195 protein-coding genes, 1 other RNA gene and 1 pseudogene (1 of these 197 cut by a window edge) are annotated in these 230,686 nt (G+C 38.3%); 103 read left to right on the plus strand and 94 right to left on the minus strand.

The genetic code is table 11. The features are described from left to right. The 5 genes from ftsY to GWI97_RS02355 form a co-directional block, all read left to right on the plus strand. The coding region (gene ftsY / locus GWI97_RS02335) for a signal recognition particle-docking protein FtsY (RefSeq protein ID WP_161751827.1) at window positions 1-1,536 on the plus strand (1,536 nt) is incomplete at its 5' end. 5 nt (window positions 1,537-1,541) lie between these two features. Next, window positions 1,542-2,207 carry a cell division ATP-binding protein FtsE gene (gene ftsE, locus GWI97_RS02340; protein WP_023583735.1) on the plus strand — a complete coding sequence of 222 codons (666 nt, stop codon included), beginning with the start codon at window positions 1,542-1,544 and terminating at the stop codon, window positions 2,205-2,207. Beyond that, a complete protein-coding gene (gene ftsX / locus GWI97_RS02345; protein ID WP_036933126.1) occupies window positions 2,200-3,177 on the plus strand; it encodes a permease-like cell division protein FtsX in 978 nt (325 codons plus the stop codon). Before ftsE ends, ftsX begins: the two co-directional genes overlap by 8 nt. Before the next feature lie 423 nt (window positions 3,178-3,600). Then, complete coding sequence (gene rpoH / locus GWI97_RS02350) at window positions 3,601-4,455, plus strand: RNA polymerase sigma factor RpoH (RefSeq protein WP_087802897.1); 855 nt, start codon at window positions 3,601-3,603, stop codon at window positions 4,453-4,455. Between the two features lie 94 nt (window positions 4,456-4,549). After that, complete coding sequence (locus tag GWI97_RS02355) at window positions 4,550-5,710, plus strand: glycerate kinase (protein WP_087802899.1); 1,161 nt, start codon at window positions 4,550-4,552, stop codon at window positions 5,708-5,710. A gap of 80 nt (window positions 5,711-5,790) precedes the next feature. Here GWI97_RS02355 and panM read toward each other — a convergent pair whose 3' ends face one another. Both panM and GWI97_RS02365 read right to left on the minus strand, forming a co-directional pair. Continuing rightward, complete coding sequence (gene panM, locus GWI97_RS02360) at window positions 5,791-6,198, minus strand: aspartate 1-decarboxylase autocleavage activator PanM (protein ID WP_036933123.1); 408 nt, start codon at window positions 6,196-6,198, stop codon at window positions 5,791-5,793. An 11-nt stretch (window positions 6,199-6,209) separates the two neighbouring features. Then, a complete protein-coding gene (locus tag GWI97_RS02365; protein ID WP_087802901.1) occupies window positions 6,210-7,397 on the minus strand; it encodes an MFS transporter in 1,188 nt (395 codons plus the stop codon). A 118-nt stretch (window positions 7,398-7,515) separates the two neighbouring features. Between GWI97_RS02365 and GWI97_RS02370 the strand changes: the two genes are divergently transcribed. Beyond that, complete coding sequence (locus tag GWI97_RS02370; RefSeq protein ID WP_161751828.1) at window positions 7,516-7,983, plus strand: MarR family transcriptional regulator; 468 nt, start codon at window positions 7,516-7,518, stop codon at window positions 7,981-7,983. A gap of 53 nt (window positions 7,984-8,036) precedes the next feature. On the opposite strand, the gene GWI97_RS02375 is transcribed toward GWI97_RS02370, so the two are convergent. From GWI97_RS02375 to ugpB, 5 genes are all read right to left on the minus strand, one after another. Next, window positions 8,037-8,789 (minus strand): M48 family metallopeptidase, encoded by a 753-nt coding sequence (locus GWI97_RS02375; RefSeq protein ID WP_036933120.1) that lies wholly within the window; start codon window positions 8,787-8,789, stop codon window positions 8,037-8,039. A gap of 499 nt (window positions 8,790-9,288) precedes the next feature. After that, window positions 9,289-10,389 (minus strand): sn-glycerol-3-phosphate ABC transporter ATP-binding protein UgpC, encoded by a 1,101-nt coding sequence (ugpC, locus tag GWI97_RS02380; protein ID WP_036933119.1) that lies wholly within the window; start codon window positions 10,387-10,389, stop codon window positions 9,289-9,291. A gap of 1 nt (window position 10,390) precedes the next feature. Beyond that, entirely contained in the window at window positions 10,391-11,239 is an 849-nt protein-coding gene (gene ugpE / locus GWI97_RS02385; protein ID WP_036933117.1) for a sn-glycerol-3-phosphate ABC transporter permease UgpE, read from the minus strand. Next, entirely contained in the window at window positions 11,239-12,123 is an 885-nt protein-coding gene (ugpA, locus tag GWI97_RS02390) for a sn-glycerol-3-phosphate ABC transporter permease UgpA (protein WP_036933116.1), read from the minus strand. Before ugpA ends, ugpE begins: the two co-directional genes overlap by 1 nt. A 62-nt stretch (window positions 12,124-12,185) precedes the next feature. After that, on the minus strand, window positions 12,186-13,490 hold the full coding sequence (gene ugpB / locus GWI97_RS02395; protein ID WP_036933115.1) for a sn-glycerol-3-phosphate ABC transporter substrate-binding protein UgpB: 1,305 nt from the start codon (window positions 13,488-13,490) through the stop codon (window positions 12,186-12,188). A 174-nt stretch (window positions 13,491-13,664) separates the two neighbouring features. Between ugpB and GWI97_RS02400 the strand changes: the two genes are divergently transcribed. Further along, entirely contained in the window at window positions 13,665-14,399 is a 735-nt protein-coding gene (locus GWI97_RS02400) for a glycerophosphodiester phosphodiesterase family protein (RefSeq protein WP_036933114.1), read from the plus strand. A 319-nt stretch (window positions 14,400-14,718) separates the two neighbouring features. Continuing rightward, on the plus strand, window positions 14,719-15,666 hold the full coding sequence (locus GWI97_RS02405; RefSeq protein WP_036933112.1) for a carbamate kinase family protein: 948 nt from the start codon (window positions 14,719-14,721) through the stop codon (window positions 15,664-15,666). Between the two features lie 88 nt (window positions 15,667-15,754). Here the strand turns inward: GWI97_RS02405 and GWI97_RS02410 are convergent, their stop codons facing one another. Beyond that, window positions 15,755-16,945, minus strand: a complete 1,191-nt coding sequence (locus GWI97_RS02410; protein ID WP_036933111.1) for a cyanate transporter — start codon at window positions 16,943-16,945, stop codon at window positions 15,755-15,757. A 336-nt stretch (window positions 16,946-17,281) separates the two neighbouring features. Here GWI97_RS02410 and GWI97_RS02415 point away from each other — a divergent pair, with 336 nt between their 5' ends. Then, on the plus strand, window positions 17,282-18,238 hold the full coding sequence (locus GWI97_RS02415; protein WP_226905395.1) for an acetyltransferase: 957 nt from the start codon (window positions 17,282-17,284) through the stop codon (window positions 18,236-18,238). Window positions 18,239-18,375: 137 nt separating this feature from the next. Here the strand turns inward: GWI97_RS02415 and GWI97_RS02420 are convergent, their stop codons facing one another. Then, window positions 18,376-18,606 carry an autotransporter outer membrane beta-barrel domain-containing protein gene (locus tag GWI97_RS02420; protein WP_072024187.1) on the minus strand — a complete coding sequence of 77 codons (231 nt, stop codon included), beginning with the start codon at window positions 18,604-18,606 and terminating at the stop codon, window positions 18,376-18,378. Window positions 18,607-18,778: 172 nt separating this feature from the next. Then, window positions 18,779-19,534: a hypothetical protein gene (locus GWI97_RS02425; RefSeq protein WP_087802907.1), complete on the minus strand. Its 756-nt coding sequence runs from the start codon at window positions 19,532-19,534 to the stop codon at window positions 18,779-18,781. A 208-nt stretch (window positions 19,535-19,742) separates the two neighbouring features. Here GWI97_RS02425 and GWI97_RS02430 point away from each other — a divergent pair, with 208 nt between their 5' ends. Continuing rightward, window positions 19,743-20,201 carry an SMI1/KNR4 family protein gene (locus GWI97_RS02430; protein ID WP_226905396.1) on the plus strand — a complete coding sequence of 153 codons (459 nt, stop codon included), beginning with the start codon at window positions 19,743-19,745 and terminating at the stop codon, window positions 20,199-20,201. A gap of 4 nt (window positions 20,202-20,205) precedes the next feature. Here the strand turns inward: GWI97_RS02430 and GWI97_RS02435 are convergent, their stop codons facing one another. From GWI97_RS02435 to acuI, 11 genes are all read right to left on the minus strand, one after another. Continuing rightward, the gene (locus GWI97_RS02435) at window positions 20,206-20,958 is read right to left on the minus strand and encodes a DUF3307 domain-containing protein (RefSeq protein WP_115370480.1); all 753 of its coding nucleotides are present in this window, start codon (window positions 20,956-20,958) and stop codon (window positions 20,206-20,208) included. A 1-nt stretch (window position 20,959) separates the two neighbouring features. After that, a complete protein-coding gene (locus GWI97_RS02440; protein ID WP_052038408.1) occupies window positions 20,960-21,592 on the minus strand; it encodes a hypothetical protein in 633 nt (210 codons plus the stop codon). Between the two features lie 186 nt (window positions 21,593-21,778). Next, window positions 21,779-22,075 carry a DNA-binding transcriptional regulator Fis gene (fis, locus tag GWI97_RS02445; RefSeq protein ID WP_004245342.1) on the minus strand — a complete coding sequence of 99 codons (297 nt, stop codon included), beginning with the start codon at window positions 22,073-22,075 and terminating at the stop codon, window positions 21,779-21,781. Between the two features lie 20 nt (window positions 22,076-22,095). Beyond that, a complete protein-coding gene (gene dusB, locus GWI97_RS02450; RefSeq protein WP_036938696.1) occupies window positions 22,096-23,067 on the minus strand; it encodes a tRNA dihydrouridine synthase DusB in 972 nt (323 codons plus the stop codon). A gap of 322 nt (window positions 23,068-23,389) precedes the next feature. After that, window positions 23,390-24,271: a 50S ribosomal protein L11 methyltransferase gene (gene prmA / locus GWI97_RS02455; protein ID WP_036933102.1), complete on the minus strand. Its 882-nt coding sequence runs from the start codon at window positions 24,269-24,271 to the stop codon at window positions 23,390-23,392. 24 nt (window positions 24,272-24,295) lie between these two features. Next, the gene (panF, locus tag GWI97_RS02460; RefSeq protein ID WP_036938694.1) at window positions 24,296-25,741 is read right to left on the minus strand and encodes a sodium/pantothenate symporter; all 1,446 of its coding nucleotides are present in this window, start codon (window positions 25,739-25,741) and stop codon (window positions 24,296-24,298) included. Further along, entirely contained in the window at window positions 25,731-25,979 is a 249-nt protein-coding gene (locus GWI97_RS02465; protein WP_036933100.1) for a YhdT family protein, read from the minus strand. The genes panF and GWI97_RS02465 overlap by 11 nt, the downstream gene beginning before the upstream one ends. A gap of 272 nt (window positions 25,980-26,251) precedes the next feature. Further along, window positions 26,252-27,601, minus strand: a complete 1,350-nt coding sequence (accC, locus tag GWI97_RS02470) for an acetyl-CoA carboxylase biotin carboxylase subunit (protein WP_036933098.1) — start codon at window positions 27,599-27,601, stop codon at window positions 26,252-26,254. Between the two features lie 12 nt (window positions 27,602-27,613). After that, window positions 27,614-28,084, minus strand: a complete 471-nt coding sequence (gene accB / locus GWI97_RS02475) for an acetyl-CoA carboxylase biotin carboxyl carrier protein (RefSeq protein ID WP_036933097.1) — start codon at window positions 28,082-28,084, stop codon at window positions 27,614-27,616. A 33-nt stretch (window positions 28,085-28,117) separates the two neighbouring features. Further along, the gene (aroQ, locus tag GWI97_RS02480; RefSeq protein WP_006535378.1) at window positions 28,118-28,561 is read right to left on the minus strand and encodes a type II 3-dehydroquinate dehydratase; all 444 of its coding nucleotides are present in this window, start codon (window positions 28,559-28,561) and stop codon (window positions 28,118-28,120) included. A gap of 430 nt (window positions 28,562-28,991) precedes the next feature. Next, the gene (gene acuI, locus GWI97_RS02485; protein ID WP_036933096.1) at window positions 28,992-29,966 is read right to left on the minus strand and encodes an acrylyl-CoA reductase (NADPH); all 975 of its coding nucleotides are present in this window, start codon (window positions 29,964-29,966) and stop codon (window positions 28,992-28,994) included. 687 nt (window positions 29,967-30,653) lie between these two features. On the opposite strand from acuI, the gene mreB reads away from it, so the two are divergent. The 10 genes from mreB (at window position 30,654) to GWI97_RS02535 (ending at window position 42,442) form a co-directional block, all read left to right on the plus strand. After that, window positions 30,654-31,697 (plus strand): rod shape-determining protein MreB, encoded by a 1,044-nt coding sequence (gene mreB, locus GWI97_RS02490; protein WP_023582893.1) that lies wholly within the window; start codon window positions 30,654-30,656, stop codon window positions 31,695-31,697. Window positions 31,698-31,788: 91 nt separating this feature from the next. After that, the gene (gene mreC, locus GWI97_RS02495) at window positions 31,789-32,829 is read left to right on the plus strand and encodes a rod shape-determining protein MreC (RefSeq protein ID WP_036933095.1); all 1,041 of its coding nucleotides are present in this window, start codon (window positions 31,789-31,791) and stop codon (window positions 32,827-32,829) included. A 5-nt stretch (window positions 32,830-32,834) separates the two neighbouring features. Next, entirely contained in the window at window positions 32,835-33,323 is a 489-nt protein-coding gene (gene mreD / locus GWI97_RS02500; RefSeq protein ID WP_036933094.1) for a rod shape-determining protein MreD, read from the plus strand. A 51-nt stretch (window positions 33,324-33,374) separates the two neighbouring features. Further along, entirely contained in the window at window positions 33,375-33,962 is a 588-nt protein-coding gene (locus GWI97_RS02505; protein ID WP_036933092.1) for a Maf family protein, read from the plus strand. After that, the gene (rng, locus tag GWI97_RS02510) at window positions 33,959-35,428 is read left to right on the plus strand and encodes a ribonuclease G (RefSeq protein ID WP_036933091.1); all 1,470 of its coding nucleotides are present in this window, start codon (window positions 33,959-33,961) and stop codon (window positions 35,426-35,428) included. Before GWI97_RS02505 ends, rng begins: the two co-directional genes overlap by 4 nt. 45 nt (window positions 35,429-35,473) lie before the next feature. Beyond that, window positions 35,474-39,274, plus strand: coding sequence for an AsmA2 domain-containing protein YhdP (gene yhdP, locus GWI97_RS02515; RefSeq protein WP_161749973.1), 3,801 nt, complete (start codon window positions 35,474-35,476; stop codon window positions 39,272-39,274). After that, on the plus strand, window positions 39,271-40,131 hold the full coding sequence (nit1, locus tag GWI97_RS02520) for a deaminated glutathione amidase (RefSeq protein WP_036933089.1): 861 nt from the start codon (window positions 39,271-39,273) through the stop codon (window positions 40,129-40,131). The genes yhdP and nit1 overlap by 4 nt, the downstream gene beginning before the upstream one ends. Beyond that, window positions 40,128-41,573: a metalloprotease TldD gene (gene tldD, locus GWI97_RS02525; RefSeq protein WP_036933088.1), complete on the plus strand. Its 1,446-nt coding sequence runs from the start codon at window positions 40,128-40,130 to the stop codon at window positions 41,571-41,573. The genes nit1 and tldD overlap by 4 nt, the downstream gene beginning before the upstream one ends. A gap of 87 nt (window positions 41,574-41,660) precedes the next feature. Next, complete coding sequence (locus GWI97_RS02530; RefSeq protein ID WP_036933087.1) at window positions 41,661-42,161, plus strand: ribonuclease; 501 nt, start codon at window positions 41,661-41,663, stop codon at window positions 42,159-42,161. Further along, window positions 42,161-42,442 (plus strand): barstar family protein, encoded by a 282-nt coding sequence (locus GWI97_RS02535; RefSeq protein WP_087802909.1) that lies wholly within the window; start codon window positions 42,161-42,163, stop codon window positions 42,440-42,442. Before GWI97_RS02530 ends, GWI97_RS02535 begins: the two co-directional genes overlap by 1 nt. A gap of 75 nt (window positions 42,443-42,517) precedes the next feature. On the opposite strand, the gene yjgA is transcribed toward GWI97_RS02535, so the two are convergent. Then, on the minus strand, window positions 42,518-43,078 hold the full coding sequence (gene yjgA / locus GWI97_RS02540; RefSeq protein WP_036938692.1) for a ribosome biogenesis factor YjgA: 561 nt from the start codon (window positions 43,076-43,078) through the stop codon (window positions 42,518-42,520). A gap of 187 nt (window positions 43,079-43,265) precedes the next feature. Here yjgA and pmbA point away from each other — a divergent pair, with 187 nt between their 5' ends. Next, window positions 43,266-44,594 (plus strand): metalloprotease PmbA, encoded by a 1,329-nt coding sequence (gene pmbA, locus GWI97_RS02545; protein ID WP_087802911.1) that lies wholly within the window; start codon window positions 43,266-43,268, stop codon window positions 44,592-44,594. Window positions 44,595-44,711: 117 nt separating this feature from the next. Here the strand turns inward: pmbA and rnk are convergent, their stop codons facing one another. The 12 genes from rnk to GWI97_RS02605 form a co-directional block, all read right to left on the minus strand. Next, window positions 44,712-45,122 (minus strand): nucleoside diphosphate kinase regulator, encoded by a 411-nt coding sequence (gene rnk / locus GWI97_RS02550; RefSeq protein ID WP_036933082.1) that lies wholly within the window; start codon window positions 45,120-45,122, stop codon window positions 44,712-44,714. Between the two features lie 175 nt (window positions 45,123-45,297). Continuing rightward, the gene (gene npr / locus GWI97_RS02555; RefSeq protein WP_036933080.1) at window positions 45,298-45,570 is read right to left on the minus strand and encodes a PTS phosphocarrier protein NPr; all 273 of its coding nucleotides are present in this window, start codon (window positions 45,568-45,570) and stop codon (window positions 45,298-45,300) included. After that, a complete protein-coding gene (rapZ, locus tag GWI97_RS02560; protein ID WP_023582880.1) occupies window positions 45,567-46,421 on the minus strand; it encodes an RNase adapter RapZ in 855 nt (284 codons plus the stop codon). Before rapZ ends, npr begins: the two co-directional genes overlap by 4 nt. Before the next feature lie 78 nt (window positions 46,422-46,499). Further along, window positions 46,500-46,967, minus strand: coding sequence for a PTS IIA-like nitrogen regulatory protein PtsN (ptsN, locus tag GWI97_RS02565; RefSeq protein WP_023582879.1), 468 nt, complete (start codon window positions 46,965-46,967; stop codon window positions 46,500-46,502). Between the two features lie 149 nt (window positions 46,968-47,116). Continuing rightward, window positions 47,117-47,404 carry a ribosome hibernation promoting factor gene (gene hpf / locus GWI97_RS02570; RefSeq protein WP_036933079.1) on the minus strand — a complete coding sequence of 96 codons (288 nt, stop codon included), beginning with the start codon at window positions 47,402-47,404 and terminating at the stop codon, window positions 47,117-47,119. A gap of 23 nt (window positions 47,405-47,427) precedes the next feature. Beyond that, window positions 47,428-48,909: an RNA polymerase factor sigma-54 gene (rpoN, locus tag GWI97_RS02575; RefSeq protein ID WP_036933078.1), complete on the minus strand. Its 1,482-nt coding sequence runs from the start codon at window positions 48,907-48,909 to the stop codon at window positions 47,428-47,430. Between the two features lie 59 nt (window positions 48,910-48,968). Next, entirely contained in the window at window positions 48,969-49,694 is a 726-nt protein-coding gene (lptB, locus tag GWI97_RS02580; protein ID WP_036933077.1) for an LPS export ABC transporter ATP-binding protein, read from the minus strand. 6 nt (window positions 49,695-49,700) lie between these two features. Further along, window positions 49,701-50,234: a lipopolysaccharide ABC transporter substrate-binding protein LptA gene (gene lptA / locus GWI97_RS02585; protein ID WP_036933076.1), complete on the minus strand. Its 534-nt coding sequence runs from the start codon at window positions 50,232-50,234 to the stop codon at window positions 49,701-49,703. Next, window positions 50,215-50,793 carry an LPS export ABC transporter periplasmic protein LptC gene (gene lptC, locus GWI97_RS02590; RefSeq protein WP_036933075.1) on the minus strand — a complete coding sequence of 193 codons (579 nt, stop codon included), beginning with the start codon at window positions 50,791-50,793 and terminating at the stop codon, window positions 50,215-50,217. The genes lptA and lptC overlap by 20 nt, the downstream gene beginning before the upstream one ends. A 16-nt stretch (window positions 50,794-50,809) precedes the next feature. Next, window positions 50,810-51,367: a 3-deoxy-manno-octulosonate-8-phosphatase KdsC gene (gene kdsC / locus GWI97_RS02595; protein ID WP_036933074.1), complete on the minus strand. Its 558-nt coding sequence runs from the start codon at window positions 51,365-51,367 to the stop codon at window positions 50,810-50,812. Window positions 51,368-51,394: 27 nt separating this feature from the next. Then, complete coding sequence (kdsD, locus tag GWI97_RS02600; protein WP_036933073.1) at window positions 51,395-52,369, minus strand: arabinose-5-phosphate isomerase KdsD; 975 nt, start codon at window positions 52,367-52,369, stop codon at window positions 51,395-51,397. An 18-nt stretch (window positions 52,370-52,387) separates the two neighbouring features. Continuing rightward, a complete protein-coding gene (locus GWI97_RS02605; RefSeq protein WP_036933072.1) occupies window positions 52,388-53,368 on the minus strand; it encodes a calcium/sodium antiporter in 981 nt (326 codons plus the stop codon). Between the two features lie 243 nt (window positions 53,369-53,611). On the opposite strand from GWI97_RS02605, the gene mlaF reads away from it, so the two are divergent. The 7 genes from mlaF (at window position 53,612) to murA (ending at window position 58,463) form a co-directional block, all read left to right on the plus strand. After that, the gene (gene mlaF, locus GWI97_RS02610) at window positions 53,612-54,424 is read left to right on the plus strand and encodes a phospholipid ABC transporter ATP-binding protein MlaF (protein WP_036933070.1); all 813 of its coding nucleotides are present in this window, start codon (window positions 53,612-53,614) and stop codon (window positions 54,422-54,424) included. Between the two features lie 3 nt (window positions 54,425-54,427). Next, the gene (gene mlaE / locus GWI97_RS02615; protein ID WP_036933068.1) at window positions 54,428-55,207 is read left to right on the plus strand and encodes a lipid asymmetry maintenance ABC transporter permease subunit MlaE; all 780 of its coding nucleotides are present in this window, start codon (window positions 54,428-54,430) and stop codon (window positions 55,205-55,207) included. A 3-nt stretch (window positions 55,208-55,210) separates the two neighbouring features. Next, window positions 55,211-55,747: an outer membrane lipid asymmetry maintenance protein MlaD gene (gene mlaD / locus GWI97_RS02620; RefSeq protein ID WP_036933066.1), complete on the plus strand. Its 537-nt coding sequence runs from the start codon at window positions 55,211-55,213 to the stop codon at window positions 55,745-55,747. 84 nt (window positions 55,748-55,831) lie between these two features. Then, window positions 55,832-56,461 carry a phospholipid-binding protein MlaC gene (mlaC, locus tag GWI97_RS02625; RefSeq protein WP_036933065.1) on the plus strand — a complete coding sequence of 210 codons (630 nt, stop codon included), beginning with the start codon at window positions 55,832-55,834 and terminating at the stop codon, window positions 56,459-56,461. A gap of 1 nt (window position 56,462) precedes the next feature. Then, entirely contained in the window at window positions 56,463-56,756 is a 294-nt protein-coding gene (gene mlaB / locus GWI97_RS02630) for a lipid asymmetry maintenance protein MlaB (RefSeq protein ID WP_036933064.1), read from the plus strand. Between the two features lie 142 nt (window positions 56,757-56,898). Continuing rightward, on the plus strand, window positions 56,899-57,153 hold the full coding sequence (ibaG, locus tag GWI97_RS02635) for a BolA family iron metabolism protein IbaG (RefSeq protein WP_006535338.1): 255 nt from the start codon (window positions 56,899-56,901) through the stop codon (window positions 57,151-57,153). 47 nt (window positions 57,154-57,200) lie between these two features. Beyond that, complete coding sequence (gene murA, locus GWI97_RS02640; protein WP_036933063.1) at window positions 57,201-58,463, plus strand: UDP-N-acetylglucosamine 1-carboxyvinyltransferase; 1,263 nt, start codon at window positions 57,201-57,203, stop codon at window positions 58,461-58,463. A gap of 80 nt (window positions 58,464-58,543) precedes the next feature. Here the strand turns inward: murA and GWI97_RS02645 are convergent, their stop codons facing one another. Further along, window positions 58,544-59,848 (minus strand): SIR2 family protein, encoded by a 1,305-nt coding sequence (locus GWI97_RS02645; protein WP_036933062.1) that lies wholly within the window; start codon window positions 59,846-59,848, stop codon window positions 58,544-58,546. Further along, a complete protein-coding gene (locus GWI97_RS02650) occupies window positions 59,841-60,752 on the minus strand; it encodes a hypothetical protein (protein WP_036933060.1) in 912 nt (303 codons plus the stop codon). Before GWI97_RS02650 ends, GWI97_RS02645 begins: the two co-directional genes overlap by 8 nt. A gap of 301 nt (window positions 60,753-61,053) precedes the next feature. Here GWI97_RS02650 and GWI97_RS02655 point away from each other — a divergent pair, with 301 nt between their 5' ends. Next, window positions 61,054-62,115: a DUF2157 domain-containing protein gene (locus tag GWI97_RS02655; protein ID WP_161751829.1), complete on the plus strand. Its 1,062-nt coding sequence runs from the start codon at window positions 61,054-61,056 to the stop codon at window positions 62,113-62,115. 37 nt (window positions 62,116-62,152) lie between these two features. Then, entirely contained in the window at window positions 62,153-62,401 is a 249-nt protein-coding gene (locus GWI97_RS02660) for a CPCC family cysteine-rich protein (protein WP_036933057.1), read from the plus strand. 26 nt (window positions 62,402-62,427) lie between these two features. Here GWI97_RS02660 and degS read toward each other — a convergent pair whose 3' ends face one another. The 3 genes from degS to zapG all read right to left on the minus strand — a co-directional run bounded on the left by degS (window position 62,428) and on the right by zapG (window position 65,733). Further along, on the minus strand, window positions 62,428-63,498 hold the full coding sequence (degS, locus tag GWI97_RS02665) for an outer membrane-stress sensor serine endopeptidase DegS (protein WP_036933056.1): 1,071 nt from the start codon (window positions 63,496-63,498) through the stop codon (window positions 62,428-62,430). Between the two features lie 208 nt (window positions 63,499-63,706). Then, a complete protein-coding gene (degQ, locus tag GWI97_RS02670; RefSeq protein ID WP_036933055.1) occupies window positions 63,707-65,098 on the minus strand; it encodes a serine endoprotease DegQ in 1,392 nt (463 codons plus the stop codon). A gap of 230 nt (window positions 65,099-65,328) precedes the next feature. Continuing rightward, entirely contained in the window at window positions 65,329-65,733 is a 405-nt protein-coding gene (gene zapG, locus GWI97_RS02675; RefSeq protein WP_036933053.1) for a Z-ring associated protein ZapG, read from the minus strand. A gap of 203 nt (window positions 65,734-65,936) precedes the next feature. Here zapG and zapE point away from each other — a divergent pair, with 203 nt between their 5' ends. From zapE to sspB, 5 genes are all read left to right on the plus strand, one after another. Continuing rightward, on the plus strand, window positions 65,937-67,052 hold the full coding sequence (gene zapE, locus GWI97_RS02680; RefSeq protein ID WP_036933051.1) for a cell division protein ZapE: 1,116 nt from the start codon (window positions 65,937-65,939) through the stop codon (window positions 67,050-67,052). A gap of 433 nt (window positions 67,053-67,485) precedes the next feature. Beyond that, window positions 67,486-67,914, plus strand: coding sequence for a 50S ribosomal protein L13 (rplM, locus tag GWI97_RS02685; protein WP_006535327.1), 429 nt, complete (start codon window positions 67,486-67,488; stop codon window positions 67,912-67,914). Window positions 67,915-67,929: 15 nt separating this feature from the next. Then, complete coding sequence (gene rpsI, locus GWI97_RS02690) at window positions 67,930-68,322, plus strand: 30S ribosomal protein S9 (protein WP_004245284.1); 393 nt, start codon at window positions 67,930-67,932, stop codon at window positions 68,320-68,322. 656 nt (window positions 68,323-68,978) lie between these two features. Then, window positions 68,979-69,620: a stringent starvation protein SspA gene (gene sspA, locus GWI97_RS02695; protein WP_023582862.1), complete on the plus strand. Its 642-nt coding sequence runs from the start codon at window positions 68,979-68,981 to the stop codon at window positions 69,618-69,620. A gap of 6 nt (window positions 69,621-69,626) precedes the next feature. Further along, the gene (gene sspB, locus GWI97_RS02700; protein WP_036933048.1) at window positions 69,627-70,136 is read left to right on the plus strand and encodes a ClpXP protease specificity-enhancing factor; all 510 of its coding nucleotides are present in this window, start codon (window positions 69,627-69,629) and stop codon (window positions 70,134-70,136) included. A 116-nt stretch (window positions 70,137-70,252) separates the two neighbouring features. On the opposite strand, the gene GWI97_RS02705 is transcribed toward sspB, so the two are convergent. The 4 genes from GWI97_RS02705 to gltB all read right to left on the minus strand — a co-directional run bounded on the left by GWI97_RS02705 (window position 70,253) and on the right by gltB (window position 79,183). Next, entirely contained in the window at window positions 70,253-71,521 is a 1,269-nt protein-coding gene (locus GWI97_RS02705) for an amidohydrolase (protein WP_036933047.1), read from the minus strand. 14 nt (window positions 71,522-71,535) lie between these two features. Then, window positions 71,536-72,810, minus strand: a complete 1,275-nt coding sequence (gene dcuC, locus GWI97_RS02710; RefSeq protein WP_036933046.1) for a C4-dicarboxylate transporter DcuC — start codon at window positions 72,808-72,810, stop codon at window positions 71,536-71,538. Between the two features lie 505 nt (window positions 72,811-73,315). Then, on the minus strand, window positions 73,316-74,713 hold the full coding sequence (locus tag GWI97_RS02715) for an FAD-dependent oxidoreductase (protein ID WP_036933045.1): 1,398 nt from the start codon (window positions 74,711-74,713) through the stop codon (window positions 73,316-73,318). 9 nt (window positions 74,714-74,722) lie between these two features. Beyond that, complete coding sequence (gene gltB, locus GWI97_RS02720) at window positions 74,723-79,183, minus strand: glutamate synthase large subunit (RefSeq protein WP_115370476.1); 4,461 nt, start codon at window positions 79,181-79,183, stop codon at window positions 74,723-74,725. Between the two features lie 672 nt (window positions 79,184-79,855). Between gltB and arcB the strand changes: the two genes are divergently transcribed. The 3 genes from arcB to mtgA all read left to right on the plus strand — a co-directional run bounded on the left by arcB (window position 79,856) and on the right by mtgA (window position 83,802). Next, window positions 79,856-82,192, plus strand: a complete 2,337-nt coding sequence (gene arcB, locus GWI97_RS02725) for an aerobic respiration two-component sensor histidine kinase ArcB (protein ID WP_036933043.1) — start codon at window positions 79,856-79,858, stop codon at window positions 82,190-82,192. Window positions 82,193-82,429: 237 nt separating this feature from the next. After that, entirely contained in the window at window positions 82,430-83,080 is a 651-nt protein-coding gene (gene elbB, locus GWI97_RS02730; RefSeq protein WP_036938690.1) for an isoprenoid biosynthesis glyoxalase ElbB, read from the plus strand. A 20-nt stretch (window positions 83,081-83,100) separates the two neighbouring features. Next, window positions 83,101-83,802: a monofunctional biosynthetic peptidoglycan transglycosylase gene (gene mtgA / locus GWI97_RS02735; protein ID WP_036933042.1), complete on the plus strand. Its 702-nt coding sequence runs from the start codon at window positions 83,101-83,103 to the stop codon at window positions 83,800-83,802. 2 nt (window positions 83,803-83,804) lie between these two features. Here the strand turns inward: mtgA and GWI97_RS02740 are convergent, their stop codons facing one another. Beyond that, complete coding sequence (locus tag GWI97_RS02740) at window positions 83,805-84,695, minus strand: AraC family transcriptional regulator (RefSeq protein WP_036933040.1); 891 nt, start codon at window positions 84,693-84,695, stop codon at window positions 83,805-83,807. A gap of 492 nt (window positions 84,696-85,187) precedes the next feature. On the opposite strand from GWI97_RS02740, the gene GWI97_RS02745 reads away from it, so the two are divergent. The 7 genes from GWI97_RS02745 to ureG are packed head-to-tail and all read left to right on the plus strand — an operon-like array spanning window position 85,188 to window position 90,229. After that, window positions 85,188-86,024 (plus strand): urease accessory protein UreD, encoded by an 837-nt coding sequence (locus tag GWI97_RS02745; protein WP_115370475.1) that lies wholly within the window; start codon window positions 85,188-85,190, stop codon window positions 86,022-86,024. A gap of 21 nt (window positions 86,025-86,045) precedes the next feature. Then, window positions 86,046-86,348, plus strand: coding sequence for an urease subunit gamma (locus tag GWI97_RS02750; protein ID WP_004908484.1), 303 nt, complete (start codon window positions 86,046-86,048; stop codon window positions 86,346-86,348). An 8-nt stretch (window positions 86,349-86,356) separates the two neighbouring features. Then, the gene (locus GWI97_RS02755) at window positions 86,357-86,683 is read left to right on the plus strand and encodes an urease subunit beta (protein WP_036933035.1); all 327 of its coding nucleotides are present in this window, start codon (window positions 86,357-86,359) and stop codon (window positions 86,681-86,683) included. Further along, window positions 86,680-88,383, plus strand: coding sequence for an urease subunit alpha (ureC, locus tag GWI97_RS02760; protein WP_036933033.1), 1,704 nt, complete (start codon window positions 86,680-86,682; stop codon window positions 88,381-88,383). The genes GWI97_RS02755 and ureC overlap by 4 nt, the downstream gene beginning before the upstream one ends. A gap of 25 nt (window positions 88,384-88,408) precedes the next feature. After that, window positions 88,409-88,912, plus strand: a complete 504-nt coding sequence (gene ureE / locus GWI97_RS02765) for an urease accessory protein UreE (protein ID WP_036933032.1) — start codon at window positions 88,409-88,411, stop codon at window positions 88,910-88,912. 24 nt (window positions 88,913-88,936) lie between these two features. After that, entirely contained in the window at window positions 88,937-89,602 is a 666-nt protein-coding gene (locus GWI97_RS02770; RefSeq protein ID WP_036933031.1) for an urease accessory protein UreF, read from the plus strand. 9 nt (window positions 89,603-89,611) lie between these two features. Beyond that, entirely contained in the window at window positions 89,612-90,229 is a 618-nt protein-coding gene (gene ureG, locus GWI97_RS02775) for an urease accessory protein UreG (protein ID WP_036933030.1), read from the plus strand. 113 nt (window positions 90,230-90,342) lie between these two features. Here ureG and dolP read toward each other — a convergent pair whose 3' ends face one another. The 4 genes from dolP to GWI97_RS02795 all read right to left on the minus strand — a co-directional run bounded on the left by dolP (window position 90,343) and on the right by GWI97_RS02795 (window position 93,754). Continuing rightward, window positions 90,343-90,921, minus strand: a complete 579-nt coding sequence (dolP, locus tag GWI97_RS02780; protein WP_036933029.1) for a division/outer membrane stress-associated lipid-binding lipoprotein — start codon at window positions 90,919-90,921, stop codon at window positions 90,343-90,345. 9 nt (window positions 90,922-90,930) lie between these two features. Then, window positions 90,931-91,521 carry a DnaA initiator-associating protein DiaA gene (gene diaA / locus GWI97_RS02785; RefSeq protein ID WP_004245257.1) on the minus strand — a complete coding sequence of 197 codons (591 nt, stop codon included), beginning with the start codon at window positions 91,519-91,521 and terminating at the stop codon, window positions 90,931-90,933. Window positions 91,522-91,543: 22 nt separating this feature from the next. Continuing rightward, complete coding sequence (locus tag GWI97_RS02790) at window positions 91,544-91,924, minus strand: YraN family protein (RefSeq protein WP_036933028.1); 381 nt, start codon at window positions 91,922-91,924, stop codon at window positions 91,544-91,546. Window positions 91,925-91,999: 75 nt separating this feature from the next. Further along, on the minus strand, window positions 92,000-93,754 hold the full coding sequence (locus tag GWI97_RS02795; RefSeq protein WP_087802925.1) for a penicillin-binding protein activator: 1,755 nt from the start codon (window positions 93,752-93,754) through the stop codon (window positions 92,000-92,002). 61 nt (window positions 93,755-93,815) lie between these two features. Here GWI97_RS02795 and rsmI point away from each other — a divergent pair, with 61 nt between their 5' ends. Together rsmI and rnpB are read left to right on the plus strand one after the other, a co-directional pair. Beyond that, a complete protein-coding gene (rsmI, locus tag GWI97_RS02800) occupies window positions 93,816-94,694 on the plus strand; it encodes a 16S rRNA (cytidine(1402)-2'-O)-methyltransferase (protein WP_087802927.1) in 879 nt (292 codons plus the stop codon). A gap of 60 nt (window positions 94,695-94,754) precedes the next feature. Next, window positions 94,755-95,129, plus strand: an RNA gene (rnpB, locus tag GWI97_RS02805) — RNase P RNA component class A. A gap of 67 nt (window positions 95,130-95,196) precedes the next feature. Here the strand turns inward: rnpB and GWI97_RS02810 are convergent. Then, window positions 95,197-95,901: a pirin family protein gene (locus GWI97_RS02810; protein WP_036933025.1), complete on the minus strand. Its 705-nt coding sequence runs from the start codon at window positions 95,899-95,901 to the stop codon at window positions 95,197-95,199. Window positions 95,902-96,014: 113 nt separating this feature from the next. On the opposite strand from GWI97_RS02810, the gene GWI97_RS02815 reads away from it, so the two are divergent. Further along, window positions 96,015-96,917, plus strand: coding sequence for a LysR family transcriptional regulator (locus GWI97_RS02815; RefSeq protein WP_036933024.1), 903 nt, complete (start codon window positions 96,015-96,017; stop codon window positions 96,915-96,917). Between the two features lie 90 nt (window positions 96,918-97,007). On the opposite strand, the gene GWI97_RS02820 is transcribed toward GWI97_RS02815, so the two are convergent. From GWI97_RS02820 to GWI97_RS02880, 14 genes and pseudogenes are all read right to left on the minus strand, one after another. Beyond that, the gene (locus GWI97_RS02820) at window positions 97,008-97,277 is read right to left on the minus strand and encodes a PAAR domain-containing protein (RefSeq protein WP_036933023.1); all 270 of its coding nucleotides are present in this window, start codon (window positions 97,275-97,277) and stop codon (window positions 97,008-97,010) included. 24 nt (window positions 97,278-97,301) lie between these two features. After that, a complete protein-coding gene (locus GWI97_RS18175; RefSeq protein WP_173807694.1) occupies window positions 97,302-97,946 on the minus strand; it encodes a hypothetical protein in 645 nt (214 codons plus the stop codon). 156 nt (window positions 97,947-98,102) lie between these two features. After that, window positions 98,103-98,633: a hypothetical protein gene (locus tag GWI97_RS18310; RefSeq protein WP_224215428.1), complete on the minus strand. Its 531-nt coding sequence runs from the start codon at window positions 98,631-98,633 to the stop codon at window positions 98,103-98,105. A gap of 356 nt (window positions 98,634-98,989) precedes the next feature. After that, window positions 98,990-99,805, minus strand: coding sequence for a hypothetical protein (locus tag GWI97_RS18315; protein ID WP_224215429.1), 816 nt, complete (start codon window positions 99,803-99,805; stop codon window positions 98,990-98,992). 133 nt (window positions 99,806-99,938) lie between these two features. After that, entirely contained in the window at window positions 99,939-101,132 is a 1,194-nt protein-coding gene (locus tag GWI97_RS02835; protein ID WP_161751830.1) for a hypothetical protein, read from the minus strand. Window positions 101,133-101,141: 9 nt separating this feature from the next. Beyond that, complete coding sequence (locus GWI97_RS02840) at window positions 101,142-101,732, minus strand: DUF4123 domain-containing protein (protein WP_161751831.1); 591 nt, start codon at window positions 101,730-101,732, stop codon at window positions 101,142-101,144. Then, window positions 101,725-102,333, minus strand: coding sequence for a bacteriophage T4 gp5 trimerisation domain-containing protein (locus tag GWI97_RS02845; protein ID WP_442956566.1), 609 nt, complete (start codon window positions 102,331-102,333; stop codon window positions 101,725-101,727). Before GWI97_RS02845 ends, GWI97_RS02840 begins: the two co-directional genes overlap by 8 nt. After that, window positions 102,290-103,435: pseudogene (tssI, locus tag GWI97_RS02850) on the minus strand (type VI secretion system tip protein TssI/VgrG); the annotation flags it as partial. The pseudogene tssI and the gene GWI97_RS02845, both read right to left, overlap by 44 nt. Window positions 103,436-103,534: 99 nt before the next feature. Beyond that, window positions 103,535-104,053: an Hcp family type VI secretion system effector gene (locus tag GWI97_RS02855; RefSeq protein ID WP_036933014.1), complete on the minus strand. Its 519-nt coding sequence runs from the start codon at window positions 104,051-104,053 to the stop codon at window positions 103,535-103,537. Window positions 104,054-104,635: 582 nt separating this feature from the next. Beyond that, window positions 104,636-105,028 (minus strand): DoxX family protein, encoded by a 393-nt coding sequence (locus tag GWI97_RS02860; protein WP_036933013.1) that lies wholly within the window; start codon window positions 105,026-105,028, stop codon window positions 104,636-104,638. A gap of 184 nt (window positions 105,029-105,212) precedes the next feature. Next, window positions 105,213-105,518: a YqjK-like family protein gene (locus GWI97_RS02865; RefSeq protein WP_224215430.1), complete on the minus strand. Its 306-nt coding sequence runs from the start codon at window positions 105,516-105,518 to the stop codon at window positions 105,213-105,215. Continuing rightward, on the minus strand, window positions 105,499-105,909 hold the full coding sequence (locus GWI97_RS02870) for a phage holin family protein (protein WP_036933012.1): 411 nt from the start codon (window positions 105,907-105,909) through the stop codon (window positions 105,499-105,501). Before GWI97_RS02870 ends, GWI97_RS02865 begins: the two co-directional genes overlap by 20 nt. A 6-nt stretch (window positions 105,910-105,915) precedes the next feature. Then, window positions 105,916-106,221, minus strand: a complete 306-nt coding sequence (locus tag GWI97_RS02875; RefSeq protein ID WP_036933011.1) for a DUF883 family protein — start codon at window positions 106,219-106,221, stop codon at window positions 105,916-105,918. Window positions 106,222-106,471: 250 nt separating this feature from the next. Next, window positions 106,472-107,134 carry a DedA family protein gene (locus tag GWI97_RS02880; RefSeq protein WP_036933010.1) on the minus strand — a complete coding sequence of 221 codons (663 nt, stop codon included), beginning with the start codon at window positions 107,132-107,134 and terminating at the stop codon, window positions 106,472-106,474. 734 nt (window positions 107,135-107,868) lie between these two features. Between GWI97_RS02880 and sstT the strand changes: the two genes are divergently transcribed. Then, on the plus strand, window positions 107,869-109,122 hold the full coding sequence (gene sstT / locus GWI97_RS02885) for a serine/threonine transporter SstT (protein ID WP_036933008.1): 1,254 nt from the start codon (window positions 107,869-107,871) through the stop codon (window positions 109,120-109,122). 111 nt (window positions 109,123-109,233) lie between these two features. Here the strand turns inward: sstT and GWI97_RS02890 are convergent, their stop codons facing one another. Then, entirely contained in the window at window positions 109,234-111,252 is a 2,019-nt protein-coding gene (locus tag GWI97_RS02890; RefSeq protein WP_036933007.1) for an oxidoreductase, read from the minus strand. A gap of 269 nt (window positions 111,253-111,521) precedes the next feature. On the opposite strand from GWI97_RS02890, the gene GWI97_RS02895 reads away from it, so the two are divergent. Next, window positions 111,522-111,938 carry a DoxX family protein gene (locus GWI97_RS02895; protein WP_036933006.1) on the plus strand — a complete coding sequence of 139 codons (417 nt, stop codon included), beginning with the start codon at window positions 111,522-111,524 and terminating at the stop codon, window positions 111,936-111,938. A 112-nt stretch (window positions 111,939-112,050) separates the two neighbouring features. On the opposite strand, the gene GWI97_RS02900 is transcribed toward GWI97_RS02895, so the two are convergent. From GWI97_RS02900 to GWI97_RS02920, 5 genes are all read right to left on the minus strand, one after another. Next, on the minus strand, window positions 112,051-114,849 hold the full coding sequence (locus GWI97_RS02900) for a M16 family metallopeptidase (RefSeq protein ID WP_161751833.1): 2,799 nt from the start codon (window positions 114,847-114,849) through the stop codon (window positions 112,051-112,053). Further along, on the minus strand, window positions 114,839-116,548 hold the full coding sequence (locus GWI97_RS02905) for an ABC transporter ATP-binding protein/permease (RefSeq protein WP_036933004.1): 1,710 nt from the start codon (window positions 116,546-116,548) through the stop codon (window positions 114,839-114,841). The genes GWI97_RS02900 and GWI97_RS02905 overlap by 11 nt, the downstream gene beginning before the upstream one ends. A 70-nt stretch (window positions 116,549-116,618) precedes the next feature. Continuing rightward, window positions 116,619-119,381: a TonB-dependent receptor gene (locus GWI97_RS02910; protein ID WP_123821911.1), complete on the minus strand. Its 2,763-nt coding sequence runs from the start codon at window positions 119,379-119,381 to the stop codon at window positions 116,619-116,621. 103 nt (window positions 119,382-119,484) lie between these two features. Continuing rightward, window positions 119,485-120,513 carry a FecR family protein gene (locus tag GWI97_RS02915; RefSeq protein ID WP_237585077.1) on the minus strand — a complete coding sequence of 343 codons (1,029 nt, stop codon included), beginning with the start codon at window positions 120,511-120,513 and terminating at the stop codon, window positions 119,485-119,487. Next, window positions 120,503-121,051 (minus strand): RNA polymerase sigma factor, encoded by a 549-nt coding sequence (locus tag GWI97_RS02920; protein WP_036933001.1) that lies wholly within the window; start codon window positions 121,049-121,051, stop codon window positions 120,503-120,505. Before GWI97_RS02920 ends, GWI97_RS02915 begins: the two co-directional genes overlap by 11 nt. A gap of 171 nt (window positions 121,052-121,222) precedes the next feature. On the opposite strand from GWI97_RS02920, the gene GWI97_RS02925 reads away from it, so the two are divergent. Next, the gene (locus GWI97_RS02925) at window positions 121,223-122,020 is read left to right on the plus strand and encodes an energy transducer TonB (RefSeq protein ID WP_036933000.1); all 798 of its coding nucleotides are present in this window, start codon (window positions 121,223-121,225) and stop codon (window positions 122,018-122,020) included. Window positions 122,021-122,147: 127 nt separating this feature from the next. Here the strand turns inward: GWI97_RS02925 and ettA are convergent, their stop codons facing one another. After that, window positions 122,148-123,815 (minus strand): energy-dependent translational throttle protein EttA, encoded by a 1,668-nt coding sequence (ettA, locus tag GWI97_RS02930; protein WP_036932999.1) that lies wholly within the window; start codon window positions 123,813-123,815, stop codon window positions 122,148-122,150. Window positions 123,816-124,156: 341 nt separating this feature from the next. On the opposite strand from ettA, the gene sltY reads away from it, so the two are divergent. Both sltY and trpR read left to right on the plus strand, forming a co-directional pair. Further along, complete coding sequence (gene sltY / locus GWI97_RS02935) at window positions 124,157-126,076, plus strand: murein transglycosylase (protein ID WP_036938683.1); 1,920 nt, start codon at window positions 124,157-124,159, stop codon at window positions 126,074-126,076. Between the two features lie 100 nt (window positions 126,077-126,176). Continuing rightward, window positions 126,177-126,488 (plus strand): trp operon repressor, encoded by a 312-nt coding sequence (gene trpR, locus GWI97_RS02940; RefSeq protein ID WP_036932998.1) that lies wholly within the window; start codon window positions 126,177-126,179, stop codon window positions 126,486-126,488. 104 nt (window positions 126,489-126,592) lie between these two features. Here the strand turns inward: trpR and yjjX are convergent, their stop codons facing one another. Continuing rightward, on the minus strand, window positions 126,593-127,129 hold the full coding sequence (yjjX, locus tag GWI97_RS02945; RefSeq protein ID WP_036932996.1) for an inosine/xanthosine triphosphatase: 537 nt from the start codon (window positions 127,127-127,129) through the stop codon (window positions 126,593-126,595). Window positions 127,130-127,180: 51 nt separating this feature from the next. On the opposite strand from yjjX, the gene gpmB reads away from it, so the two are divergent. After that, window positions 127,181-127,828 carry a 2,3-diphosphoglycerate-dependent phosphoglycerate mutase GpmB gene (gene gpmB / locus GWI97_RS02950; RefSeq protein ID WP_087802936.1) on the plus strand — a complete coding sequence of 216 codons (648 nt, stop codon included), beginning with the start codon at window positions 127,181-127,183 and terminating at the stop codon, window positions 127,826-127,828. A 44-nt stretch (window positions 127,829-127,872) separates the two neighbouring features. Here gpmB and robA read toward each other — a convergent pair whose 3' ends face one another. Next, window positions 127,873-128,781 carry an MDR efflux pump AcrAB transcriptional activator RobA gene (gene robA / locus GWI97_RS02955; RefSeq protein WP_036932993.1) on the minus strand — a complete coding sequence of 303 codons (909 nt, stop codon included), beginning with the start codon at window positions 128,779-128,781 and terminating at the stop codon, window positions 127,873-127,875. 221 nt (window positions 128,782-129,002) lie between these two features. On the opposite strand from robA, the gene creA reads away from it, so the two are divergent. Continuing rightward, window positions 129,003-129,461: a protein CreA gene (creA, locus tag GWI97_RS02960; RefSeq protein WP_174704115.1), complete on the plus strand. Its 459-nt coding sequence runs from the start codon at window positions 129,003-129,005 to the stop codon at window positions 129,459-129,461. 212 nt (window positions 129,462-129,673) lie between these two features. Here the strand turns inward: creA and arcA are convergent, their stop codons facing one another. Next, entirely contained in the window at window positions 129,674-130,390 is a 717-nt protein-coding gene (gene arcA, locus GWI97_RS02965) for a two-component system response regulator ArcA (RefSeq protein ID WP_006535263.1), read from the minus strand. An 810-nt stretch (window positions 130,391-131,200) separates the two neighbouring features. Here arcA and thrA point away from each other — a divergent pair. From thrA to GWI97_RS02985, 4 genes are all read left to right on the plus strand, one after another. Further along, window positions 131,201-133,660, plus strand: a complete 2,460-nt coding sequence (thrA, locus tag GWI97_RS02970; protein ID WP_036932990.1) for a bifunctional aspartate kinase/homoserine dehydrogenase I — start codon at window positions 131,201-131,203, stop codon at window positions 133,658-133,660. Next, on the plus strand, window positions 133,642-134,592 hold the full coding sequence (gene thrB, locus GWI97_RS02975) for a homoserine kinase (RefSeq protein WP_036932988.1): 951 nt from the start codon (window positions 133,642-133,644) through the stop codon (window positions 134,590-134,592). Before thrA ends, thrB begins: the two co-directional genes overlap by 19 nt. 3 nt (window positions 134,593-134,595) lie before the next feature. After that, entirely contained in the window at window positions 134,596-135,888 is a 1,293-nt protein-coding gene (thrC, locus tag GWI97_RS02980; protein ID WP_161751834.1) for a threonine synthase, read from the plus strand. Window positions 135,889-136,050: 162 nt separating this feature from the next. Then, complete coding sequence (locus GWI97_RS02985) at window positions 136,051-144,246, plus strand: RTX toxin (protein ID WP_161751835.1); 8,196 nt, start codon at window positions 136,051-136,053, stop codon at window positions 144,244-144,246. Window positions 144,247-144,314: 68 nt separating this feature from the next. Here GWI97_RS02985 and yaaA read toward each other — a convergent pair whose 3' ends face one another. Continuing rightward, window positions 144,315-145,097 (minus strand): peroxide stress protein YaaA, encoded by a 783-nt coding sequence (yaaA, locus tag GWI97_RS02990; protein ID WP_036932985.1) that lies wholly within the window; start codon window positions 145,095-145,097, stop codon window positions 144,315-144,317. A gap of 304 nt (window positions 145,098-145,401) precedes the next feature. Here yaaA and tal point away from each other — a divergent pair, with 304 nt between their 5' ends. From tal to dnaJ, 5 genes are all read left to right on the plus strand, one after another. Beyond that, the gene (gene tal / locus GWI97_RS02995) at window positions 145,402-146,355 is read left to right on the plus strand and encodes a transaldolase (RefSeq protein ID WP_036932984.1); all 954 of its coding nucleotides are present in this window, start codon (window positions 145,402-145,404) and stop codon (window positions 146,353-146,355) included. 183 nt (window positions 146,356-146,538) lie between these two features. Next, on the plus strand, window positions 146,539-147,522 hold the full coding sequence (locus GWI97_RS03000; RefSeq protein WP_036932983.1) for a tetratricopeptide repeat protein: 984 nt from the start codon (window positions 146,539-146,541) through the stop codon (window positions 147,520-147,522). A 223-nt stretch (window positions 147,523-147,745) separates the two neighbouring features. Further along, window positions 147,746-148,333, plus strand: coding sequence for a molybdopterin adenylyltransferase (gene mog, locus GWI97_RS03005; protein ID WP_036932982.1), 588 nt, complete (start codon window positions 147,746-147,748; stop codon window positions 148,331-148,333). A gap of 494 nt (window positions 148,334-148,827) precedes the next feature. Beyond that, complete coding sequence (gene dnaK, locus GWI97_RS03010) at window positions 148,828-150,753, plus strand: molecular chaperone DnaK (protein ID WP_036932980.1); 1,926 nt, start codon at window positions 148,828-148,830, stop codon at window positions 150,751-150,753. A gap of 105 nt (window positions 150,754-150,858) precedes the next feature. Next, the gene (dnaJ, locus tag GWI97_RS03015) at window positions 150,859-151,998 is read left to right on the plus strand and encodes a molecular chaperone DnaJ (RefSeq protein ID WP_036932979.1); all 1,140 of its coding nucleotides are present in this window, start codon (window positions 150,859-150,861) and stop codon (window positions 151,996-151,998) included. A gap of 75 nt (window positions 151,999-152,073) precedes the next feature. On the opposite strand, the gene GWI97_RS03020 is transcribed toward dnaJ, so the two are convergent. After that, a complete protein-coding gene (locus GWI97_RS03020) occupies window positions 152,074-152,919 on the minus strand; it encodes a DMT family transporter (RefSeq protein ID WP_087802944.1) in 846 nt (281 codons plus the stop codon). A 450-nt stretch (window positions 152,920-153,369) separates the two neighbouring features. Here GWI97_RS03020 and nhaA point away from each other — a divergent pair, with 450 nt between their 5' ends. Continuing rightward, window positions 153,370-154,548, plus strand: a complete 1,179-nt coding sequence (gene nhaA, locus GWI97_RS03025) for a Na+/H+ antiporter NhaA (RefSeq protein WP_036932978.1) — start codon at window positions 153,370-153,372, stop codon at window positions 154,546-154,548. 190 nt (window positions 154,549-154,738) lie between these two features. Beyond that, window positions 154,739-155,659, plus strand: a complete 921-nt coding sequence (nhaR, locus tag GWI97_RS03030; protein WP_036932977.1) for a transcriptional activator NhaR — start codon at window positions 154,739-154,741, stop codon at window positions 155,657-155,659. 72 nt (window positions 155,660-155,731) lie between these two features. Here the strand turns inward: nhaR and rpsT are convergent, their stop codons facing one another. After that, window positions 155,732-155,992 carry a 30S ribosomal protein S20 gene (gene rpsT, locus GWI97_RS03035; RefSeq protein WP_161751836.1) on the minus strand — a complete coding sequence of 87 codons (261 nt, stop codon included), beginning with the start codon at window positions 155,990-155,992 and terminating at the stop codon, window positions 155,732-155,734. A 430-nt stretch (window positions 155,993-156,422) separates the two neighbouring features. Between rpsT and ribF the strand changes: the two genes are divergently transcribed. From ribF to carB, 8 genes are all read left to right on the plus strand, one after another. Beyond that, a complete protein-coding gene (gene ribF / locus GWI97_RS03040; protein WP_036932976.1) occupies window positions 156,423-157,364 on the plus strand; it encodes a bifunctional riboflavin kinase/FAD synthetase in 942 nt (313 codons plus the stop codon). Between the two features lie 29 nt (window positions 157,365-157,393). Next, entirely contained in the window at window positions 157,394-160,204 is a 2,811-nt protein-coding gene (gene ileS / locus GWI97_RS03045; protein ID WP_036932974.1) for an isoleucine--tRNA ligase, read from the plus strand. A gap of 3 nt (window positions 160,205-160,207) precedes the next feature. Continuing rightward, window positions 160,208-160,723, plus strand: coding sequence for a signal peptidase II (gene lspA, locus GWI97_RS03050; protein WP_036932973.1), 516 nt, complete (start codon window positions 160,208-160,210; stop codon window positions 160,721-160,723). A 69-nt stretch (window positions 160,724-160,792) separates the two neighbouring features. Beyond that, window positions 160,793-161,263: an FKBP-type peptidyl-prolyl cis-trans isomerase gene (gene fkpB / locus GWI97_RS03055; RefSeq protein ID WP_036932972.1), complete on the plus strand. Its 471-nt coding sequence runs from the start codon at window positions 160,793-160,795 to the stop codon at window positions 161,261-161,263. Beyond that, the gene (ispH, locus tag GWI97_RS03060) at window positions 161,244-162,197 is read left to right on the plus strand and encodes a 4-hydroxy-3-methylbut-2-enyl diphosphate reductase (protein WP_036932971.1); all 954 of its coding nucleotides are present in this window, start codon (window positions 161,244-161,246) and stop codon (window positions 162,195-162,197) included. Before fkpB ends, ispH begins: the two co-directional genes overlap by 20 nt. A 224-nt stretch (window positions 162,198-162,421) precedes the next feature. Further along, a complete protein-coding gene (dapB, locus tag GWI97_RS03065) occupies window positions 162,422-163,243 on the plus strand; it encodes a 4-hydroxy-tetrahydrodipicolinate reductase (protein WP_036932970.1) in 822 nt (273 codons plus the stop codon). 434 nt (window positions 163,244-163,677) lie between these two features. After that, window positions 163,678-164,841, plus strand: a complete 1,164-nt coding sequence (gene carA / locus GWI97_RS03070) for a glutamine-hydrolyzing carbamoyl-phosphate synthase small subunit (protein ID WP_036932969.1) — start codon at window positions 163,678-163,680, stop codon at window positions 164,839-164,841. Window positions 164,842-164,858: 17 nt separating this feature from the next. After that, on the plus strand, window positions 164,859-168,086 hold the full coding sequence (gene carB, locus GWI97_RS03075; protein ID WP_036932968.1) for a carbamoyl-phosphate synthase large subunit: 3,228 nt from the start codon (window positions 164,859-164,861) through the stop codon (window positions 168,084-168,086). Between the two features lie 161 nt (window positions 168,087-168,247). Here carB and GWI97_RS03080 read toward each other — a convergent pair whose 3' ends face one another. From GWI97_RS03080 to GWI97_RS03090, 3 genes are all read right to left on the minus strand, one after another. Next, a complete protein-coding gene (locus GWI97_RS03080) occupies window positions 168,248-175,363 on the minus strand; it encodes an Ig-like domain-containing protein (RefSeq protein ID WP_161751837.1) in 7,116 nt (2,371 codons plus the stop codon). A 189-nt stretch (window positions 175,364-175,552) separates the two neighbouring features. After that, window positions 175,553-176,383, minus strand: coding sequence for a 2,5-didehydrogluconate reductase DkgA (dkgA, locus tag GWI97_RS03085; protein ID WP_036932967.1), 831 nt, complete (start codon window positions 176,381-176,383; stop codon window positions 175,553-175,555). A gap of 28 nt (window positions 176,384-176,411) precedes the next feature. Further along, window positions 176,412-177,569 carry an iron-containing alcohol dehydrogenase gene (locus GWI97_RS03090; RefSeq protein WP_036932966.1) on the minus strand — a complete coding sequence of 386 codons (1,158 nt, stop codon included), beginning with the start codon at window positions 177,567-177,569 and terminating at the stop codon, window positions 176,412-176,414. Window positions 177,570-177,749: 180 nt separating this feature from the next. Between GWI97_RS03090 and GWI97_RS03095 the strand changes: the two genes are divergently transcribed. Beyond that, window positions 177,750-178,532, plus strand: coding sequence for a class I SAM-dependent methyltransferase (locus tag GWI97_RS03095; RefSeq protein ID WP_123821920.1), 783 nt, complete (start codon window positions 177,750-177,752; stop codon window positions 178,530-178,532). A gap of 159 nt (window positions 178,533-178,691) precedes the next feature. Here GWI97_RS03095 and GWI97_RS03100 read toward each other — a convergent pair whose 3' ends face one another. Both GWI97_RS03100 and metC read right to left on the minus strand, forming a co-directional pair. After that, window positions 178,692-179,360, minus strand: coding sequence for a DedA family protein (locus GWI97_RS03100; protein ID WP_036932964.1), 669 nt, complete (start codon window positions 179,358-179,360; stop codon window positions 178,692-178,694). A 123-nt stretch (window positions 179,361-179,483) separates the two neighbouring features. Next, window positions 179,484-180,674 (minus strand): cystathionine beta-lyase, encoded by a 1,191-nt coding sequence (gene metC / locus GWI97_RS03105; RefSeq protein ID WP_036932962.1) that lies wholly within the window; start codon window positions 180,672-180,674, stop codon window positions 179,484-179,486. Between the two features lie 330 nt (window positions 180,675-181,004). Here metC and exbB point away from each other — a divergent pair, with 330 nt between their 5' ends. The 14 genes from exbB (at window position 181,005) to yedF (ending at window position 195,609) form a co-directional block, all read left to right on the plus strand. Beyond that, on the plus strand, window positions 181,005-182,015 hold the full coding sequence (gene exbB, locus GWI97_RS03110; RefSeq protein WP_036932960.1) for a tonB-system energizer ExbB: 1,011 nt from the start codon (window positions 181,005-181,007) through the stop codon (window positions 182,013-182,015). A gap of 6 nt (window positions 182,016-182,021) precedes the next feature. Continuing rightward, window positions 182,022-182,450 (plus strand): TonB system transport protein ExbD, encoded by a 429-nt coding sequence (gene exbD / locus GWI97_RS03115; protein ID WP_036932959.1) that lies wholly within the window; start codon window positions 182,022-182,024, stop codon window positions 182,448-182,450. 1,880 nt (window positions 182,451-184,330) lie between these two features. After that, the gene (gene hybO, locus GWI97_RS03120; RefSeq protein WP_036932958.1) at window positions 184,331-185,455 is read left to right on the plus strand and encodes a hydrogenase 2 small subunit; all 1,125 of its coding nucleotides are present in this window, start codon (window positions 184,331-184,333) and stop codon (window positions 185,453-185,455) included. Then, window positions 185,452-186,465 carry a hydrogenase 2 operon protein HybA gene (gene hybA / locus GWI97_RS03125; protein ID WP_036911746.1) on the plus strand — a complete coding sequence of 338 codons (1,014 nt, stop codon included), beginning with the start codon at window positions 185,452-185,454 and terminating at the stop codon, window positions 186,463-186,465. Before hybO ends, hybA begins: the two co-directional genes overlap by 4 nt. Next, window positions 186,452-187,633 (plus strand): Ni/Fe-hydrogenase cytochrome b subunit, encoded by a 1,182-nt coding sequence (gene hybB, locus GWI97_RS03130; protein WP_036932957.1) that lies wholly within the window; start codon window positions 186,452-186,454, stop codon window positions 187,631-187,633. Before hybA ends, hybB begins: the two co-directional genes overlap by 14 nt. Next, on the plus strand, window positions 187,630-189,333 hold the full coding sequence (hybC, locus tag GWI97_RS03135) for a hydrogenase 2 large subunit (RefSeq protein ID WP_036932955.1): 1,704 nt from the start codon (window positions 187,630-187,632) through the stop codon (window positions 189,331-189,333). The genes hybB and hybC overlap by 4 nt, the downstream gene beginning before the upstream one ends. Next, on the plus strand, window positions 189,333-189,821 hold the full coding sequence (locus GWI97_RS03140) for a HyaD/HybD family hydrogenase maturation endopeptidase (RefSeq protein ID WP_036932954.1): 489 nt from the start codon (window positions 189,333-189,335) through the stop codon (window positions 189,819-189,821). The genes hybC and GWI97_RS03140 overlap by 1 nt, the downstream gene beginning before the upstream one ends. Next, a complete protein-coding gene (gene hybE, locus GWI97_RS03145; RefSeq protein WP_036932953.1) occupies window positions 189,818-190,312 on the plus strand; it encodes a hydrogenase-2 assembly chaperone in 495 nt (164 codons plus the stop codon). The genes GWI97_RS03140 and hybE overlap by 4 nt, the downstream gene beginning before the upstream one ends. Window positions 190,313-190,374: 62 nt before the next feature. Then, on the plus strand, window positions 190,375-191,538 hold the full coding sequence (hypB, locus tag GWI97_RS03150; protein WP_036932951.1) for a hydrogenase nickel incorporation protein HypB: 1,164 nt from the start codon (window positions 190,375-190,377) through the stop codon (window positions 191,536-191,538). Beyond that, window positions 191,529-191,795, plus strand: coding sequence for a hydrogenase maturation factor HybG (gene hybG, locus GWI97_RS03155; protein WP_006535180.1), 267 nt, complete (start codon window positions 191,529-191,531; stop codon window positions 191,793-191,795). The genes hypB and hybG overlap by 10 nt, the downstream gene beginning before the upstream one ends. Beyond that, a complete protein-coding gene (gene hypD / locus GWI97_RS03160; protein WP_036932950.1) occupies window positions 191,782-192,918 on the plus strand; it encodes a hydrogenase formation protein HypD in 1,137 nt (378 codons plus the stop codon). Before hybG ends, hypD begins: the two co-directional genes overlap by 14 nt. Beyond that, entirely contained in the window at window positions 192,915-193,934 is a 1,020-nt protein-coding gene (gene hypE, locus GWI97_RS03165; protein ID WP_036932948.1) for a hydrogenase expression/formation protein HypE, read from the plus strand. Before hypD ends, hypE begins: the two co-directional genes overlap by 4 nt. Before the next feature lie 209 nt (window positions 193,935-194,143). Next, window positions 194,144-195,370: a selenium metabolism membrane protein YedE/FdhT gene (yedE, locus tag GWI97_RS03170; protein WP_036932947.1), complete on the plus strand. Its 1,227-nt coding sequence runs from the start codon at window positions 194,144-194,146 to the stop codon at window positions 195,368-195,370. Then, window positions 195,367-195,609, plus strand: a complete 243-nt coding sequence (yedF, locus tag GWI97_RS03175; protein WP_006535172.1) for a sulfurtransferase-like selenium metabolism protein YedF — start codon at window positions 195,367-195,369, stop codon at window positions 195,607-195,609. Before yedE ends, yedF begins: the two co-directional genes overlap by 4 nt. A gap of 67 nt (window positions 195,610-195,676) precedes the next feature. Here yedF and rdgC read toward each other — a convergent pair whose 3' ends face one another. Beyond that, window positions 195,677-196,585 carry a recombination-associated protein RdgC gene (rdgC, locus tag GWI97_RS03180; protein WP_036932945.1) on the minus strand — a complete coding sequence of 303 codons (909 nt, stop codon included), beginning with the start codon at window positions 196,583-196,585 and terminating at the stop codon, window positions 195,677-195,679. A 1,327-nt stretch (window positions 196,586-197,912) separates the two neighbouring features. On the opposite strand from rdgC, the gene GWI97_RS03185 reads away from it, so the two are divergent. The 4 genes from GWI97_RS03185 to GWI97_RS03200 all read left to right on the plus strand — a co-directional run bounded on the left by GWI97_RS03185 (window position 197,913) and on the right by GWI97_RS03200 (window position 203,640). Further along, on the plus strand, window positions 197,913-199,097 hold the full coding sequence (locus tag GWI97_RS03185) for a porin (RefSeq protein ID WP_224215435.1): 1,185 nt from the start codon (window positions 197,913-197,915) through the stop codon (window positions 199,095-199,097). 83 nt (window positions 199,098-199,180) lie between these two features. Beyond that, window positions 199,181-201,136, plus strand: coding sequence for a bifunctional 2',3'-cyclic-nucleotide 2'-phosphodiesterase/3'-nucleotidase (locus tag GWI97_RS03190; protein WP_036932943.1), 1,956 nt, complete (start codon window positions 199,181-199,183; stop codon window positions 201,134-201,136). A gap of 85 nt (window positions 201,137-201,221) precedes the next feature. Beyond that, complete coding sequence (locus GWI97_RS03195; protein ID WP_036932942.1) at window positions 201,222-201,998, plus strand: ribonuclease T2 family protein; 777 nt, start codon at window positions 201,222-201,224, stop codon at window positions 201,996-201,998. 19 nt (window positions 201,999-202,017) lie between these two features. Continuing rightward, window positions 202,018-203,640, plus strand: a complete 1,623-nt coding sequence (locus GWI97_RS03200) for a bifunctional metallophosphatase/5'-nucleotidase (protein ID WP_036932940.1) — start codon at window positions 202,018-202,020, stop codon at window positions 203,638-203,640. A gap of 283 nt (window positions 203,641-203,923) precedes the next feature. Here GWI97_RS03200 and GWI97_RS03205 read toward each other — a convergent pair whose 3' ends face one another. The 3 genes from GWI97_RS03205 to sbcD form a co-directional block, all read right to left on the minus strand. Beyond that, window positions 203,924-204,523 (minus strand): nitroreductase family protein, encoded by a 600-nt coding sequence (locus GWI97_RS03205; RefSeq protein WP_036932939.1) that lies wholly within the window; start codon window positions 204,521-204,523, stop codon window positions 203,924-203,926. A gap of 130 nt (window positions 204,524-204,653) precedes the next feature. Further along, window positions 204,654-208,382, minus strand: coding sequence for an AAA family ATPase (locus tag GWI97_RS03210; protein WP_161751838.1), 3,729 nt, complete (start codon window positions 208,380-208,382; stop codon window positions 204,654-204,656). Further along, the gene (sbcD, locus tag GWI97_RS03215; protein WP_161751839.1) at window positions 208,379-209,611 is read right to left on the minus strand and encodes an exonuclease subunit SbcD; all 1,233 of its coding nucleotides are present in this window, start codon (window positions 209,609-209,611) and stop codon (window positions 208,379-208,381) included. Before sbcD ends, GWI97_RS03210 begins: the two co-directional genes overlap by 4 nt. 221 nt (window positions 209,612-209,832) lie before the next feature. On the opposite strand from sbcD, the gene phoB reads away from it, so the two are divergent. From phoB to brnQ, 3 genes are all read left to right on the plus strand, one after another. Beyond that, window positions 209,833-210,522, plus strand: coding sequence for a phosphate regulon transcriptional regulator PhoB (gene phoB, locus GWI97_RS03220; protein WP_036932936.1), 690 nt, complete (start codon window positions 209,833-209,835; stop codon window positions 210,520-210,522). Window positions 210,523-210,545: 23 nt separating this feature from the next. After that, window positions 210,546-211,844, plus strand: a complete 1,299-nt coding sequence (gene phoR / locus GWI97_RS03225; protein WP_087802958.1) for a phosphate regulon sensor histidine kinase PhoR — start codon at window positions 210,546-210,548, stop codon at window positions 211,842-211,844. Between the two features lie 478 nt (window positions 211,845-212,322). Further along, on the plus strand, window positions 212,323-213,666 hold the full coding sequence (gene brnQ, locus GWI97_RS03230; protein ID WP_036938677.1) for a branched-chain amino acid transport system II carrier protein: 1,344 nt from the start codon (window positions 212,323-212,325) through the stop codon (window positions 213,664-213,666). Window positions 213,667-213,735: 69 nt separating this feature from the next. Here the strand turns inward: brnQ and ydhT are convergent, their stop codons facing one another. The 9 genes from ydhT to GWI97_RS03275 all read right to left on the minus strand — a co-directional run bounded on the left by ydhT (window position 213,736) and on the right by GWI97_RS03275 (window position 224,103). Next, window positions 213,736-214,707 carry a protein YdhT gene (gene ydhT, locus GWI97_RS03235; protein ID WP_087802960.1) on the minus strand — a complete coding sequence of 324 codons (972 nt, stop codon included), beginning with the start codon at window positions 214,705-214,707 and terminating at the stop codon, window positions 213,736-213,738. Between the two features lie 25 nt (window positions 214,708-214,732). Continuing rightward, window positions 214,733-215,530 carry a thiosulfate reductase cytochrome B subunit gene (gene phsC, locus GWI97_RS03240; protein WP_036932930.1) on the minus strand — a complete coding sequence of 266 codons (798 nt, stop codon included), beginning with the start codon at window positions 215,528-215,530 and terminating at the stop codon, window positions 214,733-214,735. Then, complete coding sequence (locus tag GWI97_RS03245; protein ID WP_036932928.1) at window positions 215,527-216,198, minus strand: 4Fe-4S dicluster domain-containing protein; 672 nt, start codon at window positions 216,196-216,198, stop codon at window positions 215,527-215,529. Before GWI97_RS03245 ends, phsC begins: the two co-directional genes overlap by 4 nt. A 66-nt stretch (window positions 216,199-216,264) precedes the next feature. Further along, window positions 216,265-216,978: a YdhW family putative oxidoreductase system protein gene (locus GWI97_RS03250; RefSeq protein ID WP_224215436.1), complete on the minus strand. Its 714-nt coding sequence runs from the start codon at window positions 216,976-216,978 to the stop codon at window positions 216,265-216,267. A 22-nt stretch (window positions 216,979-217,000) separates the two neighbouring features. Further along, window positions 217,001-219,103 (minus strand): aldehyde ferredoxin oxidoreductase, encoded by a 2,103-nt coding sequence (locus GWI97_RS03255; RefSeq protein WP_087802966.1) that lies wholly within the window; start codon window positions 219,101-219,103, stop codon window positions 217,001-217,003. A gap of 53 nt (window positions 219,104-219,156) precedes the next feature. Next, the gene (locus GWI97_RS03260; RefSeq protein ID WP_006535141.1) at window positions 219,157-219,786 is read right to left on the minus strand and encodes a ferredoxin-like protein; all 630 of its coding nucleotides are present in this window, start codon (window positions 219,784-219,786) and stop codon (window positions 219,157-219,159) included. A 613-nt stretch (window positions 219,787-220,399) separates the two neighbouring features. Continuing rightward, window positions 220,400-222,160: a gamma-glutamyltransferase gene (gene ggt / locus GWI97_RS03265; RefSeq protein ID WP_087802968.1), complete on the minus strand. Its 1,761-nt coding sequence runs from the start codon at window positions 222,158-222,160 to the stop codon at window positions 220,400-220,402. A 301-nt stretch (window positions 222,161-222,461) separates the two neighbouring features. Continuing rightward, a complete protein-coding gene (locus tag GWI97_RS03270) occupies window positions 222,462-223,064 on the minus strand; it encodes a peroxiredoxin C (protein ID WP_036911731.1) in 603 nt (200 codons plus the stop codon). A 451-nt stretch (window positions 223,065-223,515) separates the two neighbouring features. Then, on the minus strand, window positions 223,516-224,103 hold the full coding sequence (locus GWI97_RS03275; protein WP_036938675.1) for an acyl carrier protein phosphodiesterase: 588 nt from the start codon (window positions 224,101-224,103) through the stop codon (window positions 223,516-223,518). 107 nt (window positions 224,104-224,210) lie between these two features. Here GWI97_RS03275 and queA point away from each other — a divergent pair, with 107 nt between their 5' ends. From queA to ribD, 7 genes are all read left to right on the plus strand, one after another. Then, window positions 224,211-225,284, plus strand: a complete 1,074-nt coding sequence (queA, locus tag GWI97_RS03280; protein WP_036932923.1) for a tRNA preQ1(34) S-adenosylmethionine ribosyltransferase-isomerase QueA — start codon at window positions 224,211-224,213, stop codon at window positions 225,282-225,284. Window positions 225,285-225,466: 182 nt separating this feature from the next. Next, a complete protein-coding gene (gene tgt / locus GWI97_RS03285) occupies window positions 225,467-226,609 on the plus strand; it encodes a tRNA guanosine(34) transglycosylase Tgt (RefSeq protein WP_036932921.1) in 1,143 nt (380 codons plus the stop codon). Window positions 226,610-226,694: 85 nt separating this feature from the next. Beyond that, on the plus strand, window positions 226,695-227,030 hold the full coding sequence (gene yajC, locus GWI97_RS03290; RefSeq protein ID WP_006535133.1) for a preprotein translocase subunit YajC: 336 nt from the start codon (window positions 226,695-226,697) through the stop codon (window positions 227,028-227,030). 32 nt (window positions 227,031-227,062) lie between these two features. Then, window positions 227,063-228,910, plus strand: coding sequence for a protein translocase subunit SecD (gene secD, locus GWI97_RS03295; protein WP_072024185.1), 1,848 nt, complete (start codon window positions 227,063-227,065; stop codon window positions 228,908-228,910). A 10-nt stretch (window positions 228,911-228,920) separates the two neighbouring features. After that, window positions 228,921-229,889: a protein translocase subunit SecF gene (gene secF, locus GWI97_RS03300; RefSeq protein ID WP_036932918.1), complete on the plus strand. Its 969-nt coding sequence runs from the start codon at window positions 228,921-228,923 to the stop codon at window positions 229,887-229,889. A gap of 116 nt (window positions 229,890-230,005) precedes the next feature. After that, entirely contained in the window at window positions 230,006-230,455 is a 450-nt protein-coding gene (gene nrdR / locus GWI97_RS03305) for a transcriptional regulator NrdR (RefSeq protein WP_006535128.1), read from the plus strand. Window positions 230,456-230,517: 62 nt separating this feature from the next. Further along, window positions 230,518-230,686 carry the 5' portion of a bifunctional diaminohydroxyphosphoribosylaminopyrimidine deaminase/5-amino-6-(5-phosphoribosylamino)uracil reductase RibD gene (gene ribD / locus GWI97_RS03310; protein ID WP_052038406.1) on the plus strand. The gene runs 986 nt beyond the window's last position, so 169 of the gene's 1,155 nt are visible here — the first part of the coding sequence; its start codon is at window positions 230,518-230,520; its stop codon lies off the right edge, out of view.

Below are 230,686 nucleotides of genomic sequence, written 5' to 3' on the forward strand. Positions count from 1 at the left end.
GAACAAGAGCGTTTAGAGGTAGCACGTCAAGAAGCAGAACGCGCAGAGCAAGCACGTTTAGAACAAGAACGTTTAGAACAAGAAGCTGAACGCCTTGCGCAAGAAGAAGCACAGCGTCAAGCTGAGCTCAACGCGGAACAAGAGCGTTTAGAGGTAGCACGTCAAGAAGCAGAGCGCGCAGAACAAGCACGTTTAGAACAAGAACGTTTAGAACAAGAAGCTGAAGCTCAACGCCTTGCGCAAGAAGAAGCACAGCGTCAAGCTGAGCTCAACGCGGAACAAGAGCGTTTAGAGGTAGCACGTCAAGAAGCAGAGCGCGCAGAGCAAGCACGTTTAGAACAAGAACGTTTAGAACAAGAAGCTGAAGCTCAACGCCTTGCGCAAGAAGAAGCACAGCGTCAAGCTGAGCTCAACGCGGAACAAGAGCGTTTAGAGGTAGCACGTCAAGAAGCAGAGCGCGCAGAGCAAGAACGTTTAGAACAAGAAGCTGAAGCGCAACGTCTTGCGCAAGAAGAAAACGAACGCCTTGCAATTGCACAAGCTGAAGCAGAAGATATTGAATCTTTACGCGAAGAAGTACTTGCAGATAAAGTTGTTGAGCAAGAAAAACCTAAAAAAGAAGGTTTCTTTAGCAGGTTGAAAAAAGGGTTGCTGAAAACCCGCCAGAACTTAGGTTCAGGATTCCTTAGTCTATTTCGTGGTAAGAAAATCGATGATGAGCTTTTTGAAGAGTTAGAAGAGCAACTCTTAATTGCTGATGTGGGAATGGAAACCACGACTAAAATCATCACCAGCCTGACCAAACACGCAACACATAAAGATCTTAAAGATGCTGAAGCCCTTTATGGCAAATTACGTGAAGAGATGGGCGAGATCTTAACGAAAGTTGATAAACCATTAAATATTGAAGGCAAAAAACCTTTTGTTATTTTAATGGTTGGCGTTAATGGTGTGGGTAAGACTACCACAATCGGAAAATTAGCTCGGCAATACCAAGCTGAAGGTAAGTCTGTCATGTTAGCTGCGGGGGATACCTTCCGTGCAGCTGCCGTTGAGCAGCTTCAAGTTTGGGGGGAGCGCAATAATATTCCTGTTGTAGCACAACATACTGGCGCTGATCCTGCATCGGTTATTTTCGATGCAATTCAATCAGCACAAGCAAAAGGTGTCGATGTTCTTATTGCTGATACTGCAGGACGATTGCAGAATAAATCCCATTTAATGGAAGAGCTGAAAAAAATCGTTCGTGTTATGAAGAAATTAGACGAAGAAGCACCACATGAGGTGATGCTGACGTTAGATGCAAGTACCGGACAAAATGCAGTAAGCCAGGCTAAACTCTTTAATGAAACAGTTGGGTTAACTGGATTAACATTGACTAAACTCGATGGTACAGCAAAAGGAGGCGTTATTTTCTCTATTGCTGATCAGTTTAGTATTCCTATTCGTTATATTGGGGTAGGTGAAGGTATTGAAGATCTACGTCCGTTTAAGGCCGACGATTTTATTGAGGCTCTGTTTGCCCGCGAGGAGTAGTTGTAATGATCCGCTTCGAACACGTCAGCAAGGCTTATTTAGGTGGAAGACAAGCATTACAAGGCGTTGATTTCCATCTTCGTCCTGGAGAGATGGCTTTTTTAACGGGTCACTCAGGTGCCGGTAAAAGTACATTGCTTAAGTTAATTTGTGGAATAGAACGCCCTAGTGATGGCGCTATTTGGTTCGCTGGACATGATATCAGCAGACTGAAAAATAGTGAGATCCCTTTTCTGCGTCGTCAAATTGGGATGATTTTTCAAGATCACCATCTATTGATGGACAGAACGGTTTATGACAATGTCTCTCTTCCACTGATTATTGCTGGCGCAAGTGAAGAGGATATTCGACGCAGAGTTTCCGCTGCTTTAGATAAAGTTGGGCTCTTGGATAAAGCTAAAAACTATCCAATCCAACTTTCTGGTGGTGAACAACAGCGTGTGGGGATTGCGCGTGCCGTTGTGAATAAACCAACAGTCTTACTTGCGGATGAACCAACGGGTAACCTTGATGGTGAGCTTTCAGAAGGCATAATGCGTCTTTTCGAGGAGTTTAATCGTGTTGGTGTCACCGTGTTAATGGCAACACATGATATGTCTTTGATAGAACGTAGAAATTATCGCATTCTTACATTAGGGCAAGGCAGAATGGTGGGAGGGCAAAATGGCTAAAGCAAAAAGTTCCCGTAAATCAATGCCAACGCCAGGTGCAAAAACTAAGGCGCTAAAAGGGGGAAGACGAGAACAATGGCGTTATGCATGGCGTAATACCATGGCTGACTTTTTGCGCCAACCGCTTTCTTCTTTTTTAACGGTAATGGTGGTCGCCATTTCATTAACATTACCTAGTATCTTTTATATTGTATGGAAAAATGTTTCAACGGCAGCAGAGCAGTGGTATCCCACCCCACAATTAACGGTTTATCTTGATAAATCCCTCGATGATTCATTAGCTGAAGCGACTATTAAAAAAATAGAAGCTCTAGAAAAAGTGGGTGAGGTGAACTACCTTTCACGACAAGACTCGCTGGTGGAATTCCGCTCTTGGTCTGGTTTTAGTAGTGCGTTGGATATGTTAGAAGAAAATCCATTACCAGCGGTGGCGATAGTGACACCTGTCATGGATCCGAGTGATCAACAATTGATGGTGAATTTACGTGACACAGTGACAAAAATACCCGGTGTTGATGAAGTCAGAATGGATGATAGTTGGTTTGCACGGCTCTCCACGTTAACTTCATTAGTAGGACAAATTGCCTTGGTGATTGGTACATTGATGGTTGTCGCTTTGTTACTGGTGATTGGTAACAGTGTACGCCTCAATATTTTCAGTCGTCGTGATACCATTAATGTGATGAAACTTATTGGTGCAACAGACGGTTTTATTATGCGACCTTTCCTCAATTGGGGATTGCTCCTAGGCTTTATTGGTGCTGTATTTGCACTGATTTTTTCTGCTCTATTAGTGTGGAAGCTTTCTGATGTAGTCACCCAAGCTGCAACGGTGTTTGGGACTTCTTTTTCTATTTCAGGATTAGGATTTGATGAGTCAATTATTCTTATACTCGTTGCAATGACAATTGGTTGGTTTGCAGCATGGTTGACGACAATGCAACATTTGCGTCAATTCACACCTGAATAATGGATTAGTCTCTTTATATTCTAAATAATTCAAGGTACAGCTAGGCGATAAATGTGAATAAATATTGTTAACAATGCTGTATCTTGATGTTTGACCAAAATATCTTTTTTTATTAGGCTGGGCTACGTTAATATCGTCACCCAGCCATTTTATCAACGTCTTGTCTCTGGCATAATAATGCACACAATCTTTTCTAAGACGAGCTAACGGTTGTATTTGCCTCTGCATGGAAAAGTACAAAGATATGTAAACATAGATGCGAGATGAACCTTTAATCTTTATGCTGGTCAAATAGTCGTTATGATAAAAACACATCGTAAAAAAACCTAACTGACTTCCTATTTAAGCTATATTTATAAGGCTCATCTGTTTTCCCTTACAGTAATTATCTTAATTATTTATTTGATTTTTATGAGGATTTGAATGACAAAAGAAATGCAATCCTTAGCATTGGTTCCGCAAGGCAGCATCGAAGCGTATATACGTGCAGCCAATTCCTATCCGATGTTAACCGCAGAGGAAGAAAAGGAACTCGCTGAACGGCTGCATTACGAGGGTGATCTGGATGCAGCAAGAACGCTTATCCTGTCACATCTGCGCTTCGTTATTCATGTTGCTCGCAGCTATTCTGGCTACGGTTTACCCCAAGCCGATCTTATCCAAGAAGGTAATATTGGTCTGATGAAAGCGGTGCGCCGTTTTAACCCAGAAGTGGGTGTCCGACTGGTCTCTTTTGCCGTACATTGGATCAAAGCAGAAATTCATGAATATGTGCTACGTAACTGGCGTATCGTGAAGGTCGCGACCACTAAATCTCAACGTAAACTGTTTTTTAATCTGCGAAAAAATAAAAAACGTTTAGGTTGGTTTAATCAAGATGAAGTGGAATTAGTCGCAAGAGAATTGGGTGTGTCAGAAAATGATGTCCGAGAAATGGAATCACGAATGTCAGCGCAAGACATGGCATTTGATATGACTGCTGATGATAATGATGACTCACATCCTATTGCTCCAGTACTCTTCTTAGAAGATAAGTCTTCAGACTTTGCCGACGGCATTGAGGAAGATAACTGGGATAATCATGCAACGGATAAACTGACGTCAGCAATTGAAACTCTTGATGAACGTAGCCAAGATATTATTCGTGCCCGTTGGCTAGATGATGATAACAAATCGACATTGCAAGATTTGGCGACAAAATATGGTGTATCTGCTGAACGTGTTCGCCAATTAGAAAAAAATGCGATGAAGAAATTGCGTTTAGCGATTGAAGATTAATCACATTTCAGACCATGTACACGCTCTCATAAAGTAGAGTATGTTATAAAAGCGATATGAAAATATCGCTTTTTTATTGCTTGGAGAATATAACGTGAAAATAGTTATCGCCCCTGATTCATTTAAAGAAAGTTTAAGTGCGAAAGAAGTTGCAACAGCAATAAAACAGGGGTTTTCACGCTATATACCAGATGCGCAATACAGTTGTATTCCTATGGCTGATGGGGGAGAAGGTACAGTCACATCATTGGTTGATGCAACGCAAGGGCGATTAATTACTACGCCAGTTTGCTCACCTTTAGGTAAACAAGTGATAGCAACGTGGGGTATCTTAGGCGACAACACCACCGCCGTAATTGAAATGGCGCAAGCTTCCGGTCTTCATCTTATTCCTTCATCTCAACGTGATCCCAATTTAACGACCAGTTATGGTACAGGGGAATTAATTAATGTCGCACTTGAAATGGGCGTTAAAAAAATTATTTTGGGGTTAGGGGGAAGTGCAACAAATGATGCTGGTGCGGGTATGATGCAAGCACTTGGTGTTAGACTTAAAGATAAACTTGGCTCTTCTTTACCTTTCGGTGGTCAGGCATTAGCACAGCTTCATTCTATTGATGTTACAAAACTTAACCCTAAGCTTAAGCACGTTGAGATTGAGATTGCTTGTGATGTAACAAATCCGTTGTGTGGAGAAAAAGGAGCATCAGCTATTTTTGGCCCGCAAAAAGGAGCGACCAAAGGCGATATTGCGCAACTTGATAACGCTTTACACCATTTTGGTACTTATCTTGAAAAAATGACGCAACGCAGTCTTATTAATATTGCGGGAAGTGGTGCTGCTGGTGGATTGGCATTGCCATTACTTGCTTTGACGCAAGCAACGCTTTCACCAGGTGTTGAATTGGTTGCTAAGGCGGTTGAATTAGAAAAATATTTTATTGATGCTGATTTAGTGATAACAGGAGAAGGCCGAATGGATAGCCAATCGGCACAAGGTAAAACGCCAATCGGGGTTGCCCTGCTCGCCAAAAAGTATCACCTTCCTGTTATTGCTTTGGTTGGTGGCTATTTACCTGATTATGATGTAGTTCATCAGCAGGGTATTGATGCTGTTTTCTCTATTGTACCGGGGGTTTCTACACTTTCTGATGCGCTTAATAATGCGCAATATAATCTTAGTGAGACAGCTTATAATGTGGCTAGGTTTTATGCTACTTGTCATACTTCAAGTGACTACGTTTACTCGCACTAGTCACATACTTATGTATGCTTCTAGCGATTTATTCACTTGTCGCCTAGCTACACTTTGAATTATTTAGAATAAGAACATTGTCAAATAGTTAGAACATAAAGATTAGGTTGTGGTGATGGACTAAATTGATGGTGTACTAAAAAAGCATGTGCAACATCATATCCATTTTCTTCTGCGGAGAAACTTATTGCCTGCCAATGGGAAATATTAGGATATGCAGATAAACATTGTGTCAGTAAATAATGTCCAACACCTCGACGACGAGTCACTTCTCTGACCATAAAATCAGTAATAACCGCTTTTTTATCCGATAATTTAACCCAGCAAGCAGCTAATAATCGCTCATTAAATCTTGCCACAAAGAGTATATTTTCGTTGCTGATCTCATTTGTTAGAGCTGATTGATAACGTGTATCTTGCCAAATTTTGCCTAAATCAATCCGGTCTTGTTCAGAGAGCTGTGCCAGTTTTTCAATGGTTAATTTCATTAAATATCCTGTTAGTTTGCAGTTTGTTTTTTTTCTTTTAATGAAGACATTAAGGTCTTAATAGTGAAACACAATGCCAAACTCGTTAAGATCACACAAGAATAAAAGACATATTTATAGTTATTGTCAGTCACAAAATAGACTGAAATCATAGGGCCAGCCGCCATTCCACAATAACGAATAAAGTTATAAATCCCCATTGCAGTTGCCCTCATCGAGCCAAAATGACTTGCTAATAATGTAGTGTGTGTGGGCATGGTTAAGCCTAAAGAAAGCCCATATACCACAGTTAAGGCAAGCATGACAGGTAATGATATTTGCCAAAAGAGTGCAAATAACGTCAACATAACTAGGTTGATACAAGAGGTAATAATCACACCATATTCAGCACTAAATAAATGGCAAATTCTACGGTAAAGATAGCTACCTAAGACAAGTGCAATCGACATAGGCATATATAATCCACCTATTTCAGTACTGTTAAGTTGATAGAGGTGAAAGGCAATTAAGGGTAAAAAAACCAGTAGACAAAAATAGTTATAAAACACCATAAAACTCATGACAAATACAGATTTACCTTCAGGCGCTATAAGCACTTGTTGCATTGCTGATAAGCTTTTAAAAGTTTCTTTCTGTTTCGGACGTGTTTCAGGTAAATAAAAGAGATGTGTGGTCAGTAATAGGATACCGATAACAGCCAAGAAAATAAAAATACCTTGATATTGATAATGTTGTGCTAAATATCCACCTAATAAAGGGCCACAAGCCGGTGCTAGTGCTAATAGCATTTGATACGACCCCATCGCTTTAGCGCGATCGTTTCCTTGATAAAGATCGCCAAGAATAGTAGCAGCTACCACGGGAATGGCTGCAATACCGATAGCTTGGATCACACGCCAAAAAATCAATAAGCCAATAGAGTCAGACCAAACACAACCTAATGCACCCACAATAGAAACGGCTAACCCACCGAGTAAAATTGGTTTTCTTCCCCATTTATCAATCAATGAACCATAAAATAGTTGCATAACAGCCATAGCAAAAGTAAATGCAGATACCGTCAGATTAACCAGTGATAACGTGGTATTAAATTGCTGTTGGATCAAGGGAAGTACGGGGGTATAAATATTTTGTGCTAAAGAGCCTAACAGTGCGCTAAAGCAAATGAGATAAAACAAACTGCGGATTGATAATTTCATTATATTGCCTCTTATTATCCATTTTGTTTCCATGGAAACAAAATGGATAATAGCGATATTTTGATTATTGTAAATACTTTTGGTACTATTTTTTAAATATTTTTTCCAAGGAAACAAAATGGCAAAAGAGAATATAACAACACAAGACTTGTTAAACGGGTTAAGTGATTTCTTGCATCTTAAAGATGAGTATGTTGATGAGGAGCATAAAAAAGTATTAGAAGAAAAGGAGTTAGAGAATTATTCACTCACTGAATTGCATGTTATTCATTGTATTGGTGAGGAGAGCATGAGAAATCTCACAACTATCAGTGAATATATGGCAATGACTCGAGGAGCTGTCTCAAAAATTTGTAGTCGGTTACAAAAGAAAGGTGCGATTGAAAAAATAAAATTGGCCGATAATCAAAAAGAGATCTTTTTTATCTTAACCTCGGAAGGAGAACGGCTTTTTCATGCGCATGAGGTGTTACATCAGCAATCTCAAGCAAGATGGTCTGCGTTATTTGAACAATATGATCAGCATGAAAAGCGGGCGATTAAACGCTTTTTTACTGATGTTGTGGCTCACTTTCGCCATTCGTAACCGATAAGCCTGAAAAGAAAACCCCCATACCGTGGGATATAGGGGCAAGATAATTATTTCTTATCTGTAGCGATACGATTACGGATATTATCCGCGCGCTCTTTTGATGGAGGGTGAGAGTCAAACATACTTGAATCACCACCACCTAATTTAGCGAGTTTCTCAAAGCCTGTCACTAAGCCCGCAGTATTAACACCACGTTTTTTCAGCAGATCGTAAGAGAAATTATCAGCTTCTGATTCTTGATGTTGTGAGAATTGGGCGTTAACTAATTTTTGACCCATTTCCGCTAATTGAGAGCTACTTAGTTGTGCTGCAACTCCACCTGCCGATGCTGCTGCTGTACGTGCTGCGACTGTTGCATGTGCAACTTGAATGGCTTTACGAGTATGACCTAAGGCAACATGGCCCATCTCGTGACCTAAAACACCTTCGACTTCATTATCTGTCATTAGATCCATTAAACCACTGTAAACACGAACACAGCCATTAGCCATTGCCCATGCGTTCACATCTTTAGTCATGTAAACTTTGTAATTTACAGGTGTACCGTTAACTTCATTACCTAATGCTTTAGCGATGTTATTTAAGCGTTTGGTGTAGTTACTGTTTGCAGGTGCAACTTTATTTTGAGCATCCATCTCTTTACAAGCGTCATTTGTTAGCGCTTTGATATCATCATCGCTTAATGTTGCTGCTTGAAAAAGTTGAGTACCCGATTGAGTCAGCATATCGGTATTGAGGTTTTGACAACCAGAGAGTAGTGCTGCTGATACCATCACTGTAGCAAGTAATTTAATTTTCATTTTTTAATTAAGTCCTTTTCTGCTTGGCAGTTTATATAATTGCAGATCAAATTCGAGCAGAAGAATAACAGTGCTTATCTATTGGTGCAATATAGGTATTTTATGAAAAGGATATTAGATTAATATCTATTTTTTTCTTTTTGTAGCAAAAATGTATTATTTTTTCCATGCTTAATATGAGAGAAAAAAAACGGATTAATAATTTTAACTTGTTTAAAATTAAGAGAATTAATTAATAGACTCAGCTTTAGAAGATAAGCTTTATTGGTTAAATATTATATAAATCATTTAATTGTACTCACATTAAGTGTCAGTAATCTTATTTTTTATTTATTTAGAGGAAGATCAAAGGAACACTGTATTTAGAGTGATTTTTTATTTGTTTAATTCTGACAAAATTTATATTTTTGACATTTATTGCTTTGGTTTAAATAAATAGCGATGCTCAACACATCGCTATTCAGATTAAACTGAAAGTGAATAAAATGATATCAATATCTTATGAAACCATTAATTCACTGATAAGCATAAAAGGGCGATTAATGCGTTTCCCCGTTTGCTCATCAAAGAAATGTAGGTTTTCAGGATGGATCGTAAGACCTATTTTATGACCAATATTAACACCATGATCGTTCGGTGCGCGAATAACGATAGATTGTTTTTGTTTGCCACAGGTAGTGGCATAAATTAAAACATCAGCACCTAATGCTTCAATAAATTCAACCTCAACATGAAAAAGAGCATGTTGATGGCTAATGAGTAAATGCTCAGGACGCAAACCTAATTTAATGGCTTGATAAGGAAGGTGCTGAGATGAAACAGGAATATGGCCATCCGCGACTTCAATCACACCATGATTAATCGGAGTGTCTAAAATATTCATTGCAGGAGAACCCATAAAAGTGGCAACAAATACAGAGGCTGGGCTTTCGTAAATATCTAACGGGGTACCCACTTGTTCTATATTGCCTTGATTTAGCACTACCAGCTTATCGGCTAATGTCATTGCTTCAACTTGATCATGTGTCACGTAAATTGAAGTTGTTGAGAGCTTTCGTTGTAGCTTTTTAATCTCTAGGCGCATTTGTACACGTAATTTTGCATCAAGGTTAGAGAGTGGCTCATCAAATAAAAAGACTTTAGGTTTACGGACAATCGCCCGGCCCATTGCCACTCGTTGTCGTTGTCCACCGGAGAGCTCTTTGGGTTTTCTATCAAGTAAATGGCTGATTTCCAGCATTTGAGCAGCATTTGCGACGAGTTCTTCAATCTTTGCTTTTGGTGTTTTTCGATTACGCAAGCCATATGCCATGTTGTTATAAACCGACATATGAGGGTAAAGGGCATAGTTTTGAAACACCATAGCGATATCACGCTCACTGGGTTCATGTTCATTAACACGCAAATGATCAATAAGTAAATCGCCTTGTGTAATGGTTTCTAACCCTGCAATCATTCGCAGTAATGTTGATTTGCCGCAGCCACTGGGGCCGACTAATACCACCATTTCACCTTGCTCAATAGAAAGATTTAATTTTGAAATGGCTTGATGCCCATTCGGATAACGTTTTTCTAAATTAGTGAGAGTGACGGTTGTCATGTTATTTCTCCGTATCAATAAAGCCTTTTACAAAGGCTCTTTGCATCAGAATGACGATAAAGACAGGAGGCAACATCGCAATTAACGTGGTTGCCATAATTTTGTTCCATTCAATAACACCATCAGAAACCGCAACCATCTGTTTTATCCCCATCACAATAGTGTAGTAGTGGGTATCTGTTGTGATCAGCATTGGCCAAAGATATTGATTCCAGCCATAAATAAATGTGATAACAAATAGGGCGGCAATATTGGTACGTGAAAGAGGAAGTAAGATGGTGAAAAAGAATCTTATTGGGCCTGCGCCATCGATTTTAGCTGCTTCAATGAGCTCAGGAGTGATAGTAAGAAAGAATTGGCGGAATAAAAAAGTAGCGGTAGCACTGGCAATTAATGGAACTGTTAGTCCCGCATAAGAGTTCAGCATATTAAGGTTAGTGACAACCTCAAATGTTGGCATAATACGGACTTCAACAGGCAACATTAGCGTAAAAAAGATAGTCCAAAAGGCAAGCATACGACCAGGAAAGCGAAAAAATACGACAGCATAAGCCGATAAAATCGAAATCACTAATTTCCCGATGGTGATCACTAATGCCATAATTAGTGAATTCAACAACATACTGTTAATGGAAATAGCACTATTTTGTGTTGTACCTACTTGTGACAATAGTGTTTTAAAAATGCTTAAGCCTTCCGTACCGAACCAAAGGGGCGATCCTGTGGCAAACTCGGTATTTTGATGTGTTGTTGCGACAAGTGCTATCCAAACAGGGAATGCTACAGAAAGAATGCCAACAATGAGAATAAAGTGGCAAAAAGCATGAAATAAAGGTCTGCGTTCAACCATCAGTAAGCCACCTTTTTCTCAACATAACGAAATTGGATCACGGTTAATATCGCGACAATAAACATCAAAATAACGGATTGTGCTGCGGAGGAGCCTAAATCTAATCCCACAAAACCGTCGTTATAAACTTTATACACTAAAGTTGATGTGCTACTGCCAGGGCCACCTTGTGTCATGGCATGGATAATGGCGAAAGTATCAAAAAAAGCGTAGGCAAAATTCACGACCAGTAAGAAAAAAGTGGTCGGTGAAATGAGCGGGAAACTTATCGTTATAAAACGTTTAATAGGCCCGCTACCATCAATAGCGGCCGCTTCTAACAATGATTTAGGAACAGATTGTAAGGCGGCGAGGAAAAACAAAAAGTTATAGCTCACTTGTTTCCAGGTTGCTGTTAAAATCACCATCCACATAGCGTGGTGTGTATTAAGTACGGGATCCCAATTAATTCCTATTTTCTTTAATTGTTGGCTTAATACACCAATTGTGGGATCAAGCATAAATAACCAAAGGAAGCCGGCGATAACCGGCGCAATGGCGTAGGGGGAAATTAATATCGTGCGATAAAACAGCTTACCTCGTAAAATTTGTTCGGCAATGCCGGCCAACACAAGTGCAGATAGCATAGAAAGAAAGACAACACTGGTGCTAAAAATTAATGTCGTGATTAAACTGTCAAAATAGTAACGATTGCTAAATAAACGCTGAAAATTTTCGAAGCCGACAAACTCACTACTTAGGCCAAACGCATCTTCTAATTGAAATGACTGAAAGAAAGCTTGTCCTGCTGGCCAAATAAAAAAGATAAGCGTAATAGCCAATTGAGGAAAAATTAGCGCTAGAGGTAACCATTTTTGTTTAAAATAAATGGATTGAGAAGCCATACAGTATCCAGTAAATCGATAAAAACAGAAGGCGAGTTGTTAAGCTCGCCTGATAAACGTGATTATTGAGTCCGTTCAAAACGGCGTAATTGTTCATTTCCACGCTTGACAGCATTATCCAATGCAACTTGAGCGCTCTGTTTTCCTGACCATACTTTTTCTAACTCTTCATCAACAATTTCTCGTGTTTGCAGGAAATTACCGAAGCGTAATCCTTTGGAGTTTGCGGTAGGCTCTGAAGTTGTCATTTGCAAGATCGCGGTATCTGCTCCAGGGTTTTTCTGATAAAAACCTTGTTGTTGTGTCAACGCGTAAGCCGCTTTAGTGACAGGAAGGTAGCCAGTTGCTTGGTGCCAATCGGCTTGTACTTCGGGACTTGAAAGATAGGTAAAGAATTTTGCTACGCCATCATATTCTGCATCAGGACGCCCTGACATAACCCATAACGATGCGCCCCCAATAATCGTATTGGCGGGTTTTTGTACAAGTGTATCGTCATAAGGTAATTGGCTAACACCAATATCAATTCCTTTCATATTCTCTTTAATACCCGCAAAACCGGCTGATGATTCCATCACCATGGCGCATTCTTGGGTATAAAATAGAGGCATAGAGTCGGACTGGCGTCCGCCATATTTGAAAATGCCCGATTTAGACCAATCTGCCATTTGTTGAATATGCGCAACGAAAGGGGCTTTATTAAATAGGAAAGTAGTATCAAAGCCATCAAAACCATTATTTTTGGTAGCAATAGGTAAATTATTACGCGCCCCAAAGTTTTCTATTTGTGTCCATGATTGCCATGTGGTGGTAAAACCACATTTCACACCTGAGTCGAGTAATTTTTGAGACACTGTCTCCATTTCTTTCCATGTTTTAGGAGGGTGATCTACACCTGCTTTTTTAAAGAGAGCCTTGTTGTAATAAAGGACGGGGGTTGAGCTATTAAAAGGCAGTGACATCATTTTGCCATCGCTGGTGGTGTAATAGCCCGTGACTGTAGATAAATAGCTATTAGGATCAAAAGGCTCGTTGGTTTTTTCCATTAATTGGTAAACAGGAAAAACCGCTTTTTTAGCGCCCATCATGCTGGCTGTACCAACTTCAAAAACTTGGACAATAGCGGGTTGGTTTTTAGCGCGAAACGAAGCAACTGCGCTAGTCATGGTTTCGGCATAAGTGCCTTTATAAACAGGCTTTATTTCATATTCAGATTGGCTCGCATTAAAGTCAGATGCGATTTGATTAACTTTCTGACCAAGCGCACCTCCCATTGCATGCCACCATTCAATTTGTGTTTTTGCGTGTGTAGGTGAAGCAAAGAGTGTCATCGCAACAGCAAGGCCCGTTATTGATTTTATCGACATGCAGTATTTCCTTTTAAATCGAGAGTTAAAGGTGCAATCTAGTTTGCGAATTACCCTAAATGTTATTTATGACAAAGGGGTGACAATTAAATGAAGACTTATTGATGGTGTGATTGTCAAATTGCTGTCATAAATGGTTGTCATGATGTCGGCACAAATGAAAAGGAGAGAGAAATGAAAATAGCTGCTCACCGAGGCTTTTCTGGAAAAGCCCCTGAAAATACGTTAGCTGCGTTTAAAATGGCGATTGATTTTGGGTGCGAATGGATTGAGACGGATGTGCAATTAACGGCAGATTATGTTCCTGTGCTTATTCATGATAAAACGGTTAATCGCTGTACTAATGGGCAAGGTGCTGTGCGTTTTCATACCTTGGATGATCTGCATCATCTTGATGCGGGGAGTTGGTTTAGTTCGCTTTATCAAGGTGAGAAAATTCCCTCTTTAAGACAAGGATTACAGTTAATTAAGCGTTCAGGAACAAAACTGAATATCGAGCTGAAAACATGGCCAGATGATGATATTGAACGCTTATGTTTAGCGGTCTCTGACATGATAAAAAGCGCAGATATTCCAAATGAGCAAATTTTGTTTTCTTCTTTTGATACACAAGCTTTAATCGTGATGAAGCGATATCTACCTTTTATTCGAAGAGGGCAATTATGGGATGAGATCCCCGCTAATGCGTTAGAAATATTAAAAGCCATTGATGGTTTTAGTGTGCATTGTAATTACAAATACCTCACACAAGAACAAGCGCAATGGTTAAAACAGGCCGGCTATGAAATTTATTGTTATACCCCGAATGATCCTGAAGAGGTAAAAGATTTTGAGCAATGGGGTGTTGATATGTTAATTACTGATATGCCTGATGTTTATCAACAGGATATTGATGATATAGCAAAATGAAAAGGCACTAACTATCCCGCTTATTTGTATTGAATAAGGCGTGATCTGTTGGATGACGCCTTTTATCTCCTTTCTTCCTCATTCTATTTACTGAAATTAAATAAGAGAAATATTGAGTAATAGATGTTTTATTTACATTCTCTGCTATTATCCTGCGCAATTAATGAATAGATATTGTTCAATACGATAATATTTATCTCATTAAAAGATAAAAATGGGGAGCGTGGTTAACGATATGGTGACCAGATTAATCCAACTTCTGAAAGTGGAGGTGAGTTATTTCTACTTTAATTGCCAATAATATGACTGAGAGTGAAATATGAAAGAACTCGTTGTTGTTGCCATTGGAGGCAACAGTATTATTAAAGACAATGCCAGCCAGTCTATCGCTCATCAAGAACAAGCAGTACAAGAGGTTGCGGCCCATATTAGTGATATGGTGGCTGAAGGGTATAATATTGTTCTTACTCATGGTAACGGGCCACAAGTCGGGCTTGATTTACGCCGTGCGGAAGTTGCCCATGTACAAGAAGGTTTACCATTAACACCATTAGCCAATTGTGTTGCAGACACACAAGGGGGTATTGGTTATTTAATACAACAAGCGTTAACCAATCAGCTTCGTGTTCAACAAAATAAACAAGCTATTACCATTATCTCGCAAGTTGAAGTGAATAAAAACGATCCTAATTTTGTTTCTCCGACAAAACCTATCGGTGCTTTTTTTTCTGAGAAAGAAATGGTGCAATTACAACAAGAAAACCCTCAATGGCATTTTGTTGAAGATTCTGGTCGAGGATATCGCCGTGTTGTTGCCTCTCCAATTCCACAACATGTGATTGAATCTAAGGCAATTAAGTCACTATCAGAATGTGGCTATGTCGTGATTGCTGTAGGGGGGGGCGGTATTCCAGTTATCAAGAATGAACATGGTAATTACCAAAGTGTTGATGCGGTTATTGATAAAGATCTGTCCTCAACATTACTAGCAAAAGAATTACATGCAGATATTCTTATCATCACAACAGGCGTTGAAAAAGTCTGCATTCATTTCGGAAAACCAGAACAAAAAGCATTAGGTGAAACCTCGGTTGAAGAAATGACCCAATATATGCATGAGGGGCATTTTCCACCAGGCAGTATGCTTCCTAAAATCGAAGCGAGTTTGTCATTTTTAGCAGCTGGCGGGAAACGTGTGATTATCACAACGCCAGAAAAATTGGCTTCAGCCTTAAAAGGTGAAACAGGAACGCATATTGTTGCTTAATCATCTCCATTAGTCGTGTTCAATTATATCTTTGATAAGCGCCTTATCTGTAAAAAGTTAGGCGCTTATTTTATTTTTAATGGATGATTTAAATAGTGTGATTGGCAGGATAAGCTTTCGCATAATGTCGTGGATTGAGTCGTAAAAATAATCCTATCGTAATAATGACTAAAATGGCATGAAATGCCCACGCATAAGTAAAGCTTCCATCAGGTTGGCGCAATAGTACAGCAACCAATGGCCCAAATGCGGCAATAATAAAACCGCCACCTTGCATTAATGCTGATAGTGCACCAGCTTGTGCCGGATCAGGGATGTGATCGAGTGCGACGATCATCATCATGGAAAAACATCCTCCTAAGCCACAGCCTAAGAAAATACTCCAAAGATAAGGGGCACTCATAGGGATCGTCATTATTGAGCCAAATCCGATAAATTGGCTTAGTAATGTTAGCATCAGCCAAAAACGCCGATCGTGATTTTTAGCCGCTAAGAATGGAATGATTAATGCTGCCGATGCTTGAAAAAGGGAAAGAATAGCAACAAGAGAGCCACTTTGGGCACTTGGCATTCCTAGCGATTGATAAAAAGGTGCTAGCCATGTCACCACCGAAGCATATCCCGCATTAACACAACCAAATCCTAAGATAAGTAACCCTGTTCTAGGTCGCCAGATCAAGGTATTTAGTGATATTTTATTGGCAGAGGTGTTGCTATTTTTAATAGAAAAAAGAATAGCAATAAATGCAAAGCTAGCAGGAAGGGCAAACCACGCCAAAGCACTTTGCCAATGACCATTGGGGGCTGTGAGAAGAGGAGAAAGTTGTGCACCTAGTGCACCTCCTCCCATTAGCATGGCGGAATATAGCCCCATCATGACAGGTGTTCTATTTCCAAACCATCCTTTAATAATGCCAGGAAATACTGCTTGAATATAGGCGACACTTAACCCACAAAAGAGTGCAGTCAGTAATAGTTGATGGCCATCAGACACAAAAGCACGAGAAAATGAGCCGATAAGCAACATTAACATTGCGACTAAAAGCCCTTTACGTACTTGAATATAAGGTTGTAAAAAAGGAACGATTAACGCGCCTATTCCCATTAACAGCATGGGCAATAGTGTGAGTAATGAGACTTGGCTATAACTCATACCTGTTGAGGCAATAATATTATCAATAACAGGGCCAGGGCCGGTTAAAAAAGGGCGTAAGTTTATCCCGACTAAAATAATCGTCAGGACAATCTGCCATGTTTTTTTTCGTGGTAAGGCAGTCATGGTAATTCTCTGATAAACATAAATATTGTCTATTGTATAGACAATATTTGTATAAACAAATGGCAACAGTAAAGATTTTATTGCCTGATAATTAAAAGAACATTAATACAATTGATAAAATGAGATTTTTTTAAGTTGAAATTGGCATTATCGGCAGAATATTGAACTAGGCTCTGAGTGATATATTTTCGAATACCAATTTTACCAGTTATTTCTTAAGTCGTTTTATCTAGAGGGTATTTAGTTTCTTTTATATTAAGATTAGCAGGAATGTGTAAATTGGTTTACTATTCTATATAGAAAAATATAAATAACCAAGGTAAATTAATGTTGAGTATGGACGAGATTAAACAACCCTATTGGCCTACATTAAAATTGATATTAAGCTCCCTTATTGTTTTTAGTTTTTATTTAAAACAAAGTCAGTTACATGATTTTTCATTATTGATTGATGTATTCGATTTAACATTAATTCCTATGTTTGTTTTTATTATCGCTTTTATTAGCAAAAAAGGAACATGGGAAAGTTGGCGTAATAATTTATTAGCTTCCTTAGTAATTTATGGTACTTTTCAAACTATTGATATGATCCCCCTCTATTATTCAGGGCAATTTGATCTTAATACTTACCTTATTTTTCCGCAAAATGGTGTCTGGTTTTTTCTAGCTACACCAATTTGGCAAGCTTTTTTTCTACTGTTACCTTCTTATATCAAAAATAATAAACTAATATTATTATCTCTTTTGTTTGTGAGTGTACTGTTATCTTATCTAACGAAAGGTTATGAAACAAAATTATCTACCTTTTTTGCTATAGTACAATATTTCCCATTTTTTATTATTGCTTATTTGGTAGACCAACGAACTATCGCTAAAATTAAAGATAAACCTCTATTCGTGATTGTTTTATTAAGCTTACTATCACTATATATAATTTATTATTCTTCTGACATTAATTCTTTTATTATAAAGTATTTAGAGTTAAATATATTTATAGAAAATTTAATAACATATATTATCTCTTTATTGATTAGTATTATTTTAAGTGCAGGGATTATTTACATTGCACCGACAACTCCAAAATACGCCTCTCTTGGCAATAATGCGTTAGGCGTTTATTTAATTCATCCCATCATTTGCTTTATCCTCTTACAAGGGATAATGTTTTCCCATTTATCACTTACATTTCCAATGGTATTAGCTCTCACTGTTATCACCATTAGCCTGGCACTATTATTGGCATCAATTAAGATGATTCATTGGTTTATTAGTCCAACTTTTAATGCTCGATAGCCAAATCAACAAAAGAGAAGAAAATTGAAGTAGAACAATAATATTGATACAAAATTGTTAGTTACTTTCTAAAAGAAACAATATTAATTTTAGCTAAGTTCTAATATAAAAATGATGTTCTATTCAGACTGAGCTATTTACCAGTTATAGTTATAACCAACTTGCCCACCTATTTGTTGGTAATCATGTGAACCTTTTTGAACATTAAAATGAATAAATAAGCTTGATGAGTCATTCACATTTCCTTGTAAGCCTATTTTTAATTCATCAATATTTTTACCGATATCACTACTTTCTTTGTCGCCATTTAAAACCACTTCATTATCCATTCCGTTGCATAACCAGTTAGCTTCAACAAATGGTAACAACCCTTTTGGTTACTGTTTATTACCATAAAAATTATAGATGATAACTATCTTTAATAATATAAAGTCGATGAAGTTCAGGGTGCTATTTGATTGATAGAGATAAACATTGCCTTTTATTAAAGAAATGTTTATCTAAATAGAATATTGATGCTGGAATTAAAAATAATTCAATTTATGATTGGTTCTCACCTATATAACTCAATTTCCATTGTTTTATTTGGCTTTTGGGGTTAATTAATGTGAATTTATAGTGTTCAAAATGAGAAAGTACTTTTTTAAATTCAACCGTCGCTTTATCTAAATCCCATGATTTAGGGAAGTAAAAACCATCAAAAGAAATATTTTCTAATCTTGCAATAAATTGATGGATGAACTCATCAAATCCCCCATAAGTTAGTGCGATTTTTCCACTCCAATTAATGTGATAAGTGTTATCTTGTTGACGTTGAAAGTGAATTTGATGATTTTTGCATTCATCATGCCCTAATAAATAAATACTAAATGCAGAGATTTCGGTTGGCTCATCATTGTCTTCATAATTATTTATTTGTGGTGCAGTATCAAGATTAAATTGGTATGTGATAAATTTGTCAAAATCAAAAGGAACTTCGCCTGTACTCAGTAAAATGCCTTTTTCATCTGACCAAAATGTTGAAGAGAGAGTGCAACGATGATAATTATCCCAGACGATCCTAGATTGCCAATCAACAAGGCTGGTATATTCTTCCTCATCCTCTAACTCATCTTCGTCTATATCATCAGGGTAATCCTTGCCTTCACTTAAATAGTAACTGGCACTTCTAAGATGCAGATCAAACCAAAGTTGACCATATTTATCTAATCGCCCTGACCAGACAAATTCTTCAATGTTATGAGGTTTAGGGTAAGCGCTATTAATAAAAGTAATAGTACGTAATGGTGTGGTCATGGTTTATATTCTTGTTAATGTAAGTTTGTTTACTAGGATCATAAAGTGATAAATAGTAACCTGATTATGATAAAAATAATGCTTACTCTAAAATACCATAAATTACATTGTGTAATAGACTTTAAATAAGTGAGAAAGTGATGTTAATGGCATTAAATCAACAATTACCTATTCCTTCTACAACGCATGAAAATGGGAAAGGAGAGAGATGCCATTAATTGATGGAAAATACGTTTTTCCACAAGACTATATCGCGTTAATTACGCAATATGGCTCAGGCTTGATAGCCGATTTCATAACGTTATTTAATCCCTTTAGTAAAAACGAATATATTGAATTTTTTCAACAAAAAGAGTGGATCCTTGAAGGTTTTAATTCATTAATCAATGATGATCCTGACGATTATACTTTTGTTCTGTATCCAAAACAGAATGGGCTTTTGCCTATTGGAGTGACAGATAATGGAGACACTCTTTTTTGGGTTGTTTCATCAGAAAATAGTGAGCTTTGGACAATAGCAATTATTCCATCCAGAGCCGCTGAGGTGGAATTTATTGCAGAAAATCTAACGGGATTTTTAGAAGGTGTGTTATCAAAACGAATACGTTGCCAATCATTTCCGGCGGTGTTTCCATCAGAGAATATAATGTTTATTTCGAGCAGTTGATTGGTTATTTCCCTATGGGTAACTGCGTGACAAGGTATGTTGTGGCAAGACCGATAAGGATGGAGATACTAAAGCTGATAAGCGTACCCAACATAACATATTCTGTGAGTTTTTTATCTTGATCATTTTGTAATTCGCCAAATCTAAATATAGATTTGGCTGCTAATAAAAAACCAATTGCTGCAAATTGGTTTAAAAGAATGAAGGTTAAAATAAGCATTCTTTCTAAGTAACCAATAGATTGGCCAGCAGAAACGAGAGTTGAGCCTTCTTCTGCGACAGGTGTCCATTTCTTGAGTAACATATAAATAAGGATAGAAATAGGTTTTAAAATAATGATGTAGGCAAGAATAACAATAAGATATTTATAGTTAATATTTTTAAAATTAAGGAGATGGAATATTTGCGTGTGCTGATCAACAAGTATTATCCATAAAAAGGTAATCACGAATAAATGAAGAGCTTGATCAATAATAAACCATCTTAAAGAGTTATTAGTATAAGATTTTCCAAGATCAAAAAGATAATGTGTTATTAATACAATCAAACTGTAAATGCAAATAAAGCTAAAACTTATCTCAGACATTAAAACTAGAATAATAAAAGTTATCCCACCTTGTAGTAGTGAGTGTAAGTAAAGCTCTTTAGATTTGTAATGTAGAATATTTCGCGCTTCTATCCATGCTTTCGGTTGTAAATAAAAATCAAAAGTAATATGAGCAATATAGAGAAAAATAAGAAGCGTGAAATTATACATATTAGTAAGCCTTGTTAATTAAATAATTAAAGTATTGAATATATTCATCTATTAACTGGTAGTGGCTAGCGTTTAATAATCTAGTAATATTACTTCTCGATTTTTTTAACTCATCAGCAATAGCATAGTGAGATTTATCTTTATTGACCATGTATTTAAGTAAAACTTGCGCCTGTGATCGAGTAATTTCTTTGAGTTGTATATTTAGATACTTAGTGACTAAAGTAATGTTTTGTTGGAAATCTGAGCTAGATGCCGATATTGTCAAAATTTCATTTTTCATTTTATCGAGTCCTTCACCAGACAAAATAAACGCCTCGCCAATTGAGGTTCTTACATCATTGCGCAATGAGTCAATTTTACCGATGCCAATACTTTGACGGGCACTGATTTCTATATTTGACGTTTTTAGTGCCAATTGGATAACAATAGCGACTTTGATAGCATCCGTCGCTTGCAAGCAAACAATCTGAAAAGAATCACCTCGGTATCGATCATATTTAATTGGTAACTGCGCTGAGAGTAGCTGAACTGTTTGCTCTAAAGTGTAGAGCATAAGATCATAGCTTTGGATGGGGATATTTTTAGAATCGATAATATCGCCTGTAATGACACTTACGATCTCTTTATTCATCTTTTGGCTCTTGTTATTTTGTGGGAATAGTATCATGTTACCATATTTGGTAACATGGCATTATGTTACCATATTTGGTAACACGAACATTAACGTTATAAATAAAGAGTGAAAAATTAGCAACAAAAAAGCCTTTTCTGAAAACCAGAAAAGGCTTTTTATAAAAATAGACCTAACTGACTAGGATCAGTTCATGCCGTATTTTTTCAGTTTTTTACGCAGTGTGCCGCGGTTAATGCCCATCATTTGTGCCGCACGCGTTTGGTTGCCACGGGTGTATTGCATTACCATGTCCAACAATGGCTGTTCAACTTCAGCCAATACCAGCTCATATAAGTCATTAACATCTTGACCGTTTAATTGAGCAAAATAGTTCTTCAGTGCTTGTTTAACTGAGTCACGTAAAGGTTTTTGGGTCACCTGATCTTGTGAATTTACGGTGGCAACTGTTAGTACGTCTGAATTTACGCGTTGTTCGAACATAGTTCTGTCAGCTCTTTTATTTATTTACGCAAAAAATTTTCGAAATATGCTTCCAACGCCTCCAGCTGTTCGCTGGCATCCTCTATGGCGTTGAAGGAGCGCCGAAACTGGTCATCAGGGGCATGTTCCTTGAGATACCAAGAGACATGCTTGCGTGCAATGCGAGTTCCTTTGCCTTGACCGTAAAAGTCGTGCAACTCACGCACATGCTTTTGCATTATTTGTTGTACCTCTACAATCGGTAGAGGGGGCAACAGTTCACCTGTGTCCAGATAGTGCTGGATTTCCCGAAAGATCCAGGGTCTTCCCTGAGCAGCGCGACCGATCATCAAAGCATCGGCTCCAGTGTAGTCTAATACTGCTCTGGCTTTTAGCGGGTCTGTTATGTCTCCATTCGCAATAATGGGAATAGAAACATTCTGCTTAACTGTCCGAATACTGTCGTATTCGGCTTCACCTTTGAACAAACACTCGCGTGTACGTCCATGAATAGTGAGAGCCTGAATACCACAACGTTCAGCCAATTTGGCAATCTCTACACAGTTACGTTCATCAGGTGACCAGCCAGTACGGATCTTGAGAGTAACAGGTACATCTACCGCGTTAACCACAGCAGAGAGGATCTCTGCGACAAGGTCGGGATGACGAAGTAGTGCTGAACCCGCTAGCTTTTTATTCACCTTTTTTGCAGGGCAACCCATGTTAATGTCGATAATTTGAGCGCCACTGTCTGCGTTTATTTTCGCAGCTGCCGCCATATCAACGGGATCACTTCCTGCAATTTGTACGGAGCGGATCCCTAATTCATCACTATGTACCATTCGTAACCGAGACTTGTCTGTCTGCCAAACCTGAGGGTTGGAAGACAGCATTTCAGAAACTGTCATACCCGCACCCATGTCATAGCAAAGCGACCGAAAAGGTCGGTCTGTAACGCCAGCCATAGGCGCAGCGATAAGGCAATTTTTTAACTGATACTGTCCGATTCGCATAGATGAAAAAGAGGGCCAAACTGTGACTGCAAGGGCGCGTATATTACGCATTTTTTGCCAGATATGAAAGGACAAAGTTTAACCAAATTGCGAAAAAAAGTTACTTTTTTATACTTGATTTTTTATGAACTCACTATTTAGTTAATAAAAACAATGTATTACATATTTTTAATAATTTAAAATTTGATGATACAGAATTGATAAACAAGCGAAACTAAGTAAAGTTTATCAGGCAAAAATGTGATTAATGCCTGATAAACAATAATTAAGTGAAATTTTAACGTATTGAGATTATCTCGATTTGGTTAATATTTAAACACTGTTATTTTTTCATACCGGTAATACGACACCATTCTTCTTTTTCAGCCACTGGATCTAAATGAAATAATTCTTCATAGGCAGCAGCAACACCGTCGGCCTGTGTCGCTAATACGCCAGAAAGGCCAAGATGCCCTCCTTGGCGAGGCAGTGTACTGATAACTGGTGCGAGTTCACGCAGTGGACCCGCTAAAATATTTGCCACGACAACATCAGCACTGAGATTATCGGGCTGGTCTTTTGCAAGATACAGTGTGAGTGCGTCAGATACACCATTACGTTGTGCATTATCACGGCTTGCTTGGATGGCTTGCGGATCGATATCAATACCAATCGCTTTTGTTGCACCTAGCTTCAAGGCCGCAATCGCTAAAATCCCAGAGCCACAACCAAAGTCAATAACCGTTTTACCTTCTAAATCTAAGCCATCAAGCCACTGAAGGCATAATGAGGTTGTAGGGTGGGTACCTGTACCAAACGCAAGACCAGGGTCTAGCATGACGTTGACAGCGTTAGGATCAGGTACTTCTCGCCAGCTTGGGCAAATCCATAAACGTTCACCAAAGCGCATAGGGTGGAAATTATCCATCCATTCACGCTCCCAATCTTTGTCTTCAAGTTGTTCAATTTTGTGCAGGAAGCCTTGACCTAGCAGTGGCGTATTTTCTAGCATAGCCACAACGATTTTCATGTCAGTTTCTGCATCATATAAACCGATAACATCAGTATCACCCCATAGACGAGTTTCACCCGGCAAAGGTTCAAAGATAGGTGTATCGTGACTATCTTGGAATGTCACTGAAACGGCACCGCTTTCAACTAACTCATCACCAATAGCTTCTGCATTAGTGGCGGTTGCATTAAGTCTTAATTGTATCCAAGGCATAATTAATCTCTTTAAAAAACGAATTCACTGTAATGATGCTGATTGTGGCAGAGTATGCTCTCCAAATCGATTAGCAACAAGAAATGCCACTAAACTGAATAACAGTGACGGAACAATAGGGTGGAATCCTGCGATTTGAATATTAAATGTGGCGAGAGTTGCATAGAGTGTGGCACCTGTGATCATACCCGCAATCGCGCCATAACGATTCGCTTTATCCCAATAAAGACCAAGAACTAAAGGCCATAAGAACACTGCCTGTAAACCACCGAAAGCAAGTAAATTAAGCCAGATTATCATTGATGGTGGGTCCCATGCAGCAAACAGCAGTAATACACCTAAAATTAAGGTCGAAAGACTGGATAAACGGGCTATACGCTTTTCATTTGTGATCGCGTGAGGGGCAAGATTAAGATAAAGATCTTTGACCAAAGTTGCTGATGATTGTAAAAGCTGAGCGTTAATCGTTGACATAATGGCAGCCATAGGGGCCGCAAGGAAAATACCAGCAGCAAAAGGCGGTAATACATCAACCATTAATGTTGGGATCACCTGATCGGGAACGGTAAGATTAGGAATGAGCGCCCGACCCAATGCACCCGCAAAGTGCATACCAAACATTAAGAGAGACATCACGATAGTGCCAATGATGATCCCTTTGTGCATGGCTTTACTGTCTTTATAAGAGATGCAACGTACCGCAGTATGCGGCAAGCCTATTACACCAAAACAGACCAGCACCCAGAATGAAGCCATAAAAGGCCCCGTTAGAATGCCATCTGCACCTTGAGGTGAGGTTAATGCAGGATCGATGGCATTGAGTTTTTGTATCGCAACATCCAAGCCACCTGCTTTATAGATAATGGCAACCAACAGGATAAAGGTGCCAAGTAGCATCACAAGGCCTTGTAAAGCATCGTTTAATACGCTGGCTCTAAATCCACCGATTGCGGTATACAGTGCAATGGAGATCCCAAAAATAAGCAAACCAAACTCATAAGGGATACCAGCTGCGGTTTCTAATAAACGTGCGCCTCCGATAAACTGTACTGTCATGGCACCAACAAAGGCAACTAATAGACTTAAGCTGGCAAACCAAACAAGAAAACGACTTTTGTAACGTGCATATAGCATGTCATTTAAGGTTACGGCATTATAACGGCGGGCTAAAATGGCAAACTTTTTCCCCAAGACCCCTAGAGAAAGCCAAATTGCAGGTAGCTGGATCATTGAGAGTAATACCCAACCGATACCGTATTTATAAGCAGCGCCAGGCCCACCAATAAAAGAACTCGCACTGACGTAAGTGGCGGTAATGGTCATGGCTAACACAAAGCCTCCCATTGACCGATTACCTAAAAAATATTCATTGAGAAACTCGCCTTTTTCGCGTTTACGATAGGCGTATGCTGAGAGGAGAAAAACCAGCAAAAGGTAGCCAACCAATGGCACAATAACCTCAATTTGCATCGTCATGCTTATCTCCTAATGGCATATCTTTGAAGAAGTAACGCACCATCAAATAGCACAGCAAAAAAAACAAAACAGGCAAAAATAAACATGAAAGCTCAAACCAAATAGGTAAACCTGTAATGCCAAGTGTGTTATCCGGTAAATAGGCGGTAACCAACCAACCCAACAAATAGATAAAAGTTAAAATAAGGGCTAAAAGGGCTTCTTTGTGGGCCTGAACAAAACGTTTGTCCATCTGTTCTCCCAATTTTAATAGGGTTAAAAATGAATGGATGGATTGTACGGGAAAGTGAGTATTGATTCAGTGAAAAATTAGTCATAAGGTCACTGATGAATTCTAAAAATAATTATCTTATTGTTTTTAAAGGAATTATAACCTTGTCTCTGTTGAGTGTTATGAGAGAAATAAAACTCTCTAAAGGGTTTCCGATTAAATACTCATCAGAAGATCAGCAATAAAAAAGGCATAGTGATTAAACTATGCCTTTTCTGGTTAAGTGAGGAGGATTACTTCTCAGTTAAACCTAAACGCTTTTCAAGGTAGTGAATATTTGTACCACCTTTTTGGAATTGCTCATCATTCATAATGAACTGGTGCAGTTCAATATTGGTTTTGATACCGTCAATGATAAGTTCTGCCAGGGCATTTTTCATCCGAGAGATCGCGATTTCGCGTGTTTCACCGTAAGTGATCAATTTACCAATCATTGAATCATAGTGAGGCGGAACAGTATAACCTGCGTAAATATGCGATTCCCAACGTACGCCAAATCCACCCGGTGAGTGGAAGCGAGTGATCGTTCCAGGGCTCGGCATGAATGTTTTTGGATCTTCTGCGTTGATACGGCATTCTACAGCATGACCATGAACGTTAACTTGCTCTTGTGTTACTGATAAAGGTAAGCCAGATGCAATACGTAACTGTTCTTTAATTAAGTCGATGCCAGTGATCATCTCAGTTACTGGATGTTCTACCTGAATACGGGTGTTCATCTCAATAAAGTAGAATTCACCATTTTCATACAGGAATTCGAAGGTACCCGCACCGCGATAGCCGATTTCAATACAGGCGTTCGCACAGCGTTCACCAATATTTTTACGAATTTCAGGAGTGATACCTGGTGCTGGTGCTTCTTCAACCACTTTTTGGTGACGGCGTTGCATTGAACAATCACGTTCAGCCAAATAGATAGCATTACCTTGACCATCAGCCATGACTTGAATTTCGATATGGCGTGGGTTTTCAAGGTATTTTTCCATGTATACCATGTCGTTGCTAAATGCGGCTTTTGCTTCCGCACGCGTCATTGTAATGGATTGTTCCAGATCTTTTTCAGAACGAACAACCCGCATACCACGTCCACCACCGCCACCAGAGGCTTTGATGATAACTGGGTAGCCAATACGTTTAGCAATTTCGATATTTTTTGCCGAGTCGTTACCTAAAGGACCATCTGATCCTGGTACACAAGGAACACCTGCTTTTTTCATCGCTTCGATAGCCGAAACTTTGTCACCCATAAGGCGGATGGTTTCAGCTTTTGGACCGATAAAAATAAAGCCAGAGCGTTCAACTTGCTCTGCAAAATCAGCATTTTCAGATAGGAAGCCGTATCCTGGATGGATAGCTTGTGCGCCACTGATCTCTGCTGCTGCAATGATTGCAGGGATATTTAGGTAACTTTTTGCTGAAGCAGCGGGACCAATACAGATAGTCTCGTCTGCCAGCAGAACGTGTTTTAAATCACGGTCTGCCGTGGAGTGAACTGCAACTGCTTTGATCCCAAGCTCTTTACATGCTCTTAGGATACGCAGTGCTATCTCACCACGGTTGGCAATGAGGATTTTTTCTAGCATGGACCTGCCTCGTTATTCGATAACAAAGAGTGGAGCGTCAAACTCAACGTTGTCGCCATCTTGGCAAAGGATAGATTTAACAACACCCGCTTTGTCAGATTCAATCTGGTTCATCATTTTCATTGCTTCAACGATGCACAGAGTATCGCCGACATTGACTTGCTGACCGACTTCAACAAATTTCTTAGCTTCAGGGCTTGGTGAGCGATAGAACGTTCCGACCATTGGTGAATGAACAACGTGACCGCTAATTTCTTGCGTTGGTGTAGCTGCTGGTGTTTCTGGCGCTACAGGCGCAACTGCATTTGCTAATGCAGGTTGAGGTGCCGCTGGTGCCGCAAAATATTGCTGAGGAGCCATTTGACCTTGTAGGCCAGAGTTACGACTAATACGTACTGACTCTTCACCTTCAGAAATTTCCAGTTCAGAAATGCCAGACTCTTCGACTAGCTCGATCAGTTTTTTAATTTTACGAATATCCATGAGTTGATTCCGTACTCTTTTTGATGTTTTTTATTAAGACAAGCGGCTGACCGCTGCCTGTAAAGCAAACCGATAACCTTCTGCACCTAATCCACAGATTACGCCTGTTGCGATATCAGAGAGATATGAATGGTGGCGGAAAGGCTCTCGACTGTAGACATTGGATAGGTGAATTTCAATAAATGGAATATTCACCCCTAATAATGCATCACGCAGCGCAACACTGGTATGCGTGAAAGCGGCTGGGTTGATTAATATGTAATCGACATTTCCCCGAGCTGCATGAATTTTATTTATCAGCTCAAATTCAGCATTCGACTGAAAATGGCTGAGTTTCACATTTAATGCCTGAGCATCTGCTGACAAACTTTGAACGATATCATCCAGAGTTAAGTGTCCGTAGGTTTCCGGCTCTCTTGTTCCAAGCAGGTTTAAATTCGGACCATTCAGGAGCAAAATATGAAAATTTTCCGACATTATGCTTCTATCTCCGTCAATTCGTCAACGAAATGACAAAATAACCTGTGCTTTTCGTTTTGTCATCTTTTATTGTATCCAATGTTACGATACATATCACAAAGTCCGACATTATAGACATTTCACAGAAGATAACAGCAAAATACTGGTCTAATCAGGGAAGGAAGGGTTTATTTTGATGAAAAGTTAAAAGTTTTTACGGGATTGTAAACGTCTGAAAGTGAAATAAACAAGCGATTAAAAAATAATCATAACATCACGTTATTTATTGATGTCACTGGAAATCTGTGCTTCTTTGAGATAGATCCTCAATATATGTTGCAAATGTGATCTGCGTCACAAATTAACATCCATTTCACACGAAAAGAAGTTTATTCTGGCATTAAATGAGGTGAATTAATGCCAGAAATAAGCAGATAAAATCTCTAAATTAGAGCTTTACTAAGGTTCTTCCTGTGACTTGATTATCCATAATCATTTGGGCATAACGTGGAACTTCATCAAGTGCGATTTCTGTCATCGCCTGTTGATAGAACGTTTCTGGCAGTAATTTCAGTAAACGTTGCCAAACTTGGGCACGTTTTTCTGCAGGGAAATAAACAGAATCGACACCCTGCAAGCGAACATTACGTAAAATAAAAGGCATCACGGTTGTTGGTAAAGAGAAACCTCCCGCTAACCCACAAGCCGCTACTGTTCCGTTATAGTTTGTTTGTGACAGAATATTGGCAAGAATTTGCCCACCTACGGTATCAATTGCACCTGCCCAGCGTTGCTTATCTAAAGCTCTTCCCGCGGGTTCAAATTCTTCACGAGTGATAATATTTTTGGCACCAAGTTTGCGTAAATAGTCATGATTACTTGCTCTGCCACTTAGTGCGGTAACTTGATAACCTAATGCTGTTAGTAAACTAATGGCGGTACTTCCGACACCACCGCTGGCTCCAGTGACTAAAATATCACCACTTTCAGGAGTGACACCGCCTTGCTCTAGTGCCATTACACAAAGCATCGCGGTAAAACCCGCAGTCCCAATTATCATGGCATTTTTTAAAGAAAGCCCTTCAGGTACAGCGGTGAGCCAATCACCTTTTACACCTGCTTTTTGAGCAAGGCCTCCCCAGTGATTTTCACCTACTCCCCAGCCGGTTAATAAAACATGTTGGCCAATATGAAAACGAGGATCTTCACTATGATGAACGACACCTGAAAAATCGATACCTGGAACCATTGGGAGTTGGCGCAATATTTTTCCTTTTCCAGTGATCGCTAATCCATCTTTATAATTGAGTGTAGAGTAATGGATATCGACAATAACTTCATGAATAGGCAGTTTTTTTTCATCGATATCTTGCACATTGGCATTGAGTTTATCGTCTTGCTGTTCAACTATTAATGCTTTCATCTTGACCCCTTATCGATTTCTATTTGTTTCATGATAAGTGATTTTTTAGATCTCGTCGTGATTGCGCACAATATCTATTGTAATAATGAGACAAATAATCCTTTTTTAGTGTATAAACGGGGATTCTACGTTTATTGGTACAGAGATTATTCTGAGTTTTATATCTTGGTTATTAGATAATACCGTTAATGTTTGATGATGGGATAAAATAAGCATTTCCCTTTGTGACTCGAAATAAAGATAATGCATTGTTTTTGAAGTATTCGAGGTGGGTACTTTGATTATTTTCTCCGTCAAGTTTTGTCGGTGAAACACTATTTAATATCAATAGAGACAGAGTGCTTATTTAAATGAATAAATTTTATTTGAACTTGCAGTGATGCTTTTGAGTCACAGTTTGGCAACGAAGTGAGATTTTTCTTTATTGATATAAGCGTTGTTTGTATTGTTACATAAGTTAAATATGAATAGCGTAGGATTGAAATTATGCGTTAATCGTTCTAATTAGCCCATTTTTATGCAGTTTTTTTCTGCTCCAATTGGGAAAAGTAACGTAGAATATTGTGCCTTTATGATTATTTACGTGTCCACTTTAATCTAAGTAGTGAATCGCGCCTTGTCGCTGCTTATTGTGGTTGATAGAGTAGACGGATTTTTCCGTCCCGGCTTGCAGGATTATCCTTTCGTATGTTTAAAAAATTTCGTGGCATGTTTTCCAACGATTTGTCTATTGACTTGGGTACCGCCAATACCCTTATTTATGTCAAAGGGCAGGGTATTGTTCTCGATGAACCCTCCGTTGTCGCTATTCGTCAAGATCGCGCTGGCACATCAAAAAGTGTTGCTGCTGTAGGGCATGAAGCCAAACAGATGTTAGGGCGTACACCTGGGAATATCGCTGCTATCCGTCCAATGAAGGACGGTGTGATTGCTGATTTTTATGTAACCGAAAAAATGCTTCAGCACTTCATAAAACAGGTTCATAACAATAGCTTTATGCGTCCAAGTCCTCGTGTATTGGTTTGTGTTCCTGTTGGGGCAACTCAAGTAGAACGTAGAGCTATTCGTGAATCTGCATTAAGCGCGGGTGCTCGCGAAGTATTTTTAATTGAAGAGCCTATGTCTGCGGCAATTGGTGCAGGTTTACCTGTTTCTGAAGCAACAGGCTCAATGGTGGTTGATATCGGTGGTGGTACAACAGAAGTTGCAGTTATTTCATTGAATGGTGTGGTTTACTCCTCTTCTGTCCGTATCGGAGGGGACCGTTTTGATGAAGCCATCATTAACTATGTGCGTCGTAACTATGGTTCACTGATTGGTGAAGCAACTGCTGAGCGTATTAAGCACGATATTGGTTCTGCTTATCCTTCCGATGAAGTTAATGAAATTGAAGTTCGTGGTCGTAACCTTGCAGAAGGTGTACCTCGTAGCTTTACATTAAACTCTAATGAAATCCTTGAGGCATTACAGGAGCCATTAACGGGTATCGTCAGCGCGGTTATGGTTGCATTAGAGCAATGTCCGCCAGAATTGGCGTCTGATATTTCAGAGCGAGGCATGGTATTAACGGGAGGCGGTGCGTTATTACGTAACCTTGACCGTTTGTTAATGGAAGAAACTGGTATTCCTGTAATTGTTGCTGAAGATCCATTGACTTGTGTTGCGCGTGGCGGTGGTAAAGCATTAGAAATGATCGATATGCACGGTGGCGATCTGTTTAGCGAAGATTGAGATTAATTCTAACAAGGGAGAATGGATTCCCCCTTGGTGAGAATATTAACACCTGTTCTTTTACTTCTCCGTGTGAGTGATCTTAGAGTTTATGAAGCCAATTTTTAGTCGGGGCCCTTCCCTGCAACTAAGATTAATAATCGCCGTGGTTATTGCTATCTCTTTATTGATTGCTGATAACCGTATTGGTGCATTTTCTAAAGTCCGCCAGTATCTTGATACTGCTGTTAGTCCCTTCTATTTTCTTGCAAATGGTCCACGTCGTTTTCTTGATCAAATTTCTGAAACGTTTGCAACACGTGAGCGTTTACAATTTGAAAATCAGGCTTTGAGAAAAGAGTTGTTAGTTCGCAGTGGCGAAAGCCAATTATTAGAGCAATTTAAGCAAGAGAATGCCCGTTTACGAGAATTACTTGGTTCACCTCTTCGTCAAAATGAACAAATGACAGTTACACAAGTTTTATCTGGTAATAGTACGCCTTATCGAGATCAAGTGGTTATTGATAAAGGAACCAATGATGGCGTCTATGAAGGACAACCTGTTATTAGTGATAAAGGCGTGGTAGGTCAAGTCATTGCCGTAAGTGAGCTCACGAGTCGAGTACTATTAATTTGTGATACTTCTCATGCATTACCAGTACAAGTTTTACGCAATGATATTCGTGTGATTGCTTCTGGTGCGGGGTGTGCTGATGATTTATTGCTAGAAGCTTTACCTGCTAATATTGATATTCGTGTAGGTGATGTTTTAGTAACATCGGGACTTGGTGGACGTTTTCCTGAAGGATATCCAGTTGGTGTTGTTGCTTCTGTTAAGGTTGATAATCAACGCGCTTACTCTGTGATTAATGTTCGTCCTTCTGCTGAATTACAACGTTTACGTTATTTACTTTTATTATGGAATGCATCAGATAAAACTGGAGAACCTCCGTTGCCTTCAGAGGTGTATCACGCGGCGAATGAGCGTTTAATGCAACTGATGCCACAAGTTCTTCCTAATTATGAACAAGCGGGGCCTCCGCTCCCTCGTTCTATGTCTCAAGAGCCATTAGAGAATACGCCAGAGGCAAGTAACAAGAATCCACCGCCGGTCTCAACACCTGCTACACCTAGTACAACAAGAAGTAGGTAACCTCGATGAATCCTTATCAAAGTCGTGGACGTTGGATTGTTTGGCTCTCTTTTCTTATCGCATTAGTTTTACAAATTATGCCATGGCCAGAACAATTAGAAGTGTATCGACCTATTTGGCCAATGTTGTTTCTAATTTATTGGATAACGGCTATTCCTCATCGTGTCAGTGTCGGAACTGCATTTGTATTAGGTATGATTATGGACCTAGTCCAAGGAACGACCTTGGGTGTTAATGCGTTGGCCTATACGTTAGTGAGTTATGTGATTGCTTTCAAATATCAGCTTTTTTGTAATTTAGCTTTGTGGCAACAAGCACTGGTGGTGATGTTAAGTGTTGTCGTTGTCGATCTCGCTGTATTTTGGGCAGAATTTTTACTTTCACCCGTGACTTTTCACCCTCAAGTATTCTGGAATAGCCCAGTCAGTGGTATTCTTTGGCCATGGCTTTATTTTTTACTTCGCAAAGTCCGTCACCAGTTTTCAGTTCACTAAGTTAATTGGCTCATGGCGGCTTTTTGCGTTACCGTCATGAGGATATTATCTGTGACCACGCTTTATCTTGCATCCAGCTCACCAAGAAGACGTGAACTTCTCGCGTTATTAGATGTTGAATTTAGTATTATCACACCGGCTATTGATGAAATTTGGCAACAAGGTGAAACACCAGAAGATTATGTCCTTCGTTTGGCGAAAGAAAAATCACAAGAAGGTGTGCGACAAGCACCCTATGATTATCCTGTTTTAGGCTCTGATACCATTGTGGTTTATGATGGTCATATTCTTGAAAAACCGCGTGATAAAGCCCATGCAGCACAAATCTTACGCTCGCTTTCAGGTGCAACTCATCAAGTGATGACGGCAATTGCGGTCTCTGATAGCACACATACATTGAGTCAATTAGTTGTCACGCACGTCACTTTTAGAAAGATGACAGAGGGTGAGATTAGCGCGTATATTGAGTCAGGAGAGCCAATGGATAAAGCTGGTGCTTACGGTATTCAAGGAAAAGGAGGCCGTTTCGTTCAACGGATTGAGGGGAGTTATCATGCTGTTGTCGGATTGCCACTTGTTGAAACCGAAGCATTGATAGCTCAATTTTCGTCTCTAGCTAATGAGAAGGATATTTCATGACAGCAGAGTTATTAGTGAATGTGACGCCATCTGAAACTCGTGTTGCTTATATTCGCGGAGGCATACTTCAAGAAATTCATGTCGAAAGAGAAGCGAAACGAGGTATCGTCGGAAACATCTACAAAGGTCGGGTAAGTCGCGTATTACCCGGGATGCAAGCTGCATTTATTGACATCGGGCTAGATAAAGCCGCTTTTCTACATGCTTCTGATATTATGCCTCACACTGAATGTATTGCAGGTGAAGAGCAGAAGAAATTTAATGTTCGTGATATTGCGCAATTAGTCCATCAAGGCCAAGATTTAATTGTACAAGTGGTTAAGGATCCTCTCGGAACCAAAGGTGCCCGACTGACCACCGATATTACGTTACCTTCTCGTTACTTAGTTTTTATGCCTGGAGCCTCTCATGTGGGAGTTTCTCAACGAATTGATAGTGAAGAAGAACGTGAACGCTTAAAACAATTGGTTGAAGAATATTGCGATGAAAATGGTGGTTTTATTATTCGTACTGCCGCTGAAGGAGTAGGTGAGCACGAAATTAAACAAGATGCCGCTTTTCTTAAACGCTTATGGAATAAAATTATTGAGCGCAAGAAAAGAAATAAAACCCGCATTCAAATTTATGGTGAGTTGGCTTTAGCACAACGTATTTTACGTGACTTTGCTGGTTCTGAATTAGATAGCATACGTGTTGATTCTAAATTAACGTATCATCAACTACAGGAATTTATTGGTGAATATATTCCTGAGTTAACTGCTAAGCTTGAATTGCATCAAGGGAACCAACCTATTTTTGATCTCTATGGTGTTGAAAATGAAATTCAACGAGCTTTAGAGCGTAAAGTGGAATTGAAGTCAGGCGGTTATCTGATTATTGATCAAACTGAGGCAATGACCACTATTGATATCAATACGGGAGCATTTGTTGGTCATCGAAATTTAGAAGAAACCATTTTTAATACTAATATTGAAGCAAGCCAAGCTATTGCTCGACAATTACGGTTACGTAATTTAGGTGGCATCATTATTATTGACTTTATTGATATGAATAATGATGAACATAAACGCAGGGTGTTGGCATCGCTTGAACAAGCACTAAGTAAAGATAGGGTGAAAACAACAATTAACGGTTTTTCTCAACTCGGCTTAGTGGAAATGACACGTAAAAGAACACGAGAAAGCCTTGAACATGTGCTTTGTGATGATTGCCCAACTTGTCAAGGACGAGGTACGGTAAAATCAGTCGAAACAGTCTGCTATGAAATTTTGCGTGAAATAGTGCGTGTACATAAAACAATTGATGCGGATAGATTCCTAGTTTATGCCTCTACAGCAGTTGCTGAAGCCTTAAAAGGTGATGAATCTCATGCATTAGCTGAGGTTGAAATTTTCGTGGGTAAACAAGTAAAAGTGCAAACTGAGCTACTTTATAGTCAGGAGCAATTTGATGTGGTGATGATGTAATGGATTCGCCTTCCTAATGAATATGATGGCAGAAAGGAGACAAGAATGAAGCGGCTGCCTAACTACCTGTTAGTTATAACAGTTTTTTGCCTCATCGTTTTTGCCTTGGTGTTAAGCGGGTTTCGCTATTTTCTGCCTCGTTTAGATAATTATCGCCCTGAAATAGAAACGTATTTAACAAAGCAACTCAATAGCCCTGTCTCAATGACGAAAATCAGAGGGACGTGGCAGAATTTTGGCCCAGATATTCAAGTCGATGGGCTGAATATTACTAACAAAGATGTGAACGTTACGGTAGAAAAAGTGACTTTTTCTTTTGATGTATGGCGTTCATTATTCACTCTTCGTCCTCATTTTCGTGAACTCACCTTTAAACGGTTATATGTTGATTATCAACGTCCCATTTTTACAGGGCAAAGTGGTGATATTACGTTAACTGAACCTGATGATATCTCTTCACTTTTCCTTGAACAGTTTGACCGTTTTAAACTGGTTGAAAGCCGTTTTGTTTTTTTAACGCCATCGGGGGATACCAGTACACTGCATGTACCTGAATTGATGTGGTTAAACAAAAAAAATCGTCACCGTGCTCAAGGTGAGATCACGCTTGATACACCAATAAATCACTATGGCGGTTTAAAGGTACGTCTTGACCTGTATACCACAAATAAAGGCTTAATTGATAACGGCAAGGTATTTCTTACCGCAGATGAAATTGATATCTCACCCTGGCTTAGCCAGTGGGTAAAAAAGAATAGTGGATTAGGTGAAGCGAAAGCCAGCTTATCTAACTGGATTGATATTACCCACGGACGGATTACGGGAAGCCAATTACAAATTCATCAAGGTGAGATGGATTGGAGTAGCGATGGAACTTCGCACATATTAAATGTTGAAGATTTAATATTACGTATGAGAAGGCAAGAGAATGGTTGGCTTGCTGATATCCCTTATACCCGAAAAATCACAATGGATGGTGAGGAATGGCCTGATGGCTATTTAGCTGTGCTTTATCAACCTAAAGAAAAACAGCATGATGAAGCATGGCGTATTCGTGCCAAAAATATTGAGTTAGATAGGCTGTATGCCGTATTACCGTTATTCTCATTTTTAACACCAGATTTTGTGCGTCAATGGCAGTATCGACAATTTTCAGGCATGGTTAATGATTTTGCCTTAGATCTTACTCCTGAAAACTTTGAGAAAAGTTTGATTAAACTCTCCTGGGAAAATGTCGGCTGGAAACGTTGGCAAGAGATCCCATCAGTACAACATTTCAGTGGGCAATTAAAAGGAAGTGTGCAAAATGGCGAACTTAGCTTTGCCTTAGCGGACAGTCAAATAGATACCGGTGATTTATTTAAAGCCCCACTGAATATAGAAAAAGGGAAAGGCACGGTTTATTGGCAACATTCTGGAGACAGCTTATCTCTTTGGAGTAAAGGGGTCGATATTCAAGCAACATCTGCATGGGTAGCGGGTGATTTTCGTTATGAGAAACAAGGTGAAGATCAGCAACTTTCCATATTGTCTGGTGTAAGAGTCACAAATGCCGGCGATACATGGCGTTATCTGCCTGAGAAGTATGTAGGTAAAGAACTGACTCAGTATCTTTCAGATGCGATTATTGCGGGTAATATCGATAATGGAACATTTATTTTTCATGGTGATCCAGCCGATTTTCCTTTTGATAATCATAAAGGTTGGTTTCAAGTTTATGCGCCAGTGAAACAGGCTACGTTCAAATTTGATAGTGAATGGCCAGCATTATTTGATCTCGATATTAATTTAGATTTTAAAAATGATGGTTTATGGATGTCATCGTCAAAAGCCAAAGTAGGGAACGCGGTCGCTACAAATTTAAGTGCGGTGATTGAACGTTATCAACAGGAAAAAATCTTAATTAACGCAGATATTCAAGCAACAGGTGATGAACTGAAAGCGTATTTCTTAGATTCTCAAATGGCGAGTATTGGGCATACGCTTGAAGAGCTTAACGTTGCCGGAAAAATTAATGGCACATTGAAGCTCGATATTCCTTTTGATGGTGATGATGTCGTTGCGTCAGGTGAGATTAATTTAAAAAATAATGATGTCACTTTAAATTTTATGGATACCACATTAAAGGGGGTTAGCGGGCAATTCCGTTACCATAATGACAAACTTGAAAGTGATATATTAACGGCCAATTGGTTTGGTCAGCCACTCGTATTTTCATTTAAAAGCCACAATACTGCGGATAATTATCAAGTGGATGTCGGCTTAAAAGGTCAGTGGGATATTCAAAAAATTCAGGGGTTACCTAGCGATATTCAGCAGAAATTGAGTGGAGTATTTCCTTGGAATGGTAACGTTAATGTTAAAATCCCCGAACAAGGGGATGTCGATTATCAAGTCGACTTAACGGGGAATATTAATTCATTAAAAAGTAAATTAACAGTACCTGAAACTCAGGATCTAAAAAACTCACCGCCTATTGTGATTTCAGCAAGCGGTAATAGTGAAACTTTAACTGTGAATGCTAACGCTGAAAAACAGTGGAAACTCAATAGCCAATGGGGGTTAGGTAAACAACTTCGTTTATTACAAGGTAACCTTGTTTCTTCTACCCTCAAATTACCTGAGTTAAGCCCACAACAGCGTTTAACCATTGCTCTTAAAGGACTCGATGGTGATAAATGGTTACCGACATTAATCGCATTTTCATCATTAACACCTTCTGAAAATGCAGTGAGTTTCCCTGATAATGTACATATCAGCTTACCTGATTTAAATTTTGCAGGGCAAAAATGGAATAACCCACAAACTGAAATTATGCGAGTTAATGATGGCGTAAAATTGGCATTCTCAGGAAGTGAATTACGAGGCGATGTGTTTATTCCTGAAACCTCGGCACCTTGGCTAGTTAATATTAATTATCTCTATTTTAATGGTGCTTCCTCTTCTCAAGAAGAAAAACCGTTAAAAATGGCCAATATTCCTGATCCTAATGGATTGAAGTTTTCAGTGAAAAATATCCCTTCTATTGATTTTGAGTGCCGAGAGTGTTGGATCAATGGCTTACTCCTAGGGAAAATTAAAGGCTCGTTAAAACAAAACAAGGGCGCTTTATTTTTAACTGACGGTAAATTAGAAAATAGCAGTGGTGAACTTAATGTTAATGGCGAGTGGTCTGAAGATCTGGACGGAAATAACACCACAAAATTAACAGGTAAGCTTAAAGCTGATGAAATTGATGAAATGGCAGCTTATTTGGGGTATATCGTTCCTATTTTGCAATCTCCTCTTTCCGCCGATTTTTCATTACAGTGGCATGATACACCATGGAATTTTAATATCGTGAGATTAAATGGTGATATCAAATCGGTTTTAGGCAAAGGGCGCATAGAGAAAGTGGATGTAGGACAAGCGGGTAAATTACTGCGACTAGTGAGTTTTGATGCGCTTTTACGTAAATTGCAGTTTGATTTTAGAGATACTTTCAGTGAGCATTTTGAATATGATTCGATTAAAAGTGAAATTACGATTAATCAAGGTATTATGAATGCAGAGAGTGTTCGTGTTGATGGTGTTATTGCTGATATTGCGATAAGTGGGAAAGTGGATTTACTCGAACGTAAAATGGATCTACAAGTTGTCGTCACCCCAGAAATTTCAGCTACAGTTGGTGTTGCCACAGCTTTCGCAATAAACCCAATTGCAGGCGCCGCAGTATTTGCGGCATCAAAGGTGCTGGGGCCACTTTGGAGTAAGATTTCAGTTATCCGTTATCATGTGACCGGCACTATGGAACAACCCAAAATTGACGAAGTACTGCGTCAGCTTAAGGAGAATCAGGCGTTATGAAAAAAGTTAATGTCGCACTTTTGCAACTTTGTAGCGGAAAAAACACAAAAAATAATCTGGCGCAAATCGAGCAACAGATTAAGCAATTACCCGATTCAGTGAAGCTGGTATTAACACCTGAAAATGCGTTACTTTTTTCGAACGCTAAAGATTACCATAAACACGCTGAAATTCAGGGCGATGGGCCGTTACAAAATGCCATTGCTAAAATGGCCCAGCGTTACAAAGTGTGGATCTTAGTGGGCTCTATGCCTTTGGTTAGTCGTGACTCTCCTGATCAAATTACCAGCAGTAGTTTGGTCTTTGATGATGAAGGTGTTATCCGTGCTCGTTATGACAAAATTCATATGTTTGATGTGAGTATTGACGATGAGCAAGGGGAATATAATGAATCTTCTATTTATCAACGTGGTGAACGCCTAACCGTGGTTGATACTCCTGTCGGAAAGCTAGGCTTAACTATCTGTTATGACCTCCGTTTCCCTGGTATTTTCCAAGCATTAAGAGAGAAAGGTGCCGAGATTATCTCTGTACCAGCAGCTTTTACTCGTTTAACGGGAAAAGCACACTGGGAGCCGTTGTTACGTGCTCGTGCGATTGAGAATCAGTGTATTATTTTAGCGCCTGCACAAGTGGGTACACATGATACGCGCCGGACTTGGGGTCATACCATAGCTATTGATGGTTGGGGAAAGGTCTTGAAAAAGAACCCTGATGCCGTTAGTGCGCTAACACTCAATATTGGTGTCGAGAGTTTACATGGTATGCGTGAACAGATACGGGTCGTGAAACATAACCGCTTTCGCCCGAAACTGACCCACTTAATCAAAAAAATTAAGGATAAAGAAGAATTATGAGTTTAGCTGTTGTCAGCGAAAGTCTGTTGGAAGCAAACAAACTTAGTTTAGATGATTTAGCATCAACACTAGAGCAGCTTGCACAGCGTCAAATTGATTATGGTGATCTTTATTTTCAATCAAGTTACCACGAAGCTTGGGTACTTGATGATCAGATTATTAAAGATGGCTCTTATAATATTGACCAAGGGGTTGGTGTCAGAGCAATTTATGGCGAAAAAACCGGTTTTGCTTATGCTGACCAATTAACGCTTAATGCACTTAATCAAAGTGCGCATGCTGCGCGAAGCATTGTTCAGGCTAAGGGGAATGGTCGTATCCATACTTTAGGTGCTATTCAACATTCTCCGCTGTACAGCTTAAATGATCCGTTACAAAGCCTTTCTCGTGAAGAGAAAATTGCACTATTACATGAAGTAGATAAAGTCGCACGTGCTGAAGATAAGCGTGTTAAACAGGTTAATGCCTCATTAACGGGTGTTTATGAACATGTGCTTGTGGCCGCAACCGATGGCACGTTAGCGGCCGATGTACGCCCTTTAGTTCGCCTTTCTGTTAGCGTGCTGGTGGAAGAAGACGGCAAACGTGAACGCGGTGCCAGTGGTGGTGGCGGTCGTTTTGGTTATGACTACTTCTTAACGAACGTTGGTGGTGAAAGCCATGCCGTAACTTATGCGCGTGAAGCTGTGCGTATGGCATTAGTGAACTTATCTGCAATAGCCGCACCTGCGGGAACAATGCCTGTGGTATTAGGCGCGGGATGGCCGGGGGTATTATTGCATGAGGCTGTGGGGCATGGTTTAGAAGGTGATTTTAACCGTCGTGAAACCTCTGTATTTTCAGGACGTCTTGGTGAAAAGGTCACTTCTGAGCTTTGTACTATTGTTGATGATGGCACAATTGAAGGGCGTCGTGGCTCTATTGCCATTGACGATGAAGGTGTTCCAGGTCAATACAATGTCTTAATCGAAAACGGTATCTTAAAAGGTTATATGCAAGACAAGATGAACGCTCGTTTAATGGGCGTTGCACCGACGGGAAATGGTCGTCGTGAGTCTTATGCACATCTTCCTATGCCTCGTATGACCAATACTTACATGCTAGCGGGTAAATCGTCACCAGAAGAAATTATTGCAAGTGTTGATCGCGGTATTTATGCACCTAACTTTGGTGGCGGTCAGGTGGATATCACATCAGGTAAATTTGTTTTCTCAACCTCAGAAGCTTATTTAATCGAGAATGGCAAAATAACAAAACCAATTAAAGGGGCCACGCTGATTGGCTCAGGTATTGAAGCCATGCAGCAAGTCTCAATGGTGGGTAACGATCTCGCATTAGATAAAGGCGTCGGTGTTTGTGGTAAAGAGGGGCAAAGCTTGCCTGTTGGTGTAGGGCAGCCAACCTTAAAGCTTGATAAAATTACTGTAGGTGGTACGGCTTAATTATTGCTATCGTTATCTATACGTATTTATTAAACTCCATCTCTTGATGGAGTTTTTTTATTCTAGCGACAATGAAGGTGCAAATTTATGGGCAAGCGTTTATTACCAGTTATTATTGTTATTGCGGTTTTATTTGGTGTTCTTTATAAGGGGTTACTGCCTGAAAATAAAACATCAGTATCTTCATCTTCTACCTCTATTTCATCATTACCTCATAATAGCACCGATAAGCCGGCACAAATCCCACTGTCTATTGATGAAAAAACGCAAGCTAACGCAGTGGCTAACTATTTACAACGTCATCAGCAACTACCTGATTTTTATCTCACTAAAAAAGAAGCCAGAGAAAAAGGTTGGAATGCAAAAGCGGGTAATTTATGTGATGTATTACCAGGAAAGGCGATCGGTGGCGATCGCTTTATGAACCGTGAAAAACAGCTACCTGAAGAAGCAGGACGCCTGTGGTATGAAGCTGATGTAAATTATCAATGTGGTCATCGAGGTAGTGACAGATTACTCTATTCGAATGATGGGCTGATTTATATCACCACCGATCATTACCGTACAATGACAAAGGTGGCTCCTTAATGAAACAGGTTATTTTTGATTTTAAGATGCTGGCAGATAGAGACGCTTTTTATCGGGATTTTGCACTGCAATTTCAGTTAGATGAGCATTTTGGCAATAACTTAGATGCATTATGGGATGCGTTAGTGGGGGACATTGAATTACCAGTAAAAATTATTTTCAAGCATTTACCTTACCATTCTAGCGATTTTCAACCTTTAGTGGCGTTAATGCAAGAAGCTCAAAACGAGCTAGGTAAAGCATTATTGAGCTTTAGTTGTGAGCATAACAATCAAAAATAGCAAAATATAGAAACAGGCACCTGAAAATCGCAGTGGTGGTGTCGTTTTACACTGCGTTTTCAGGGGGATCAGGTATTATGCTGATTCTGATAAATCTTTGAGGTATTGAAACAATAAGCGGAATGATTTTGGTGGTTTATTCGTTTCTTTTTCTTTTTTAGCATTACGGATAAGTGTACGTAATTGCTGGCGATCAGCCATTGGGTAAAGAGCGACCACTTCTTCAATGACTTCATTACCCCCTTCGACAAGACGAATTCGCAGATCTTCAAGTTTATGTAGCACTAAGATCTGTTGGTTGTGGCGGTTTTTTAGTTTATCAAGTGCTTGGCGTATCGGCTCTTCGTCCACATTACGTAATAATTTTCCAATATATTGAATTTGGCGGCGACGTGCTTCACGCTGTACTTTTTGTGCTAATTGAATAGAGGCTAATAATTTCTCATCTAATGGTATACGCTCTAATTCTTGCGCACTTAATTCAACTAATTCAGTACCCAATTTTTTGAGTGCTTCAGCATCACGTTTAATTTCGCTTTTGCTGACCCAGATAATTTCTTCCTCTTCTTCCTCTTCTGACGAGGTATCGTCAAATTCAGGGTTGAGGTAATGCCACTCTTCAGGCTGCTTTGCCATAATAAAAATTCCTGTTGCAGAGTAAGCCGGGAGTGTGATTTGGTGAATGACCAAAAGCCCGACGGGTGATAACATTCATATATCTTCTATTGTAACTGGGAAAATCGCTTGTTGACCACCTGTCAATTGATTTACTTTGCTAAAAATAAGTAAAAAGTGATGTTCTCCTTAGGAAAAATGGTTCTCAATGAATAATTCAGATCAGGTAAAACAGCTTGAAGACGCCGTCTCGCTTGCATTAGAGCTGGCAGCAAAACAGTGTGATGGGGCTGAAGTCGCTATTAATAAATCAACGGGTATTAGTGTTAGTACCCGCTATGGTGAAGTTGAAAATGTTGAATTTAACAGTGATGGTGCGCTAGGCATTACGGTTTATCAACAACAACGTAAAGGTAGCGCATCTTCAACAGACTTGAGTGCTGATGCGATTAAACGCGCAGTACAAGCTGCGGTAGATATTGCGCGTTATACCTCTGTTGATCCTTGTGCAGGCCCTGCTGATAAAGAGTTATTAGCATTTGATGCTCCTTTTCTTGATCTTTACCATCCTACTGATGTGACTGCGGATAAGGCAATAGAGTTAGCCTCAAGAGCAGAAAAAGCTGCTTTAGACAGTGATAGTCGTATTATTAATACAGAAGGCGGTAGCTTTAATAGTCACAGTGGAACCCGTGTATTTGGTAATAGTCTTGGTTTATTAAAAAGTTATTCATCTTCACGTTATTCTATGTCGAGTTGTGTCATTGCTCGTGATGGTGAGGATATGGAGCGTGATTATGCGTACACCATTAGTCGCCGCTTTGAAGGTCTAGAATCACCTGAATGGGTAGGAAAAGAGTGTGCTCGCCGTACGTTATCTCGACTTGCACCACGTAAACTCTCTACGATGAAAGCCCCAGTTATTTTTGCCGCTGATGTTGCAACGGGGATTTTTGGCCATTTAGTCGCTGCAATCAGCGGTAGCATGATTTATCGTGGATCTTCTTGTCTATTAGATAGTTTAGGTAAACAAATTTTCCCTCAATGGCTCAATATTCAAGAGCGCCCTCATATGATGAGTGGTTTAGCATCAACACCTTTTGATAGTGAAGGTGTGCGTACAATAGATGCTGAAATTATTAAAGATGGTGTATTACAAGAGTGGCTGTTAACAACCTATTCAGCAAGAAAATTAGGGTTAAAAAGTAATGGGCATGCAGGTGGGATCCATAACTGGTATATCCCAGGACAAGGTTTATCGTTTGATGCTCTGTTAAAAGAGATGGGAACAGGCCTTGTTGTTACAGAATTGATGGGACAAGGTGTCAGTACAGTAACCGGTGACTATTCTCGCGGTGCTAGCGGTTTTTGGGTTGAAAATGGTGAAATTCAGTACCCTGTCAGTGAAGTGACTATTGCAGGTAATTTAAAAGAGATGTGGGCGAACATTGCCACTATGGGGGACGATATTGAGAAACGCAGTAATATTCAGTGTGGCTCTTTATTGTTACCAGAAATGAGTATTGCGGGCGAGTAAATTTTAGATACCTTCTCTACCTTTAATCTCAGCCCGTGATGGGCTGAGATATCGCGTTTATCGGTGTGCTTTTCAAATTGAGAAGATAAAAAATAAGACGCGAACCTTCAGCTCTGCTTAACGGTGTAATTCACCAGCAGCTTCAGGTTGGTATAGAATTTCTAGTACTTTAACTTTCGTTTCAAGGCCATTAGGCAACTTCCAACTGATCTCGTCATTAATTGCCAAACCCAGTAACGCAGCACCCATTGGTGCCATAACTGAAAGTTCAGTAGTGCTGTCTTTTAATGAAGCGGGGTACACTAAAGTACGAGTACGCTCTTCATTATTTTTTAAGTCCATAAAGCGGACTTTACTGTTCATTGTGACAATGTTAGCAGGGATATCAGCTGGTGTAACAATGTCAGCACGATCTAATTCTTCATTCAAGGCTTCAGCAATGGGGCTATCTGCAAAGGCCGGTTGCTCTAGCAATGAATCTAAACGTTCAGCATCAAGTTCGTTGATGATAATTGTTGGCTTTGTCATACCACACTCCAATTTATTCCAATGCAAAACAACACCCCCACGGGTGAGGTGGGGGTGTTGTTAAACTCATATAAGAGATAATAGGCGGTTCTGTATAAAAAAGAAAGAGACCATGATCACAGTCTCTTTCGGGTTATTTAGTTAAGAAACGCTAATCTATTGTTTTCTATTACGATTATTCTTCATCAAACCCTGATTCAAATAATGCAATAATCGCATCAATAGCTTCATTTTCGTCGCTACCTGTCACTTCTATATCAATTTGACTGCCTTGCTCTGAATCTAACATCAGCATAGCAATCACACTATCTGCTTGCGCTTCAACACCTTCGTTATTGCGTAAAATCACTGTTGATTGAAATGTTTTCACTAAATCAAACAACTTCATTGCAGGCCGTGCATGTATGCCAAGTCGATTTTTTATCGCAACTTGTCGGTGTTGGGTCATTTGCGTTTTTCTAGTGTTCTGTGTCGTGATTGTACGTTTTTCCCTCTAGAGCGGAAATAGTCGGCGAGTTGCTCTGCAACATAAACAGAACGGTGTTTGCCTCCTGTACAACCAATCGCGACTGTTAGATAGCTACGGTTATTGGTTTCTAACATCGGCAACCAGAGTTCAAGATAGCTTCTGGTTTGATAAATAAAGTTATGAACTTCAGTGTGTCTATCTAAAAATGCCGCAACAGGGCGATCAAGGCCCGTCATCGGGCGCAGTTTAGGATCCCAATGTGGATTCGGTAAGAAACGCACATCAAAAACATAATCTGCATCAATAGGAATACCATGTTTAAATCCAAAGGATTCAAAGACCATCGTTAATTCACGCTCGCGCTTACCTAATAAGCGAGTACGTAACATTTCTGCGAGCTCATGAACGGACATTTCTGACGTATCAATGATAAGATCTGCTCGTGATCGCAATGGCTCAAGCAGATCACTTTCGGTATCAATAGCCATTTCTAATGAAAGGTTTTTGGTCGAAAGTGGGTGTAAACGTCGTGTATCACTATAACGACGAATTAAGGTATTTCTATCTGCGTCTAAAAATAAGAGTTGTGGAGAATATTCAGCGGGTAAACTTTCCAGCGCTTTCTCGAAGATCTCCGGCGACTCTGGCATATTTCGGACGTCAATACTGACAGCGGCAGCAGAAGCATCACGTTCAGCCAGTGTTTTTGCGAGCTCAGGTAAAAGATCAACAGGCAAGTTATCAACACAATAAAATCCCATGTCTTCAAGCGCACGCAAAGCAACTGACTTACCTGAACCAGAGCGTCCGCTGACTATCATCAGCACCATGAGGTAGCTCCCTATAATTTCCCAGTGATGAATATCATTCCACTGTATGCTATTCGCGTCCCAACAAACCCGTAGGGGTTATTCTGTGATAATCTGATAAAGCTCTTCATCACTTTGTGCGGAGCGTAGTCGGCGACATAAATTTTTGTCTGCCAACTGTTTTGCAATCAAAGACAGTGTGTGTAAATGTTCCTTACATTGTGTTGCAGGAACGAGTAATGCGAACAACAAATCGACAGGTTGATTATCAATAGCGTCGAAGGCAATAGGTTCGCTTAAGTGAAGAAACACACCAACTACTTTTTCTGTTTCATCACTTTCAATACGTCCATGAGGGATAGCTAACCCCCCCCCAATCCCTGTTGTACCGACTTTTTCGCGCGTCAATAAGGCTTCAAATATCAGTGTTTCGGGTAAATTAAGTGCTTTTGCTGCGTTTTCACTGATAATTTCTAACGCGCGCTTTTTACTCGTGCAGTGTACATCATTATGCGTACATGCCAGAGAAAGTACGTCGCTAATATTCATCTTTGTATCGTTGTTCATTGTCTTATTCACTTAGACCAGCAAACCAGATGTCACAAGGTGGCATCTGGTTTTTTGTTACTGATATTGATTAGGCGTTGGCTTGAACCGAGTCATAAACAACGCAGTAACTTCGCCGATTGTATCCCCATTTCACAATGGGAAATGAATTAATGTTGTCTCAGTTTATCTTTGTGTTTGGTTAATTGACGAGCCAGTTTATCCATCAATCCATCAATTGCTGCGTACATATCTTCTGCTTCAGCAGAGGCATGTAATTCACCGCCATTAACTTGAATGGTCGCTTCAGCGATTTTATTCACTTTTTCGACTTTCAGGATAACCTGAACGTTATTAATTTTGTCAAAGAACTGAGGTAATTTCGCGCTTTTTGCTTTGACGGTCTCACGCAGAGCATCAGTTAATTCAATGTTATGACCAGTGATTTGAAGTTCCATAGTGTCTTCCTTCTCAATTATGCTCAAACCAACTCTTTGCGTTGGTTTGAAGGCGGGATGGATAATGACTCTCTATATTTCGCAACAGTACGTCGAGCAACTTGTATGCCAAGCTCTGCGAGCATATCAGCCAGTTTACTATCACTCAGTGGTTTCGCTGGGTTTTCTGCTGCGATTAGTTTCTTCACTAAAGCCCTGATTGCTGTTGAAGAGGCTTCGCCTCCGCTATCAGTATTCACATGGCTAGAGAAAAAATACTTCAATTCGAAAATTCCTCTCGGGCAATGCAAAAATTTTTGCGTTGTCACTCGAGAAATGGTGGATTCGTGCATTTCAACCTGTTCAGCGATATCCGCTAACACAAGGGGTTTCATATGCTCTTCACCCAATTCGAAAAACGCCTGCTGTGTGTCAACAATGCAATGAGCGACTTTTAATAATGTCTCATTACGGCTTTCTAAACTTTTTATCAGCCATTTAGCTTCTTGTAAATTGTCACGAATAAATTTTCCATCGCTCTCATTTTGGGTCGATTGACCCAATGCAGCATAGGTTTCATTTATGCGTAGGCGAGGAATGCTATCTGTATTTAACTCAACTTGCCAGCGTTCACCTGATTTTTTTACCAGTATATCTGGGATAACATACTCTGACTCGCCAGCATCAATACTTAATCCAGGTTTAGGATCAAGTGATTGAATTATCTCAATAACCGATTTTAATGTTTCTTCACGTAACTTTGTTTGACGCATCAATTGGCGGAAGTCGCGATTGCCTAATAATTCTAAATGTTGGCTAATGACCAACTGCGTTTCTTTAAGATAAGGCGTATCTGTTGAAAAAGCCGAAAGTTGGATCAAAAGACACTCTTTTAAATCGCGTGCAGCAACACCAATAGGATCAAAGCGTTGAATACGTTTTAATACGGCTTCAACTTCATCAAGCTCTATCTCATCATCGCCCATTCCAAGTAGGATGTCATCTGTTGTAACAGTTAAATATCCTGTTTCATCAACCGCATCGATAATACTTATAGCAATGGCCCTATCAGTTTCTGTAAACGGAGTGAGATCCGCCTGCCAAGTCAGATAATCTTGCAAGGAAACAGTTGTTTCACCTTGATACAGTGGAAGTTCATCATCTCTATAATCATTACTGGTGCCAGAAGGTGTGCCTGCGGTGTAGATCTCTTCCCATTGTGTGTCTAAAGGGAGATCGTCGGGCATCTCTTTTTGCTCTAAAGCATCCAGCGTATCAAACTCTTCAACCTGGTTATCGTTAGTTTTTTCTGTTATTGAGTCAGATTGATTATCGGTATGAGAAGTTTCATCTGAAAGGGGATCGGATTGCTCGTCGTCTTGTTCTAGAAGAGGATTGGATTCAAGCGCTTGCTGAATTTCTTGTTGTAATTCAAGCGTCGAAAGTTGCAACAAACGAATAGCCTGTTGTAGCTGAGGCGTCATAGCCAATTGCTGACTGAGACGAAGTTGCAGACTTTGTTTCATAATAATGCGATGAGTCCTTGGCTGTTGTCATCCATGACAGAGTAAAAGTGAATCTAGGATTACAGGCGGAAGCCTTCACCTAAGTAAACACGTTTAACTTGCTCATTTTCAAGAATTTCTTCTGGTGAACCATGAGCGATAAGGTGACCTTGGCTGACAATATAGGCGCGTTCACACACATCTAATGTTTCACGAACATTATGGTCAGTAATCAGTACACCTAATCCATAATCACGTAGATGTTGGATTATCTTTTTAATGTCTAAGACTGAAATTGGATCAACACCCGCAAAAGGTTCATCTAATAAAATAAATTTAGGATTTGCTGCTAATGCGCGTGCAATTTCAACTCGACGGCGTTCGCCCCCTGATAATGATTGCCCTAGGCTGTTACGCAAATGGCTGACATTGAACTCTTCTAAAAGCTCTTCTGCACGATCTTTTCGTTGCTCTGGTGTTAAATCATGGCGAATTTCTAAAATTCCCATAATGTTGTCATAAACACTTAACCGTCTAAAAATAGAGGCCTCTTGGGGCAGATAGCCTATGCCTTTACGCGCACGTTCATGTAACGGTAACAGAGTGATGTCTTCATCATCAATAGTAATACTACCTGCATCACGAGCGACAATGCCGACAACCATATAGAATGTGGTTGTTTTACCGGCACCATTTGGGCCAAGTAAACCAACAATTTCACCTGAATTAACATTCAGACTAACATTACCGACGACGGTGCGCCCTTTGTATGCTTTTGCTAAATTTTCAGCTTTTAACAGCGCCATAAAGTGTTACTTACCTTTGTTGTTAACACCAGGACCTTTCTCTTGCAACTGTGAAGGCAGTAAAACAGTGGTAACTTGTTTACCTTTACCACTAAATGCTTCCATTTGCTGAGTTGGGACGAGATAAGTGATTTTATCACCAGTGATATTACTGTCTAATTGTTCAAGATAGGCTTTACCCGTTAAGGTCATTAATTCTTTATCCATTTCATAGGTCATTTTTTCGCCACGACCTTTGATTGGTTTGCCATCATCTTGTAACTGATAAAAAGTCACAGGATTACCAAATGCTTCTATGACGATTTTTTTTGAGTCACCACCTGGGCGTGTGACTATGACTTTATCAGCACGGATATCGATAGAACCTTGTTTAATCACAACATTTTGTGTGAATGTCGTGACGTTTTTTTCCAGGTCAAGTGACTGCTTTTCTGAATTGACAACAATAGGTTGTTGCGTGTCATCTTTAAGCGCCATCGCAGGTACACTTATTGCTAATAATGTACCGATAATCAGTGTATTACGGATTTTTTGATTCATTAGGGATCTCATAATAGGTGTTTACCTTTTCAATCAGCTCTGCGCGTTTCTCACGCAGATTGCCTCGCATTTTTAAGCCGACTGATTTCAGTCCGACGCCGATAATAGTCACTTCATCATCAGAGGAAACATCCTGTGTGTCCAAATTTGCGACAGCATTATCAGTGCTTATTCTCTGTAATTGAGAATCGTCACTTAAACTATCAATCTGAACATCGCCATAAAGGTAGAGCATTTTACTGTTCGTAAGCTTGGCTTTATTGGCGCGTACGGTCCATGTTGCATCCCCTGTCGGCGAATAAGTGGTTAAGACAGGATTAGTAAACCATGTAAACTTCTGCTGAGCATAGTTTTTGACATCATCAGCAACGAGTTTATATCCAAGTATACCTGTTGGCTCATAAACAAAAGATATCGATGATTTGGATTGATAAGTTGGTTGACCATCATCAACAATCTCACCATCACCGAATTCAGTGTTGTTAGTATAGTTCCAGCCAATTAGCCCAAGGGCGATAATTGCAAGAATTAAGGTAAACCAGGATTTTAATTTATTCATTCTGTGTCGTTATATGTTAAATCGAAAGACCTTTAGCTTCATCAAGCCGACCTTGAGCTAAAAGGATTAAATCACATAATTCTCGTACTGCGCCACGCCCTCCCGCAATGCGAGTGACGTAATTAGCACGAGGTGTAAGTAATGGATGCGCATCAGCCACAGCGACAGAAAGTCCCACTTTTTCCATTACAGGTAAATCAATCAGGTCGTCGCCAATATAGGCTGTTTGTTCAGGTTTAAGGTTTAGTGTATCTAACAGTTGTTGATACGCCAAAAGCTTATTATGCTGACCTTGGTAAAGATATGTAATGCCAAGGGTTTTAGCACGATCTTCTAACAGTTTAGACTGACGGCCTGTAATGATAGCAACCTCAATGCCTGATGTAAGCAAACAACGAAGGCCATATCCATCACGCACATTAAAGGCTTTTAGCTCTTCGCCATTATTGCCCATGTAAATGAGTCCGTCTGACATCACACCATCTACGTCACAAATCAGCAATTGGATTTTTTCTGCTTTTTTGATGACATGTTCGCTTACTGCACCATAACAAGTTTCTATCATTATATTCATTTTTATCCTTCAAACGTTATGACTAGCTTATACAACACCGGCTTGTAATAGATCATGCATATGTAAAACACCTAACAGGATATCACTATCTTGTTCTGTGACTAACAGTGAGGTGATATGTTTTGCTTGCATTAAATTTAGCGCTTCAACGGCTAGACAATCAGGACGAATACGAATGCCTCCTTTTGTCATAACATCCGAAATTTTGGCATTGTTAAGGTCAATTCCTAAATCAAATATGCGTCGTAAGTCACCGTCAGTGAAGATACCGTTAATCAACATACTATCATCGCAGATCACCGTCATACCTAATTTTTTACGGGTAATCTCGACAAGTGCTTCACGTAAAGTCGCCTCTTTAGTGACACGAGGAATATCCGTATCTCTGTTCATTAGATCACTCACATGAAGGAGTAATTTACGACCTAATGCACCTCCTGGATGGGAAAGCGCAAAATCTTCTGCAGTAAAACCGCGAGCACGTAAAAGTGCGATAGCCAGTGCATCACCCATCACTAATGTTGCTGTTGTACTGGTTGTGGGTGCAAGCCCTAGAGGGCAAGCTTCTTTGGGAACTTTAATACAAAGATGAATATCAGACGCTTTCCCCATTGTACTTTGAGGAGTGCGTGTCATACAAATCAGTGTTATCTGTTTGCGTTTCAGAACCGGAATAAGGGCGAGGATCTCACTGGCTTCACCGGAGTTTGAAATCGCCAGAACAATATCTTTTTCTGTTACCATGCCTAAATCGCCATGACTAGCTTCACCAGGATGAACAAAAAAAGAAGGTGTGCCGGTGCTGGCAAAAGTCGCAGCAATTTTATGCCCAATATGGCCAGATTTACCCATACCCATCACAATCACTCGACCTTGGCAGTGAAAAATTTTTTCACAGGCAAGAGTGAAGTCATCATTGATATATTGTTCTAGTTCAGCTAACCCATCACGTTCAATATGAAGGACTTTTTTACCTGCTTGCTGAAAATCAAACTCGGTCATTTTTTTGTACCATTTATTTTAGGTTAAGAGAGAATGTGCAACGCACAACACCGTAATATAAACAATAAAGCAAACTAATAAGAATACCCCTTTTCCTCGATTAAGGCGTTGTTTTCGCCCTAAGGAAAAGACAGAAAACAGTAAACTCGCGACACCAAGAACAGCAAAGCTAAAATAAAATGCGTTGATATTAAAGGTGCTTGGCGAGAGTAATGCAGGCATACCTAACACAAAGGTTAGATTGAAAATATTAGCACCTATAATATTTCCTAATGCTAATTCATTCTCACGCCTTAGAGCAGCCACAATGGTTGTAGCGAGTTCTGGTAGGCTTGTTCCAATAGATAGCAAGGTTAAGCCAACAAAAAAGCCACTAAGATGATACTGTTGCATTAGAATAAAGACATTATCTAATATCATTTGAGTGGCAACTGGAATAATCAGTAAAGCGATGACAACCCAAAAAAGAGCAACGGAATTACGAGGATTTGTCTGTAATTCAAAGCGGGTTAAGGTTTCTAAAGGTAATATATGACGCTCTTGCGTGAGTGTTCCATGCATGGTTTTTATCATGAGGAAAATAGATGCAAAACCAATAAAAAACAGTAACGTACCTTCTCTAAGTCCGAGGTTTCCACGTGATAAAATAATTCCCACAAGCATGATGACGATAATCATCAATGGAAGCTCTTTTTTCAGTACCGCAGATTGTATGTTCATGGGATATATCATCGCCCCAATGCCTGCGATAAGAAGAAGATTGGTGAGCGTAGAACCAATTGCTGTACCAATAGCAATGTCTGGTAAATTATGGATAGAGGCATCAGTAGAAACAAAAAGCTCGGGTAATGATGTACCAGTGCCTACAATTAAAATACCGATAACGGCGGGTGGAATTTTTAACGATTGCGCAAAAACGCTCGCACCATAGACTAACCGGTCTGATGCATAAACAAGTAGCATCAATCCAAAAATTAAAAGAGACAAAGTAATCAACATGCCATCAGTTTTCCGACAATGAGCAAGTAAAGAAAGAAAAAACCAATAAGACAGGGCTGATAAAAAAACATATTGTCAAAAGGTTTTGCTAATTCACCGTATTTTGACTAGCCAAGCACGAAAAGTAAAATTAACCGTGCAATAAATTGCTAAATAGTGGTGATTTCTTTGTAACATAACGAATGACCTGCCAAAATAGCGTAAAAATTTGTTTATGCAGACAGGCTTGAGGATGTTTTATTCATGAACGCACAATCTGACAATCTTATTGAAGTGCGCAATATGAACTTCACTCGTGGTAACAGGAAGATCTTTTCTGAGATTAACCTTGTTGTACCTAGAGGGAAAGTGACGGCAATTATGGGGCCTTCTGGGATTGGTAAAACAACCTTGTTACGCCTGATGGGAGGACAAATCCTTCCAGATAGTGGTGAAATTTGGTTTGATGGCGATAATATCCCAGCGCTATCACGTTCTGCGTTGTATCACGCAAGAAAGAAAATGAGTATGCTTTTTCAATCAGGGGCTCTTTTCACTGATATGAATGTATTTGAAAATGTGGCCTTTCCGCTAAGAGAGCATACAAATTTACCTGAAGCGCTTATACGTACAACAGTGATGATGAAGCTCGAAGCAGTCGGTTTACGTGGTGCAGCAAGTTTAATGCCTTCTGAATTATCAGGCGGTATGGCTCGAAGAGCTGCATTAGCGAGAGCGATTGCGCTTGATCCTGAATTAATCATGTTTGATGAACCTTTTGTTGGGCAAGATCCTATCACAATGGGTGTACTTGTTAAGTTAATTGATGAGTTAAATCATGCTTTGGGGGTGACGTGTGTTGTGGTTTCCCACGATGTGCCTGAGGTGCTAAGCATTGCTGATTACGCCTATATTGTTGCAGAACAGAAAGTAATTGCTCAAGGCAGTGCAAAAGAACTCCAGGACAACCCAGATAGGCAAGTCAGGCAGTTTTTAGATGGAATTGCTGATGGTCCTGTCCCTTTCCGTTTTCCTGCGGGAGATTATCAGGACGACCTATTAGGACGAGGAAATTAGTACGTGGTAAATTTATTAGCTCGTATTGGCGCTAGATCGTTAGCAATTTTTGCGACATTCGGTAGAGCAGGCATTATGCTCTTTCGAGCATTAGTCGGCAAACCAGAATTCCGTAAACAGTGGCCTCTTTTGATGAAGCAACTGTATAACGTTGGCGTTCAATCCTTATTAATTATCATGGTGTCTGGTCTATTTATTGGCATGGTGTTGGGATTACAAGGTTATCTTGTTTTAACAACCTTTAGTGCTGAAGCGAGCCTTGGCATGATGGTGGCTCTCTCATTGTTACGAGAATTGGGCCCTGTGGTAACAGCATTATTATTTGCAGGTAGAGCAGGTTCTGCATTAACAGCGGAAATCGGTTTAATGAAAGCCACAGAACAAATTTCCAGTTTAGAAATGATGGCAGTCGATCCTTTACGGCGCGTAGTTGCCCCCCGTTTTTGGGCCGGTTTAATTAGTATGCCATTACTTTCACTTATTTTTGTTGCCATCGGTATTTGGGGTGGTGCCATTGTTGGTGTGGATTGGAAAGGGATCGATGAAGGCTTTTTCTGGGCATCTATGCAAGGTGCCGTTGAATGGCGATTAGATTTAGTGAATTGCTTTATTAAGAGTGTCGTTTTTGCCATTACCGTCACTTGGATAGCGCTCTTTAACGGGTATGACGCAATCCCAACATCAGAAGGGATTAGCAGAGCAACAACACGTACTGTTGTTCATTCATCGTTAGCCGTATTGGGTTTAGATTTTGTGCTAACAGCACTGATGTTTGGGAACTAAGTCATGCAAAGTAAAAAAATTGAAGTTTGGGTTGGTCTATTTGTTCTGATTTCGTTAGCTGCCGTGATTTTCTTATGCCTGAAAGTGGCAGATATTAAAGAAATGGGCAATCAACCAACTTACCGTATTTATGCTAGTTTCGGTAATATTGGTGGATTAAAAGAGCGTTCCCCGATTAAGATTGGTGGTGTGGTGATTGGTCGCGTTGCTTCTATTACCTTAAAAGAAGAAGAGGAAGGAAATTATCGTCCTGAAGTTGCGCTCGATATTTTGAAAATTTATGACCATATTCCAGAAAGCAGTTCCTTGTCTATCCGTACATCAGGCTTATTAGGCGAGCAGTTCCTCGCATTGAATTTAGGATTCTATGATGAAGAGTTAGGTTCTACGCTGTTAAAAGAGGGCGGAAGGATCACAAACACGAATTCAGCTATGGTGTTAGAGGATCTTATCGGTCAATTCCTTTATAAAACAGGGGATGGTGATGGTTCAGCAAAATCTGAATCTGAACCTACGGAAGAACATCCAGTATTACCTTAATCATTAATTCTTATAGGATGTATTCATATATTTAATTAGGTAATTCATCCTATTATTAAAACCCTATTGAGGAGAAGCGAAAGTATGTTTAAACGCTTATTAATGGTCGCACTGTTAGTCATCACACCTTTTGCGATGGCTGTAGATAAAACCAATCCATACACACTGATGGAAGATGCTGCACAAAAAACGTTTACTAAATTAAAAAATGAACAGCCTGAAATTCGTAAAAATCCTGAAGTTTTACGTCAAATTGTTCAACAAGAATTGTTGCCTTATGTACAAATTAAATATGCAGGTGCATTAGTCTTAGGCCCTCATTACCGTACTGCAACACCTGCTCAACGCGATGCGTATTTTACGGCATTTGAAGCGTATCTTGCTCAAGTGTATGGTCAAGCATTAGCAATGTATGAAGGGCAAGAATACCGTATTGAACCGGCAAAACCGTTCGCAGATAAAACAAACCTCACCATTCGCGTTACCATTATTGATAAAAATGGTCGTCCACCTGTTCGCCTTGACTTCCAATGGCGTAAAAATAGTAAAACAGGTGAATGGCAAGCTTATGACATGATTGCAGAAGGCGTTAGCATGATCACGACAAAACAAAATGAGTGGTCAGATATTTTAAATTCTAAAGGTGTTGATGGTTTAACAAAACAGTTAGAAATCAGTGCAAAAACACCAATCACACTGGATGAGAAAAAATAGGATGTCATCCCCGTTAAATTGGGAAAAAAAGGACGATATCCTTTTTTTCCAAGGAACGTTAGATCGCGAAACGTTATTACCTGCTTGGCAACAACGTAAAGCATTATTAGCCGATATCAATATTATTGATATTTCGGCATTGAGTCATATTGATTCAACAGGATTGGCTCTTTTTGTTCACCTAAAAGCTGAGATGGAAGCACAACATCGTCAATTTATTATTCAAGGGGTGAGTGAGCGTTTTCAAACGCTGATCACTCTCTATGATCTTGATGAAATTATGAATATTGCCTAAGACTGGTTTTAAGTAAAAGTAATTAAAAAGCCCCCTTCGTGATACTTTTATCATTAAGGGGGTTTTTGATGGTTTAAGAGTAGGGCGGATTCCATTAGGATAGACGACTGATTATTATTTTTAACGTTGAGATTGAGCAATTATGGATACAAATGAAATCAAACAAGTATTAATGGACAGCCTGTCTTTAGATGAAGTCATCGTTAACGGTGATGGCAGTCATTTTCAAGTTGTCGTTGTTGGCGCCATGTTTGAGGGAATGAGCAGAGTAAAACAACAACAAACCATTTATGCCCCTTTGATGGAATATATTGCAGATAACCGTATTCACGCTTTGTCTATTAAAGCCTACACACCTGAAGAGTGGAAGAGGGATCGTAAACTTAACGGGCTTTGATTCAGTAGGTATACAGCGTACAGCAAAATAAAAAGAGAGTTCTACAGATGGATAAATTTAGAGTACAAGGACCAACCTGTTTATCAGGTGAGGTCACTATTTCAGGCGCGAAAAACGCTGCATTACCAATCCTGTTCGCTGCGATCCTTGCCGAAGAGCCAGTAGAATTAACCAATGTTCCTAAGTTAAAAGATATTGATACGACGATTAAATTACTTAATCGCTTAGGAACGCATGTTGAACGTAATGGCTCTGTTTTCGTTGATGCTCGTAATATCAATGAGTTTTGCGCACCTTACGAGCTAGTCAAAACCATGCGTGCTTCTATTTGGGCATTAGGCCCATTAGTGGCACGTTTTGGTCAAGGCCAGGTTTCTTTACCCGGCGGTTGTGCCATTGGCGCTCGCCCTGTTGATCTTCATATTACAGGTTTAGAGCAATTAGGTGCTGAAATCACGCTTGATGAAGGTTATGTAAAAGCTCGCGTTGATGGGCGACTAAAAGGCGCGCATATTGTTATGGATAAAGTGAGCGTGGGTGCCACCATCACTATTATGACAGCGGCAGTGTTAGCTGAAGGTAAAACCATTATTGAGAACGCGGCAAGAGAGCCTGAAATTGAAGATACCGCAAACTTCCTCAATACATTAGGCGCTAAAATCAGTGGTGCGGGTACAGATAGTATTACTATCGAAGGCGTAGAGCGCCTCGGCGGTGGTACTTATCAAATTCTACCTGATCGTATTGAAACGGGGACTTTCTTAGTTGCCGCAGCTGTTTCTCGTGGTCGCGTTGTTTGTCGTAATGCAAAGCCAGATACATTAGATGCTGTGCTGGCGAAATTACGTGAAGCAGGGGCAGATATTGAGGTTGGCGAAGATTGGATCAGTCTTGATATGCATGGTCAACGCCCTAAAGCGGTAACTTTGCGCACAGCACCACATCCAGGGTTCCCGACTGATATGCAAGCGCAGTTTAGTCTTTTAAACTTAGTCGCTGAAGGCGCAGGAATGATAACCGAAACGATTTTTGAAAACCGTTTTATGCACATTCCTGAGTTAATTCGTATGGGGGCTCATGCTGAAATCGAAAGTAACACCGTGTTATGCCATGGTGTTGAAAAACTGTCGGGTGCACAAGTGATGGCAACGGATTTACGTGCTTCTGCAAGCTTAGTCCTTGCTGGGTGTATCGCTGAAGGCACAACCATTGTTGATCGTATTTATCATATCGATCGTGGTTATGAAAATATAGAAGCTAAATTACAAGGATTAGGGGCAAAAATAGAACGTTTGCGCGCTAATGACTAATTTATTTTAGTTAGCCCTTTTTAGTTATTTTAAACCATAGTGCTTTTGGGGCGCTATGGTTTTTTATTAGTTTAAATTAATTATAGGTTTTTAACTAAATTAACAGCATCGTTATTACTAATATTCTCACGAACATAATTTTTTATCATAACTCTATTTGATACAATAAGAGACGGCCATTTATTTTCCCATGCACGATAAGCATGCCAAGAATATCCTATGGAATAATCTTTAGCCATGTGATCCATTGAATGAGATACCGCTTTAAGATATATATCTTCTAATGGAGTACTTTTTATTTCAATGATAGTTGCAAGATAGATTAGCCAATTTGCTAAATGAACATATTGTTCCCAAGCACTATTTTCACTCGTTAGTTTTATTTTTTCCTGTATTATTTTCTCTATCATGTTCATGGTTTTTTTATCTGTCACTTTAGCACCAAAGGCAGCTAATGATATTATTATTTCATAAAAACTATTTTCTACTCTTAAGAATTTCTCAGAGAAGCTATGATTTCCATGTAATACTTTCTTTATATTTTTTATTGAACTTTCAACAGTTTTTTCTACTTCTATTATTTTTGAATTTAAATTTTCAAAAAAATCATGAATATTTAAATCATCAATAACTCTAATACCATAGCAATGAAAATAGTATTCTTTTAAGTAGGGTTCTATTTTCTTTCTAGATACTAAAAACATGGAAGAACCAATAACATTTTCTCGTGAGAAATTTTTGTACTCATTAATAATTGCTTTTAGGTTAGTATCTCCAAGAGAATAGCCTAATATAACAATTGTATTTTCATAAATCATAGAGCTTATTTTTTTAGAAAAATAAGAGTTGTAGTTTATAAATTTAAAATAATCATCAGAAGTAACAACCATATTACTCGGTGAATCAATAGAACCATGTACGTGATAAATTTTTATTTTTGAAGACGATTTTGGAATTGGTAATCCAGGAGCAAGGGATTGGCAATGATCAATTGAAAGCATATTTTCAATCAATTTATCATAGTTTGTTGTTATTATTCTCAGAGAATTATTTTCCAAGAATTCTTCTATAGGTTCGTTATTTTTAGATAATTTGATATCTTTTATAATTTCTGCAATTTTCTCATGTAAATTTTTATCTCTTTTTTGATATTCAATATAAATAACTTGAGCCGCTTCCTCTAAACTTAATGGATTTTTACCATTATCAGGGAATAAAGATTGTTTTATCTTTTCTAAACCACTCAATTCATCACAGACTTTCTCAAGTAATTCTTGCCAACTAGGTACTTTATTTTTTGTTAATGCCTTTGAAAATCCAGTACCTGTAAACAAACATAGTCGATTAGTCACTGCTGAATAGGCTATTTCATATATTTCATTCATTTTTCTTGCCCCATTTTTTGTAATATAGGTAAGTTAAATCATCTAACTTGAAATTAATAAAATCACTACTATTCATTTTTACTGGTGGTAATTCACTGAATATAAATAAGTAGAGGGGTTGTGCTGGTTTAGAAAAAGCGATCTTATCTAGTTCTTGTCGAGATGTTCTCTTATATTCCGAACTATCGACAAGTCTCTCAGTAATAAAAAATGTTGGCTTACATTTTAAATTACCTGCTCGCATTTCATTATTAAAACGAACAAGGTAATAATTATCTATCCGTTTAATCCATGCCTTACCGAAGTACACTCGAGGCTCATCGACATACTCACTGAGATCTTTTTTATCATTAACATGAATGAAGAAGTCTCTTAAATGAATTTTTCCTTCAGCAGTATTTAGAAAGAAATTTTCTTTATTAATGAAAGCCTTAACTAGTCCAGATAAACGCTTTCTTGCATGGCGTGTTTTATTTATATTTTCTTCATCAACATCCTTTCTTTTTAAGCGTTTTTTTATACTATTCTCTTCTTCTGTGACAGGTATATCATGAATTTTAGTTTTATAAGGAGATGAGAGATCAAGTTCAACAGTATCATCTAGAATAAAAGGGAGTGCTTCAGGATCTTCATGTGTTTTCTTTATTTTACGAAATTCACTTTCTTCACTAATTCCTATTTTGCAGGCATCACTGTGTTCAGAAACAAATTTAAAATAAGGGATCCTTTTTCGTAATCGACTAGGTTTATCAAGATTGGCACATGTTACTTGGGCGTGACAATCAGGTTCAGTACATTCAAAAAGATGTTTTGATGTTATTCTGTTTTCTGAGAATAATTTATCGGCTTCTTCTGCTGTGATATCTCTATTTAATTCAAGACTTTTAGCTAATTCTATTTTCATTGAATGCCTCTTTTATACTTTCTTAAATAATACATATCACAGGGTTTCTAAAATTTCTTCTGGGGAGTTTAGATTTGTGCTCTATGTGATAATAAATAACTATTTAGGACTATTAACCTATAAGATAGACAAGAGAAATATAATAATTATCTATTATTTCTTTCATTATAATGTGACGTGTTTATTATTTTTAATGGTAGCAATCAGATGATTCATAAGGTATTTCTTTCGTAGCAAGATACAGTAAGAAAAATAAACTTGTGCTGGATAAATCCCTATGAGCTAAAAGAAAGGAACAAGTATGCAAGTAACAAGGAAACAAGAGCGTCTTATTCGCCAAGCATTGAATGAGTGGCAACAATCTGGTGAGATTTCAGAACAAGCACATCGACAGCTCGAAAGTACATTACAATGTATCCCATTTGATTGGAAAAGAGTGAGCCGTTACGCGTTTTGGATAGCAATTGTGTGCTTGATGATTGCTGTTGGCAGTGTCTTTAGTGATAGTGCATTAGTTTATTATCTTATTGAGCTTTTTAGTATTTCTGAAATTATGAGAGTCATATCGCCAGCGCTTATTGCTTCAGTACTCTATTTTTGGGGATTTAAGCGCCAACGTAAAGAAACACAATGGCATTACAGTACTGAATTTATTCTTTTTTTAGGTGTGATGTTTACTGCTATTTTTCTTTGGCAACTTGGTGAATTACTGGATACAGGAAGTGGCCACATTGCACCTCTTTTCTTAATAGGTTGTGTGATTTATGGTGTGATTGGTTTTATAAGCCGTTCATCGTTGGTGTGGTTATTTTTCTTATTGGTGTTAGGGAATTGGTTTGGCGCTGAAACGGGGTATATGTCAGGATGGGGCGCTTATTGGTTAGGGATGAACTATCCTATCCGCTTTGTCTTTTTTGGTGCTGTATTACTAGCAGGATGCTATTTTCTGCAAAATGTATTGGTGTATCGTCGCTTGTTTACGATGACAAAAATAATGGGACTTACTTATCTCTTTATTGCGTTATGGATAATGTCTATTTTCGGCAATTACGATCCTGATACTTGGTATCGTACTTCAAGTGTGAATTTGTTACCTTGGGCACTGTTATTTGGTGTTGTTTCCGTTATTTGTATCTATATCAGTCTTAAAACCGATGATGGCATGTTAAGAGGTTTTGGCCTGACATTCCTTGGTATTAACCTTTATACACGTTTTTTTGAATATTTCTGGGATAGCTTACACAGTGCGATTTTCTTCTTTATTTTAGCTATTTCACTGATTTTAATTGGACGAAAAGCTGAAAAAATTTGGCATACTGTTGAAAATAATTTGCTCACGAGCAAATCGAATAAAAGCGAATAAAACGCCGCTTTATTTGTTGTTGCTATAGGAGATTACTTTGATAGAGAAACGCAGTTGTCACCTTCCACTCGAAGTGAGTTGTGTTGCTTGTCATTATTTTGTCTTTAAAGATAAAGATGAGGCATTTTTTGAGATCTGCCCAGTTTGTGGTTGGCAAAATGATGGTACTAAAGAAGGAGAATATAGCGGTTGTAATCACAGCACGTTAGATGATTATCGTAAGACAGAAAGCTTTCAAGAAAGTTGCTTACAAAGTGCGACGTTTTATATGAAATCTCCCTATTAGCGGGTTATAGGGAGATTATGTGTGAGTTACGATTCTGGTTGATATTCAGAAATAGTCACATCAACATTGAGTTCATTACCCTCACGTAATAACGTAACAGGTAATACTGTGCCGGGACGGGTTTCTGCAATATAGTCCATCATTTCCATGGCAGAAGTGGCGGGAGCATGGTTGATGCTAAGAATAATATCACCTGTTTTTATACCCGCTTTATCTGCTGGACTATTGGGGGAAATCCGAAAAATACGTAGCCCTTGGATTTGTTTAATGTCTGTATTTGATGAGCGAATTCTGGGTAATTCTTTTGCTGTTATACCAATAAAACCTCGAATAACACGACCATCACGAATAAGTTTATTCATGATTTTTACAGCCAATTCGGTTGGAATAGCAAAGCCTAAGCCTTCAGCACTTGGGCGATATCCATTGTAGGTTCCTGAGTCAAACGTCATGGTATTAATACCCACAAGTTCGCCCTCTGTATTAATAAGTGCTCCACCTGAGTTGCCTTCATTAATTGAGGCGTCTGTTTGTAGAAAGTTTTGGTAACGTGTTGGGCTTAACCCCACTCGGCCTGTTGCACTAATTATCCCTTGGGTAATTGTTTGTCCAATATTAAATGGATTACCAATTGCGAGTACAACATCACCAACATGAGAAATTCGTTTACTGTTAATAGGGATTGTTGGGAGTTTATCAGCATCAATTTTTAATACGGCCAGATCAGTTAAAGGATCGGAGCCAACTAGTGAACCTTCATAAAGATCACCATTTTGTAATGCGACAATAATCTGATCAGCATTATTAATAACATGTTGATTTGTCAGAATATAGCCTCGCCCATCCATGATAACGCCTGCGCCTAAAGAGGTCAGTTCACGGCCTTCTTGAGAAAAGCTTCCCATCGTACTGCTATAAACATTGACGACCGCAGGTGCTGCACGTCGTACTGCTGTGTTGTAGCTAAAAGGAGCATTAAGAAAATCACCATTGAGTAGGTGTTCAATAAAAATAGGGCGAATCGAAGGGACTGCAATCAAAAGAATTGCTGCTGTTAAGAGGCCAATCAATGTCGATCGCAGTAACTTAGTTAACATAAAAATCCTGTATTTATGTCTGACCATGAGATTATTTGCGTAAGGAAGATGAGAATAGCATAGTTTAACTTATGAAAGCATTGCTTAGCGCATAAAATCCTCTTTTAAGCCAATGGCTCTTATTGAAAATGCACATAAAAAAAAGCCCTATAATCAAAAATATAGGGCTAAGGAAATCAATAAATTAGATAGGTGAAAAGCTTACTTCTTAACGCGGTGTATTACGTAACAGCAGATAAATTTCATCATTACCACGCTGAATGTTTAATGCCAGAACGGGAGGTTTAGCATCAATGGCTTTACGTAAATCGCCTAATGATGCAATTGGGGTGTTATTGATACCAATAATCAGGTCGCCTTTCTGTAAACCAGATGCAGCCGCTGCTGAATCTTTTTCTACCGAATCGACGGAAACTGCTTTCACTTTTTTGTTTAAGTAATTACTTAATGTGGCACCTTGTAGTGCAGGAGAAAAGTTGTCTGCGCGTGTTGCATCAGCAGATTGTTTCTCTAATGTCACTTTAACATCCATTGGTTTACCTTGACGGATTAAGCCAATCAGGATTTCCTTACCCGGAGGGGTTGTACCGACTTTAGCTCTTAACTCAGCGAAGCTATTGATTCGTTTTCCATCAACAGAAATTAAAACGTCACCGGGTTTAATACCTGCTTTTGCTGCGGAGGAGTCAGGTAAAACTTCACTAACGAAAGCACCACGTTGTGCATCAATATTAAAGGATTTCGCTAAATCAGAATTCATTTCTGTACCGCGAATACCTAAGATGCCACGTTTAACTTCGCCATGAGAAATAAGCTGTTGGCTAAGATCACGAGCCATATTACTAGGGATAGCAAAGCCAATACCAATATTACCGCCTCCAGGTGCAAGAATGGCTGTATTAATTCCGATTAATTCACCATTTAAGTTAACTAACGCACCACCAGAGTTACCTCGGTTGATAGAAGCATCTGTTTGAATAAAGTTCTCTAAACCTTCAAGGTTTAAGCCACTACGGCCTAAGGCGGAAATAATACCAGATGTTGCTGTTTGACCTAAACCGAATGGGTTACCGACGGCAACAGCAAAGTCACCAACACGCAATTGGTCTGAGTCTGCCATTTTGATCGCCGTTAAATTGGTCGGTTTTTCAATTTGCAGTAAGGCGATATCTGTTTGTGGATCGCTCCCAATTAATTTTGCGTTAAATTCGCGACCATCATTAATTTGCAGTTGAATTTTATCTGCACCCTCAACAACATGATTATTCGTTAAGACATAACCTTTTTGTGCATCAATAATGACGCCTGAGCCTAGGCCTTCAAAAGGGCGAATGCTCTGTTGTTGTGATGGAAAATTAGGGCCAAAGAAGAATTTAAACTCTTCTGGCACTTGTTGGTTTTGTACCCGTGTCCCTGAAACATGCACACTGACAACGGCTGGTAGCACTTTTTCTAACATAGGTGCAAGGCTTGGGAGTTGCTCTCCTGATGGCATTACAGCCGGTAATGCCGCCATGCTGGTGGCTGGGATGGTTGAGAGTGAAAGTCCGACACTCATTGCTAATGCACTAAGTAATAATTTTCTTTTTTTAGTCAACATGAATTAGAGTCTCTTGATACAGTTATCAAAATAAAATTTATTGCCCAAAATGAGCGCGATGTCACTAAGACCTGTACTGACAAAGGAAAGTTCATTAAGACATGATGTGCTTTGCTTCCTTTTACATGGATTTACAAGACAAAAGCTATCTTTAAAACCATAGCAAATAATCGCCTTTTTATGATGTTTAATCGAAAGAGAAACGCCACAAGAAATGTGGCGTTTTAATATTAATTATCTTTTTTGTCTGTAGGTCTGAACAATCCGGATGCTCCTTCGGAGTAATCACGAGGTGGCATTTTTATTGGGGATTGATCATTAGCTGCTTCAGATTCACTTAATCGGTAATTAAATGGGTTATCTTGAGCGGGCATATCTGGCATAAGCTCATTAGAACTTTTTGCCATATGTTGGTAAAGCTGACGGTAATCTCTCGCCATATTATCTAATAGTTCAGCGCTTCTAGCAAAGTGGCTGACAAGCTCATTGCGATAAGTGTCCAATTCTTCTTTTTTTGTATCTAACTCTGCTTTGATAGCATCTTGTTGGCGAAGGGTACTGTTACCGTAACGCATTGCGAGTGCGCCGATAATAAGACCTACAACTAATCCAATCAGTGCATAAACCCAAACCATGGCAACTCCTTTTCATCTAATAGTGAGGACGATGGATTCTTATAACATCATAACCGCTAAAAGGCATGGGTGGAATAATATCCTTAAGCTTAATATGAAATTCCTGTGTTACGTTGATGTTAAAACAATTCTTAATGCTTATAATAGGGGCATTCGACAGACACAAATCAGTATGTCAGAAAATTAAGGATAAGAGGGCATTCATGACAGTTAGTACGCCATTATCACTTTATGAAGCCGCATTGATGCAAGGTGATTATCAACCTGATGATGTTCAGCGAAAAACGGTTCTTCATCTTCAACAGATATACCATGCATTATTAAAAGAGACCCCACCAGAAAAAAATTCGTTAGCACAGCGATTATTCGGGCGAATTCGTACAAAAAAACAGGTTACTGCACCAGAACGTGGTTTATATATGTGGGGCGGTGTGGGGCGAGGTAAAACATGGCTGATGGATATGTTTTATCAAAGTTTACCGACAGAGCGAAAACTACGACTCCATTTTCATCGCTTTATGCTACGCGTTCAAGATGAGTTAAAACGCTTACAAGGACAGGAAAATCCGTTAGAAATTATTGCTGATGGTTTTAAAGCACAAACGGATGTGCTTTGTTTTGATGAGTTTTTTGTTTCTGATATTACCGACGCCATGATCTTAGGCACGTTGCTGGAGGCCTTATTTGCTAGAGGCATCACACTGGTAGCAACATCGAATATTCCTCCTGATGAGCTTTATCGCAACGGGTTACAGCGTTCTCGTTTTTTACCCGCAATAGAACAAATTAAACATCATTGCGATATTTTAAATGTTGATGCGGGTATCGATTATCGCTTAAGAACGTTAACGCAAGCACATCTTTTTTTATTCCCACTAAGTGATAAAAACCGCCAAGAGATGGAGAGGATTTTTTCGCATTTAGCAACCAATGAACCACAAACTGATTGTATTTTAACAATTAATCATCGGCCAATGAAGGTCAGAAAAGTCGCTAACGGTGTATTGGCAGTTAATTTCGCAACTTTATGTATGGAGGCGCGAAGTCAGCTTGATTACATCGAACTTTCTCAGCATTATCACACCGTTTTATTACATGAAATGACGCAAATGAATGCATTAAATGAAGATGTTGCTCGCCGATTTTTAGCTTTAGTTGATGAATTTTATGAACGTAAAGTGAAACTGATTATTAATGCTGATGTGGAAATGAATGCAATTTACCAAGGTGATTTTTTACGATTTGAATATCAGCGTTGCCTCTCTCGTTTGCAGGAAATGCAAAGTGAAGCGTATTTAGTGCAACCTCATCTCGCTTAATATTTAATTCTTGAAGAAAGTCATCTTTCATTATGATAGGATGGCGCAGGTTAAGTTGCTTGATATTTTTTCTATGAAAATAAAGAACATTAGGCAGCTTACAAACGCTCTGGAAAGGAACAATTCTTCTCTTCAGGTAGCAAGAATTTATCAGTCAAATCAGAAAAAAGTGCCAGATTTGTTTTTTTCGCTGAAATATTGAAAAAGAATTCAATTGTTTTTCAATTATGACTCGATTTTTTTTTCTGACTTCTCTATAATCTTGCGACCCCACGTTGCAGCAAGTTTTTTATTTCCCAAAAAACTCGCATTTTAGAGTCAGCAGTGCTACTCGAAGGGGTAGGTTTGCTGGACACAAGAGTCGTGTGAACCTCAATAGTATTTGAACCGAGCGTTCACCAACGTGTAACTAAACATTGGGTAATTTTCAATAATGAAAACTTTTACAGCTAAACCAGAAACCGTAAAACGCGACTGGTATGTTGTTGATGCAGACGGCAAAACTTTAGGCCGTTTAGCAACTGAAATTGCTAGCCGTTTACGCGGTAAGCACAAAGCGGAATACACTCCGCACGTTGATACTGGTGACTACATCATCGTTTTAAACGCTGAGAAAGTAGCCGTAACAGGTCACAAACGTACTGACAAAGTTTATTACCGTCATACGGGTCACGTAGGTGGTATCAAACAAGCGACTTTCGAAGAGATGATCGCCCGTAGTCCTGAGCGTGTAATCGAAATCGCGGTAAAAGGCATGCTGCCAAAAGGGCCACTGGGTCGTGCGATGTATCGTAAACTGAAAGTTTACGCAGGATCTGAGCACAACCACGCGGCACAACAACCGCAAGTTCTGGACATTTAATCGGGATAATAGGCAATGGCTGATAATCAATACTACGGCACAGGTCGCCGCAAAAGTTCTTCCGCACGTGTCTTCATTAAGCCAGGTAGCGGTAATATCGTAATCAACAAACGTAGCCTAGAAGTTTACTTCGGCCGCGAAACAGCACGTATGGTTGTTCGTCAACCGCTGGAATTAGTTGATATGCTGGGTAAATTAGATTTATACATCACTGTTAAAGGTGGTGGTATTTCTGGTCAAGCTGGCGCGATCCGTCACGGTATCACTCGTGCACTGATGGAATATGATGAGACTCTACGTTCTGATCTGCGTAAAGCTGGTTTCGTTACCCGTGATGCGCGTTCTGTTGAACGTAAGAAAGTGGGTCTGCGTAAAGCACGTCGTCGTCCACAGTTCTCTAAACGTTAATTTGTTATCTTTTAGATATCAATTTGATGTTGAAAACCCGTCTTCACAGGCGGGTTTTTTATTTTTGGCTGATTTATGTTTATTAATAGTAAAAACATAATGTTATTAATGCATGATGCAAATACTCATAAAACAGGTTTTATATAAGATACTGACAGTATTAAAAAATCTATTTTTTAGATATTATCGCTAAATTATTTTATTTTTTGATATTATAATCTTACTTTTAAGGTATCATGGCATATTGTTTTGAATTATTTGCATTAGCCCCCCTAAGTAACATGAATTCTGATAGAATAGCGAGCTTTGGTGTCTTTCTTTCTATTATTTCATTATGTTGTCAATGGGTGTATTGATAGTAATGCCCGTGATTAATTTGAAAGCCATACCAAAATTATTATGACAATGATGATTGTTGAATGATTATTTTGGTATTACTTGATAATGATATGTGCCGCAAAGACAGGTGAGTTTTTAACCCTGTAAAATATGATTATCCCACGATAACACTGTTATACAGGTAGTTGCCCAATGCAGTTAATAACTTAAATGTTTATTTAGGTTTACTGCGTTTGTGTGCTTGTCTTTTAGGAATGGGGAAATGGAAAAGGCATTGTGCCAATTCATTTCTTTAATTGATTAACTTGGAGGTTTTCATGGCTGTCGCTGCCAACAAACGTTCGGTAATGACTTTGTTTTCCGGTCCGACTGATATTTTCAGCCATCAGGTCAGAATTGTCCTAGCGGAGAAAGGTGTCAGTGTTGAAATTGAACAGGTTGAAGCTGGTAATCTTCCACAGGATCTTATCGATCTGAATCCTTACCAAAGTGTGCCGACTTTGGTCGATCGTGAGCTGACTCTGTATGATTCACGCATCATCATGGAATATCTTGATGAACGCTTCCCTCATCCTCCTTTAATGCCTGTTTATCCTGTTGCTCGTGGTAGCAGCCGTTTAATGATGCATCGCATCGAGCATGATTGGTATTCTTTAATGAACACCATCGAGAAAGGAACAGAACAACAAGCCAATGCTGCTCGTAAACAGTTGGCTGAAGAGCTACTGGCTGTATCGCCTGTATTTAAAGAGTATCCTTACTTTATGAGTGAAGAATTCAGCTTAGTAGATTGCTACCTTGCTCCGCTCCTATGGCGTTTACCTGTATTAGGCGTGGATTTAAGTGGTGCAGGCGCTAAAGACGTACAAATTTATATGCAACGTGTTTTTGAGCGCGATTCTTTTCTTGCCTCATTAACCGAAGCAGAGCGTGAGATGCGCTTACCTTCAAGAGGGTAATAAAGTATGGAGATTATGGACATGTCTCCGCGTCGTCCGCATTTATTACGTGCGCATTATGACTGGATCATTGAAAACGAATTAACACCACATTTAGTTGTTGATGTGAATATTGAAGGTGTTCAAGTTCCAATGGAATATGCGCATGATGGTCAAATTGTACTAAATATTTCATCTCGTGCAGTAGATAACTTAGAGTTAACGCCGTATCAGGTTTTATTTAGTGCAAGTTTTGGTGGCATACCTCGTAAAGTGCGAGTGCCAATGGCTGCTGTTATGGCTATTTATGCGAGAGAAAACGGCGCGGGAATGATGTTTGAGCCAGAGCCAGCTTATGAATCTGGTGCATCATTGCAATTTGCTGAAGATGAAAGTGAAGAACGTACTTTAACGCCAGTTAATGAAGGCTTATCACTCGTCACTGATGAAACAGTAGAAACTGATATATCTTCACCGGATGATGATCCTGAGCCACCTCGCCCAACAGGCCGTCCAGCATTGCGTGTTGTGAAATAAGCGATTATTTTATCAATAACAATAAAAAGCTCAGTTCAAGTAAACTGAGCTTTTTTTATGTATAAAAAAACGCCCTATATTACTATAGGGCGTTTGAATATCTCATTGAATAAACGTTATTTCAGTAGTTCTTCTAAACAACCAGTATAAAGATTAACGGCAGTCATTAATTGTTTTTCATCGAAATCAAAGCCTGCTTGGTGGTGACCTGCCGTTCTATCAGCACCAACAACGAAGTATAGTGATTTACCACCACAACGTTGCACGCGTTTTGCTAATACAGTCGCATCTTCACTTCCCCCAAACGGGCGAGTGGCAACAGCTGTTAATTCAGGATGTTTACCAACGACTTTAGTCATGACATCAATCAGTTCTTGGTCATTTGTTAGGTCAACGGCTTCACCCATAATTTCGCTTTCCATTTCTAACTGGAAGCTATGCGCTGCACCTTCAGCCATACGTACTGCATTGGCAGCCATAAAGCTGTTGATCTCTTCATTTTCACCACGAACTTCGATTTGCATTTCGGCATTAGCCGGGGTGACGTTACGGCCTTCACCGGCTTTTAATACACCGATGTTGATACGTGACATCCCTTTCCCATGGCGAGAAATCCCCAGCATTTGTGTTGCTGCATGGCAAGCACCCGCTAATGCATTACGACCAAGTTCAGGCTCTGCCCCTGCGTGAGATGGCGCACCTTTAAAACGGAAGTCATATTTTGTGGTACACAAGAAATGTGTAGGGTTAATCACGATTTCGCCACTGTTTGCAATAAAGCCTAAGTGGGCACCTAAGAAGTAATCCGCATCATCAGCGATACCACTTTCCGCCATCGCACGAGCACCACGAACACCTTCTTCTGCTGGTTGGAATAAGATTTTAACTTTACCAACGACTTTATCTTTATTCTCAACAAGCCAGTGAGCTACACCTAAACCGATAGAAATGTGTCCGTCATGGCCACATGCGTGCATTTCACCCGCGTGACAAGAAGCAAAGTTCTCAGCATGAGGGCGGTGTTTAGTTTCTGTTGCTTCGTTAACACCCACACAGTCAATATCAAAACGAAGTGCTACGGTTGGGCCTGCTTTACCACTGTCAAAGATAGCGACACAACCTGTTAGTTCTTTCATTTCATCAAGCAGAGCTTCATCAACTTTATGCTCTCTTGCAACGGCTAAACCTTTCTCAACGACTTGGCGACGACGACCAAACGCGAACTCTTGGTTGATAACATCAGGGCCAACTTTAACATCTAAACCTAAACTACGTAATTCTTTGACGATTTTTGCTGTAGTTAAAAATTCTGACCAACCAATTTCTGGGTATTGATGAAACTCACGACGCCATTTTATTAATTTTTCAAGTGTAATTGCTGACATATTCATTTCTCCACTTATAACATGAATAACGCAACAGCGATGACTGCGATAATCATGCCTGGTGCAGTACGTTTTGCGATTTCCATAGGGTTAATGTTTGCAAGGCCAGCACAAACAATCGCCGCACCTGCCAGTGGTGACATAGTACGACCTAACGCGCCAGATAATGCCGCTGCCATACCCATATCAGGGATTTCATAACCGAATTGTGCAGCATGAGGTGTTACTGTTTCGTTGAATGCGAATGCTGCTGCGTCACCAGAGCCTGTGATAATACCCATTAAGAATGGCCCTAAAGTACCACCCCAGCGAGCAAATTCAGGAGAATGAGTTAAGAAGTTGATGAACGCGTCGATTAAACCAGATGCTTTCAGACCAGCTGCGAATACTGCAGCTGCAATGATGATACCTAATACATCACCATAAGCATTACCCATACCTTTAAAGAACTCTTTTGTAATTTGAGCCGGGTTAGTTAATGTGATGAACAGGGCATAGATAGAACCGATTAACATTGCTGCAGGTACTGACAATTTGAAAGTGCTAAATGTTTCAAAGAATGGCAGAACTAACAGGATTAATGGAATAAAAGGTGCTGTTGCGTATAAATAGTTAGGGCGAATAGCTTCTGGTGTTGCTTGTGCTGATGAAGAAGACGTATCACTGGCAACAGAAGCCATTTTGAACTCTTTTTTCACTAAAGCAACAACCGCGAGTGAAACCGCAGCAATACCACCAGCCATTAAGCTGTATGGGCTATGGCGAGCGATTAAATCAACCACTTCCATATTTGCCATGTTAGCAACGAAGGCATTATGCGACATACCTGGGCTTAACATTGAACCGATAGTACCACATAACACTGCACCACCAGCGATAGCCGGGTGAATACGTGCTGCGATTAATAATGGAATGAGTGTTGCACCTACCGCAGCCGCACAACCTGCTGCTGATGGGATTGCGATATTAATAAAGTATGTTACGACAACAGTGGCTGGAATAAGGAAGAAGCCCAGACGAGTCATTACTTTTGATAAAACATGAACCAGATGCATATCGCATTTGGTATATTTCATAACATAAGCAAAACCCATACTCGAACAGATTGCTTGAATTAATGATGAAGATACCATGCGCTCGCTAAATGCGGTAAGCGCATCTAATGGGCTCAGACTTAAAATACAGAGTAATAAGCCGGCACCAATTAGCACCATTCGGGTTTCATATTTTTTTATTAGCAAATAGACAGTTACAATAATAACGGCTACTGCTATCAGTTGCATCACCATAGTGATCCCCTAGTTAATTATGACAATATTATTAATTGTGAAAACGAACCTAACATCAATAAATTATATTTTTCTGTAAAGTTATTAGGTGACTCCATTATGAAGTTGGTAGATTGACAATATTTGATTGTTATCAAATTTAATAGTCGAAATAAAATCTATTTTTTTAGACTGTGATGTTATTAACAAATGCTGTAAAACCATTCCCATGAAAAGATGACGTAAAAGTTAAATAAAAAGAGATAAAGTAAAAAATACGAAAACAAATTATATTTACTATAGGTTAAGAGTGTTATTTTGATACAAAAAGAATATTTCTTTTCATCAAAATATTATTCAATCATTTTATATTAAATGGTAATGAGAATGATTTTTTAATGAGATATCTTGATGATCATTAAATGTTATTTATGGAAATAAAATATTAAGAAAATTATCCCACTTAAATTAAATGGGATAATTAACAAGAGAAATTGTTATTTTAATTATCAAAAAAAAATGATATTTAACAGGATAAATACTGCAAAATACCTTCTGCAGCCTCTCTTCCTTCGGCTATTGCTGTTACAACAAGATCAGAGCCTCGAACAATGTCTCCTCCTGCAAATACTTTAGGATTTGTTGTTTGATTTGGTATTTCTTGATTATCTGAAATAATAATTCTGCCTGAAGATGTATATTCAATATTATTTTCATCTAACCACGGATAATGCGCAGGTTTAAAGCCAAATGCGAGGATCACAGCATCGGCAGGCAATTCATGCTCACTGCCTTCAATAGGAATTAATGTTTTATCATTTTGGGTTTTAATAACGCGAATACCGACCACTTTATTTTGATTATCGACGGTAATATCGAGAGGTTGAAGGTTAAATAAAAATTCCCCCCCTTCTTCTTTGGCATTTTTTACTTCACGTTTTGAACCCGGCATATTGCTTTCATCACGGCGATACACACACGTTACTTTATTTGCTCCTTGTCGAATGGCCGTGCGGACACAATCCATTGCGGTATCACCTCCTCCTAATATCACCACATTTTTATTTTTAAGGTCGATATAAGGTGTTTGAGGATCTTCATCATAACCCATTAAATAACGTGTATTCCCAATTAAATAAGGTAGTGCGCTATAAACACCATTAGCATTTTCATTAGGAAAATGACCACTTAAACTGTGATATGTGCCCAATCCAAGAAATACCGCGTCATATTGTGTTATTAGGGTATTTAGGGAGACATCTTTGCCTATTTCCGTATTGAGGCAAAACTCGATACCCATTTCACTAAATAATTCGCGGCGTCGGATCATCAGTGATTTTTCGAGTTTAAAAGAAGGGATCCCAAAAGTAAGTAACCCTCCAATTTCTGGATGCTTATCATAAACAACGGGTTTCACACCTTGTCGAATAAGAACATCTGCACAAGCAAGACCAGCAGGACCCGCACCAATAATTGCGACTTTTTTATCGGTCATTGTGACCTGAGAGAGGTCGGGGCGCCATCCTTGGGCTAATGCAGTGTCATTGATGTAACGTTCAAGGTTGCCGATCGTCACCGCACCAAAATCATCATTAAGTGTACAGGCGCCTTCACAAAGTCTATCTTGAGGGCACACTCGACCACAAATTTCAGGCAAACTATTCGTTTGGTGAGAAAGTTCAGCCGCTTCAATTATGCGCCCTTCATTTGCTAGCTTTAGCCAGTTAGGGATGTAATTATGAACTGGGCATTTCCATTCACAATAAGGATTGCCACACCCTAAACAGCGATCAGCTTGTGCGGAGGCTTGTTGCGGTGAAAAGGCCTCATAGATTTCAACAAATTCGATTTTGCGAATAGCTAATGGTTTTTTGGTCGGCTCAACACGATTTAAGTCGATAAACTGATACACATTCTGACTCATAATATTCTCCTATTGTGCCTGAACGCGTAATTCAGCGGATGAACGACGAGGGTGACCGAGTAACGCATTGACATCACTGGATTTTGGCTTAACTAATTTAAAGTGTTGTGACCAATATTCCCATTGTGAAAGTAATCGTTCACCTTGCTGTGATCCTGTGAGTCTGACATGTTCTGCAATCATGCCACGTAGATGTTCAGCGAGAATGGCAAAGGATGCAACAGGAAGTAGCTCAATCGATGACGTGTTGATCCGTTGGGATAACGTGAGATCTTCATCTAATAGATAAGCAAATCCTCCAGTCATTCCTGCACCAAAGTTAATCCCTGTTTTACCCAGAACGCAGACAATACCGCCAGTCATATATTCGCAACCGTTATCACCAACACCTTCAACAACAGCAATCGCGCCTGAGTTTCTCACCGCAAAACGCTCCCCAGCCAAGCCCGATGCATAAAGTTTTCCACCAGTTGCGCCATAAAGGCAGGTATTTCCCATAATGGTTGCGTGATGATTTTTAAATGCAGAACCAACCGGAGGTGAAATTACAATACGGCCTCCAGCCATGCCTTTGCCCACATAATCGTTAGCATCACCCACTAAGTTTAATTCAATGCCTTGAGCATTCCAGACACCAAAGCTTTGCCCTGCTGTACCTGTAAAATTAAGTTTTATAGGTGTTGCAGATAAACCGCTTTCACCATATTTTTTTGCGATAATTCCTGATAATGTTGCTCCCACAGAGCGGTCTGTATTGCGAATATCAAAATAGTATGTTTGGCTTTTTTGCTGTTCAATAGCATCGTTGGCTTGAGCAACAATTTGCTGATTTAGCTCACCTTTATCATAAGTATTATTATTTTCCTGACAATAAAGTGCGTGACCTGATGGCGACATTACCGTTTCTAACAATCTACCTAAAGCGAGTTTTTGCTGTTTACTCGTCACCCCGTCTAAGCAAGCAAGTAAATCAGTGCGACCGATTAAATCAGTTATTTTTCGGACGCCGAGTAGCGCCATTAATTCACGGGTTTCTTGCGCAATAAAACGGAAGTAGTTAATAACACGTTCTGGTAATCCGTGATAATGATTACGACGCAACGTTTCGTCTTGGGTTGCAACACCCATTGCACAATTATTTAAATGGCAAATACGCAGATATTTACAACCTAATGCCACCATTGGACCTGTACCAAATCCAAAACTCTCTGCGCCTAAAATCGCTGCTTTAATAATATCTAAACCCGTTTTTAATCCACCATCGATTTGTAAACGAATTTTATGGCGCAGATTGTTTGATACTAGCGCTTGTTGAGTTTCAACTAAGCCTAATTCCCATGGGCTACCGGCATATTTTACGGAAGTTAAAGGGCTTGCACCTGTTCCGCCGTCATAACCCGCAATAGTGATCAAATCAGCGTAGGCTTTAGCTACACCTGTGGCAATAGTGCCGACACCCGGTTCTGAAACTAATTTTACAGAAATCAGTGCGGTTGGATTGATCTGTTTTAAGTCGAAAATAAGCTGTGCTAAATCTTCAATAGAGTAGATATCGTGATGAGGTGGCGGTGATATTAGGGTGACACCGGGTACAGCATAACGCAGTTGCGCAATATAAGGTGTGACTTTATCGCCAGGAAGTTGTCCGCCTTCGCCGGGTTTTGCTCCTTGTGCCACTTTGATTTGTAAAACATCAGCACTCATTAAATAAGAGGGGGTCACACCAAAGCGACCAGAAGCAATTTGTTTGATCCGTGAGACTTTATTGGTGCCGTAACGTGCCGGATCTTCACCACCTTCCCCTGAATTTGAAAAACCACCTAAGGTATTCATAGCTTGTGCAAGGGCTTCATGAGCTTCTTGACTTAATGCGCCAATTGACATCGCCGCAGTATCAAAGCGTTTAAATAATTCGGTTTCAGATTCAACTTCTTCAATTGAGATTGCTGTTGTCTTGTTATTGAGTACTAACATATCGCGCAATGTTGTTATTGGGCGTTGTTGCACGAGGCTTGCATAATGCTGATAGTCTGCATATTCCCCGCTATTTACTGCTTTTTGTAAAGCTTGAACGACATCAGGATTATAGGCATGGTATTCACCTTTATGTGCATATTTCAATAGCCCGCCAGTTTCTAAAGGATAGCGGGTTAGCCAAGCTCGTTTTGATAGATTAAATAAGTCATGCTCAAAATCACTAAAGTCAGCACCATTGATCCGATTATCAACACCTGAAAAACACAAATCGACAACGTTATCGTTTAATCCGACGGCTTCAAAAAGCTGAGAACAACGATAAGAGGCAATGGTTGAAATACCCATTTTAGACATGATTTTATACAGGCCTTTATTTATACCGTTGCGATAGTTCAGCATCATTTGAGCATAAGTGCCTTGGAGGATTTTTTTATCAACACGTTGTGCTAAAGATTCATAAGCAAGGTAAGGATAAATGGCCGTCGCACCAAATCCGAGTAGGACGGCGAAATGGTGAGGATCACGGGCACTGGCTGTTTCAACAATAATATTGGCATCACAACGTAAATTATTATCTACCAACGCTTTTTGTACGGCACCGACAGCCATAGGTGCAGGAATAGGTAATCGCTCTTTAGTAATATTTCTGTCTGATAAAATTAGTAAAACAGCACCGTTGCGGACTTCCTGTTGTGCTTTTACACATAATTGATGTAAGGCTGTTTCTAGGTTAGATCCTGTTGGTTGATATGTGATATCAAGATGAATAGCTTGGTAATAAAGGCTTTCTTGATTAATAAGTTGTTGAAAATCGCTATAAAGCAAAATAGGCGATTTAAAACTGAGTCGATGAGCCTGGCCTTCAGCTTCGCAAAACACATTCATTTCACGCCCAATGCAGGTTGCTAAAGACATGACATGTGCTTCTCTTAATGGGTCTATTGGTGGATTGGTAACTTGTGCAAATTTTTGTCTAAAATAGTCGTAAATAAGGCGTGGGCGTTGAGATAATACTGCAAATGGGGTGTCATCGCCCATTGATCCAGTGGCTTCCTGTCCATTTTCTGCAAGGACATGCAAAATACTTTCAAGTTCTTCTTGGCTATAGGCAAATTGTTTTTGATAAGTTGCTAATAATGTGTCATCAAAGGCACGTTGTCCTGTAGCTTGTTGTTCTGGTAACTCTTCAAATGGCGTTAAACGTTTCACGTTACGTTCAAGCCACAATTTATAAGGATGGCGTCTTTTTAAATCTTCATCGGTTTCAGCTGAGTGTAAAATACGCCCCTGATGAGTATCAATTACCATTAATTCGCCGGGGCCAACACGTCCTTTTTCTAACACTTCATCAGCTTGATAATCCCAAATACCAATTTCAGAAGCACAGGTGATAATGTTATCCGTAGTGATAACATAGCGAGCAGGGCGTAATCCGTTTCTATCAAGAGTACAAGCCGCATAGCGACCGTCCGATAACACAATACCTGCTGGGCCATCCCAAGGCTCCATGTGCATTGAGTTAAAATCAAAAAATGCCCGCAAATCATCATCCATTTGAGGATTATTTTGCCATGCTGGTGGGACTAATAAGCGCATGGCACGAACAATATCCATACCGCCATTAAGAAATAGCTCCAGCATATTATCGAGTGAGCTTGAATCAGAGCCACTCTCATTCACAAAAGGGGCCGCGTCTTGTAAATCAGGAATAAGCGGAGTATGGAATTTATAGGCGCGAGCTTTGGCCCATTGGCGATTTCCTGTAATGGTATTAATTTCACCATTATGTGCTAAATAACGAAAAGGTTGGGCGAGTGGCCATCTTGGTGTAGTGTTGGTGGAAAAACGCTGGTGGAATAAACAAATTGAAGATTCCATGCGTAGATCAGCAAGGTCGGTAAAAAAGCGCGGTAAATCGATGGCCATACAGAGGCCTTTATAAACAGTAACTAAATTAGAAAGACTACAAATATAAAAATCACTGTCAGTAATACGTTTTTCAATTCGTCTACGGGCAACAAAAAGCCGTCTTTCAATATCACTTATTCGCCAACCTGCAGGGGCATTAACAAAGACTTGTTCAATTAAAGGAAGAGAAGAAAAGGCAATACTTCCTAAAATATCGGTATTAATAGGGACTTTACGCCAGCCGACAATGGAAAGTGTCTCGCGTTGTAGCTCTTCTTCAACGATGAGACGACATTGCGTGGCAATATTGGTGTCTTGGCTTAAGAATAGCATCCCCACAGCGTAGTTTTTTGCTAAATGCCAGCCTTTTTCTTGTGCAATTAATTGAAAAAAACGCTCTGGTTTTTGTAAGAGTAAACCGCAACCATCGCCCGTCTTACCATCAGACAGAATAGCCCCCCGATGTTGCATTCTGGCGAGACCATGAATGGCATTTCTGACAATCTTATGGCTGGCTTGCCCTTCAATATGTGCGATTAATCCAAACCCACAATTATCTTTTTCCTGAGTCTTTTGATAGAGCATTTTTTGCTTCCTACTTAGTTTGCTGGGCACCTCAAAAAAGAGCGCAAAAGGAACGTTTCGGCTCAAAGTATGTAGATAAATTTATGGGTACTCAGTCGGGTGATGTTGTGTTTGCCTAGCTTGGTGTGTTTTTTATATTGCTACGCAATGCCTTTTCAACTTATCGATAAATAAAAATCAGGTCAATGTGTGAGGATATTTGGCTAAGATAAGAGGGATAAGAAAAATTTTATTTTAAAATATTGATTAATAACTAAATTATTCTATTTTAAAATAGTGTGAGAGTGATTTTTTAATGTGAGCTATATCACTTTATTTGAGTGATTTAGCTTTATCTCATCCTTTAATGATAAAAACGAGTAGTGAGTTATTCTGATGAATGTATTAATTTTAGATTTTTATTGTTTTTATACATTTTGTATAAAAAAAGACAAATTGAATTTTTTCTAATAAGGTCTATTTATCGTTGATCTCGCTATCGTTTATATGACTTAGTTTGGCATTATTTTTATGTATGCATATATCTCGGATAGACTCGTTGAGAGAAAATAAGCAGTTAAATCAAACAAAATAATGAAAAATAACCTCTCTTAATTAGATTTCTGAATGTTCGCCACTGCGCCAATCATTTTTGGGTTATCATTCCATGGATTCAATATATTGGAGTTTTCAATGAAATTGCTCAAAGGGCTTGCCCAATACTACGTTGACTTAATGATGAGGCTGGGGCTTATCCGCTTCTCATTGTTGTTAGCTTCTGCATTAGTTGTTTTAGCGATGGTTGTTCAAATGGCGGTAACATTCTTGCTTGCAGGTGATGTTACCAGTATTGATCTTGTTCGCTCTATTTTCTTTGGGCTGATTATTACGCCTTGGGCTGTCTATTTTCTTTCTGTTGTGGTTGAACAACTGGAAGAATCACGGCGTCGCTTATCTCGTATGGTGGATAAACTCGGTGTAATGCGACAGCGTGATTTAGAGCTTAATTCTCAATTAAAAGAGAACATTGAGCAATTAAACTTGGAAATTCAAGAGCGTGAAAAAGTTGAAAAAGCACACCTTGAACTCTTAGAAAAACTTAAAAGTGAAATGAAACGTCGTGAATTGACGCAAATAGAACTTGAACAACAATCTTCACTTTTACGTTCATTCCTTGATGCCTCACCTGATTTAGTTTATTACCGTAATGAAGATAACGAATTTTCAGGATGCAACCGTGCAACGGAATTACTCACAGGAAAAAGTGAGAAGCAGCTGATTGGTTTAACACCATTAGATGTGTATGACGAAGATATTGCGATAAAAGTGATGGAAACTGATGAGAAAGTCTTTCGTCATAATGTCTCACTGACTTATGAGCAATGGCTAGTTTATCCTGATGGGCGAAAAGCGTGTTTTGAATTACGTAAAGTGCCGTTTTATGATCGCATAGGTAAGCGTCATGGTTTAATGGGCTTTGGACGTGACATTACAGAGCGTAAGCGCTATCAAGACGCGTTAGAAAACGCTAGCCGCGATAAGACTACCTTTATCTCAACAATCAGCCATGAATTGCGTACACCGCTGAATGGCATCGTTGGATTAAGCCGTATTTTATTGGATACCGAGCTTTCTCCAGAACAACTCAATTACTTAAAAACGATCCATGTGAGTGCGATTACGTTAGGTAATATTTTTAATGACGTGATTGAAATGGATAAGATTGAGCGTAGAAAAATCCAGCTAGATAATCAGCCAATCGACTTCACAGAGTTTATTTCTGATTTAGAAAATCTTTCAGGATTGTTAGTTCAGCCGAAAGGATTGAAATTCACACTCGAAGCGGAAGAAACCTTACCGCATAAAATAACCTCTGACGGAACTCGATTACGCCAGATCTTGTGGAATCTCATTGGTAATGCTGTGAAATTTACGCAAGAAGGTGAAATCAAAGTTCGCATTTGGCAAGAAGCTCCTGATAAGTTGTTCTTCGAAGTCAAAGACAGTGGCATTGGTATCCCTAAAAGTGAGCTTGAGAAGATTTTCGCAATGTACTATCAAGTCAATGATAGCCAAGGTGGACGCTCTGCAACGGGGACCGGTATTGGACTTGCCGTTTCAAAACGCCTAGCACAGCATATGGGCGGAGATATTCATGTAGAGAGTGAGTTAGGTAAGGGATCTGTCTTCACGCTCTCTATTGTCGCTCCTGCGATTGAGGAGCATCTTGATATTGAGAATGATGATGAATTCTTATTGCCAGCGTTAAATATTCTGCTTGTTGAAGATATTGAGCTTAACGTCATTGTTGCCTGCTCGGTTTTAGAAAAACTAGGTAATACCGTTGATGTGGCGATGACAGGGCAAGAAGCATTATCGATGTTTAAGCCTGATGAGTACGACTTAGTGCTATTAGATATTCAATTGCCTGATATGACAGGGTTTGATATTTCAAGGAAACTGCGCCAAGAATTCGACAGTAATGAACTTCCGCCATTGATTGCATTAACGGCCAATGTGTTAAAAGATAAAAAAGAGTACTTAGATGCGGGAATGAATGACGTGCTGAGTAAACCACTTTCTGTGGATGCGCTTACCGCAATTATCAACAAATTCTGGGGGGATGGGGCGGTTTCTGTGCCATGTAATGAGTCATCGGAATTGTTGAATAAAAATGAAGAGTTATTAGATATAGATATGCTGAATCAATACATCGAACTTGTCGGACCTCAATTAATCACTGATGGTTTAGATGTTTTTGAAAAGATGATGCCAAGTTATATGTCTGTCCTTGAATCTAACATGACTGCACGTGATCAGAAGGGCATCACTGAGGAAGGACATAAAATCAAGGGCGCTGCAGGTTCTATTGGTTTAAAACATTTACAGCAACTTGCCAAACAGATCCAATCACCTGAATTACCTGCTTGGTGGGACAATGTGCAAGAATGGGTAGATGAGCTAGGGAAGGATTGGAGAAAGGATGTGGAAAGTTTAAGAAACTGGTTGGCAGACGCTAGAAAAAAATAACCCCAACCGAAGGTTGGGGTGCGCGAATACTGCGCCAACACCAGGGAAACTTTTCTATCCGCTTTTTTTGATTCTCATTACATAGGCGAATAGGATGAAACTATTCCATACATCATACAAGCAACAAAATAGCAAAGATAAGTTTTTTTGTTACAAGAAACATTTAAATATGTGATGGCGATTGGTGTTTACACCTATAAATGGGTAACTAGTAATCTACTACAAATGGAGAAAGATATGAAATCAATTGCGGTAATTTTAAGTGGCTGTGGCGTGTTCGATGGGAGTGAAATCCATGAATCAGTGCTCACAATGCTCACTTTAAGCCAAAATAATGCTGAAGTTCATTATTTCTCACCTAATGATTTTCAACCAACTGTAATTAATCATATTACAGGTGAAGAAAAATCAGAAAAAAGAAATATGATGGAAGAATCTTCACGTATTTCTCGTGGAAAAATATCCCCTTTATCAGAAGCAAGGGCCGAAAACTTCGATGCAGTCATTATTCCTGGTGGTTTTGGTGCAGCGAAGAATTTGTGTAATTTTGCAACAAAAGGAACTGAGTGTGAAATTAACAAAGATCTCTTAAGATTTGTTCAAGCGATGCATCAACAGAAAAAACCATTAGGGTTAATATGCATTGCTCCCGTTATGTTACCAAAAATGTTAAATGCTCCAATTAAATTAACAATTGGAAATGACGTAGAAACGGCAAGTGCCATTGAAAAGATGGGCGGAGTTCATATAGATTGCCCTGTTGATGACATTGTTGTTGATGAAGAATATCGAGTAGTAACCACTCCTGCATATATGCTTGCACAATCTATCGCACAAGCGCAGATAGGTATTGATAAATTAGTTAAGAAAGTCCTTGAAATGGCATAATTGGTAGGTGAAAACAGCAGATGGTACTGGTGAGAAAGTTAAAGAAACTATTAATTATCCTAATTGCTTTATGGCTGTTAATAGTTGTGCTGTTTTCTTTTTTACCCGTACCTTTTTCTGCTGTTATGGTTCAAAGACAACTTTCTGCTTGGAGTGAGTTTGATTTCTCTTATGTGTCTCATTCCACTTGGGTGGGAGAAAAAGAGATAGCGCCCGCGATGTACTTGGCAGTTATTGCTTCTGAAGATCAAAATTTCCCCAAACATTGGGGCTTCGATTTTGATGCCATTGAGAAAGTTTTCAAAAGAAGCCATAACAGTGGAAAAACATTACGAGGTGCATCGACAATTTCGCAACAAACAGTCAAAAATCTCTTTTTATGGGATGGTCGTAGTTGGATAAGAAAAGGGTTTGAAACAGGTATGACGCCAGTTGTCGAACTTATCTGGTCAAAAAAACGTATTTTAACGGTATATCTAAATATTGTTGAGTTTGGAGATGGGATTTTCGGTGTAGAACAGGCCTCTCAACATTATTTTAGAAAGCCAGCCAAACAACTTACCCAACAAGAAGCGGCACTATTAGCCGCCGTTTTACCTAATCCACACATCTATCACGTTAATAAACCTTCAGCTTATGTTTTAAAACGGCAACAGTGGATCTTAAATCAAATGCGATTATTAGGCGGTGTCACCTTTTTAAAGAAAAATGATTTGTCATAACTTTATAAAGTTTGAAATATTTTTTTATCGGGCTCTGCAATTTTTTCTGACAGTTTTGTTATCGCAGAAGGATCATTAGCTTGACGAGACTGAATACGAAATTGTGATGGCGTGATACCGTATTTACGTTTAAACGCATCGCAAAAATAGGCGTTACTACCAAAACCACAACGATGACTGATTTGAAAGACAGAATAGTTAGAAAATGTCAGATAATTTAAGGCAATCCCCATTCGGACATCTAATAATAATTGGCAAAATGAAACCCCTTCTTTATTTAAGTGCCGACGCAGTGTTGATGGGGTGGTAAAGAGCGTTTTTGCTACATCGTCTAAATGCCATTTTCGTTGTGGATCTTGTGTGATTAAATGTGTAATTGCCTGATTTTTAGGTTCATCATAATTAAATCGGAAGATGTTTAAAATATCGACACCTTCTTGATACACCGCCATCAAAATAAAAAATAGGCACTGTTGCATAAACATGGTTTCTTGGGATGGGGAGCCGTGTGGTAATGGTAGACACTGTTTGAGTATGCTGAAGTTACTCTTTATCACTTCGGGCGTAGATAAATGATAAGCCGGAAGATGGCTTGTTAGCGGAGAGCTAGATTTAATTAAAGGCTTTAGTAAAGAAAAGACAGATTGAAGTTCTGTTTCGCATAAAACGAGCGTATGTAGCTCAATCGATTTATGCGTGAATTGGTTAACAATATCACAAGAAACCTGGCTATATTTGGGAATAATAAGTGTTAAGTGGGTTGATACATCAATAGTTTGACCATTGATGCAAATTGTCCCTTTTGCGCCACTAACCATCGCTATCATCGGGTTTTCGATGTAAAACGTTTTTAAAGACATTTGGTTAGAGGATAGAATGTGTTTGTATTCCATAATCTCCAATATACCGCAGGCAAGCTAAGTATCAATGTTGCTTAAATAAACACTGTTTACAGTGAACTCAATTGTTGTATAAACATAGAAGTCACCTCTAGAATAAATAGAGAGGTTATTCTAGTTAACAATGAGAGCCGTCATGTGAAATGCATGAGAGTGGCACAGAATATAATCCCGTTGGTGAAAGATGACAATATAGATATATGCTCATTTTTTACATTTATTTTAATCAGTGTCATTTTTTCTAAATAAATTGCTATTTATTTAAAACGCATTTTTTGTAATAAGGTGTAGAATCGCGCGTCACAGACGAAGGGGATTATCCTGTTCTTAGGGTATCACGGTTTGTCTTTTTACCCACACCCTATCCAACATTCATTAGCTTATTTTCTATTTGATTTTGAATGACTCAATCTTATGGATAGTGCTGTATGTATTCACGTATTTTCCTGATTTTTTGATAATTTTGCCAAGTTGGCAGGAGTGAGTATGTCTAACTTTTCAGGGAAAGGTTGGCTTGCTGAAATCGTTTTACGTTATGAAGTAAAGCGCGGAATGACACGTCTTACAGAAAAACGCCATATCGGCCCATTAATGGTTCAGCGACCTTTTTATCCTGAGCAAGGTATTGCACACACTTATTTACTCCATCCTCCTGGTGGTGTAGTAGGTGGTGATAATTTATTGATTAATATTGATGTTCAAACGGAAGCTCATGCATTACTTACCACGCCTGGCGCAACCAAGTTTTACCGTAGTGCTGGTGGCGTGGCTCGTCAAATTCAAACATTAAATGTCGCATCACATGGTTTTTTAGAGTGGCTTCCACAGGAAAATATCTTTTTCCCTGATGCCCAAGTACACCTAGAAACACATATTCATATTGCATCTACTGCCAAATTTATTGGGTGGGAAATTCAATGTTTTGGTCGCCCTGTTTTAAATGAGTGGTTTGAAAATGGCAATGTTAAAGGGCGTTTTAACTTTTATATTGATGAAAAGCTGACATTAACAGAATCGCTTTTTGTTAATGGTTTACAAAATAAAGCCGCTGCAATGCGTGAATTTCCTATGTTGGGTTCGCTTTATATTTATCCTGCAAGCGATGAATTAAAAAATCTTATTCAACAATGTGTTGAGGCTTTCTCAGCTTCTTACAATCATGTTATCGAATATGGTTTAACGGATGTAGACGGTATTTTAGTTTTACGGTTATTAGGCTCACAAACAGAGCCGATGATGGCGTGTTTTGCTCAAGTTTGGCAAACCGTCAGACAACACTGGTTAGGGTATTGCCCTGAGCCGCCTCGTATATGGGCGACATAATCGTTAATTTTAGGAGCAGAAATGGAATTAACACCAAGAGAAAAAGATAAATTACTGCTTTTCACTGCGGGTCTTGTTGCTGAAAGACGTTTAGCGAGAGGGCTTAAGCTTAATTATCCTGAAGCAGTAGCATTGATTAGCTGTGCCATTATGGAAGGTGCTCGTGATGGCAAAACCGTTGCTCAATTAATGAGTGAAGGGCGTACTGTTCTAACAGCAGAGCAGGTGATGGAAGGGGTGCCAGAAATGATAAAAGACATTCAAGTTGAATGTACATTTCCTGATGGCACTAAGCTTGTTTCTATTCACGATCCTATTGTGTAGGTAATAACATGATACCCGGTGAAATTAGCGTTAACCAGGCATTAGGGGATATTGAACTTAATGCAGGTAGAGAGACAAAAATAATACAGGTTGCCAATCATGGTGATAGACCCGTACAAGTGGGCTCTCATTATCATTTTTATGAGGTGAATGAGGCACTGAATTTTGAGCGAGAAAGCACATTGGGCTTTCGTTTGAATATTCCAGCAGGTATGGCGGTTCGTTTTGAACCCGGTCAAAGCCGTACCGTTGAATTAGTGGCTTTTGCCGGAAAACGTGAAATTTACGGCTTTCATGGCAAAGTGATGGGTAAATTGGAGAGTGAGAAAAAATGAAAACTATCTCACGCCAAGCTTATGCAGATATGTTTGGCCCAACAACAGGCGATCGTCTGCGATTAGCAGATACTGAGCTTTTCCTCGAAATAGAAAAAGACTTCACCACTTATGGTGAAGAGGTCAAATTTGGTGGTGGTAAAGTTATTCGTGATGGCATGGGGCAGAGTCAAGTTGTGAATGCGGCGTGTGTCGATGTCCTTATCACTAATGCCATTATTTTAGACCATTGGGGTATAGTCAAAGCGGATATCGGTATTAAGGATGGCCGTATTGTCGGTATTGGCAAAGCGGGTAATCCGGATGTGCAACCCAATGTGGATATTATTGTTGGGCCTGCTACAGAAGTAGTTGCGGGTGAAGGTAAGATTGTTACCGCAGGTGGTGTTGATACGCATATTCACTTTATCTGTCCGCAACAAGCACAAGAAGGTTTAGTGTCTGGTGTCACCACGTTTATTGGTGGTGGGACAGGGCCTGTTGCTGGAACTAATGCAACCACAGTAACCCCAGGTATTTGGAACATGCACCGCATGTTAGAAGCCGTTGATGAATTGCCTATTAATGTGGGGTTATTCGGTAAAGGCTGTGTGAGTCAACCAGAAGCCGTTCGCGAACAAATTGAAGCGGGTGCTATTGGCTTAAAAATCCATGAAGACTGGGGGGCAACACCAATGGCAATTCATAACTGCCTTAATGTTGCCGATGAAATGGATGTGCAAGTTGCTATTCACTCCGACACCTTAAATGAAGGTGGTTTTTATGAAGAAACCGTAAAAGCAATTGCAGGTCGCGTGATCCATGTTTTCCACACAGAAGGCGCTGGCGGTGGACATGCTCCGGATGTGATTAAATCGGTGGGAGAGCCCAATATTCTACCTGCCTCAACAAATCCAACGATGCCTTATACCATTAACACGGTAGATGAACATCTCGATATGTTGATGGTTTGCCATCACCTTGATCCTTCTATTCCTGAAGATGTCGCTTTTGCGGAGTCACGTATTCGTCGTGAAACTATCGCAGCAGAAGATATCTTACATGATATGGGGGCTATTTCTGTTATGTCGTCAGACTCACAGGCAATGGGGCGTGTAGGTGAAGTGATCCTTCGTACTTGGCAATGTGCGCACAAAATGAAATTACAGCGTGGCACATTAGAGGGTGATACCGCTGAAAGTGATAACCATCGTATTAAGCGTTATGTGGCGAAGTACACTATTAATCCTGCTCTAGCGCATGGTATTGCGCATGAAGTTGGCTCTGTTGAAAAAGGAAAGTTGGCTGATTTAGTTTTATGGGATCCGGCTTTCTTTGGCGTGAAACCTGCACTGATTATGAAAGGTGGCATGGTGGCTTATGCGCCAATGGGAGACATTAACGCCGCTATTCCAACACCTCAACCTGTGCACTATCGTCCAATGTATGCCTGTTTAGGAAAAGCAAAATATCAAACGTCGATGATCTTTATGTCTAAAGCGGGCATTGAAGCGCGTGTCCCTGAAAAACTCGGCTTAAAAAGCTTAATTGGTCGTGTTCAAGGTTGTCGTAGCGTGACAAAAGCATCGATGATCCACAATAGCTATGTGCCACATATCGAGCTTGATCCGCAAACCTATATTGTGAAAGCGGATGGTGTGCCATTAGTGTGTGAACCTGCGACGCAATTACCGATGGCACAACGTTATTTCCTCTTTTGATAACGGTTTATCGAGAAGATAGAGAATGAAAAGATTTACTCAAATTATAGATAAAGAGAAAGCGCTTGAAATGGCAACATCGGAAAAGCACGTCCTTACGTTGTGTTTAACGATGGATGAAAGAACCAAAAGTCGCTTAAAAGTCACTTTAAGTGATGGACAAGAAGCTGGGCTCTTTTTACCCCGTGGCACAGTGCTAAAAGAGGGCGATGTTTTACGATCAGAAGATAATATGCTAGTCACCATTGAAGCAGCTAAAGAACAAGTTTCCACGGTGTATAGCGAAGATCCACTGTTACTAGCACGAGTTTGTTACCACTTAGGCAATCGCCATGTCCCATTACAAATTGAAACTGGTTGGTGTCGTTATTTTCACGATCATGTTTTAGATGATATGGCGAGAGGTTTAGGGGCAAGTGTTGTTGTCGGCTTGGAAAAATATCAACCAGAGCCGGGCGCTTATGGTGGATCGTCTAGTGGTGGCCATCATCACCATCATCATGATCATGACGATCAGCACCACCACTAATTATTTGAATAAGGGAGCCTATTGATGCTTGCAGATCTGCGCTTATATCAATTAGTCAGTCCTTCTTTACCCGTAGGATCGTTTACATATTCTCAAGGGTTAGAGTGGGCAATTGAAAAGGGGTGGGTTTGTTCTCCTGAAACATTAACGGATTGGCTAAGTACCCAAATGATAGGCACTTTAGCAACGTTAGAACTCCCTATATTACGGCGACTACAAGAAAGTTTGGCACAAGCTAAAATGAGTGAAGTGAAGTATTGGTGTGATTTTATTATCGCAAGTCGTGAAACGAAAGAGTTGCGACAAGAAGAGCGCCAACGTGGTATCGCTTTCGCTCGCCTACTGCCTCAATTAGAGATTGAGTTAGATGAAAACTTACAAGCGTGTGTAAAACAGACACAGCTTATGGCATTTGCGTTAGCAGCGGTGAAATGGAATATTTCAGCTGAAAAGTTATGTTGTGCTTACGCTTGGGGGTGGCTTGAAAATACAGTGATGTCAGGTGTAAAACTTATTCCATTGGGACAAAGTGCGGGACAGAAAATATTATTTACATTAGCAGCGCAGATCCCTGCGATTGTTGAGCAATCCGCACTCTGGCCAACGGAGGATATTGGGAGTTTTACACCAGCGCAAATCATCGCCAGTAGTCGTCATGAAACACAATACACTCGACTTTTTCGTTCATGAGAAACCTATATGCAAGAATATAATCAACCACTGCGTATCGGTGTTGGTGGCCCTGTTGGATCAGGAAAAACGGCACTGTTAGAAGTTCTTTGTAAAGCAATGCGAGATACTTATGAAATCGCGGTTGTCACTAATGATATTTATACCCAAGAAGATGCCAAAATCTTAACACGTGCTGAAGCATTAGATGCCGATCGTATTATTGGTGTAGAAACAGGAGGATGTCCTCATACCGCCATTCGTGAAGATGCATCGATGAATCTTGCCGCTGTTGAAGAATTGGCAATGCGTCACAAAAATCTTGATATTGTTTTTGTAGAAAGTGGTGGCGATAATTTGAGTGCAACGTTTAGTCCAGAACTGGCGGATTTAACCATTTATGTGATTGATGTAGCTGAAGGGGAAAAAATCCCACGTAAAGGTGGTCCTGGTATTACACATTCGGATTTATTAGTAATTAATAAAATCGATCTGGCACCTTATGTTGGCGCATCATTAGAAGTAATGGAAGCGGATACGGCTAGAATGCGTCCTGTGAAACCTTATGTTTTCACCAACTTAAAAGAAAAAGTAGGCTTGAAAACTATTATCGATTTTATTATTGATAAAGGGATGTTAAGACGCTAACGACATGTTTTAATGCAGCCCGATTTAGTTAAGCGAGACACTGTCAGTATCGGCCGTTATTCACAAGGGCCGATACTGACAGGATAATACAGAAACAATATCAAAATGTGGGGTTAATTAAGGTAAGTAAATGCGGTTGTTACTTTCACAACCCCTTTGGTTTCACTGGCGATTTTCGCAACAGCCGCGCCTTCTTGGCGGGTTAAAATGCCAAATAAGAACACTTCACCATTTTCAGTGATCACTTTGACTGAAGACGATTTGACTGAATCACTGCCTAAAATTTGAGAGCGAACTTTAGTTGTTAACCAGGTATCTGAGGAGGCTGTGCCTAATGTCACTGGTTCGCCTTGGCGGACTTCGTTATAGACGTTATTTACACCTTCAACTTTACTTGCGACTTGTTTTGCCGTATTAGCCACAGACATATCAGGACTTTGACCTGTTAATAATATATTGCCTTGATAAGCTGTAGCCACAATACGTGAATTACTTTTCTTGATCTGTTCGTTTTTATTTAGAGCACCAGAAACACGGGCTTCCAATGTACCATCATCAACTTGTTGCCCTAATGAGCGAGGATCGGTTGCGGTTTTGCCTGCAACTGCAGCCGTGCCGACAACAGCGGCACCGATACAGCCTTGTAGTAACAGTGCAGAGCACAGCACTGCGGTGATAGGAAGCAATTTCATAGTAACTCCTTAGTCATCCTGATGTGGGAATAATGTATTATCAATTAAATCACAGAGACAATTGACTGTTAGCATCTGAACTTCCTGTATTCTGACGGTGCGTTGAGAAGGAATGCGAATTTCAACGTCTTGCGGGCCTAATAACCCAGCAAGTTCTCCGCCATCATAGCCTGTTAATGCAACAATGGTCATATCTCGTGTGACTGCGGCTTCAACGGCTTTAATAATGCTTCGACTGTTACCGTGTGTCGAAATAGCAAGTAGTACATCACCAGCTTGTCCTAATGCGCGTACTTGTTTAGCGTAGATCTCATCATGTTGCTGATTCCCCATAATGGCAGTCATCACCACGCTATCTGTATTTAACGATAATGCAGGCAAGCTTGGGCGTTCTGTTTCAAAACGATGGATCATGCTTGCGGCAAATCGTTGTGCTGTTGCTGCCGAGCTACCGTTTCCACAGCTTAATATTTTATGGCCGTTTAACAATGATTGAACCATCATCATGGCGGCTCTGGAAATGGCATCAGGTAATGCTTCTGCTGCTGCAATTTGAGTTTGAATACTCTCTGTAAAGCAGACTTTGATTCTATCAAGCACGTTAAGACCTATATAATCTAATTTAACGAATAAATTCCGTATAATCGAGAATGTTTTTTAACCATATTAACTGGCGTTGATTAAATGCACAAACATCAAAGCGACAGTCTGATGTCTCGATACTTTCTTGGCGCTGTGCTAACCAACACTTTGCTGTACGCCATAAGCGACGACGTTTAGGGTAGGTAATGGAGCTTATCGCATCACCTAATAAGGTGTTGTATCTAAAACGAACCTCAACAAATACCCATGTCCTGTTGTCCTGCATAATAAGATCAATTTCTCCGCAGGGATATCGGACATTGCGTGCAATGAATCTTAATCCTTGTTGGCGTAAGTATTTTAGCGCTTTTTGCTCATAGTACAGCCCTAAAAAGTAAGGGCTTTTAGAAAAATCATCCATGATTTTCTTCCTTTATAATTCATAAAACAAACCGCCATAAAGGCGGTTTGTTTTTATAATAACAGCATGCATCTATTACTGTGTAACAGGTTCAATTTTACCTTGTTTAAATTGCATCCAAGGAAGTTGTCTATAAACAGTACAGTTATCTTCAACACGTAATGAGCCTGAAATACCATTAAAACGCAGGGTACCTTTTGTTAGATCATTGTAATTGTTTGCTAATGACCATGCATCAATTCCCATAGCATAAAGGCGCATTAATGAGTAATCGTTCGCAAATTTACTTGACGCTTTTTGCATTAACGGCAAATTAGCACCCGCCATCAATGGAATATCACTAAATTGAATACCGTCCATTTCCATACGGAAATCAGGTCCTGTTCCACCTTGATTGCTACGTGAACTGACATAGATCGGCGGGCGTTTTTTCGTACTGATCGCCATATCGATCATAGGTTTAATTAAGGTTAATTCATCACTAGTGGCAATGATATAAACCGAATCAATCGAACCACCAGCAGATGGAATAGATTGAGTGTCTAATGGTAAAGGTGCATTTTCTGTTGGTAACACAGGTGTTCCTGTCATACGAATACCCACACCACGATTAATCGATGCTTTTAAGCTTTCAACAGAACTGAAGGTTTGTTGTAAAACAGTCCCCCCACCTGTGCGTTGCCATTCATCAGCAAAAGTTTGTGCCATTCTTTGACCAAATTTATTATCTGGAACAATAATTAATGGGGTCGATTTTTGTTGCTGACGTAAATGCTGTGCAGCATTACGGGTTTCATCTTCAGGTGAAAGTGAGAAGAAACAGACGGTTGTTGCAGAAGGGATCGCATCTAACTCATTTAATGCTAATACTGGCAAGCCACTTTGAAGTTCAATGGTTTTCATGACTTCAGGTTTTAACAGTGGACCGACAATTAAGTTAGCGCCATCTTGTTGTACTTTTTTCAGTAAGATATCAAGAGGTTGGCTATTGGTATCATAAACGATCACTTGACGTGCATTTTGAGCAACAGGATCTAAACGTAGAGTGGGATCACCTGAAAATGCAACGCTCTCTTTTTCTTTATCTTGAGTCGCTTCAGTCTTTTCAGTTGGTTCTTGTGCGGTATCTGTTATTGGTGTTTCAGTATTGCTGATACCTAATTCTTCTAAAATGGAAGCAAGACTGTCATCATTTTTAGGTGCTTCTGGTTCGGGTATTGCTTGGGGTTGTGGTAAACCACTTTGCGCATCAAGAAAACCTTGGCGAATAGCTTCACCGAACACTTTAGCCTGCCCTGTTAAAGGTAATAATAAGGCAATTTGACTACTTGCACTGACAGAAGGCTGTGAAAGGCGTAATAATGATACAGGAAGCGTTAACGCGGCTGGGTTACGAGGATAGCGAGTTTGCCATTCTCTAATGGCCATTGATAACTTATCAGCATCATCTTTGTTGTATTCATATGTGTTGAGTAAGTCTAACCAACCTTGCAGAGTATTTTCATCTGCTTTGATAACCACACTACGGCGTTGTTCAGGTGTGAGTTTGGTCAGTGTGAGCCATGTATCATCAATATTTTTCTGATGTAGCTCAGGATCGGTAATTAATGTTTCTAGTCCAATATAGGCTCTAATAACATCTAAAGATGCTTGCCCTTGAGCATCATCAATTACTTTTTGAAATTGTTTCATCTCCATTTCTGCTTTTGCAGCGGGAGTGAGAGGTGGTTCTTGTTGCCCCGTCAGGGTACAACCTGACATAATCAGCGCAGAGAGTATCGCAGTATAGGATAAACCTGTTTTAAAACGCACAAAAATTGAGGAAAGCATACTGTACCCAGTGATGTTTTATAATTATGCTCAATTTTAAATCGGTCATTCGGAATAAACAATGAATCAACCTAATCGAGCAGCGGTAACGACATCCACACTGTACATAGTACCCACACCTATTGGTAATCTGGGCGATATCACCCAGCGGGCACTTGATGTGCTGTCTCATGTCGATTTAATTGCTGCAGAAGATACCCGTCATACAGGGCTTCTATTACAGCACTTTGCCATTAACGCACGTTTGTATGCGTTACATGATCATAATGAACAGCAAAAAGCAGATCAATTAATTAGCAAATTACAACAGGGGCTAAGTATCGCATTAGTCTCTGATGCAGGTACACCATTAATTAACGATCCTGGCTATCATTTAGTCAATCAATGTCGTAAAAATGGCATAAATGTAGTGCCACTGCCTGGCGCTTGTGCTGCTATTACGGCACTTTCTGCTGCAGGGCTTCCTTCTGATCGTTTTTGTTATGAAGGTTTTTTACCAGCAAAAACAAAAAGTCGCCAAGATTGCCTACGTGAATTGTCAGAAGAACCTCGTACATTGATTTTTTATGAATCAACACATCGGTTGTTAGATAGTTTAGCTGATATGGTGACAGTTTGGGGTGAAAATCGCTATGTAGTATTAGCGAGAGAGCTCACAAAAACGTGGGAAACTATTCAAGGTATGCCAGTAGGTGAATTACTCAAATGGGTACTTGAAGATGAAAACCGCCGTAAAGGTGAGATGGTTCTCATTGTTGAGGGATATGAAAAACCGGTCGATAATGATTTTCCCCCTGAGGTATTACGAACACTCGCGATTTTACAAAAAGAATTACCGCTGAAAAAAGCAGCCGCAGTGACAGCTGAAATTTATGGCGTGAAGAAAAATGCACTTTATAAACACGTTATTGAGCAAAATGGTGAAGCTCAAGACGAGTAAAGTGATTTTTTAGCTTCTTTTGCTATACATTTTCTATCAGAATCCCTATAATCCGCACCCTGAGTTGACTAGACAACCGCTGCTTTATCGTTGTCCCTTCGGGGAGACGGATAGAGGGGAGGAAAGTCCGGGCTCCACAGGGCAGGGTGCCAGATAACGTCTGGGAGGCGCGAGCCTACGACAAGTGCAGCAGAGAGTAAACCGCCGATGGCCTGTTTACAGGATCAGGTAAGGGTGAAAGGGTGCGGTAAGAGCGCACCGCGCAACTGGTAACAGTTTGTGGCATGGTAAACTCCACCCGGAGCAAGACCAAATAGGGGTTCTTATGGTGCGGCCCGCATTGAACCCGGGTAGGTTGCTGGAGCCAGCGCGCAAGTTCTGGCCTAGATGAATGGTTGTCCACGACAGAACCCGGCTTAACGGTCAACTCACCTCATAAAAAACCCTCGATTCACATTGTGTGTCGAGGGTTTTCTGCTTTTAAGCCCATCTAAATTAATTATCATGAGATAATATCAATAAATAAACCACGAAATTCAGCCGAGCTTTTCAATGTAATACTATGGCTATCTTGAATAAAAGCGCCATCGCCACACTGGATTTGTCCATTTTCTTGTGTTGATGTTTGCAAATAGGTGCCGCCTTTTATGGATTGCAAAAAGCCTTTCTGTCCTTTTATTGGCAGTGTAATTTCATCGCCTGCTTGCAAATGAATATGATAAAGCCAAATAGTTTGCCTTAACATTAATGAACCATCATCACCCGTAGGCGAAGCTAATAATTGATATTTTAAATTTTCATCTAATATCAATTTTTGTGAAGCTAAACTTTCTTGTTGTGGACAAGCATTTAGCCACAACTGGATACGGGTTAATGGCGTGTCTGGACTGCTATTTTTCTCAATATAAGTTTCTGTATTATGGGGTGAAATAAGTAAGCACTCATTTTCTTTTGCTGTGACTGTCCGTCCCATATTATCAAGGTATGTCGCTTCTCCTTGAAGAATAAGATTAACCACATCAACATGAGGATAAGTCTTTGCTTTAAATTCTGAATTTGGTGCAAGCACTTCTTGGTTAAGAACTCTTAGCGTGCCATAGTCTAAAAAATGAGGGTCAAAATAGTGGCCAAAGGAAAATGTGTAGCGAGCTTGTAGCCATCCATAATCCGCTTTACCACACTGTTGTGCTGTTCTGTATTTTATCATAGCGGTATTTTTCGAGTAGATTATCAATATATTTATCATAGAGGTATGGACTGTCTATTGTTAGCAAGTTAATCTGGTGCCTATAATCAAATTATTTGATAGAGATAAGTATAATGAGTAAAGACAAAGCCATTACATTGGAATCTTTACGAGTCATGGATGCCATTGATCGTAGAGGGAGTTTTGCAGCAGCTGCTGATGAACTAAATCGAGTTCCATCGGCACTCAGTTATACCATGCAAAAATTAGAAGAAGATTTAGACGTTGTCCTTTTTGACCGTTCTGGACATCGAACTAAATTTACCAATGTCGGTAGAATGTTGCTTGATAGAGGGCGCATACTGCTTGAGGCGGCTGATAAATTAACGTCAGATGCAGAAGCCTTAGCAAGAGGTTGGGAGCCACATATCACCATCGTTTGTGAAGCGCTTACACCGGCTTCTCGACTCTTTCCTTTAGTTGATAAATTAGCTGAAAAATCTAATACGCAACTTTCGTTAGTCACTGAAGTCTTAGCAGGGGCATGGGAAAGCTTAGAAAGCGGTAAATGTGATATTGTGATTTCACCCGATATGCATTTTCGCACTTCATCTGAAATCAACTTTCGCCCTTTATACAATACCACCAGTGTTTACGTTGCCAGTCCAGATCACCCTATCCATAACGAGCCTGAACCATTAGCAGAAGAAACTCGCTTAAAATATCGGGGTATTGCAATTGCAGATACCGCAAGAGAACGCCCTGTTTTAACGGTCTTATTATTAGATAAACAACGTCGTTTAACGGTCAGTTCTATTGAAGATAAGCGCCGAGCGTTAATTGCAGGTTTAGGTGTGGCGACAATGCCGATTGATTTAATTGAAGATGATATTAAAGAAGGGCGATTACGTGTTGTTGGCCCAGAATATCATCATGAAAATAATATTATTATGGCATGGCGAAGAGACAGCATGGGTGAAGCTAAATCGTGGTGTTTACGTGAAATACCTAAACTCTTTGCGAGCGATAAAAAATAGTTTTTGTACTTAAGTATTTTTATATTTTAGATATCGATAAAAATAGAGATGCGAATATTAGGCGGAAGTCTCCGCCTAATTAAAAATAGATCACTCCGCTGCCATTAAGACACAACCCTTTAAACAACCGCATTGCACTTTATGCCCTTCTAACGCGACGGGAATATTGTTTATTTTCATCATGGTATCTCCCTCAATAATTTTGCCTTTTTGCTGACAAGCAGGGCAATAGACTTCATCGCCTAAACAGGCAATTTCATGTGTTTGTTTTGCTAATAAAGAACCGCTTAATACGGTTCCTTTAGTATCAGTTGTATCATTTTTTAAAATGATTTTTCTTCCTTGAATTGTGCTACGCATGTTTAACGTTCTCTTTATTATTAATTAATTCCCTGAGATTATTCCAAACTGCCAAGGAATTAGTTCTGGAAAATCTAATTTTCCATACCACTTTGGCCGTAATATATCTTGAAAACAACCTAACTCATCAATATATTGAGCTATTATACAGAGATAAGTAATAGCACTTTTATTTATAGACAAAGGTTGAATATTTTTAATAGCATTATTAATAAATAGTTTTTTTTCCTTTTGCGATTCTTTAAATCGACAAAGAGGATCTTTAAAAACAAACTTATCAATCTCTTTTTCTAATGTTGATTGTCCAGTACTGATATAAAAGTAACTGTTTTTAACATCCTTAATAAAATAATCAGTATTTTCTTTTACTATTAAATCTTTTTTAAGTCTGATTTTTTCTTGTAACCAAGATTGACTTTCTTTATTTCTATAAGTGATAACATTGTTCATGTTTATTTCTAATTTTTTATGAAAAAAAGATTTTTTATAAAACTGACCAAAATAAATCATTAATATAGTTTGAAAAACGCATAAATATTGGCTTGTACGATGTTGTTTATCAAAATAGTGATAATTGTTTTTCAAAATTTCCAATAGTGCTTTTTGTTTAATATTATAATAATCCAACACTAATTTATGCTCATCTTCAAGGAATTCTATTGCTTCCATATAAAATTACTGAAGAATGTTGTCCTTAATTATCTGTTTGCTTTTTGCTGTCAGTATCATTTTAGAACAAAAACCTTAGTTTAATTTTAATCAAGACTAAAATAATGTATGAATGACTTTTAGCTCTGGGGTTATTTTAATTAAATCATCTATAATTTAATGATAAATTTCAGGCATAGTCTCTAACCAACCCACCATATCAGGACGATGATCATCGATAGCCATCGGTGTTTTTAATAATGGATGATCGATTATGGGGGTACTTAAGCCATGACGAGCACGAAAATTTTTCACGGCTTGATATTCAAAAGGCCAAGCAATGAGTATTTCCATATCAACTTCATAACCTGTTGCACTTTGCTCATTTTCATTATTTCGAAATAATGCTGACCACTGAATATGCTTATCGCATAATTCTATTAACCATGGGATTAAAATTTCATCATTTTCACAATAAAGAGCTTCTTGGCAGAAGCGCTGATAGAAAGGATCAATCGGAATACCTGCACTTTCCCAATCAATAGTTTCCTTTTTTTCACTGGCTAACATTTCAATCGCTAGTACGCCTAATTTTTGAGGGCGCGTATACATGGGGAGCGAGTTTGCCATTTTACCTGATTGAATATTTTCTATTATTTTATCGTAACAAATTTCACTGAACTTAAAATAATTACAAGCAAAATTCATTAATAAGATTTCACCTTGTTCTGCAAGATTTAAAAAAATTCTTTTTCTATTAAAACAATTAAAATAATCCAAAATAAAATATATATTTTTATGATAAAAAAATCGCTCAAAAGAATATGGTACTTTATTTGTATTTTTATATATTTGATATATATCTATATAATAGAAATAGCACCGGACTCAATTTTTAAAATTGACATATATCTTATATATTTATCCTTGCGAGAATTATTATCATTTTGAATTTCCAAAACATTATCAATAATATCTTCATTAATTAACTTTTCAATATCAGAGACATCTCTAATTTTTTATTAACTACTTCTTTTTCAATGTATTTTAAAGCTTTATTGAGTCTAGTCATTTTTAAGATTCTCTATTATATAAAATTGATTATATTTATTGTTATTAGAAATATTAAATTTATTATCTATACCTACTGTTAATTTAAATCCAACCAAATTTTTCTCTTCGCAGGATTCAAGTATATTTAATAAAATTTTCCTTTCTTTTTTTCCTAAACTATATTCATTACTTCCTTGATAAAAAGATTCCTTAGCTAATAATGAATGTTTATTTATATTTTCAAAATAACTTTTTTGTATTTCACTAGCTTTTCCTCCTGTGGGCGTTGTGTTAGCACCAAATTTATCTTTCATCACTGTTTTTATTTCAAAAGTCACCCAATCTGGCGGAGGTGGAGTCGGCTCTATCTTACAAATCAAATCTATTCCTTGTCCTTTTTTATTTTGCAATGCTATCATTTTTTCAGGATCAAAGCTTTTACCATATAAAGGGTTTAATATATCTGTATTGCCATTTTTAATCCTAGATTCTTTGTTAGCAAGTGGTGCTTTTCCACTTCTTGTTTTTAAAAATAACTTATCAAATAAGGTTCCCTTTTTAATTTCATTAATAACGTGGCTTTCACCCACATACCCAACAAAGTGAGCCAACTTTAATGATGTGACGCCATCATAAAAAAGATTGGACTGTAATATCTTATTAAGATCATGATGTGATTTTAAATTAATCTCTATGTGTCCAGTCACTCGATGCGTACTTCCCTTGGGTTTACCTTGGATACGTAAAATACATGAGCCATCCGCTTTGGGACCAAAACAAGTGACAATTGTATCATCAAAATGCGTTTGAAATGTTTTTCCTACCATTTTAAATTGAGTAATATTAACATCACCTAATTTTTTATTTCATCTTTATTTGTGACGCTGACATTAATAGAGTGAGTCTCATCATATTTGATAGGTCTTGGCTTATTAGCCATAAATATAATCCTTTATATTTTTATTTATTAATATCCATAATTTGAGGTTCCCCCGTAATTGAACTTACAGAAATCGCAGTTCCTAAACTCGTGCTTATTCCACTTGTTATTACTTGGGTTTTAACTTTCTTACCAAAACACATAAACATATTCATGGCATGATAGGTTGTGACAAAACCTTTAGTCTCACCTGTTTTCGAATCAAGATATTTCATTGAGTTTAATAAAACATTATATCCTTTATCATTGTTATACCCCCATAAGGCAGAGGTATCTTCTATTAACTCATTTGTTGTATAGATTATATTAAATCCTTCCGCAATTAATGGTAAAGCTCTAGCACCATTTTTAGCTAGCGTTAATACACCACCAATACCTGTTAATAAAAAGGCTATATCAACAACAATTGACTTTCCTAATTCTATTTTTTCTTTAACTTCTTGTTCTTTAATTTCAGAAATAATAAAAGAGACTAAATCACTGGCTAATTCATCGTAATCCTTTTCAGTTACCTTATCTTTTTTTCCTTTTCCTAACTCTAACCCTTGTATTATTAATTTAGGGGTAATTGTAATCGTTCGTTTTTTACTTTTATAATCAACATGAGATAACATAACATTTTTATAGCCAAGCAACATTTTGATTTCATCTTGTTGATCTATTGCACCATCAATACTGTCGAAGTCTTGTATTCCATGAACTTGAGTTCTTGTTAATTGAAAATCAATTTTATAATGATATTTATTATATTTCGATTTCATTCCTTTATAGGTTAATCCGGCATCTTCTGGCCTTTCATTTGCAGGTATAAATGCAAGCATGAAATTAAGAAAATCTTCAGTATTTTCGCCACCATCAGGATCAAAATGATTACGAATAGCTTCTTGTAATTTATCGTGACCTTTAATTTCTTCTGCTATTAACCGTATTTTAGGATCGAAGGAATCATCTTGGCTAACTTGGTCAACATAGGCCATTAAAGCATCAAGTGGGATACCTGTCGGCATAGTTTCATGCGCTAATTCTCCTGGAAATTGTTCACTTTCTACTTCTTCCCAATCTTCATCAAAAGGGCTACGAGAAAACTTATCTAATGCGTCAATAATGTTTTTATCGTCAGATAAAAAAACACCTTCTTTAATGTTATTTTCGCATGGCTGTGTTTCTATATTATTATTCACAGCTTCATCTTTAAATTTATCATCTAATGCCATTACATATCCTTATTGTAATATTAAAATTTGGTTGGCTTTGATATCATCCGCTAAAATAAATAGGATATTATCCATAAATTGGATATAGTCCTTAACCGGTAGGTAAGGTAATAATTTTTTTACTGTTAAGGGATCATAATATCTAAACATTAACCAGCTATTTGTTTCCTCATCAAAAACCTGATTAAACTTACGTAATTGATGTGATAATTCTTTTAAAGGAAATCGTGAAAATAAATAGATCCCGATGGGGTTTTCAATGCTATTATCAAATAGCCAATTGGTGAAAGGATGCTCTAAGTTTAACTTAACTAAATAAGGAGCATAGTAAGAATAATTTTCAGCACTCTTTCCATTCCAAAGGCAACAGTATTCTGTTTCAAATATATCAAGTAAAATAGCAATATCTGGTCGTTTTATTGCATCAATAATAGTCCAAACATGGCTATCAATAACTTCACTTCCTTTTATAATATGTTTATCGCCATAACGAGAAAAAGGAATGCCATTAAATAAATACGATGTTATTTTTTTTAATTTATTTTCTTTATCAATATTTAATTCATAAAAAATAGAAGCTAAACGAGATACTTTACTCATTATCTTTTGCTTCCTTTTTTATTTTTGCACAAACTTCACAAAAAGGGACACCTTCTTCTGTTGCAGCTGTTAATGCATTTATTTGATCAACACCTCCGCCATCAATATTAACCGATGAAGCATTAATTTTTAGTTGTTTGGCCTTTATTGTGATCCCTATATCGTCAATAATAATACTTCCACCAGAACCCGCTAATGTCAGTTTTTTCTCAGCATGAATAATATAAAGTGGTGATTGTGATAATAATTTAGTTTTAATTTCCTCATGCATATTGCCTTCAACTATTATTTTTTTCTGACCACCAATTTGAATAAGTTGATCAGCAAAAATAATTGATTTCTTACTACTATTAATAACTTCTGTTTTATTTCGATCGATTTGAATTTCTTGATCTTGAGAAATATGAATAACAGAATTACGACCTATTTTTTCGTAATGATCTCTACCTACTTCTGTTCTTTTATCATTACCAATCTTTTCTTGTTGATCGACACCCACCTTTTTCTGACGACTATGATTAATGGTATGAAATTCATCATTTAATACATGAGTGCGGTGATCCCTCTGCGCCACCGTTATCCGCAGAGGGTTGTACACCATGATGTGAAACGCTGATCACTTGCCAACGTGAATTCATACGTGCACTTGGATGATGGGTTAAGGTAAACACTTTGCCCGGCATTAACGCAAAACAGTTGGTACTTGCCGAGCCTGTTTGACGATAATTTTGAGATTGCTCATAACGCAATTGATTCAATGGCTGAGCTTCTGCCTCTTCTTGAAAACGGCCATAGCTTTCAAAAACAGGATGTTGCTGATGAACGTCACCCGTTGTGTTTTGCGATAACGGATAAGAAGGTCGTATTGGGTTATAGTCTTTATCAATACGCACATCACTGCATAAACGTTCGGTATAGCGCCATGTGGTAGCGGTGGTATCCGTAATATCCGTTTCCGCTTGTGGGTTATACGTCAGCGTGATCCCCGCCGTCATACCTAAATGATTGTCGCTATAAAACAGTTTTGGCCCTTCTTCAAACCAAAAGTTGATCCCTTCTTCAAACGCTAAACGACACCAGAAAGCATAAGCAGATTCACGCTTTTGCGTGATATAGCGACGAGTTTGATGCAGTTCGGGTTGATAGAACTGGTTGTCATATTTGATATGCGCTTCATCTAGCAATTGCTGAAGAATTTGAGGCACCGTTTTATGTTGGAATATACGGCTGTCTTGATTAAGCGTCATCACCCACATTTCAGGGCGAATAACAAATTGATACCACGTTTTAACGCCGTCGGTGTTGCCTTGTTCGGCACTCGCCAGTAAGCCTTGAACCGTGCGGATTGTTTTACCGTCACGACTGACGGTTAATGATGAAGCCACACCTAATTGGTTGGCAAAATCAATATCACGCTGCTCACTCACCGCGTGTATTGAAAGCGTGAAAAGCGCTGATAATCCTTCGTTTAAATCAAACTGAGTGACTTGAAAAGTGCTTTTAGGTAAATCGCCAATTTGGCAAGTAAACACTAACCCCGTATGAAGTAACCCCTTTCCTAGGGTTTCAAGTAATTCGCTGTATTTTTTAATGCGGGCTTGTTGTTCAGAGAATGTCATCCCTATTTTGAAAGAGGGTGATGATGTCGGATCATCTAATACCAAACGGGGTTTAGGGGTATTGTTAGCGTCATTCGTTGACATAAAAGCTCCCATTTAAATGTGACAAACACGCAATAAAAAAGACAAAAAATGCAGAGAACAATGGGCCCATGACAGAGCCCATAAATAAAGTGTGAAGAATTAACCTTCGAGTGGCGCACGCCAGTCGTCAGAGCCAGATGTGCCTGCAACGGTGTGTTCCCAATCAATTTTGCGATAAGAAAGAGACACTTCGATCAGTTGAGTGAAGTCAGACTTAGTCGGATCTTGGCAGTGTGGCATTTGGCAATCGATATTGACGATAGTGGCATCAGTTAATGTGGTGGTGAAGAAATGCTCTTGCTTCCCTTCAACCGAGGTGCGATACCATTTTAATGTGATTTTTGGCAACATTTCGCCCGAGGCTAATGCGTTATACAGCAGAGGAACCGCTTTGTTTAACGCCACCGTAAAACGGAAAGGTTTATGTGCACGTTGACCTGAAGGCTGACCTGATTGTGGATCAGTGGGCACAGTCACTACATGAGAGAATGCTTGCACCAGCATTTCATCTTCGTGGCCTTGAACATAAATATTTCCTACTGATTCAGCCGTAAATGCACCCGCAGTAATATTACCTTGGGTTTTTCCTTCAATGGAGATATAGCAGGGAGTTGGCATGGCAAGTCCTTAATTAACTATTAGTTATTGTTTCTCAACAAAACTATTATTGTTGATGTCCTTTTCAAAAAATCAGCCAGTGTGCACCGCGATTTGATTAGAGTAGCTTAAGTAATTTTAAGGGGAAGTAAAGGGAGTGACGGAAAAGAAGGACGTTGTATCCTCGTAGGATAAGTGACTTAGCGTAAAATAATTGTTCACACGTTATTTACTGCTTTCGTTTCTTAAAATAAGTGTATTTACTTATATCATTCTCTTTCGTAAATATCCGAAATCTCGCTAAAGCCAGTCAGTTCTAATGTACATGGATTTTTAATATGTAACAAAATGTGTATTTTTTTCAAATTGTAATAGCGTTGATTTGTAAGGAAAAAATAGTCCTATTTTCAAAATAATACGCAAACTACGATTTTTATTCTCAAAGGACAAAAAATGCGCACCTAAAATTTAGTGTATCGCAGAAGATCCCTTTAAATAGAGGCAAAAATATCACCCATAGAGTGATTGTTAGATAATTAAAAAATCTTTATCAACAAACAAAAAAGATCCCCTAAGGGATCTTTTTTGTTTCTAAACTTGTTATTACCAGTTTTTATTGAAAATACGATCTAAACTCCATTTACCAGGGCCTGTCACAACGAGTAATAAATATCCGCCTGCAATTGTCATGTTTTTCATAAACATTAATTGGTTCATGCCTTCAGCAAAATTACTGTGGAACAGTAACGCGGTTAAGAGAGTAAAGATCGCAGTAAAGATTGCTGTGGTGCGGGTTAAGAAACCAAATAAGATTGCTAATCCACCACCTAATTCTAATAAAATAGTCAGTGGTAATAAGAAACCGGGAACGCCCATTGCTTGCATATATTGCTGTGTACCTTCGTAACCACCAATTTTTCCATAGCCTGCGCTGATAAATAAAATTGGCATTAAAATACGGGCAATTAATAATGCAATGTCTTCAAATTTTTTCATGATGTTTATTCCTAATCAAACTCTATTATCTGCAATTTATATCTGTTTATATTTGTATTTTCGTTGGTTAATTTTCTTTTTTCAGAATTAATAACCACGGCTACAGTGTGAGAGATACAATAATGGGAAATTGAAAAAGAGGATATTAAGAAGAATTAACATTCATAGACAAAAAAATTGATGTTTAATCTGAGGTTTTTTTGAATGACTTCTGTATTGCTCTAATTAAGCCAAATGCACCGATAGCGCGTTGCCCTAACCGTATGATTTTTTTAGGGTGTTTAATACTATAAAGCGACATAAAACTGGCGCCTACTAAAAGGGCCGGTTTTAAAGAGACTAAAATGCGCCATGCTTTATCATAAGGCTCTGTTACATCAAGCCAAATTTGTGTACTTTGCCCTAAATCAGAGCGCTGTTGCTGAATTTTATTCAACAACAGCTTTTTACGTCTTGAGAGGATCGCCTGTTTATTTTGTCTGTTCATCATGATATTGCTCCAAAAGACGTTTATCTAATTCTAATTGCTGACGAGTATCGCCTAACAGGGTAGAATTTCGCACTTTTCTTAATGTCATGATGGCGCCAATAAGCGCACAGATAAGTAAAACAGCCGTTGTGATAGCTAAAGCATAAATTCGATATTCAGGAGAAATAGCCCAAAAAACCAGTATAAGTAAGCTCATTAAACCAAATGCAGTGAGTAACAAGGTGACCCCAGTCATGAGAATAAGCTGGATCAACGTTGTTTTTTCTTCTTCTAGTTCAATGGCAATTAATCGTAGGCGAGTTTCAATCATGCCTATAACGATTGCACCAATTCTACTGAGAGAATTCAGAACCCCGGAAGCGGGGCCCTGTGGTCTTTGCGTGTCACTCATTATCAATTATCGTTTGGCAAGTAGAACACCAAGAACAACACCGACAGCAGCACCGATACCAATACCTGTCCATGGATTTTCACGAACGTAGTTATCTGCTTTTCCTGCCATTTCTTTAGTGTTATCAACAATTTCTCGGCCTGCATCGCTGAGTTTTGCTCGAGAACCTTTTATGGCAGATTCTGCTTTGGCTCGTAGGCTTTGGAGCTCTTCTTTGGATTTATCTGCAGAGGAGTTCAGCACTTCTTCTAGAGTATCAGCAAGAGATTTCAATTCACTACGCAGATCTTCGTTTGAACGTTGATGAGACATAAGTAACTCCTTTAATAGAGATAGAATGTGATACTTATAACAATAGACTAATTTGACAGCTTAATGAAATTAAATAATGACTTGATGGTAAAAAAAAGAGATAAATCTTAATTAAGTAGGGGGATTAAAAGAATGAAACAGGGATTAAGGAGTGAGCATTTGAAGAAAAAAGGCCTGTTTAATAAGATGAAACAGGCCTTTTTTTACTGTGTAATGACAGTCAGAAAATCTTGATATTATTTGATAGGGATTAAGCCTTTGCTTTTTTTTTCTTTTTAATTACAACCCAGATACTACCAATTAAACCGATTACTAATAGGCAAACAGGTAATAGCATCAGGAAGTTCATTAAATGGTGTTCATATTGACGAAATAGTGGGCTATTACCTAATACATAACCCAATGTGGTCAGTATACCAACCCATAAAAGTCCACTTAGCCAATTGAAAATTTGAAAGCGAGTATTATTCAAGCCAGCAAGGCCTGCAATCGTTGGCAACAATGTTCTGACGAAAGCTAAAAAGCGACCGATAAGTAATGCGGCTAAGCCATGACGATGAAAAAGCCCATGTGCACGTTGGTGGTAATGTTCTGGTAGATGCGATAGCCAACTACGTACTAACTTTGTATTACCAAGCCATCGTCCTTGAAGATAGCCCAACCAACAGCCTAGGCTCGCACCTGCGGTTAAAATAAGTAAGGTTAATGGAAAGTCCATTGTGTCTTTAGCAATTAACACACCCACTAAAATTAATAAGCTATCTCCTGGTAAGAAAGCCGCGGGTAATACTCCGTTTTCTAGGAATAGTATGGTGAATAACAAAATGTAGATAATCCATATTAATGAGGGATTAGCTAAGGTTTCGTAATCTTGATGCCATAGCGCCAAGAAGAGCTCTCTTACGATTTCCATATAAAAGGCTTCCTAAAACTGAGTCATTTGGGGGTAAATATAAATTCAATAAGTGTTGTAATAAATTTACCCGTTTTCCACTTCATAGGGTCTATTTTTCATTGTTTAAAACAGCAACACTCTAACAAAATCAGGAAAAACTAGACAGAAAATTTTTCAACTCTATTACGATACAACTTACCCATAGATATGGGATCTTGAAAAATAGACATTTAATCTCTTTTTGAGTTCAGAGTAGGTGATTTTTTAAAAGAAAACCTTAAGAGAAAAGATATTAAAAAGAGAAATATCACATTTTATTTTTATCAAAAAAGATAAATTTTCAATATCAATTGAAAGAAAATAAAAGGTTATCTTATTTAAATCATTCATCTTTTTTGTTTATTATTTATACAAATTGTGCTTGGAGAGAGTGCGTGATTGTTAGTGATTATGTTAATAAAAAAACTATCAGTTGATTAAGATAACAAAAAAGAAGAGAAGAAAAATAAAAAACAAGGTATTTGGGTAAGTATAACTTACTGATAATAATAATTTCTTTCATTTTTGGTTGGTATACTAAAAAGAACAAAATCCTATTATGATCACAGATATGTTATTTATTTGTTAACAATGATGATTAATGCTGTATATTTTGCATAATCAGCTTTTCAGCGCGATTCAATTCCTTATACTGGCATTGCAAACACTCAAAAATGCCTTTTTTAAATATTATTTTAAGTAATGGAATAGCTATGGATAAACAACAATCCAGAGTCTTCAGCCTGTTCTTTAGGGGAAGCCTCGTCAAACAAATACTCATTGGTTTAGTTGCAGGGATCTTACTCGCTTGGTTAGCACCAGAAGTTGCCAAGATGATGAGCTTGTTAGGTACTCTGTTTATTAGTGCGCTGAAAGCCGTGGCGCCAGTGTTAGTCTGGGTTCTGGTAATGGCTTCGATTGCAAATCATCGCCAAGGGCAAAAATCGAATATTCGCCCTGTATTAATTTTATATCTATTAGCAACGTTCTTTGCTTCTTTAACGGCAGTTTTTGCAAGTTTTATGTTCCCATCTGTTTTAACACTAGTGGTCAACGAATCGCAATTAACTCCACCTGAAAATATCGCGGAGGTACTCAAAGGGGTGTTAATTAATGTGGTTGCTAACCCTGTTGATGCACTTATCAATGGTAACTATATGGGGATCTTAGCATGGTCTATTGGTTTAGGTTTGGCATTACGCCATGCAAGTGATACTACAAAAGCATTAACGCAAGATTTAGCTGACGCTGTAACAAATGTTGTACGTGTTGTTATTCGTCTAGCGCCTATTGGTATTTTTGGGTTGGTATCATCAACGATAGCAACAACAGGTTTTGAAGTTTTAGCCGGTTATTTACATGTTCTGGTGGTGTTGATTGGCAGTATGCTATTTGTTGCTTTAGTCGTGAATCCACTGATTGTATTTTGGAAAATCCGCAGTAACCCATATCCATTAGTATGGGCATGTTTGCGTGAAAGTGGCGTCACCGCCTTCTTTACACGTAGCTCAGCGGCAAATATTCCTGTGAATATGGCGATGTGCCGTCGCATGAATTTAAACGAAGATACTTATTCTGTTTCAATTCCATTAGGTGCGACAATCAATATGGGCGGAGCCGCAATCACCATTACTATTTTGACATTAGCCGCGGTAAATACATTGGGTATGTCTGTTGATGTGCCTACGGCATTGTTATTAAGTCTTGTTGCTGCTGTTTGTGCTTGTGGTGCATCAGGTGTTGCAGGGGGATCTTTACTGTTAATTCCATTGGCTTGTAGCATGTTTGGTATTAGCAATGATATCGCGATGCAAGTGGTTGCTGTGGGTGTGATGATTGGTGTATTACAAGATTCAGCAGAAACAGCACTTAACTCATCAACCGATGTTCTTTTTACGGCAACCGTCTGTATTGCTGAAGATAACCGTATTTCAGATAATCCATTAACTGAAAAAAATAATGGGTAAAATGGGTAAGTAGTAAGACAGGAAGAGTAGTAAAAAATAATAATTAATAATAAAAAAAGAACCCCACATTTTTATGTGGGGTTTCTTTTTACTCAGACATTGAAAAAGATATTAAATATCGAGCGCTAATTCTGTTCCTTGCCTAATAGCACGTTTTGCATCTAATGCACTGGCATCTTTGGCACCACCAATAAGATGAACTTTTTTATTGTCACTTTCTAAAGGAGCAAGTAATGGATGGTAAGCGCGTTGCCCTGTACACAAGATAATATTATCTGCGGGAATAAGTTGTTGTTTTCCCTCTTGTTCAATATAAAGCCCTTCAGAGGTGATTTTTTGATAAGCACAATGAGTTAAGAAGTTAACACCTTTATTTTCAAGTGTTAAACGATGTATCCACCCCGTTGTTTTACCTAAATTTAGCCCTATTTTGCCTGCTTTACGTTGTGTCATAATAATTTGTTTATTATCATCTTTTTTGGGGGTTGCAGGTTTTATACCACCACGATAAGAAAGTGTCGGATCAATACCCCATTCTTTATTAAAAGCACACGGGCTTAGGCTACTGCATTGGCCTTTTTGCGTAAGATAAAGGCCGGTATCAAAACCAATACCTCCGCTACCAATGATCACCACATTTTTACCTACAGCTTGATGGTGCTTTAACACATCAAGGTAAGTTTTAACAATCTCATTCTCTTGGCCGGTAATGTTAGGGCTGTGTGGAGTTACACCACTGGCTAAAATAACTTCATCAAAGTTTACCAGGTGATGAGGAGTGGCTTCGGTATTATTTTTAACAATCACCCCAGTGAGTTGTAGTTGTCGTTTAAAGTAGCGCAAGGTTTCTTGAAATTCTTCTTTGCCAGGAATTTGTCTGGCAATATTGAGTTGCCCACCAATCGCATCTTCTTTTTCAAAAAGTGTGACATGGTGACCTCGTTTTGCCGCTGTTATAGCAAAAGATAATCCGGCAGGCCCTGCACCGACAACAGCTAACTTTTTAGGTTGTTGAGTTGGGATAATTAAGAGCTCGGTTTCTCGACAAGCAAAAGGATTGACTAAGCAAGTGGCTGGTTGGCCTGAAAATATTTCATCAAGGCAGGCTTGATTACAGGCAATACAGGTATTTATCTCATCTTCACGCCCTTGTTGGGCTTTAAGGACAAATTCTGGATCTGCGAGGAAAGGGCGTGCCATTGAAACCATATCGGCACAGCCTTCAGCCAAAATAGCTTCTGCCGTTTGTGGGGTGTTAATACGGTTTGAGGTGATGAGAGGAATATTCACTTTTCCCATTAGTTCACGTGTTACATTGGCAAATTGACCTCTTGGCACCATGGTAGCAATTGTTGGGATACGTGCCTCGTGCCAGCCGATCCCCGTATTGATCATGGTTGCACCCGCTTTTTCAATGGCGTTGGCTAGATAGAGTACCTCTGATGCATCTGAACCATCTTTAATTAAATCCAACATAGAAAGGCGGTAAATAATAATAAATTTTTCACCCACCGCTTTTTTTATACCTTTAAGAATACGTAAGGGGAAACGACAACGATTTTCAATATTTCCCCCCCATTGATCGTCTCGCTGGTTGGTATGATTAACTAAAAACTGATTAATTAAATAGCCTTCAGAACCCATAATTTCAACACCGTCATAACCTGCTTTTTGAGCTAATTGCGCACAACGAATGTAATCATCAATAGTTTGTTCTATTTGTTCATGACTCATTGCTCTCGGCATAAACGGGGTGATCGGGGATTGAATTGCACTTGGTGCAACTAAATCAGGTTGATAGCTATAGCGACCAGTATGCAATATCTGTAATGCAATTTTACCACCTTGCTGATGAACAGCATCAGTCACCAATTGATGTGGTGCAAGCTGGCATTCAGACATCAATGTTGCTGCGTGGGGTAATAATACACCCTGCTTATTAGGTGATATTCCACCTGTAACAATGAGTGCAACACCAGCCGCCGCCCTTTGTGCATAAAACTGTGCAAGTTTTGGAGCATCTTTAGGATCTTCTTCGAGTCCGGTATGCATAGAGCCCATTAAAATACGGTTTTTAAGTACAGTAAAGCCTAAATCAAGGGGCGAAAATAAGTGAGAATAATGTGCCATCAGATACCCTTTTTATACTGGTCAGATGAGATATCTATAGCATAACGAGAAGTGAGAGGTTAAGAGTTCATTATGTTAATAAGTTGTGATCTTAATCATGGAAAAGGTGATTAGGGTGTTATAAATCGATAATAATCTAAGTAATCGATTAATGAGAACAAATAATGATAATAAAAACTACACTCATTCATAATTATTCATCATATAATGGTTAATACCTATTAATACGTATTAAAAACACACATCATTATTTTGAATTTGGAGACGTTATGATTAATAAATTTAATCAACTTGTTGACTGTTCTGACTTGGGTAAGCTTGTACTACGTGTTTCTCTTGGTGTTTTAATGTTGTTGCATGGTCTTCATAAAATGGAACCAGGTGGATTAGCAGGTATTCAGGGAATGTTAGCTAACTTTAATCTACCTGCTTTTATTGCTTATGGTACGCTGGTTGGTGAAGTTGTTGCGCCTATTTTATTGATTATTGGTCTATTTACACGAGTATCTGCTTTGGTTTTAGCAGGTACCATGTTTGTTGCTGTACTCATGGTTCATTCTGGTGATTTGTTTGCATTAAACCCTAAAACAGGGGGATGGGCACCAGAAAGTGCTGGTTTCTATCTATTTGCTGCGATTGCAGTGATGTTTTTAGGTAGTGGCCGTTTTGCTGTTAAAAAAGATTAATAAATTTTATAGTCAGTATTCTTGAATGTGTTTATGGTGACTTGATTAAATTTGATGAATAAGCGCCCAGTTTAATAACAAACTGGGCGTTTTATTTTTCACTCTTCAAGGCTTATTTTTTATTGGGTGGTGTTAATTTAAAGACTTTTTCATTTTCTCCTAACCATTGGCGGGCGACTTGGTTGATATCATTCACTCTTAATGTTTTTATAATGGCTGGATTGGTGAGTAAACGCTGATATTGTTTGTCATCGGTTGCGACTTGTGCAAGGGCCTCTGTCCAATAACTTGCACTGTCATTGACCTGTGAATTTTCAGTTAGCCAGATATTTTTAGCCTCTTGTAACTCTTTCTCTGTAATACCTGATCGCTTAACTTCGTTGACGACTTTACGAGCTAAAGTGATAAGTTCATCAGCACGTTCTGGTGATGCGGTAAAATTTAAACGACCTGCGTAGTAACTTGTCGGTAATTTTGTGAGTATTTCAGAAAAACCCAGTGAGTAAATTCCACCTGCTTGTTCGCGTAAGTTAAGTCTTAAGCGTTGACTAACGACGGTATCTAGTAAATTCAGTGCCAGCACCTGTTGTTGTGACCATTGAGCAGGCGCTGCATATTGAATACTTACCATACTCTTATCACTGCTTGCGATAGGATATGTTTTGCTAAAGGAAGTCAGCTTTGGATTAATGGCTGGATCTGCCCAGAATAGACGTTGTTCAGAGCGTGTTGGCAGGCTGGCAACCCAGCGCTCAATCAGCGGTTTTATCTGATTAATATTGACAGAGCCACTGATAACTAATGTCATATCAGCAGGTTGCCCTAAAATCATTTGGTTGGTTTGTTTTAATTGTTGAGCTGTAAACTGTTTCCAAGCTCCTTGAGGCGAAACGATTAGACGCTCACCATTTTGATAACTTTCTTTATTGATATTATCTAAGAATGTGCGTTCAACAGGTGTTTTTGAAATACCTAATGCCATGGCTTGCTTCTGTTGCTCTAACTTCTCACCATTAAACTGTGGAGAAGTTATTTTTAGATGCATTAATGTGAGTAAGGTTTCTAATTCGTCAATCGGGGCTTCGCCACGGAAACCATGGAATAACAGTTCACTGTAAGGACGTAAACTAATTTGGTGTTGTTTGGTAAATAACGCTAATTCACGTGCATTATAATGACCGTATCCACTTACTTCAGGTAATTTTAATGCCCACTGCACCATACCTAAGCTTTGATTCGTTTCAAGTGATGAGCCTCCTGGAATACGCAGAGAAACCTGAATATTATCTTTAAGATAATTGTCATTTTTTACAATCACTTTTACGTTATTGCTCAGTGTCCATTCTTGTGTTTTTTCAATCGGCAATGATTGTGTTGAAATAATTGAACCTGTGAGTTCAGGTTTAATATCTAACACAACAGCTTGCGTTTTTAACGTAAATGCCCCTAGGTTTGATTGTCTAATTTCTTGCCAGCGTTGTGCGACTTTGGTTGCATTAAACAAATTAGCATCACTATCAGGGCCAATGACGGCAACTCGTGGTGATGATTGTTTTAGGTATTGAGCAAAATAAGCTGATAATGTTTCAGGTGTGACTTTATTGATTAATTGATAACTTAAATTTAGCGCCTGTTTTTTAGTTTGAATTGGCATCTCCAATTCAATTGCCGTTGTGATTTGGTTGGCTAAATAATTGTGCTCATAATGCTCTTCACCCGTGGCTTGTTGGCTTAGACGTTTTAGCATTGCGTTACGGGCATTATCTAACTCTTCTTGAGTTACTGGAACAGAGGCTAGGCGTTGAACTTCTGTAAATAAGATATCTAATGCACCTTGATAATCATTGCCTTTAGGGTGCGCAATCATCAATTGTTGTGAACGACGAGAGTTCAGCATTGCGCCTTGCGTATTCGCACTAATAGAGGTAATTAAGCCATTATCAACGATAGTAGAGAAGCGTTGATTTAAAATTGATAACCATAATGAATCCATTAAATCTTCATATTGGCCCTGGCGACTGTTTAAAGGGGCGGGCAAAGTACGTTGCAAGGTGAACTGTAAGATACGTGAACCTTGCTCTTTGTCGAAAATCGTTTTAACCAGTAGATCTTTATGGTCAATAAAATTGTGCCAAGATGGTGAGTCAATGCCTTTATTCTCGCTATTTTTAGCATTAAATAGTTGTTTAATATCCGCAATAGCGTCACCTTGATTAAAGTTACCGACCAGCACTAATGTCATTCTTTCTGGTTGATACCAAGTATCATAATAGCGTTTGGCATCTTTGACATCGCCGTGCTTAACGATTTCCAAATCACCAATAGGATCACGTTCCAAATAACGACTACCGTAATAACGCAATTCTTCTAACTGACGGTTAATACGAAAACCGATACCTTGGCGTAAACGCCACTCTTCAACAATAACAGGGCGCTCTTTATCAAATTCAATAGGGTCAAATGTCATTTCAAATGCCCAGTCTGATAAGATCCTTAACCCTGTTTTAATCTGGATCGGGTTTGCATTCGGCAATGACAGTTTATAGGTCGTCGCATTTAAGCTTGTCGCGGCATTAACATGACTACCTAATTTCATGCCTAGGCTTTCAAGCTGTTTAAAGCCCGTAGTTCCCGGAAAATGAGTTGTCCCTTTAAATGCCATATGTTCAGTAAAGTGTGAAAAACCAAGCTGTTTTTCATCTTCTTGAACAGAACCACTTTTTACCAAAAGACGCATTTCAACACCTGTTTGTGGGCGTTGCAGTAAGTAGACCTCTAAACCATTATCTAGGGTAAAATGGCGAATATCAGGACGCAGCAATAGCGTGCTTTTGTCATTTTGATTCGAGGTGCTTGTCGCACAACCTAAAAGTGAAAGACTGACTGAAATAATCAGTAATTTACGATACATATTCGGTAACTCCAGCAGGTTGAGAGGAGGACTCGGTAGGGGCTTTGAGTGAAATCACATTATCTGCAATCACATGTGTAAAGCGTTGGTGGCTCACTAAGGCAATACCTGTAGTTGGCAGATGTTGTTTTAGCAACTGCAACATATTCAATGCATTTTGTTCATCAAGTGCAGAGGTGGTTTCATCTAATAAAATAAGATCAGGTTTATTGAGCAATAAACGGGCAAAAATAAGACGTTGTTGCTCACCGCCTGATAGACGTGTTGTCCAATCCGTTTCCAGTGAAAGTTGGTTTTTTATTTTGTCTAAGCCCACCAAATGAAGTACTTCTTCATACTCTTTAGTGGAGAATTGATTAGGCTGACAAGGATAAGCGAGCAAACTGTCTAAACGAGCAAAAGGCAGATACATACGTTGTGGGATCCAACACACATTTGGTGAACGTTGAATTTCCCCTTTGAAATAAGGCCAATGCCCACTTAATGCTCTAAGCAGTGTTGATTTACCTAAACCAGAGCAACCTTCAATAACGGTTAACTCACCTGCTTTTACAGAGAAGTTAATATCTTGGATTAACAGGCTGTCATCTTGCATAAACAGAGAAAGGTTGGCTTTCAATTTAGTCTGTTTATCATTTAAATCGGTGATTTCTGGCTCATGATCATGCTCTAAAAGTACCACGAAGTTATAAAGACGAGTCACCGTTGCCTGCCATGCGGCAATCTCTTTATAAGAGAAAATAAACCAGCTTAATGCACCTGCAACACTAGAGAATGCTTGTCTTAATTGCATTAATCCCCCTAGCATTAATTCGCCAGCAAGGAATTTAGGTAAGGCAAAAATAATCGGTGCCATTGCAGTCGCTTGTTGATAGCCCACAGTAAAGAATGCAAGATTTCTTTCGTAGCGAATGAGGTTGTTCCAGTTACGAATAACCCCTAAAAAACGACCCATTAATTCATTACGATCGCTCATTTCACCCCTCTGACCTGCAATTGCATCACCATGTTGTTTACGGGTGATGAGAGCAGTACGGTAATCAGCCTCTTTGCGCTGTTTATCCATATTAATCTTACGCAAGGGGGAGCCAATAAACTGCGTAATGGTGATCCCGATAATGGTATAGATAATGCAAGCCCAAAACATATACCCAGGAATAGTCCACTCACTCTTCCCTAATGTGAAAGAAATGGCACCAGACAATGACCAAAGAATGGTAGCAAAAGAGATAAGTGTGAGTAACGAGTGTAAGAACGTGACCGTTAAGCGCATTGTTGATTCAATTAGTAAACGAATATCTTCTGCAATACGCTGATCCGGGTTATCAGGCTCTTGAGACGTCAGTCTTAACATGTAGTGTTTACTGTTTTTTGATAACCAGCGACCGAGGACTTGTTCAGTCATGCCTTCTCGCCAGCGAATAACCATTTTTTGGCGTAAGAAATCACCCATTACCACGACAGTCATTAATCCCGCAATAATAACGACAAATTGTTGAAGAAGTGTGTAGAGCGCTTGTCCATCAAGTTGCTGTAATGCGTTATAGAAACTGCCATTCCATTCATTCATTTTGACGTTAAACCAGACGGATGACAGGGTTAAGGTCAAAGAGACAATCAATAGACACCAGCAGTAAAGGGCTGCACGCTGCCCCCAAAAAGGTGAAACTAAATAGAAAAATTGTTTTATTGTTTTCATTGCTTATTGGTCATATTTTTTATTGTGTATCGACTTGGTTGCTCACATTAACTTCAACTTCGGCAATTTATTAATAGTCGTAGCTGACTTGTAACCAGAACTGACGACCTGGTTCATACGATTTGTATTCTTTATCTTTGTAAGTAAAGTGATCAGCAACGTTTCGAGTATTTAATACGTTGTTAACTTCAATTGACATACCAACACCATGAGCAAACTCAGGTTGCCAGCTTAGTTTGGTATCCCAAGTAAAGCGGCTACTGTAGTTCTGTTTTTTATAGGCATAAATATAACCCGCTTCAGGTGTTTTAATTGGGTTGCCGTTATTGGTTTTTTCTGCTTGAGAGCGCCAGCTATTCCATTGTAATTGGTTAAACCAAGTCACATTCCATTCATCCCAAACACTCGTAAGATCTGCTGTGATTTTTAATGGAGAGTTGAAGTTACCAGAGGGTAAGTCTTTGGCATCAATGATTTTTCCGTCATATAGCACTTTGTTTCGGTTAACGTTTTGAGTATTTGGACTAAAGTCAGCATAACCTGAATCTTTAGGGGTATTGGTTTTGCTTTGTTGCCAACTTATTGAAGCATTAAAAATATGATCAGCTTGTGCTAATTCCCAAGGCTGGCTATTTTTCACCGATAAAGTCACAGTATCGTGTGAACTACGACCCTTGTTATTGAATGCACGAATATTCATTTTTTCGTAATTAGTGCTACCTGGATATTTTGTATCACTACGCACTTCATCACGACCATTACGATGAACGTATTGTAAACGCCAAGTGGTTGAGGCGATTTCTTGTTGCAAGCCTAATGTGAATTCGTCGTTGTAAGGCGTTTTTAAAGAATCTAGACCGTCAAAGTCTGTACGGTTATTCCAATTGGCATTAGGTGATTCGCAATTGAAGTAACAGTGTTGCAAGCCTGCATTTTGTGCCCCATACAATGCATAAGTTAACATGGAGCGGCCGTAGTAACGGTTTACACCACCGATTAAGAGCGTATTGCCTGTGCCCCAAATATCATAAGTACCACTTAAACGAGGTGAAATATTGTTTCTTTGAACAAAATCATCTCTATCTAAACGAATACCAGGACGCAGTGTTAAGCGTTTATATTGAATATTATCATCAAGATAGATTGCATAGTTTGTATAGGTTGCACTATGGCTTCCTGATCGGAAGCGTGTTGTATTTGAACGTCCGCCACTCCACTCGTTTGTATCGGGATTAGTTATTCCTGTATAGAAATAACTATAAAAATCTTTATCTCTGATATAAGAGCCTTTAGTTCGAGCAACTTCAAAACCCGTTGTGGGCTGGTGTATGGTTGAGCCTAAGTCGAACGCGTTAAAGCGCATTATCGCTTTAGTGCTTACGGTTTCTTGATTACTCTTTAGATCACCCTGACCCCCACTGTTATAACTTGTTGGTGTTGACCAACCAGTAATTGCATCATCTAAACGAATAAAGTAATTTTGATCATTCGTTCGTTTATCTTCTAGTTTTTGATAACCCGTTGTTAATTCTAATGTACCGAGATCTAATTTATGTTTATAAAGCGCAGTGAAACTTAAACCATTATGCTCATTATCATAGCCTGAGTTATAGACTGAACCTGAGAATAAATAGCTTTTATAACGCGCGATATTACTTGATAAATCAAGAGATTGGGTCTCTGAAATATCCCAAGAATATTTAATAAAATAGTTATCTGAAGTACGAGTTTGGTCGCGATAACCTGCGTTTTGTTCAACTTGTTCTAATTGATAGTCAGGTGTGTGAATAAAACCACCCGCACTACTCATCATCATCGGAATGGTTGATTCACGGCGAGAAGCAGAGAATATTAAACCTGTATGCTCAGTTAACCCTGTTTCAAACCAACCACCAAAGTTTTGTTTGTCGTATTTTTTCTGGAAACGGGCAGGATTACTAAAATCATTATTGGCTGTATCAAAATTTAGTTTTGGATCAGTAAAAATATTATTCCAACTTGAGCGCGTTGTGCGGTAATAAGCATTAGCATGAGTTTCACCAGACCAGCGACGACTTTGCACATCAACGGTGCCTCCTGTAAACCCGCCAAATTCAACAGGAATATTGTTATCGTAAACCGTGACGCTATCAATTAAACGACTATCAAGGTACATCCCTTGTTCATCACTGGTCACTCGAGTATTGGTTTCACCATTACCTGAATTAGCCGGATCAAAGTCATTGTTAAAACTGACACCATCAAGTTTATAAGAGTTTTGATAACTGCTAGAACCATGAATAGAAATACGTGAAGGTTTAATTTCACCCTGATTCATTGACGTGCTGTCATTATTGGAGAATTGAACTGCGGGGTTACTTTTTAGTAAGTCAGTGATGTTGCCATCACCGGTATTACGCTGTTTTATCTCTTCTGACGTGAGGTATTGAGGTGCTGAAACAACATCGGTAGCAGGATGATAAGTACTACCGACACCCGTGACTTTTACTTCAGGAATAATAATCGCGTTAGTCGTTACGAGAGGGCGAATAACAAATCCACTTCCTTGTGGAATAATGTCTAACCCACTACCTATTAAAACTTTTTGTAATGCAGTTTGAGTGTCAAATTGACCAGAAAGTGCTGGAGCACGTAGATTTTTGACCGAATTTGCATCAAATAAAATTTGGACTTGTCCTTGTTTTGCAATAGTGCTCAATGAGTCAGCCAAAGACTGTTCTGGTAAGGCCACAGAAATGGTAGATGCATAAGCACAAGGTACAGCAATAGTGGTACTTATAAGTAACGCTAGCAGAGACCTCTTAAGGGTCTCTTTTTTGTTATTCATTTTCATTTCACCAATCCCATTCACTAACTTAATAATTGTTGTTACTAAAGAAGAGGTGGAAATGAGAATTATCCTCACATGCAAAAAAGAATATTTTTCATATTTATTTTTACTTATTGATAATTAACGCATTATTTTTATCGGTGAAAACGACATTAACCGGCAATATAAGTGGGATTGCAGTAATAAAGCCTTTTGCATCGCTAATATTGGCAACACCAGAGACTTTCATTTTGGCAATATCGGGTGAGGCAATTTGAATATTAATATCAAGGTAAGGTTTGAGTTTAGTTATCACTTCATTCAATGGTTGTTCAAAGAAATGCAGTTGACCAAAACGCCAACTTCCTACGGCATCAATATTAACCGAAGAGATAACAAAACTATCGTTGTCTAATTTGCTGGTGGCCTGAGAACCGGCATACAAAAAAGCTGGAGAAGATTTAGGAGTTGCTTTTACTTCAACGATCCCTTCATGTACTGCAACATTAATTTGGTTGTTATTATAGCGATTGACTTCGAATTCAGTACCAACAACTTTGATTAATCGTGAGTCTGCTTGTACATAGAATGGACGATAAGGATTTGATTTTACTTTGAAATAAGCTTGACCTTTATCTAGCCATAATCGTCTTTCTTCTTGTACATAAGCGACTCTGACTTGTGTATTTCTGTCTAAGTAGACTTGAGAGCCATCAGCTAAAGTCATTTCTTTTGGTAAGTCGCTGGTTGCAAGCGTCATATTATCCATTAGTAATGCGGGTAAATGACTATAAGGGAGATATAAAACAGTGAGTAGGCAAAAAGTTGCGGTAGTGTGGATGACGGGGCGCCAAAGAGAACGTTTTTTCTTTTCAACAGTAGTTATTGTTGGTCGTGATAATGCATCACATTGACGCCAAATACCCGCAATATCTTGATACGCTTGCTGATTGACATCATTTTCTATCCAGTCTTTAAATTCTTGGCGTTGTTTGGGGGTCATCCTTTGGCTGTGTTGTCGGGTGAACCAAAGGGCTGCTTGCTCGTCAATAGAATCATTGAGTAATTCATCATCAGCTCCTAAGAAAAGAGGAGCGGTTTCCTCATTTGTATGAGGTTTAGTTTCCGGTATGTTTTTTTCCGGCTTACTCATCATTCGTGCATTTCTCCTGTCCTGCATCGACGTATCTTTTGCAATGTAATAGCGCAGCTGCAATATGTTTTTCCACCATACTGATTGAGATTTCCATTTGTTCTGCAATTTCGCTTTGTGATAAACCATCAAAACGATAAAGAATAAACGCTTCTCGTCGGCGTGGGGGCAATGTTGCAATTGCTTCACTAAGTAGATCTAAACGTTGTTGATGCTCTAGGACATACCCAGGATCGAGCTCAGTTGTATAATTTTGAGCAACATCATCTAATTGATAATCATCCTGATAGATATCTTTTTGCTTTTGATTTTTTCTCCAATGGTCAATCAAAACATGGTTCGCTATTTTAAACAGAAAAGCACGCTGTTGTTGCACCGGTGTTTGTTCTTTTCTGTTTAACCATAGTGTAAACACATCTTGAGACAAATCATCCGCATCATGGTAATTCCCCGTACGTTTGTGGAAAAAACGCACAAGTTGTCCATAGGTTGATTGATAGGCACAACTAATTTTTTGTGCCAATGATTTATCGCTAGCCATATTCTCTGGTGTCTAAAAAAGAGTGAAATAATAAGCTCTTACTGCTTCTCAAGCGAACAAGTTATAATAATTATCAAGCTAATTTTTTATTGTATTATTAATAATAAGCAATATCATTTGTGTTTGTATTATGCCTATAATTCATCAGAAAGAAAATCAGAGGCAAGAATTATGAGTAGTATGTCGGCGACTTTTCAACGCCGTTGGTCGTTTTCTCTTGGTGGATTAACTGCCAGTATTTTATTTCATACAACGCTAGTCGTTATCGCCATTGGCTGGATAACCTCTAAAGATGAACGTCATGGCGTTTTACCTCCCGCAATGACAATGGATCTTGGTATCTATCAATTAGCTCAGACAGAAACAAAAGATGTTCCTGTTGGGCCTGAAAAAGTGATGTCTGTTCCTGAGCCCGCAGAAACAGAACCTGAGCCAATTAAAGAAGTATTGGATTTACCAAAAATGCCGGTGGTTGAACAAGGAACTTATGAACATATTCCCGAAAAGCCAAAAGTAAAGCCAGTGGTTAAGCCAAAACCCGTTGCAGTAAAAGTCCCTGATGATCTCCCTATCTCAGAAGCCCCCTCTGAAGTAACGAGTGCACCGATTTCTGGGACGAGTACAGCCAGTAGTGCGCAATTTAATAGTTTCTCATCTTCTTCCGTAAGTGGGCAAATGGGGTGGGAAAGTTTGGTACATAGTCATATTGAGATGTATAAACGCTATCCAAGAACAGCGATACGTTTTAAAGCGACAGGTGTGACACAGGTTTCTATTGTGTTAAATGCCAAAGGTGAATTATTAGAGGCCAAAGTGGAAACATCATCAGGTAATCGCATTCTTGATCGAGAAGCGTTAAATACTATTAAACGGGCTTCGCCATTTCCTGCACCAGAAAGTTATCGTTTAGACAATGGGAGTATTTCATTTACAGCGCCTTTAAGCTTTGATTATAGGCAAGAGAGTTAATTAATACTGATTTACAAGTATTTATTAAATAAAAGAGAATAAAAGAATTATTTAAATATAATCTAAATACAAAAAAGCAGAGAATAATCTCTGCTTTTTTGTTATCGCATAGAGTCAATAAATTCGATTATTTACTCATACGTTTGTACTTCATGCGACGAGGCTGAATAGCATCGTTACCTAATGTACGTTTTTTGTACTCTTCATATTCAGTAAAGTTACCTTCGAAGAATTCCACTTTACCTTCATCTTGGTAATCGATGATATGTGTGGCAATACGGTCAAGGAACCAACGGTCATGGGAAATAACCATGGCGCAACCAGGGAACTCTAACAGCGCATTTTCTAATGCACGTAAGGTTTCAACGTCGAGGTCGTTGGTTGGTTCATCGAGCAGTAACATGTTACCGCCAACTTGTAGCAGTTTAGCAAGGTGTAAACGACCACGTTCACCACCAGAAAGTTCGCCAACACGTTTACCTTGGTCAACGCCTTTAAAGTTAAAGCGGCCAACATAAGCACGACTTGGAATTTCAAAGTTACCAATACGCATAATGTCTTGGCCACCTGAGACTTCTTCCCAAACAGTTTTACTATCATCCATGCTGTCGCGGAACTGATCAACAGATGCTAACTTAACAGTATCACCTAGCACTAAAGTACCTGAGTCTGGTTGTTCTTGACCTGAGATCATACGAAATAGCGTTGATTTACCCGCACCGTTAGGGCCGATAATACCAACAATAGCACCTTTAGGGATAGAGAAGCTGAGATCATCAATCAGAACACGATCACCATAAGATTTTGTTAGATTATTAATTTCTAACACTTTATCCCCTAAACGTGGCCCAGGTGGAATAAAGAGTTCACTGGTTTCATTACGTTTTTGATAATCAACGCTATTCAGTTCTTCAAAGCGAGCCAGACGTGCTTTGCCTTTTGCTTGACGACCTTTAGGATTTTGACGGATCCACTCAAGCTCTTTTTGAATTGATTTATGGCGAGCAGCTTCTGTTGCGGCTTCTTGCTCTAGACGCGCATCTTTTTGCTCTAACCATGAAGAGTAGTTTCCTTCCCATGGAATACCTTCACCACGGTCAAGTTCTAAGATCCAACCCGCGACGTTATCAAGGAAGTAACGGTCGTGCGTGATTGCAACAACAGTACCTTCATAATCGTGTAAGAAGCGTTCTAACCAAGCCACCGATTCAGCATCTAAGTGGTTAGTTGGTTCATCTAATAACAGCATATCTGGTTTTTCTAACAGAAGACGGCAGATAGCAACACGACGGCGTTCACCTCCTGAAAGTTTCTCAATTTTTGCGTCCCATTCAGGTAAACGCAACGCTTCTGCTGCACGCTCTAGTTGATTTTCAAGGTTATGGCCATCATGAGATTGGATAATTGCTTCTAATTGACCTTGTTCTTTAGCTAATTTATCGAAATCAGCATCAGGATCAGCATAAGCAGCATAAACTTCATCGAGGCGGTTTAATGCGTTTTTCAGTTCGCTAACGGCTTCTTCAACGGCTTCACGTACTGTATGTTCGGGGTTTAATTTTGGTTCTTGTGGTAAATAACCAATTTTGATACCAGGTTGTGGGCGTGCTTCACCTTCAATATCGGTATCGATACCCGCCATAATGCGAAGTAATGTTGATTTACCGGCACCATTTAGACCCAGTACACCAATTTTCGCACCCGGGAAGAAGCTGAGTGAAATGTTTTTAAGGATATGTCGTTTGGGTGGGACAATTTTCCCGACACGCAACATACTATAAACGTATTGAGCCACTATAATTACCCTTTGATTATAAAAGAGATTTTCTCTGAGGCGCCGTTTTTCGCGATAAAAACAAATTTTTTGTAATTAAGTCGCGTTTTTAAGGCACCTAAATGAACAATAGCAAAGTCAATGCCAGTAATTTGCCAAAGACCCGAAAAAGATGAAAGTCGCCAGTATACCCGATTTATAAAAGAAAACCTTAGTCAAAAGCGAGGTTTTTATCTACCTTTCGTGCTTCCTCTGAAAGTAATGAAAATTTCTCTTAAAGATGGGAACTTACATTGTTAATGATTATCATATTAGCTAATGTATTCAGTATTTGGTGGTTTATTCGAGGTGGGAGATATTACGTGGTTAAGCAAAAGTGGTCATTAGCAGTCGCAATAGGAGCTTTGTGTTTTTCAACATGGGCACAAGCAGATTCATTAAGTGAACAACGTGTTCGCTACCAAGAGATTAAGGCTGCATGGGATCTTAAAAAAACAGATGAAGTAGAAAAATTACTCCCGACATTAGAAAACTATCCACTTTACCCTTATCTGGAATATCGCCAAATTACCGATAATCTTGATGTTATTGCACCGGCTGTGGTGACTGAGTTTGTGGCCAAATACCCAACATTACCACCAGCAAAAGCACTTCCTTCGCTATTTGTAAATGAATTGGCTAAGCGTCAAGAGTGGCAAAATCTACTGACCTTTAGTCCTAATCCACCAAATCCTAAAGCGGCTAGATGTAACTATTATTATGCTAAGTGGGCAACCGGTGATATTCAAACGGCATGGATAGGGGCTAAAGAAGCATGGCTAAATGGCACATCAATGCCATCAAGTTGTGATCCTCTTTTTGATGAATGGGAAAAAGCTAATCAATTAACACCAGAACTAGTATTAGAACGGATTAACTTAGCAATTAAAAATGGTAATACAGGGCTTGCGGCATATTTAGCAAGACGTCTTCCAGAAAATTATCAAACGATGAGTGATGCGTTGGTTGAATTACAAGACTTTCCAAACTTAGTGGGGCGTTATGCAACCGTGCTTTCACCGACTGATTTCTCTCGTTCCATCATACAATCTGCATTTTCACGTTGGGCGAGAAAAGATGCAGATGCAGCTCGAGCTCAACTGGATAATATTGCGCATGCACAAAAAATGACGGCAAGTGAACGTCAGTTAATGCGTGATACCGTGGCATGGCAATATATGCCTTATGCGACACCTGAGCAGGTAAAATGGCGCGATAGTGTGATCCAAGATACTGCATCTGATACCTTGCGTGAACGTCGTGTACGTTTAGCATTAAGCCAAAATCAACCTGCTGAATTGTCATTGTGGTTAGAAAGGCTCTCTCCTGAAAGTAAAAATAAGGAAGAGTGGCGTTATTGGCGTGCAATGGTGTTGCAATCACAAGGTAAAAATAGTGAAGCACAAGCGATTTTAGAAGCACTAACACAAAATCGTGGCTTTTACCCAATGGTTGCTGCTTCTAAGCTCGGTAAGCCTTATGTAATGGTGATAGATAAAGCACCGAGTGTTTCATCAAGCATCCCTAATCAGCCAGAAGTACAACGTGTTCGTGAATTAATGTATTGGCAAATGGACAACTTGGCGCGCTCAGAGTGGGCAAACTACGTTGTCTCACAACCAGCACAAATGCAATCTCAATTAGCACGTTATGCATTTGAACAAAAATGGGCTGATTTAGCAGTACAAGCCACTATTACAGGAAAAATGTGGGATCATTTAGAAGAGCGTTTTCCACTTGCTTGGAAAAATGAGTTTGAGCAATACACAAAAGATAAATCTATAGATCGTAATTATGCGATGGCAATTGCTCGCCAAGAAAGTGCATGGAACCCACAAGCACGCTCTTCAGCTGGTGCAACAGGGTTAATGCAGGTAATGCCAAAAACTGCTGAGTTTACAGTAAAACAAGCGGGTATTACCGGCTATGTCAGTAGCGCGCAGTTAACAAACCCGGTGAAAAATATTGAGATTGGTACTGCTTATCTGGATTCTGTCTATCAAAGGTTTAACCAAAACCGTATTTTAGCTAGTGCTGCATATAATGCAGGCCCCGCGCGTGTTGATCGTTGGTTATCTGATGCAAATGGCCAATTAGATGCTATTGCGTTTGTAGAAAGTATTCCTTTTGCAGAAACCCGTGGTTATGTAAAAAATGTACTCTCTTTTGCTGTTTTTTATAGTTATTTTGCGGGCGAACAGCAACCGATATTAACTGAGAATGAATGGAATAGCCGTTATTAAGGGATAAAACAGCGATTTATCGTGAGAGCCTCTTTGTCCATTAGCAAAGTATGATATAGTTTGTACTAGTTAATGAGTGTGGCAAAAAGAGGCTTCCACGATGCAAGATCCTGCATTATCACCTGAAGAGAATGAGCACTGGCTAAGATTTGTTGAGTTATTACAACATGCATTTGAGCAAGATGTGCAATTTCCTATTTTACAGCTTTTAATGACACCTGATGAACGTAGTGCTTTAGCGACACGAGTACGCATTGTGCAAGAGTTAATGCGGGGAGACTTAAGTCAGCGTGAGCTAAAAGAAGAGTTAGGCGTTGGTATTGCTACTATCACTAGAGGCTCTAATAGTTTAAAAACTGCGCCACATGAAGTGAAGTTATGGCTTGAAAAAGAGCTAATGACAAAAAAATAGTTGCATTATGACTATGTAAATTAGAATAATAAAAAGCCATTTAATCACATGATTAAATGGCTTTTTGCTTTCTTTTTATCTAAAAAAACCGATCAGGTTAGTTGTTAATCTTCTTTTTGATTGAGTTCTTTATAGATAGCATGAGTTACAGGCACTAATGCCAGAACTAATGCTTGCTGATAAACAGACGTACGACTGAGTAGGCCATCGGTAAAATAACCAATTGCACCACCGCGCTGTTTAATGTTATCAATTTTGGTTAAGAAGGCCATTTCATCACCAAGCTCTCTGCCTTCACGGATCCCTTTTAAGATCTGTTCTGGTAGCATAAGACTTGCAGAGCGTGATTCACCTCGAATTTGTCCATGCTCGACAACAATCCAAGCAAAAGTCATATCATCTTCAATACCGGCTTCAACACCAACCCAAAAATCTGCTTCTGGACGAACTTGTCGGGCTGCCATCACGCGTTGACGTGCGCCAGTTCTCGTTTCTGTATTTCCGATAGGTTGTTGTGGAACACGGCTATCGACATTAATATCTTCAATATCAAAGGTATCTTTACCGAACACTTGCTCAAAAGCGAGTTTTATCGCGTTGATTTTTGCTGGATTCGTAGTGGCTGCAATGACATGATACATAATGAATTAATCATCCTTTGAAAAATTAGAGCAGTATAACGGAAAAAATGTATGTTACAGGTCTATCTTGTTCGCCACGGTGAAACTGAATGGAACGTGGCGAGACGTATTCAAGGGCAATCTGATAGCCCACTGACAGCAAATGGTGTGCGTCAAGCACAGCAAGTTGCTGAAAAAGTAAAATCAGCAGGCATTACCCATATTATCTCAAGCGATCTTGGCCGTACTCGTCAAACGGCAGAAATCATTGCACAAGCTTGTGGCTGTGAAGTAATCACTGACTCACGTTTACGTGAACTCAATATGGGCGTTCTTGAACAGCGAGAGATCGCAACATTAAAGACACAAGAAGAGGCTTGGCGCAAGAGTTTGATTGATGGTACACCTGATGGGCGAATTCCCCAAGGAGAATCAATGGCAGAATTAGCGACCCGAATGAAGGCTGCGTTAAATCAATGTCTTGATTTACCCCAAAATAGCCGTCCACTTTTAGTGAGCCATGGTATTGCATTAGGGTGTTTATTGAGTACAGTTTTGGGATTACCTGCATATGCAGAACGTCGTTTAAGACTGCGTAATTGTTCAATATCACGTGTCGATTATCAAAATAGTCCTTGGCTTGCCAATGGTTGGGTGATTGAAACGGCAGGTGATGTAAGTCATCTTACTGATACTGCATTAGATGAAGTTCAACGTTAAAAAATAAAAGCTCTCTTTGAAATGATTATCAAGAGAGCTTTTTCTTATGCGGTTACATCTTCACGTTTAATGGGGATGTAATATTCAAAGCGTTCGATATGATCTTGTGGTTCAGTTACCATCTCATTACTGTAACGCACATTTTTAAGATAGTATTTTTCGACGTCATAACCTTTACGGCGAGTTAGCCCCATAGTGGGTAAACAAACACCATAAATCAGGAATAAAAACTCCTGCATTGCACCTCGTTTCGCCTCACCTTCGAAATCAAAGCGAATATAATCGCCACCGGCTAATGAGACCTCATTGGCTGCATCATCCTCAATAAATGTTGCATAGTCAGGTTCAACTGCAGTGGTGTAAAGTACACGTTGTTCATCTTCATGTTCATCACTATGTTGTGCATGATGAAGACCATAAACTTGGTGAGGAACCGCATTTATTTTGCTCATATAGTAACGCCAAAATGTTTGGCGCATATCAGAACAGGCATCAGCCCATTGTTCAAGTGTATGGCTACATGTTTGCTCAATACCAATGAGTTTTTTCTCAGATAACTGCACAAATTCCCATTTAGGTAAATGTTGAGGATCTAAGGTAATTGGTGGGCAAATTCCTACCGCACACCATTCATCAGTGCGACGATAAAGAGCTGGAGTTCTATTAAATTGCTTTTTAAAAGCACGGGTAAACGTTTGTTGGGAATCAAAACGATATTGCAAAGCAATGTCTAAAATAGGGCGGCTCGTTAAACGTAATGCAACGGCAGCGCGAGATAGACGCCTTGAACGAATATAAGAACCAATCGCTTGTCCTGTAACTTCTTTAAACATGCGTTGTAGATGCCACTTGGAGTAGCCTGCTTTGGTTGCGACATTATCGAGGGATAATGGCTTATCGAGGTTACTATCAAGCCAAGCGAGCAAATCACGTATGATGTTGGTTTGATCCATACATCTCCCTTAGTCATATTCGTTTATTTATTGTTGTAGATGGTAAATAGGCTAAACACCTATAACAAGTTATATTGTTAGGTAATCGTAAAATATAGTCTTTTTCGGTGATAGATGTACACAAATTCTTCTATCAGTTAGCAAAAGATTGTTTTATTCTAGGTTTAATTATTTTCTCATCTTTTCAATGGAACAAAGTAAATATGTTAAATTTCAAAAAGATGCTAGCTGTGTCTATCTTACTCCCTTTTTCTTTGATGGCAAAAGCGGAAGAAATTGGCTATGTCGATACTGTGTTTAAGTTTTTTGGTGCTAACCATAAAATTGTGATTGAAGCGTTTGATGATCCTGAAGTTAAAAATGTGACTTGCTATTTAAGCCGAGCAAAAACGGGAGGGATCTCAGGAAGTTTAGGTCTTGCTGAGGATACGGCAGATGCGGCAATTTCTTGCCAGCAAGTGGGGCCTATTGAGTTAAGTGAAAAGGTGATAAAAGGAAAAAATCGAGGTGATGTTGTTTTCCAAAAAAGAACGTCTTTAGTCTTTAAAAAGCTTCAAGTTGTCCGTTTTTACGATAAAGAGCGTCATGCGCTGATTTACCTAACCTATTCCGATAAAGTCATTGATGGATCGCCAAAAAACGCGATTAGTGCAGTGCCTATTATGCCGTGGAAAGAGTGATTTTGAATTATTAGATAACTCAATGGTTAATAAAATTAATCTGAATAAGGTTTAAAATTTTTTTTAACAAGTCGCTCTATTTTTTTTCAAAATAGTTGCTGAGATCAATTTTCACCTTTTGTGATTTTATTAAGACGATTTTAGATAAAAGAAAACCCCCGAATAAAAATCGGGGGTTTTTTTATAAATTAACTATTTGATATAGAATCAAATTACTCGTCTAAATCACCACAGAAACGATAACCTTCACCATGGATTGTGGCAATGATTTCAGGAGTATCTGGTGTAGATTCGAAATGCTTACGAATACGACGAATTGTAACGTCGACAGTACGATCATGCGGTTTCAATTCACGACCTGTCATTTTCTTCAGTAATTCTGCTCGAGTTTGGATTTTTCCAGGATTCTCGCAGAAATGTAGCATCGCACGAAATTCACTGCGTGGTAATTTGTATTGTTCACCAGCAGGACTGATCAGTGAGCGACTATTAATATCAAGCTCCCAACCATTGAATTTATAGCTCTCGACTAAACGGCGTTCTTCTGTGCCATTAACTAAATTCATGGTACGTGACAACAAGTTACGAGCACGAATCGTTAATTCACGAGGATTAAAAGGTTTAGTTATGTAATCATCAGCACCAATTTCAAGGCCTAAGATTTTATCAACTTCATTATCACGACCCGTTAGGAACATTAATGCAACACTTGCCTGTTCTCGTAATTCACGAGCCAGTAACAGCCCATTTTTACCAGGAAGGTTAATGTCCATAATGACCAGATTAATATCGTGATCAGAGAGAACATTGTGCATTTCGTTGCCATCAGTGGCTTCGTGTACGATATACCCTTCAGCTTCGAATATGCTTTTCAGGGTATTACGAGTAACTACTTCGTCTTCAACAATCAGAATGTGCGGGGTTTGCATATTTGCTACCTAAAATTACCAAAAATAGAAAAAGGAAATCTGTGTTTAACTTCTGTGTGTGCACTTGTGTGGTTATTCATTTTTGTTATTAGCACGCAAAAACTAGACCCAGATTGAAATTCGATAAATAACCATCACGTTATTACAAAAAAATTACGATTTTAATCGACAATGAACGCTAAAATCAGAATGCAAAACGCCCATAGTCTATTAACAGCAATATAACACCAGTTGTATTAAATACCATCTAAAAAGCTAACTTTTGTTGACACATATCAAAATCAAGATAACAGCTTAACCCTGATTTCAATAGTTAACTATATAATTTGATTTATGTAATGTAAAAGAAAAATATATGTTAAATATAGTGGGGATTATTTTTTTTACCAGTTTTGTTACACAAATTAAAGGAGCCTAAAATACCTTATTCCTTATAAAAGTACAAATCCCCAAATAACACCAAAATAGTAGCTTTATTTTCTTTATTTATCCCTTTGTGATAGCAATATCTATACTACAATAGGAGTAACGATCGAATATATTTCATTTAGGTGAAATTTATTTTTTGAGTAAAAAAAAGAAAAAAATTGACATCTCTCTCGCTTTGCTTTAACCAGTATATAGTCAAACTAAATTTGAGACAGACAGGATAGTTATGCGTAGTTACAGCCCAGTTAAAATGACAATTATTACCACCACCACCGGAATTTTATATTGCGGGACGGGCTGTCGCATATAAAAAACGAAAATCGAAAAAGCCCGCATTGAGAAATGCGGGTTTTTTTTTGGGTGAAAAATCAGGAGAGTTGTATGCGAGTGTTAAAATTTGGAGGAACTTCAGTTGCCAATGCCGAGCGTGTGCTGAATGTTGCTGATATCGCTGAGAAAAAAAGAGAGCAAGGACAAGTCGCTCTTGTATTATCAGCACCAGCTAAAATAACAAATTATTTGGTTGCAATGATTGAAAAAACGGCAGAAGGCGAAGATCCCCTCACTCAAGTACGAGAAGCCGAACAAATTTTTGCCAATTTATTACAAGGTTTAAGAGAAAAACAGCCTGGTTTCGATTATGAACGTTTAAAAGATAAAGTTGAGCGTGAATTTGCTGAAATTAAACATATCCTTCATGGAATTTCGTTATTAGGACAATGTCCTGATAGCATCAATGCGGCAATGATTTGTCGTGGTGAAAAGCTCTCGATCGCCATTATGGAATCGGTTTTACAAGCTCGTGGCTATAATGTCACTGTTATTGATCCTGTAAAAAACTTACTCGCACAAGGTCACTATCTAGAATCTACCGTTGATATCCCTGAATCGACTCGTCGCATTTTGGAACTTAATATCGCGAAAGACGATATGATTTTAATGGCAGGTTTTACCGCCGGTAATGAAAAAGGTGAACTGGTTGTATTAGGTCGCAATGGTTCAGACTACTCAGCTGCAGTATTAGCAGCCTGTTTACGTGCTAAATGCTGTGAAATTTGGACTGATGTTGACGGTGTTTATACTTGTGATCCACGTTTAGTGCCTGATGCACGTTTGTTAAAAGGCATGTCATATCAAGAGGCAATGGAACTGTCTTACTTTGGTGCCAAGGTACTTCATCCTCGTACAATTGCGCCTATTGCCCAATTCCAAATACCTTGTTTAATTAAAAATACGGGCAATCCAGATGCGCCGGGTACCTTGATTGGTGATGGTCAAAAAGATGAGAGCACACCTGTTAAAGGAATAACTAACCTTAATAATATGGCAATGATCAACGTATCTGGGCCTGGAATGAAAGGAATGGTAGGAATGGCGGCTCGCGTGTTCTCGGTAATGTCGAGAGCGGGGATTTCAGTTGTTCTAATCACACAGTCTTCTTCTGAATACAGCATTAGTTTTTGTGTGCCACAAAAAGAGCTGATAAGAGCGCAAAAAGCATTATCAGATGAATTCTATTTAGAATTAAAAGATGGCGTACTTGATCCATTAGATATTATGGAAAATGTAGCGATTATCTCTGTGGTGGGTGATGGTATGCGTACCCTGAAAGGGATTTCAGCACGATTCTTCTCTGCATTAACACGTGGCAATATCAATATTGTTGCTATTGCTCAAGGGTCCTCTGAACGTTCTATTTCTGCGGTTATTGCTAATGATTCAGCAACCAATGCGGTACGTTTATGCCATCAAATGTTATTCAATACAAATCAAATTGTTGAAGTTTTTGTGATTGGTGTGGGGGGAGTAGGTAATGCATTAATCGAACAAATTCATCGTCAACAGGCATGGTTGAAAAATAAGCACATTGATCTTCGTGTATGTGGTATTGCTAATTCGCGCGCGATGTTAACGAATATGCAGGGTATTGATTTAGATAATTGGCAACAAGCATTAAAAGAAGCCAAAGCGCCTTTTAGCTTTAGTCAACTTATTCGTTTAGAAAAAGAGTACCACTTCTTAAATCCAGTGATTGTTGATTGCACATCAAATGAGGAAATTGCGCAACAGTATGCAAATTTCTTACAAAATGGCTTTAATGTGGTTACACCAAACAAAAAAGCGAATACGCTGTCGATGGATTATTACTATCAAATCCGAAAAGCCGCGGAAGCTTCACGTCGCAAATTTTTGTATGACACTAACGTGGGTGCCGGTTTACCAGTTATTGAAAACTTACAAAACTTGCTTAATGCAGGTGATGAACTAGTTCAATTTAATGGTATTCTCTCCGGCTCGCTCTCTTACATTTTTGGCCAGTTAGATGAAGGTAAGAGCTTGTCAGAAGCAACACTTTCAGCGAAAGAAAAAGGCTTTACAGAACCGGATCCTCGAGATGATCTTTCTGGTATGGATGTCGCACGTAAATTACTGATTTTAGCTCGTGAAGCGGGTTATAAATTAGAGTTAAGTGATATCGATGTAGAGCCTGTATTACCGGCTTCATTTGACAGCACGGGTGATGTTGCTAATTTCTTAAGCCGTTTACCTCAAGTTGATGTTGAGTTTGATGCTAAAGTCGAAGAAGCGCAGAAAGAAGGTAAAGTATTACGTTATGTTGGTATTATTAATGAGGGGCAGTGCCAAGTTAAAATGATGGCTGTTGATGCTAATGATCCTCTGTTTAAAGTAAAAAATGGTGAAAATGCTTTAGCCTTTTACACTCGCTACTATCAGCCAATCCCATTAGTGCTACGTGGGTATGGTGCGGGTAATGATGTTACTGCTGCTGGAGTGTTTGCAGATGTATTACGTACCTTATCATGGAAATTGGGAGTTTAAGCGTGGTTAAAGTTTACGCACCGGCATCAATAGGTAACGTGAGCGTCGGATTTGATGTTCTCGGCGCCGCAGTTTCACCTATTGATGGGCAATTACTTGGCGACTGTGTCGCAATTGAAGCAGCATCATCATTTACACTGGAAAGTAAAGGGCATTTTGTTAGCAAATTGCCTGCTGATCCTAAACAAAATATTGTGTATCAATGTTGGCAATTATTCTGTGAAAAACTAGGCAAAGAACTTCCAGTTGCAATGACACTTGAGAAGAATATGCCAATTGGTTCAGGTTTAGGATCAAGTGCTTGTTCTGTTGTTGCCGCATTAGTTGCACTTAACGAATTTGCTAAAAAACCCTTCAACGAAAGACAATTATTATTAATGATGGGTGAATTAGAAGGGCGTATTTCGGGGAGTGTACATTTTGATAATGTTGCGCCTTGTTATTTAGGTGGATTACAACTCATTCTTGAGCAAAATGATATTATTTGCCAATCAGTGCCTGCATTTGATGACTGGTACTGGGTAATGGCCTACCCAGGAATTAAAGTCTCTACGGCACAAGCTAGAGCGATTTTGCCAAAACAGTATTCAAAAGAAGATATTATTAATCATGGCCGTTATTTATCTGGATTTATTCATGCTTGCCATACACAGCAATCCGAGCTGGCAGCCAATTTAATGAAAGATGTGATAGCAGAGCCTTATCGTACTCAATTGCTTCCGGGATTTGAAAAGGCCAGAGAAGCTTCTCAAAAAAAAGGGGCATTGGCTTGTGGCATTTCCGGCTCAGGTCCTACTCTTTTTACCATCACCGATTCATTAGAAATTGCACAAGATATGGCCGAATGGTTAAAACAACACTATGTACAAAACAGTGAAGGTTTTGTGCATATCTGCCGTTTAGATACGCGTGGCGCAAGACAGATAGGGTAAGTCATGAAATTATACAATTTAAAAGATAATCAAGAGCAAGTGAGCTTTGCTCAAGCAGTAAAGCAAGGTTTAGGTAAACACCAAGGCCTCTTTTTCCCACAGGACTTACCATCGTTTTCTAAAGATGAAATTGATGAATTATTAGCGCTTGATTTTGCAACGCGCAGTAGCCGTATTTTAACGGCATTTATAGGTGATGAAATTCCAGCTGATGTATTAGCAAAACGAATTAAAACTGCATTTGCATTTCCTGCCCCAGTGATTCAGGTTGAAGATGACATTAGCTGTTTAGAGCTTTTCCATGGCCCCACACTGGCATTTAAAGACTTTGGTGGCCGCTTTATGGCGCAAATGTTGTCAGAAGTAGCAGGCAATCAACCGGTTACTATTTTAACTGCAACATCCGGTGATACGGGGGCTGCTGTTGCTCATGCATTTTACAAATTAGAAAATGTACAAGTGGTTATTCTTTATCCTGAAGGCAAAATTAGCCCATTACAGGAAAAACTGTTCTGTACATTAGGTGAAAATATTCACACTGTTGCAATTAAGGATGACTTCGATGCTTGCCAAACATTAGTAAAACAAGCTTTTGATGATGAGTTTTTAAAGAAAACAATGTATTTGAATTCAGCAAACTCTATCAATATTAGTCGATTACTTGCTCAAATTTGTTATTACTTTGAAGCGGTTGCTCAAATTCCTACTGAAAAGCATGAACAGCTCGTGATTTCTGTACCAAGTGGTAACTTTGGTGATTTAACGGCAGGTTTGTTAGCAAAATCTTTAGGTTTACCTGTTAAGCGTTTTATTGCGGCAACAAACGTGAATGATACAGTTCCTCGTTATTTAGATAATGGAAAATGGGAACCCCATCGTACTGTTGCAACATTGTCTAATGCAATGGATGTTAGTCAACCTAATAACTGGCCTCGTATTGAAGAATTGTACCGTCGTAAAGGGTGGGATCTTTCTGATCTTTCTCATGGTGCTGTCACGGATAAAACAACCGAAGAAACTGTACGGGAATTAGCAAAAAAAGGTTATATTTCAGAACCTCATGCGGCAGTTGCTTACCGTTTACTGCGCGATGAACTTCAAGAGGGAGAATACGGACTATTTTTAGGTACTGCACATCCAGCAAAATTCAAAGAAAGTGTAGAACGTATTTTAGGTGGTGAGTTGCCACTTCCTAGAGAGCTAGCAGAACGTGCGGATAAAGAATTGTTATCACACTTCTTACCCGCCGATTTTGCTCAATTACGTGCATTCCTACTTGAAAGAGCACCTAAGTAATAATTACTTTAAATAATTAAATTTATATTTAATTAAATAGCCCAATAAAGTATTGGGCTATTTTTTTATTAAAAATAAGAAAATAAGCATTTAAAATAAATAAAAATTAATTTATATAGTTTATTTCTAATAGCTTAATTTTATAAAATAAGGAAATTAAATATGAATGGATTCAAAAAAATTGCATTTAATGATGATATAAATAAAATTGTATTAAAAATAGAATGTCATATAAAAGAAAATAATAAAGAGTTATTCTTTTCTCTTAATTCAGTAAAAAGAGTTTTAATTGAAAACTATATATCCATTTTTATTTCTCAAAATGAGTATGCGGCAAATGAATTTATAGAAAATATAAATAATAATTTTTTACTCTATAATAAAAATGAATTTACTAAAGGTCTTGATTTTATTAAAAAAGAAATTAATTCAAGTATAGAAAATTTGTTTTTTAATAGTGCAAAATTAGCAGGGAGAGAACCTAATAAAATACAAAAAGAAAAACTAAATTTATTAATGCGCCATAATTTATCTGGTGATTATTACCTTACGTTAGAAAATGGAAAATTATTTATACAAATAGATAATGAAAGTCATAATTTTAGTATTATTGATTTTGATGGGAATGTTGAGTTCTTTTATGATAAAAATAACCTCATTAATAAAATTAATGAGGTTATAAAAAATAAAGATAATAATAGTTTCTTACATTATCGATTTTATAATAAGAGAGAATATATTGGTTATTTTAATCTAACTCAAAGTTGGAAAGTAAGTAATAAAGATATTATTAGAGAAATTATCAATGATATTAAAATAAAAAAACAGATAACTATTAATAAAGATATCAGCATCGAACTTAATGAGAGTTATTCTTATAAAAATATCTTTATTATTAGGGATAAACTAAATAAGACAGAAAAGGTACTGCATATTTATGTCGATGATATAGAAGAAGCATTTACAATTGCAAAATCTAAATATGCTCAGATAACAGACAGTGGAGAACATTTACTTTATAAAGTTGGTACAGGTTGGTTTATTACTAAAATGAAAAATAATAGTATAAAAATTTTTTCACAATATATTGATCTATTAAAACCACTAGAAAGAGTAATGAGTCGAGTTAATCTAATTACTTCCACAGAAACTAATTATGATTTTAGTCATATTCATACTCTTGCTGGGTTATGTTATGGCCTGAGTTTGAATTATTTAGTTGAAGTTAGAAATAATGGTCTAGAAGGAGGAAACAAATATTTATTCTGGTTAAAAGAAAATATACGTTCTTATCAAGATAAAATTGAAGTCATAGCTGATAAATTTGATTCTATTATATTTAGTGGTATACAAGAATATGAAATATTAAATCTAATCAAAGAAATTAAGAATATTATATTGTCTCAACATTTTCAAATGGAGAGATTAAGTGAAAAAGCACAATATTTTATTTTTGACTCATTAAATTCGACTGAATTTAGCAAAATATTAGAGGATAGAGGACTAAAAAAATCACATATAAAAAAAATAGTGTTTGATAAAGATAAAATAAATGAACACTTAGAATATGTTATGAAAAATTATGATGATTATTATGCTATTATTGCTTTTAAAGATCATGCGATTGCTATTTCGTACAAAAAATATTCTGAAAGTAATCATAAATTTTCCTTGTTTGATTCTAATAGTGAATTACTAGAGCATTCTAGTATTTCATCTATAAATGAAGTTTTGGCGAGTAAAATGGATTTTTATGGATCTCATGAAGTTGATAATAAAAAATATATTATTTTTGATGAATATAAAAGAAGAGAAACTTCAAATTACCGAAGTGCATGGGACTATAATAATATAGAGATAAATAAGGGAGTTGCTGAAAATATAAAGAAGATAGGTTTTGCATTACCTTTCAATGATAATATTGTTGGGCGTGTTATTCATTATAGTGAACAAGTGGGGCTTGTTGTCGAGCTTAAAATAGAGAGTAAAATAGTAGAAGTCATTGTGAAAAATTCAAATGTTGATGACGGTGTTTATTTAATAAAAAATCATCTTGAGCAAATAATAGAAAATAGTGAAGCAAGTAAGATTATTTTAAATAAATATGATAATGACGATTTTGATATCGAAGAAGTTGAATTTGGTTCTTTTCAAGACATAAGGAAAGGTAAGGGATATATAGAGTTTAGTGATACATACTATCCTGAATTAATTAAGATTAATAGCTACCTATTAAAAGGGAATAAAATAGTTTTATTAAATGAGATAATTTCTTTAATAAATGGGTTAAATGGGAATATATATTTTGATAAACTAGTTTCAAGCTTTTCTCTTATTAATAAAATTGGTATTTTTAATCAGAATAATAAAAATATCTCACTTAAAAGTATATTGAGTAAAGTAAAAGATAAACTAGAGAATAAATTATTTTATGATGAGTTTATTTATGGAAAAAATAATTTGATAGCACTAGCTGAAAAAAATAGTTTAGTTGCTGCAAAACTTTATCAATTAATGCTTAATGAAATTAATGAAGGTACAAGGGGTATTAGTAACTTTATTTATGATAATATCATTGAAAGCCCTTATTTATTATCGGATAAAAATAGAAATATGGGCGTTTATGGATATGATTATACTATTGAATTTAAAGAAAACTACCAATATTTAAATGAGATAATTAAAGGAATAGATATTCCTGAATTAAAAAATACATTATTGATAGAAGATCACAACAAACTACATCTAAAAGATAATTATAAAAATCTATTAGAGTATAAAAACAACAAATATGTAAATAAGTTACTTGATTTAATTAAGAATGAAATAGATTTAAAAAGAAATAATAGGTTAGGATCTTATCATGATTTATTTTTTGATTTTTTTATAAACCAGCAATTTAATAATAAAATGATTATTCATGAAATAGGTCAGTTAGAAAATTATTTTCTTAATCATTATAGAGAAAAAAATTATGGATACCATCTAAAGGATTTCTATATTCATGAAGATAATCCATATGTTCTTTTAGAAAAATCATTATGGCAAAATAAAAATAAAATAGATTGTAGCTATTTATTATTTGATGATGATGATGAAAATTTTAAATTCTTATTTTCTGAAAATTCGACTCTGACGGGTAAAATAATAGACAATATTATTGTTGATAATATAGATTATTGTTATCAAGATGATATTATAATATACTTTTATAATGGAGTTAAAAGTGAAGAGTTAGCACTCTACTTAGATAATAAGCCAGAAATAAGTCAGTTTTTAGATTATTGCTTAAAAAATAGAATACGTGTTACTGTAACAGGAAATCAAAAGCAAAATCTTTTTAATCAATCGTTTATTAGACAAAAAAATGAGGTTGAATCCTTATATAATATTATTATAGAAAATCAGTTTTTTAATGAAAGAACAATAATTTTTGCTAAAAAAGAGAAGTTGTTAAGTTATCAATACGGTGATTTTTTTATTGAAGGCATTGCTCAACGATTAAATATGCCTATTTATAAAATTAGTAATAATACGATATCGCTCTCAAAAGAGCATGTTATTATTAAGCCCGTTACGGAAAGAAATTATATTGATAAGCCGTTGTTAACGAATGTAACATTGTCTAATTTTATTACGCCTGAAGCGGAATATAAAGATATTACATCTATTTCATCAGAGGAAAAATTAAAAATAGAAAATAAACATTTAACTAAAGATGTTTATCAATTTGTTTCTGAGTTATATCCTAGTTATCGTGATAATATTGAATTTAAAAAAGGCTATCGAAAAGATATTAAAACCTTAATATATGATTATTCAGATAATATAACTATAGCAGATATTTTTAACTATATTCAAATAAATCGTTATGATCTTACAATTGAAGAAATTGGAACGTTAATTAAGAAAGTAGATATTATTAATAATGAACAGCATAGAGAGGTATTAAGAGATCTAAGTGATAAAATTATTAATAATAATATTTCTATACATGATGCCTATTTAATATATCCAGAATCGTTATCAGCTATTTTTAGAGTCGCTGATGAAAATATGATCAAAAGTCAGTTTATACAAGTAATATATGATCCATTAATTAATAGAGAATTTAATAAATATTTAATGGGTGAAATTTCTTTTGACCATGTATTTTTAAATCACCAATATGAAGCTGATAATTCAACATTAACTGAAAAAGCAAATAGAGCAATTGAACTGATTCATGCAATATATGACAATCCAAGTTTAATAAAAAATTTAAGTTTATTATCAGAAAAATTACTTTCTTCATTTTTTGATGAAAAGAGAAAGGGTATTTTATATAGAGTATTATTAGATGGAATTTCTACATTTGAAAACTATAAATATTTAATTACTAAGCTTCAATGTATGATTTATACAGATAGTGATAAAAACGTATTTGAGGGATTGTCGCCTGCCAAAGCAATTGACAAGATAAGTCATTTAAATATTTTAGATTATCTAAATAATAGTAATAATATTTTATCTAATAAAAATAAAGAAATAGTAAAAATAAATAATCTTTCTTTTGATAAAATGCTATTAATTCATCTAGGAGCAAAAATAGATGGTAAAAAAATAGATTTAATTTCATTAAGTACTATCGATAAATGGGAAGAAAAATTAACATTTGATCCATCTTGTTTTAATGATTATTTTTTGTCACTTTCTGGAACTGAAGAAGATAAGAAAGTCATTTCTATTTTAAAGTTTCTATTAAATAATAAAAAAGATAAAATTAAATATCTTCTTTCTAGCGATACAAATAGAATTGATTATCTAGTAGCCTCTGAAAGATTGTCTGAAATTATTAATCTAGATAATAAAAAATATGATCATAATGATTGGGATACTTTGAGGCAGTTCTCATTAAATATTCCTCGCCATATGCGAATAATTAGTAAAATTGGTTACTCAAATATTACTTTTAGCACGTGGCAATCTATTAATGCTACATTTATGCTTGCTGAACAGCTTAATAATCCACTATTAGTAGCAAAAGAACGTAAAGAAATTATTCATAATCTTGCTATTATGTGGTCTGAAATGGCTTACAATGGTCTTTCTGAAATAATTGAAATAGCTTTGGCTAAAGGATTATTAAAATATCGTCATAATCCATTAGAATATATCAATAAAATAAGTACTAGAGTTGGTGTCGGTCTTAATATGCTTTCTATTGGATTTGATATTTATAATGTTTACGATAATTTTAGTCGAATTTCAGATGCGCCTAATGAAAAACAACGTATTGATTATATTGTCAATGGCTCTTTGGCTGTAGTATCTGGATTGGTAACATTGGGGGTTTCTATTGCTATGCTCGCAGGCTCTACTATTGCAGGCCCCATTGGTATTGTTGCTGGTGCTGTTATTGCTTTAGCAACCTCAATTTATACAGCAGTAAGACTAATTGAAGAATCAAAAACAAAAGTGCATTTTACGCCATTTGAAGAACTCAATAATGGCTTTTATGCATTTTTGATGGGAGATCTTATTCCGGATAAAAAAAATGAAATTATTTATTTGGAAACGGAAGCGCAATTAGAATTAATGATTGATAAAAATGCGATTAATTATCTTGATGAAATAAAAAAACAATCTGATTCTGCTCGTTATTTTTATACTAATGAAAAACAAATATATCAAGAATATTATTATTATAAAGTTATTCCTAATTTAATGGGAAAAACATTAGATTCAATTTTAAATCCGCTTGGTGAGTATGTTGCTCAGCGAATATCATTAAACATGAGCCAAAAAGAAGCAGAGAAAATAGCTGCACTCTCTTATCATTTTCGTTTGGAAAAAACAGAATATAAATATTATATTCCTAAAGAAGCTATAGCTACAAATGAAATACTTATTTTTGATATGGATTTTTATATTAATGAATTGAAGCGTTATTCTATAGATATTATTTCTGATAATGATTCACCTATTTTTGATGATATCGTTGAGAGTGACTTTTTTAGAAAAATAAAAACAACACGAGAAAATAGTATTCTTCTACTGGGTGAAGAAAGGATTGCTGAAAATTTAATAAAAGTTAACCAATATAAAAAATATTATAAATCAGATTGGAGTGAATACGACGCTTTCTATTTTAATACTTATAATGGTGATGATATTATTGCTGCCCCTTCAAATACTCAAAATAACTTCGATATTTATAATGGAACGAAAAGAATAAGTGGAGGAAATAAAAGTGATATATTCAATTTATTTACTTCAGATTCACCTCTTTATGCCAGTCGTTTTTATGGACGAGAGGGATGTGACACACTTCGTATTATTAAAACAACAAATAAATATACTGGTTATGAAGTGAGTTTATTAGATAATTATGTTAAATTTAAAAAATCAGCAGAAGAAACAAATAGCCAAAATTTTCATTCTAAGCTTTTTCTCTATCAAGAGAACGGGCGCCTTTACTCTAAGCAATTAGTTGATTCTATGCCTAACATCGTATTACAAACTCAAAAAGTTATTGCTTACTTAGACAGTATTGAAAATGTCATAGGAAGTGAAATAGGCAATGACACTATTTATGGTAATCAAGAAGATAATTATTTAGATGGAGGTGGTGGTACTGATTTATTATATGGGTTAGAAGGAAATGATACTTTAGTATTACAGGAGGGATATGCTGAAGGTGGCGAAGGAAATGATAGTTATATTATTTTAAGATCATCGTTAGAAAAAAATTACAATGTTCAGTTTGAAACTATTATTAATGAAAAAAGTGAATTGCAATCTAGTATTGTAAGGTTAAATTATAATTTTGATGAAATATACTCTATTCGACGTTATGGGAAAGATATTGTTTTTTATATTAAAGTTAATGATGGAAATAGAAATAATGAGACTATTTTTCATTTAATAACACTAAAAAATGTTTATAATGAAAAGGAAAATAATTTATTAGCTCATCGATATACTTTAACTACAATGGATGGTTTTATCTTGACAGCGAATGAAAATAAAACCATTGAAAATAATATATTATATAAATTTAGTTATATAGATAAATATAGTAATAATAAAGAAGAGCTTCAATCTTTATATATAGATGATGAAACTCATTCCTTGCTAATTTCATACCCTAATAAGACTAAAAAAATTAATTTATTGCCACAATTACAATATAGTGGATTTTCTTCAGGTGAAAATTTACAATTTACTATTCTGGGAAATAATCAAGATAATCAATATGTTGGTATTACAAAGAATTCGTTTATTACGTTAAGTGCAGGCAATGATAGTTATCAAATTAGAACATTTTTAGTTTCGGATAAAAATGACACTATCAGTCTTTCATTTTCTAAACAGATAGACATATTATCTCAGCACGATACTAGTAATTTCTTTTTATCCGATATTAGTGGTTTTGATTTGATATTTAGTGACGGTATTTTATCACATCGTTATCATCCAGACTCACACTTAAAACTGTTTTTTGAGCCGTCGAGTATTAACGCTATTTTTGGATCGGGTATGAATCTTCGTTTTATTGATAAAGATAATATTATTTTTACTCTTCCAACCAAAGAAAGTATGCAACGTTTGCTTATACCTATTACTGATTTAAATTTAGCGATGAATACAGAAGATAATGTACTGATGATCCCTGAATCACTAGCCTTAAATAAAGAGGCATTATCTGCCTATTCTCTTTATCCTTTTGACTCTCAATTAATGCCTATTCCCGTCACCTTGCAAGAGGAGCAAAGTCAAGCGATAGACTTATTGTCAGTTCTCTATCTTATGGATGGGAATGATATCGTTGTTAATCATAATAAAAATAGTTCTGTCATAGATGCGGGGGCAGGAGATGATCATATTGTAGTGAATCATGGACATCATATTTTAATTGCAAGAGAAGGTAATGATAATCTCAGTGCTGGGAGCGGGAATGATTTATTAATCTCTGAGTTTGGTAATGACTATTTAAGTGGTGGGGCTGGCAATAATGTTTATATTGTGAAAAAACGTCATGGTGAAGTTATTGTTTATGATGAGGGAAATCACAGTCACCTTTTTATTTCCGGATTATCTGAACATGAGAGACTTACTGCTTTTCAAGTAGGGGATGATATGCAGTATAAAACTCAGGATAATCAGTTTGTTTTAACTGTAAAAAAGAAGCCAAATGAGATTAATCGATCCGTAACGGTTATTGAAAAGCAAAGTATACTGTCTGAGGCGTCTCTTGCGGTTATTATTCAAGAAATGGCTCAATTTAATGAGCAACAACTGACAATAATGCAAGGCAGTGAATTTGTTCCATCACCTACATGGTCACCTTTACCGTTAGTAACAAAACATTTGTGATCCTTAATATAAAAAACAGCACTTATTTTAGTGCTGCTTTTATTGTTGATAACTAAAGATAAATATTTTTATTTGACGAGTGATTCAGCGCGTTTAAATACTAAGGTGTTGCCTTCTGATGCGGCTGCATTAAACTGATAACCCTCTAAATCAAATTCTTTAAGTTGTGTTTTATTAGTGAGCTTTTCTTGAATAATAAAACGGCTCATTAATCCGCGAGCTTTTTTAGCATAAAAGCTAATAACTTTAAATTTGCCATTTTTTTCATCAAGAAAAACGGGTTTAATAATCTCTGCATTGAGTTTTTGTGGGTTAACTGATTTAAAATATTCATCAGACGCTAAATTAATTAAAATGTTATCACCTTGTTCTTCAAGAGCTTTATTTAGCGTTTCTGTAATGGTGTTTCCCCAAAACTGGTATAAATCCCTACCTTTTTTATTTTTTAGTTTTACTCCCATTTCAAGGCGATAAGGTTGCATTAAATCAAGAGGCCGCAATACACCATATAAACCTGAAAGTATGCGCAAATGTTGTTGAGCAAATTGAAAATTATCTTCAGAAAAAAGCTCAGCTTGCATTCCCGTATAAACATCACCTTTAAATGCTAAAATGGCTTGGCGTGCATTTTCTGGTGTGAAATTAGGTTGCCACTCACCGAAACGAGCTGCATTTAATCCGGCGAGTTTATCGCTTATTTTCATCAAGCTTGCAATATCACTTGAAGATAACTTTCGACACTCTTCGATAAGTTGCTGGGAATATTTTAGCAATTCAGGTTGGGTGAAATGCGTTGTTGCTAAAGGCGATTCGAAGTCCAGTGTTTTCGCTGGTGAAATAGTAATTAGCATAATTCCCTCAATTGGCTATTTTAATATTGATCGAATATAACAAATTCTGTCGATAATAGGCTAAATTATAGTGATAGGAAAAAACAATGGTTTCTCTTATTTGAGGTAAAAACCGATAATTTAAACGATTCAGCTTGCGGTATTCTTCTGTTTTTTTCCGTTTTTGTTTCGCGAAAACGTTTGGCATTCAAATAATTGCTTTGTATGAATTTAAGCGTCTTGTAGTGTGAGCAGTCCATGTTATTATCAATAGATATCCGCAGGTGACTGCAAACAGATTTACCTAGTAGATGAGATAAACAAAATGACCAACAAATTGACTTCTTTGCGTAAACTGACAACCGTTGTTGCTGACACTGGCGACATTGCAGCAATGAAACTGTATCAGCCTCAAGACGCAACTACCAACCCATCTTTAATTTTAAATGCAGCTCAAATTCCTGAATATCGTAAATTAATTGATGAAGCGATTGAATGGGCTCGCTCACAAAGCAATTCACGTGAACAACAAATCGTTGATGCTTGTGACAAGCTGGCAGTAAATATTGGCTTAGAAATTTTAAAACTGATCCCTGGCCGTATCTCGACAGAAGTGGATGCACGTCTGTCTTATGATACTCAAGCATGTATCGAAAAAGCGCGTCATTTAATGAAGCTGTATAACGATGCAGGTATTAGTAACGACCGTATTCTTATCAAATTAGCATCTACTTGGCAGGGAATTCGTGCCGCAGAGCAATTAGAAAAAGAAGGTATCAACTGTAATCTGACTTTACTGTTCTCTTTCGCTCAAGCGCGTGCATGTGCTGAAGCAGGTGTTTACCTGATTTCTCCATTTGTTGGTCGTATCATGGATTGGTATAAAGCCAATACAGATAAAAAAGAATTTGCCCCTGCTGAAGATCCGGGTGTGATTTCTGTTACTGAAATCTATAACTATTACAAACAACACGGTTATAACACAGTAGTTATGGGCGCAAGCTTCCGTAATATAGGTGAGATTTTAGAATTAGCCGGTTGTGACCGCTTAACTATCGCGCCAGCACTGCTAAAAGAATTATCAGAAGCTGAAGGCGAAGTTGAACATAAATTATCTTATAAAGGTGAAGTGAAAGCACGTCCAGAGGCTATCACTGAAGCTCAATTCTATTGGGAACATAATGCAGACCCAATGGCAGTAGATAAATTATCTGATGGTATTCGTAAATTTGCTGTCGATCAGGAAAAATTAGAGAAAATGATTGCGGATTTATTATAATTCGTCGTTAAATTCTTATAAAAATCTTAAATACCCATCTTTTATAGGTGGGTATTTTCATTTTTTTCTTCTCAAAATAACATTTAAGAAAATTTTAAGATTAAATTGATTGGAATATATTATTTATCCAGTAATAATTATAAAAATATATTATTAAAATACTCTATTTATTATTGGTGAATTATGAAAAAGATTGTCTTGGCAACGGTACTTGCATCGTTATTTCTTAGTGGCGCTACAATGGCAGAGAGTAAAACCGCGTTCTCTTTACCTGCAATTGAAAAAAGTGCTGAAAGTGGAAACTCAGCATCTCAATATCAATTGGGCGTAAAATATGAGAATGGTGAAGGTGTTGAACAAGATGCACAAAAAGCGTTGGAATGGTATACCAAAGCTGCTGAACAAGGCCATGCTGAAGCACAGTTAAACTTAGCGCTTATGTATGATATGAGCGATGAGATTGAGCGTGATGCAGAAAAAGCGGTTTACTGGTATAACAAAGCTGCGGTTCAAGGCGTTTCTTTAGCACAATATAACCTAGCTGTTTCTTATGATGATGGTGATGGTGTAGAGCAAGATCATGAGAAAGCAGTATATTGGTACACTAAAGCCGGTGAGCAAGGTGATAGTGATGCACAATACAACCTCGGTATCTCTTATGATGAAGGTATTGGTGTAGCACAAGATCATGAAAAAGCGGTTGTTTGGTATACAAAAGCAGCAGAACAAGGCCACTCTGATGCACAATACAATCTTGCTGTCTCTTATGATGATGGTGAAGGAGTTGAACGTAACGGCACTAAAGCTGTTTTTTGGTACACCAAGGCTGCAAACCAAGGTAATCGTGACGCACAAAATAACTTAGGTGTGATGTACGATGAAGGCGATGGTGTGGCTAAAGATGCACGTAAAGCTGTTGAGTGGTACAGAAAATCAGCTATTCAAGGTAATGGTCTTGCGCAAAATAACCTTGCGTTAAATTATTACTATGGCAAAGGCGTTAAACGTGATCTGAAAGAAGCTTATGCATGGTTCTCTGTTGCCGTTGAAAATGGTGATGGTGATGAAGCGATGCTAAAACGCACCGCTCGTGCATTAAATGCAGCACAATTAGCTGAAGCAAAAAGTTTAGCTGCGTCTTATATTGCTAAATATATTGATGAGTAATATTAATTAGTATTATTCAAGATTAAAGAGGGGGAGCTTATGCTCCCTTTTTCTATATTTAGCTAACGATAAATAAATATAGATCTTTATCATTTTTTATTATCCATTCTCAATAATCAAATATTAAACATCAGTAATATATTGAGATTGTTTTTAATTCTCTTGTGTTCTCATGGTAATATCTGCGCGTAAGTTAGATGGTCATTGATTAATTGAGGTTGATATGAATGAATTACGCATAGGGTTAGTTTCTGTTTCTGATCGCGCATCAAGTGGGGTTTATGAAGATAAAGGTCTACCCGCTTTAGAGGCTTGGCTAAAAGCTGCGTTAACAACGCCTTTTCATATCGAATCTCGGTTGATCCCGGATGAGCAATTAATGATTGAGCAAACACTTTGTGAACTTGTTGATGAATCGGGTTGCCATTTAGTCCTTACAACCGGTGGAACGGGCCCTGCTCGCCGTGATGTTACGCCTGATGCGACTTTGGCTATTGCAGATAGAGAGATGCCTGGTTTTGGCGAACAAATGCGTCAAATTAGTCTGAAATTTGTACCAACAGCGATTTTGTCTCGGCAAGTTGGTGTTATACGTAACCAAGCATTAATTTTAAACTTACCTGGACAACCTAAAGCGATTGCAGAAACGCTGGAAGGGTTAAAAGACAGTGACGGTAAAGTCATTGTGAGTGGCATTTTTGCAAGCGTGCCTTATTGTATCCAATTGTTAGATGGTCCTTACATTGAAACAAACGAAAATATTGTTACCGCATTTAGACCAAAATCAGCCCGTCGTTCTACTTCTGCCTAAATAATTTAAGAGGTTATTCTAACTGTTTGTTTGTATGAGTGGATAGAATTCATACTATATTCAAGTAGTACAAAAATAACCTCATTTCTATTTAATCCCTTTTTCCTAGTGCTTTTTTTTTAAAAAATACTTTGTTATCAATGTATTGTGGTTCTATTTTGAGTCTAATCTTCAGTCAATTGTATTAATTCGTTATGATATTATTTATTTTTGAAGTAATGTATTGATAAATAAACCGTTTTTGTTTATTGAGGCTTGTTTAACCTATTTTTTTCGCATTTTTTGCATTTTTTTTCATGATTCCCCTTGATGAATGTATTTATGACCCCATCTTCTTTTCAACTGCAATTACCACTCTTGAGTTGCGTTGATTTTATATCCGCTTTGAGATGATGTTGTAATAAGTCTATTAATTTGTGACTTGAAAAATGAATATTCATCCTCATATAGATTGGTAGTCAAATTGATAAAGAATTCTCTTTGGAGGCGTTTAAATGGGTAAAATTATTGGTATTGACCTGGGTACAACTAACTCTTGTGTTGCTGTAATGGATGGCAAAAATGCCCGGGTTATTGAAAACGCTGAAGGTGACCGCACAACACCTTCAATCGTTGCATATGCACAAGATGGTGAAATCTTAGTTGGTCAACCAGCAAAACGTCAGGCTGTGACTAACCCACAAAATACTTTATTTGCCATCAAACGTTTAATTGGTCGTCGCTTCGAAGATAGTGAAGTTCAGCGTGACGTTGCTATCATGCCTTACAAAATTGTAAAAGCTGATAACGGTGATGCGTGGATTGAAGCACGTAACGATAAAATGGCTCCACCACAAGTATCTGCTGAAGTCCTGAAGAAAATGAAGAAAACAGCAGAAGACTATTTAGGTGAAACAATTACAGAAGCCGTTATTACTGTTCCTGCTTACTTTAACGATGCTCAACGTCAAGCAACTAAAGATGCGGGGCGTATCGCCGGTCTTGAAGTTAAACGTATTATCAACGAACCAACTGCGGCAGCTCTGGCTTACGGCTTAGATCGTGAAGTAGGCAACCGCACTATCGCTGTTTACGACTTAGGTGGTGGTACATTCGATATCTCTATCATTGAAATTGATGAAGTAGATGGCGAAAAAACCTATGAAGTTCTGTCAACTAATGGTGATACTCATTTAGGTGGTGAAGACTTCGATAGCCGTTTAATCAACTACTTAGTTGATGAATTTAAAAAAGAACAAGGCATTGATCTGCGTAACGATCCATTAGCAATGCAACGTCTGAAAGAATCTGCTGAAAAAGCGAAAATTGAATTATCTTCAGCACAACAAACAGATGTTAACTTGCCGTATGTTACTGCTGATGCAACAGGCCCTAAACACTTAAATATCAAAGTAACTCGTGCAAAACTAGAATCTTTAGTTGAAGATTTAGTGAAACGCTCAATGGAGCCAGTACGTGTTGCTTTAGAAGATGCAGGCTTGAAAGTTAGCGAAATTAACGACGTTATCCTGGTTGGTGGTCAAACTCGTATGCCAATGGTTCAAAAAACCGTTGCTGATTTCTTTGGTAAAGAGCCACGTAAGGATGTTAACCCAGATGAAGCGGTTGCAATGGGGGCGGCTGTTCAAGGTGGTGTATTAGCCGGTGATGTTAAAGACGTTCTGTTACTTGACGTAACTCCACTGTCTTTAGGTATCGAAACAATGGGGGGAGTAATGACTTCTCTGATTGCGAAAAATACCACAATCCCAACTAAACATAGCCAAGTGTTCTCTACCGCAGAAGATAATCAATCTGCAGTAACTATTCATGTATTACAAGGTGAACGTAAACGTGCGAGCGATAACAAATCGCTGGGTCAGTTTAACTTAGATGGTATTCAAGCAGCACCACGCGGTATGCCACAAATTGAAGTAACTTTTGATATTGATGCTGATGGTATTTTGCATGTATCAGCTAAAGATAAAAACAGTGGACGTGAGCAAAACATCACCATTAAAGCTTCTTCTGGTTTAAATGAAGAAGAAATCCAAAAAATGGTACGTGATGCAGAAGCGAACGCAGAAGCTGACCGTAAGTTTGAAGAATTAGTGCAAACTCGTAACCAAGCTGACCAATTAGTTCACGGTACTCGTAAACAAATTGAAGAAGCTGGTGATAAATTACCAGCGAACGATAAAGAAGCTATCGAAAAAGCGGTAAGCGAGTTAGAAATAGCTTCTAAAGGCGAAGATAAAGACGCTATCGAAGCAAAAATTAAAGCATTAGTTGAAGCTTCTGAAAAGCTGTTAGAAATTGCACAACAACAAGCACAAGCGGGTGCTGCAGGTAATGCTGCTGACGCAGAGGCGAGTGCGAAGAAAGATGATGATGTTGTCGATGCAGAGTTTGAAGAAGTTGACGGTAAAGACAAGAAATAATGCCCTTAACGGGCCACGGTAACTCACCTGTGAATAGTTACTGATACCGAACACGGGCGTCGAGGAAACTCAACGCCCGTGTGCTTATGTCAAGGGTAATCTAGAATGGCGAAAAGAGATTTTTACGAAGTACTCGGTTTAAGTAAAAGTGCCGACGAAAAAGAAATTAAACGTGCATATAAGCGTTTAGCAATGAAATATCACCCAGACCGTAATCAGGGTGATAAAGAGTCAGAATCAAAATTTAAAGAAATCAAAGAAGCCTACGAAATTTTAAGTGATGCACAGAAACGTGCTGCTTACGATCAATATGGCCATGCAGCCTTTGAGCAAGGCGGGTTTGGTGGCCAAGGTGGTGGTGGTTTCGGTGGTGGCGCTGACTTTGGTGATATTTTCGGTGATGTTTTTGGTGATATTTTTGGTGGTGGTCGCCGTCAACAACGTGCATCACGAGGGTCTGACTTACAATACAACATGGACTTAACGCTTGAAGAAGCTGTTCGTGGTATTACCAAAGAAATTCGTATACCTACACTAGAAACATGTGACAAATGCCATGGTAGCGGTGCTAAAGAAGGTACATCAGCTGAAACATGCTCTACCTGTCATGGTGCGGGTCAGGTTCATTTACGTCAAGGCTTCTTCACTGTACAACAAGCATGTCCAACGTGTCATGGTCGAGGTAAAGTGATTAAAGAGCCTTGCTCTAAATGTCATGGTGATGGTCGTGTCGAGCGTTATAAAACCCTGTCTGTTAAAATTCCAGCTGGCGTTGATACGGGTGATCGCATTCGCTTAAGTGGTGAAGGTGAAGCAGGTGAAAATGGTGCACCAGCAGGCGATTTATATGTACAGGTTCATGTTCGCCAACATCATATTTTTGAGCGTGATGGCAATAACCTGTATTGTGAAGTTCCGATTAACTTTGCGATTGCGGCTTTGGGAGGCGAAATTGAAGTTCCTACACTGGATGGCCGTGTAAAACTTAAAATCCCAGCAGAAACTCAAACGGGCAAAATGTTCCGTATGAAAGGTAAAGGCGTCAAGTCAGTACGTAGTAGCACTGTCGGTGATTTGATGTGCCGTGTTGTTGTTGAAACACCGGTTAAACTCAATGAGAAACAAAAAGAGTTAATGGAACAACTTGGTGAATCATTTGGTGGTAAAAGTGGTGAGAAAAATACACCGCGCTCTAAAAGCTTCCTAGATGGTGTGAAAAAATTCTTTGATGATTTAACCAAATAATTTTTATTCCCCCTTTCAAAAAGGCCTGATGACAGTATTTATCATCGGGCCTTTTTATTTTAATATGGCTCAATATTATCCCATCTTGATGGCGACAATCCCCGTTAAAATGACTAAGCACGCTAAGAGTTGTTTACGGTTAAATTGCTCTTTTAGCAAATAAACAGATAAGACCATGGCAAATAGTACACTGGTTTCTCTTAATGCCGCGACAAGCACAATAGAGGCATGACTCATTGCCCAAATTACAATGCCATAACTGACTAATTGCATGACACCACCTAAAAACGCGGGCTTCCAATAATCTTTTATTTTGGTTTTTAAGTACTGGCGATAACGAAGCCATGCCAGTAAATACATCGCAATACCATTTAAAAAGAAGAGCCACAAAATATAAGCAAAAGGTGTTTCACCCACACGGGATCCATTACCATCAGATAGAGTATAACTTGCGGTAAATAATGCAGTAAGGAGCGCAAAAAAGAGCGCATCTTTACGCAAATTCAGTGTTGCTATTTTTCGGCTACGTGAAATAAGGATAATACCTAAAATAATCAATAGAATACCGATTAATCCAGTAATGGGGAGTGTTTCATGAAAAAGAAAAAAACCAAGAACTGCGGTCATTAATGGTGCACTACCACGAGAAATTGGGTAGATCTGGTTAAAGTCTGCCAAGGTATAACATCGGCTTAAAGAGAGTGTGTAACCAATATGAAATAGGACGGAAAGAATAAGCCATTTCCATGCACCTATATCAGGTAATCCAACCAAAAACAGCGCGGGGATTGTTACAATACCTGAAAAAAAGGTCAGTAACGAGATCCCTAGAAATCGATCACTGCCGACTTTGACTAATGCATTCCAACATGCATGGAAGACAGCGGCAAATAGTACGGCAACAAAAATGGTAATCGACATATTGATAGAAGCCTTAGTACAAAAGCGAAAATTATTTTTATAAAACCATAGCACAATGGTTAAATAGTGAAATATATAACATTTTCTTTTTTCTTATAATCTTAGGATGCTGTAAATAAAAAAGAGAGAAAGGGTATTGTTTGGCGTGGTTGAAAATTAGTCTATTTGCTCTATTTTATCAGTTGGGAGTATTTATTCAATTAGATGCCTATTTTTACTTATTTGTTAAAATATTAGCTATTTATCAATAGATTAAATTTAATTAATTTAATTATTTTTTATTTTCTCTATTGGGAAATAATATTGATTAATTTCGACTACCTATCTTGTTTCTCTTAATATTTCCTATTTAATTCGAATAATCCGAGCTGTTATCCATAAATAAACTGTTTTTTACGAATTCATGGTTAGCATATTATTAACAAGATTAGTAATCTTGAGGTTAATATTATGACGGCAATTATTAGACAATTTTTGAGATTAGAGGCATCAGGCGGTATTCTTCTGATTATTGCTGCTATTATCGCATTGATTATGGCGAATACACCTCTAAGTGCTTTGTATAATGAGTTTTTATCTATTCCTATCATGATCAAGTTTGGTGCATTCGAACTTGATAAGCCACTCTTGCTTTGGGTAAATGATGCCTTAATGGCTATTTTCTTTTTAGTGGTTGGATTAGAAGTTAAACGCGAGTTAAAAGAAGGTTCTTTAGCTCAACGTGATAGAGCTATTTTTCCTGCAATTGCTGCTGTGGGAGGGATGTTAGCGCCTGCATTAGTTTATCTCATGTTCAATCATACAGATGCTGTTGGGCAACAAGGTTGGGCTATTCCGGCGGCAACGGATATTGCATTTGCATTGGGCGTTATGGCGCTATTAGGTAAACGTGTCCCTGTTGAGTTAAAAGTTTTCTTATTAGCTTTGGCGATTATCGATGACCTAGGCGTTATTGTGATTATTGCACTCTTTTATTCAAAGAGTATTGCATTGATGCCGTTGGCTTTGGCTGGGGTGATTGTTATTACTCTAGGCCTAATGAATTGGCGTAAAGTTGGTAATACCGCAGCTTATTTGGTTCTTGGATTTATTTTGTGGGTGTGTATTTTAAAATCAGGCATTCATGCCACCATTGCGGGTGTCATCGTCGGGTTCCTTATCCCATTAAGAAATAATGAAGGTGATTCACCTTCTGAGGAATTAGAGCATGTGCTACACCCTTGGGTTGCTTATTTAATTTTGCCACTGTTTGCATTTAGTAATGCAGGGGTATCCTTAAATGGAGTGACATTGGATGGTATGTTATCAGCATTACCATTAGGTATCGCATTAGGCCTATTTTTAGGTAAGCCGATCGGAATTTTCCTCTTTAGTTGGGTTTCGGTAAAACTAGGCATTGCAAAATTACCAGATGCGATTAATCTTAAACAAATATTTGCAGTATCTGTGCTCTGTGGTATCGGTTTTACTATGTCTATCTTTATCGCAGGATTAGCTTTTGATGGTGCAGATGAAGCTTATAATACCTACTCTAAGCTTGGTATTTTAGTAGGTTCAACGATAGCTGCTATTGTGGGATATTTGTTGCTTCGTTCTGTTTTACCGAAGTTAAAAACGAAGTCAATATAAGGAAATTTATTACGGATTTGAGTTTCTCAACACAATAAATACCGAGCAATATATTTAAACCTACGGTGCAATACAGTGTATTGTGCCGTAGGTGTTTTTATGAGGATTGGATGCAAGGAAAGCCAATCGCAAACTAATGCGTTATTACATAGTCTGTGTCTAGATCACAGAAGTTGAAAGGAAGATAACTATGCGGGTGTCACATCTCAATTTTAACCATCTTTATTATTTTTGGCATGTGTGTAAAGAAGGCTCTGTTGTAGGTGCAGCAGAAGCCCTGTATCTGACACCTCAGACAATTACAGGGCAGATTAAAGCATTAGAAGAAAGATTAGGTGGTAAGTTGTTTAAACGCCAAGGAAGGGGACTGGTTCCTTCAGAATTGGGGCAACTTATTTTCCGTTATGCTGATAAAATGTTTATGCTAAGTCAAGAAATGCTGGATATCGTCAACTATAGTCGTGAATCGAGCTTATTATTTGATGTCGGTGTCGCAGATGCATTATCTAAACAACTAGTTAGCCGCATATTGGAAACAGCTGTGATTGATCATGAGCAAATCCACCTGCGCTGTTTTGAATCAACGCATGAATTATTATTAGAACAATTAAGTCAGCATAAACTGGATATGATTTTATCAGATTGCCCGGTCGATTCTTCTCAGCAAGAAGGTTTATTTTCTGTAAAACTCGGTGAATGTAATATGAGCTTTTTTTGCAGTCACCCACTTCCTGAAAAACCATTTCCTGAATGCTTAGAAGAGCGAAAACTACTCATTCCAGGTCGTCGATATATGTTAGGTCGCCATTTATTAACGTGGATACGCAATAAAAATCTGCAAGTGGAAATATTGGGAGAGTTTGATGATGCGGCATTAATGAAAGCATTTGGATTAAATTATAATGCTATTTTTGTTGCACCTTCACTGTATACCGATGAAACTTTCGCTCATAGTAATATCGAAGAGATTGGGATGCTCGACACTGTAAAAGAAGAGTACTACGCGATTTTTGCAGAACGAATGATCCAACATCCAGCGGTTCAACGTGTTTGTAATACTGATTTTTCGGCACTTTTTAATGGAGATAAAAAGAGTGTTGTAAGCCCATAAGTGGGTTGCAGTTCAAAGGGAGAAAATAAAAAACCGGCTTAAGCCGGTTTTTTATAACACAAGAAAGCAATATTACATTGCTTTGATTTGTGCTTGCAGATTAGCTTTATGACGTGCAGCTTTATTCTTATGAATTAAGCCTTTAGTTGCCTGACGGTCAACAATTGGTTGCATGTCATTAAATGCTTTTTGTGCTGCTTCTTTATCACCTGAAGCAACTGCTACGTATACTTTTTTAATGTAAGTACGCATCATAGAACGACGGCTTGCGTTGTGCTGACGACGCTTTTCAGACTGAACCGCACGTTTCTTAGCTGATTTGATATTAGCCAAGTTCCAACTCCCAAATATATTCTAGCGAGGACAAATACAAAGGTGAAGGAATATGCCTTTTCAACCTAAGTTTGTCAATGGATTTATACAAAATTAGCGTCGTTGTACGCGACACTTGTTTCGTTGTGATGGCGCAAGATTTTATCAGTTAAGACGGGTAGAATACAGTCCTTTGAGTGAAAAAATCATCAAAATCGTGTATATGAGTAATAAATAATAGATTCTAATAGGATCTACGATTGATTTTATGCGATTTTATAACCAAGAAGTGAGTGATAGTCCATTTTTGTTTGATGTGAGTAGTCACATTTAAGAATAACAGTGAATCGACTCGTTGAGATATTACTCATCAATAAACATTGATATATTGGGTTACTCTCAAGCCTTTGACAAGGTATAATCCAATAATTTCCACGGTATTGAGCCAGTTATGGAGCTAATTCGCGGTATACAGAATATTAGAGCGCTACATCATGGTTGCGTTCTGACGATTGGGAATTTTGATGGTGTCCATCGAGGCCATCAGGCATTATTGAAACATTTGAAGCAAGAAGCTTCACAACGAGGGTTACCCACGGTTGTGATGACATTTGAGCCTCAGCCACTTGAGTTCTTTTTACCAGAAAAGGCGCCAGCACGTCTGACTCGTTTGCGAGACAAGATAAAGTATTTGGCTGAATGTGGTATTGACTACCTTTTGTGTGTCAAATTTGATAAACAGTTTGCTGCACAAACACCTGAAGAGTTTGTTTCATCCCTGCTGGTCAATAAATTAGGGGTGAAGTTTCTTGCTATTGGTGATGACTTTCGCTTTGGCAAACATCGTGAAGGTGATTTCCACTTTTTGCAACAAGCGGGCGTTCGGTATGGATTTGACGTCGCGAATACAGAAAGTTATTGCGATAAAGGATTACGTATCAGTAGCACCGCGGTACGAGAAGCGTTACTCAATGATGATTTAGTGCTTGCTGAATCACTTCTTGGACACCCTTACAGTGTTTGTGGACGAGTTGTTCATGGTAATGAATTGGGTAGAACTATTGGTTTTCCGACAGCCAATATTCCAATGAAGCGCTTGGTTGCACCAGTGAAAGGTGTTTATGCCGTTGATGTCTATTTATCAGATAATCAATTGCCTTTGCCTGGTGTGGCAAATATCGGAAGTCGCCCAACTGTAAAAGGGAAGGGCGTACAATTAGAAGTTCATTTAATCGACGTTAATATGGATTTATATGGACGTTGTATTGATGTTGTGTTACGAAAGAAATTACGTAATGAACAGCGATTTGCATCATTGGATGCATTGAAGCAGCAAATCGCAGATGATGTGGCTACTGCTAGGGATTTTTTATCACAGCGGTCGGAGTCATAAACTAGCGGAAAATTGGAACTGAGAATCGAATGAGTGACTATAAAAATACCCTGAACTTACCAGAAACAGGGTTCCCTATGCGCGGGGATTTAGCAAAGCGCGAACCAGAGATGTTATCACGTTGGTACAAAGAAGGTTTGTATCAAGCTATTCGTCAGGCTAAAAGTGGTAAAAAAACATTTATTTTGCATGATGGCCCTCCATACGCCAACGGCAATATTCATATTGGTCACTCAGTAAACAAAATTCTCAAAGATATTATTATTAAATCCAAAGGGCTGTCAGGCTTTGACTCTCCGTACATTCCAGGATGGGATTGTCACGGATTACCTATCGAACTAAAAGTTGAACAAATCGTAGGTAAACCAGGAGAAAAAATATCGGCAGCACAATTCCGCGAGGAATGTCGTAAATACGCTTACGAGCAAATCGAAGCACAGAAAAAAGATTTTATTCGTTTAGGTGTTCTAGGGGATTGGGAAAAACCTTATCTTACAATGGATTATAAAACCGAAGCGAATACTATCCGTGCATTAGCGCGTATTATCGCAAATGGTCACTTGTTAAAAGGGGCGAAACCTGTTCACTGGTGTACGGCGTGTGGTTCATCACTGGCAGAAGCCGAAGTTGAATATTACGACAAAACATCCCCTTCTATCGATGTGCGTTTCACCGCCGTAGATTCAAAAGCCGTTGCTGCTAAATTTGGTTCAGCAACAGATAAACCAATTTCTTTGGTTATCTGGACAACAACGCCTTGGACATTACCTGCTAACCGCGCTATCGCATTAAATGCAGAGTTTAATTATGCCTTAGTCTCTTTTAATGATGAATGCGTGATTTTGGCGGCTGATCTTGTTGAAGGCGTAATGAAGCGTATTGGCGTAACTGGCTGGGCTGTTTTAGGTGAATGTAAAGGTACAGATCTAGAACTGTTGCGCTTTAATCATCCATTTATGGGCTTTGATGTACCTGCTATTTTAGGTGATCACGTTACTTTAGAAGCGGGTACTGGTGCGGTACATACTGCACCAGGCCATGGTCCTGATGACTTCGTGGTTGGCCAAAAATACGGTTTAGAAGTTGCAAACCCAGTTGGGCCAAATGGTTGTTATTTACCTGGCACTTATCCAACATTAGATGGCGTTTTTGTTTTTAAAGCAAATGATGTCATTGTTGAATTGCTAAAAGAAAAAGGCGCTCTGTTACATCATGAAGCGTTGCAGCACAGTTATCCTTGCTGTTGGAGACATAAAACTCCAGTTATTTTCCGTGCAACACCACAATGGTTTATTGGTATGGATAAAAACGGGTTACGTCAACAGTCATTAAAAGAGATCAAAGGTGTTAAATGGATCCCTGATTGGGGCCAAGCACGTATTGAATCAATGGTTGAGAACCGTCCAGACTGGTGTATTTCTCGTCAACGGACTTGGGGGACGCCAATGTCTCTGTTTGTCCACAAAGAGACTCAAGAGCCACATCCACGTACTTTAGAGTTGATGGAAGAAGTTGCAAAACGTGTTGAAGTGAGTGGGATTCAAGCATGGTGGGATTTAGATATCCGCGAAGTGCTGGGTGATGAAGCTGACGATTACATGAAAACACCAGACACACTGGATGTTTGGTTTGATTCAGGATCAACACACTCAACTGTTGTCGATGATCGCCCTGAATTCCATGGTAATTCTGCTGACATGTATTTAGAAGGCTCTGACCAGCATCGTGGCTGGTTTATGTCTTCACTGATGATATCAACCGCAATTAAAGGCAAAGCGCCTTACCGTGAAGTGTTAACACACGGTTTTACCGTAGATGGACAAGGCCGTAAAATGTCCAAATCTATTGGTAATACTGTTAGTCCACAAGATGTGATGGATAAATTAGGTGCTGATATCTTACGTTTATGGGTTGCATCAACAGATTATACGGGTGAAATTGCCGTTTCAGATGAAATCTTAAAACGTGCGGCGGATACTTATCGTCGTATTCGTAATACTGCACGTTTCTTCTTAGCGAACTTAAACGGTTTTGATCCTGCAAAACACCAAGTTAAGCCAGAAGAGATGGTGACACTTGATCGATGGGCTGTAGGTCGTGCGAAAGCAGCACAAGCGGATATCCTAAAACATTATGAAAATTACGATTTCCATAATGTTATTCAGCGCTTAATGCAGTTCTGTTCAGTGGAAATGGGCTCTTTCTACTTAGATATCATCAAAGACAGACAATACACCGCGAAAAGCGATAGCGTTGCGCGTCGTAGTTGCCAAACAGCATTATTCCACATCATTGAAGCATTAGTCCGTTGGATGGCGCCAGTTATGTCATTCACTGCTGATGAGATCTGGAATGAACTGCCAGGTGAACGTGCAAAATACGTTTTAACTGAAGAGTGGTATACCGATTTATTTGGTTTAGATGCATCCGAAACCTTAAATGATGATTACTGGGCTGAATTACTGGCCGTTCGTGGTGAAGTCAATAAGGTATTAGAGCAAGCGCGTACAGATAAACAACTGCGTGGCTCTTTAGAAGCATCCGTCACACTGTATGCAGATAAAGAATTGGCAGATAAATTAAATGCATTAGGTAATGAACTGCGTTTTGTTTTATTAACATCTCAAGCGACAGTCGCAGATATTAATGATGCACCAGCAACAGCATTAGTGTCTGATATGGCGGGTTTAAAAATCGCCTTTAACAAAGCCGATGGTGAAAAATGTCCTCGTTGCTGGCACTATGCAACAGATATCGGTCAAGTAGCGGAACACGCTGAGTTATGTGGACGCTGTGTTACTAACGTAGCCGGTAACGGTGAAGAACGTAAGTTTGCTTAATTAATGAAGAAAACACTTTGCTCTACAGGTTTACGCTGGTTATGGCTAGCGATCGCTGTAGTGGTGTTGGATTTAGGTACGAAACAGTATTTCATGCAGACATTTCGTCTGTATGAATCTGTTGCCGTAATGCCTTTTTTCAACTTCACTTACGCACATAATTATGGTGCTGCCTTTAGCTTTTTAGCGGATAAAGGGGGATGGCAACGTTGGTTTTTTGCACTGATTGCATTAGCAATCTGCATTACTTTATTAGTGATGATGTATAAAAATAAAGCGAGTGCCAGACTAAGTAACATTGCTTATGCGCTTATTATTGGCGGAGCATTGGGTAATCTTTCTGATCGTCTGATCCACGGGTTTGTTATCGATTTCCTTGATGTTTATGTCGGAGATTGGCATTGGCCCACTTTTAATATTGCTGATATGGGGATTTGTATTGGTGCTGGGCTTATTATCATTGAAAGCTTTTTCCCTGATAAAAATGTCAGCCCGCAAGATACAAAAAAGCAAAAGTAATCAGACAATGAGTTAACTAAAATAACCCCTGCCTTATGGCGGGGGTTACGCTTAATAGAAGGTATTAGTATGGTTATGCAGGTACTCAACAACAGCGCAGTATTGTTGAATTTCACTTTAAAATTAGCCGATGGCTCTGTTGCTGAATCTACACAAGCACATGGTAAACCCGCTCTTTTTCGTTTAGGTGATGAAAGTTTATCGCCAGCCTTAGAAGCTGAATTATTGGGGTTATCAACGGGAGATAAAAAAACCTTTACGCTTGCAGGTGAACATCTTTTTGGTAAATATAATCCTGACTTGATCCAATACTTTATGCCTTCTGACTTTGCAGAATCTGGTGTGCCTGAGGCGGGCACTATCATGCTATTTACAGCAATGAATGGCAGTGAAATGCCGGGCATTGTAAGAGATGTCACTGAAGATTCCGTCACTGTCGATTTTAATCATCCGTTAGCGTCAGAAGAAGTGACATTTGATATTGAAGTGGTCAGTATCGATCCTGAGGAGGAAACAACACATGCAAATATTGCTGGCTAACCCACGAGGCTTTTGTGCGGGAGTTGACCGAGCTATCAGCATTGTTGACCGTGCTCTGGAAATCTATGGCGCACCTATTTATGTTCGTCACGAAGTAGTTCATAACCGTTATGTGGTTAACGATTTACGTGAACGTGGCGCTATTTTTATTGAAGAAATTTCAGAAGTGCCTGATAACGCGATTTTAATTTTTTCAGCTCATGGTGTTTCTCAAGCCATTCGCCAAGAAGCTCGCTCGCGTAATTTAACGATGCTTTTTGATGCCACTTGCCCACTCGTGACTAAAGTTCATATGGAAGTGGCAAGAGCGAGTCGTAAAGGTAAAGAGGCGATTTTAATCGGTCATGCTGGACATCCCGAAGTTGAAGGTACAATGGGGCAATATAGTAACCCTGAAGGGGGGATGTATTTAGTTGAATCGCCTGCGGATGTCTGGAAATTAGAAGTCAAAGATGAAGACAATCTTTGCTTTATGACACAAACAACACTTTCTGTAGATGATACATCTGAAGTGATTGATGCTTTAAATACGCGTTTTCCCAAAATTATTGGACCTCGTAAAGACGATATTTGTTATGCAACAACGAATCGCCAAGAAGCGGCAAGAGAACTTGCTGAAAAAGCCGATGTTGTTTTTGTTGTTGGTTCTAAGAACTCATCGAATTCAAACCGCTTAGCAGAATTGGCACAGCGTGCAGGGAAACCGTCTTATCTTATCGATAGTTTTGAAGATATTGATGAGTCATGGGTGACTGATGTTAATATTGTCGGAGTGACCGCGGGGGCTTCTGCGCCTGATATTTTAGTACAGCAGGTGTTAGAGCGTTTAAAAAGCTTTGGTGCTGATGAAGTCATCGAATTATCAGGACGAGAAGAAAACATTGTTTTTGAAGTGCCTAAAGAGCTTCGACTCGATTATAAAGTTATTGAATAAGGCATATAAAAAGAGAGTTTTTTAAAAGCAGAGTTGAAATCTCTGCTTTTTTTATACCTAAAGTTAAATGAATAATCATGCTACTCATCTCTTTTACTGATAATTAGTACGATTTGGTGTGTTTTTCTTATCTGGAACGTTAAATGCTGGCATCAAACGGATGACATCGCTAATCTGTAAACAATAAATAGAGATCATAAGTATTGTTAAGGAGAAATTTAGTTATGTCTGCAAAAGAACTTCGTCTTGCTGTTGTGGGTGCAGGTGGACGCATGGGACGCCAATTAATTCAGGCAATTTCTCAACAAGAAGGAACCGTGCTAGGTGCTGCTTTTGAGCGTACAAATTCTTCATTGATTGGCTCGGATGCGGGTGAATTGGCTGGCATTGGTCATATTGGTGTCACAGTATCCGATAACCTATTAGCACAAGCGCATGCATTTGATGTATTAATTGATTTTACACGCCCAGAAGGCACTCTTTCACATATTGAGTTTTGTGTGGAACAACAAAAAGGCATGATTATTGGCACGACAGGCTTTGATGATGAAGGTAAAAAAGCCATAGATGATGCAGCAAAAATTATCCCCATCGTGTTTGCTGCCAACTTTAGTGTTGGTGTTAATTTAGTGCTTAAATTACTTGAAAAGGCGGCTAAAGTGATGGGAACCTACAGTGATATTGAAATTGTAGAAGCACATCATCGCCATAAGGTTGATGCTCCATCAGGCACTGCATTAGCAATGGGTGAATCTATTGCCGATGCATTAGGCCGTGATCTTAAAAAATGCGCTGTCTATGAGCGAGTAGGGTATACAGGAGAGCGTGATCCCCAAAGTATTGGTTTTGCTACCATTCGTGCGGGGGATATTGTGGGTGAACACACCGCGATTTTTGCTGATATTGGCGAACGCGTCGAGATAAGCCATAAGGCTTCTAGTCGAATGACATTTGCAAATGGCGCAGTAAAGGCGGCTATTTGGCTAAGTTCTAAAAAATCAGGTCTTTATAATATGAAAGATGTGCTTTCTTTAGAGGATTTATGATTTATTGTTATTTGTAATATATTGAAAGCTCATGGTTATTTTTTTAACTATGAGTTTTTTTCTTTTGTTGATTATTTTTTTCTCTTCTTTCTTGTTTTTCTTGTTTATCCCTTGCTTTTTCCTGTTTTTTTTCTAAAAGTAGACAGTATTCTGCTGTATTTCCTTTTAAAGTCTCATTTTTAAATTATCTTAGTAAGCAAACGGTTAAATTCGTAAGATTTGTTATATTAATTGTCACTTGGTTGATTAGATTGCTAATGGTTGATGTTTTTTTAATTAAAAAGGTGTTTTTTCTAGACATCTGCCTAAGGGATCTTTAGAATGCGCCCAATTTGCCAAAAATTTGCCCAATTTTATGTTTTTGGCATTGATTTAGAGGCTTAAATCTGAATTAATATGCATGAAATGTGATTTATTATTCTCTGGAGGGCGTTTTGATTAAATCAGCTATACTGGTTCTAGAAGATGGGACCGAATTCCACGGCAAGTCGATTGGCGCAGAAGGCGCCGCCATCGGTGAAGTCGTTTTTAATACTTCAATGACTGGTTATCAAGAAATATTAACCGACCCGTCTTACTCCCAACAAATTGTTACTCTCACCTATCCCCACATTGGCAACACCGGCGTTAATCATTCAGATGAAGAATCAGAAACCATCCATGCTCAAGGCTTAATTATTCGTGATTTACCATTAGTGATGAGCAATTATCGTGCACAAGAAACATTATCTGATTATCTTAAACGCCATAATATCGTTGCAATTGCAGATATTGATACACGTAAGCTAACGCGCTTATTGAGAGAAAAAGGCGCACAAAATGGCTGTATTATCGCAGGGGATTGCCTAGATACCCATGTTGCGCTCGAAAAGGCTAAATCATTTCCGGGTTTAAAAGGAATGGATTTAGCCAAAACAGTAACCGTTAAACAGCCTTATCAGTGGACTCAAGGAAGTTGGACACTAGAGAGTGAATTACCCAAAGCTAAATCAGCGAATGAATTGCCATTGCACATTGTGGCATATGATTTTGGTGTGAAACGTAATATTTTACGTATGCTGGTGGATAGGGGGTGCCGAGTCACCGTTGTACCAGCACAGACATCAGCACACGATATTTTAGCGCTTTCACCTGATGGTATTTTTCTTTCAAATGGCCCCGGGGATCCAGAGCCCTGTGAATATGCCATTAACGCCATTCAAACGTTTTTAACAACCGATATTCCTCTCTTTGGTATCTGTTTAGGTCATCAGCTTTTAGCGTTAGCTAGCGGTGCAAAAACCATCAAAATGAAATTTGGGCATCATGGTGGTAACCATCCTGTAAAAGATTTAGATAAAAATACCGTGATGATCACAGCACAGAATCATGGATTTGCCGTTGATGAAACTTCACTTCCTGCCAATTTACGTGTGACACATAAGTCTCTATTTGATGGTTCTTTGCAAGGTATTCATCGTACAGATAAACCTGCGTTCAGTTTCCAAGGCCATCCAGAAGCCAGCCCTGGGCCACATGATGCCGCACCTCTTTTTGATCACTTTATCGAGCTAATCGCGCAATATCGTCAAAACCTGCAATCAGTAACAACAAAATAAATCAGGAGCGAAAGAAAATGGCTAAAAGAACAGATATCAAAACAATCCTGATTTTAGGTGCTGGACCGATTGTTATCGGACAAGCGTGTGAATTTGACTATTCAGGCGCTCAAGCATGTAAAGCTTTACGTGAAGAGGGATATCGAGTTGTTTTGGTAAATTCAAACCCTGCAACCATTATGACCGATCCTGAGATGGCTGATGCAACGTACATCGAGCCTATTCACTGGCAAGTTGTGAGAAAAATTATCGAAAAAGAACGTCCCGATGCGGTACTACCGACAATGGGCGGGCAAACAGCACTGAACTGTGCTTTAGAATTAGAGCGCCAAGGCGTTTTAGCTGAATTTGGTGTCACCATGATTGGGGCAACAGCCGATGCAATTGATAAAGCAGAAGATAGACAACGCTTTGATAAAGCGATGAAGAAAATAGGCTTAGATACAGCGCGTTCAGGTATTGCACATAACCTTGATGAAGCGTTTGCGGTCGCACAACAGGTTGGTTTTCCTTGTATCATTCGTCCTTCATTCACGATGGGAGGAACCGGTGGTGGTATTGCCTATAATCGCGAAGAATTTGAAGAAATCTGTATTCGCGGTTTAGATTTATCACCAACCAATGAACTATTAATTGATGAATCACTGATTGGTTGGAAAGAGTACGAAATGGAAGTCGTGCGTGATAAAAACGACAACTGCATTATCGTCTGTTCTATCGAAAACTTCGATGCAATGGGAATTCATACGGGCGACTCCATTACTGTTGCACCAGCACAAACACTTACCGACAAAGAATATCAAATTATGCGTAACGCCTCGATGGCAGTATTACGTGAGATAGGTGTTGAAACTGGTGGCTCTAACGTTCAGTTTGCTGTTGATCCTAAAACAGGGCGTTTGATTGTTATTGAAATGAATCCTCGTGTCTCACGCTCTTCTGCCTTGGCATCCAAAGCAACCGGCTTTCCGATTGCTAAAGTTGCCGCAAAATTAGCGGTAGGTTATACCCTTGATGAGCTGATGAATGATATCACAGGAGGAAGAACACCTGCCTCTTTCGAGCCTTCAATCGACTATGTTGTGACAAAAATCCCTCGCTTTAACTTTGAAAAATTTGCAGGAACAAATGACAGACTAACAACGCAAATGAAATCTGTTGGCGAAGTGATGGCAATTGGTAGAACGCTACAAGAATCTATGCAAAAAGCGTTACGAGGTCTTGAAGTTGGTGCTACTGGTTTTGATCCCAAAGTCGATTTAGACGACCCTGAAGCATTAACCAAAATTCGTCGAGAGTTAAAAGAAGCAGGTTCAGACAGAATTTGGTATATCGCAGATGCTTTCCGCGCTGGATTATCTGTTGATGGTGTCTTTAATCTCACCAATATTGATCGCTGGTTCTTAGTTCAAATTGAAGAAATCGTTCGTCTGGAAGAAAAAGTCAGTGAAGTTGGTATAAAAGGATTAAGTGCTGATTTTTTACGTCAATTAAAGCGTAAAGGTTTTGCCGATGCGCGTTTAGCTAAAATACTTAACGTAAAAGAATATGCTATTCGCCAATTACGTGAGCAATATCAGCTACATCCAGTCTATAAACGTGTTGATACTTGTGCGGCAGAATTTGCAACTGATACGGCTTATATGTACTCGACTTATGAAGAAGAGTGCGAGGCAAATCCACATCAAAATAAACCCAAAGTGATGATCTTAGGCGGTGGGCCCAATCGTATAGGTCAAGGGATTGAATTTGATTATTGTTGTGTTCATGCGGCGCTTGCACTACGTGAAGACGGTTACGAAACCATTATGGTGAACTGTAATCCTGAAACGGTTTCAACGGATTATGACACCTCTGACAGACTCTATTTCGAACCTGTCACATTAGAAGATGTGCTTGAAATTGTGCGTATCGAAAAACCGAAAGGGGTTATCGTGCAATATGGTGGTCAAACACCGTTAAAATTAGCAAGAGCGTTAGAAGCTGAAGGTGTGCCAGTCATTGGCACAACGCCTGATGCAATCGATAAAGCCGAAGATCGTGAGCGTTTCCAAAAAGCGGTTGATAAATTAGGGCTAAAACAGCCTGAAAATACCACTGTGACCGCTTTAGAAGAGGCGGTAGAAAAAGCGCAATTAATTGGCTATCCGCTGGTGGTTCGTCCTTCTTATGTGCTTGGTGGACGTGCCATGGAAATTGTTTATGATGAAGTTGATTTACGTCGTTATTTCCAAACTGCCGTCAGTGTGTCAAACGATGCCCCTGTATTATTAGACCGTTTTCTAGATGATGCGATTGAAGTTGATATTGATGCAATTTGTGACGGTAAACAAGTCGTGATTGGCGGTATTATGGAACATATCGAACAAGCAGGTGTTCACTCCGGTGATTCAGCTTGTTCATTACCTGCGTATACCTTAAGCAAAGAAATTCAAGATGTGATGCGTAAACAAGTTCGTGAGCTTGCTTTTGAATTAGGTGTAAAAGGGCTGATGAATGCACAATTTGCGGTAAAAGGTGATGATGTTTATCTTATCGAAGTTAATCCTCGAGCGGCTCGCACAGTGCCTTTTGTGTCAAAAGCCACTGGTGTGCCATTAGCCAAAGTCGCTGCACGTGTCATGATAGGACAAAGCCTTGAAGAGCAAGGGATAACAAAAGAAGTTATTCCCCCTTATTACTCTGTAAAAGAAGTGGTTTTACCTTTCAATAAGTTTGCAGGTGTTGATCCTATTTTAGGGCCGGAAATGCGTTCAACTGGCGAAGTAATGGGAGTCGGAGCAACCTTTGCTCAAGCTTTTGCTAAAGCGATGTTAGGCAGTAGCTCTACGATGAAGAAAAAAGGTAGAGCACTTCTCTCTGTGCGCGAAGGTGATAAAAAGCGTGTTGTTGATTTAGCCACTAAATTGCTAAAAAGTGGGTTCGAATTAGATGCGACACACGGTACAGCCATTGTATTAGGTGAAGCGGGAATAAATCCACGTTTAGTGAATAAAGTTCATGAAGGGCGACCGCATATTGAAGATAGAATTAAAAATGGTGAATATGACTATATTGTTAATACAACTTCGGGTCGCCAAGCTATTGAAGATTCTAAGATTATTCGTCGTAGTGCATTAAGATATAAAGTCCATTATGACACAACGTTAAATGGTGGATTTGCGACTACGCTGTCATTAACGGCAGATCCGACGGCGAGTGTTATTTCCGTTCAAGAAATGCATAAAAAGATAAGCAACGCTTAAGTTTGTTTGTCGTTTTAATTATGATCCTGAATAGAAGGAAACGTCTATTCAGGATTTTTTATTTTGTCATTTAAAAATGGCTGATAATAAAAAGAAAACACCCATAATATTTAATTTTTATGGGTGTTAATAAAAGCCTATTTTTTTAATAAGTTAACTGTCTAACGTATTGATTTATTATAAATTACATGGACATTATTGCCTTGTGCGCTACCTGAACCTTCCCAAGTAACAGCTTGTTGGAATTCTTTTTTCACACCATAGATCTCCATTTCGGTGATTAATGTTGCTGAGCCTGAATCAGGGGCGCCTATGGGACGTTGATAACAATCTTCTTTCATTGCGAGTGAAGGATAGGTGTCAGCTTTGGAATCATTATGAATAGAAGAAGAATAACTAGTGCTATCTTTATAATCTACTTCATTTCGACTGGAATCACCTTGAATATTAACAAGCCTATGAGAAATATGTACAGGATATAAGAGTTTATTCGTTCCGAATCCGATTGACGTTACTGGAACAGCCATAACATGAGTCATGGGCTCTGTGGCTAATGTCCGACATGAACTCGTCAACTTACCGTTATTACTTGTTTCAACAAAATTGATGTGTCCATCAAAACTATATTCCATAAATTGTGGAGTAACAGGTTCTACTTTTAATGGATAAAACTCAGGGTACTCTTTATTACTATTTCCCCAATCGAATGCAATCGCTTTGATCTCTATTTTTGCACCTTTATCGAAGAAGCTTTTTTCAGCGTGAAACGTGGTTGTTTTTTCTAAATTAGAAGTATCAGGAATATTCTCATTTTTACTATATGTTTTTCCATTAATCATTAATTCAATATTTACCGCTGTTTGACTAGCAGTGTCATCATCTTTTAGTTTCCAAGTTATTTGAATGGTGTCGTTATCATAGATAGGTGTCCAGCGAATAGTTTTTTGTGTTGAAACAGAAAGCTCTTTATCAAGGAATTGATTATCAACTCGACGGGCTATTGAGAGTATTTTTACACTAGGAATAGCTCTTACTTCAATTTCATAGCTTCCTTGAGAGGCTAAGAAATATTGGTTTTCCAAGACCTGTAATGAAATAACGCTTTTACCTTTACTTAGTGCTGTTATTTCTCCTGTATCTTTAATGGCGACAACATTAGGGTTCGATGAAAGCCATATTGCTTTTATTTCAGGAGGAATTTGTTTGTCAGGTTGTTGTACTTTTACACCTAATTGATCATCTGATAATACGACGCTTTTATTAGCAAAATTAATAACGAAAGTTCCTTTTTTTTGTTCATAATCAATAGTATGAGTATCTGCTAAGAATTGTTCAGTTGCCTCACTTTGTACTTTTATTTTTGTTTTCCCCGGCATTATGGCATTTAATACCCCTTTATCATCTACAGTGGTAATAGAAGGATTGTCGCTGGAAAAACTGACAGTGATATTTTTTGCATCTGTATTATCAAATCGGGTAAGTATTTTTTGAGTTATACCATCATTCCACGTTGATTGTATGTTGAGTGGAGACATGATTTTCAGATGTGGTTTCGCTTTTTCAATGACCAAAGGATAACTACTTTGAGCTGGTTGATATTGCTCGTTTCCTGACGTTTGCAGTGTAATGATTACTGTGCCTGCTTTTTTCATCGAGATTTTGCCACTATTGGTGTCAATCGAGGCAATAGCTGGCTCTGAGCTAGACCACATCACATTAATATTATTAGGTAATCCCGTATAACTTAATGCATTGATTGGCGCAGAAGCATAGGTTTCTTGTTGGATCTGCTTAGCAAATATAATGGTTGGTTTAGGAATAGTGACTTTAATGGTTAATGATTTTGCAATGGTGATCCCATCGGCTTCAGCCGTTAAAATAATATCTGTTTTAACATTCGAAGTAAGTGTGGTCTGGTAATTACCATTTCCTAATGGATTTAATGGGTTATGACTAAAGTTAGCTTTACCATTGATTGCTTTAATTGAAACGGTTTTACCATCAATAGTATTACTGTATTTATCCATTAAATTTACAGTAATTAAGGCGTTATCTTTATTATCACCACCAATTGATTGACGATTACTACTGAAGATTGATTTATTCGCATCGATATTAGCAGGAGTGACAGTGACATCTTGTATCGCTTTGTGATTGCTTAAATCAAGATACGCACTCATTTTTAAAATACCCGCAACATGGCTGGTCACTTTGGTTCTTGCGATACCGTGAGCATCTGTATAGGTACTAAAGTCATAGTCATCAGCTAAACCTTGTAATTTCCATGACACAATGACGTTAGGTAATATATTGTCATTAGCATCGACAATAGTTGCTTGATAATTAACGCCTTTATCACCAGCAATCATGGTCGTTCTATCTACATTAGTGGCTTTTATTTTCCATGTTGTTGCATCAGCACGAAGTTGCAAGGTTTTTTGTTTTTTGAAATCAACACCATTCACTTTGACACTTAATTGTGCTGTGCCGGATTTAGTCCCCGTTGCTTCAATTTCATAATGGCCCGGAGAGACTTGTTTAGCCGCGCTAAATTGTATCGTTGGGTTATTAGAGATCCCTTCAACTTGCTGATCAGGTAAAATATTACCGCCTTTATCTTTAATCGTTAAAGTGAGTAATGTCTTATCCGTACCATTGGCAATGATTGATGCAGGTATTAAGTTGATTTCTGAACGATTTTCATCCACATCATCGGCCACAAAATTGACATCAGGAGCGGGGTAACGACCTGAAATTAATATGGCGTTAACTTTAGCAATACCCGCAGGGTTACGAGTTAACTTAACCTCTGCAATACCTTTGCTGTCTGTAAATGTGAGTGGTTTGGCAAGTAGACTCTCTTTGTCCGTTGTCCATGTTACGTTGACGCCACTATTGACAGGATTATCATTTTTATCGCTGATATAAGCACTATAAGTGATGGTGTCGCCCGCATGAGGTTTTGTATCACTAATCACAAACTTATCAACTTTTGCCGTTTGACTATTAGGCAGAACCGTTAATAATGCAGTGTGTGTGAGTGTTACACGATCTATTTTTGCACTGATTGTTGTTTGGCCGGCTTTTAATGCGCTAACTTGTGCTTGATAAACCCCCGTTGAGATTTCTTTAAATGCTGTCGTTGTTGCCGTTAAATCAGTGCTGTAGCTAACGCTAATTTTATTCTCTAATCCTGTTAATAAATTATCGTATTTATCTTTTAGCGTTAAAGTAATGTGAGATTGTTCGACCTCAGAAATAATGGTGTTAGGAATAAGTGATAGCTGAGATTTATCAGCAGAAATGGTATCAGTATTAAAATTAATCAAATGATCAGCATCGAGAGATTGTTGGCTGTCTAACATTGCGGTCACTTGTGCTGAACCTGCTTGTGTGCTGATTAACGTAATTTCCGCTATCCCATTTTTATTGGTTTTACTGATAGGTTGTGAGAGTCGACCTAGTGAGGTTATCCAACCCACAGCAATTCCTTCCATGCCAGGGTTACCTTGCTTATCAACAATTTTTGCGCGAATAACCACTTTATCCGTACCATTTGCGATGACATCAAAAGGTGCGACCACATTAACTGCATTAATTGTGGCGTTTTGCTTATCAGCAATAAAACCAAGAGGTTGTGCTAAAGTAAATGTATTACTTATATTGGTATATTTAGCGTTAATGGTGCTAATACCTTCTTGTTTACCCTTGATTGAGGTTTGGTAAACACCGTTATCTATTTCTTTTATGGCGCTAAATTGAATAGTGGGGTTATCACCCGTTAGCGTTATCAATTTCTCTTGTTTTGGCACAGGATTACCGAATGTATCTTTTAGGGTAATAGTACCTGTGGCGAGTGATTGGCCATTGGCAATAATAGATTGCGGTTCAATCAAAAATGTACTTTGTGATGACTTGACCTGGCCTGCGATGAAGTGAATGTTTTGTGTTGCACTTTGGTTATTTTCTAATATTGCTGTGACAGTTGTTGGTAGGGCTTTAGTGCCTTTTATCTCTATTTTTACATCACCATTATCATCTGTTTTTGTCATGTTAGTGCTAAGCGTATTATGAGTTGAATGCCAAAATACAGATTGTTTGATTAATGGATTATTTTCAGCATCAGTAACATGCGCTGATAAGGTAATGGTATCGTGATTATCTGCTATCGCTTCTGTTTTATTATTTTCAGTCGTTAGGACAATATTAGCACTATTAGGATTCGCAATAGCAGTTAGGGCGAGTTGTGCTTTTTCTTTATTTTCAAGTGTAACGATAATTTCGGTTACACCTGCTTTTTTAGTGCGTATTTGATTGGTTGTTTGTCCTTGATTGTCAGTCACACTCTTTTGCTTATCGAGAGTTGCAGAGGCGTTGGATTGCCATTTAACGGTTACATTAGGTAATTTATTCCCGAATTTATCTTTTACTACAGCAGTTAATATCGCTTGCTCTGTATTATCTGCAACTAATTGAGTTTTATTACTTGTTAAGGTAATTAAACCGTGTTGATTATTAGCAATAAAGGAAATCGGTTTTGCATCAAATGATTCATTACTGAGTCTAGCGGTTACAATGACATCAAAAGCGTGAGTACTGGTTACTGTTGTTTTAGCAATACCTTGGTTATCTGTCGTTGATACCTCATTAATACCCACGATACTTTGATCTCGATTAGTAGACCAAATCACCTTGGCATTAGGTATTACATTGTGATTTTTATCTTTAACGATAGCAGTAAAAATTACGGGGGTATTGCCATCAGCAATATAAGGTGGGGTTGATGGTGTTACCGAAATAATTTTACCGTTGGAGAGATCAGCAATAAATTGGGTTGTTTTTTTTGTGGTTACTTTATTAACCAGCGCAGTGACCGTTACCGCACCTGATATTTTGCTGGTCATGGTTGTTGATGCATTACCTTGACTGTCTGTCAGTAGTTCAGTCTCTTTGAGTTGTGCTTGGTTGTCAGCTGATAGTTGTATTTGTGTATTGGAAACAGGATTATTATTTTTATCAATGATATTAAAAGTAATTAGCTTTTCATCAGTCCCATTGGCGAATGAGCTATTGGGATTAATAGTAAAGGTATTTATTTTTGCTGAGTTAGCATCGGCAATAAAATCAACATCAGTTGAATAGGTAATATTATTAACATTTACGCCTATCTCACTCTTACCAATATGAATATTGGTAATTGGAACAATAATTTTACCTTCAGAGTCTGTATTCTTCTGCCCAATAATCGTTGCGCCATTATCTGCAGTAAAAGAGACCGGATAGTTAGGAATTCTATTGGTATTAATATCGGTTACGATGACTTGAATTTTATTTTGGCTTTTACCATCAGCGGGTGCATGGTTTTTAATTACGGTTAACCCACCTTGAGCAATAATGGCTGAATGAGTATCAGCGACAAAAGTCACCTGTGCCTGATTAAAGATATTATCCCTGAATTTTGGGGTTAACGTTACAATTTCAGGTGTGCTTCCTGCGGTTATTGTTGCTTGATATTTTCCTGTATCAATTCGACTGAAATTTGAGACTCGACTATTGCCAATAGGATTATCGGATTGGATCTTTAGTGATAGTTCTTTTATATCGATATCAACGGGAAGCTTATCATTATCGAAAATTGATAAGGTGAGATTTTGTACAGAATGATTGTCTGCAGGAAGTTGTGTTGATTTAGGCGTAAATTGGCTATTTTGTGTATTGATAGCGGATTGATCAACCGTAATGTGACTTTGTACAGGATCAGAACGGTTGCCCTGTTCATCAATCGCAACGGCGTTTATTGTGTAGCTATTTTCTTCCGTTAAACCAGATAGATGACGCGGAAGGATTATGGAGTAATTAAGATTATTATTGTGATTAATTTTACCTCCGTTAGCGATTAAACGACTGGCAGACCATTCAATTTGTTTAACTGGATATTTAGAGTGAACTTGTACTCCCAAATCTTTTTCTTCTTTGGCATAACCATTGATTGTTGGTGTGAGGGAAAGGAAGACTAAGGTTTTCTTTTTATATTCCAAAACAATTTCATTATTTCTATTTACGAAATCATAGCGATTTCCTGACATTAAACGTGTTGATCGAACATTATTAGGATTGAGTTGTGAAGAGAGTGATTCACCGAGTCGATATTGGATACTGACGTCAAATTTATTATCACTATTATCATTTAATCCAAAACGACGTTCAGCACCAAATGTAATTAATGGCACTGGGGTATAGGTTAATCCAGCAGTATAAGCATGCGGATTTTCTTGGCGATTATCTTTACTAAATAAGCCAACTTCTTTTCCGTAATATTGCTCAAAAATAAGCTTAGCACCTAATTGCGGATAAGCAGGTAGATACCCTTCCGTTCTAATATCCCAACCATTTGCTGGGCGTTCATTATAATCCATCACATCGTCAGAAGTACGCCAGTTGGATAAGCGATGATAGTGATTTATGTTTAATTTAAAGTAATCTCGCCATACCTCAGCACCAATACCGAATCGACTATGATAGCGACTCAAATCGTAGTCATAAAAAGCATTTAAACCGACCATAAATTTATCGGTAAAATGACGATAGCCAATCCCTTGATTTAATTGACTACGAGCATTTTTGCGGTGATAACTGGTTTGAGTAAAAACTAAGTTTTTCTCACTATCATAGACAGGAATAAGAAGATCAGCAGAACTCCCTTCTAAAGTGAAATGTTTATCCGTGGAAAGTGATACTCGAGCATGGCCAAATTGATTAAGCCATTGTTCTATTTGTTGATTTGCTTTATTGGATATTCTGCTTATTGCATATTGTGTTGCATCGGCGTCTCTATTTAATAGAGAAGAATTATCGACAATAATTTGAGCCAGTTCTTGTCCGTTAGTGGTAGGAATAGAAGTATCTTGGTCATTGTTATTATTAAGCCATTTTTTTGTTGGTAAAGACTCATCGGGAATATTGAGTGTAATCCCTGCTTTTACTTTTAATTTTCCAACTAAAGAAACATAATCAGGATTAGCTTCAATAAGTTTAAACAACTTTATATTGAATTTTTTTGCAATTGATTCTGGCGTGTCATTTGCTTGAACCTGATAAGTGCTCTTTTTTTTTAACAAATTAATTGTCTGTTTTTCTTGGTTATTCTCTCTTGCAAATACATTGGCTGGAATTGTTGCTGAAATAGGAAATGCTAGTTGAATAAAGATATTAAACCAAGCAACTTTCTTTGTAATTGAAGAGAGTTGAGGTGTTAGTCCACTTTTAAATTTTGTCATTTTTAAACTCACCGTAACAAATAATGATGAGATTTTCGTATTTATATATGTTTTAGATATCAGAAAGTGAACTTGAATTAATTGATTTCTAAATATATAAAAATTAATGATCAAAAAAATAAAATAGATATAAAGATAAAAAGCCAATAGAAAATAATCTCTATTGGCTTGGTAATTGTAAATTAAAAATTAGATATCAACAAAAATATCAGGATCAGGACCTAAGCGTTTTTTCTTCTCAAGTGTCGTTATTTCAGCAACTTCTTCTTTTTCTAATTTAAAATCAAAAATACGGAAATTCTCTTCAATACGAGATGGTGTAATTGATTTAGGTATCGCCACAAGCCCACTATCTAAATGCCAGCGTAAAACAATTTGTGCTGGTGTTTTATGATATTTCTCAGCAAGTTTTTGAATCATCGGTTGATCAAAGACACCTTCACCACCTTGTGCTAATGGGCTCCAAGATTCAGTCACAATATTATGAGTTGTGTTCCATGCTCTTAATGACGCTTGTTGCATTAAAGGATGAATTTCAATTTGGTTAATTACGGGGGTTACACCCGTTTCAGTAATGATCCGTTCAAGGTGTTCTTCTTTAAAATTACAGACACCAATGCTTTTTACTAAGCCTTCTTTTTGCAAAATAATCATTTGTTTCCACGCATCAACATAAAGCTCACGCGATGGTACTGGCCAATGCATTAAGTAGAGGTCAATATAATCAAGTTGCAAACGCTGGAGGCTTTCTAATAAGGCACCACGGGCATGGGATTGATCGTTATTCCATAATTTTGTGGTGATAAAAAGTTCATCACGGGGAATTGATGTCTGTTTGAGTGCTTTACCGACGCCTTCTTCATTGTGGTAAATCGCAGCCGTATCAAAAAGACGATAGCCTGTATCAAGAGCGTGATGAATTGCGTTAACAACTTGATGATTATCTGCTTGCCAAACACCAAGCCCAAGTTGTGGGATAGCATTTCCATCAGATAACTTGATTAGTTTAGGTTTATCCATTTTTGTCTCCAAAGTCGCATTAAAGCACTTAGAGTGCTGCTGTATAAATACGTTGACTGACTTCTAATGTGATATCTTGATGCTCGCCTAGTGCGGTTTGTCCATGCTCTTCCAATTTATGCACTAAAGCAGGAATGTCTTCTTCAGTGATTTTGAAATCAGCCAGTCGAGTTCTAAGTCCCATTAATTCAAAGAATTTTCGAGTTTCATTAATCGCAGTTTCAATTTTAAAAGCGTCAGAACCTTGGTTTATACCCCAAACTTTTTGTGCATATTGGATTAACTTCTCATATTTAGCCTGTCGTTTTTCATTTAATAGGGCCGGTAAAACGATGGCGAGAGTTTGTGCATGATCTAGCCCATGTAAAGCCGTAAGTTCATGACCTAATGCATGCGTAGCCCAATCTTGAGGAACACCAACACCAAGGATGCCATTAAGGGCTTGTGATGCTGTCCACATTATATTAGCACGGATATCATAATCTGTAGGCGATGTCAGCGCTTTTGGTCCTTGATCTATCAAGATACGTAAAAGACCTTCTGCATACTCATCTTGTACACGAGCATTCACAGGATAAGTGAGGTATTGCTCTAATATATGAATAAAAGCATCAACCACACCGTTAGCGGTTTGTCTTGGCGGTAAAGAATAAGTTGTTGTTGGATCTAAAATCGCGCAATGAGGATAAACATGAGGACTGGCAAAGCTTTGCTTATCCATCGTCTGTTTTCTACTAATAACAGAGAAGCTGTTAGTTTCCGTACCGGTCGCAGGCAGTGTCAATACACAACTCAAAGGTATCGCTTTTTCGATTACTTTACCGCGACTTGTCACGATTTCCCAAGGTTCACCTTTATAAGGTATAGCCGCAGCAATAAATTTTGTACCATCAATAACTGAGCCACCGCCGACTGCTAGTAAGTGTGTAATACCGTGGTATCTTGCATAAGAAACAGCTTTCATTAGCGTTTCATAAGAAGGGTTGGGTTCAATCCCACTAAATTCATGAATTTGATAGCCTGGAAGAGCGGTATAAATCTGATCTAATACGCCATTGCGCTTAATACTACCACCACCGTAAGTAAGTAGAATTCTTTCATTTTTCCCAATTTCAGAACGAAGTTTATCTATTTGTCCTTGACCAAAATGAAGGCGAGTTGGCGAGTAATAAGTAAAGTTTTGCATTTTGTTTCCACCTTAATTCGATGTTCTGAAGCATGACAATTAATCAGGGAAAAGTTTTCCACTGTGTCTAGACAGGATAGCCCGATATAACTATAACCTCTAAGGTTGTAGAAATAAGAGATGAATTATTTTTCTTAATGGCTACAACAATTCAATTGTAGTTAATTTATAAGGAGTAATATGGAAAGTCATTATTTAACATTAAACCAAGAACACTGGGATAAACAAGCTGTAATGGAAAATCAGTGGTCTAAGCCTGTGAGTGATGAAGAAATTATGGCGGCAAAGCAAGGCAACTGGAAAGTACATTTAACACCTAGTCCTGTTAAGAATGAGTGGTTAGCGGACATTAAAGGTAAAAAAATACTCTGTTTAGCGTCTGCTGGTGGACAACAAGCACCTATTTTGGCCGCCGCTGGTGGTATCGTAACCGTATTTGATTTATCAGAAGGGCAATTAAGTAAAGATCGCCAATTGGCACAAGAACATCAGTTAAATTTGGTAACAGTACAAGGTGATATGGCTGATTTAACTGCATTTACTGATGAAAGCTTTGATATTATTTTTCACCCTATCTCAAACTTATATGTGCCAGATGTGAATCCAGTGTGGCAAGAATGCTACCGTGTTTTGAAAAAAGGCGGTGTGCTGATGGCGAGTTTTTATAATCCAGTTGTATTTGTTGATGATAGAGATCCGCAATTGCGCTCACAGGGATTAATAAGACCAATTTATCGCTTACCATATAGCGATCAAGGTTCACTGCCTTTGGATATTCTGCAAGAAAAAGTTGCTAAAGGTGATGGGCTCGTATTTGGCCACTCTCTGACTGATCTTATTGGTGGACAGTTAACGGCAGGTTTTTTATTGCAAGATTTTGTTGAAGAATTTGCTCCTCATGCTCGTTTTCTCATTGACAGTTATATTCCAACATTTCTTGCTTCAAAAGCGATTAAGCTTTAAAAAAATAGAGTAGGAAGAATATGATTGTGATTTATATAAATGGATTTTTAGTCAGATATTAATAGGTGTGGAGATAAGACAATGAGCAACTGAACTCTTGAAATATTAGATGGTTAAAACACGCCATTATGATGATTAAAATAATGGCGTGTTTTTTTATTATTTATTGTTGGTGCTATTTTTGCGATGGCGAATATACATCACAATCGAACCAATTAAGCCAGCGCTTAAAAGCAATACGGGTAATGTCATCAGAATATTCATCACTAATGTTTCATGCTTTTGAATGAAGGGAATTAAATTCAATACATAACCTAGTGAAACAATAATACCTACCCATAAAAAGCCACTTAACCAGTTAAATATTTGGAAGCGACGTTGTTGCAATTCCGATAAGCCCGCTAATGTTGGTAATAATGTTCGTACAAAACCGATGAAACGACCAATTAATAGTGCATACAACCCTTGTCGATGGAAAAGATCATTGGCTTTATGGTGATATTGCTCTGGTAATTGAGCCATCCAGCGTTTAACGATTTTTGTATCACTTAGCCAGCGACCTTGTAAAAAGCCAAGCCAACTCCCAAAACTGGCGGCAGTACCTAATATGATGATTGTTGGAAAGAAGTGTAAAACATCTTTTGCAATTAAGGCACCGCAAAGAATAAGCAGTGTATCTCCAGGTAAAAATGCGGCGGGTAATACCCCGTTTTCCAGCATAATAATAACAAAAAGAACAATATAGATAACCCATAACACATTAGGATTAGCCAACACCATATAATCGTGTTGCATTAATGCGTGAATTATCTCTTTTAATGTACTCATTAGCGAACTCGTATTAAAAAGACTTTATGTTCGTTATTCTAACGCAAAATAAAGATAACAGTTTGATTTAATCCCTGTGGTTCCACAGGGATAGATTTTTTTTAATAAAAAATTCATTATTTATTAGGAAATACGTAAAAACGCGCACTCTAGATCTTCAATAAGATCGTCTACATTTTCTAATCCGATATGGATGCGAAATAACGTTCCTGTAAATGTGGATTGAGTTTCATATTGGCGCATCGATTTAATATCATTGGGGTGATAACCTAAAATTAAAGATTCAAATCCTCCCCATGAAAATGCCATTTTAAATAATGAAAAGTTATCTAAGAAAAGTGAAAATTCTTCAGGCGTTAAAATTCTCTTTAAACTAAAAGAGAACAAACCGTTGCTACCGGAGAAATCACGTTGAAAATATTCATGCCCTGGGCAAGAGGCTAGTGCAGGGTGATAAACATTATCAACTAATGGGTGTTGTTTTAGCCAACGAGCAACTTCCAATGCACTTTGCTCATGTTGCTTCATTCTCACTGGTAATGTTCTTAATCCTCTCGCTGTCATATAAGCAGTATCAGGATCAACACATTGACCTAATAAATAGGTATTTTCTCGTAACTGCTCCCAACAACGTTCATTCGCTACAGCAAAACCTAACATGCCATCGGAGTGGCCATTAATATATTTTGTGGCAGATTGGATTGAAATATCGACATCGAAAGTAAGTGGTTTAAGCAGGTATCCTGCCGCCCAAGTGTTATCAATCATTATAATGATTTCAGGATTATATTGGCGAATCGAGCTGACTATTCCTTGTAGATCTTGAATTTCCATCGTGATTGAACCGGGGGATTCAAGAAAAACAATTTTTGTTTCAGGTCGTAGTAGTTGACTGATGTTTTTACCGATTAGAGGATCAAAATAGGTTGTTGTGACGGAAAATTTGCGCAAGATCTGATCACAAAAATTTTGTGTTGGATCGTAAGCTGATCCTGTCACAAGAATATGCGAGCCTTGCTCAACAAACGCGAGTATTGACTGTGTAATAGCTGCCGCACCCGAAGGGAAAAGTGCACAACCTGCACCTTGTTCTAATTCAGTTAGGGCTTCTTGTAAGGCAAAGTGAGTGGTTGTGCCTCGACGTCCATAAAAAAGTGTACCTTCAGCACGTTTTTTCGTTGCTTCACGTTTTTGTGCAACCGAATCAAAAATAACGGATGAAGTTCGTTGTATAATTGGGTTTACTGCGCTTTGGGCATATTTTTTATCTCGACCAGAAAGGAGGAGTGAGGTTTCTTGTTTTTTTAGCGTCATCCTTAATACCTTCTTTTTAATTGATGGTGTGTTTACTTCACGGTAATTCATTTTTTGGATAAGTACAAAAGACGATCGACATAGTTGATAAAATTTCACGTTACGTGAAATAACGATAATTTGTCTTAAAAATCGACAAATGAAAAAAAAATAGCCAAATAGTAATGATAATTACTATCAAAATGCTTCATGTTTGATATCATTTGAGCGTTTTCTCTTTCCTGATGGCAAACAGGATGATTGTAAGCGAACGATTTTGGGTAAGTAGTGACTGAAAAGCGTCATTACTGAATAAATAAATAGATAAAAAAGAGAGTAAAAGGCCAACTGATGCGTAATTTGACAGCTTCTATTCTATTGGCAATAGGTCTGACAGGCTCTGCTTTTGCGGATACGACTCCTGCCACACCAACCGAACAGCCAACTACTGCTGCCGTTTCTTCAACAGCTTCTACACAGGGAACTGCTACAACCGCAACACCGACAACAGACTCATCTGCTAATACAGGCAATGAAGTTAAAACGCCGGGATCTGAACCGGCTAAGCTTGAGGGTGAAAATACATCACTTACAACGGCTGAAAACGCAGAAAATACTCCGCCAGCGACAGAAAATATGTCATCACAAGTAGAGCCAGAAATGGTGACAGGGGGAGGATTTGCAGAAGATCTGTCCGTTATGGGCATGTATCGTAATGCCGATTTAGTCGTTAAGAGCGTTATGATTGGCTTACTGTTAGCGTCTATTGTGACGTGGGCATTATTTTTCGCCAAAGGAAGCTACTTACTTTCATTGCGTCGTCGATTAAGAAATGAAACAGCGCAATTAGTTGATGCTAAATCACTTAATGATGCTTTAGCTATTAGCAAAAAATTCGGTAATAAGAGCGCGACGGCTGATTTCTTTAATGATGCTGAATTAGAGCGTACTTACTCTCAAGAAAGTAAAGTGGCATCAGGCATTAAAGAACGTGTTGAAATGCGTATGGAACGTCGAGTTGCTGCTATTGTTCGTGAGTTAGGCCGTGGTAATGGCTACTTAGCTACTATTGGCGCAATTTCTCCATTTATTGGTCTTTTTGGTACGGTTTGGGGAATTATGAACAGCTTTATTGGTATTGCACATTCTCAAACGACTAACTTGGCGGTTGTTGCTCCAGGGATTGCTGAAGCCTTATTAGCGACTGCGATTGGTCTGATTGCTGCAATTCCGGCCGTTATCATTTATAACATTTTTGCTCGTATGATCGCAGGCTATCGTGGTGAAATTGGTGATATTGCAACAGGTGTGGTGACATTAGTTAGCCGTGACTTAGATATCGAAAACAGCAAAGCAAGGTAATGAATTATGGCAATGCGTCTTGGTGATGATTCAGGTGATGATAATGAATTACATGATATCAATGTGACGCCTTTTATTGATGTCATGTTGGTTCTGCTCATTATCTTTATGGTAGCCGCGCCTTTAGCTACCGTTGATATAAAAGTAAATTTACCCGCTTCAAGTGCAAAACCACAGCCTCGCCCTGAAAAGCCTGTTTATTTGACCATAAAGTCTGATAAGCAAATTTTCATTGGTGAAGAGAGGGTCACACATGAAACGATGGCTAATGTGTTAGATACCATGACACAAGCAAACAAGGAGACCACCATCTTTTTCCAGGCAGATAAAACGGTTGATTATGAAACGTTAATGGCTGCAATGGATTCGTTAAGAAAGGCGGGGTATCTTAAAGTTGGATTAGTAGGAATGGAAACTGTCTCTACAGGCAATTAACATTTAAAAATATGCTCTTCAACTAAGTATTATTACGCTATTTAAAAAGTACTTTATTTGTCGTTGTGAAATGATGAATAAAGTGCTTTTTTATTATACAAAAAATAACGGTTATATTTTTACTGCTTTTAGTTATTAACAAGGTTATTAATAAAATTGAGTTAGAATCAAATTTAGCTTTAGTCTTAAATAATGTTAATAATAGGTAGATTAATTTTAAGAATAAACAATTAATTTAGTTTGCTCGGTAAAAATAAGCTGAATCAATTAATGCTAAGTAGATATTATTATTTCAACTTACTTTACATTAATATTCATTAACTCTTCATTTTTTTTCACTTTTAGATTTGTTGATATTTGCTTTTTTAAGTTAAATTTTTCTATAACCATATGATTAGTGGTGTTTTTGTTTTAATTTGATTTAAGTGTAAAAATGCTTGCGCAAAAAATCTTATTGGATATAATGCATTCACATTACAAATTGAAACATTTTGTAATGTGCCAGAACGCCTAATTTATTTATTATCTAAGTTATCCGTATTTGGATACTTATTTTTTTATTGCACCAGGTAGACCGTTGTTTTCAGTCATTCCAATTTCTGGTAAGTAGATTTTATTTACTTATTCAAACCACTTCTTGTCTTTGATAAGCGGTGAGTACAATAAAACGTGAAAGGCAGAGAACTACACATAGCATTTTATTATTTTAATAAATTTAAAGGCCATAACATTTCGGTGTTATGGCCTTTTATTTTGTTGATGGGATCTATTTTTATCACTCCAGTCATTCCAAGGTGTTAATCTAAAGCACATAGACCTTACTTTTATCTCCTTATTCTTGGTTTTTCTCCCACTCTCACAAGGTTTTGTCAGACTGAATAGTACAAACAGTTAACAAAGTGTTTTTCTATTTTTCAGATTTATGAGCACTTCTTTCATCTATTCTTACAAAAATAAGAAATATGCTTTATTTGGGGATTTTTTATCGATAATTTGTATTTTTTTATCTATAAAAACAACAAAAATTTAACATAAAAATTTAGCTAGGTTAATTTCGTTATAAATTCGATAGGTTATAAAATAACTTTATGTAATTATCCCCATGGTTTACTAGTTAGTAATTATTAATGATCAGATCTTTTGAATGTCAGTTCTCATTATTATGTATTTAATTATATAACGATTTCATAGTAGGGGATTATCTTATTCCAAAAACGAATATACATATAACTATATGAAAAATGATAAGAAAAATAGGTTGGTTTTTGGTTAAAAAATAAGCAGAGTTATGATGGTTAAAAATGAATAACAAAAGAAAATGGACTAAATTAGTCATTAAAATAAGCTGAAATTAAATATATTAATGTAATCATTTATTGTTTATGAAATGCAATTTTTAACATTATTTATGATGTAATGTAAAGGTTGATAATATGAAAACAAGAGTCGTCATTATAATTAAAGAATATATTTAAATTAATTTTTAATAACTTTTATTAGAAAGTTAAAATAATTAATTATTAATTTTGTATTATTTTAAATATATTGTCTTATAAATTGATTGTTTTTTGACTTACTTGTATCTTTATGATTATTAACAATTTAAATATTTATAACTCTTCATCTATCGAGTTAATGAGAATTATTTCTATTTCTTTTATCATTTCTAAATAAAGTCGTAATAAATTTAAAATGACGCAATATATAAAAAATAGATATTAAACCTTATATTGCTGAAACGTTTTTACTCACATAAAAGAATAATTTATTTTTTAATGAATTATCGCTTGATAATGATCAAGTCATTATTGTGTCGTAGTGTTAAAAAGGCGGTGTTTTAAAATTATTCCAATTAAAAATCATCATATCAGGAGAGATATATGGCCTTGGGGAATAATGTTTTTTCCCATCATGGTATTAACCGACGCGATTTTATGAAATTGTGTGCTGCGTTGTCAGCTACCATGGGATTAAGCGGCAAAGCTGCCGCAGAAATGTCAGAAGCAATGGTGTCAACTGAACGCCCACCGGTTATTTGGATTGGTGCTCAGGAGTGTACAGGGTGTACGGAGTCTTTATTACGTGCGACTCACCCGACTCTGGAAAATCTTGTGCTTGATGTTATTGCACTCGAATATCACGAAGTGCTTTCTTCGGCTTTTGGTGATCAAGCTGAAGAAAATAAACACAATGCGATGGAGAAATATAAAGGTAAGTACGTTCTCGTTGTCGATGGTTCAATCCCAGACAAAGATGGCGGTGTTTACTGTATGGTTGCAGGAAAACCTATTATTGAGCATATCAAAGAAGCCGCTGAAGGGGCCGCTGCGATTATTGCGATTGGTTCATGTTCTGCATGGGGGGGAGTGCCTGCTACTGGAGGTAACCCAACAGGTGCTAAATCACTGGAAGCGATTTTACCAGGTAAAACTGTTATCAATATTCCAGGATGCCCACCAAACCCACATAACTTCTTAGCGACGGTTGCACATATTATTACTTTCAATAAATTGCCTAAGTTAGATAGCAAGAACAGACCGCTTTTTGCTTATGAGCGTTTAATTCACGAAAACTGTGAACGTCGCCCTCATTTTGACGCGGGTCGTTTTGCTAAAGAGTTTGGTGATGAAGGTCATCGTCAAGGTTGGTGTTTATACCATTTAGGCTGTAAAGGGCCTGAAACCTATGGTAACTGCCCGACATTGGAATTCTGCGATGTTGGTGGTGGAATTTGGCCTGTAGGTATTGGTCACCCTTGTTACGGATGTAATGAAGAAGGGATTGGCTTTACTAAAGGTATTTTCCAATTAGCGAATGTTTATCAGCCAACACCAAAAGCGCAAGTACCTGATGTTAATGCGAAAGAAGGTGGTGGCGTGTCTTATGGTGCTGCGGGCTTGCTCGGTGCTGTTGTCGGTGCGGTTGCCGGTGTCAGTGTGATGGCTGTGCGTCAATTAGGCCGTGACAAGAATGCCACAGGAGCCTCACAGGAGGATAAACGGTGAATAGGCGTCATTTCTTTAAGCTGGCATCAGGTGGGGTTCTCCTTGCGGGAATGGCTCCCACTGCGAGTCATGCTGCGGCGCAGAACCGTCCCCCGATTCCTGGGTCTCTCGGTATGCTCTACGACTCTACATTATGTGTAGGCTGTCAAGCATGTGTCACTAAATGTCAGGAAATCAATCATCCGGAGCCAATGGAGCGTGGTGATACTTACGCTAATGGCGATCCGATTTGGTCAAACAACGATAAATTAAGTCCTTACACAAATAATATTATTCAAATTTGGCGTGATGGTACGGGTGAAAATAAAGACCAACTGGAAAACGGTTATGCTTTCATTAAGAAACAATGTATGCATTGTGTTGATGCGAACTGCGTTTCCGTTTGCCCTGTTTCTGCGTTAACCAAAGATCCAAAAACCGGTATTGTCCATTATCACGCGGATATCTGTACAGGTTGTCGTTACTGTATGGTGGGATGCCCTTATAACATTCCAAAATACGATTATGATGATCCATTTGGTAAGCTCTATAAATGCGAGCTTTGTAACCAAAAAGGTGTTGAGCGTTTAGATAAAGGCTTATTACCAGGCTGTGTTGAAGTTTGTCCTACTGGTGCAGTTATTTTCGGTACACGCGAAGAATTGCTAGAAGAAGCAAAACGTCGTTTAGCGAAAAAAGCGGGTGAAGAATATCATTACCCACGTCAAACCATTAGTGGTGGCGATACTTATCTACATAAAATTCCTGAATATCAAGATCATATCTATGGTGAGTTTGAAGGTGGCGGTACGCAAGTCATGGTACTTTCTGCGGTTCCTTTCGACAATTTAGGAATGCCAGAAGTGGCACCATTATCAACGGGTGCGCGTTCTGAACATATTCAACATACGCTTTATAAAGGCATGGTATTACCAATAGCAGCCCTTGCAGGGATCACCTATTTGGTTAACCGTAATAGTAAAAAACAAGAGCAGGAACACCACAAGGAGGATAACGATGTCGAGTCATGATCCTCGTCCACTTGGCGGTAAGTTATTTACTCTAGCAGTAAGAGTATTTTTACCGCTTGCTGTGCTCGGTTTTATTCTTATTGGTAAGCGTTTGGTATTAGGTCTGGGCGATGTCTCTGACCTGAATGGGGGATACCCTTGGGGTATTTGGATTGCCTTTGACTTATTGATAGGAACAGGCTTTGCATGTGGCGGTTGGGCACTTGCATGGGCTGTTTATGTCTTTAATAAAGGGGAGTTTCACCCATTAGTGCGTCCTGCATTACTCGCGAGCTTGTTTGGCTATTCATTAGGTGGTTTATCCATCGCTATTGATATTGGTCGTTATTGGAACATGCCTCACTTCTTTATGCCGCAATACTTTAACGTTAACTCAGTGTTGTTTGAAACAGCGACCTGTATGACCATCTATATTATGGTGATGGCATTAGAATTCTTACCTGCGTTATTAGAACGTTTAGGTTGGAAAGTGTCGTTGAAACGTCTTAATAAAGCGATGTTCTTTATTATTGGTCTTGGTGCTTTACTGCCAACCATGCACCAATCCTCAATGGGATCATTAATGATTTCAGCGGGTTGGAAAGTACATCCACTGTGGCAATCTTATGAGATGTTACCGCTGTTTTCTTTACTAACAGCCTTTATTCTCGGTTTCACTATCGTTATTTTTGAAGGTTCGCTGTTAAAAGCAAGCCGTACCATGAATGATGACGAAACACCATTGTTTACCAAGCTAACACGAGTGATCGAAGTGTTATTGATTACTTTCTTGGTACTACGTTGGGGCGAGGTAATTTGGAACGGTAAACTCAGTTATATCGCAAATGGGGATATGTTCTCTTGGTTATTCATTGCTGAAAGTGCATTGTTGCTTATCCCACTTGTGCTTATGCATCTGAATGATAATCGTCGTAACCCAAGAATGTTGTTTGTATGCGCATTATTTATGCTTATTGGCGCAGCAATGTGGCGTATGAATTACTCTTTAGTTGCTTATAATCCAGGCAATGGTTACCACTATTTCCCAACAGCAAGTGAATTATTGATTTCTATTGGCTTCGTTGCATTTGAAGTAACTGCTTACATTCTTATTATCCGTTTATTGCCGGTTTTACCTGCACAAACAGATTCAAATATACAATTAAAAAAGGCTGAGGTTAAATCATGAGCCAACGCATTACTATTGATCCTATTACCCGTATTGAAGGGCATTTACGCGTCGATTGTGAAATTGATAACGGAAAAGTTGTTAAGGCTTGGTCTTCCGGTACCATGTGGCGCGGAATGGAGGAGATCCTAAAAGGAAGCGATCCTCGTGATGCATGGATTATCGTGCAACGTATTTGTGGTGTTTGTACGACAGTTCACGCGATTGCCTCAGTACGTGCAGTTGAAGATGCCTTAGGTATGGATATTCCTGTCAATGCGCAATATATCCGTAACATTATTTTGGCTTCTCATATTCTTCATGACCATATCGTTCACTTCTATCAGCTTTCTGCGATGGACTGGGTTGATATTACTTCTGCATTACAAGCCGATCCTGAAAAAGCATCAGCGATGCTGAAAGGCGTTTCTAAGTGGCAATTAAATTCTGCTGAAGAATTTAGAAAAGTACAGAAAAAAATCCAAGGTTTAGTAGATAGCGGTCAGTTAGGTATTTTCGCTAATGGTTATTGGGGTCACTCAGCCATGAAATTACCACCAGAAGTTAACTTGATTGCCGTTGCTCACTATCTGCAAGCTCTTGAATGTCAGCGTGATGCAAACCGTATCGTTGCTGTTCTTGGTGGTAAAACACCTCATATCCAAAACTTGGCTGTGGGGGGGGTTGCTAACCCAATTAATCTTGATGCACCAAGTGTTCTTAACTTAGAACGTTTAATGTATGTGAAGCACTTTATCGATAATCTTGGTGATTTTATTGAACAAGTTTATAAAGTCGATACCGCTATTTTTGCTGCTTATTATCCAGAGTGGCTAAAAATTGGTAAAGGAGCTAACTACTATTTATCTGTACCTGAGTTACCAATCAATGGTAATAACACCGAGTTTTTACTGTCTGGTGGTTATATGGAAGGCGTTGATTTCTCAACGTATCGTCCAATTAAAAACTGGAAAGATGAAAACCTGAAAGACGGTATAGAAGAAAGTGGTAAACACGCATGGTATGAAGATGATGAACCATTAAAACCATGGGAAGGCTTAACTCGTCCTAAATACACAGGCTGGGATGAAAACAATAAATACTCATGGGTTAAATCACCAACATTCTATGGCAAACCTGTAGAAGTCGGCACATTAGCGTGGTTAGTGTGTGGTTTAGCAGGTAAGCACGAAGGTACTGTTAAGCACTATAACGAAGTTAATGAGATATATACTAAATTAACAGGTGAAACACTGGTTAATGAGCAGTTAGAGTCAACTTGGGGACGTATTATTGGACGTACTGTTCATGCTTGCGTATTACAAGATTCTCTGAACTTCTTATGGCAATCACTGGTTGATAATATTGGTCGTGGTGACACAACTGCCTTTATTAAACCAGAGTTTGAACCAGGTAAAGAGTATCGTGGGGTGGGTTTTGAAGAAGCCTCTCGCGGTATGTTATCTCACTGGATCGTGTTTAAAGACGGTAAAATTACTAACTATCAGGCCGTTGTTCCATCAACATGGAATGCGGGTCCTCGTAACTTTAATGATGAACCGGGTCCTTATGAGTTATCACTTGTTGGTACACCTGTTGCTGATCCTAAAAAACCATTAGAAGTGGTAAGAACGATCCACTCCTTTGACCCATGTATGGCATGTGCTGTACATATGGTTGATTTAACAGGTAAAGAACTGAGTAAGGTGAAGGTATTATAATGCGTACACTTGTCTTAGGTATTGGTAATTTATTACTAAGCGATGAAGGCATTGGTGTTCGTATCGTAGAGGCGCTCGAAGAGCGCTTCTCTTTACCAGAGAACGTCGATGTTATTGATGGTGGCACATCAGGAATGGAAATTTTGCAAGATATCGCTGCAAGAGACCTCCTGATTGTTGCCGATGCGGTAAGAAGTAATCATGAACCAGGCAGTATTTTTGTTTTACATGATGATGATGTTCCTGCGCTTTTTACACAGAAGATCTCGCCTCATCAACTAGGTTTATCTGATGTGTTAATGGCTTTACGTATGACGGATGAATTTCCACGTAAGCTTATTTTAGTGGGTATTGAGCCAGCATCATTAGAGCCGAGTATGTCATTGTCTGACATTGGTGAAAAATCAATGGAGATTGCGCTAGAACATGTGGTGAATATTTTGCGTGAATACGGCATTCCTGTCACACCTAAAGAGGTAACAGCATGAGTGAATTAAGCTGGGATATCCTAGGATATGATGAACCGCCTGTTGAGCAACTTGAAGCACGTTTTAGTGAAATTGCTGAAAAAGAGATGAAAAGTCTTCCTTTTTATCGCGAGGGTATTCCTGTAAAAGCAGGAGGCTTTACCTTATTTGAAAATCAATGGATTGGTGCTGTTTTAACGCCTTGGATGTTAGAACTTGTCGTTTTTCCAGGACCGTCACAAGAATGGCCACATCGTAAAGTGGGTGATCGCATAGGGTTAGAGCTACCTTGTGGTCAGATTAAATTCGTTGTGGGTGAACTTGCGGGTGGAATGCAATACCTTGCTTGTTCATTAATGTCGCCACTTGATAGACATTTAGTAGCGGAACATGCTGTGGAGTTGGTTGAAAATAGTGTGAAAATGGCTCTTTCTCTTCCTGTTCAGACACAATCCGTAGCAGAAGTTGATTTAAGTCGTCGTTCTCTCTTCCGAGGTCAGTTAAGATCATAGTGTAGAAATTTTACGCGACACAGAGTCACATTCTTCTTATTGAATAGTACAGGAGTCAGAATATGTGTAGCACTTGCGGTTGTGGCGAAGGCAATGTCAGAATTGAAGGCGTAGAGCCTCATTCACATGAGCACCATCATCATCACTCTCACTCTCATGATCATCACGACCATGGTCATCATCATGATCACGGCCACCATGGACATGATCATCATCATGAACACACTGCTACTCCAGCGAATACTGTTCATAAATATATTGATAAGTCTGAGCAAAAGCATAAGCATAACTACGAAACCAATGGTCAGCCTATCATTGTTCATCACCACTATTATCATAACAGTGGTGATGTTCATCTTCATTTTCATAACGATGCACAGCTAAACGAAACGCCTGTTTTCCATGAACATCATCATGGACATAACGCTCATCATGAGCACGATCATGCACATGATCATTCTCATCAGCACGACCATGAGCACGAGAGCGAAGAACAATTCAGTCCAGTGATTGAAAATCAGAATATGCATTATGGCCAAGGTGAAGCAGGAACACATGCACCTGGGATTAGCCAAAAGCGTATGCTGAAGATTGAAATGGATGTACTGGATAAAAATAATCGTATTGCGATTCATAACCGTGAACATTTTGAACAGCAAAATGTGTTGGCATTAAATCTAGTTTCAAGCCCTGGTTCTGGTAAAACAACACTGTTAACACAAACATTAAAACAGTTAGCCCAACGTGTACCTTGTGCTGTGATCGAAGGCGATCAACAAACGACGAATGATGCGGATCGTATTCGTGAAACGGGTGTTCCAGCTATTCAAGTGAATACAGGTAAAGGTTGTCACCTTGATGCGCAAATGGTGCATGATGCAACGCACCAATTAGGCGTGCAGGATAACAGCATTCTCTTTATTGAGAATGTGGGGAATTTAGTGTGCCCAGCCAGCTTTGATTTGGGTGAAAAACATAAAGTGGCTATTCTTTCTGTCACTGAAGGTGAAGATAAGCCACTGAAATATCCGCATATGTTTGCCGCTGCTGATTTAATGATTATCAATAAGATTGATTTAGTGCCACATCTTAATATTGATGTTCAAACCTGTATCGAATCCGCTCGTCGTGTGAATCCTAATATCGAAATCATTGCGTTATCAGCAACAACGGGTGAAGGCATGGAAGCGTGGTTAGCTTGGTTGGAGAGTCGTTTATGTGCTTAGGTGTCCCTGCTAAGATTGTTGAGGTGGGCGAAGATGTCCACCAACTCGCTTATGCCGAAGTCAGTGGCGTCAAACGTGCGGTTAATATTTCAATGGTATGTGAAGGCGAACCTAGTGAATTATTAGGCAAATGGGTACTTATTCATGTGGGATTTGCCATGAGTATTCTTGATGAGCAAGAAGCACAAGATACTCTTGATGCATTACAGCATGTCTATGGTGTGACCCTCGAAGAGGCTGATGATGCAGTACGTTGATGAATTTCGTGATCCCGAACTTGCGAAAGCTTTACTAGCCCAAATTCGTGAAACTATTTCACAATGGCCTCACCCTATTAAACGTCCATTACAAATCATGGAAGTGTGCGGTGGGCATACACATGCCATTTTCAAATTTGGTTTAGACCGCTTATTACCAGAAGAAATTGAATTTGTTCACGGGCCGGGTTGTCCTGTTTGTGTATTACCGATGGGGCGGATTGATGCATGTTTAGAAATTGCAGCCCGTCCTGATGTGATTTTCTGCACATTTGGTGATGCAATGCGAGTACCGGGTCGTAATGGCTCAATGCTTGATGCACGTCGTCGTGGTAGTGATATTCGTATTGTCTATTCACCACTCGATTCACTCAAAATCGCACAAGATAATCCAGACAAACAAGTGGTTTTCTTTGGTTTAGGTTTTGAAACAACCATGCCAAGTACGGCAATGACGCTACAACAAGCAAAATTGCGTGGACTTAAAAACTTTTCTCTATTTTGTCAGCACATTACCATCGTACCGACTTTGCGTTGTCTACTAGAGCAAGACGATGTTCGCATTGATGGCTTTATTGCACCGGGGCATGTGAGTATGGTGATTGGATGTACACCATATCAACCGTTATGTGATGCATTTGAAAAGCCTTTTGTGGTGACAGGATTTGAACCATTAGATTTATTGCAAGCTATACTGATGGTCATTAAACAACTTAAAGCAAAAGCAGAAAATGCAGATTATGTTTTAAGTATTGAAAACCAATATAGTCGCATTGTACCGAATGAAGGTAATAAGTTAGCCCAAAAAGCACTTAACGAAGTGTTTATGTTAAAAGAAACCAGTGAATGGCGTGGATTGGGTGAGATCCCAATGTCAGGTATTCAATTAACACCCGCTTATTCTGAGTTTGATGCAGAATTACGTTTTACACCAGCACCACAAAAAGTGGCCGATAATCCACAATCTCGCTGTGGTGATGTATTAACAGGACGATGCAAACCTTCGGATTGCCCGCTCTTTGGCAAAAGTTGTACACCAGAAACCGCATTGGGTGCTTTAATGGTGTCATCAGAAGGGGCGTGTGCGGCTTATTATCAGTATCGCCGTGAAGGTAATATATGAAACAACCTGATGAAATCACTTTAGCCCAAGGAAATGGTGGGCAAGGTATGCAACAATTGATCGAAGGCTTATTTTTAAAAGCATTCGATAATCCATTATTAAATGAAAAAGAAGATCAAGCACGGATCGCATTAAATGAGTTAACGACGCTTGGCGATCGTCTTGCTTTTAGCACAGATAGTTATGTGATTGATCCGATCATTTTTCCTGGCGGGAATATTGGTAAATTATCTGTTTGTGGTACGGCTAATGATCTTTCTGTTGGTGGTGCTGTGCCTCGTTATCTTTCATGTGGTTTTATTCTCGAAGAAGGGCTTCCATTTGAAACCCTTGAAGTGCTTGTATTCGCGATGGCAAAAGCTGCTTCACAAGCGGGAATACAAATTGTCACGGGAGATACTAAAGTAGTTCCTCGTGGTGCGGCGGATAAGATTTTTATCAATACTGCGGGTATTGGCGTTATTCCAACAGCAGTTAATTGGGCTGCAAGCAATATCAAAGCGGGCGATAAGATCTTAGTGAGCGGTACTATTGGCGATCACGGCGCAACAATCCTAAATCTGCGTGAAAATTTAGGACTAGAAGCGGATCTACAAAGTGATTGTGCTGTTCTTGAGCCAATGATTGCGCCTTTACGCCAAATTACAGGTATTCGTGCCTTACGTGATGCAACCCGAGGTGGCGTGACTGCTATTTTGCATGAATTTGCTCAAGCTAGCGGTTGTGGCATGAATGTGCATGAAAGTAAATTACCAATGAAACAAGCTGTTCGTGGTGTGTGTGAATTATTAGGGCTTGAAGCACTGAATTTTGCTAATGAAGGTAAAATTGTTTTAGTGGTATCGCCTGACGCTGAAGCACAAGTCCTTGAGGCTTTACATCAACATACTTTAGGGAAAGAGGCTTGTACTATTGGTGAAGTTACCGAGGATAATTATATTCGGTTAACGGGAATTTTCGGGACTAGCCGTATCCTTGACTTACCATATAACGAGCCATTACCACGTATTTGCTAATTACTTACTTCCCACTTATAAATTGAAATGACCATAAGATTTATAAGTGGGATAAGTTGCCAGCCTGTTACAAAAAATTTGTTATAGCGCAAATTTCTCTCATTTATCTGAATACTGACCCTTTGATAAAAAAATTATTGGAGTAACATGTTCGGCCAATCCTACTGCGTGGAGAGGGTCTCTCGTAGAGGTAAGTTCTAGGAAAAAACATGTCTTGGTCAGAATTTAAATCTCAATACCTGATCCGTTTTTGGAAGCCTCTTCCAGCGGTGATTGCGGCAGGTATCTTATCAACTTACTACTTTGGTTTAACCGGCACGTTCTGGGCTGTCACGGGAGAATTTACTCGTTGGGGTGGTCACGTAATGCAATGGTTTGGTGCTCACCCTGAAGAATGGGGTTATTTTAAAATTATCGGTCTTGAAGGTACGCCATTAACGCGTATTGACGGTGTGATGATTATTGGCATGTTTGGAGGTTGTATTATGGCTGCGCTTTGGGCCAACAACGTCAAACTTCGCCATCCTCAGCATAAAATTCGTATTATTCAGGCAGTGCTTGGGGGGATTATTGCGGGTTTTGGTGCACGTTTAGCGATGGGCTGTAACCTCGCTGCTTTCTTTACGGGGATCCCCCAGTTTTCTTTACATGCTTGGTTTTTTGCGGTTGCAACAGCGATTGGCTCTTATTTTGGTGCCAAACTTTCACTGATGCCTCTGTTTCGTATTCCTGTAAAACTACAAAAAGTCAGTCAAGCTTCACCGATTACTCAAGATAAACAGCGTGCAAAACGTCGCTTTAGATTGGGAATGGTTATCTTTTTTGCCATGATTGCGTGGTCTTTCATTATTCTCTTTGATTCACCCAAACTGGGCTTTGCGATGTTAGGCGGTATTGGTTTTGGTATTTTAATCGAACGAGCGCAAATCTGTTTTACCTCTGCCTTTCGTGATTTATGGATAACAGGCAGAACTCATATGGCAAAAGCGATTATCATTGGTATGGCGGTGAGTGCGGTTGGGATCTTCAGCTATGTCCAATTAGGTGCTGCGCCTAAAATTATGTGGGCAGGGCCGAATGCTGTCATTGGCGGTTTACTCTTTGGTTTCGGTATTGTACTTGCGGGTGGGTGTGAAACAGGCTGGATGTATCGCGCTGTAGAAGGTCAAATTCACTTTTGGTGGGTTGGATTGGGTAACGTTATCGGCTCGACATTATTGGCTTACTACTGGGATGATTTTGCCTCAGTGATCGCGACTGATTATGACAAGATTAACTTACTCGACACCTTTGGTCCAGTGGGAGGATTAGGTGTGACATATCTGATGCTTGGTGTGTCATTTATATTATTACTTTGGTGGGAAAAACACTTTTTCCGTAAAAAGGCGCAACAAGCACAATCTATTTCAACACAAGTTAATAAGGAAATCGCATGAGTCAGAAAGACACCATTATTCCTGATTATCGTCTAGATATGGTTGGTGAACCTTGTCCTTATCCTGCGGTAGCAACGCTTGAAGCTATGCCATCACTGAAAAAAGGCGAAATTTTAGAGGTAGTAAGTGATTGCCCTCAATCCATTAACAATATTCCGCTTGATGCGAAAAATTATGGTTATACCGTGTTAGATATCCAACAAGATGGCCCGACAATTCGGTATTTAATTCAAAAATAAATTTTACTAAATAAAAAACAGCCTATTTAGATAAAATGATAGGCTGTTATTCTTTAATAAGATGGTGTTATTCTGCTTCGCCACCGAGCACTTCTGTCACGCGTTCAATGAGTGCGCTTAACTCCCCCGTCATTAAAACAAAGTCGGCATCAAAACGTTGAGCAAAATCAGCTTTATCAATATCATCATTTTGTTCTCGTAATGTTTCACTGAATTTGATCCGTTTTATTGAGCCATCATCACAAAGCATAAATTGTAGGCGATCTTCCCAGTCCACGGAAAGCTTGGTGACAACTTTACCTGCTTCAATATGAGTCGCAATTTCATCAGAGACTAATTCTTGTTTTTTACAACGGATCACACCACCTTCTTCCAGCACGGCTTTTAGCTCCGCTTCATCCATTAAGGTAAAGCCAGCCGGGAGTTCTCCGGAGCGTACCCACTCTGTCATTTTTAATTCAACGGATTCATTAAAGTTCAGTGGAACAACAGGTAATGAACCTAACGTTTTGCGCAACAAAGCTAAGTTATCTTCAGCGCGTTTTGCACTGCCAGAATCAACAATGACTAATTGTTTTTCTAAATCTAGCCAAATAAAAGTTTGTGAGAATTTACTAAATGCACGAGGAAGCAGGGTATGTACCACTTCATCTTTTAAGGTGGCTTTCTCTGTTTTTTTCAGCTTACGACCTTGTTCACCTTCAAGCTTTTCAACTTTCTCTTGTAAGGCGTTTTTAATCACTGTTGCAGGTAAGATTTTATCTTCTTTTCGCGCGCATATCATCACGTGCTTGCCAGCTACATGAATAAGCGCTTCACCACGATCCCCCATAGGTGAAACCCAACCTGTTTTGGTCATGTCTTGGCTACTGCAAGGTGTGAATGCCAATGAAGCAAGCTGTTGTTCTAACTCATCCATTGACAGTGCTATCTCTTTATTTAAGCGATAGACCAAAATATTTTTAAACCACAGCATCTGACATTCCCCTTAATCATTATTTACCGCATTATGATACTGAATGTTTAGGGTATCTAAAAGGTAATATCCCTTAAAAGAAAATATCTATAATGTTATTTAATAAAAAAGAAAAAAGCTGAAACGAATAATTAGTAAATTTACTGAGTGATAATGAGTTTCATTCTTATTTTTATTGGATTAATTAAGGATAATAATAATAAAATAACGTGATTTTTAGCATAATCTCTAATGTGATGATGATCACTTAATTTCATTTTTATGCTATTTTTTATTTACAACATGAAATCATTTTCAGATTTATCTCTGCATTAATTTACAAAACAAAAATCTTCTTGACGATTGCATGTGATAATTGTCACAAAAATAGGAAAATATAAAGAGTGACATTTCACAAGTAACAAAGTGATTAGGATCACAAATTTGGATATTTATTTTTTAAATATCGTTAAAATAACACGATAGGGCTTTTTATATTAACCAAGGTTATAGTTTAGATTTTGTAATGTTTTTTGGGAGTTCTTTATTACATGTACGTATTGATTAGATATTGTGATTGAATGGTATTCTTGTGCTTCTCTTTTTGGTATTTGTAGTTAATTATTCTTTTTTTGAGGGAGTGTTACTCGTTACCACTAGTTAAATTGTATTTAAATATGATTTCGTTTTTATTTAAATAAGAAATAAATATAAAGATAAAAAATTATTAATTAGGAATAACAATATTCAAATCTTTAGTGTTATTTATTTAGTGGTTAAAATTAATACTTCCTTTTAAATATATTAAATAGGGGGATAAATTTTTTATTAGCAAAAAAAAGAGTCTTGTAACAAAATGAAATCTAAAAGAAAAATCTAAAAGTGTTATTTTTAAAAAGTTGATTTAGTTCAAAAAACACGTATCTTTACCTTTAATTGTGACGCTTATCACTTCGGTATGTAACTGTGAAATCGCATGTTGGTGTAATTGTGGGCTACATCACGAAAGAAGGGCTTTTTTTTGAGTAACATGCCAACGAAAATTCAATGACCAATTTCTTTTTCTAACAGAAATAAAAGCAATGCCCTTATTTAAAATATAATGAGGATATTATTTTTGTGTCTTATTGGTGATTACGTCTGTGTCAAGGAAATTAAAACCTTTAAGAAAATTTTGTAGAGTCATCATTAGTAGCTATAAAAATTATCAATTGTGAGAGCGATTTTCTTTTTCGAAATTCGTGGCAGAGATCTTTTGTCTGAATATCAGGTCAACTATATACGGCGGTATTATTTTTGACCTTAAAGAAAATCATAAAACTATAGAAAATAGATGGGTATTTTAATCATGAAAAGCTTGAAGCCTCTAGCAGCACTGGTTGGTTTGTTGGTTCTTTCTGGATCGGCAAACGCAGTAAACGTGTATAACGATAAAGGTACACGTTTTGATGTAAACGGTCAGTTCCGTTTAAAAACACAAGTGACTAGCCAAAATCATGAAATGAAAATGAATGATGACGGTAGCCGTATCGGTTTCTTTGGTTCACACGAACTGACTAACGATATCAAAGTATTTGGTAAATTAGAGTGGGGGTCAGACACTCAAAAAACGAACAGTGACAACCCTAAATCAAACTTTGAAATGTACAACCGTGTAGGTTATGTGGGTTTCTCTCACCGTGATTATGGACAAATCCAATTTGGTCGTACATATATTCCGATCGATTGGGTGAAAAAATCAAGCTACGGCTATGGTAACACAGGTGTGTTCTATTTTAGTGATGTATTAGGTCGTGCTGTAGGTTATAGCAATGGTTATGCTGATGGTAAAGGTGTTGGTAAAAACAACTTTATGACCCGTTTACCACAAACTATCTTTATTGAAACTAACCGTTACGAAGGTTTCAAATTAGCGGGTACCGTTACAGGTAAAACGGGTGATGATAATACTCGTACTACTGGTGATATCACTCGTGCTTACTCATTAGTTGGTTTCTATAAATCAACCTTCGGTTTAGAATTTGATGCGGGTTACTCTGCGGCTAAAGGTGAAGCGACTCATAGCAGTAAGAGCACAGTTCAAGGAAAAACACCTGAAAACAGTATATTAGCATTTGGCGCTGAATACTTCTTCCCAGGCCGTGAGTTCTCTATTGGTTTAGACTATGGTCAATCTCGTGGTAAAAATTCAGGTTTAACTTTAGCAAGTAATGCAACTTCAAAAGATTATAAATGGAACTCTGTTAAAGGCGATTGGAAAGCTGATTTGTACGGTGTTGGTGTGAAATGGCACTGGGATCGTATCGAAAGTGGTATGTATGCGGGTTACTATTTGCGTGATGGTGATGCTAACACGTTCAACTACAAAAAAGAAACCTATACTGTGGGTGTAGATAAACGTTTTGCGGTATCTAAATACAACAACTTACGTTTATTCGCTGAAATGGCATATGATGATGCACGCAGTGACAATGAAGCATATAAAGACACTAAACAATATATCTTCGAAACGGGTATGCGTCTGTATTTCTAGTCTTTTCAACGAGGCTGTTTGACAGAAGTAACGAAAGGAGAGCCATTTTGCTCTCCTGTTAACCAATATATAAGGGGTGTGTAATGGTTAAGAATGTGTTGAAAATTTCAACATTAGCAATGTTTGTTGCATTCAACGTGAATGCTGCGACAGTCGATCTTCGTATTATGGAGACGTCTGATGTTCACAGTAACTTAATCGACTTTGATTACTTCAAAGACAAACCAACAGAACAGTTTGGTTATGTCCGTACAGCTAATTTAATTAAAGCAGCAAAAGCTGAAGCAACCAATGCGATTTTAGTTGATAACGGCGACTTGATCCAAGGTAGCCCGCTGGCTGACTACCAAGCAGCTAAAGGTTTAGAAAAAGGCGAATCTCATCCAGCCCATCAGCTGATGAACACCATGGGCTACACCGTAGGTAACTTTGGTAACCATGAATTTAACTATGGTTTAGATTACCTGAAAAAAGCCATTGCGGGTGCTAAATTCCCTTACATCAACGCCAACGTGATGGATGCGAAAACAGGCAAAAACTATTTCACACCTTATATCATTGTTGATACACCAGTAAAAGATCGTGATGGTAAAGAACACACTATCAAGATTGGTTATATCGGCTTCGTACCACCACAGATCTTAATCTGGGATAAAGCCAATCTGGATGGTAAGGTCGTTGTAAATGATATTACAGAAACAGCGAAAAAATTCGTCCCTCAAATGAAAAAAGAGGGTGCTGACCTGATTGTGGCTATTCCTCACTCTGGTTTCGCGTCAGAGCCGTACAAAGCAATGGCTGAGAACTCAGTTTATTATTTAAGTGAAGTTGAAGGCATTAATGCAATCATGTTTGGTCACGCTCATGGCGTATTTCCAAGCAAAGAATTTGAAGGCATTAAAGGTGTTGATGTTGCTAAAGGCACTGTAAACGGCGTTCCTGCGGTTATGCCAGGCCAATGGGGTGATCACTTAGGTGTCGTTGATATGGTTATCAACAACGACAGCGGTAAGTGGGTGATGACACAAGCAACAGGTGAAGCACGTCCTATCTTTGATAAAGCAAATAAAAAAGCCTTAGTTGAACGTGATGCTGAATTAGCGCAAATCATCGAAAAAGCACACCAAGGTACCCGTGATTTCGTGGGTAAACACATTGGTAAAGCTTCTGCCAATATGTACAGCTTCTTAGCATTAGTACAAAGCGATCCAACGGTACAAATCGTTAATGATGCACAAGTTGATTACACCAAACACTTTATTCAAGGTGATCCGAACTTAGACGGTTTACCTGTATTAGGTGCAGCCGCGCCGTTTAAAGCGGGTGGTCGTAAAAATGCACCAGCAGACTTCGTAGAAGTTGAAAAAGGTGATTTAACATTCCGTAACGCTGCAGATTTATATCTGTATCCAAACACATTAGTGGTTGTTAAAGCGACCGGTGCGGATGTTGTTGAGTGGTTAGAATGTTCAGCGGGTATGTGGAATCAAGTTGATCCTAATTCAACTAAACCACAATATTTAATCAACTGGGATGGTTTCCGTACTTATAACTTCGACACTATCAGCGGTGTGAACTATAAAGTTGACTTAACTCAACCGGCGAAATATGACGTTGATTGTCAAGTTGTTAATAAAGATGCGAATCGTATTAAAGAAGTGACTTACGAAGGCAAACCAATCGATCCTAAAGCAACATTCCTGATCGCAACAAATAACTACCGTGGATACGGTGGTAAATTTGCGGGTACCGGTGAAGCGAATATTGCGTTTGCATCCCCAGATGAAAACCGTGCAATCTTAGCGTCTTATATTGCTAAGCAAACAAAAGAGAATGGCGAAGTGGCAACAAAAGCCGCTAATAATTGGTCTTTCTTACCGATTAAGACAGATAAACAATTAGATGTTCGCTTTGAAACGTCACCTAGTGAAAAAGCGGCTAACTTTATTAAAGATTTTGCTCAGTATCCAATGACCTTTGTGGGAAATGATGACATCGGTTTTGCTATTTACAAAATTGATTTAACTGAGAAGAAATAAGCAATTAAACCTGCCCATTCTGGGCAGGCTTTTCTTACCTTTTTGAACCAAGAGAGTAAAATTTATTGCTCTTTAAGGGGATTTTATGCGCTTTATGAAGCTATTACCTGCTGCTTTTGCTTTAGTATTAGCAGGATGTGCAACGCAAGCACCTGAAATTACAGAACCATTAAAACCTCAAGCTAAATTAGTTGAAGGCGTATCTTGTATTCTACCTGATGCTCCAACAGCACCTTACGACTACATTGCTTCTCATGATCGCTATGGTCAAAACAGCACAGCATCAACAGATTACTTTAAGTTAGCAATTAACTACTCACCGGCTTTTTGTGATTATAAAAGTAATAATATTAAGCGTTTAAATAACGACAATGAAAAAGATCGTGCAAAACGTGAGTACGATAAATTTGAAATCCAATGTTTCTCAGATAATAAATTTGGTTGGATTGTTCATGGGCTGTGGGCTGAAACCTGTGATGGTAAATCGTGGGAAGACTGCCGTGATTGGAAAGACATACGCAAGCATCCTCGTTTATGTAAAGGCGATTTACCACCTTTAGAATACTCTGCTATCAAACCTTATCTGTGCGATTCTCCGGGTATCGATCTGTTACAAGGTGAATGGGAAAAACATGGTGTTTGTGCGTTTGATACACCAGATGCATTCTTTGGTAAACAAAAAGAGTTGTATGAAGCGTTAGTATTACCAGAGGGCCGTCCTTCAAATAGTGCATTGATTAAGTTCTTAAAAGAAAACAATCCATCACTGAAGGATAAAGAAATTCAAATTAATCGAGATGAATTCTATATCTGTTATAGCAAAGATTTCGAAGTCATTGATTGTCCGAAACGTGAATTTTGATCTTAGGGATAAATTGTAAATGAAGCATAAATATAAACTCGTTGCACTTGCAGTAAGCTCTGTCTTATTAGCTGGTTGTGCAAAGAACTACGACGAAGCTAATGTTGTTGATGTGCGTGTTATCGCAATGAACGACTTCCATGGTGCGCTAAAAGCGCCAGGTCCAAACAAACCTGGTGGCATTGAGCACATGGCTACGTTAATTAAAGAAATGAAGAAAGATAACCCGAACAACATCGTTGTTGCGGCTGGTGATATGGTTGGTGCAAGCCCACTGTTATCTTCAATGTTCCATGATGAGCCTTCAATCGAAGCATTATCATTAGCAGGCTTAGAAGCAACTTCAGTGGGTAACCACGAATTTGATAAAGGCATGGGCGAGTTACTGCGTAAACAAAACGGTGGTTGTCACCCAGTAACGGGTTGCCAAGGCCCAACTGAGTTTAAAGGCGCAGATTTCCAATACTTAGCGGCTAACGTTATTGTTAACGAAACGGGCAAAACATTATTCCCAGAATACGTTATTAAAGAATTCAACGGTATTCCTGTTGCCTTCATCGGTTTAACTTTAGAAGGTACTGCAGCTATCGTAACCCCTAAAGGAACCGAAGGCTTAAGCTTCCACAATGAAGCAAAAACAATTAACGCACTAGTACCTCAGTTAAAAGCCAAAGGCGTTCAAGCAATTGGTGTTCTGATCCACGAAGGTGCAGCACAGCGTCGTGATGGTGGTCCAGTTAATATCAACGCATGTAATGGTATTACAGGTAAAGTACTGGGTGTTGTTGAACAATTAGATCCAGCTATCGACTTCGTTGTTACTGGTCATACTCACCAAGCTTATAACTGTACTATCAACGGTAAATCAGTGACATCGGCACAGTCTAATGGTGCAATGTTAACGCGTATCGACTTGAAATTAGATAAAACAACGAAAGATGTTGTTGATATCGAAGCTCGTAACATTTGGGTTGATAACCGTAAATATGAAAAAGATCCTGCAGTGACTAAACTGTTAGAAGCTTACGAAAAAATTGCTACCCCATTAGCTAACCGTATTATCGGTAAGTTAGAAGGTAACCTGAACAAGCAAACGAATGACGCGGGTGAATCTGCACTGGGTCAAGTGATTGCGGATGCGCATTTATATACTGCAAAACCAAAAGATATGGGTGGCGCACAAATCGCATTTATGAACAGCGGTGGTATTCGTGCTGATATGACTGGTGGTGACGTTTCTTATAACGCAATCTACACTGTACAGCCATTCTCTAACGTACTGTTAACTCAAACGTTAACGGGTGAACAAATCAAACGCCTATTAGAACAACAATGGGATCGTTCACGTCCACAAGTGTTAGCTGTTTCAGGCAACTTCCAATATACATGGGATAGCAAAGCCTCTAATGGTAACCGTGTTATCGTCGAATCCATGAAAATTGATGGCAAACCAGTGGATATGAAAGCCTCTTACCGTGTTGTGGCTAACGAATACTTAGCAACAGGTGGTAGTAATTTCTCTGTACTGAAAGAAGGTAAAGATCCAGTTTACAGCGTGCCAGATGTTGATGCAGTCGTGAAATACTTTGCTGAGCAGTCTCCAATTGCTCAACCAAAAGCAAACAACATCACACGTAAATAACGTATTTTCATACGCCTTGTGAAAATCGCACCTTTTACTTCGGTAAGGGGTGCGTAAATAAATAAAGAGAGCAAAGTGTTGAACACAAAGGGTCCATCCCTACCTTTGTATTCATTGCGCACTTTGCTCTTTTTTATAGGATTTTTATAGTGAAGGCATAATACCACCTCTCTTTTTCTGTGGGCATGTAATAAAAAAAAGCCCACAGTGGCTGTGGGCAAGGAATGAAAGTAAAAAAAGAGGGTATTATTTAGGGTCTTTTGTCAGATGTCTGTTCTAACTCTTATTTGAAGATTTTAAAGCGAGCGTCATCTTCAATATAATTCTTCTCGCCGGCCTCTTGTTCGATTGAACCAAAGACCATTTGCGCTCTTAATTTCCATGTTTTTGGCAGATCCCAAGTTGCATGAACTTCGTCATCAATAATTGGGTTGTAGTGTTGTAATGAAGCACCTACGTTCTCTGCTGCTAATGCAGTCCAAACAGAAAGTTGTGCCATACCACTTGCTTGTTCTGACCATACAGGGAAGTTATCCGCATACAGTGGGAATTGCTCTTGAAGACCTTTTACGATATCGGTGTCTTCAAAATACAGAATTGAACCCGCACCTGCAGCGAAGCTATTAATTTTTGCTTCAGTAGCACTAAATGCTTCTGCTGGAACTAATTTTTTCAGTGTGTTTTTAACGATATCCCACAGTTTTTGATGTTGTTCACCAAACAGAACAACAACACGCGATGTTTGTGAGTTAAATGCTGTTGGGCTTTCTTTAACCGCTTCTTTGATAATCGCAGTGACTCTGTCTTCGCTAATTGGAAGTTGATTACCTAAATGATAAATTGTTCTACGTTTTTTCATTAAATCAGTAAATGCGTTAGACATGGTGTCTCCTTGATAAATTTAGGCGCTTAAAGCGTGTCTTAGCTTGAGCTAATCTATGAACATACTATAGGGCTTAGCAGTGATTTATTGATATATAAAAAATTTAATCAGTTACGTCAAAATATTCGACCTAGTTTTTAACTGATTGATTTGTAATTTTTTTATCTATATATCTAAATTCAGGTGCCAGTTGGCTTATCCCTAATCCCCCAGCTTTCTTCACTTTAATCTGAACTGGAATGCGTTCTTTCATTGCTTCTACGTGACTAATCACACCAATAATTTTGCCCGATGCATTTAGACTATCGAGCGCATCAAGTGCGATATCTAACGTATCAGGATCGAGTGTGCCAAAGCCCTCATCTAGAAACAGCGATTCAATCTGTGTCTTATTACTTACTAAATCTGAAAGCGCGAGAGCGAGTGATAAACTGACTAAAAAACTTTCACCACCAGAGAGAGTTCGTGTATCTCGCAGTGCATCTGCTTGCCATGTGTCTGCAATTTGTAGTTCAAGGCTTGCAGGTGTTTTACGTTGTAAGAAATAACGCCCATGCAGTTTTTCTAAACGACGATTGGCTAAATAAATCAAATGATCTAGCGTTAATCCTTGAGCAAAACGACTGAATTTATCTCCTGAGGCAGATCCCACTAATTCATTTAAATAACTCCAATCATCAAAATGAGCCTGCTGATTAGCTATATGAGTCAGTAGGTTTTGTTGCTTTTTACGCTTTTCTTCATCCGTTCGCAGTTGCTCTTGAATGCGAAATTTTGTCTCTTGTAATTGCGTAAATTGTGTTTCTAACAGCAATAATTGAGCGTTGATTTGTTCAAGATTTTGCTGGGTTGCCAATAATGGTTGTTGTGATAAATGTTGTTGATAGGCATTTTCTTGTGTATCTAAGCGTGTTTTTTCTTGTAGTAGCTTGTCTAGTCGCTGTTTTTGCTGTTCTTGTAAGCGATTTCTTTCCTCGACGGATAGCAAAGAGGCTAAAAATGCATTTTCATCAGCAAAAGGACTGTTTTTTAATTTATTTTGATATTGTTCAACAGTGTTCTGTGAGTGAATTTGAAGTCGTTGTAGTGATTTTTTATTTTCCTGATATTGGCCAATAAGCTGATTTAAACGAATTTCAAGTTGGTTCTTGTCTTCGCTATATTGCTCAATATCTTTTTGTAATAACTGACTTTTTTGTTCTAATTCATTCCGTGCATCTTCGGTGGATTGTGTCCCGAATAAAGCTTGACGTTGTGCTTTTAACTGTTCTTGTTGTTGATGTAATTGGTGTAAATGAGCTAAGCCTGTATCAAGTTCTTTTTGGGTTTCCGCTAAATAACGTTTTCTTTCTTCTTGTGTTAATGACAATTCACGAATTGTTTGCAGTAATTCCTGATATTTTTTTAATGTTGATTGATATTGTTGACTCTCTTTTTTACGCGCATTAAGCCATTGTGTTTTTTCTTCAAATCGGCATAACTGATAGCCTTGCTGTTCAACACGAGATTGAATATCTTGCGCTAATTGTGTCTTCTGTTGAAGATATTGAGCTGTTTGTTGTTGTTGATTGGTGACTTCTTTTTGTTGTTGAGTCAATTCACTTTGTTGATAAAGAATAGCTTGCTGTTGTTGGTTAAATTGCTCTTTGTTATCAGATAACAGCTTGTATTCTTGCTGAATTCGGGCTTCTAATGCTTGGTAATTTATTTGCGTTTGAGTGAGTAGACTAGCTTCTTTTTCAAACTCGGCATCTAATTTAGTCAAAGCTTCTTCTTCACAGTCAGCATCAGGCAATGTGTGCGTTTGTGCTAAGATTTGCCATTGTTGTTTTAATGTCGCGATATCTTGGGTGAGTTGTTCACTATCTTCATTGAGTTTTTTGTTTTGAGCTTGATAGTTAGCGCATTGTGTTTTTTGTTCCACTAACTCTATTGTTAATGCATGAATTTGTTGTGTTAAAAGATCTAATCGTGTTTTTGTTTCATCTGGTTTAATTTCTTTATATTTTTCAACATAAGGATGTTCAGTTGAACCACAAACAGGGCAGGGGTTATCTTTAACTAAACGTTGTCTCTCTTCTTCATATTCTGCCAATTTTCGTATTAAGAGATAATTGGCATTTAAATCTTTAAGATGTTGTTCTTTCTCTTTTAAAATAATGTCATTTTTGTGAATGCTTTCAGTCAGCATGACTATTTTTTGCTGATTTTCTGACTGGATTTTTTTGTGTTGGTGTTCAGTTTTTATCGCTCGTTGTAATTGAGCTTGTAATCCCATCAGCTTAGCGAGTGCATTCCTTTGTTGTGATATTTGCTGTAAACGAGGGGGGATATCTGTAATAGCGTTAGCTTTATTTTGTTGCTCAAGCTGTGTCTGTAATTTATTTAATTGTTGTTGCTGTAAGTTCAAGTTGTGTTGCTGATCTTCTAGTGCTTTAGTCGCTTTTTCTAGCGTATGTTTGAGAGATTTTTCTTTTTCTTGTGCTGTTTTTTCACTCTTTTGGCTAATAAGATATTTTTCTGTGACTTCATCATATTGTTCAAAATAGCGTTGCCATAACGGTAAATTTTCAGCAAGTTGAGCATAAACCGTATGATGAGTTAAATAATCATTTAATTCATTGGCTTGTTTTTGTGATGTAGTTAGCTGGTGTGCCGTTGATTGAATTTTTTCCAGATATTCAGATTGTGTTTTTTCGAGTGTGTTTTTTTGCTGTGTTTTTGCTGAAATGTCTTGTTGTAGTAAGACTAATTGACTATCTAATGGCGCTACTTTCTCACGAATAAGGTGTAATATTTGCTGTTTTTTTTCATTGTGTTGTTTAAGTGTGTCACGAGCTTTGACTAAATGCTGATTAATAGGCTGGCTTTGTTGTTCAATAAGCTGTTTTTCTGTTTTTAATGTTGAGCGTTGTGACTCAATATAGGCTTGTTCTTTTAATAGGCGATTTTTTTCATCATAAATAGGGCGAATTTTTTCCGCGGGTTCGCTCTTTTCAAGACGTTGAATATCGGGGGTTGCAGCAACTAATGCCTCTTGTGCTAAGTTAACCGCGGTTTGTGCTAATATTTTGTTTTTATTGAGCTCGATTTCTTTTTCTTGCCACTGCTTTGCTGCTTGATATTCTTGTTGTTCCTTTTGTAATAGGCTCTCTTTTGCAAAAAGGGTGGTTTGTTCTGTTAATAAAGCTTGGCGATCATGTTCATCTAATAACGCCATCATTTCAGCTTGCTGTTTTAGCGTTTTTAAGGTTTGTTCTTCTTCTCGCCAATGTTTAAAGATAGATTGGGAAATATGACGATAAATATCTGTACCAGTGAGTTCTTCGAGTAACTCTGCACGAGATTTGTCATCAGCATTAAGAAATGCTGCAAATTGTCCTTGTGAAAGCAACATAGACTTAGTAAATCGGTCAAAATCTAGCCCCGTAATATTAATGATCATCTCTTTTACTTGGCTTATTTTGCTCGCTAATATTTTGTCTTCACCTCCTGTGATATTTATTTTGACGAGTTCAGCCTGTGGTGCTTGAAGATTACCATCTTCTTTATAATTGGCTCGGCGTTGTTCCCAAAAAGCACGATAAGCAATACCTTTAACTTCAAATTCAACTTCCGCCAAACACTCTGCAGTATGACGAGTCATTAATTCATTTTGAGATTGTGTGACTTTATCTAATCGTGGGGTTCTATGATAAAGCGCTAAACTAATAGCATCTAAAAGGGTTGTTTTTCCCGCACCGGTAGGGCCTGTTATCGCAAATAATCCGTTGCTAATAAAAGGTTCTTGGTTGAAGTTAATTTTCCATTCGCCTTTTAAGGAGTTAATATTTTTAAATCGCAGACTTAAGATTTTCATTTTGTTTCGTTATCCTCTTGTTCTGCCTTTTCAACTGCTTGTTTAAATAATGTGGTTAATCGCGTTTTAGTCTCTTCTGAATCAAACTGATGTTGTTCTAAGCGTCTTTCAAAAACATCATAAACCGTTAATTCTGTCAGTGTTTCTTTCTCATTTTGGGTGAGTGCCTGGCGCTGTTTTCTAGCTCTTCTTAATAAAACCACATCAAAAAGTGGGTCGTTAGTCAGTTCTTGAATTCGAGTTTGTATATCACCGAGATAATCTTGTGTAGAAACTTCAATATCCAACCAGATAGTCGTATCTGTTTCAGTATATTGTTTCTTTAAATTTTCAAGCTGTGTGGCTATCTCTTTTAAGGAGCCAGTAATTGTGCGCAATAGCTGAAATTCGGGGATAGGGAGTAGCGTAAGCTCGGTTAATTTATCTTGCTCAAAATCGATAAGGCAGACGCTTTTTTGTTGCCCACTCTCATCAAAACTTAAAGGAATTGGAGAACCACTATAACGAATATGTCCTGATTTATTCACCACTTGAGGGCGATGAATGTGGCCAAGAGCAATATAATCAAATTCAGGAAACAGGGTCGCAGAGAAGGCTTCTAAAGTACCGATATATATTTCACGTACAGAATCGGTCATACTTGCACCAATCGTTGTTAGGTGACCTGTCGCAATAATAGGGATGTTTATATTTAATTGATTACGCAAATCGAGAGCGGCTTGATATTGAGCTTGATAATAATCAGCAATCGCTTCTTTTAGGGCATTTTGTTTCTCAGCACCGGATTGTCCACTTCGACTAGTTATCATATCTCTAGGACGTAGATAAGGGATCGCACAAAGTAACGCACCTGGCGTGTTATCTTTTTGACGAAGAATTAGTGGTACTTGTGGTGCTTCAGTATGCACATTGGCAATAACAGTAGTATTTAAACACGCCAATAGTGATTTAGATTCATTGAGTGTTGCGACAGAATCGTGATTGCCACCTAAAATAATCAATTGGCATTGTGTTTCTCTCATGGCAACAACAAAGCGGTTATAAAGTTCTCGGGCATAACTTGGGGGAGAGCCTGTATCAAATATATCGCCAGCAACAATCAGGGCATCGACTTGATTATCCTTAATTTGGACTAATAACCAATCAAGAAATTGTTGATGTTCTTGTACGCGGGTTTTCGTAAAAAAGTATTGCCCTAAATGCCAGTCTGATGTGTGAATAATCCGCATTGCTATCCCTCTTTTTTATTTGATGAAGAGTATAGCGCACCTTGCTTTTTTAGTGAAAACTCAACAATAAACCCCATTTTTGAGTGATATTTCACCAAAAAATGATTTATTGACCTTAACAACAGGGATCTATTTCAGTAATGTTAAGGTTAGTCATAAATCTGTCATAAAACTGCATCATAATCATTTTGACCCTCTATATACATTACACAGGATAGAGTATGGCAAGGCGTATTCTTGTTGTTGAAGATGAAACCGCAATTCGAGAAATGATCTGTTTTGTTTTAGAACAAAATGGTTTTCAACCAATTGAAGCAGAGGATTATGATTCTGCATTGAGTTTTCTTATTGATCCTTACCCTGATCTGGTTTTATTAGATTGGATGATCCCCGGTGGCTCAGGTTTACAGGTAATAAAACAGATGAAGCGAGAAAGTAATACTCGTGACATTCCTATTATTATGTTAACAGCAAAAGGGGAAGAAGAAGATAAAGTCCAAGGCTTAGAAACAGGTGCAGATGATTATGTTATTAAACCTTTTTCACCTAAAGAGCTTGTTGCCCGTGTGAAGGCGATTTTACGGCGTTTGTCACCAATGTCAGCGGAAGATATTATCGAGTTCAATGGGTTAGCACTTGATCCTGTTTCTCATCGCGTCACCAGTCAAGATAAACCTATTGATATGGGGCCTACTGAATTTAAACTCCTGCACTTTTTTATGACACATCCTGAACGTGTGTATAGTAGAGAACAACTGCTAAACTATGTTTGGGGAACGAATGTTTATGTCGAAGACCGTACCGTGGATGTGCATATTCGTCGTTTACGTAAAGCCATTGAAGAAGATGGTCATGACCGAATGATACAGACAGTACGTGGAACGGGATATCGTTTCTCTGCCCGTTTCTAAGTCAATATGGGAGTAATCGTCAGGTGTTAGAACGACTATCGTGGAAAGCCCTCGTTTGGGGGCTATGTCTATTTTGCTTACCTGCTTTTGTATTATCGCTTTTTATTGGTCATCTTCCTTGGTTGCTGGTGGTATCACTCCTCAGTGCTTTGGTCTGGCATGCTTATAATTTGATGAAATTGTCTAAATGGTTATGGCTAGATCGCTCTGTCTTACCACCAGAAGGCAGAGGAGGATGGGAACCTATTTTTTATGGCATTCGACAAACACAACAACGCAATCGTAAACGGCGTCGAGAATTAGGAGACTTAATAAAACGCTTTAGAAGTGGCGCTGAAAGTTTACCTGATGCGGTTGTGATGATGACAAATGAAGGTAACATTTTTTGGTGTAACAGCCTTGCTCAACACTTGTTAGGTTTTCGGTGGCCGGAAGACAATGGGCAAACTATTTTTAACTTATTACGTTACCCGGATTTTTTGCACTATTTTACTGCGAATGATTTTAGCCGACCTTTAACCATTTCGCTCAACAATGGTTCTATTGTGGAGTTTCGTGTGATGCCGTATAGCGAAGATCAGCGCTTGATGGTAGCTCGCGATGTAACAGAAAAAAATAAATTGGAAAATTCGCGACGAGATTTTTTTGCTAATGTCAGTCATGAGCTAAGAACACCATTAACCGTTATTCAAGGCTATCTTGAAATGATGGAAGAAACTTGTGTCGCGAAACCCGCAGAGCATAAGGCAATAGTCACAATGCAAGAGCAAGCTAAACGTATGGATACACTTGTTCAGCAACTCTTACAACTTTCACGTATTGAATCTGCTCCTCATATTGATTTAAACAAGATTGTTGATATTCCTGCTATTTTGGTTTTATTAGAACAAGAAGCGAACGCATTGAGCCAAGGTCAGCATCACATTATTTTTGATATTGATGGGAATTGGGCTGTTCGTGGTAATGAAGAGCAACTACGTAGTGCGGTTTCTAATTTAGTCTATAACGCCATTAATCACACTGAGAAAGGTACGACAATTAAAGTCTGTTGGAAGAAAATTCCACAAGGTATGTTATTTAGTGTGTCTGATAATGGTGCGGGGATCAGTGCTGAGCACTTAACGCGTTTAACAGAACGTTTCTATCGTGTTGATAAAGCCCGTTCCCGCCATGCAGGGGGCACAGGGTTAGGTTTGGCGATTGTGAAAAAATCGCTTATTCATCACCACTCTCAATTGAATATTGAAAGTAAAGTAGGAAGTGGAAGTACTTTCTCATTTATCTTGCCTCAAACATTGTTATCCACTAAAAAAGCACACTAATAACACTTCTTTTCTTAAAGCCTTTATCACTTATTTTTTAATCAATGATAAAGGCTTTTTGTCACTTTTTTATTTTATTGATATCAAAAAAAATTAATATCGTAGTGTTAAATTTTAATATTATTAATTAATAATAACTTTAAATGTTGTTAATGCCCCATTTTATTGGTGATAAAATGCACAAATCATATCGTGTATATTCGATGATATATGATAGTTATAACTAGTGCTTAAAAATAGTTTAGATGATTATTCTGGTTTTTAGATTGGCTATTGCCTTTTTCCATTATAAAAGTTTTACTTGTGACCAGTTATCGGCAATTTTTTCTATTTGATACCTAATTGCTCTGCATTAAATGATTATATATGGATATTATCCTGAATAATGATGATATGAGCTTGAATAGATATTGTTGATTTTATGTTACGTCATTTTGATGTAATTAACCGTTATCGTAACTACATATTAACAAAACTTATGGCACATAGATTAACTTCTAGAGATATTCTGGCATTAGGGTTTATGACATTCGCCCTATTTGTTGGCGCTGGCAATATTATTTTTCCTCCAATGGTGGGTTTACAATCCGGTGAATTTGTCTGGACAGCAGCAATAGGATTTCTTGTTACAGGCGTCGGTTTACCGGTATTAACCATTGTTGCATTAGCAAAAGTAGGTGGAGGAATTGAGGCATTAAGTACACCTATTGGTAAATCAATGGGGCTATTATTAGCCATTGTTGCTTATCTTGCTGTTGGCCCTCTTTTCGCTACACCGCGTACTGCAACCGTCTCCTTTAAGGTGGGTATTGCTCCTTTAGTGGGTGATACTGAATTATCATTGCTGATTTACAGCATTGTCTATTTTTTAATTGTTATTGGGATTTCGCTTTATCCTGGAAAATTGTTAGATAGTGTTGGTCATATTTTGGCACCAATTAAAATTTTGGCATTGGGGGTATTAGGTGTTGCAGCAGTATTTTGGCCTGCGGGAGGCGCTATTCCGGCCACTGATGCTTATCGTGATATGGCATTGACTCAAGGCTTTATTAACGGTTACCTCACTATGGATACCTTAGGCGCAATGGTTTTTGGTATCGTGATTGTTAATGCGGCACGTTCTCGGGGCATTGATAATTCCTCACTGTTAACACGTTATACCATGTGGGCTGGTATTATTGCGGGGATATTGTTAACTGCGATTTATTTAAGTTTATTTAAATTAGGTTCTAGCAGTGGCAGCATTATTCCGGGTGCACAAGATGGTGCAGATATTTTACATGCCTATGTTCAGTATACTTTCGGTAATTTTGGCAGCTTTTTCTTAGCGGTGCTGATTTTCTTAGCCTGTATGGTGACAGCTGTTGGTTTAACGTGTGCATGTGCTGAGTTCTTTAGTCGCTATTTACCTATCTCTTATCGTACATTGGTATTGATCTTAGCGATATTCTCTGCTGTTGTTTCAAACTTAGGGTTAAGTAAACTGATCGCGTTTTCTATTCCTGTGCTGATCATGATTTATCCACCTTGTATTGTGATTATTTTAATGAGTTTCACATTACGATTGTGGAATAATCCAAGCCGTATTATTGCCCCTGCAATGGCGATTAGCTTATTTTTCGGTATTTTTGATGCCATAAAAGCGTCTGATTATCTGAAACATTTATTACCAGAGTGGGCGACAAAATTACCATTAAGTGAGCAAGGTTTAGCGTGGTTGATCCCAGTATTAGTGACGATTGTTGTATGTGGTATTTACGATAAAATTGCAGGCTCACAGAGTAAAAAAGTGATCCATACTGAAATGCTTAATAAGCAATAAAGTACATTGATTTGAAAAGTAAAAAGGGAAACGAAAGTTTCCCTTTTTTAATGGTATATGTTTGAGGTATTAATTAATAAAAGTAGAGCCCTGTTTTATATCCGCAATAGGATGCTGATCTTCATCTAAATAGTAATGAACTCCGGCGACGATACCCTCTTCACCTTCATAGAAGATCTTAAAGCGAGTACGATTGCCGTCGTGATATGCAATTACGGCACTACCGCCTTTTCCTAAGCAGAACTGATGAAGATTACCTGTTGAGATACAAATACTGTCGTCACCAGATACTGTGACTTTACAGTTATCTCCAGTATTAATCGCAACGGCGTTGTGTCCTGTGACATTGATTTGCGCTAAATCACCCGTATTCGCAATTTTAGCGCGAGGTTGAGAGGCCGTAATAAAATTACGCATACCACTGTTTGCAATATGAACACCATTGCCTGAGGCATAAATTTTGACATCATTACCACTATTACAAATGCGAGAACGGCCACCTAAACTACCAATACGGCACTGATTTCCTGTATTACACATTTTTCCTGCAAAACCGGAATTCATGAGTTGATTACTATAGCCTGTATTGGCAATGCTATTTTCATCACCAGAAAAAGCCACAATGTTATTACTACCACATAAAGCAAGATCAGTGCTGAGTTGCTGACTTTGTAAAATTAGCTGATGCCATTCGGTAGAAAATTGAATATTTTCAGAGGTAGGTAAAGTATTGTGATAGGGCAGACGTTGTAATGTGATGCCTTGCGGTTGTTTATTACCGAGCAGGAACAAGATGTTTTCCATGACTTCTTGTTCCTGTTTGGCAAAGGAGGCTTCGCTAAAATGACGCAAATAAATATATTGAATCAAGCTTTCTATCCATTGTGTGCGGCGCTGTTTTATTAACTCACTATGGATAGCTCTGTAAGTGCCTCCATCCGGAAAATAACGTAAAAACCAACGATAAAGCGAAGTGGAAACATGCAGTTGTCGTAAGTCTTCTTTTGTTAATGTGATATTTTCCTTTGAAGGGACTGACATATAAGCTCCTTAATAAATCTCTTTATTAGTGTCTGTGATAGCCATCAACCATACTGCGAAATGTTTGAAACGGTGTTCTTCCTGTTGTACACAGATAAAGGTGGCCAATGATAAAAAAGACACTACATACTGCTAATATCTGGTGTGCGATTAATAACCATGCTTTAAACATTACTGCATCAGCAGGAATAAACGTTGGGTTTTGAAGTAAAACACCTGTTATCAAAAGCAGTGGAACTAATGCATACATCACACCTAAATAGGCCATTTGTTGCAGTGGATTAAACTTCACATTAGGGGTTGCAGGGAAGGGGTGATCTTCTCCTTTAATAATCCCATAAAGATAAAAACGAGTTTGCATAAAGGCACGTTGAAACCAGTTTTTACTATCAATGCGGTAAAACTTACCATTACCGCCGACAAGATTAATAAATACAAAGGATAACCAGCATACTAAGAGTAGATAACCACAGATCTCATGCACACTGACCAATAACGCCGTATCGTGAGTAGAAAGGAGAGCGAAATGGTTAATGCCACCACTAACGAGCAATAAAATAAATAAAGAGGCGTTACTCCAATGCCATAAACGTACAGCTTTAGAGTAAAGATAGAGTTTCTCTTCTTGGTGTGATTGACCATGTGGTGTGGCAAAGCGATAACGTAAAAAACCATGAAGTGCGAGCACGAGTAGCATGCCAACAAACAATACACCTGCAATAATTAACCAAAGTGGTAAATAGTCTGGTGTATAAATTAAGACATACTCTTTTAGTGTGGCTTGGAACTGCGCACTGTCTGGCATAGTATTGACGATACTCATACTTTACCCTCCTCTTGAGCATGAGGCCCTACACGGCGATAAAGATGGGGTTTTCCTACACCATCAAGTTGATAAATATAATACTCGTGTGTTTTAAGCCATTCTCGAATTTGAGGGCTGTCCTCTCTACCAAATAACAAGGCATTTTGTGGACAAGCACTCACACAAATTGGTGGGAAGCCTTTTTGTAATCGAGACTCAAGACAAAAATCACATTTATCAGCAACATGTGTCACAGGGTTAAGATAACGTACTTGATATGGACATGCTGATATACAGTAGCTACAGCCGATACATTTCTCTTTATTTACACGTACAATGCCATTAGTTTCATCACGCCAAGAGGCACCTGTAGGGCATACAGGAATACAAGGTGCATCCTCACATTGCTGGCAAGAGTGTCTAAAGAAATGGTACTTGTCGTTATCTTCTTTTAGGCTCAATGGAATATGAGCAATATCCATTCTTGCCATTCCAGTTGGAACTTTATTTAATCGACGGCATGCAGTGGCACAAATATTACAGCCATTACAAAGTGTCTCATCATGGATCATGGCATAACGGATTGGTTTCTTTTCAGCGGTTGCCGCAAGCGCATTTCCTAATGGCGCACTGAAAAAAATGACCGATCCCATGCCTGCTACAAATTTACGGCGAGAAACACGCATTATTTTTGCTCCTCAGTCTGATGATGTTGTAATACCCACATGACATTTCGTGGATAAGATAGAACGTTAAGGATTTTCATGTTGTTCTACCTCTATCCATTCAGTTAAGCCGCGTGCTTTGCCATAACTCATTAACGTATTGCTAAAGAGATAAGGGGCATCGTTAGACGCTAAAATTTGCTGAATATCTTGAAAGTCAGGGTGGTCTTTCATCAGGGTCAGTGCATCTTCAATCTCTGAAGCCGTGTAATGAAAGGGGTCAGACATCAACATGCTTTGTTTCAATGGGCGAGGATAGGTTTCGCACTCAAATCGAACCACTCCCGCAATTGCGGTACAAATATCCGCATGGTGGTTTAATAATTGCAATTGTGCGAAGTTATCTGACATAAATTCATCAGAGTAAAAATAATCCTCACCATTGAGACTTAAATGGGCGATATCAATAAACTCGTCACTTTTTAACGCGGTTTCTAACAGCACAATATCCTCTTGAGTCAAAGAATAAGGCGCATCATACAGCGTTGAAATAGCTAGTAGTTCACCTTCTTTTGAACATTGACGTATTGCATTCGCGAGATGTTGTTCAGCAGATAATTCTGCGATTTCTTCAACCTGTTCTTCTTCAAGTCCCATTGTGGTGTTAGCACTGCGTCCAACACCTGTTTCTGATAATGGTAGTAGCCAACGGCGACGAGAAATATCAGGTTGCTCTAACGCAATATCTGCATCATCAGCAATATCCGGTGGTATAGAAGCTGATGCATTTTGTTCTATCATCATGATCTCCTTCTTTTACCGATTAACTTGGTAATAAACCACGAGATGCTAAATCGTCAGCAATATCTTGCAATCCAAGGCGAACCAACGTTTCTTTTGTTGGGCAACCTAATTGCGGATCCCAACCCATTTCTTCATAGAACATGGTGAGAGAAAGTTGCATATCATCTCTGTCCATTTTGTCTGTACCTTCAGTAAAGACAGGAATATCAGGATCTTTATCGAATACCCATGAGCAAATTTGGTCATGCTCATTACGCATATCCATGGTATTCATTAATTTAACGGTATAAGCACGGTGTAAAGTAAAGATACGCTCTGAAGCTAAATCCAGATCTTTAGAGGTTGTCGGTTCACCCGTGATAGCGGTAAAGAATTTGGCTTCCATTTCTAAGTCGCCACGATAATTACGGCTCTTATGAGGTGAAACTGTCATTGGCCAAACCCAGTTACATAAAGTGACAGCATCGTGTAAGCAACTACGTAAAATTGTCCATTTGGTGTAAGCAATTTTGGCTTTATTGATTGGTGTGTAGTTTTTGGTTTCATCAAAGGCATCACCAGAACCAAATAGCTCACCCGCAATCTCTTTTTGTAGTTTCAGAGGCAAACCACTGCCAATATAGTTAATATGAGTATGTGTCATCGCATCGCGGTTAAACATACAGTTAACGATAGAACCAACTTGGGCAGAGGCTTCATTGGCGTGGTGAATAGGGAAGCCCATTGGTGACCAGAGCTTATTTTTCTTGTTCGCCCAATACTCTTCACCTAAATTCCAGCGTTGTGCTATTAGGTAAGAGCCATCAGCAAGGTGACTAAATTCACCTTTACGGTGCGCTAAGCGATAATAGAAATCTTTGATAAATTCAGGATCACCTTCTTCAAGCTTATCCCAAGGGATATCATTATATTCTTCTTCAGAAAGCACACGCTTAAATACGCCGTGGGTATAACAATAGGTAAAGTCACGATGAAGTTGGCCGTAGTTACACCAAAGTCCCATATCATCAAAAATATTCAGACCGACTAAGTTACCTACAACGTTACCATCTCCTTTTTTCTCTATATCTTTAGGGCCATTAGGGAAAATGGTTGTGTGAACGAAGTTTGCAACACAAGTATTACCACCTGTTTGTGGTACACCGAACTTTTTCGCTTGTGGAACATTGAGTTGAGCCATACAACGGATAGGGCAAGAGTGGCAACCTCCCATTTTTACGGTGTATTCTTCAGCTTCAGGACCTAAGTCAAAGGTTGATTTCATCGTTCTGAAACCAACAGTATTGATATCACCTGGAGGGATTTCACCGGTCTCAATAGGGCCACCTTCTGCTGCTCCCCAATAAAGCCCTTTACGTGCAGTCCAACGAGAGCCTGGGTGAGAATATTCAGCCCAAGATTGTGGTGTGCTTGGTACAACGTGATTGTTATTAGAGCCAATCAGTTGTGTCATCATGTAGTCGTTAAGCTCTTTTAATGCTTTACGATCAGCAACGTTAACGCCACGACTGCCTTCTACCACAATGGCTTTTAATTTTTTAGAACCTAATATGGCACCTACACCCGCACCGCCACTGTGGTTACGGCTATTAATGATGCCAGATAAAGGTACGAGATTCTCACCTGCCGGGCCAATGGTTGCGACACAAGCCTCAGGGCTTGTTTGCGCACACAATTCTTCTGTGGTTTGACGAACACCTTTTCCCCATAAGAAAGAGGCATCTTCAATTGAAACTTGGTCATCATCAATATGGATCCAAACAGGCTTATCTGATTTACCTTCAATAATCAGTGAGTCATAGCCAGCAAATTTCATCCATGCGGCAAAAAAACCCCCCATATGGGCATCAACAACGAGATTGCCACGTGTAAATGTGGAAAGAGAAGTGATATTAACGCGAGAGCTACAAGGTGCACCTGATCCAGTTAAAGGTCCTACCGCGAAGACAACTTTGTTTTCTTCATCAAAGGGTTTAACACCAGGACCAACTTCGTCATACATTATTTTATAACCAAAGCCCATACCACCAATTAAGGATTTAAATTTGCTTGAGCTTTCGCGAGTGATGGCACCGGTAGTTAAATTAATTCTTAGAATATTTCCAGTCCAGCCGTTAATCATAATATTGCTTCCTAATCTAAATGTGGTTCAGTGATGTGATTGTATGGATTTTATTAAACAGTAATTTCTTTCCATTCAATGATTTGCAACGCACCTGTTGGGCACGCTGATGCACACTCGCCACATAAATTACATTTGCCGGATTTTTTAGTTTGTGGATTGACCGTCGCCATCATCCACGGGCAAGCCGTTGTACAGGCCGCACAACCGATACAACGACGCGTATCAACGACAATACAGCCGAATTCTTCTTGATAGCGGATCGCTTTTACAGGACAAACTTTCATACATTCTGGATCTTTACATTGACGACAAGTATCCGTTGTAAAGTTTAAATCACCATAAAGCCCACCACCGGAGCCAATGCCTTTATCACCAAAATAGAAATGACGATGAATTTTAGTTCGAGAGAAGAAAGAACCAACACTTCCATCGTTCCAGGTTGTACATGCTGTTTCACAACGGTGACAGCCAGTACAACGTGCTCGATTAGTGACTAAAACACCTTTAGGTGTCGTGGTTAATTGAATGATGCCGCTGTCTATTTCTTCTTGCTTACAACCTAAAAGAGAAAGCAATGCGGGTGCTATAGTGATCCCTGCAAGCCCTTTACCGGATATTCGCAGAAACTCTAGTCTTGATAGCCCAATATCTAATATTGGACGATGATGTGTATCAGACATTAATATTTATCTCCGCTTAACTAATTTAATAAGAAATAAGTTGTGATGATAAATTCTTTATTTATCCGCTTGCTTTACCGCTATATAAAAAATATAATAACGATATCGTTAGAAGATATATTATAAATTTAAACTTTTTTATGATTAAAAAACACGTTGTAGTAAAATGTTAAATATTTGTATTTACAATGTGTTATCTCCATTTTTTCACGTATTTTTATTATCCTTTCTGATAGTGTGGTTATTAAAAAATTTATTCTGTGATTACTATCATAGAAATAAAAATAATTCGTGATATTTAATTTTTTTAATTAAATGATTATTGTTTTTATCTGTAGTTACGAAAGAGAATAAATACCATTTATATATATTCTATTATTGAAGTTAAATTAAAGGTGATTTGCTCTTATATTATTTCTAATATTATTATTTTAATAATAAATTGATATTTGATGTTAATTAATTATTTAATCAAAAACGGGTATTGATTATTATTAATAGAATAAAATATGAATGAATTGTAAAACCATGACTAGATCATTTTTATAAAAAAAGAAACCTTTTCTAATCAAGAGAAGGTTTCTTATATTACTATTATTCTGTGGTTTAGTGATCAGTAACCCACAGCCTTACCTGCAGGGCGACGAACATCATTTGAGCCATAAAGATAACCTTCACGTACTGCGCCAGAAACAGCAGAATCATTACCTGATGATGCAGGGATCACACCTTCCTCTCCAGGGAGTCCGACCATAATGAGTTCAGCTGCTCCCCATGGCGTTTGCTCTACCATTTTATATCCCATAGCCGTGAGTTTTTCTAACGTATCTTTTGATAGCCCGCGTTGTTCATAATAAACCTCATCAGGTAACCATTGATGATGAATACGAGGGCTATTAACCGCTTCTTGTGGTGGCATACCAAACTCAATGATATTAAGTGCAGTTTGTAAGGTGATTGAGATAATACGAGAGCCTCCTGGTGATCCTAAAATCAGGAAAGGTTTGCCTTCTTTAGTGACAATAGTTGGGCTCATTGACGATAGTGGGCGTTTTAATGGTGCAATGCTATTACGTTCACCTTGCACTAAACCATAGAGGTTTTTTTCACCGACTTTGGTTGTAAAATCATCCATCTCATTATTAAGGAAAAAGCCTGTGCCTGGGGCAATAACAACAGCACCAAAACGACCATTAATGGTGTAAGTGGTCGAAACTGCATTGCCGTCTTTATCCATTACAGAATAGTGTGTTGTTTCAGGACTTTCATGAGGCGCTATGCCAGGTTGTACATTTTCTGATGGCGTTGCTTTATTCGGTTTAATTTGTTGGCGGAGTTCGGTGGCATAAGTTTTACTTAATAACTTTTCTGTTGGATTTTTAATAAATTGAGGATCACCAAGGAACGTGTTTCTGTCCATATAAGCATGGCGCATTGCTTCTGTCAGAGTATGAACATATTCAGCAGAGTTAAAGCCCATCGATTTAAGATCGTAACCTTCTAAAATATTCAACGTTTGACAGATAGTGATGCCACCCGAACTTGGCGGTGGTGCAGAAATAAACTCATAACCTCGATAAGTACAGGTGATAGGTTTGGTTTCTGTAATCGTGAAGTTAGCAAAATCTTCTTGGGTTAACAGACCATTATGTTGTTTCGACGCCTCTTCAACTTTTTTAGGGATTTCACCTTGATAAAATGCATCAGCACCTTGGTTTGCAATCAGTTCAAGTGTATTGGCTAAGTCAGTTTGAATTAGACGATCACCCGGTTGCCATGGAGTTCCATCTGGCTTTAAGAAAATTTTTGCCGATTCAGGATCTTGTTTAAAGCGCTCTGTTGTTGTTTCTAATACATCCGTATCAGCACGCGTTAAAATATAGCCTTCTCTTGCAAGCTTAATAGCTGGTGCCATGACATCTTTACGTGAAAGTGTACCGTATTTTTCTAACGCAGAATCAAGACCTTTGACTGTACCGGGGACGCCTGACGCAAGATAACCGTATAAACTGGCATCTTTAATTAAATTACCTTCTTTATCTAAATACATATTTTTAGAAGCCGCTGTGGGTGCTGTTTCCCTAAAATTAATAAAGGTATTTGTGCCATCAGCAAGGTGTATGGTCATAAAACCACCACCACCAATATTACCACAGCAAGCATTTACGACAGCTTGCGCATAACCAACAGCAACGGCTGCATCAATGGCATTCCCTCCTTTTTGTAAAATATCATTCCCTACTTGGGATGCTAAATGTTGAGAAGAGACAACCATACCATGTTGTGCTTCAACAGCAGGCTCATAGGCTGCATAAAGTGAATGTGAAAAAAGGGCAGTGAGTAACAGCAGGTGAGTTCTTTTTATAATAATCATTATTATCTCCATTAATAACAGTGAGTTATCTTAAATAAAGACAAGCAAAATAGGAGTGGTATACGCTGTTATTAATATTAATTAACAATTGCGTAACAATAAGTATAGAGAGAGGTTATTGTTGAGGTGAATTTTTTTTGATGTGATGATCACAAAATTCTCTTTAAGCTGGCAAATAATAAGATTATGGATAATTAATAATGGTAATAAGGGGATGATTTAAGAATAGATAAGTGAGGCGATAAACAATAAAAAAGCCTGTTTTCACAGGCTTTTAGAAATACTTTAGCTTACTGTTAAATTACAGTTTGCCAGAGTTTGCTTTCAGGTATTTAGCAACGCCGTCTGGAGATGCGCCCATACCTTCTTGACCTTTTTCCCACTGTGCTGGGCAAACATCGCCGTGCTCTTCGTGGAATTGCAGTGCGTCAACCATACGGATCATTTCATCAATGTTACGACCTAATGGCAGATCGTTAACGACTTGGTGACGAACAACACCTTCTTTGTCAATTAAGAATGAACCACGTAGTGCAACGCCCGCTTCTGGGTGTTCGATGCCGTAAGCTTTGATGATGTCATGTTTGATATCAGCAACCATTGGGTATCTAACTTCACCAATACCACCATCATCAATTGGGGTTTTACGCCATGCGTTATGAACAAATTCTGAGTCCATAGAAACACCGATGATTTCAACACCACGTTTTTTGAACTCTTCAAAACGGTGATCAAATGCAATCAGCTCTGAAGGGCAAACAAAAGTAAAATCCATTGGCCAGAAGAAAATAACGGCAGGTTTGCCTTTGATAAATGAATGCAGGTTGAAATCATTAACAATTTCACCATTACCTAAAACGGCAGCAGCTGTGAAATCAGGGGCTTTGCGAGTAACCAGAACCATAATGTACTCCTGTAAATTGAAAGAGTTTAGAGGGGTTATATTCGTCATATTTCAAGTTGTAGCGTTGTTGACTGCATTGACTCGCACTAGCCTCATACTATTGTATGCTTCTAGTGACTCATTTACTTGTCGCCTAGCTACACTTCGAACTATTTAGAGTATGTACCCTGTTTTTAAATAATAACTACAGCATAAATAATCAATCGCTATTGATAAAGTTAAACAGAACAATCTATTTGATAGATTATAACTATTAACTGAATACAACAAAGTAGGATTATTTATGACTCCTTGTATGACGGCTTATTCTAATCAACTTTGAAAATGAATACTATGCTTGTTAACAAATCGTTACGAATAATATGATACGTTGACTTAGAATCTCTTTGGTTTATCAAATGTGATCTCAAAATATGACAAAAAGATGAACGTCAAAAGGGCTTTAAATGTATCAGTCATCGAGTTGATGATGCTGTGCTCTTTCTAGCAATTGTGGATAAAACTGCCAAAAAATCTCACTTAATTCATCATAATGAGTTTCAAGTACAATATAAGAGCCGGCTAGCGCACTTAATCGTGGCCTTCTTCTCGCCATTCCTTTCAATGTTTGAGCAATATAAGACTTATCAGCGTAACGAATTAACCAAGCTTGTGACCACAAATACTCGTTGAGCTCTTGAAATTTTTCAGGCGTTTGCCATAAATCAGGTTCAATAATATTTCGAGTTTGGATGACAAATTCAGTTAACGGTATATTTGGTTCGAATTTTAACCAATTTAAAGAAAGGAAATGATCCCAAAAAACATCTAAGGTAATCGGTGAAACGCGACGATATTCATCAGGAAAGAAAAGGCGAGCTTGTTTAACTAATGGATGAGTGTCAGTGAGTACATCGATACGCCTATGCATACGAATGCCCTCAATAACAGCTTGGCTGTAATCAGAGCTAGGTGTGCCTTTGACGTAATCTGCCATCATATTGCCTAATAGAGAGCTTTTTGCTCTAAAGGCCAGATGTAAGTGAGCAAGATAATTCATCTCATCATCATAACGCTTTTTGAATAAAAAAGGGCTTCTTTGTTGCACTGACAAGCGGGCAGCACTAGACTAGTCCGCCTGTTTTTTATGAAAGTAGTCGTTTAATTATGCGTGTATCAGACTTTACATTTAAGTTGCCAGAAGCTTTGATTGCTCACTATCCACAACCTCAACGCAGTGGTTGTCGATTGCTCTCTTTAGAAGGAGAGACTGGTGCTTTATCACACGGTATTTTTACTGATGTATTAGATAAAATAAATGCCGGTGACCTGTTGGTTTTTAATAACACTCGCGTGATCCCTGCGCGTATTTATGGTCGTAAGGCGTCAGGCGGTAAAATCGAAGTGTTAGTTGAGCGTATGCTTGATGAACATCGTGTTCTTGCTCATGTTAGAGCCTCTAAGTCACCGAAAGAAGGCGCTACGCTGGTGCTAGGTGAAGATGAAAGTGTACAAGCAACTATGGTTGCGCGTCATGATACACTTTTTGAAATTCGTTTTGATGATGAAAGAGATGTTCTGACCCTTCTTAATAGCATTGGGCATATGCCTTTACCTCCTTACATTGATCGCCCTGATGAAGAATCGGATAAAGAGCTTTATCAAACGGTTTATAATGAGCGTCCCGGCGCCGTTGCAGCACCAACAGCAGGGCTACATTTTGATGAGCCATTACTTCAAGCCTTAAAAGAAAAAGGCGTTGAGATGGCGTTTGTTACACTGCATGTTGGTGCAGGAACTTTCCAACCTGTACGTGTTGATAATATCGAAGAGCACACGATGCATTCAGAATACGCAGAAGTGCCACAAGAGGTGGTTGATGCAGTATTAGCGTGTAAAGCACGTGGTAATCGCGTGATTGCTGTCGGTACAACGTCGGTTCGTTCGTTAGAAAGTGCTGCGAAAGCAACAAACGATGCGTTAATCGCCCCTTTCTTTGATGATACCCAAATCTTTATTTATCCAGGTTACCAATACCAAGTTATTGATGCGTTGATTACTAATTTCCATCTACCTGAATCAACATTAATCATGCTGGTTTCTGCTTTTGCTGGGTATAAAAACACCATGAATGCTTATAAAGAAGCGGTTGAGCAAGCGTATCGTTTTTTCAGCTATGGTGATGCGATGTTTATTACGCGTAATCCTTTAGCTATCAATGAAAAAATCGGACAAGAATAAAGATTTATTATTTTTTTAACGGTTTTCTTCATTTTATGAAGTGTTATTTCAATTTTATGATTTAATCCCATTGACTAAGTATAGGTTTTTGTTGAAGTAACATATACAGCCGTCTAACAAATGATTAGAATGTGCTGTTTTTTATTGCGCATTGGACTGTTTTTCTGATGCTTGGAGGATGAGTGAAATACGAATTAGATAAAATCGACGGCAATGCTCGCCGTGGGCGCCTTATTTTTGAGCGTGGTGTTGTTGAAACACCCGCATTTATGCCTGTGGGGACTTACGGCACCGTGAAAGGAATGACACCTGAAGAAGTAAAAGCAACAGGTGCGCAAATTCTTTTAGGTAACACTTTCCACTTATGGTTACGCCCTGGTCAAGAAATCATGAAATTACACGGTGATTTACATGACTTTATGCAATGGCAAGGCCCTATTTTAACGGATTCAGGTGGTTTCCAAGTCTTTAGTTTAGGCGCAATGCGTAAAATTAAAGAAGAGGGAGTTCACTTCCGTAACCCTATTAATGGCGAAAAGATTTTTTTAAGCCCAGAAAAATCAATGGAAATCCAATACGATTTGGGTTCTGACATTGTGATGATTTTTGATGAGTGTACACCATACCCTTCAGACTGGGATTATGCGAAAAATTCAATGGAAATGTCATTACGCTGGGCTAAACGTAGTCGTGAACGTTTTGATGAACTTAATAACAAAAATTCATTATTCGGTATTATCCAAGGTGGTGTTTACGAAGATTTACGTGATATCTCTGTAAAAGGACTAGTCGAAATTGGTTTTGACGGTTACGCTGTCGGCGGCCTTGCAGTAGGCGAACCTAAAGAAGATATGCATCGTATTTTAGAGCACGTTTGCCCGCAAATCCCTGCGGATAAACCGCGTTATTTAATGGGTGTTGGTAAGCCAGAAGATTTAGTTGAAGGTGTTCGTCGTGGTATCGATATGTTTGACTGCGTGATGCCAACACGAAATGCACGCAATGGTCATCTGTTTGTGACTGATGGTGTGATTAAAATTCGTAATGCAAAACATCGTTCAGATACATCAACATTAGATGAACATTGTGACTGCTATACTTGTAAAAATTATAGCCGTGCCTATTTACATCATCTTGATCGCTGTAACGAAATTTTAGGCGCAAGGCTGAACACTATCCACAACTTGCGGTATTATCAGCGTCTCATGGCTGAAATTCGTCAGTCTATTGAAGACTCACGTTTTGAAGAGTTCGTACATGAATTCTACGAACGTATTGGAAAACCCGTACCACCGCTAAATGGCAGTGCGAGTAAGTGTGATTAATGTATACGAGAAAGCCCAATTCTGTGTATGATATTGGGCTTATAACTTGAATATCGTCGATATCGACAACAATGAGGAAAAGTGAATGAGTTTTTTCATTTCTGATGCTGTTGCTTCTGCTGGACAAGCAGCGCCTGAAGCTAGCTTTATGTCTATTCTACCGATGTTAGTGATCTTTATTTTGATTTTCTATTTTATGATCCTACGTCCACAGCAAAAACGTACTAAAGAACATCGTAAACTGATGGATTCTATCGGTAAAGGTGATGAAGTTTTAACAACGGGTGGTTTAATCGGTCGTGTTGTTAAGGTTTCAGATAACGGCTATATCGTTGTTGCCCTGAATGAAACAACTGAAGTAACTATTAAACGTGACTTTGTTGCCGCTGTATTACCTAAAGGCACAATGAAAGCTATTTAATTACATTTCCCCAAAGGGAAAAGGGAACTGCCGTGCTAAACCGTTATCCTTTGTGGAAGTACCTGATGTTGATAGCCGCTATCCTCATCGGTCTGCTTTACGCACTTCCTAACCTATATGGTGAGGATCCGGCTGTTCAAATCACTGGCGCGCGGGGAACCGCCGCCAATGAGCAAACACTGGATCAAGTTCGATCTTTACTAGATAAAGAAAAAATTGAAGCGAAATCTATTGCACTTGAAAATGGTGCGATTTTGGCTCGCTTCAGTAACCCTGATATTCAGTTACGTGCCCGTGAAGTGTTGTTGCCTGCATTAGGCGACCAATTCGTTGTTGCACTTAATCTTGCACCTGCGACACCAAAATGGTTAGAAGCCATTGGCGGTGAGCCGATGAAGCTGGGGTTAGACTTACGTGGTGGTGTTCACTTCCTGATGGAAGTTGATATGGAAACTGCGTTAGGTAAACTTCAAGAACAAAATGTTGAGAGTCTACGTACCTTATTACGTGACGAAGGCATTCCGTATTCTTCTATCCGTAAAACGGATAATTATGGTGTTGAAATCCGTTTCCGTAACTCGGATGATCGCGCTAAAGCATCAGATTACCTGACTCGTCGTAACCAAGATCTTATTTTTAGAGATGGTGCAAATAACTCATTAAGAGCTATTTTTACTGACGAACGTTTACGTGATGCGCGTACTTATGCTGTACAGCAAAATATTACTATCCTACGTAATCGTGTTAACCAGTTAGGTGTTGCTGAGCCATTAGTTCAACGCCAAGGCGCTGACCGAATTGTTGTTGAATTGCCTGGTATCCAAGATACCGCTCGCGCTAAAGAAATCTTAGGCGCGACAGCAACATTAGAATTCCGTTTAGTCAATACTACTATTGATCCTTCCGCTTTAGAGACTGGCCGTATTCCGGGTGACTCAGAAGTGAAATATACTCGTGAAGGTATGCCAACTATCCTCTATAAACGCGTTATTTTAACGGGTGACCACATTACTGACTCAACCTCTCAGGCTGATGAATATGGTCAACCACAAGTGAGCATTTCACTTGATAGCGCAGGTGGATCTATTATGTCTAACTTTACGAAAGATAACGTCGGTAAACCGATGGCCACACTATTCGTAGAGTATAAAGACAGTGGTAAACGTGATGAGAACGATCGCGCAGTATTGGTGAAAAGTGAAGAAGTTATTAACGTTGCGAATATTCAAAGTCGTTTAGGAAATAGCTTCCGTATCACAGGCATTTCAAATGCGAATGAAGCACGTCAGTTATCACTGTTGTTACGTGCTGGTGCGTTGATTGCACCGATTCAAATTGTTGAAGAAAGAACGATTGGACCCACTTTAGGCCTGCAAAATATTACGCAAGGTCTAGAAGCGTGTTTATGGGGGCTGATTGCGTCTATAACCTTTATGATTATTTATTATCGTAAATTTGGTGTGATTGCGAGTACCGCATTAATGGCAAACTTAGTGTTAATCGTTGGGGTAATGTCATTATTACCAGGCGCAACACTGACCATGCCTGGTATTGCCGGTATCGTACTAACACTTGCCGTTGCCGTTGATGCTAACGTACTGATAAACGAACGTATCAAAGAAGAGTTACGTAATGGTCGATCAGTACAACAAGCAATCCATGAAGGTTATAAAGGTGCCTTCTCCAGTATTATTGATGCGAACTTAACCACATTGATTACAGCTGTGATCCTTTATGCAGTCGGTACCGGCTCGATTAAAGGTTTTGCTATCACAACTGCAATCGGGGTTGCAACCTCTATGTTTACCGCTATTGTTGGTACGCGTGCGATTGTAAACCTGTTGTATGGTGGTAAACGCGTTAAGAAACTGTCTATTTAAGGAGCACGTTGTGGCACAGGATTATACTGTTGAACAATTAAACCATGGTCGTAGAGTCATTGACTTTATGCGTTGGGACAACGTCGCCTTTAGTATTTCGTTTCTGCTTTTGGTAGCATCAATTGCTATCATTTCCGTGAAAGGATTTAACTGGGGACTGGATTTTACAGGTGGTACAGTAATTGAGATCAATCTCAGTCAACCAGCCGACCTTGATAAAATGCGTGATAGCCTAGATGCATCAGGCTTTAAAGATCCTCTGTTACAAAACTTTGGTAGCAGTCGCGATATTATGGTGCGTTTGCCTCCTGTTGAAGGACAGGCTGGTCAAGAATTAGGTAAAAAAGTTATTGATGTTATCAATGCTAAGGTTGATAACGACGCAGTGGTAAAACGTATTGAATTTGTTGGGCCAAGTGTGGGTAGCGAATTGGCTCAAACAGGTGCAATGGCGTTATTATCAGCACTTATCTGTATTCTTATCTATGTTGGATTCCGTTTTGAATGGCGTTTGGCGTTAGGTGCTGTTATTGCACTTGCGCATGACGTGATTATTACGCTGGGTGTGCTTTCACTGTTCCATATAGAGGTTGACTTAACCATTGTGGCGTCATTGATGTCTGTTATCGGTTACTCACTAAACGATAGTATTGTTGTATCAGACCGTATTCGTGAGAATTTCCGTAAAATTCGTCGAGGAACATCATATGAAATTATGAACGTTTCTCTGACACAGACATTAAGCCGTACCATCATGACATCAGCAACAACATTATTGGTTGTCTTAATGCTGTATATCTTCGGTGGTTCAATGCTTCAAGGCTTCTCTTTAGTCATGTTAATCGGTGTTTCAATTGGTACTATTTCTTCTATTTATGTGGCTTCAGCATTAGCACTGAAAATGGGAATGAAACGTGAACACTTGATTATACAAAAAGTGGAAAAAGAGGGTGCAGATCAGACAACACTCTTACCATAATAGAGCGTTTTTCTGATAAAACATCGCAAACACCCTGCCAGTGTATACTGACAGGGTGTTTTTTGTTCACTGAACAGGTACACTGTTTATGAGTATTGTCAAAAGTAGGAATAACTATGCATTGCCCATTTTGTGGAGCCGTAGATACCAAGGTAATTGATTCCAGACTTGTTGGTGATGGTTCACAAGTGCGCCGTCGTCGCCAATGTCTTGTTTGTCATGAACGTTTTACGACCTTTGAAGTAGCAGAACTTGTGATGCCTCGTGTTGTGAAAAGTGATGAAATACGTGAGCCTTTTGATGAAGAGAAACTCCGTCGAGGCATGCTTAAAGCATTAGAAAAACGTCCAGTCAGCTCGGATGATGTTGAGGCTGCGATAAGCCATATCAAATCACAATTAAGAGCAACCGGTGAAAGGGAAATACCTTCAAAAGAAATTGGCAATTTTGTTATGGAACAACTTAAGAAACTAGATAAAGTTGCATATATCCGTTTTGCTTCTGTGTATCGTAGTTTTGAAGATATTCGAGATTTCGGTGAAGAAATCGCAAAATTACAAGATTGATACTGCGCTTTATTGAATGATTTGAAAAATAACGATAAATAATAAAATTACATGTAATTATTATGACAAACAACAACAGCAACAATCTAAGTGAAAATGAAAGTCTGCATGATGAACACTATATGCGCCGAGCCATTGAGCTTGCAGCATTAGGTCGCTTTACAACATCACCTAATCCGAATGTAGGTTGTGTAATTGTAAAAGAAGGCGAAATTATCGGTGAAGGTTATC

Source organism: Proteus sp. G2300 (assembly GCF_009915965.1).
Taxonomy (GTDB): domain Bacteria; phylum Pseudomonadota; class Gammaproteobacteria; order Enterobacterales; family Enterobacteriaceae; genus Proteus; species Proteus vulgaris.

Bases quoted from the DNA above. Each gene is read 5' to 3' on its own strand.
- ftsE (WP_023583735.1), top strand. From the start codon at position 1,542: ATGATCCGCTTCGAACACGTCAGCAAGGCTTATTTAGGTGGAAGACAA.
- ftsX (WP_036933126.1), top strand. From the start codon at position 2,200: ATGGCTAAAGCAAAAAGTTCCCGTAAATCAATGCCAACGCCAGGTGCA.
- rpoH (WP_087802897.1), top strand. From the start codon at position 3,601: ATGACAAAAGAAATGCAATCCTTAGCATTGGTTCCGCAAGGCAGCATC.
- panM (WP_036933123.1), bottom strand. From the start codon at position 6,198: ATGAAATTAACCATTGAAAAACTGGCACAGCTCTCTGAACAAGACCGG.
- GWI97_RS02365 (WP_087802901.1), bottom strand. From the start codon at position 7,397: ATGAAATTATCAATCCGCAGTTTGTTTTATCTCATTTGCTTTAGCGCA.
- GWI97_RS02370 (WP_161751828.1), top strand. From the start codon at position 7,516: ATGGCAAAAGAGAATATAACAACACAAGACTTGTTAAACGGGTTAAGT.
- GWI97_RS02375 (WP_036933120.1), bottom strand. From the start codon at position 8,789: ATGAAAATTAAATTACTTGCTACAGTGATGGTATCAGCAGCACTACTC.
- ugpC (WP_036933119.1), bottom strand. From the start codon at position 10,389: ATGACAACCGTCACTCTCACTAATTTAGAAAAACGTTATCCGAATGGG.
- ugpE (WP_036933117.1), bottom strand. From the start codon at position 11,239: ATGGTTGAACGCAGACCTTTATTTCATGCTTTTTGCCACTTTATTCTC.
- ugpA (WP_036933116.1), bottom strand. From the start codon at position 12,123: ATGGCTTCTCAATCCATTTATTTTAAACAAAAATGGTTACCTCTAGCG.
- ugpB (WP_036933115.1), bottom strand. From the start codon at position 13,490: ATGTCGATAAAATCAATAACGGGCCTTGCTGTTGCGATGACACTCTTT.
- GWI97_RS02400 (WP_036933114.1), top strand. From the start codon at position 13,665: ATGAAAATAGCTGCTCACCGAGGCTTTTCTGGAAAAGCCCCTGAAAAT.
- GWI97_RS02405 (WP_036933112.1), top strand. From the start codon at position 14,719: ATGAAAGAACTCGTTGTTGTTGCCATTGGAGGCAACAGTATTATTAAA.
- GWI97_RS02410 (WP_036933111.1), bottom strand. From the start codon at position 16,945: ATGACTGCCTTACCACGAAAAAAAACATGGCAGATTGTCCTGACGATT.
- GWI97_RS02415 (WP_226905395.1), top strand. From the start codon at position 17,282: ATGGACGAGATTAAACAACCCTATTGGCCTACATTAAAATTGATATTA.
- GWI97_RS02425 (WP_087802907.1), bottom strand. From the start codon at position 19,534: ATGACCACACCATTACGTACTATTACTTTTATTAATAGCGCTTACCCT.
- GWI97_RS02430 (WP_226905396.1), top strand. From the start codon at position 19,743: ATGCCATTAATTGATGGAAAATACGTTTTTCCACAAGACTATATCGCG.
- GWI97_RS02435 (WP_115370480.1), bottom strand. From the start codon at position 20,958: ATGTATAATTTCACGCTTCTTATTTTTCTCTATATTGCTCATATTACT.
- GWI97_RS02440 (WP_052038408.1), bottom strand. From the start codon at position 21,592: ATGAATAAAGAGATCGTAAGTGTCATTACAGGCGATATTATCGATTCT.
- fis (WP_004245342.1), bottom strand. From the start codon at position 22,075: ATGTTCGAACAACGCGTAAATTCAGACGTACTAACAGTTGCCACCGTA.
- dusB (WP_036938696.1), bottom strand. From the start codon at position 23,067: ATGCGAATCGGACAGTATCAGTTAAAAAATTGCCTTATCGCTGCGCCT.
- prmA (WP_036933102.1), bottom strand. From the start codon at position 24,271: ATGCCTTGGATACAATTAAGACTTAATGCAACCGCCACTAATGCAGAA.
- panF (WP_036938694.1), bottom strand. From the start codon at position 25,741: ATGCAAATTGAGGTTATTGTGCCATTGGTTGGCTACCTTTTGCTGGTT.
- GWI97_RS02465 (WP_036933100.1), bottom strand. From the start codon at position 25,979: ATGGACAAACGTTTTGTTCAGGCCCACAAAGAAGCCCTTTTAGCCCTT.
- accC (WP_036933098.1), bottom strand. From the start codon at position 27,601: ATGCTAGAAAAAATCCTCATTGCCAACCGTGGTGAGATAGCACTGCGT.
- accB (WP_036933097.1), bottom strand. From the start codon at position 28,084: ATGGATATTCGTAAAATTAAAAAACTGATCGAGCTAGTCGAAGAGTCT.
- aroQ (WP_006535378.1), bottom strand. From the start codon at position 28,561: ATGTCGGAAAATTTTCATATTTTGCTCCTGAATGGTCCGAATTTAAAC.
- acuI (WP_036933096.1), bottom strand. From the start codon at position 29,966: ATGAAAGCATTAATAGTTGAACAGCAAGACGATAAACTCAATGCCAAT.
- mreB (WP_023582893.1), top strand. From the start codon at position 30,654: ATGTTTAAAAAATTTCGTGGCATGTTTTCCAACGATTTGTCTATTGAC.
- mreC (WP_036933095.1), top strand. From the start codon at position 31,789: ATGAAGCCAATTTTTAGTCGGGGCCCTTCCCTGCAACTAAGATTAATA.
- mreD (WP_036933094.1), top strand. From the start codon at position 32,835: ATGAATCCTTATCAAAGTCGTGGACGTTGGATTGTTTGGCTCTCTTTT.
- rng (WP_036933091.1), top strand. From the start codon at position 33,959: ATGACAGCAGAGTTATTAGTGAATGTGACGCCATCTGAAACTCGTGTT.
- yhdP (WP_161749973.1), top strand. From the start codon at position 35,474: ATGAAGCGGCTGCCTAACTACCTGTTAGTTATAACAGTTTTTTGCCTC.
- nit1 (WP_036933089.1), top strand. From the start codon at position 39,271: ATGAAAAAAGTTAATGTCGCACTTTTGCAACTTTGTAGCGGAAAAAAC.
- tldD (WP_036933088.1), top strand. From the start codon at position 40,128: ATGAGTTTAGCTGTTGTCAGCGAAAGTCTGTTGGAAGCAAACAAACTT.
- GWI97_RS02530 (WP_036933087.1), top strand. From the start codon at position 41,661: ATGGGCAAGCGTTTATTACCAGTTATTATTGTTATTGCGGTTTTATTT.
- GWI97_RS02535 (WP_087802909.1), top strand. From the start codon at position 42,161: ATGAAACAGGTTATTTTTGATTTTAAGATGCTGGCAGATAGAGACGCT.
- yjgA (WP_036938692.1), bottom strand. From the start codon at position 43,078: ATGGCAAAGCAGCCTGAAGAGTGGCATTACCTCAACCCTGAATTTGAC.
- pmbA (WP_087802911.1), top strand. From the start codon at position 43,266: ATGAATAATTCAGATCAGGTAAAACAGCTTGAAGACGCCGTCTCGCTT.
- rnk (WP_036933082.1), bottom strand. From the start codon at position 45,122: ATGACAAAGCCAACAATTATCATCAACGAACTTGATGCTGAACGTTTA.
- npr (WP_036933080.1), bottom strand. From the start codon at position 45,570: ATGACCCAACACCGACAAGTTGCGATAAAAAATCGACTTGGCATACAT.
- rapZ (WP_023582880.1), bottom strand. From the start codon at position 46,421: ATGGTGCTGATGATAGTCAGCGGACGCTCTGGTTCAGGTAAGTCAGTT.
- ptsN (WP_023582879.1), bottom strand. From the start codon at position 46,967: ATGAACAACGATACAAAGATGAATATTAGCGACGTACTTTCTCTGGCA.
- hpf (WP_036933079.1), bottom strand. From the start codon at position 47,404: ATGGAACTTCAAATCACTGGTCATAACATTGAATTAACTGATGCTCTG.
- rpoN (WP_036933078.1), bottom strand. From the start codon at position 48,909: ATGAAACAAAGTCTGCAACTTCGTCTCAGTCAGCAATTGGCTATGACG.
- lptB (WP_036933077.1), bottom strand. From the start codon at position 49,694: ATGGCGCTGTTAAAAGCTGAAAATTTAGCAAAAGCATACAAAGGGCGC.
- lptA (WP_036933076.1), bottom strand. From the start codon at position 50,234: ATGAATCAAAAAATCCGTAATACACTGATTATCGGTACATTATTAGCA.
- lptC (WP_036933075.1), bottom strand. From the start codon at position 50,793: ATGAATAAATTAAAATCCTGGTTTACCTTAATTCTTGCAATTATCGCC.
- kdsC (WP_036933074.1), bottom strand. From the start codon at position 51,367: ATGAATATAATGATAGAAACTTGTTATGGTGCAGTAAGCGAACATGTC.
- kdsD (WP_036933073.1), bottom strand. From the start codon at position 52,369: ATGACCGAGTTTGATTTTCAGCAAGCAGGTAAAAAAGTCCTTCATATT.
- GWI97_RS02605 (WP_036933072.1), bottom strand. From the start codon at position 53,368: ATGTTGATTACTTTGTCTCTTTTAATTTTTGGATTGATGCTACTTGTT.
- mlaF (WP_036933070.1), top strand. From the start codon at position 53,612: ATGAACGCACAATCTGACAATCTTATTGAAGTGCGCAATATGAACTTC.
- mlaD (WP_036933066.1), top strand. From the start codon at position 55,211: ATGCAAAGTAAAAAAATTGAAGTTTGGGTTGGTCTATTTGTTCTGATT.
- mlaC (WP_036933065.1), top strand. From the start codon at position 55,832: ATGTTTAAACGCTTATTAATGGTCGCACTGTTAGTCATCACACCTTTT.
- mlaB (WP_036933064.1), top strand. From the start codon at position 56,463: ATGTCATCCCCGTTAAATTGGGAAAAAAAGGACGATATCCTTTTTTTC.
- ibaG (WP_006535338.1), top strand. From the start codon at position 56,899: ATGGATACAAATGAAATCAAACAAGTATTAATGGACAGCCTGTCTTTA.
- murA (WP_036933063.1), top strand. From the start codon at position 57,201: ATGGATAAATTTAGAGTACAAGGACCAACCTGTTTATCAGGTGAGGTC.
- GWI97_RS02645 (WP_036933062.1), bottom strand. From the start codon at position 59,848: ATGAATGAAATATATGAAATAGCCTATTCAGCAGTGACTAATCGACTA.
- GWI97_RS02650 (WP_036933060.1), bottom strand. From the start codon at position 60,752: ATGAAAATAGAATTAGCTAAAAGTCTTGAATTAAATAGAGATATCACA.
- GWI97_RS02655 (WP_161751829.1), top strand. From the start codon at position 61,054: ATGCAAGTAACAAGGAAACAAGAGCGTCTTATTCGCCAAGCATTGAAT.
- degS (WP_036933056.1), bottom strand. From the start codon at position 63,498: ATGTTAACTAAGTTACTGCGATCGACATTGATTGGCCTCTTAACAGCA.
- degQ (WP_036933055.1), bottom strand. From the start codon at position 65,098: ATGTTGACTAAAAAAAGAAAATTATTACTTAGTGCATTAGCAATGAGT.
- zapG (WP_036933053.1), bottom strand. From the start codon at position 65,733: ATGGTTTGGGTTTATGCACTGATTGGATTAGTTGTAGGTCTTATTATC.
- zapE (WP_036933051.1), top strand. From the start codon at position 65,937: ATGACAGTTAGTACGCCATTATCACTTTATGAAGCCGCATTGATGCAA.
- rplM (WP_006535327.1), top strand. From the start codon at position 67,486: ATGAAAACTTTTACAGCTAAACCAGAAACCGTAAAACGCGACTGGTAT.
- rpsI (WP_004245284.1), top strand. From the start codon at position 67,930: ATGGCTGATAATCAATACTACGGCACAGGTCGCCGCAAAAGTTCTTCC.
- sspA (WP_023582862.1), top strand. From the start codon at position 68,979: ATGGCTGTCGCTGCCAACAAACGTTCGGTAATGACTTTGTTTTCCGGT.
- sspB (WP_036933048.1), top strand. From the start codon at position 69,627: ATGGAGATTATGGACATGTCTCCGCGTCGTCCGCATTTATTACGTGCG.
- GWI97_RS02705 (WP_036933047.1), bottom strand. From the start codon at position 71,521: ATGTCAGCAATTACACTTGAAAAATTAATAAAATGGCGTCGTGAGTTT.
- dcuC (WP_036933046.1), bottom strand. From the start codon at position 72,810: ATGGTGATGCAACTGATAGCAGTAGCCGTTATTATTGTAACTGTCTAT.
- GWI97_RS02715 (WP_036933045.1), bottom strand. From the start codon at position 74,713: ATGAGTCAGAATGTGTATCAGTTTATCGACTTAAATCGTGTTGAGCCG.
- gltB (WP_115370476.1), bottom strand. From the start codon at position 79,183: ATGCTCTATCAAAAGACTCAGGAAAAAGATAATTGTGGGTTTGGATTA.
- arcB (WP_036933043.1), top strand. From the start codon at position 79,856: ATGAAATTGCTCAAAGGGCTTGCCCAATACTACGTTGACTTAATGATG.
- elbB (WP_036938690.1), top strand. From the start codon at position 82,430: ATGAAATCAATTGCGGTAATTTTAAGTGGCTGTGGCGTGTTCGATGGG.
- mtgA (WP_036933042.1), top strand. From the start codon at position 83,101: ATGGTACTGGTGAGAAAGTTAAAGAAACTATTAATTATCCTAATTGCT.
- GWI97_RS02740 (WP_036933040.1), bottom strand. From the start codon at position 84,695: ATGGAATACAAACACATTCTATCCTCTAACCAAATGTCTTTAAAAACG.
- GWI97_RS02745 (WP_115370475.1), top strand. From the start codon at position 85,188: ATGTCTAACTTTTCAGGGAAAGGTTGGCTTGCTGAAATCGTTTTACGT.
- GWI97_RS02750 (WP_004908484.1), top strand. From the start codon at position 86,046: ATGGAATTAACACCAAGAGAAAAAGATAAATTACTGCTTTTCACTGCG.
- GWI97_RS02755 (WP_036933035.1), top strand. From the start codon at position 86,357: ATGATACCCGGTGAAATTAGCGTTAACCAGGCATTAGGGGATATTGAA.
- ureC (WP_036933033.1), top strand. From the start codon at position 86,680: ATGAAAACTATCTCACGCCAAGCTTATGCAGATATGTTTGGCCCAACA.
- ureE (WP_036933032.1), top strand. From the start codon at position 88,409: ATGAAAAGATTTACTCAAATTATAGATAAAGAGAAAGCGCTTGAAATG.
- GWI97_RS02770 (WP_036933031.1), top strand. From the start codon at position 88,937: ATGCTTGCAGATCTGCGCTTATATCAATTAGTCAGTCCTTCTTTACCC.
- ureG (WP_036933030.1), top strand. From the start codon at position 89,612: ATGCAAGAATATAATCAACCACTGCGTATCGGTGTTGGTGGCCCTGTT.
- dolP (WP_036933029.1), bottom strand. From the start codon at position 90,921: ATGAAATTGCTTCCTATCACCGCAGTGCTGTGCTCTGCACTGTTACTA.
- GWI97_RS02790 (WP_036933028.1), bottom strand. From the start codon at position 91,924: ATGGATGATTTTTCTAAAAGCCCTTACTTTTTAGGGCTGTACTATGAG.
- GWI97_RS02795 (WP_087802925.1), bottom strand. From the start codon at position 93,754: ATGCTTTCCTCAATTTTTGTGCGTTTTAAAACAGGTTTATCCTATACT.
- rsmI (WP_087802927.1), top strand. From the start codon at position 93,816: ATGAATCAACCTAATCGAGCAGCGGTAACGACATCCACACTGTACATA.
- GWI97_RS02810 (WP_036933025.1), bottom strand. From the start codon at position 95,901: ATGATAAAATACAGAACAGCACAACAGTGTGGTAAAGCGGATTATGGA.
- GWI97_RS02815 (WP_036933024.1), top strand. From the start codon at position 96,015: ATGAGTAAAGACAAAGCCATTACATTGGAATCTTTACGAGTCATGGAT.
- GWI97_RS02820 (WP_036933023.1), bottom strand. From the start codon at position 97,277: ATGCGTAGCACAATTCAAGGAAGAAAAATCATTTTAAAAAATGATACA.
- GWI97_RS18175 (WP_173807694.1), bottom strand. From the start codon at position 97,946: ATGGAAGCAATAGAATTCCTTGAAGATGAGCATAAATTAGTGTTGGAT.
- GWI97_RS18310 (WP_224215428.1), bottom strand. From the start codon at position 98,633: ATGAATTTTGCTTGTAATTATTTTAAGTTCAGTGAAATTTGTTACGAT.
- GWI97_RS18315 (WP_224215429.1), bottom strand. From the start codon at position 99,805: ATGGTAGGAAAAACATTTCAAACGCATTTTGATGATACAATTGTCACT.
- GWI97_RS02835 (WP_161751830.1), bottom strand. From the start codon at position 101,132: ATGGCATTAGATGATAAATTTAAAGATGAAGCTGTGAATAATAATATA.
- GWI97_RS02840 (WP_161751831.1), bottom strand. From the start codon at position 101,732: ATGAGTAAAGTATCTCGTTTAGCTTCTATTTTTTATGAATTAAATATT.
- GWI97_RS02845 (WP_442956566.1), bottom strand. From the start codon at position 102,333: ATGGTGTACAACCCTCTGCGGATAACGGTGGCGCAGAGGGATCACCGC.
- GWI97_RS02855 (WP_036933014.1), bottom strand. From the start codon at position 104,053: ATGCCAACTCCCTGCTATATCTCCATTGAAGGAAAAACCCAAGGTAAT.
- GWI97_RS02860 (WP_036933013.1), bottom strand. From the start codon at position 105,028: ATGAAAAAATTTGAAGACATTGCATTATTAATTGCCCGTATTTTAATG.
- GWI97_RS02865 (WP_224215430.1), bottom strand. From the start codon at position 105,518: ATGATGAACAGACAAAATAAACAGGCGATCCTCTCAAGACGTAAAAAG.
- GWI97_RS02870 (WP_036933012.1), bottom strand. From the start codon at position 105,909: ATGAGTGACACGCAAAGACCACAGGGCCCCGCTTCCGGGGTTCTGAAT.
- GWI97_RS02875 (WP_036933011.1), bottom strand. From the start codon at position 106,221: ATGTCTCATCAACGTTCAAACGAAGATCTGCGTAGTGAATTGAAATCT.
- GWI97_RS02880 (WP_036933010.1), bottom strand. From the start codon at position 107,134: ATGGAAATCGTAAGAGAGCTCTTCTTGGCGCTATGGCATCAAGATTAC.
- sstT (WP_036933008.1), top strand. From the start codon at position 107,869: ATGGATAAACAACAATCCAGAGTCTTCAGCCTGTTCTTTAGGGGAAGC.
- GWI97_RS02890 (WP_036933007.1), bottom strand. From the start codon at position 111,252: ATGGCACATTATTCTCACTTATTTTCGCCCCTTGATTTAGGCTTTACT.
- GWI97_RS02895 (WP_036933006.1), top strand. From the start codon at position 111,522: ATGATTAATAAATTTAATCAACTTGTTGACTGTTCTGACTTGGGTAAG.
- GWI97_RS02900 (WP_161751833.1), bottom strand. From the start codon at position 114,849: ATGTATCGTAAATTACTGATTATTTCAGTCAGTCTTTCACTTTTAGGT.
- GWI97_RS02905 (WP_036933004.1), bottom strand. From the start codon at position 116,548: ATGAAAACAATAAAACAATTTTTCTATTTAGTTTCACCTTTTTGGGGG.
- GWI97_RS02910 (WP_123821911.1), bottom strand. From the start codon at position 119,381: ATGAAAATGAATAACAAAAAAGAGACCCTTAAGAGGTCTCTGCTAGCG.
- GWI97_RS02915 (WP_237585077.1), bottom strand. From the start codon at position 120,513: ATGATGAGTAAGCCGGAAAAAAACATACCGGAAACTAAACCTCATACA.
- GWI97_RS02920 (WP_036933001.1), bottom strand. From the start codon at position 121,051: ATGGCTAGCGATAAATCATTGGCACAAAAAATTAGTTGTGCCTATCAA.
- GWI97_RS02925 (WP_036933000.1), top strand. From the start codon at position 121,223: ATGAGTAGTATGTCGGCGACTTTTCAACGCCGTTGGTCGTTTTCTCTT.
- trpR (WP_036932998.1), top strand. From the start codon at position 126,177: ATGCAAGATCCTGCATTATCACCTGAAGAGAATGAGCACTGGCTAAGA.
- yjjX (WP_036932996.1), bottom strand. From the start codon at position 127,129: ATGTATCATGTCATTGCAGCCACTACGAATCCAGCAAAAATCAACGCG.
- gpmB (WP_087802936.1), top strand. From the start codon at position 127,181: ATGTTACAGGTCTATCTTGTTCGCCACGGTGAAACTGAATGGAACGTG.
- robA (WP_036932993.1), bottom strand. From the start codon at position 128,781: ATGGATCAAACCAACATCATACGTGATTTGCTCGCTTGGCTTGATAGT.
- creA (WP_174704115.1), top strand. From the start codon at position 129,003: ATGCTAGCTGTGTCTATCTTACTCCCTTTTTCTTTGATGGCAAAAGCG.
- arcA (WP_006535263.1), bottom strand. From the start codon at position 130,390: ATGCAAACCCCGCACATTCTGATTGTTGAAGACGAAGTAGTTACTCGT.
- thrA (WP_036932990.1), top strand. From the start codon at position 131,201: ATGCGAGTGTTAAAATTTGGAGGAACTTCAGTTGCCAATGCCGAGCGT.
- thrB (WP_036932988.1), top strand. From the start codon at position 133,642: ATGGAAATTGGGAGTTTAAGCGTGGTTAAAGTTTACGCACCGGCATCA.
- thrC (WP_161751834.1), top strand. From the start codon at position 134,596: ATGAAATTATACAATTTAAAAGATAATCAAGAGCAAGTGAGCTTTGCT.
- GWI97_RS02985 (WP_161751835.1), top strand. From the start codon at position 136,051: ATGAATGGATTCAAAAAAATTGCATTTAATGATGATATAAATAAAATT.
- yaaA (WP_036932985.1), bottom strand. From the start codon at position 145,097: ATGCTAATTACTATTTCACCAGCGAAAACACTGGACTTCGAATCGCCT.
- tal (WP_036932984.1), top strand. From the start codon at position 145,402: ATGACCAACAAATTGACTTCTTTGCGTAAACTGACAACCGTTGTTGCT.
- GWI97_RS03000 (WP_036932983.1), top strand. From the start codon at position 146,539: ATGAAAAAGATTGTCTTGGCAACGGTACTTGCATCGTTATTTCTTAGT.
- mog (WP_036932982.1), top strand. From the start codon at position 147,746: ATGAATGAATTACGCATAGGGTTAGTTTCTGTTTCTGATCGCGCATCA.
- dnaK (WP_036932980.1), top strand. From the start codon at position 148,828: ATGGGTAAAATTATTGGTATTGACCTGGGTACAACTAACTCTTGTGTT.
- dnaJ (WP_036932979.1), top strand. From the start codon at position 150,859: ATGGCGAAAAGAGATTTTTACGAAGTACTCGGTTTAAGTAAAAGTGCC.
- GWI97_RS03020 (WP_087802944.1), bottom strand. From the start codon at position 152,919: ATGTCGATTACCATTTTTGTTGCCGTACTATTTGCCGCTGTCTTCCAT.
- nhaA (WP_036932978.1), top strand. From the start codon at position 153,370: ATGACGGCAATTATTAGACAATTTTTGAGATTAGAGGCATCAGGCGGT.
- nhaR (WP_036932977.1), top strand. From the start codon at position 154,739: ATGCGGGTGTCACATCTCAATTTTAACCATCTTTATTATTTTTGGCAT.
- ribF (WP_036932976.1), top strand. From the start codon at position 156,423: ATGGAGCTAATTCGCGGTATACAGAATATTAGAGCGCTACATCATGGT.
- ileS (WP_036932974.1), top strand. From the start codon at position 157,394: ATGAGTGACTATAAAAATACCCTGAACTTACCAGAAACAGGGTTCCCT.
- lspA (WP_036932973.1), top strand. From the start codon at position 160,208: ATGAAGAAAACACTTTGCTCTACAGGTTTACGCTGGTTATGGCTAGCG.
- fkpB (WP_036932972.1), top strand. From the start codon at position 160,793: ATGGTTATGCAGGTACTCAACAACAGCGCAGTATTGTTGAATTTCACT.
- ispH (WP_036932971.1), top strand. From the start codon at position 161,244: ATGCAAATATTGCTGGCTAACCCACGAGGCTTTTGTGCGGGAGTTGAC.
- dapB (WP_036932970.1), top strand. From the start codon at position 162,422: ATGTCTGCAAAAGAACTTCGTCTTGCTGTTGTGGGTGCAGGTGGACGC.
- carB (WP_036932968.1), top strand. From the start codon at position 164,859: ATGGCTAAAAGAACAGATATCAAAACAATCCTGATTTTAGGTGCTGGA.
- GWI97_RS03080 (WP_161751837.1), bottom strand. From the start codon at position 175,363: ATGACAAAATTTAAAAGTGGACTAACACCTCAACTCTCTTCAATTACA.
- dkgA (WP_036932967.1), bottom strand. From the start codon at position 176,383: ATGGATAAACCTAAACTAATCAAGTTATCTGATGGAAATGCTATCCCA.
- GWI97_RS03090 (WP_036932966.1), bottom strand. From the start codon at position 177,569: ATGCAAAACTTTACTTATTACTCGCCAACTCGCCTTCATTTTGGTCAA.
- GWI97_RS03095 (WP_123821920.1), top strand. From the start codon at position 177,750: ATGGAAAGTCATTATTTAACATTAAACCAAGAACACTGGGATAAACAA.
- GWI97_RS03100 (WP_036932964.1), bottom strand. From the start codon at position 179,360: ATGAGTACATTAAAAGAGATAATTCACGCATTAATGCAACACGATTAT.
- metC (WP_036932962.1), bottom strand. From the start codon at position 180,674: ATGACGCTAAAAAAACAAGAAACCTCACTCCTCCTTTCTGGTCGAGAT.
- exbB (WP_036932960.1), top strand. From the start codon at position 181,005: ATGCGTAATTTGACAGCTTCTATTCTATTGGCAATAGGTCTGACAGGC.
- exbD (WP_036932959.1), top strand. From the start codon at position 182,022: ATGGCAATGCGTCTTGGTGATGATTCAGGTGATGATAATGAATTACAT.
- hybO (WP_036932958.1), top strand. From the start codon at position 184,331: ATGGCCTTGGGGAATAATGTTTTTTCCCATCATGGTATTAACCGACGC.
- hybB (WP_036932957.1), top strand. From the start codon at position 186,452: ATGTCGAGTCATGATCCTCGTCCACTTGGCGGTAAGTTATTTACTCTA.
- hybC (WP_036932955.1), top strand. From the start codon at position 187,630: ATGAGCCAACGCATTACTATTGATCCTATTACCCGTATTGAAGGGCAT.
- GWI97_RS03140 (WP_036932954.1), top strand. From the start codon at position 189,333: ATGCGTACACTTGTCTTAGGTATTGGTAATTTATTACTAAGCGATGAA.
- hybE (WP_036932953.1), top strand. From the start codon at position 189,818: ATGAGTGAATTAAGCTGGGATATCCTAGGATATGATGAACCGCCTGTT.
- hypB (WP_036932951.1), top strand. From the start codon at position 190,375: ATGTGTAGCACTTGCGGTTGTGGCGAAGGCAATGTCAGAATTGAAGGC.
- hybG (WP_006535180.1), top strand. From the start codon at position 191,529: ATGTGCTTAGGTGTCCCTGCTAAGATTGTTGAGGTGGGCGAAGATGTC.
- hypD (WP_036932950.1), top strand. From the start codon at position 191,782: ATGCAGTACGTTGATGAATTTCGTGATCCCGAACTTGCGAAAGCTTTA.
- hypE (WP_036932948.1), top strand. From the start codon at position 192,915: ATGAAACAACCTGATGAAATCACTTTAGCCCAAGGAAATGGTGGGCAA.
- yedE (WP_036932947.1), top strand. From the start codon at position 194,144: ATGTCTTGGTCAGAATTTAAATCTCAATACCTGATCCGTTTTTGGAAG.
- yedF (WP_006535172.1), top strand. From the start codon at position 195,367: ATGAGTCAGAAAGACACCATTATTCCTGATTATCGTCTAGATATGGTT.
- rdgC (WP_036932945.1), bottom strand. From the start codon at position 196,585: ATGCTGTGGTTTAAAAATATTTTGGTCTATCGCTTAAATAAAGAGATA.
- GWI97_RS03185 (WP_224215435.1), top strand. From the start codon at position 197,913: ATGAAAAGCTTGAAGCCTCTAGCAGCACTGGTTGGTTTGTTGGTTCTT.
- GWI97_RS03190 (WP_036932943.1), top strand. From the start codon at position 199,181: ATGGTTAAGAATGTGTTGAAAATTTCAACATTAGCAATGTTTGTTGCA.
- GWI97_RS03195 (WP_036932942.1), top strand. From the start codon at position 201,222: ATGCGCTTTATGAAGCTATTACCTGCTGCTTTTGCTTTAGTATTAGCA.
- GWI97_RS03200 (WP_036932940.1), top strand. From the start codon at position 202,018: ATGAAGCATAAATATAAACTCGTTGCACTTGCAGTAAGCTCTGTCTTA.
- GWI97_RS03205 (WP_036932939.1), bottom strand. From the start codon at position 204,523: ATGTCTAACGCATTTACTGATTTAATGAAAAAACGTAGAACAATTTAT.
- GWI97_RS03210 (WP_161751838.1), bottom strand. From the start codon at position 208,382: ATGAAAATCTTAAGTCTGCGATTTAAAAATATTAACTCCTTAAAAGGC.
- sbcD (WP_161751839.1), bottom strand. From the start codon at position 209,611: ATGCGGATTATTCACACATCAGACTGGCATTTAGGGCAATACTTTTTT.
- phoB (WP_036932936.1), top strand. From the start codon at position 209,833: ATGGCAAGGCGTATTCTTGTTGTTGAAGATGAAACCGCAATTCGAGAA.
- brnQ (WP_036938677.1), top strand. From the start codon at position 212,323: ATGGCACATAGATTAACTTCTAGAGATATTCTGGCATTAGGGTTTATG.
- ydhT (WP_087802960.1), bottom strand. From the start codon at position 214,707: ATGTCAGTCCCTTCAAAGGAAAATATCACATTAACAAAAGAAGACTTA.
- phsC (WP_036932930.1), bottom strand. From the start codon at position 215,530: ATGAGTATCGTCAATACTATGCCAGACAGTGCGCAGTTCCAAGCCACA.
- GWI97_RS03245 (WP_036932928.1), bottom strand. From the start codon at position 216,198: ATGCGTGTTTCTCGCCGTAAATTTGTAGCAGGCATGGGATCGGTCATT.
- GWI97_RS03250 (WP_224215436.1), bottom strand. From the start codon at position 216,978: ATGATAGAACAAAATGCATCAGCTTCTATACCACCGGATATTGCTGAT.
- GWI97_RS03255 (WP_087802966.1), bottom strand. From the start codon at position 219,103: ATGATTAACGGCTGGACTGGAAATATTCTAAGAATTAATTTAACTACC.
- GWI97_RS03260 (WP_006535141.1), bottom strand. From the start codon at position 219,786: ATGTCTGATACACATCATCGTCCAATATTAGATATTGGGCTATCAAGA.
- ggt (WP_087802968.1), bottom strand. From the start codon at position 222,160: ATGATTATTATAAAAAGAACTCACCTGCTGTTACTCACTGCCCTTTTT.
- GWI97_RS03270 (WP_036911731.1), bottom strand. From the start codon at position 223,064: ATGGTTCTGGTTACTCGCAAAGCCCCTGATTTCACAGCTGCTGCCGTT.
- GWI97_RS03275 (WP_036938675.1), bottom strand. From the start codon at position 224,103: ATGAATTATCTTGCTCACTTACATCTGGCCTTTAGAGCAAAAAGCTCT.
- queA (WP_036932923.1), top strand. From the start codon at position 224,211: ATGCGTGTATCAGACTTTACATTTAAGTTGCCAGAAGCTTTGATTGCT.
- yajC (WP_006535133.1), top strand. From the start codon at position 226,695: ATGAGTTTTTTCATTTCTGATGCTGTTGCTTCTGCTGGACAAGCAGCG.
- nrdR (WP_006535128.1), top strand. From the start codon at position 230,006: ATGCATTGCCCATTTTGTGGAGCCGTAGATACCAAGGTAATTGATTCC.